The sequence below is a fragment of the Pseudoalteromonas sp. QJM3NY_22 genome, from assembly GCF_056173065.1.
In genome coordinates this window covers 1,553,687-1,784,372 of the sequence record NZ_CM149655.1, presented here as the reverse complement: position 1 = coordinate 1,784,372, position 230,686 = coordinate 1,553,687, and the positions used below count along the sequence as shown (strand labels likewise).

Here is a 230,686-nt window from a genome sequence, read left to right as displayed (position 1 = left end):
GCTGATAAAAACACATCAAATGGCGCGCCATGCACTATTTGCGAATATAAAACACCGCTAGAAGCGGCTGATATTTTCACGTCAACATTAGGTAATGGGGATTTTTTTAGTAGGGTTTGCAATACAGTTTTAAAATTACTCGCTACGGCTACTTGCAGCGTTTCTTTTGCGTTTACGCTGCACGACAGTATGCATGCTACACACAAAAAATAACCCAACCATGTATTGTAAAGCTTTGACATTATAAGTATTGTTTCAAAATAAAATGATTTAAGTAAGCAATATATATGAACGATGTTTGCAATGCACCCGGTTTATTGCCAATTAAAACTGCAATACAAAATATACTTGGCTCGATAACGCCTGTTAAAGACGTTGAAACCATTTCTATAATGCAAAGCGTTGATCGCGTTTTAGCAAGCGATGTTAAATCAACTATAAACGTACCCGCTCATAACAACTCTGCAATGGATGGCTATGCGCTGTGTATTTCAGATAAAAGCTTAACCTACACACAAGTAGGCAGCGTGTTTGCAGGTCAAGTTTTTGAAGGAACACTTACCCCTGGTCAATGCGTAAGAATAATGACCGGCGCCGCCATTGCACCTGGCGCTAACGGCGTTGTAATGCAAGAAAACGCCTCGGTTGATGGCGATAAAATTACGTTTACTGCGCAACCAGAGCTAAATGAAAACGTGCGTTTTGCTGGCGAAGATATTGCAATTGACGATGTTATTTTAAAAGCAGGCGATAAACTAAAAGCCGTTGATGTGGGGTTACTTGCATCTTTAGGAATTGCCAATATAGACGTAGTAAGAAACTTAAAAATAGCCGTGCTTTCTACAGGCGATGAGCTAATAGAACCTGGTCAGCCTCTTGAGCAAGGCGCTATTTTTGAGAGCAACCGCGCTGTTATTATTAGTGCGCTGCAACAAAAAAATATAGACGTGCTTGATTTAGGAATTATCCCTGATGACAAAGAACTCATCACTAATGCATTTTTAAAAGCGAACGAACTTGCCGATGCCGTAATAAGCTCAGGCGGTGTATCCGTTGGTGAAGCCGACTTTACAAAAGAAGTGCTCAACGAAATTGGCAATATTCACTTTTGGAAAATAGCCATGAAACCAGGCAAACCTTTTGCCTTTGGTAAATTAAGTAACAGTTACTTTTTTGGCTTGCCAGGTAACCCTGTGTCGGCTGCTGTTACATTTAATCAGTTAGTAGAGCCTGCACTGCAAAAGCTTTCGGGTCTTGGTGACGTAAATCCTAAAATGCGTTTTAACGCTATTACTACATCCGTTATTAAAAAGCGCCCAGGAAGAGCCGACTTTCAACGCGGTACTGCAACAACTAACGAGCAAGGTGACTTGGTGGTTGCCCCGTTTAATAAACAGGGCTCGGGTGTACTTTCGTCGCTTAGTAAAGCTAACTGCTTAATTGTAGTGCCAGCACAAAGCGGCAATATCGAAAAAGGTGCAACGGTAAGTATTGAGTTGTTATAAATACTTAATATAGACATAAAAAACCAACTAATGTTGGGCTTTTATGTCTAATATTTAAGTCAATTAATTAGAACAACGATTCAAAATCGCCATTTGAAAATAAAACCCCGGGGATGCCACGAACGGCAGTAACGTCAGCTATTTTAGTATCACCAAAATATAAACCGCCACTGTAATTACGGCCCTTTTGTTTTACATCTAACCAACGGCCATTTTCGCCTTTCGCAATGAGGTTAATATTGCCACTAACATCACGAATACGTAAATCTAGCGCGCTATTTTTTACACTAACAAATATATCTGTAGAAGTAAGTTCAGATAAATTTTCAACATCACCTACGTATGCAAATTTAAAGTCGCTTGCTCCACTTAATGGAAAATCTAACTCAAAAGTAAAGGCTAAATTATCATTGTCTTTACCAATAAAAGGCGAAGCCTCTACTGCTGTGATATGAAATGCAGTGTTTTGAATGCCGCTTACGTAATTACCATTAAAATCAAAGGTAGATAACGTAGTTGACTCCTCACCTAGTGAATTAACAAAACGATTTAAGTTTAATGATAAGTCACCTTCTAGTTTACCCGCTGCTTTATTGATAATTACATTGGTCGTGATCTGCGCTATACCTGTATCAGCCTCTGGGTTTAATTCACTTTGAGCATCTATACCATCAAATTGAATCACCAGCTCACTCACATCAACACTTAATACCGTAGCGCCATTTGTGACTGTTGCGCTCATTACACCTTCAATTTTATCTCCCAGTACACCACTTACTCTAAATGTTGGGATTGATAAATCAATTGCTATAGGTAAATCATCATATGTGCCAGTAATAGCCCATGTATAAGGTGATTGGCTATAAATGATATCCAAATCACGAAGTTTATATTGTCCTGCTGGCGTAGAGCCTTCTGCAAGTGGAGAATAGTTTGTAATAACTTCATTTAAAGCATTAGTAAGCGCACTAAGAGTTCTTTGTGTGTCTTCATCAAATGCACCTTCAAGCTCAGTAAATTTTGCGTCTAATTCATCTGAATAACTTTTTTCTTGAAGTCTTGCAACACCTATTATATTTCGCGTATCAACAAGTAACTCTCTTGAATCTAAGCTTTGTACTTCTGCTGAACGAGCCTGCCAATTTGTGAATGTAGTTACGCTCGCAATAGTTTGCTTAACTTGACCAGCGACATTTTTCAGCAAAGCATTACCTTGGTCGCTAAATAAGTTATCTGTAACATACTGCGCTGCTAAATCGCTGTAATCTTGCCATGCTTGCTGATCAGTCTCCAAGTTAGTAAATGCATTAAAAGCACTTTCAACACTAAACGAACTATCAGCAACACCAGCTAAAATTGCCGCGTAAGTGAAGGCATTTGTAACCATTTCTGCTTCAACACTTGCATTTAAATTACTGTGCGTTAAATGATAAAAAGGCGTGGCTGATAAACTAGCCTGTGTAGCACTAAAGCCTTCATCTGTAATTGCTTTACTCAATGGCGATAAATAAACCGTATTTACACCCGGTGCACTAAATGCATCGGCTTTGTAAGTAAGAGTAACGGCTGTCAATTCTTGGTAGTCGATTAACCGGTTTGCGTTTAAATCATTTACATCATCACGAACTGTTCTGCCACAACCTGTAAATCGCGGACAAGGTAGAGCGGTATCGCTAGGTATAAACTCAAAACTATTAAAAGTAAGTGGAGTTACACTTACACTCGCAGTATTGATGTTTTCGACTTCAATTGATTCTTGCACCACCCCATCGCTATCTAAAACATTAAGCGTGCCCTGTGGTGATTGCCAATTAGATACATAAAAACTCACAGAAGAAGATGTAGCAATTTCACTCACTGCAACAGATTCCGAACTGTCACTGTCTGATGAAGAACCACAACCTACCAATGCAATAGCGACCCCTAAAGGTATAATTTGTTTTAACATCTTCATTCCTTAAAACTTAATGTTCACGTACCAATTCACATTCGCATAATAGGCTTTATCTAAATCTAAGCTATCTGTTTGTAAATTAAGACCAAAATATTCACTTTCTATACCAACCAAAAACGCTTCACTTTTTGTTTCGTAGCCTGCTTGTATTTTCCAGTGATCCCAAAAGTGAATGCGGCCTTTTAATTGGCTAAACGTGTCTTTGTCGTAACGTTTTAAAGTTAGCTGGGTTGAAAAACGCTCGTTTATTCTATAATCAGCAAATGCTTGTAGTCGCTTCTCCATCTCAAAATCATGCGATTCGGTATTTCCAAATGCCGACGTTTTTAATGATACTGTTGGCTGGGTAATAATGTCGCCGTTGTCACTTTCACTAAATGGAACTTCTGTAGTTTGGCCTTTAACAAAGCCACTATCGTCGTAATCTGTTTTATAGAGTAAATCTTTTACACTAAAACCAAGTTGTAGTTCATCATTTACTTGCCAATCAGCAAAAATATCTAGGCTATAGCCTAGGCCTTCAGGTTTCTGGTCTGGTGTGAATTTTTTAAATAAAATATCTTTTGAAAAATTGTAATCAACAGTTACAGCGCCTTCAACTTCATCACTATAAATTTCACCATTTACAGTGGCATCTTGATAGTGCGAGCTGGCAAAAACAGAAAGTTTAGGTGTTATTGTTAATGCATTTTTATCTAAAAATTTAAAATCATAAGATACAAATACACCGTTAGACGTTGCTTGTTTAGCATCAAGGTAATATGTATAAAATCTATCTTCAAACTCTAGATCATTTTTTTCGGTATGAGTATATTTGGCTGTATCAGGATCAAAGTTAAGAACATAGTCGTAACGACTTTGTAAACCTACCTTAAAATTACCGTAGCCAACACCTACTTCAAATATATTATAGGTGAATGCACTGTCACCCGATTTTAATGGAGCATCAAAATCATCTACAAAGGCTTGTACTGGTTGTGCTTCTGTATAAATTTCTGCGTCAAAGTGGGTAAAAATTTGAAATTGGTTATCTGCGGAAGCAAGTGGAGAAATAAAAGCTGTTGAAAATCCTAACAAGAGAATTTTTTTTTTCATAATTTAATCGCTTTCTATAAAAAAAGGGAAAAGCGCTGCTTTCCCCTTTTATAGTTTAAATATTACTTAGATGAATCAATTAAATCAACATCAGTGTAATCAACTACGTCACCATCAATGTAAGTAATTGAAAGACCGTTTGTTGTTTTAGCTGCAGTACCAAAAGACATCATCATCTCATTGTACATAGCCATAACGTCACCAGTGTAACCTGCACTTTCATTACCAGTAATAGACAACGTGTAACCCATTGCATTATTTACTGTAATAGTTAAAGCACTTGCTTCTTCCATGTCGCTGTCAAGGTATGTAGTCATTACTTTAAAGTCTACATCACCAGATACACCTTCTAATGAAATAGAACTTGAATCTGTTTCATCATCAGCTGTAATGCTTAACACGCCGTTAAAGCCAGAATCACCATCAATGATTTCAATATGGTTAGACGTTTCAGTCATTATGATTTCTGCATCATCTACATTATCAGCACTCACTGCGCCATCAAAAGTAAATACTAAACATGAATCGATTTGGGTAGCATCAATTGTACCTGCTGCAAAATCAACACAATCTGTCAATGCTGCTACTTGCGTATCAGCAGTTACAAGCTTAATAGATGCATCATTTTCACCTACCAGCGTAGCACCCCAAGCAACAACTAGCTTATCACCTTCATAAGAAGCCGCTGCATTAATCATCTCACCTGTAGTAGCATTGCTAAGCATTAGCGTAAGATCATCTAAGCTGTAAGCATAGTCCCAATCAGCATTGCGAGTTGATGTGCCTGTTCCTGAGTTATTACCCATTTCAGCTAATTCATCAATTACGTCTGCAAGAATGTCTGCTGCATCAGCAACTGCATCAGCACCAGTGCCAGTAAGCACAGTCATAGTCGATAATGACTCTGAAGTAGCTTTAACAGAAGTTAGTACTTCAAGTTTTGCAACTGCAGTTTCAGCAGCAAGTTGTAGATTATAAGCTGTTACAAATTGCTCGCTAGCTAGTTCACTTTGAGCTACAGCAGCTGTTTGCATAGCTGTAAGCGCATCAATCATTGCTTGTGCGCCTTCGCCTTCAAGTTCTAGGTAGGCATTAGCAGTAATAAGTGCTTGCTCAATAGAAATTTCAAGTGCATCAACAGCAGCATCAAAATCAGACGCCGCAGTAACAGCAGTCATTGCAAGCTCAAGAGCTTCAGTTGCGTTTGCAGCTGTATCTACCATTGCATTTTCTGCGTTAGCAAGTGCGCTAGTAGAAGCCGCTTCAGCTGTGTCTGCTACTGATTTTTTCTCGTCAGCAACATCTGCTGTGTCTTCAGCAACTAGTTTAGCTGCAGCAAGAGCAATATCAAACGTTGTAATCGCTTCGTCTGCTTCTGCTACTAGTTCAGCTAATGCAGTGTCGTATGCAACTGTGTCAGTTACAGCAACAGCTGCATCTGTTTGCAAAGACGTTGCAGAATCAAGCACTTGTTGATAATCAGGGCTTTGAGTAACTAAAGCATTTGCTGCAGTTATATAGCCTTGTGATTTAACAAAAATAGAACCCGCTTTAGCTGTTAAACCAGCTGTAGCAGCTTCATTTTTCAGTAATGTAACAGCGCTTACAAATGCAGCTGCGTTATCAGCTGTAAGAGCATCGCCACCCATTGCTTGAATATCTGTAAGTGAGCTTTGAGCTGTTTCAATGCTCATTTCTAATGCAGTAAGTGCAGTTTGAGAAACAGTAACTTCTACTGTTAAAGCAGCTGCTAGAGCTGTATAAAAGTCATCTCCAACTGTACATTCTGCGTCAGTACAACCAATTACTTCTAGTACTTTTTTAATTTTCACTGCAGCGGCAACAAGACTAGCATTAGTTGCTGCACCATTTTTAATGGCTTTATCTTTAGCAGCTTTTGCTTTTTTGGCAATACCTACTGAATTAGCGGCAAACGCATCAATTTGTGCCTGTGTTGCGCTAGGGTTGTTAGCAGTAAATGCCGCTTTTAAAACGTCTTCAATTGCAGTTTCATCGCCCGTTGCTGTAGCAACAAAAATATTTGCAGTGTTTGTAATAGCTGTTTGTAACATTGTAGCTATTGCAGCAATACCAGCATCAGTATTACCTTTAAACTGGCCTGATTTAATACCAGCTTTAATGCTGCTCATTACATCACCAATTGAAGGTAAACCTTGAACTGAAGATGAAAGCTGTGCAATTGCTAAAATACCGTCAGTAAGTTCTTCTTCGCCATCAACATCACTTAAATCTACAGCGCCGCCGTTAGATAAATCACCAATAATAGCTGCAAGTAAAAGTGCAGCGTCTTGACCCATTACTTGTACAACAGTATCTAAGCTTGCTTTAGCAATTGCGTCTGTATCTACATTTGAACCTGAGTCAAGAAGAAGAGCCGACACTAACGATGTTAAGAAATTAACATTAGCTTTATAAGAACCTAAAACATTAAGATCGCCAGCTGCACCACTTACTCCAGATGTATCTGCTTCAACAGCTGGAACAAATTTAACAACTGAAAGCTCTAGGTCAGTTTTGTACCATTCGCCAAACTCAATCGCAGTATCGCCATCATTTTCGTCGTCAACTTCTGGCGCTACATCGTAATCGCCACAACCTACGTAAGCATCACAACGTAGAAAGCTATCATCGCCTTCTGCAGAAGTTTTAACAGTTATGTAAACTGGTCCAGTAAAATCATCATCTAAGTAGATGCTGTAACGGCCGCTTTCATCAGTTAATACTTCAGGGTTAGCAGCAATTTTACTTGCTTCTACTGCAGCATCTGCAGCATCTTGTGATAGTGCTTCTTCAGAAAAAGACTCTGCTTCAGCTGAAGCAGCTGAGCGAAATGCAACAGGAACACTTTGACCAGATGCATCTAAAGTCATTACAGTTACTACTGCACTTTTCATTGAACCTTTAACTGCTTTACCAGTTACTTCAATATTGAATTGTGCATCGCCAGTTGCAGTAAAAGATTCTACTGGTGTAACAGGAATGTTTCTGTCATTGTCCGAACCACATGCTGTTAAGCCTAATGTAAGTGCAACTGAAGCTGCAATAGGTGTAAATTTGATCGTACGCTTCGACATTTATTTCTCCTTGATAGCTTGAAATGAGTATCAGAAATTAGTTTAGTCACAATTTGCATTGTTCAAGTTTAGAAGTTTACAAAAATAATAAACGAACACACAATACTAACCTTTGTTACTGGAATTATAAAATACCATTAAGCCATATATTTTTGCTACATATTTATACATTTTATTAAATGTACTTTGATTTTATCTACATACTATTTCTTTATGATCCTCTGTAATCTAATTAAGAATCATAAAAACTCAGGACGCTAAAATATAGTATATCCATTTTGTGAATTGAATATTACATTTAATTTAGTTTGTTAATATTATTCTTCAAGTAAATGCGATGAATCGAAGAAAAAAGCGGCTTTTTACTGAACTGGAGTGAAAATCAACTAAGTCATGTGACTATGACAACATTCAAATTTTTTCTATCGCTAAGTATTGAGCCATATATTTGGTTTTTCTTTCTATTACCTAAGGCGATTTAATCGCGACGCGAGGTTTGTAATCTAGTGGGCTCGCTAACGGCTCCTGTATCACCCTACTGGCTAACAAAGAATAAGTAACCTGAACTCTGGATAATAAAGCTATCTCGAGCAGCTATTGACGCGTAAATTAGCCTTGTTTTCACTGAAAATCTCTGGCTAGAGAAAATAAATTTAAATATCACCATGATTCAATATGTTAGTAAATATCTTAACCAGAGTTCAGGTTAAGTAAAAAACGAGTAAATAGTCCCCAGGACGAATCCAAGGGCAATGCATGTTTGACATCTATACTGCGTTATCGCCTATTTATGGTAAATAACACCATAGCCGTTGCCTTGCCTAAAAACCAAACATACAGCTGCAAATTCAACCTCGAAGATAAATAGACCCAGACATTGAAATAATTACTACATAGAAAACCCCACTGCATAATCACAAGAGGGACTTTATTTTAATAAGGAACCCTTACAACCCCTTCCATTAATACTCGTGCACTGCGGCTCATACTTGCTTTGGTAACTAGCCAATTACCTGCAGTATTTTTAGCTTCAGCACCTACTTTTAGCGTGCCCGACGGATGACCAAAGTTAACTTCACTCAATGCGCCGCCACCAGCGGCTATATTTACGAGTGTTCCTTCGATTGCTGCGGCCGTGCCAATAGCTACAGCGGCTGTGCCCATCATGGCATGGTGCAGTTTACCCATCGACATAGCGCGCACGAGTAAGTTAATGTTGGCAGCCTCAATAACTTTCCCGCTAGACGCAGTGTAATCTAAAGGCGCTGCAACAAACGCAACTTTTGGCGTATGTTGGCGAGCCTGTGCTTCATTAATATCAGTGATTAAGCCCATTTTAACGGCGCCATAAGCGCGAATGGTTTCAAGCTTTTCAAGCGCTGCAACATCGTTATTTATATCCTCTTGCAGCTCTGTGCCGGTATAACCAATATCAGCGGCGTTAATAAATATGGTAGGAATACCTGCATTTATCATGGTGGCTTTTAAAGTACCAACACCCGGTACTTCTAAGTCATCAACTACGTTGCCTGTTGGGAATAGCGCGCCATCGCCATCAGCCGGGTCTATAAATTCAAGTTTTACTTCAGCTGCAGCAAATGTAACGCCATCGAGCTCAAAATCACCGGTTTCTTGTACTTCGCCATTGGTCATAGGGACATGCACTAATATGCTTTTGTTAATATTAGCCTGCCACACACGCACAATAGCAACACCGTTATTAGGTACTCGGTTTTTATCGACCAAACCATTACTAATGGCAAAAGCTCCGACTGCTGACGTTAAGTTGCCGCAGTTACCGCTCCAATCTACAAAAGGTCTATCTATCGCCACTTGACCAAACAAGTAATCAACATCGTGATCTGCTTGCTCACTTTTACTTAAAATGACTGTTTTACTGGTACTTGATGTAGCGCCGCCCATGCCATCCGTTTGTTTGCCGTACGGATCGGGGCTGCCAATAACACGCAGTAATAAATTATCGCGCGCCTCGCCTGCTACTTGAGCAGGCTTTGGCAAATCAGTTAAATTAAAAAATACACCTTTACTGGTGCCGCCACGCATATAGGTTGCAGGCACTTTAATTTGCGGTTTAAACATAGTGTTTGCCCTTATGCTGATTGCGTTGCTTCTAAAAAGTCTTGAGCAAAACGTTGTAACACACCACCAGCTGCGTAAATAGAAAGCTCTTCTTGGGTATCTATACGACATTTCGTAGGCACAGTAAGTACTTCACCGTCTTTACGGGTAATGCTTAAATTAACGATGGCGCCTGGTTTTAAATCGCCCGTTACATCGTACGTTTCACTGCCATCCAGCTTTAGGGTTTTACGCGTTGTGCCTGCTTTAAATTCAAGCGGTAAAACCCCCATACCAATTAAGTTAGTACGGTGAATACGCTCAAAGCCCTCAGCTGCTATTACTTCAACGCCTGCAAGTCTTACGCCTTTTGCAGCCCAATCGCGCGACGAACCTTGACCGTAATCGGCACCGGCTACGATAATAAGCGGTTGTTTACGCTCCATGTAGGCTTCGATTGCTTCCCACATACGTGTGTTAGTCCCTTGTGGCTCTAAGCGTGCGTAAGAACCTTGTTTAACGTCGCCGTTTTCGTCTAGCACCATTTCGTTTAGCAGCTTTGGGTTTGCAAATGTTGCGCGCTGCGCTGTTAAATGATCGCCCCGGTGCGTTGCATACGAGTTGTAGTCTTCCTCTGGCACGTTCATTTTGGTCAGGTATTCGCCAGCAGCACTACTTGCCATAATTGCGTTTGATGGCGATAAATGATCCGTTGTAATGTTATCGCCAAGTACTGCAAGCGCGCGCATACCGGTCATAGTGCGCTCACCCGCAAGTGCACCTTCCCAATAAGGAGGGCGACGAATATACGTACTTTTTGGGCGCCAATCGTAAAGTGGGTCGTTATCTTCACCGTAATCTACGGTTAAATTAAACATCGGCTCGTATACTTTTCTAAACTGCTCTGGCTTAACGCTTTGCTTAATTACTGCGTCAATCTCTTCGTCTGATGGCCATAAATCTTTAAGCGTAATATCGTTGCCTTGTTGATCTTGCCCAAGTATTCCTTTTTCAATATCAAAGCGAATCGTACCTGCAATAGCGTACGCAACAACTAAAGGAGGTGACGCTAAAAATGCTTGCTTAGCGTAAGGATGAATGCGCCCATCAAAGTTACGATTGCCCGAAAGCACCGCTGTAGTGTATAAATCGCGTTCGATTACTTCTTCTTGAATAACAGGGTCAAGGGCTCCACTCATACCATTACAGGTAGTACACGCAAAACCAACAATGCCAAAGCCAAGTTGCTCAAGCTCTGTTAGTAGGTTTGCATCTTCAAGGTATGATTGCACCGCTTTTGAACCCGGTGCTAATGAGGTTTTAACCCAAGGTTTACGCGTTAAGCCTTTTGCATTTGCATTACGCGCAAGGAGTGCAGCGGCAATTACATTGCGTGGATTACTTGTATTAGTACAGCTAGTAATAGCCGCAATAATACATGCGCCGTCTGGCATTAAGCCTTCTTCATTTTCAACAACGCCCGAAATCCCTTCTTTAGCTAAATCGCTTGTCGATACACGGCGGTGCGGATTAGATGGACCTGCAATATTGCGCCCCACGCTTGATAAATCAAACGTAAGCACACGCTCGTATTTTGCGGTTTTTAAGCTATCGCTCCAAAGGCCTGCTGTTTTAGCGTAGTTTTCTACAAGGGCAATTTGTTCTTCTTCACGGCCTGTTAATCGCAAGTAATCTATTGTTTTATCATCGATATAAAACATGGCTGCAGTTGCGCCAAATTCAGGTGTCATGTTTGAAATGGTTGCTCTGTCACCAAGAGTAAGCGCATCGGCACCTTCACCGTAAAACTCTAAATAAGCCGATACAACACGTTGCTTACGTAAAAATTCAGTAATAGCGAGCACAATATCGGTTGCGGTAATACCTGGTTGGCGCTTGCCTGCTAGCTCAACGCCTACAATATCGGGCAGGCGCATATAAGAAGCACGGCCAAGCATTACGCTTTCAGCTTCAAGCCCTCCTACACCCACAGCAATAACGCCCAGTGCATCAACATGTGGCGTGTGGCTGTCGGTACCAACTAGTGTATCTGGAAATGCAATGCCATCTCGGTTTTGAATAACCGGCGACATTTTTTCAAGATTAATTTGATGCATAATGCCGTTACCCGGTGGAATAACGTCAATATTTTTAAACGCAGTTTTTGTCCAGTTTATAAAGTGAAAACGGTCATCATTTCGTCTGTCTTCAATGGCGCGGTTTTTTTCAAATGCATCAGGATCAAAACCGGCATGCTCTACCGCTAGTGAATGATCCACTATTAACTGCGTGGGTACTACCGGATTCACTTTAGCCGGATCGCCGCCTTTGGCTGCAATTGCATCACGAAGCCCTGCTAAATCAACAAGTGCTGTTTGGCCTAAAATATCGTGGCAGACCACACGCGCCGGATACCACGGAAAATCTAAATCTTGCTTTCGCTCAATTAGCTGATTAAGTGCATCGGTTAACATGGCAGGGTCGCATCGGCGTACTAGGTTTTCGGCAAATACACGTGATGAATAAGGTAGCGTAGCGTATGCACCAGGCTTAATTGCATCTACGGCTTCTTGCGTATCGTAATAGTCAACATTTGAGCCCGGTAGAGGTTTACGGTATTGGGTATTATTAATTATGGTCATAATAAATTCGCTAATTGATGACGGTGTTTGCTCACAGCTAGCGTGTTTAATGAAAAGTTTGAGAAAAACTGCTCGCTAGTGGCTATGTGCAATAAAAAAGTGAGCACATGCGTGCTCACCCATTTTTTAACGTGACTCTATTGGTGTATAACTGCGTGCGTCAGGCCCTGTGTAATCGGCACTTGGGCGAATAATACGGTTGTTAGCGCGTTGCTCTTTTACATGGGCAGTCCAACCAGTAACACGGCTCATTACAAATATTGGCGTAAATAATTTAGTTGGAATATCCATAAAGTGGTAAGCAGATGCATGGAAAAAATCAGCATTACAAAACAGTTTTTTCTCGCGCCACATAATCTCTTCACAACGAACAGACACAGGGTAAAGCACGGTATCGCCCACCTCTGCCGCTAGTTTTTCAGACCACTTTTTAATAATTACGTTACGCGGATCAGATTCGCGATAAATAGCATGACCAAAGCCCATTATTTTGTCTTTACGTTCAAGCATGCCCATGACTTCTTGTTCAGCGTGTTCAGCGCTTGTAAAATCTTGAATCATATCCATTGCCGCTTCGTTAGCACCACCATGAAGTGGACCACGCAGCGTACCAATCGCACCTGTTACGCAAGAGTGAATATCAGAAAGCGTTGATGCACACACACGCCCCGTAAAGGTAGAGGCGTTAAACTCATGCTCTGCGTATAAAATTAGTGATACGTTCATCACTTGCGCAAATAACTCGCTGGGTGCTTTGTCGTGTAACAGTGTTAAAAAGTGTGCGCCAACAGAGTCGTCATCTGTTTGTGTTTCAATGCGTACACCATCGTGTGTAAAGCGGTACCAGTAACAAATAATACTTGGGAACACAGCAACCATACGATCAATTGCATCATTGGCTTGGCTAAAATCAAGCTCCATTTCAAGGTTACCCAACATTGAGCAACCGGTACGCATTACATCCATTGGGTGCGCGTCTTTAGGAATATTTTCAAGCACGGTTTTAAGTGCATCTGGTAAGCCGCGTAAACTCTTTAGTTTTGCTTTATATTCTGCCAATTCATTTGTTGTTGGTAACTCACCGCGTGAAAGTAAAAACGACACTTCTTCAAACTGCGCTTTTTCGGCAAGTTCGCTAATATCGTAACCACAATACGTTAAACCAGAACCACTTTGTCCAACAGTACACAATGCTGTTTGACCAGCCACTTGTCCGCGTAAACCCGCGCCGCCTAATGCTTTATCTACCATGTTCTTCTCCTATCTTAAATTTGTGTGTGATTTTATTATTTGTCAGATTTTGATGAAAAAAGTGTGTCGAGTGTGTTCTCGTACGTGTGGTAATCTAAAAAGTCGTAAAGCTCAGAACGCGTTTGCATATTTTCAATTTGGCTTTGTTGCGAACCTTCATTTAAAATTGCTGAATACACATTTAGTGCTGCTTTGTTCATGGCTCTAAATGCACTTAGTGGGTAAAGCACCATTTCAGCACCTACATCACTTAACTGCTCTTTTGTGTAAATAGGTGTTTGGCCAAACTCAGTAATGTTTGCCAAAATTGGAACGTTAATCGCTTTTGCAAATGCTTGGTAATCAGCAAGGTCGTGTACGGCTTCTGCAAAAATAGCGTCAGCACCGGCTTCAACACAGGCAGCTGCACGGTCTATCGCAGCGTTTAAACCTTCTTTTTGAAATGCATCGGTACGCGCCATAATATAAAAATCGCTATCGGTTTTTGCATCAACCGCCGCTTTAATGCGGTCAACCATTTCACCTTGGCTTACAATTTCTTTATTGGGACGATGACCACAGCGCTTTTGCGCTACTTGGTCTTCAATATGAAAACCCGCCGCACCCGCTTTAGTCATTTCTTTTACTGTGCGTGCAATGTTAAACGCCCCACCCCAACCAGTATCGGCATCCACAAGTAGTGGTAAATCGCTAGCACCTGTAATACGGCGAATATCTTCAAGCACGTTATCAAGGCTTGTCATACCCAAATCTGGCATACCAAACGAGGCGTTTGCAACACCGGCACCTGAAAGATAAATAGCTTGGTGGCCAATTTTTTCTGCCATCATCGCTGTGTAGGCATTAATAGTACCTACCACTTGTAACGGGCGGTTATTAGCAATAGCGTGTTTAAATTTTAATCCTGCTGACATTACTTTCTCCTCACTTTGAACGGTTGCTACATGGAGTAACTTATAGTTTTAATCTGTAATTATGACTGTTTAACTGCACTACTTAACTTTTAGAAGCTCATACCAATCATTATGAGTATGAGGTCTATTTAACGATAAGAAAATCGTTCTGTAACTAGGCAATAATTTTTATGTTTAGTGGTTCTCGGCAATTGCTCCCTGCATTGCTCTACCTCCTGCATCCATGCAGTCGTAAATAAAAAATTTTTAACGACGTTACGGAGCTATTTAATCCGTTAAATTGTTCGAATACTTATACTGATTGGTATACATCAAATTTGGTTTGAATATTTGCTTGCGATGCACTGATGTGGCGCTTCATAAGCATTTCGGCCAGTTCACCATCGTGGTTTTCAATGGCGTTAATAATCGCTAAATGCTCATCAAACGCTTTTGATACACGCGGCCCCACCATGCCCATTTGTACACGGTACATGCGTATTAATTGATAGAGCTCATTACACAGTAAATGAATTAAATGTGCGTTTTTACTGCCTTGAATAATACGGTAATGAAAATCTAAATCGCCAGCTTCTTGATAGTAAGACTCGCCCTCTTTAACACGTTGTGTTTGTAGGTGCTGATTAAGTAATTGCTTTAAGCCTTTTACTTCTTCGGGTTCCATATTGTCGGCAGCAAGCCTACATGCCAAACCTTCAAGCGAGCTGCGAACTTGGTATACTTCAATCAAACGCTCAGCGGTAAGGGCAACTACTCGGCAACCTACGTTAGCTTTACGTTCAACAAGGTAGCAACTTTCTAAGCGATTTAACGCTTCTCTAAGCGTTGCACGGCTTACACCATAACGCTTTGCAAGTTCAGGTTCTGATATTTTACTGCCTTGAACTATGCTGCCTTCAACAATCTCACGGCGCATATCTACAAATACTTGATCTGATGCGGTAGTTATAGGCGCTTCGTTTAAAAATGTGTGTGACATAAGTTATTTTTTAGATTGTCAACAATTAATGTGGTTACTATGGGCTTATTAAAAAATCATGTCAACCCTTAAACCTATCAAAACGACTAAAAAACACACCCATTGTCGACACTATTAATCTAAAGTCGTATAAAATCACTTTTAAGATAGAGAGAAACAACAAAGTGTCAACACTACAGTCAAACTGATGTTACGTTTTTTAGCGCTGAAAATACCTAATATAAATGCTATTATCGCGCTTTATTTTTATAGTATGAGCTAACGCGTGAACGCCAACACTTTTATTCCTGAGCACTTTATTGATGACGTAAAAACCTATTTACCAGCGCATCTAAACTTAGATGACTTTTTAAATGCGTGTCGCAGGCCGCTCAGAAAATCTATCCGCGTTAATACATTAAAAATTAGCATTGAAGAATTTGTAAAACGTGCCACTGAAAAAAATTGGCTGCTAACCCCAATCCCATGGTGCAGTGAAGGCTTTTGGTTAGAGCGCCCAAGCGATGAAGAACAAAACCTGGCCCTAGGTAATACCGACTTGCATTTAAGCGGTGCTATGTATGTACAAGAAGCAAGTTCAATGCTGCCCCCTATGGCATTAAAGCAAAGCATTGAACTCGCAGGCACTCAAAGTAACACCGTGCTTGATATGGCATCAGCACCGGGTTCTAAAACCTCACAGTTAGCTGCGCTAATGAATAACGAAGGTGTGCTTGTTGCAAATGAGCTATCGTCATCTCGTTTAAAAGTACTCAGCGCTACATTAAAACGCATGGGAGTAGGTAACTGTGCGCTCTCGCATTTTGATGGCGTTATATTTGGCAACTACATGTTTGAATGCTTTGATAGCATATTGCTAGACGCGCCCTGCTCTGGCGAAGGCACGGTACGTAAAGACGCCGACGCACTAAAAAATTGGTCAATAGAATCAAACATACAAATAGCCCAAGTACAAAAAGACTTAATTAAAAGCGCATTTTACGCATTAAAGCCAGGTGGCACATTAGTGTATTCAACCTGCACACTTACTCCACTCGAAAACCAGCAAGTGTGCGATTATTTACTCAGTGAATTTGGCGACTATATAGCGCCTGAGTCACTCAGTGATTTATTTGAAGGTGCAAGTAAAGCCACAACTACTGAAGGCTATTTGCATGTTTGGCCGCAAACATTCGATAGCGAAGGCTTTTTTATTGCAAAATTTAAAAAGCAAACAAGTTGTAATAATCCAAATCAAACTGTTAAAAAAGGCGCGTTTCCGTTTAATGAGTTTGATAAAAAGCAAAGTGCCGCGTTTATGCAGTCGCTTAAAAAACACTTTGAGTTAACTAATCTTCCTGGCAACTTAATGCAGCGCGACAAAGAGCTGTGGTTATTTCCACAAGGGTTTGAAGCCCTGCAAAATAAAATTAAGTACGCACGCTTAGGTATTCAAATTGGCATTATTCATAAAAATGGCGTAAGGCTAACCCATGAGTTTGCAACCGTATTTGGCAATGAATGCAAAACTAATATTTACGCGTTAAATAACGAGCAAGCAAATGATTATTTTCAAGGTAAAGATATACGCTTAACTGAGGCAACTCAAACAATTGGTGAAGTAGTTTTAACACTGTGTGGGTGCCCTATTGGGCTGGGAAAATGGCAAAAAAATAAGATTAAAAACTCACTGCCGCGAGATCTCGTGCAAAATACGCAGTTAATAAGCTGGGTATAAAAAATGGATAACCATTTTAAACTGCACATAAAAAATCTAAGCATTTGTTATTAAATATAACTAAATGCAAAATTTAGTTATGCCTTTTATTATTACTTAACTACACTTTTAAGTACTTTCTTCTTCTCCCTAAGAATCTAGAAAGTTTTTTAGTTAACGCAAGACTCAACAGAGAGTCATTCTAAAGCCCAGAGTTTTCCTAATTACTCTGGGCATTTTTTAATTTTCAACTAAATCAAATTCGGTTAATTCCCCAGAGCCATGAATCAATTGATAGCGCGCTAAATTGCCTTGTTCGAGTGTTATTAAACTAATCGCAGAGTCACTTACTAAATACTTTTGCCCTTCGCCCTTAGTTTGGTGTTTATCTACTTCCATATGCCAACGTTTAGTAAAAAAGTTAAGTGGGCTTTTTGGTCCATATAAAATTGAATCTAGTTTATCGAGTACGTTTATTAATTTACGTGGAAATTCGTTTTTAATACCACTGGCGGTAAGTTGCCAAATTCGGTTGGGGTGATTACCAAAACGTTTTTGCACTGAAAAGCAAAATGAATAGTGCACGTCTCCCGATAAAATAAGCGTTTCGTTTGGTGTATCAGTTCGCCTAAACGTATCGAGTAGTTTTTTAGCCGATCCTTCGTGTGCCATCCAGTTCTCTACATCAACCATAAGCGGTTGCCCGCAAATATTAAACATGGCTTGAATAGCTTCTATTGATTTAACACCAAATACGGGGGCTGGCGATACAATAATAACCTGATCGTGGCTTAATAGGCTTTCTTCAAGCTCTGTTAGGCGTTCCCAATCAAGTAGACCTGAAGGCTCGTTAAAATTTTGCTCATTTCGCCAACGGTGCGTACGTGTATCTAGCACCACTACTTTTGGGGTTGTAGTTAACTCGTAATGCCAAAAACTAAAATCGTTTAGTGGTTTATCAAATGCTTTAAACTGCCATAAATTATTAGCAGTACGGCTTTGCTTAAAAGGTGTTAGTAACTCGCCTGTTTTATTTAGTGCATCGTTCCCCATTCCTTGGAAAAGCCAATAACTAATTAACCCGTTATTAATGATTCGTTTACTACTTGGATTTTCATTTATAGCTTGCTCCCACCCAGCGGTGAGGTTCCAATCATCGGTTACATCGTGATCGTCAAACATCATTAATGTCGATACATTGGCAAACAACCGCTCTACTTCACTTAAGCCTTTTGCATAATCAATCAGTGCTGTTTTTTCAGCGTCAAAAATAGTTTTGTTTTGCTTGTTTTGACCTGAATACGTTGTATTTTGTATATCAACGCATTGCCAAGCAGCAGCACTAAAATTTAATAAATAAAGCGCTATGTATTCTTCAAAATGGATAAGGTGATTGTAGGCTTTTACACTTGAAAAGTGAGGTTCGTCTTTTTTTAGCCAGTAACCTATACCTAATTTTGAACGTTTTTGCCAAGGCGTTTTTGGTAAATACAAATGACGATTATAAAGTTGCTCTTTTATATCGTCCGGTAACTCAATGGCAAGTGGTTGATCTTTATAAATACCGAGTTGCTTAACTAACTGATGAATAGCTAATAACATGGGGCCTGCTACGTCATCGGCGTAAACCTGATCGCCACTGAGCAAAAGTAGTTGTGCACCTTCGTTATTGTTGGCACGCTGGGTATTTTGCCAGTGACTTGCAGACACTAAGCTATCTTTTGCTGGATGATGTGCATTACGGCACGAGCCATGCAAAATATCACTGAGTTTATCGGGGATTACAAATGCAGGCGTTGTTTGACTGCTATAGCACCAAGGCGATAAATCGATTACTGTATCGTCAATTACAAGCTCATAGTTTAATAAGCTATCTAGAGGGAGTTTGTTGTCTATTGGCTTTATAATGACGAAATGCAGATACAAATGTTCCCCTAAAGAAACAGTGTGTTGATCACTATAACACTCAACATTTAATAAGTTTATTTGGCAGTTTGCAGACTTGCTGGTAGCAAACTGAATACAGACTCCAGTTTGCTCTGCACGGCGCACCATTGGCCCCATTAGTAAAATAGGAAGGTTTGCCGTGTTAGTAATCATGTATTTAGCCTTTAGCTGCTAATTTAAATAAAGAATAAAAGTTTTCGGTAGTCGCTTTAGCAAGTTCATTAAAGCTAATGCCTTTAAGTTCGCTAATGTAATAAGCTACATCTTCTACGTACGCTGGCTGGTTTGTTTGCCCACGATACGGGACAGGTGCTAAATAAGGCGAGTCGGTTTCTATTAATAAGCGATCAAGTGGGATTTGTTTTACGACTTCTTTTAGTTCTAAAGCATTTTTAAAGGTAACAATGCCGGAAATAGAAATGTAAAAGCCCATGTCTATGGCTTTTTTAGCCATATCCCAGTCTTCAGTAAAACAATGCAATACGCCACCGCAATTTTCCGCTTTATGTTCACGCATTAAATTTATGGTGTTGACACGTGCATCGCGAGTATGAATAATTAACGGCTTTTGTAATTCGTTAGCTACTTCAATATGCCCAACAAAACTGGCTTGCTGTACTGCATGTGTATCTTTTGAATAATAATAATCAAGGCCTGTTTCGCCAATAGCGACTACTTTGTCGTGCGATGCTAGGTCAATTAACTGCTGCTTGTTAAGTGCGTCTTTTTGATCAAGTGGATGTACGCCACAAGAAGCTGATACATCGTCGTAATGCTGAATTTTATCAAGCATACTCGGGAACTGATCAAGTGTTACACTTACACATAAAAAATGCTCAACCTTTTTAGCTCGTGCTTTATCAAGCACTTGGTCAAGGTTTAAATCAAGTTTATCAAAATCAAGACGGTCTAAATGGCAATGCGAATCTACAATCAAAATTGGGCCTGTTTTTTACTACATGGTGTAAGTCGGATTACCGGAGTTTAACATAGTCCCCAGTAGTTTTTCGATCTTGGAATTAAGGTTTGTTTTATCATCTAAGAAAGTAATACCTATCCCTGGTGGGTTAGAGCTTTGTGCACCTTGTGGGGTGATCCACGACACTTTACCCGTCACTACATCATCTTCTAGTGCATCAGGCAAGGTAACTCTAAGTGCCAATGAGTGCCCTACTTCGTAACGCATATTAGTGGGTACAAATAAGCCACCTTTTTTTAAATAAGGCATATAACAACGATATAATTCATCTAGATCATCTATATCAACTAATAGCTCTTGCATGTTTAATCCTTTTTATAAATTACGTAATATGTGCGCTAATCGCGATACTGCAAGCGGTAAATTAAGCCCAAGGATTTTTGTGTTATTTTGCAAAAATTCACTCAGAGCCTGTTGCGCAATCTGATATGCATCAAAGCTCATGCCTTGCATTAACTGCTGCTTTAGTTGCTCACTTAAGAACAAAGTAAATATGCGAACAAGCTCAGGCTGTTTATTTATAATATCGACTAACACTTTAAAATTATGACTTTGTTTAAACTCAGTTGCAAACTTATAAAGCATATCAATACTTTGTAACTGACTTTGCTCTTGCCAATGCTTAACTTGTAATGGTTGGCTATAAAAAAGTGGCAACCAGCTATAACCTTTAATTTGCAATGACTCAAGCCATTGCTGGGCAAGTTGTGTGTTTATTACTTTTATATCTGTTTTAGCACACCGGCTTAATATCGTGGCCGGAAGCTGTGCAGCTTGGCTTGTTGTAAGTATCAAAAATCGGCTATTACTTGGCTCTTCTAGCGTTTTTAATAATGCATTTGCTGCTGCGGTTGTCATTTTTTCACAATTTTTAATAACAACTACTTTGTTACCATTTTGCGCCGCAGAGTGATTCATAAAATCACTGATCCCGCGTATATCGTCTACGCCAATACTTTGCCCATCAACCTGCGTTAAACGTTTATCAGGGTGCGTGCCTGCAAGTGTGAGTAAACAACTTTTACAGTGGCCACACGGTGCTAAAATACTATTAGCAGCTGCTGATTGCTGTACTATATTTTGGCACAATAAGCCATTAGCTAACTGATCGCTTAACTCGAATTTACCAACGCCAATGGGTCCACAAAACAACTGTGCATGATGAAAACGCTGGCCACGAAAGCTCTGCGCTAAGCGTTGCTGTGTATCGTGTAGCCAAGGCAGTACCATATTATTTTAGCCCTTCAAAAAATGTACGTAGTACGTTAGTTATATCGCGGTGTACTTTATCGATGTCTTGGTTTGCATCAACTGTTTTAATTGAGCTGTCGCCGTTAGCAAGCTCAAGGTAACGCATGCGAGTGCGCTGAAAAAACTCAATAGCTTCTTGCTCTATTCTATCAAGTTCGCCTCGCCCTTTTGCACGTTCAAGGCCAATAACAGGGTCAATATCAAGGTAAATAGTTAAATCGGGCTTCAATCCTTTTAATACCATTGATGATAACGACGCTAGTGTATTTGAGCTAATACCTCGTCCGCCACCTTGATATGCTTGAGATGATAAATCATGGCGATCAGCCAATATCCATTGACCTTGCTCAAGTGCAGGATTAATGACGTTATGCATTAACTGCGAACGCGCCGCATACATGATCAGCAATTCGGTTTCAAATGCAATTTCTTCTTCATGATCTGCTTTTACAAGTGTGCGCAGTGATTCGGCTAGTGGTGTTCCGCCTGGTTCACGTACATTTATAAAGTCGATCTGTTTTTTGTTTAAAAAATCTTGGCATAAGGAAATTGCTGTTGATTTACCAGCGCCTTCTAAGCCTTCAATAACAATAAATTTTGGTTTCATAAAAATTTAGTTCTTTTTATTTAGTATGTACGTTTTAACTGCTGCATTATGCTGCTTTAACGTGATTGAAAATTGATGACTGCCATCGCCTTTTGCGACAAAGTAAACATACTCACTTTGGGGTGGATTAACAGCGGCTAAAATAGCATCTTTTGATGGCATTGCTATAGGTGTTGGTGGCAACCCCTTTATACGATATGTATTGTAAGGTGTGTAGTCGCGTAAGTCTTTGCGTTTAATATCTCCATCAAAACTCTCCCCTAAGCCATATATTACGGTTGGGTCAGTTTGAAGACGCATATTGGTGTTTAATCTATTTACAAAAGCCGATGCAATTAATGGGCGTTCACTAGCAAGGCCTGTTTCTTTTTCAATAATTGAAGCCATTATTAATGCTTCGTAGGCTGTGCTATAAGGCAAATTCTGCGCTCGCTGCTGCCAGGCGGCATCGAGTGTTTGCTGCATTTTTTGTGCTGCACGTTTTAATACACTGCTTGCAGTATCGTTATTATGATAATGGTAAGTGTCGGGGAATAACCAGCCTTCTAAGTGCATATTATTACCTAGTATTTGTGTACTTAGTTCATCACTTTTTAAATCGTTTTGTAAATTATCAGCTTTTTTAATAGCACTTAGTACTTCACGTAAGTTTTGCCCTTCAATTATGGTAAAACTAAAACTAATTTGCTGGCCTTGATTAATTTTTTTTATATTACTGATAACACTATCGGCTGTTAGCTCGTAAAGCCCCGCTTTTAAGTCGGTGAGTGTGGGATCTAATTTGGCAATGACCTGATAGCGCCAGCAACTTTCGACCCAGGTATTAGCTTGCCATTGCTGGCATAACTTATTAAAGCCAGTGCCATGCTTAACTTCAAATTGTGTGTTTTGAGCTACCTTTAACGGGCTATTTATTGTTGCTTGTAATTGCTGGTAACCAACAGCAGTGGTTATAACAGCTAAAAAGAGTACCGATAAAATAACTTTTAACACTCAGCCTCCTTGGCTAATAATTTAGTTAATAATGCGTGGCTGTCGCCTGTATTAAATACCTGTTGTTCAATACGTTTTACAGGTACTGCTCCCATTAAGCTATTACACACAAATACGGCGTCTGCTTGGATTAGGTCTTCTACTTTCACGCGTTTAAATTCAACTGGTAATTTAGCACATAACGATTGTAGGTAAACGCCCTTTATTCCACACTCATCAAGCAATGGCGTGAACACACACTTATTTTTAATCGCAAAAATATTAGCTGCTGAGGCTTCAATTACATTGTTATTGTAATCAAGCACTAACACATCGTCGCAATCTTGCGTTTGCATTTCTTTTTTGATTAGCACTTGTTCAAGCCGGTTTAATGTTTTAATACCCGCTAAATGTGGCTGTGCCGCTAATTTAATCGGGCTTATTTCTAGGTTTACACCCTTTTTAGTAAGCGCACTGTAATTACTAGGGTAATCTAATACACTCAATAAAATAGTAACATTACACTCACTTGGCAGCCCATAACCACGTCCACCTTCGCCTCGCGTTACAAGTATTTTAAGCACGTTCAGTGGTGCAGCTTTTATATGCAGAGCAATTTGATTTTCAAGGCTATTAAAGTCTAACTCAAGAAAACCCAAACGCTGTGCACATTCAATCAAACGCGCTTTATGATGTGCCCAATACTGTACTTGCCCATCAACAATTTTAGCCGTTGTAAAAAAGCCATCACCGTAATTCAGGCCTCTATCTCGCGTACTTAAGGTGCTATTTTTATCCGTAATTATTATTGTTTGCATTTTATTTGGCATATAAAAAAAGCCCAGTTAAACAACTGAGCTCTTATAATTTGGTTCGTTGTTAAAAAAGATTATACCTTTTTAAACAGCAACGAGCCATTAGTACCACCAAAACCGAACGAGTTACACAGTGCAAAGTCTAGCTTTGCATCACGTGCAGTGTGCGCAATATAATCTAAGTCACACCCTTCGTCTGGGTTATCAAGGTTAATAGTTGGCGATACTTTTTGATCCGTTAACGATAAAATCGAAACGATTGATTCAACAGAACCCGCAGCACCTAATAAGTGACCCATCATCGATTTAGACGAGCCTACCATTACATCTTTAGCTGCGTTACCAAAAATAGACTTTACAGCGGCAGTTTCTGCTTTATCGCCTGCATTTGTAGATGTACCATGCGCGTTAATGTAACCAATTTGCTCAGAGTTCACTTGCGCATCATTTAGTGCGTTTTGCATTGCAAGGGCAGCGCCTGCACCGTCTTCTGGTGGTGATGTCATATGGTACGCGTCGCCACTCATGCCAAAGCCTACAAGCTCAGCATAAATTTTAGCACCACGTGCTTTAGCATGTTCGTACTCTTCAACTACAACAACACCTGCGCCGTCAGAAAGCACAAAACCATCGCGGTCTTTATCCCAAGGGCGAGAAGCCGCTTGTGGATCGTCATTGCGGGTTGATAGTGCACGTGCAGCATTAAAGCCACCCATACCAATTGGTGTACAGGCTTTTTCGGCTCCACCGGCAACCATTGCATCAGCATCGCCATAAGCAATCATACGCGCAGCATGGCCTATGTTGTGCAAACCTGTTGTACAAGCCGTTACAATAGAAATATTTGGGCCACGAAGCCCATGCATTATTGATAAATGACCTGAAATCATATTAATAATGGTAGATGGCACATAAAATGGCGATAACTTACGCGGACCACTATTTAATAGTTTAATGTGGTTTTCTTCGATAAGCGTTAAACCACCAATACCTGAACCTACAGCCACACCTATACGTGTTGCATTTTGCTCTGTTATCTCGAGGCCAGAATCTTCAAAAGCTTGAACACCCGCTGCAATGCCGTACTGGATAAATAAATCCATTTTTTTTGCATCTTTTGGTGACATATAAGCCGATGCATCAAAGTAATTAATTAAACCAGCGAACTTTGTACCAAATTTTGATGTATCAAAGTGGGTTATTGTTTGAATACCACTTTTACCATCTAATAAGCCTTGCCAGGTTGATTGAACATCATTACCTAGCGGCGTCAACATTCCTAAGCCAGTTACGACGACTCGACGTTTAGCCACGGTTTGCCTCCAATAAGGGATATTTTTATAAGGTGGATGATCATACCCAAGCTACCTCAAAGTGCTAGTCCCAAAATAGATTAAAAACGCATAACACTAGCAAAAATAATTTTTAGTTAAGATTGGGAGTTAAGGTTTGTTTTTGAATCACGAACTTTGAGGTGGTTTGGATATATAGATTAAGGGCAGCGAATGCTGCCCTTAATTTGCGATTAATTACTCAGCGTGAGCTGTAACGTAATCGATTGCAGTTTGAACTGTAGTGATCTTTTCAGCTTCTTCATCTGGGATCTCAGTATCAAACTCTTCTTCAAGAGCCATTACTAGTTCTACAGTATCAAGAGAATCTGCACCTAGGTCATCTACGAAAGAAGATTCATTTTTAACTTCCTCTTCTTTAACACCTAGTTGTTCAATGATGATTTTCTTTACGCGTTCTTGGATATCGCTCATTCTTCTTTCCTTTATTAAAAACGCCAATGCGTTATTTTCAGATTGCGGCGTAGTTTACGCCGCATAATTCTCTGATTCAATGATTTGGCCATAAATAATTGTCTGGTCAAACCTCTGAGTGTAAGTTTTATCTTTTATCGCTTATTTTCACAGCAATTTCAAGTATGTTTAAAGCAAGTTCACAAATAATTCAATGTTTTTGAGTTAACTAACTTAACTTAATTTTATTATTTAGCCGATATTATGACTACTAAACCATGTACATCGCACCATTTACATGCAAAGTTTCGCCTGATACATACGCAGCTGCGTCAGATGCTAAATAACACACTGCAGCAGCAATTTCGTCTGGTTGACCTAAACGCCCTGCTGGAACATTGGCAAGCGTTGCTGCTTTTTGCTCATCAGTTAAATCATCAGTCATATCAGTTTGAATAAAACCAGGTGCCACTACGTTAACTGTAATACCACGAGATGCAACTTCGCGCGCAAGTGACTTAGAAAAACCAATTACGCCTGCTTTAGCCGCTGCATAATTAGCTTGTCCTGCATTACCCATAGTGCCCACTACTGAGCCAATATTGATAATACGGCCTTTCTTTTTCTTCATCATTGGACGAAGTACCGCTTTAGATAAACGGAAAATCGAGCTTAAGTTAGTGTCGATTATATCGTCCCACTCAGTCTCTTTCATACGCATTAATAGGTTGTCACGTGTGATACCTGCGTTATTAACAAGTACGTCAATATCGCCAAAATCAGCTTTTATTGCGGCAAGTGTCGCTTCAATAGATGCAGGATCCGTTACGTTTAATGCATAACCTTTACCACTATCACCTAGGTACTCACTGATTTTAGCAGCGCCTGACTCGCTTGTAGCAGTGCCTGCAACTTTTGCACCTTGCGCAACTAATGTTGTTGCAATTGCTTTACCAATACCACGGCTAGCGCCAGTAATTAGGACAATTTTGCCCTCTAATGAAAATAAATTAGACATTTTATATACTCTTATTTAGCTGCAGCGATTGAAGCGGCATCGTTTACTGAGCCACAGATCATTGCTCTATCAATTCGTTTAGCAAGTCCTGTTAATACTTTACCAGGACCAAATTCGTAGCTTTGTGTTACATCTTGCGCAACCAAGGCTTGTACTGTTTCTGTCCAGCGAACTGGGCTGTATAGTTGACGTACTAGTGCGTCTTTAATTGCATCAGCGGTCGATTCAGCTTTTACATCAACATTATTAATTACATCACACTTAGGTGTATTAAATGTTAAAGCGGCTAAGTCTACCGCTAGCTTATCCGCTGCTGGCTTCATTAGTTCACAATGTGAAGGTACGCTGACCGAAAGTGGTAATGCGCGTTTAGCACCAGCATCTTTACATGCTTGTGATGCTCTATCTACTGCCGCTTTATGCCCTGCAATAACAACTTGACCAGGAGAATTGTAGTTAACTGGAGATACAACCTCACCTTGCGCTGAGGCAGAACACGCCGCTTTTATTTCTTCATCGCCTAAGCCAATAATCGCAGCCATTGAACCTACGCCTGCAGGTACAGCTTCTTGCATATATAAACCACGGTTTTCAACAAGCTTAACAGCTTCACTCAAGCTTAGTACGTCGCTACACACTAGTGCTGAATATTCACCTAAGCTGTGACCGGCCATAACAACGTCGGCATCTGGGTTTGCTGCAAGCCAATCACGATAAATAGCAACACTTGCAGTTAATAATGCAGGTTGTGTACGATGAGTTTGATTTAATTTTTCTTCTGGGCCATTAAGAACTAGCTCTGCTAAGTCGTAACCCAATGCATCTGATGCTTCTGCAAATGTTGCTTTAACAATGTCAGAACTCTCTAGTAGCTCTTGTAACATACCAACGCTTTGCGAGCCTTGACCTGGGAATAGAAGTGCAATTTTTTGTGCCATACTTTGCTCTTTTTAATTAAACAAATAAATAATGAAATACACGGCACATCAATTATTGATTAACCGCCGTGTCTTTAGAATGTGTTTTTTCGAAAATAGCGGCTATTTTATCAGGAAGTTGACGTTCAACCTCCTTTACCGCTTCATCAATTGCTGCTTGAAATGCTTTAGCTGACGCATTTCCATGACTTTTAACGACAATACCGCGCAATCCTACCAGAGAAGCACCGTTATACTGGTCGGGGTTCACCCTTTTATAGAGTTTTTTTATTATTGGACGCAATATAAACGCCATACATTTATATAAAAGGTGCTTTTCGAGCGCAACTGTAAACTTATTCATAATAAGCTTGGCAATGCCTTCGCATGTTTTAAGTGCAACGTTACCCACAAAACCTTCGCATACAATAACATCAGCCTTGCCAGAAAAAATATCGCTTCCTTCGCTATAACCAATGTAATTAATATGTGGGCTTTGCTGCATTAATTGTGCAGCCTGTTTAATATCATCGTGACCTTTAATATCCTCAGCGCCAATATTTAATAAGCTAACGCGAGGGTTATCGCAGCCAAGTGCTTGGCCAGCAACTACAGAGCCCATAATGCCAAACTGATACAGCATTTGCGCATCGCAATGCACATTAGCACCTAAGTCGAGTAAATATACTGGGTTTTTAAGCTCTGTAGGAACGGATGAAATGAGTGCAGCACGTTTTACACCTGGCAGCATTTTTAGCACATAGTGAGCCATAAAAAATAGCGCACCAGTATTACCTGAACTAACACACGCTTGAGCTTCGCCTGACTTAACTAAATCAAGGGCAACACGCATAGATGAATCTTTTTTTGAACGCACAGCAATTGCAGGTTCACAAGCATTAGTGACTATTTCACTACAGTGACGAATTATGAGTCTAGGATGAGGTAAGGAATCGAGGGATTCGAGTTCTTTAGATATAACGTCTTCATTGCCACATAAAATGAGAGTTAAATTCGCATGAGCGTTTACTGCGTGAACGGCAGCAGGAATAGATGAACGGGGGCCGTAATCGCCCCCCATCATATCTAACGCTATGGTTAGATCATTCAGCATATAAGTAATCTCTTATTTAGAAATTACTTGAACGCCTTTGTAGTAACCATCTGCAGTCACATGGTGACGACGATGAGTCTCACCAGATGTTTGATCTACAGTTAAAGTTGGACCACTGATCGCATCGTGTGAACGGCGCATGCCGCGTCTTGCACGAGACTTTTTGCTTTTTTGTACAGCCATAGTCTTCTCCTAAGAATCTTTCTTAAGTTGTTTCAAAATATCAAATGGATTAGGTTTATCCTCTTCCGCCTTTAAAACACCAAAGCTGGCAGGCTTTGCTGAATAACTGCATGAAGCTTCGTTGTGGGTAGCTACTAATGGAATTGCTAAAATTAGTTCGTCTTCAATTAAATCAAAAACGTTAACTTCACCATTTTCATCAAGCGCTACTTCATCGTAGTCTTCTGGAAAAATATCTAACTCTGTATCTTCACCTACTGGTGAATATGCAAAGTCTTGAACCAAATCCAACCCTAAATCACCATTACAACGTTGACAAATGACAGTCACGTGTGTGGACAAATTGCCTCTAATCACAGCGAAACCTTGATCATCATTCTTGCAATGTATTTTCACCGCTATTTCACCTACTTCTTCCTGCACAACTTTCTCTAAACGAGTAAGTTTTTCAAGCGGTACAATTCCGTCATACTTTAAACGGTGCTGCGCTGCTTTGCCTGGATGAAGAGTGATGGGAATTTTCACCTTTTGCATAGGGGCTGCATCATATAGATAGTTAGTTTGTTAGTCAAAGTAAAAAACCATTTTTACTTGGTTTTTAACGTGTTTTACTCTCGGATCTGATTTATCCTAACTCAATCTGAATTATCTTAGGGAAACAGTCCGTGAAGCACCCACTTATTTTAGCGTCAAGCTCGCCTTTTAGGCAGTCTTTATTACAAAAATTTAATTTACCATTTGATACATTTTCACCAGACGTTGACGAGTCAGCACTTGAATGCGAAACACCTACCGAACTGGTTAAGCGTTTAAGTGAATTAAAAGCCTCTGCAGCTAATAAACACTTTAACAAAGGGTTAGCTATTGGATCAGACCAAGTAGCTGTGTTTAATAATCAAATTTTAGGTAAACCACATAATAAACAAAATGCCGTAAAACAACTAAATTTATTTAGCGGGAATACTGTAACATTTTTAACTGGGCTTTGTGTTTACGATATTGTAACTGGCACTAAAAAAACCTGTGTTGAACCGTTTAATGTGACGTTTAAAACACTCAGTGATGCACAAATTAGTGCTTATTGCGACGCAGAGCAGCCATATAACTGTGCTGGCAGTTTTAAAAGTGAAGGGTTAGGTATTTGTTTATTTGAAAAGTTAAGCGGAGACGATCCTAATAGCTTAATTGGGTTGCCATTAATTAAACTCAGCCAGTTACTGGCTGAGTTTGGTATTGATGTACTTACTGCTCAGGGTAAGTAATTTAGCCAAGCAGCAAAACCTGTTGCAGTTGCAGATAATTATCTACCGTTGCAACAGGGCTAAGCTTATTTAGTTGCTGTGCGTTGTGCACCCCCATGGTTACACCAATTCTATCCATGCCTGCAGCTTTTGCCATTGTCATGTCTATTTGAGTGTCACCAATCATTACGGCGTCTTGAGCGCTTATGCCAAGTTCTTCAAGTAATTGATACAGCATATCTGGAGAAGGCTTTGATTGCGCTTCGTCGCTTGTACGTGTTGCACTAAAAAAATGTCTAAGTTGGCTTTGATCAAGCAAACGCTCTAATCCATCCCTACCTTTACCTGTGGCAACAGCTAAAACAATGCCTTGCTTTTTTAAAGCAGTTAAAACGCTGACAACATTAGCAAATACAGGAGTTGGCGTGGTATCAACACTATATTGGTGTTTATACCCTTTAATTAGCGCTTGATGCTGCGCGGTATCATCAGGAAATAAAACATCAATTGCTTTTTCAAGCGACATACCAATAATATTTTTAATTGCTAAATCACTTGGTGACACTAAATTAAGTGACTCAGCACTACTACGAATACAGTTAACTATTTTAGTGACTGAATCCATAACGGTGCCATCCCAATCAAAAATGACGAGCTTATATTTTTTAATTGGCGTCACTGCAATCACTGTTTTGCGTCTCGTAATTTTAGTAATGTATTTTTAAGCGTTTTATCAAGGGGCGCTTCAATACGCATCGTTGTTTCGTTTTTAGGATGATAAAAACTTAAATCGTGTGCATGTAAAAATAATCGGTTTAAGCCAACTTTACGCATAGATTCATCAAACCCTTGATCGCCGTATTTATCATCACACGCTATTGGATGACCTTTACACTGCGTATGCACACGAATTTGGTGTGTACGACCTGTAACAGGCGACGCTTGTACAAGCGAGCAATCATTAAAACGTTCAAGTACTTTAAAACGCGTATGCGATGGCTTGCCCTCAGTGTTATCTACACGTACTACGCGTTCACCCGATTTAAGCGTATTTTTACGCAGCCCTTCGGTTACATTTTTAGTTTTAGAGTCCCACTGCCCTTCAACTAGCGCCCAATAATTTTTTTCCATTGTTTTTTCACGAAGCTGTTCATGCAATGCTGTTAACACCGAACGACGTTTTGCTATAAGTAAACAACCCGATGTATCACGGTCAAGCCTGTGAACTAGCTCAAGACTGCGCTCCTCTGGGCGAAGCGCGCGCAAAGCTTCAATTAAACCATAACTTAAACCACTGCCACCATGAACAGCCATGCCTGAAGGTTTATTTATAACGATAAGGTATTTATCTTCAAATAAGATATCGTTTTCAAGGCGAGTTACTTTATCTAGTTTTGATGGTACAAACTCTTCACGCTCAGCAACTCTAATAGGTGCAATACGAAGCACATCGTCAAGCTGTAGTTTATATACAGGCTTAATACGCTTTTTATTAACGCGTACCTCACCTTTGCGCAAAAGTTTATAAATAGCGCTTTTAGGCACCCCTTTTAAATGGGTAATAAGAAAGTTATCAATACGCTGACCTAAATGGTCTTCATTGATCGTGACATAAGTTACTTGTAAGTCGTTTTTTTCTGACATTGCCTAATCACTAATTTAAGTAAAATAATTTAGTTGCTAACACTGTAATAATAGTGGGATAATCAGCAGCGCAAATATTTAGTATTTGCAAATAACAACGGTGCTTTTTAACACATTAAAACATTCGTGATGCACATTCTGGGTAGCCGATCATACAGATCCGAGTTAAGTTTTCCAAAGCTTTTATACATACCTAGTCAACACGTGCGATCAATTAACGGCAATGCGCGTAATATATTGCTGGTTAAGTTTGAACATGAAGTGGTTTTTAATGCGATTGAGAAAGCAATGAACAGATAATTTGTCTGATAGTGACGACGTAAAAACACGTCGTTCAGCATTTGCTCAATTATTGTAGTACCGTACAGCAGCTTATTTAGAACTAAAAAAATCTAATAAATAAGCGTTCATTAACATTGGTAGCAACTTTTGCTCTTAAAATGGATATTAGTGATACATAAATATGTATTACTCACCACCTTAATGAGCCCTACGCACCTAATATGAATGACATTTAGTAAGATTGATATGACAGGCCAACTTCTGGGTAAAACATGTAAACGTAGCTGAAAAGCCGACTGTTTTAACACCATTTAGAATTTAATAACGGTAATACACGTTATTGTTTGCCAGCATTTAAAATACTGCGTACGAAAATACAGAGCCGTTCCGTTAAAGACCCAGTCGTGAGGCTGCACATTCTAAAAATAGGAACAACTGAACAGGCGATAAAAACATCGTCATGTCAGCGACATAAATAAGTAGAGTAACAATATGAAACGTATGCTAATCAATGCAACGCAGCAAGAAGAAATGCGCGTAGCACTGGTTGATGGCCAGCGCCTATATGATTTAGATATAGAAAGCCCAGGTCACGAACAGAAAAAAGCCAATATTTATAAAGGCAAAATAACCCGCATTGAACCATCTCTTGAAGCAGCATTTGTTGAATACGGTGCTGATCGCCATGGTTTCCTCCCTTTAAAAGAAATAGCCCGTACTTACTTCCCTGCAGGTTACACTTTTCACGGTCGTCCGAATATTCGCGACGTAATCAAAGAAGGTCAAGAAGTAATAGTACAAGTTGATAAAGAAGAACGAGGCCAAAAAGGCGCAGCGTTAACTACTTTTATCAGCGTTGCTGGTAGTTACTTAGTTCTAATGCCTAACAATCCTCGTGCCGGTGGCATTTCTCGCCGTATTGAAGGTGATGAGCGCACTGAACTCAAAGAAGCACTAGGTCGTTTAGAATTACCTAAAGGTATGGGCTTAATTGTGCGTACTGCTGGTGTTGGTAAGTCATTTGAAGAACTTAACTACGATTTAAAAGCATTATTAGTACACTGGGAGGCTATTGGCCAAGCAGCTGACAGTGCTAAAGCTCCTTTTTTAATACACCAAGAAAGTAACGTAATATTTCGCGCCATTCGCGATTATTTACGTCGCGACATTGGTGAGATATTAATTGATAAACCACGTGTTTTTGAAGAAGCTAAAGCGCACATTGAGCGTTTTCGCCCTGATTTCATGAGCCGCGTTAAGCTTTACCAAGGCGATACTCCATTATTCACCCATTACCAGATTGAAAGCCAAATAGAATCTGCGTTTCAACGTGAAGTACGCTTACCATCAGGTGGTTCAATAGTTATTGACCCTACTGAAGCATTAACATCTATCGATATTAACTCGTCTAAAGCAACAAAAGGCGGTGATATTGAGGAAACAGCACTAAATACTAACTTAGAAGCTGCTGATGAAATTGCACGTCAGTTACGTCTTCGTGACCTAGGTGGTTTGATTGTAATCGACTTTATCGATATGACCCCTCCACGTCATCAACGTGAAGTAGAAAATCGCTTAAAAGATGCTGCTCGCCCAGATCGTGCTCGTGTTCAAATTGGTAAAATCTCACGCTTTGGTTTACTTGAAATGTCGCGTCAGCGCTTGCGTCCTTCATTAGGTGAAGCAAGCCAAGGCCCATGCCCTCGCTGTAGCGGACAAGGGACTATTCGTTCTAACGAATCAATCGCACTTTCTATTCTTCGCTTAATTGAAGAAGAAGCAATAAAAGACAATACGACACAAGTAAATGCACAAGTGCCTGTTGCTGTTGCCGCTTATTTGTTAAATGAGCAACGTCGTAGTGTTCATCGTATTGAAAAACATCATAAATGTGATGTAGTGATTATTCCTAATCAACATATGGAAACACCACATTACGAAGTTATGCGTTTACGTAAAGACGAAACACTTGAAACGGTAAGCTACGGACAAGTTATTGCGCCTGAGCCTGAAGTATTTGAGATGTCTAAATCTCCAAGTACACCAGTACGTGAAGAGCCAATGCTAAAAGGTGTAGTAATGCCTTCTACACCAGCTCCACAAGCAGCGCCTGCACAAACAGCTAAGCCAGTGACCAATGAGACTAAAGCTGATGGTGGCTTATTTACAGCAATCACTAAGTGGTTTAAGTCGTTATTTGCTACTGAAACGGTAGAAGAGAAAAAAGAAGCCGCTGAAAAGCAGCAAGAAGAAGCACGTAATAACCGCAGAGGTAACGATAACCGCCGTCGAAATAACAATCAACGTCGTCGAAATAATCCTCGCACTAAGCCTCGTGCTGAACGCAGCAATACTGATCAAGATGAAGCTAAAACTGATTCACCAGTAACTAACGAGAACCAAGAAAGAAACGAAAATCGCAACAAGCGCCGTCGAAATCCTAATTCTCGTAAACGTCCTGAACAGAAGAGTGATGATAAAGATCAAGTGAAATCGGATGCTCCGGCAAAGGCGGAAGTAGAAACTGATTCTAAACCAGCACAAGCTGCAGAGCCTAAAGAGCAGAAGCCTAAAGTTCGCCGTCAACGACGTAATTTACGTAAAAAAGTACGTTTACAAGACGAAAATGCTGAACAAGCAAAAACAGTAGATAAAATAACAGAACAAACTGTGGTAAGTGATGAAAAACCACAAGTTAAAGAGCAAGTTACGCCTACTGTAGAAAAGCAAACGCAAGCTCCAGCAGAAAAAACAGCGCATATTAAAGAAGAGAAAGTTGACGTTGTTGATTCTAACGATGAAACATCTGCATCTGATGAAGAACAAGAGCAAACACGTACACGTTCACGCCGCTCTCCTCGTCATCTTCGTGCATCTGGTCAACGTCGCCGCCGACCAGAAGGTGAAGGTTCTGAAAACAAATCAGACGAAACACCTGCATTTGTACCAGTAGCAGATCAAGCTGCAGCTGAGTATGAAGCTGAACTTAAAGCTAAATCGCAAGAAACCGCTGTTGATGCTTCTGAAAAAGTTGAACAAGCACTTGCTGTAGAAGACTTGGCTAAAGTTGAAGCGGTTAAAGAATCAGCTGAAGTTGAAGCCCCTGTAGTGACTGAGCAAGCAGCTGAAATTGAAGCACCTGTAGTGACTGAGCAACCAACTAAAGTTGAAGCGCCTGTAGTGACTGAGCAACCCGCTAAAGTTGAAGCGCCTGCAGTGACTGAGCAACCCGCTAAAGTTGAAGCGCCTGCAGTGACTGAGCAACCCGCTAAAGTTGAAGCACCTGCAGTGACTGAGCAACCCGCTAAAGTTGAAGCGCCTGCAGTGACTGAGCAACCAGCTAAAGTTGAAGCACCTGTAGTGACTGAGCAACCCGCTAAAGTTGAAGCACCTGCAGTGACTGAGCAACCTGCTAAAGTTGAAGCGCCTGTAGTGACTGAGCAACCAGCTAAAGTTGAAGCGCCTGTAGTGACTGAGCAACCAGCTAAAGTTGAAGCGCCTGTAGTGACTGAGCAACCAGCAAAAGTTGAAGCGCCTGTAGTGACTGAGCAACCAGCTAAAGTTGAAGCACCTGTAGTGACTGAGCAACCAGCTAAAGTTGAAAAATCAGTACAGCATGTTAAAACCGTCGTTTCGCAAGGATCTGCAAGTGCGCCAATGGCACAACCTACTCCTGTAGCTGATAGCGAAGTAAAACATATCTCTGTTGCAATGGCTCACGACAAACGTGAACTAGTACCCGACAGTGGCTTACGTGCAGGCTCAATCAAACCTGCTGGTCGTGCAAGCTCTGCAATGACTAAAACAATGAGTGCTGATTAGTAACTAACGCTCATTAAAAAGCCCCGCTATTTACTCAATAGCGGGGCTTTTTTGCTTTAAGTGCTATGTAAAGCGCTTCTAACGTGAGCAAGCTCTACAAGTAAACACCAAACGTTAAATCCATAACCTGTATGCTGGCGTTTAAAAATAACGTTTTTACCAAAATTATTAACTAGCAGTACCTTTTTAATGCATTGCAATACATTAAAACTCACCGCACCTTTTTTAATTCACCATTTAAAGCTTTGAGAAGCTGCGCTTCTAACGTGAGCAAGCTCTACGTCTACAGGTAAACACCAAACGTTAAATCCATAAACTGTATGCTGGCGTTTAAAAATAACGTTTTTATCAAAGTTGTTAACTAGCAGTACCTTTTTAATGCATTGCAATACATTAAGACTCACCTCACCTTTTTTAATTCACCATTTAAAGCTTTGAGAAGCTGCGCTTCTAACGTGAGCAAGCTCTACGTCTACAGGTAAACACCAAACGTTAAATCCATAAACTGTATGCTGGCGTTTAAAAATAAGTTTTCTCATAAAAAAAACGCGGTCTACTTGCCGCGTTTTCAATAAAGCTAAAACATTATTTATGTAACGTTTATTCTTGCTCTTGTTCCATAAAACGTTGTAACTGATCTTTTAAATTTGGCGGAATACCTTTAATCACTAAGGTATCAGTCGCTTCATTATAAGTAACGCGCTCACCTAAATGTTTACGCTCAAAACTTACGCTTACGCCACCACCTAGACCTGAAAACTTAACCATACTGGTTACCGTTTTTTTATCTACAGGGAAGGTTTCTTCTAAGTCATAGCTTTGTTCTTTACAAAAACTGTCGAACGGGCTGTCATCGCCTTTAGTGAGCGTTGCTGATAGATCGCTCACACTTGCATCTTCGCCTGTAGTTACGCAATCATTACAGTAATCAAATACTTGTTTACGTAAGTCGTCTTTTTCTGATTTATCAAACTGTTGCTCTGATAAATAATCCTCTACTGCGTTAAGCATTACTTGGCTTTGCTGTTTTGAATCAATACCCTCTTCACAACCTAAAAAGTCTAAGAAAAAGTCAGCAACTTTACGTCCAGCTCGTCCTTTGATAAATGAAATATAACGGTTGTCGTCAGCTTGTGTATCCCACGCTGTTAAGTCGATGCGAGCAGCGAGTTGCATACGCGATATATCTAAATGGCGAGAAGCTGCTAAATCAAGCTCTGAAGTCATTGAATAATGTTCTTTGATGTTAATCATCGCAATTAACATGTAATCGGTAGCAACATACTGATAATGACAAAATACTAAATAACCTGTTTCACTAAAAGCATACTTATCAAGCTCTTCTTTTAAGACTGTTGAAGCTTGCTCTGTCATATGCCAAAAGCCCAACTCATCATTACGGTAACTTTGCATTGCTGATGCTACAATACTGTTTTTGTCTCCACTGAAAGCACAATAACCTTTACCAGGTTTACCGTTGTACGCATGATGTAGCTGCTCAATGAACACGGCCACTTTATCGTTGATGATCATTTCATCATTTCGAAGGTGAATTTGCGTATCGTCGTCTTTTTTGTCTACATAATGAACGACTAATTTTTTAACGTCTGTTGTCATCTTTGTTTTTCACGCCTCTAGTGTTAAAATACGGGAATATAACTATTTTATTGAACCAACTGATGCCAATCTTATCAAAATACTCTAATGAAGAAGTAGAACAAATCGTCGATCAGCTTATTGATGTGCTAACTAAACATAATGCACCGGTTGATTTAAGCCTTATGTGTTTAGGAAATTCTATCACGCATATCTTAAAAGAGCATGTACCAACAGGGAAAAGACAAGCCGTAACTGAGAACTTTGCAAAAGCATTGTCACAGTCGGTTAAATAAACTCTATGAACTTATCGCAGCACAATCAGTTTTCATCAAAAGCGAGTCAGTTATTAAGCTGGGGGCATTGGTTCACCTTTGCCAACATCGGCTTAGCGCTATTTATTAGCTTAAGCTATTTATTTGCCGATTCGCCACCAACTAGCTTTATGGGCATAACTTATATGCTAGTGACATGGCTTAGCCACACTAGTTTTATTGCCTTTTTAGCATTTGTGCTGACGGTATTTCCGCTTAGTTTGATTTTCCCCTATCCTAGGCACATTCGTGGAATGGCTGCTGTAATTGCTACGTTTGGCGCATCATTGCTTACTCTTGATGCTTATGTGTATGTTAATTTGGGCTATCATTTAAGCACTTCCGCTTTGCCTGAAATCATCTCACTACTGTGGCATCGATTAACAAGTTCGCCTGCTTTAACAACTCTTTTTGCCGGCGGTATTGTTCTGCTAATCTTAGGTTTTCAACTCGTTGCCAGTAATCTTACATGGCGGCATTTAGCGCGTCTAAAACAGTTTAAATTTGCACGTTACGCAAGCTCATTTTTAGTTATATGTTTTGCGCTTAGCCACAGCATTCATATTTGGGCAGATGCTAACTTAAAATTTGATGTAACAAAGCAAGATAATGTTTTACCACTTTCATATCCTACAACAGCTAAAAGTTTGTTAGCTAAAAATGATTTACTAGATATCGAAACATATAAACAAGCTCATAGCGTTAAAATTAATAACCAAAATATTAACTACCAAATACCAACTCCTCTTGAGAAATGTGAAGATTACACTCAGGCTAATATCGACATTTTTGTTTTTGAAACCGACCAACAATTAGCCGACTTTATTTCAGAAAATAAAGGCCTACATAAAACAGAGCAGTTTTTACAGCCAACTAATCATAGCGACATGCTATTTAGTTTGGTATACGGTTTACCTGCCTTTTATAAAGTTGCGATAATTGAAGAGCACACTCTTCCCGCATGGCAGAGCCAACGTCGCAGTATTGAAGTAAGTGGTATTAACGAGCTGAGCTTTATTAATGACCAAGCTCACACTAACAGTGCGATTAGAGTTATTAGCGGTTCAAAAGTTGTATCCCCACGCGATAACGCAACGCAAATCTTTGCTTTTAGCTTAGTAAATGATACTCAAGAAGTGGTAAGTACATCAACCTTATACAGCTCAGATAAAAGAATCTCAAAGGTTGAAGGCTTAATTCAACCAAGTGATTTAATTGCGACTAGTGTCGGTCAGTACTTAAATTGTAAAGCGATTGCCAAACAAACAATGTTAGGTGTTAACCTATACAAGAAAAAAGACAATATGGGTGTTAATTACTCCCAAGGTGTAGTCATAGCATACAAAAAAGATAGGATCACATTAATAGACTCAGATGGGAATTTTAAAAACATCTCTGCCGCTGAAGGGTTCTCTATTGAGCAAGGTTTAGATATTCCATTTTTAGTACAAAGCATTAAGAAGTTAAAAACATTCACTCAATAACTGTAATCCTGACCTAGCTTGCTATAACGTCAAGCTAGGTTATAGTTTTTATTTTGGAACTGCGTTTTTAGCAACGCAAAATAAATTCATGGATGCCCTGCTATGATTAAACTTGTTAGTTACTTATTTTATTCACTTTGCATCTTTATCTGCTTTTATAATAACGCCACGACTTACTACAAATGCGTGACAGAAAAAGAGACTGTTTTTTCTCAGTTTCCTTGCGATCATCGCGCAACTACACACAAAGTAAATACCACAAACATACTGCAAAATGGCCCTGAAGTTGATTATAGAAAACAACTAAACGATCTTGAGCGAGAAAGGCTTTTGGCTGGGTTACAAGCTGAACTTCGCAGTAACAACCATAAATTAACGATACTCGATCGTGAAAAAGAGCGAGCTGAATACAAGCAACAACAGCGCCTTAACCATATTTTAGCCGACGATGAGAAAAATATAATTACTAAAGATATTACCAAGAACATTAAACGAATTAATAAAGAATATAAAAAAGAAGTATCTGCTATTGCTAAAAAAATTAAAGAACTAGAAAAAAAAATATTAATATACAAATAAAACGCTCATAAAGCATTATGAGCGTGTTCGTAATTTAGCTTGGTTTTAAACTTAAAATAACATAGCCTTAACACAATAGAGTATAAACTCTAACGTATAATAAGGAATGCTTATGCAGCCACATCGTATTGCTGAACTAATTTTAACTGGCTTTAAAAAGCACTATAAGCTATTTCAAAAAACCACGGCAAAAGCCCCTCTCGCTTTTGCTAATAAAGATTGGCAAGCAATTAACGATATAAGCCGTTTACGTATTAGCTATTATGATGATCGTGTTAACGAAACGACACAATTTTTAAAAATAGAACATCCTACAGATACCCTTGATGAGTCTCTTTGGCTTGCAGTAAAAAAAATATATCAACACTTTTTATGCTTTCACCCACAAGCAGAGCTTGCCGAAACATTCTATAACTCTGTATTTTGCCGTCTTTACCATAGACGTTACTTTCATAATGACTTTATATTTGTACAAGCCACATTAAAAGACGCGCCATCTGTACCGGTTGAATCCGAGTATAGAAGTTATTTTCCGGTAGTTGATGGTTTAAAGCCTACGATAAAACGTATTATTAATCACTTTGATTTTAAAGCCCCGTTTGTAGATTTAGAACGAGATATACGCTTGCTTGTTAAAGCATTTTACAAACAAGCCCCCGATACTCACCACCAACCTTGGCAAATGCGCTTTGATATATTACATACTGCATTTTATCGTAACAAAGCGGCGTATATTGTTGGCCGTGTAGTTTCTCAAAGCGGTGTGCAACCTTTTATTATTGCAGTACTACATCATAAAGATAAAGGCTTATACTTAGACGCCTTGCTCACTAAATCTTCACAAATGCGTGTTATTTTTGGCTTTGCGCGTGCTTATTTTATGGTGGAAACTCATGCACCTTCAGCGTTGGTAAGGTTTTTAAATCAGCTAATGCCAAACAAAACAATTGCAGAGCTATACAACGCGATCGGTTTTCATAAACAAGGTAAAACTGAATTTTACCGCGAATTTTTAAGTCATTTAACGCATTCAAGTGATGAGCTTACAATTGCACCTGGTACACCGGGCATGGTGATGATGGTATTTACCCTTCCCTCTTTTGGTTATGTCTTTAAAGTCATTAAAGATAAGTTTGGTGAAAGCAAACCATTTGGTCGCAACACCGTTTTAAAGCGCTATCAGCTCGTAAAGAGTCACGATCGCGTTGGGCGTATGGCTGACACTATAGAGTATTCTAATGTCGTATTTCCTTTGGCTCGTTTTGATAGTAATTTGCTTGAGCAATTACATAAAACAATTGGCTCCTCTATGATAATTGAAGGCGATTGGTTGATTATAAAACACCTTTACATTGAACGGCGCATGACACCACTAAATCTGTTTTTAGAAAACGCTGATGACGAAAGTGCAGCAGATGCAATAGAGGAGTACGGCCAAGCACTTAAAGAAATGATTGCCGTTAATATATTTCCTGGTGATATGCTATTAAAAAACTTTGGGGTAAGTAAGCATAAACGTATTATTTTTTATGATTACGACGAAGTACAATACCTTACAGATATGAACTTTAGAGAATTACCTAAAGCTAAAAATTACGATGACTATTTAATGAGTGAACAAAGTTACTCTGTCGCTCCACAAGATGTTTTCCCGGAGCAGTTATGTACTTTTGTTACACCTAACCCAACTTATAAACAGTTTTTATTAAGTACACATCCCGAATTAGTTGATGTTAGTTTTTGGAAACAAGCACAGCAAAACATAAAAAATGGGCATGTGAGTCATATTTACCCATACCCGACAGCACAGCGCTTTATTCACCACTGGTAGGCGCTAAAGGACACAAAATGAATATAAGTAAAATAGATTTAAATTTACTGGTTTACCTCGACACACTACTACGAGAATGCAACGTAACACGCGCTGCAAACCAGTTGAGTATTACACAACCTGCAATGAGTAATGGCCTTAAACGTCTTCGTAACCTATTTAACGATCCTATTTTAGTTCGTACCAGCGATGGTATGGTCCCAACTGAGCGTGCTTTGGAGTTACAACCTGTTATACGTGGCATATTAATGACTCTCGAAGAAACTCTAGCACCTAATCGAGAATTTGAGGCAAGCCAAAGTAAACGTGTGTTTAGGATTATGGCCAGCGATTACGCTGCAAGTACCCTAGCGCCTAAACTGCTTAGTAAATTACATGACGAGGCACCCGACACCACATTAGATATACTTACCCCAAGTGATGTGACTTTTCATGATGTAGAAAATGGTAAAGTTGATATGGCTATCAATCGTTTTGAAAACTTACCACAATCTTTTCATCATAAGCGTATTTGGAAAGACAGTTTTTGCTGTTTAGTAAAAGCCGATAATCCAATAATTGAAAGTTTTAGCCTTGATAGCTATTTAAAAGCACGCCATATTTGGGTAAGTAAAACAGGTTTTGGTGTTGGTGTAGGAATGGATCCAAAAGACGTGCAAAAGCTAGGGTGGGTTGACGAAGCCCTCGCTCACTTTGGTAAACATCGTAATATCGCTACATTTACGCGTAATTACCATGTAGCGATTCATTTAGCAAAAGAGAAAAACCTTATTGCCACTCTACCATCTAAAGCCGCTAATATTTATGTTGACGATCCAGGACTTAAAATACTAGAACCTCCTTTTCCTATTCCTCCTTTTGAACTTGATATGATTTGGAGTCCACTGCTACACCGAGATGCGAGTCATATTTGGTTGCGCCAAAAAGTAGCTGAAGTTGCCGAGGAACTAAAGTAGCTTTATTACACAATACTTTGTAAAAATTGCTAGGCTAATAGAAAAAATTAACCTAGCAATTTAAAAATAAATAATAAAGCAATTAATATCAAATACTTATACATTAAAGGCATTATGGAATGACCTTTGCTTTAATTAAATCGAAGTTTATATTCATTTAATTAAAGAGGTCATTATGAACACCCATCAAGGATCAGAAGTAAATCATATTACAGACATCATTCAAGTAATGAACAGTGGCATCGACTTTTATGAAAAAGCCCTAGAAAAAATTGAAGACCCTGCAATTGGCGCTCTTTTTCAGCGCATGATCGATGCGCGTAAAGTGAGTGTTGAGCGCTTGCAGCCCTATGCTATTAATGAAAAAGGTGAACGCGAAGATGGCTCTTCGTTCGCTATTGAAGCACGCCGTGCATACACTGAACTGCTCACAACATCTAGCTCACACAATGACAGCACCTATGTGATGGAGCTAGAGGAAGTTGAGGATAAAACCCTTGAAGAAATTAAAGCCGCGATGGATAAACCACAACCTGCTGACTGTGAAGCTGCTTTGGCTAAAACACTATTAACAATGCAGAGTTGCCATGCAGAAATGAGTCGCATGAAAAACCATTAAACTTGATTTTGACGCCAAGCACCCAGCTATAGCGCTGGGTTTTTTATTGTCTTAAAGTATTCATTTATTTTATTTTATTTTACATATAACGACATAGTTTATACAAATATTTAATATTATTAGAATATTTAATTAACTACATTTTATTTTAGCTGTGCTAGTTTTATTAATAGGATCCTGAAATCTTGCTGTGGCGCCGCAGCTTTAAATTATAAATAAGGTCCCAATATGAAAAAAAAACGTAACTATTCAGCCACATTTTCAATAAATATATCAGGTAACTGATTTTTGAAGAGTAATTCAAGGGCTAGGCTTGCTGATACATGCTGTTTTCTGCAAGTCGAGAGGTAGCTTCTGATTAAACAAAACATCTCTGCACCTTGCATGCTTCTGAAGCACCCAGATATCTTTTGATGAACCTTGGTCATCCTAATATCATTCTCACCCTGGTTGTTGCTAAAAGGCACCGCCGTTTCCGTCATGAACCGTAAGACATCATCTTGATAATCTCTTAACCGCTCTAACAACGCTCTAGACTTTGTTCGTTTCAATCTGCCTCGCTGGCCTTTTACTCGGCTGTTTTTATCCGGTGGAGGGCATTTAATGTCACCTTGAGCCAATATTTGTTGATATTTCTCTATATAGTGAGCTTTTGTGTCTGCATCTAGCTCGGGGTTATCTATTTGATGTTTATTGATTTCAGTCAGTAGGGTTTGCAAATCCTTTGCCCATTGCATACCGTCTTGCTCCCATGCCCTTTCTAACTCTCGGATATGATGTGCATTACACAAGGCATGTTGGCACTGTGTATATTGATAATACGGTTTCCAGTGGTCGTGGCATAGTACCCCAGTAAAGTGAGGTAAAATATCGGCGTCATCCATCGCTATTTTCCCTCTTTTCTCATGCGGGTAAAAATACGTCCACCACGTCGTTGATGCACCATGAAGCCATCGTCGTTTACCACCTATATTAATCCCCGTTTCATCAACGTGTAAGGCTTGATAAGTCGTTTTCAGGGCTTTCTTGAGCGCGGCTTCTGCGCCGGAGGACTTTACCAAGGCCGCTGCTTGTTCATTAAAGTTAAATAAACTACCCGCACTGATTGGAATACCGAGTTGATCACAAAAATATTCTTCAATGCGGTTGTAAGGGAGTAATTGATATTGGGATAGGTAAACTGCATGGGCTTTTACACCAACCCCATATTGAATAGGACTGTTAACGTCTTCTGGAAATTCACCAATAAAACGCTTACCTTGCTCATTTTCCAGAATTTGTGCTTGGTATTCAGTGACCACTTTCCTGATATCTATATCGACAACCTGTCGTTTTTGAAAGCCAATTTCACGGTAGTGACCTTTCGGTAAAAAATCACGTTCAACTAGGATGATTTTGATCTCATCAGGCGTCTGTGTTTGGGTTAGTGTTTTACCTGCACGGCCTTTTTGACCACCCGCTGACTTGGCTGATTTCTCTTTGTTTTGTTTTTTTCGGTTGATGTCTTTTGATGGCGGGATACTGCTATTGTTACTGTTAAGTCCTAATTTACTTGCTAACATAACAACGACAACCAGAATGAGTTCAATAGACATCTTCAGCGCAGGCGTGAGAGTTTTACCTTCTTGTAATTGAGCTTTGGTTTTCTCAACGATTTCGTCGATGTTGATGCTGTTTAAATTCATTGAAGCTAGGGCTATTAGGTCATAGCCCTAGCTTGGCATACTGGCGGGATCGGTCAATAGTTAAAAAAGATCCTTTGAAAATAATTTACCATGGTGAATAGTTACAAAAAAACTAGCTCAACTGCAAAATAATGCTGATGTAGATATGACTCCGATGTTAGACATTGTATTTATACTACTCATTTTCTTTATTGTTACTACTTCATTTGTTAAACCTGTGGCCATTGAGTTAAATCGTCCGCTCGATAGCCCTCAAATAGATAAACCGGTTAAAAATGCTTTATTTAGGGGCTGTTGATCTTTCACATTGGTAGCCAAATCATTGCACATGCCAGCGCTAACATACTCTCAAACTGTAATTTCAATTTATCGTACCTTGTCGCTATAGCACGGAAGTGCTTTAGCCTTGCAAAGGCATTTTCAACTAAATGCCTATATTTATATAAGCACCAATCAATATCACCATTACCTGTTTTTGAGTTTTTCTTTCTAGGGATCACTGGGCTTGAGTTTCTCTCTCGAACCTTATTTCTAATGACTTCACTATCATAGCCTTTGTCTGCGATAACAAAATCGCCTTGGGGCAATAATTCAATCAGTTCATTTGCCACTTTACTATCATGAACATCGCCGCCTGTAATAATAAATTCAATTGGTAAGCCATAACTATCAACAGCTAAATGAATTTTACTTGTATTACCGCCACGACTTAATGCTATCGCTTGTTCTTGTTGAGACGCAGCACCTGTACTGTGTTGATGTGCTTTAACATAACTGCCATCAATGAATTCCCACTCAGTGTCACTATTGGCGGATAATGATTTGAACAACCTTATTAATATTCCTTTTTTAGACCAAAGTAGAAATCGGCGGTAAATAGTATTCCATAAACCAAAACACTCAGGGAGGTCACGCCATGGGCAACCAACACGTAAGCGATATAAAATTCCTTCCATCGTTTGTCTGTGTTCAAGCTTGTTATAAACTCTATCTTCAAGCAAAATTGATTTTAGCTTCGACCACAACTTATCAGTGAGCATTAATCGGGGCATGGTAATCTCGTAAGGTTTGTTTTTGGCGAAGTAAATTATACGAGATTACCGCTTACGCACAAAATTCAAACAAAGATCAACAGCCCCTAGTATAGATGAAAGTAATGGGGTTTATTTCTCAGGTAGGTTGATTGACTTAGAGCAAGTGTCAACTAACCTAGCAATGTTTGCTGCAAAATATGAAATAAGTTCAGTATTGATAAAAGCTGACGAAAACAGTAATCACAACACCCTAATGAACGTGATGAATAATATTAAAGAGTATGAAAACTACTCCATTTCTTTAATCTCGAAATAATACTAAGCGGCTTAAATGTGGTCTATTTAACGATAAGAAAATCGTGTCGATAACCAGGTAAAAATTTCGTTGTTTAGTTGTTCCATATCAGAAATTTTTAACACAGTTAGCGACAGGTTTAAGCCCTCAAATTGATCAAGTATTATTGCGGATGGGTATTATACCAATCTGCTTATATATGGGTCTATTTAACGTTAAGAAAATTACGCTAGAACTAGGCAAAAATTTTTGTATTTAGTTGTTCTAAATAAAAAATTTTTAACGACGTTATAGTGCAATTTAATTCGTTAAATTGATCAAAGATTTATGCAGGTTGGTATTAGATATAGGATAACTCTTTAAAGTAACAAAAAAGGGCCTTGCGGCCCTTCAACTTTAAATAACAATAGGAGAGTTATTTATTAAAAACGATATTCTGCGCCTATGTAGTAATAAGCACCATTAAAACCAAATGGAGCTGAACGGCGAGAGTATTCAAATACACCGGAGCTGCTTACTACAGTGTTACCGTTAGCATCAACGATTGTGCCTGAACGTGAGTTACCAATTTTGTTTTTGTCTGGGTAAACGTCAAACAGGTTATTAGCACCAATATTCACAGATAAATCTTCTGTTACGAAGTAATTAACTTTAACATCCGTTAAGATTTCTGCCGAATAAGTTTGGCTATCACCATCCTCTACGGTGTATTCACCAAAACGATTCAGTGATAAATTAACCGTCCAGTCATCACGTTGATAAAGCGCGCTTAAATTAATGCGATCCTCTGGTTGCCACTCTTCGATGATTGAAATCTCTTGTTCCGAGAATACATCTTCAACCGGCACAGTTTCTAAACCAGAACCTGATGGCGTAAATAACGATACAACATCAGTTTCAGTAAAGTTAGCCGCAAGTGTAAAATCAAGCGTACCGCCTAAGCCTTCTGTATTCCATGTTGCAACAAAATCGATACCACGAGTTTCTGTATCTGCACCATTTAAGAAAAACTGACCAGCGCCTGCACCTGAGCTAACTAAGGCCGCATCTAAGCTTGAAGAAAGCCCTTTACCCAAACGGTTACTAATAACAATACGGTCGTCAATATCAATTGAGTAGTAATCAACTGTTAAGTTGATGTTATCTGTCACGTTGTAAACGATACCTAAACTACGGTTTTGAGATTTCTCTTCTTTGAGTTTTGGAATACCTAAACTTTGTGCAAGTGTTGAGTCATTTCTAAATGTCCCTACTTCCTCAGCAACTAATGTACCATTAGGGCCTGTCACGAACTGCGTACTAATATTGTTAAAGTATAGTTGTTGCATAGATGGCGCTCTAAAGCCTGAACTTAATGCACCACGTAATGAAATATCATCTGTAACCGACCAGTTACCCGCTAGTTTAAAGTTAACAGTATCACCAAAACCTTTGTAGTTATCGTAGCGAAGTGCGCCAGATATAATAACATCTTCAATAAAGTAGGCTTCTGCATCCATATAAAATGAAATAACATCGCGTGACTCGTCAACCGACGATGCTGGAGATGAACCACCAAAACCTTGTGTGCCACCAGATGCATCTTCACTGCCTACACCACCACTTAACCCATCGTAAATACTTACGCCATTGTTTGTATCATAATCTCGGTATGCATATTCATTACCTTCTAGGATACGGTATTCGTCAGTACGAATCTCAGCACCCATTGCTAAAGAATAATCATCAAAGTTTTGTGTGAAATCAAGATTGATTGTTTGTAGTGAGAGCTCCATGCCATAAGCGTATGCTTCACGTGGAATAGTTGTACGGATATCAGCTGCACTTAAGCCTTGGTCGTAACGTAAAAAATTAGCGTATGAAGCATTAATTGTGTCACTTGTCGTGTAATCAATGCTGTTTTCGCCGTAAGTGTAGGATAAGTCTAAGCTAGCATCGTTATCAAATTGTGTCTTATAACCAAAGTTATATGAAATATCATCGATCGTTGTGTTGATTTTTGGTAAAAAACCTAGCGGAATCGTCGCATCATTATCTTGTAGTACTGGGTTGCCACCCGCATTTGCATTGTGACGGAAAAATGCAGCTGATTCGTTATCACGCGTTGAATAAGTAATAAAGCCATAAAGCTCGCCATCGCCTAACTCATAACCTGTATTAATTGTTAAACCAAACTGTTGAGAGTCGGCATCACCAATTCTAAATGTATCTCTGTCTGCGGTCACTTCTCGTGGATCGCCAGCCAGTAAAGTACCGTCACTTAATTCTGTACAACCGTAAAATTGGCATGAACCATGTAAACCAGCACGGTTAGTAGGTGAACGGTCGCGATAGTTAATTGTTGCATTTAAATAACCGTCATCGCCTAGTGCAAAACCTTTGTTAAAATCGACGTTAACTGTTTCGCCATCACCTTCTGAATATTGACCATAATTGATAGCCGCTTTACCGCCTTCACTACCATCTTTAAGTACAATATTAATTACACCGGCAATTGCATCAGAACCATACTGAGCCGCAGCGCCATCACGCAGAACTTCAATACGTTTAATAGCTGACGCAGGTATTGCATTCATGTCAGTACCCGCAGTACCACGTCCTACTGATGTATTAATATGAATAATACTTGCTTGGTGGCGACGTTTACCATTGATCAACACTAACGTTTGATCTGGACCTAAACCACGCAGTGTGGCAGGTCTTAATGCATCGGTACCATCACTAATCGACGAGCTTGAAAAGTTAAATGAAGGGGCAATAGACTGTAACATACGGCCAACTTCTGTTTGGCCCGTATTTTCAAGCGCTTCTGCACTTAGAATATCTACTGGAACGGGTAAATCTTCAACTGAACGTCCCGCTACACGGCTACCGACAATAGCAATTTTTTCAATTTTTTCTTGAGCAACTTCTTCTGCTGCATTCACACCTTGCGAATTTGCCGCAAGTAACGCTGGTAATATAGCTGCACTGACCGCTGAAAGCTTCATCATGTTGTTATCATTCCTGTTGATTTGTTTGAGTTTTATACTCAGTAATCCATTTTGATCAACAACCGCATCGAGCTCAGTTCCACCTAGTAATGCCTGTAAAGCATCAAGTTGGGTATAAAATCCATATACCGAATTTGCATCATACTGCTTAGCTAACTCATAAGAAAACACCACGGTTTGCTCTGTTTGCTTAGCAAATTCAATTAAGGCTTTGTCTGCTCGCTGCGCTTTTATATCAAATTGCACCATTTGCCCAGTGGTTTGCGTCGCGGCTTGTACACTGATGCTAAAAATAGCGGGGACAAGCACACTTAAACCACCCAATAAATACGTATGGTTACTGCGCAACTTATATAAACAGCTGACAAACAAAAATCCTCTATGGTTTTGTTTCTTTTTTTTAATCTTTTTTTTACGTGATATCTTTATAGGTGCAACTTTATCTAACATTAGCTTGATTTGCATAGCTGCTACTTATGATTCTGTATGGCGTTTAAGACTAACTACATGCTCGCCTAAGCGTTCATGATCAATCGAAAAATTAGTTTGTAAGCTCTCAAGTAAGCCAGCTACATCGCCGGCTTTAAATACACCAGCCACTTTAATACTAGCAAGTTCAGCTGACGACAATTCAAAACGCGTTGCGGTATAACGGCTTACTTCATTTAAAGCATCGCTTAATTGTTCACCATTGAAAATTAACATACCATTTTGCCATGCTAAATCGCGCTGAACATCGCCCGCAGAAAGTTGCGTTATCGGCTTTGTTATACTTTGCTCAATAATCGCTTTCTCGCCCGAAGTAACAATATTTGCATTAATTTTGCGAATTTTTTGCGTACTATTATCAGCAAGTTGATATGCTTTAAAATCATTAGCATCTACAGCAACACTTGGGTCGGTAATCATCACTTTACCTTCGGTAACCACAAGTTCTAAATCTGATGAAGTATTGCGTTGCACATTAAATACCGTGCCTAACGCGGTAAAGCTTTTATCACCAGCCATAACACTGAACGGACGCGTCGTATCTTTAGCCACATTAAATCGCCCTTCTCCACGACTGAGTAATAGCTGCCTGCGCCCTTTGCTGTAAGCAACTTCAAGTAAACTATTGGTATTTAACTGAACAATCGTTCCATCGGGTAAAACATAAGTAGCTTGCTCACCTACTTTCGTTTTATAAATTTTAGTATAATTAACTTTAGCAAGTTCTTGGTTATAACCATTTTCTAAATTGATCAGTAAATAGCTACACACCATTAATGCTGCAAATAAACTGGCTGCAATCGAGTAAGAAAACATCCATCTATTTTTAGACTGTTTGCTACTACGGTGCGGGAATAAATGACTTAATTCGTTTAAAACAGATATTTCATCCCAAAGCTGAGCAAGTTCATATACAGCATCTTGATGAGCAGTGCTTTGCATCATCCACAATTTAAATTGCTCTTTTTCGTCAGCACTTAAGCCGCGATCTATTGCACTTATCCAATTACAGGCTTTTTCGAGAATTAAATCTTTTGAGGTAAATTGATGTACGTTGCTCATTTTGAAACCCTCTCTAGGGGTAACGATTGCACTGACATAATACTTGCATCAGGAAGTTCGTGGGTTTTGTCATGCTCTCGCATATACAACATAGTCTGTAGTAATCCTTTGGCAATGTGCTTTTCAACCGTACTTTGACTTAATTGCATCTCGCTCGCTATCTCTTTTTGGCTCATGCCGTATACTTTTTTTAATATAAAACATTTACGAATTGATACACTTAATTGCTCTGTGGCTTTACAAAAAAGTAAAAAGCGCTCTTTAGATGTGTATTCATCTTCTAACTGCATTGATTTAAGTAATACAGGCAACTCACTGTCTTGCTCAAGGGATTCGTTAAATTTATTATCCCATTTAGCAATATGATTAAGTGCTAAATGCTTTGCTGTTTTAAGCATATAACTGCGAGTAAATTGAATATCTTGCTTTAAGTCAGCTTCATAGCTTTTTATAAATGTTTCTTGCACAATGTCTTCTACGTCATCGGGCTGAACTATTCGAGAGACAAAGCGCTTAAGTTGACTTGAAATATCAACAAATGTTGACGTAAACGTTATTTTTTTCGTCATCCTTAACTAGCACCTGTTGTTATTTTTATTACCTTTAGATTACGAGTTTTGAGCATAAAAACAAGCAAAATGTTAACTTTGGGTTATTTATATGTATTGTTTTTAAAAAGGAAAGTTTATGAGTAAACTTTTAGACTATATACGATTAAGTTTTTTTGCGTGTGGTTTACTTTTAGGTGTGCAAATTCCTGCATTTGTGAGTGATTTTGGGCAAGCACTATCAGCCCAATTAATTGAAGCTAATAATGCCGTTGCGCCTTTTAAAAGCGACGCAACTAAGTATTTCAATAATGATTTAAATAAGCTAATAAAACACTATCAAAATATTGATGATGAAATTGTGAACAAAGGGGCAAGTAATATCAGTACTCTTTACGAACGACAGCAAGACTTACAGATAGCCGTAAATAGGTTTGAGAAATCTCCGTATATATTTACTATGATCAGTGGCATGAGCGATATAAAGCAACAAGTATGGCAACGCTTTGAAGGTCAAATCATTTTAAAAAAAGACTCTATTATAGCCGCCATTGTTGCAGCCATAATAGTAGCCTTGCTTGCAGAGCTTACTGGTTATTTGTTTTTAACTGGAGTAAAACGCTCATTTAAACGCTTATTCGCAGCTCAAAAATAGTGATTTCATAAAATCATAAAATACATCGGTTTTACGGGTTGTTAAACTATTTTGCGGACGTAAAAACCAAACCGGTGCATCATCTTGTGCCATTACGCCTGGCATTACTTCTACTAAAATACCATTTTTAAGATCTTCATTAATCGCTATTTTTGACTTAATAGCGATACCATGACCTGCAATGGCAGCTTGTGTCATATTATCGGAGTTTGAAATAGTAAAACGAGTTTTAGCATTAAAGGTATGGATTTTTTGTGTTCGTCAAAAAGCTTTAACTGGCGTTGCCACGGCAGGCAAACCCAATAATGTTCACTCAATTGCGTTAAATTTTCAGGCATGCCGTACTTTTCTATATAGCTAGGGGCAGTACACAGTATGCGACTATTGTTTACGATTTTACGATTTTACGAGAAAGTAATCCTGAGTCATTTAATTTTCCCACCCTAATTGCAACATCTTGAGCGTCATCAACCACATTTACAAAATGATCCGTTATTAAAAAATCGTAACTATTCAGCCACATTTTCAATAAATATATCAGGTAACTGATTTTTGAAGAGTAATTCAAGGGCTAGGCTTGCTGATACATGCTGTTTTCTGCAAGTCGAGAGGTAGCTTCTGATTAAACAAAACATCTCTGCACCTTGCATGCTTCTGAAGCACCCAGATATCTTTTGATGAACCTTGGTCATCCTAATATCATTCTCACCTTGGTTGTTGCTAAAAGGCACCGCTGTTTCCGTCATGAACCGTAAGACATCATCTTGATAATCTCTTAACCGCTCTAACAACGCTCTAGACTTTGTTCGTTTCAATCTGCCTCGCTGGCCTTTTACTCGGCTGTTTCTATCCGGTGGAGGGCATTTAATGTCACCTTGAGCCAATATTTGTTGATATTTCTCTATATAGTGAGCTTTTGTGTCTGCATCTAGCTCGGGGTTATCTATTTGATGTTTATTGATTTCAGTCAGTAGGGTTTGCAAATCCTTTGCCCATTGCATACCGTCTTGCTCCCATGCCCTTTCTAACTCTCGGATATGATGTGCATTACACAAGGCATGTTGGCACTGTGTATATTGATAATACGGTTTCCAGTGGTCGTGGCATAGTACCCCAGTAAAGTGAGGTAAAATATCGGCGTCATCCATCGCTATTTTCCCTCTTTTCTCATGCGGGTAAAAATACGTCCACCACGTCGTTGATGCACCATGAAGCCATCGTCGTTTACCACCTATATTAATCCCCGTTTCATCAACGTGTAAGGCTTGATAAGTCGTTTTCAGGGCTTTCTTGAGCGCGGCTTCTGCGCCGGAGGACTTTACCAAGGCCGCTGCTTGTTCATTAAAGTTAAATAAACTACCCGCACTGATTGGAATACCGAGTTGATCACAAAAATATTCTTCAATGCGGTTGTAAGGGAGTAATTGATATTGGGATAGGTAAACTGCATGGGCTTTTACACCAACCCCATATTGAATAGGACTGTTAACGTCTTCTGGAAATTCACCAATAAAACGCTTACCTTGCTCATTTTCCAGAATTTGTGCTTGGTATTCAGTGACCACTTTCCTGATATCTATATCGACAACCTGTCGTTTTTGAAAGCCAATTTCACGGTAGTGACCTTTCGGTAAAAAATCACGTTCAACTAGGATGATTTTGATCTCATCAGGCGTCTGTGTTTGGGTTAGTGTTTTACCTGCACGGCCTTTTTGACCACCCGCTGACTTGGCTGATTTCTCTTTGTTTTGTTTTTTTCGGTTGATGTCTTTTGATGGCGGGATACTGCTATTGTTACTGTTAAGTCCTAATTTACTTGCTAACATAACAACGACAACCAGAATGAGTTCAATAGACATCTTCAGCGCAGGCGTGAGAGTTTTACCTTCTTGTAATTGAGCTTTGGTTTTCTCAACGATTTCGTCGATGTTGATGCTGTTTAAATTCATTGAAGCTAGGGCTATTAGGTCATAGCCCTAGCTTGGCATACTGGCGGGATCGGTCAATAGTTAAAAAAGATCCTTTGAAAATAATTTACCATGGTGAATAGTTACAAAAAATCAAGCTTTAGTTCAGGGTAAGCTTGCTCAAACTCATTGAGTTTAGGCATTACGTATTTTGAAAAAACCCATGGGGGCATTGTCACTCTTAGTAAGCCACTTACCGATGAGCTACGCGCACCAATACTATGCTCAGCATCGCGTAAAGCTTCCATTATAGCGCCAACTCGGGTGTAAAATATTTCTCCAGCGGGAGATAACCGTACTCGTCTACTATCTCTAAAAACAAGCACTGTAGCAAGCTCTCGTTCTAGTTTACTTAAGCGATGGCTCACTGTTGCAGGCGATAAACGCTGCTCACGGGCAGCAGCAAGTACTCCCTTATTTTCAACTACAGCTATAAATGTTTCTAGGTCGCTCAAATTATACACAAACTTGACAATCTCTATTTTCAATGTTTAACATTTTCGAATGAAGCTTTCAGTTTTGCAATGTTTATTTAAATAACTGGAACACTATAATTGTAGATAGTTTAATTATTGAGGTTCAATCATGAGTTTAAAAGCGCAAATAGATGCCTATAACGTACAAAAAGATGCCAAGTTACCAGCTGACGTTTTAGCATTAATGAGCACTACAAACGAAGAGCTTATTGCACAGCATATTAAAGATAATGCGTTGCAAATTGGTCAAAAAGTAGAAAATTTTAGCCTAGCCAATCATAAAGGCGAAAACGTTGAGCTTGCGGATTTATTAAAAAAAGGCCCGGTAATTATTAGCTTTTATCGTGGTGGCTGGTGCCCATATTGTAATTTAGAGCTAAAAGCACTTAACGACTACTTACCACAATTTAAAACTCAAAGTGCTCAGTTAGTCGCAATATCACCACAACTACCTGATGAGACTCTCTCAACTGCACAAAAAAACAACCTTGAATTTGACGTGCTTTGCGATGTGAGCAATAAAGTAGCTGAGCAATTTGGTTTATTATTTACACTTGATGAGCGTATCCAAGCGTTATATACACAATTTGGTATTGATTTTGAACACTACTACGGCGATAGAAGCTTTAAATTGCCGCTACCGGCTACCTATGTAATAAACCAAGAAGGTGTTATTACATACGCATTTTTAAGCGAAGATTACACCCTACGCGCAGAACCTATTGATGTTATGGCAGCACTTGAATCGGAGAATAATTAATGTCTATTTTAAAATCATTAAAAACACTCACTCTTTCACTACTTGTGGGCACAAGCCTTGTATCTGGTTACGCCGAAGCTGATGAACCAAAAGAACAAGCAAAACCTAAAGTGCTTATTTTTGATGTAAACGAAACCCTACTTGATTTAACGTCAATGCGCACCTCTATTGGTAAAGCATTAGGCGGACGTGAAGATTTACTACCACTGTGGTTTTCAACTATGCTGCACCATTCATTAGTAGATACTGTAAGCGGTAGTTATCATGACTTTGGGCAAATTGGGGTGGCGTCACTCCTCATGGTCGCTCAAAACAACAATATTGATATTACTAGTGAACAAGCTAAAACAGCTATTGTTACACCTCTTTTAACGCTTCCTCCACACAGCGATGTTAAAGAAGGACTGGCGAAACTCAAAGCACAGGGCTATAAATTAGTGAGCCTTACAAATTCTTCAAACAAAGGTGTAAAGGCACAGTTTGAAAGCGCTGGTTTAATATCTTACTTTGATGCACGTTACAGCATTGAAGATATTAAAATTTACAAACCAGACTTACGTGCGTATGAGTGGGTACTTAAAAAGTTAAATGTAGCTCCAAATGAAGCAATGATGGTAGCAGCCCATGGCTGGGATGTTGCTGGTGCTAAAGAAGCGGGTTTGCAAACCACATTTATAGCACGCCCAGGTAAAGCACTTTATCCATTAGCTAAAAAACCAGATCACGTTGTGAAAGATTTACATGAATTAGCCGCTCTACTTAAATAAGTATGCGCTGATGAATCAATACCCAAGCGGCCAATGTTAGGATGACATTGGCCGCTTTTTTATAACTCCTAGAGCGTGTTGAACTTTACAGTATTTATTCTCATAATCAGCATGTTAAAAAATTGAATGTAAACAAAGTATTTAGCCCGCTATGCGTTATTTTATCTGCTAGCAATTTAGTACTCACAACGCTACTATTAACTAAATACGTGGTGGAGAGTGTAATGAAAAGTCAAAGATTAGGTGAGTTTGAGCAATACTTTCAAATTAATGAAAGTATTAGAGTGAATTTATTAGCTGTGACAAATAAGCAAGTCCCTAAGTCACAACTTGAGCTTGAAGACGATATTCCTCCATTATTTAAATTAGCCAACGAAGTCAGTGAACTCGAACAAAGTTCTTTGCGTCCTCTGCGTAACTTAGGCGATATAGCACAAGAGTTAGCCGCTTTTTTACAAGCACAGTCACGTAAAATAGATTTAATAATGAGCCATATTTTGGCCTCAGAACAAGCCCATGATAACGCAATCCAATGTGACAGCTATGGCGGTGGCGGTATTCGCTTTACATCACCAGAAGTACACTCAATTGGCCAAGCATTTAGAACAAAACTGTTTTTACATCACGAAGCATCTGCTGTGTACTGTTATACTGAAGTTGTAGCAGTAGAGAAACAAGATAGTGAACATTACCAATACACCCTGCTTTTTACCGCAATTAGAACCACCGACCAAGAACTTATTGTTAGAGCGAGTTTACATGCTCAAACCCGCCAACTTAAAAAACGTCAAGAACTTGAACCAAACCAAGGCGACCTAAACAGTGATAATTAGCTGACATCTTTATGTAAAATGCTAAACTAGCGTCATCTTAATTAGTATATAAAATTCATGAACTTTAGACTTTTACCAGAATGGGCCGAGCAAGACTCCGTTATGCTTACGTGGCCTCATAAATACACCGATTGGGCCGACAACTTAGCACGTGTAGAACCTGTATATATTGAACTTGCTAAGCACATAATAATGCAGCAAAAGCTTGTTATTGTGGCGCATAACAGTACTTTAAAAGTGCATATTACAGCATTACTAAATAGTGCTAACGTCTCTCTTAATCGTGTTCATTTTGTAGTAACTCCTACTAACGATACTTGGGCGCGCGATCATGGTCCGCTTACTTGCGCCGCTATTGATTCACCAGAGCAATTAAAAGTATATGATTTTACTTTTAATGGTTGGGGCAATAAATTTGAAAGCGCATTGGACAATCAAATTAATCGTACTTTGGTAAAAGAGCTAAGTAGCACAAACAACCAATATCAAGCGCTCGATATGGTACTTGAAGGTGGCGGCATTGAAATAAACGAGCACGGTGTGTTGCTAACAACCAGCGAATGTTTGCTTAATAAAAACCGTAACCCTGATTTAAACCCAAATGATATTGAAGCACTTTTAAAAGAGCACTTGGGCGCGACCAGTTTTTTATGGATTGAACATGGCTATTTAGCGGGCGATGACACCGACAGCCACATTGATACTTTAGTGCGTTTTGCTCCAAATAATACCCTTGTATATGTGCAGTGTGACGATAAAACCGATGAGCACTACAGCGCACTTGATGCAATGGAAAAACAACTAAAAACCTTTAAAACTGCCGATAACACCCCATATAACTTAATTGAGTTACCGTGGCCAAAAGCCGCTTATGACGATGAGCAAACACGCTTACCGGCTACCTACGCTAACTACTTAATTATTAATAATGCTGTGCTTGTGCCAACGTATAATGATGCCAATGATGAGCGTGCTCTTGCGCAAGTTCAAAAAGCATACCCACAACACACTATTATTGGCGTTAATTGCCAACCAATAATTGAACAATTTGGCAGCCTGCACTGTATTACAATGCAATTACCTCGTGGATTTTTAGCTGGAGCAGCACAATGACAAGCCCTGCAAAATTAACCGTTGCGTTAGTGCAACAAAGCAATACCGATAACGCTCAGGACAATATGGCAAAATCAATGAGTGCCATTCGTGAAGCAGCTCAAAAAGGTGCAAAACTGGTTGTACTTCAAGAGCTACACCGAAGCCTCTATTTTTGCCAAACCGAAAATGTTGACGTATTTGATTTAGCCGAAACCATTCCAGGCCCTAGCAGTAATGCCTTAGGTGAGCTTGCTAAAGAGCTAAGCATTGTTATTGTGGCCTCTTTATTTGAAAAACGCGCTACGGGCCTTTATCACAATACTGCGGTTTTATTAGAGCAAGACGGCAGCATTGCGGGTAAATACCGTAAAATGCATATTCCTGATGACCCAGGTTTTTACGAAAAATTTTACTTTACCCCAGGTGATATCGGTTTTGAGCCTATTCAAACCTCGGTGGGTAAATTAGGCGTGCTAGTATGTTGGGATCAATGGTTTCCTGAAGCTGCACGTTTAATGGCAATGGCAGGCGCTGAGATATTAATTTACCCAACCGCTATCGGTTGGGATCCTAACGACGACATTGCTGAGCAAACTCGTCAAAAAGATGCGTGGGTTATTAGCCAGCGTGCTCATGCTGTTGCCAATGGTGTGCCGGTAATTAGTTGTAATCGCGTAGGCCATGAAAGTGACCCAAGCGGGCAAAGCGATGGTATTTCATTTTGGGGAAATTCGTTCATTGCAGGCCCACAAGGTGAACTATTAGCAGAGGCGAATAATACTGATGAGCAAATTTTAGTAGTAGAAATTGATCAAAAACGCTCAGAAAACGTAAGACGTATCTGGCCTTTCTTACGTGATAGACGAATTGATCACTATAAAGACCTAACAAAAATATACCGAGACTAAGTAAACTTAACTCAAGATGGCTCTTACTTGCTAAGAGCCAACTATAAATGGAGTAATAAATGGCGTTTGAGCAATGGGCAGCCTTGCCTTGGGTAAAATCTCAAAAAGATAAAATTCAATGGGGCCAGCTAAGCGGAAGTGGTTTAAGTATTGCCATTGCTGAAGGCGTTAAACAACAAGACAACTTAGTCTTGATTGTTACGCCTGATACACCAAGCGCACTACGCCTTGAAACAGAATTAGAATATTTATTACCCGATAACCCAGTCATGGTATTTCCTGATTGGGAAACTCTGCCATACGATCACTTTTCTCCCCATCAAGATATTATTTCATCCCGTTTAGCCACTTTAAATACCTTAAAAAAAGAACAACAAAGTGTGTTAATTGTGCCTGTATCTACCTTAATGTTGCGCACAGCCCCGGCCTCATTTATTTACGGTTCAACAATAAACTTTAAAGTAGGCGACAAACTAGACACTCATAACTTTCGTGACAATTTAGAGCAAGCCGGTTATTTAAATGTTCAACAAGTAATGGAGCACGGCGAATACGCTATACGCGGCTCAATCGTTGACTTATACCCAATGGGTAGCCCACACCCATTTAGACTCGACTTTTTTGATGACGAACTCGATACCATTCGCTTATTTGATGTAGAAACACAGCGCTCTGATGAAAAAGTAGATAAAATTGAGCTACTTCCAGCGCATGAATTTCCTACTAACGACGCTGATATTGAACGTTTTAGAATAAGCTACCGTGAAAAATTTGGCGCAAGCTCGCAGCTAGATTCAGTATACATGCAAGTAAGCAAAGGTAACTGGCCTGCAGGTATTGAATACTACATGCCGTTGTTTTTTGAAAAGCTCGCGACTATTTTTGACTACCTGCCAGATACAACAACCGTTATGCAGCTGGGTGATTTAGAGCATGCGGCAGATAACTTTTGGCACGATGTAAATGTACGCTATGAAAACCGCAGAGTTGACCCACTTCGTCCATTACTTGAACCTAATGCGCTTTATCAGCCTATTGAAGAGCTGTTTTCTAATTTAGGCAATTTTGCACGTATTAGATTATCCCTTGCAAAGCTTGGCACTAAAGCAGGTAATAAAAACTTAAGCGTTAGCGAGCTGCCTGCTATTCGAATCGACCATAAACAGCATGAACCTTATGGCGCGTTTATAAATTATGTAGCAGAACAAAAAAAGAAAAAAGGCCGTATATTACTCAGTGTTGAATCAGATGGTCGTCGTGAATCATTGCTGAGCATTTTAAAACCAAGCGGTTTAAAATTTAAAGAATTTGAAACACTCGAACAATTTATAAAAAGTGCAAGTGACGTAGGTTTAATAGTAAGTCCGCTCGAGCAAAGTGTCGTACTTGGCACTAAACCAAGCCTTTCTATTATTACCGAGCAAGAACTGCTTGGCATAAAAGTATCTCAGCGCAGACGCCGCAAGCACAAGTACGAAGCCAGCCAAGATGCGCTAATCCGTAACCTAGCCGAGCTTAAAGAAGGTCAACCTGTTGTGCATCTCGATCATGGTGTTGGGCGTTATCAGGGGTTGCAAACAATTGATGCTGCAGGTGTAGTTACTGAATTTGTAACAATTACTTACGCAAGTGAAGCTAAATTGTACGTGCCAGTATCTGCATTGCATATGCTTAGTCGATACTCTGGTGGTGAAGAAGCCAGCGCCCCGCTGCATAAGCTTGGCTCAGATGCATGGGAAAAAGCAAAAAAACGTGCGGCTGAAAAAGTACGCGATGTAGCCGCAGAATTACTCGACATTTATGCTCAGCGCCAAGCAAAGCCTGGTAATAAATTTACTCTAGACGCCCCCGCATATCGTCAATTTAGCGATAGCTTCCCGTTTGAAGAAACTGACGATCAGCGCAACGCCATAGAAGCCGTATTAGGTGATATGCAATCAAAACAAGCGATGGATCGTTTAGTGTGTGGTGACGTAGGCTTTGGTAAAACAGAAGTGGCCATGCGCGCTGCTTTTGTAGCGGTTAACGATGATAAACAGGTAGCCATTTTAGTACCAACTACCCTGCTGGCTCAACAACACTATGAAAACTTTAAAGACCGCTTTGCTGATTTTCCTATTGAAGTAGGTGTACTTTCGCGCTTTAACTCCACTAAAGAGCAAAAAGACACACTTGAAAAAATGGCCAACGGTAAGCTCGACATAGTTATTGGCACACATAAACTTATTCAACAAGACATTAAATTTAACGATTTAGGCTTACTTATTGTTGATGAAGAGCATCGCTTTGGTGTTCGCCAAAAAGAGAAAATTAAAGCACTGCGCGCTGATGTAGACATACTCACACTGACTGCAACGCCAATACCTCGTACGCTTAACATGGCCATGAGCGGCATGCGCGATTTATCAATAATCGCAACGCCGCCTGCTAAACGTTTAGCGGTAAAAACCTTTGTGCGTCAACGCGATGTAGAACTAATACGCGAAGCAGTACTGCGAGAAATTAAACGCGGTGGCCAAGTTTACTTTTTACATAACAACGTAGAAACTATTGAGCGTGTTGCACAAGAAATTAGTGAATGGGTACCTGAAGCAAGTGTGACCACAGCTCATGGCCAAATGCGCGAGCAAGAGCTTGAGCAAATAATGACTGACTTTTATCATCAAAAATACAACGTGCTAGTATGTACCACAATTATCGAAACCGGTATTGATGTGCCTACGGCCAATACCATTATTATGGATAGAGCAGATAAACTCGGCCTTGCGCAATTGCACCAATTACGTGGGCGAGTTGGTCGAAGCCACCATCAAGCGTATGCCTACCTTCTAACAGGTGACCCTAAAGCACTTTCTAAAGATGCGAGCAAACGCTTACAAGCAATCGAATCGTTAGAAGATTTAGGTGCAGGTTTTGCCCTCGCTACACACGATTTAGAAATTCGTGGTGCGGGTGAGTTACTTGGCGATGATCAATCAGGTCAAATGCAAACCATCGGCTTTAGTTTGTATATGGAAATGCTCGAACAAGCAGTAAATGCGCTGCGCGAAGGTAAAGAGCCAACGCTTGAAAACTTACTTCAAAAACAAACCGAAGTAGATTTAAAACTGGCTGCATTATTACCTGATGACTACATACACGATGTAAATGCACGCTTAGGTATGTACAAGCGCGTTGCTAGTTGTGCTAACCTTGATGATATGGATGAACTACAGGTCGAGTTGATAGACCGTTTTGGTTTGCTGCCTGATGCTGCTAAAAACTTATTTAGCCTGCAGCAACTTAAAATGCAAGCCAGTAATTTAGGCATTACAAAAATTGAAGCGAACCCTAAAGGCGGTTACTTTGAGTTTAGCCAAGATACCAAGGTTAACCCTAGCTTCATCATTGGCTTGATACAAAGTTCGCCTAAGGTGTACAAAATGGATGGCGCAAATAAACTGCGCTTTGCAATTAGTGAGGCAAATGCCCGCGAACGCTTAAAAATGGTCACTGCAATGATTGCAGATTTCGAAAAAAAGGTTAGCCATTAATGTTGCTAAAAAAATCGCTTGTTGTTTTATGCTGCTTATTTAGCAGCACTGCATTTGCAGAGCGTTGGTTTGAGGTTGAAGTACTCGTTTTTAAACAACTCCCCGCCCCTTACTTACAAGAAGACTTTAGCCTTAAACACAAAGCTATTGAAGATAAGAACACCCTAGACTTACTAACGCCTCTTTATAAAGAGCAAGCAATGCAGGCCTGCATAGATGGCGATGAGCGTTTTCAAAAACGCTCATTTACCGACTCTTTAGTTAATCTAAATCCACAGTCGAATGTGTGTGACGATAGTATTGACTATATACAAAGCTACGATGAACTCCCGGTAACGCCAATTGCTGAAACGCAAGAAACTATGGAACAAACATATCTCTTATCACCTGAACAATTACAGTTTAAAACTCAATACACAGAGCTTGTACGAAAAGGATTAACACCTATTCTGCATACTGGTTGGCGCTTTGAAGAAGCGAGTAAGTCCCGTGCACCAAGCGTGCGCTTAATTGCTGGTAAACATATAAGAAATAACATAAACACCATTCCTAGCTACTCAAACCCCGATTTTGTCAGCTTACTAAACTCCCAACCTAAGCTATTTAACGATCCAGATAAACTAAACGTTAATTGGGAATTAGAAGGTTTATTTAAAATCCATGTACGTCATTATCTATACATAACAGCCGATTTTGATATCAGTCAAAAGCTAGAAAATGGCGACATAGAATCAGCCCGCTTTTCACAGTTTAGACGTGTGATAAGCAGCGAGATTCATTATTTTGATCATCCTCGTATGGGAATGATTGTACAAATAAGAAAATTTAATCATTAATCGTATTTACCAAATAGGAAATAACAATGAAAAAACTCCTCATTATTGTGGCTACACTTAGCCTTGCAGCTTGTTCAAAAGTAAGCTTAGAGAATTACGAAAAAATAAAAATAGGAATGGATAAAACTGAAGTAGAAACACTATTAGGTAGTGCGGATAACTGTGTAGAAAAAACACTTCATACTAATTGCGTTTGGGGTGATGAGACTAAAAATATAGAAATCACATTAGTATCAGATAAAGTAACTTTATACAGTAAGTACGGTTTAACTAAATAGACGTATACTTATAGAAAAAGGAGGGCAGATTTAAGTCTGCCCTCCTTTTTTATACTAATTGCATTAAATTAGTGAGTTATTTAATTCGCTAGAATGATCATGTTTTTAATAAAAGGCGTATTATTTTGTAGAATAAATAAGTTCTATATTGACTATTTTACTGCGATTAAGGGTGATTTTATAACGTTGGTAAAGCTTTTTATCCTCTTCAGTTAACACCAGCACCATGTTTAATTGATAGCGCCTTTCTACTGCCTGCTTAGAAATTTTATTACTGTCTAAATGATATAACTTCCCCTCCCCCCGCTTTAAGTAACGTGCAAACGGTGCAAGGTTAAAATGTAATGTTTGCTGTAGCGTATCGTAACCTGGTAAAAATTCTTTTGCGCTTACACGAGTTTCACTTGCAAAATGCAACCACTGAGCCGCTTGTTTATTTTGCTGACGACGTTTTGAAAAGATAGATTTAACTTCTTTAGGGATTTTTTTAAAACGTGTGTATTCGAGCCAAATAAACTGACTCGCTATTTTATCTTTAGTAATGCTATTTTTAAAACTAAATCGCCATTTAGGTCTTCCCTGCACAATAGCCCGCCAGATTACACGTGTTATGTCTTCTTTAAATATTTCTCGTAAGCCATAGATCACCCCTAAAATCAAAATAAGGGTTGCAGTTACTTCTGTAAAACTTGATCGCGCGTTTAATATTACCACCATCACAAAAGCCATTATAACGGCCGTCACTGTGCCTTTAACCAAACGTTTTAGATAGCTATTCAAAAATCGCGTTTGCCGCTGTAATATAACGCCATGCTCAATTAAGCGTTGTAGCAAGCGCATCTTATTCGTTATTCGATTAGCATCTTGCATGGTGGTTTCTGAGTTGTAGTTTTTTTCAGCGCGGTACGTATTTTCATTTTTACAAAACTGCAGTAAATCATTACGTTCTTTTGCATAATCGCTACTACGTGGGCCTTCATCTAGAAGCTTTAAAAAAGATTGCTCAACATGCCAACTTAAATAGTTATCTGCATTGGTAAAAAATGGCAGTAACTTTTCATCATCTGGCGTATACCGACGCAGCTTTTTTAAAAGCCCCTCACTTTGTTCATACACTTCGTTAGCACGTTTGTAAAAGTCTTCTGCTTCGTCAATTTTTAAGGCATCTTTTATATCAGCATCGAGTGCTAAACGCACTTGGTAGCAAAATAAATTAAGGTTTTGCCGATAATCTTGCTGCTCGCCTTTGTTTTTACTCACAAAACGGCTTCGTACTAACGGCAAATGTATATTATTGGCGTTATAGGCTAAATGCGATTTAAAGTGGTTATTAAAATAAGATTCTTCAGAAAGCGTCTGCGGGTTGATCCCCATTTCATTCGGGATCGAAAAGTACAGATCAATACGCTGCTCAGCGCGAGGATTTAGCTCTGGTTCAATGACAAAAGATAAGTTTTCGTCTTGTTTTAACAATCAGTTCTCCTTAGCCGATTTGGTTAATTTTGGGGACTACTCTAACGCTGGAGAAATTGCGCTATATTTTAGAAACTTAAGTGTACTTGCCTACTCAGCTTTGTTCAATAAAAAAGGCCCAGTAAATACTGAGCCTCAATAAGATTAATCTGCTAATTAAAGCTTAATGTTTACACCAGCAAATAAACGACGGCCAAGTACATCATATGTATATGGGTCAGTATTTGCAGAGTAATTACCAGTGTAGTAAGGAGGTTGCTTATCAAACATATTGTTGATACCAGCAGACACAGTAACTACATCGTTAATCATGTAAGAACCACTAATATCATGATACACAACTGATGGTGTAGTCGGTGCAATACATTCGCTTTGATCAAGTCGACAAGTAAAGCTATCCATACCAGCAACATAACGTGCTTCGTATGTTGCATCCCACGTGTCACCACTGACAGTTACGTGAAGGTTAGACTTAAGATCAGCATAGCCACCTTTACCGTTTGTAATATAACCTTGATAGTCAATTACCGCACCAGTATCAACAACATATTCATCTAAATAGGTTGTATCAAGGCCTGTTTTCCACGCTAAACCTAACGCATCAAATGAATACTTTAAGTTTAAATCTATGCCTGATGTTTTTTCTGAGCCTATGTTACGCAACTGGTTGTTGAATACGATACGGCCATCAGTACGTATCAACGCACCAGTGTTTTCACACAATGTAGTCCCAGTACCATTAGGGTTAATACATTGATCGACAACAAATTGACTTGTGTAAGTACTAATAGCATTTTCAATTTCAATATCGTAGTAATCTAACGTCATTGAAAAACCGTCAAGCCATTGTGGCTCATAAACAACACCAAATGTTAACGTATCTGCTTCTTCAGGTGTTAAAGCAGCATTGCCACCCACAGTTACTTCAGCTTGATCGTCTGCACCTGGGAAAGTTACGCCATCATAAGAAATAGCTTTGCCTGAGTATAACTCATCAACTGTTGGAGCACGGAAAGCTGTTGAGCGCACTGCACGCATCATTAACTCATCGGTAGCGCGCCAAGTTAAGCCCAATTTCCACGTATTATCTGAACCAAATGTACTGTAATCAAAGGCACGGATTGCAGCGCTTAACTCAACACTGTCAGCGAATGGTGCATTTGCTAGCAATGGTATTGCAAACTCAACGTACGCTTCATCTACATTAAAACCACCACTTGTTGGATCTACGCGAGGGTCGTTCCCTAATCCTTGAGCAGCAATTGAATCAGGATCTTGCCATGCTTTTTCTTGGCGATGCTCAATACCGGCAGCAAATGCAGCATAACCTGCTGGTAGTTCAAACATTTCACCAGAAAGAGAACCTGAAACGATAAACAACTGGCTTCCACCAGACTCTTGCTCTTTATAAATGTATTGACTTACATTTGATTGAACCCAGTCAGCTTCATCTAAAGGGTTAAAGTTACCTGCCTCAACATCCGCTTTTAAAGCTGAAACGTTATGCAGGTTACTTGTTTTACTTACAGAGTCATTTCGACCAAAGTTAGCAGAAAGATCCCACGAGTAATCGTTAATAACACCTTCTGCACCTACAACGATACGCACTGTATCCACTGTTTGAGTGTAGTTACGTGTACCACTTTCGCTCATACGACGACGGTAGCTGATTGGATCGCCAGCTGCATAATTTGTTGCAGTTGTTACGTAATCACCATTTGCATCTTTTACAAATGCATTATTAGCAACTTGACGTTTATCAAAAGTTTGACCTAAAAGGCTGTTGCCCATAGTGCTTGGATCATAAGCAAACTTAAAATTAATTGGTTGTGGTGCTAACTGTTGCTCTGACCAGCGTTTTGTATAGGTAAACTCACTAAAAAAACTTGTGTCGTCAGATAACTCATAATTACCAAGTCCTGTAATATTTAATCGGTTCATCGGCGTATACAAGTAACTACTGCGAGCATAGTTGTATGAATCATTTTCAGCTGAATAACGGTGTAACCCTCCTAAACCGCTCAAACCACTATCGTCAGCTATACCGGTTTGTTCAATTTCACCTTTTTTATTTAAAATACCAGCAGTTAAACTGTTTTGAATATGGCCGCCTTCACTGAATGAAGAACCTCCACAATAAAAACCGTTACTCCCTTCTTCAATTGGGCAATCTGAAAAACCTCTGTTAGCTTGGCTTGCTTCGCCACGATTTGTGTACTGCGCACCAAAAACAATATTACCTTTATCGAATGAAGTACCTACTGTGAAGTCAATAGAGTTCTCAGTCGCATCATGCTTTGATGTCATTGCAGAATTGACGTTTAAATCAAGGCCTTCAAAATCATTTTTTAGAATAATATTTACAACACCAGCAACGGCATCTGTACCGTATACAGCTGAAGCGCCATCTTTAAGTACTTCAATTTGCTTGATCATAGAAACTGGAATTGTATTTAAATCAACAGTAGACGCTGCACCAGTTCCTGAGTTGATCATACGACGTCCATTCACAAGTACTAATGTACGCTGTGAACCTAAACCACGTAAATTGATAGATGCGTTACCACCAGAGCCGTTATTTACGCCGGGGTTGGTCATTGCGCCGCCAGTAGCGGTCATTTGTTGAAGTACGCTATCAACAGATGTTGCACCAGATGCTCTTATTTCATCTGCGCCAATGAGTGTTACTGGGCTAGCAGTTTCCATATCTGAACGCTTAATACGAGAACCCGTAACTTGAATTTTTTCGATTGATTTAGCTGCTTCGTCAGCAGCTAAAACTTGCACACTTGAGAACATCGGGATTGCTGCGATTACAGCTAAACCAAGAGTTGATTTTTTCATGAAAGAACCCTACTTGTTGGAAATTTACCGTGATTGGTAATGCTCACTTGTTATAAGAATAGTGAGTCAGGTCGGCAACTTAGGCGCTTTTAACTGAACAAAAACTTAACGAACGGTCAAATTTTAATTTCCGTAAAAATAGAATAACCAGTAAAGGTACACACGTTACAGATTGTTTCATTGTTAATTAATAAATACACGTAAATATCAGTGAGTTACATGATTCATGATACATTCAAAAAACACCTGATATCAAAGTGATTCACTTTGTAATCAAATGTAATTAGTAGAAAAATATCCCGATATTTGATTAATTAACAAGTTAATCACAGCGCATTATTAAAACCGCAAAACTAAATGTTAATTACTAACCATATTTATGCAGAATGAGCGATTAATTAGTCTTATTTAGCTGCTTAGGAGGCGTTTCAGGAGAATTTTTTTATTCAGGAAACATTAAAAATTGAACTTTTTAAAATCACATCAAAAGTAAATATAATTTTAGCCATGGCTTACTTTTAGATATTTATTTTAAGAGCATACATTTACTTTTTAGCTTAAGTAAAAGCCTGTTTCGTACCGTTGCTTTATAGATAGCTGACAATAATTATTAAACACCAAATACTCGCTGTTCAAAATATCTCTTTAAAATGTTTTTTGCTGGCCTAGTAGTTACAAGTGATCAGAACTGGGCTTTGCTTAACCTGAAATCGGATTACTTATTCTTTAGTGTAGGACTGTGGATATAAACTAGGAATGGCTATCAACAAGGTTAGGTCATAAATTGCGTCATCACTTTAATAAGTTCCTACCCAATCAATAAAAACTTAATACGTACTAATTTATGTAAAAGCTTTAAGGACTGTTGACCTTGCAGAATTAAGTTTGTTCTACGTAATGGAATTTAATCACGGCGCGAGATTTGTAACCTTGCAGGCTAAAAAAGCGAGCTACAAAGGGAAATCATCCCTAGGTCTAATTCATAGGGCGGCACATGTTTGGCATTTATACTGTGTTATCACCGCTTGGTTGAAATAAAAATACTGCGCAGGCGTACGCTGCCTAAAAACGATGCATTCTGCTGAAAATTCAATCTCGAAAGATAAACCGCTTCTGAGTGATCTAATTAATTTAAATATCGTAACTTTATATGTTAGTACGTTACATAAAAATTATAGTTAAGTATCTGTTCTACTAAAGATGTTTGATTAAGTATTGTGAGCTCCAAGCGCCAAAGCATATTCTTTTCAGAGCAAATACCGACCATAGTGTTGCTTTGCCAAAGTCCACCCTTTCTTATGAACTGTTGAGGTATGTACCCCATATACATAGTAACGCCTTTTAATTTTGCGTCTGTAATGTGCAACCCGTTTGGTAGCTCACTGAAAATTGTAAATGGAGTTTCGGGGGAAAGTGTAGAATTGCTTAACCATACTTTAACACCACTTGGGAAAGTACATGGTAAATTGGCATCACATTGCGTTGTTTTTAGAAGCTGGGCTTCATTTTTTTCAGAAAAATCACATGCTATTAATAAAAAAAACGCTACAAAAAATATGGGTAATCTATATATAAGCATAACAATCTCGCTGTAAATAAAAGCGAATACTAATAATCGGGTCTATAAATAACAAGTGGGAGTGTTACTATTAGTCGAAATATGGCACAAACTGTATCAAAAAATAAACAACAAGCTCACAAAGTTTGATTGATGTCATAATATTACGTAATTGACCTATCTTTTTTAGGTCAAAAAATTTATCATTTCACCCGCAAAAAATAAGGGTTTCTCAAGTTTTTTTCTGAAGTTTTCATGTATTGAAAGTTTTAGATAACACGCTTGAGAAAAATAGTAGGCCCCACTTTTAATAGTGGGTAATTCATTTCTAAACGCATTTATTGCAGCGGAAGCCAGAAAATGAGCCAAACAGTAGCATCACAAACTGAGTATAACTATAAGGTTGTACGCCAATTCGCTATTATGACAGTGATTTGGGGCATCGTTGGCATGAGTATTGGGGTTCTGATTGCTGCCCAATTAGCTTGGCCAGCACTTAACTTTGATACACCATGGTTAACTTACTCTCGACTACGTCCGTTACACACGAACGCAGTAATTTTCGCATTTGGTACTAGTGCACTGTTTGCGACGTCTTATTACGTCGTACAACGTACTTGTCAAACGCGTCTTTTCTCAGACAAACTCGCCGCCTTTTCTTTTTGGGGCTGGCAATTAGTTATTGTATTAGCAGTAATTACATTACCACTTGGTATTACTAGCTCAAAAGAATATGCAGAACTTGAATGGCCAATCGACATTTTAATCGCTGTGGTTTGGATTGTTTACGCCATTGTATTCTTTGGTACTTTAATCAAGCGTAAAGTATCGCACATTTATGTTGCTAACTGGTTCTACGCTGGCTTTATAATTACTGTTGCAGTACTACACATTGTAAACAGCATGGCTGTGCCTGTGTCGTTAACTAAATCATACTCAATCTATGCAGGTGCGGTAGATGCGATGGTTCAGTGGTGGTACGGTCATAACGCTGTAGGTTTCCTATTAACTGCTGGTTTCTTAGGTATGATGTATTACTTTGTACCAAAACAAGCAGGTCGCCCTGTGTACTCATACCGTTTATCGGTAGTTCACTTTTGGGCACTAATTTCATTATATATCTGGGCAGGTCCTCACCACCTTCACTACACTGCGCTTCCTGATTGGACGCAAAGTTTAGGTATGGTTATGTCTATTATCCTATTCGTACCGTCTTGGGGTGGTATGATTAACGGTATTATGACCCTATCAGGCGCGTGGCATAAACTGCGTACTGATCCAGTACTACGCTTCTTAGTTGTTTCATTGTCTTTCTACGGTATGTCTACGTTTGAAGGCCCTATGATGGCAATTAAATCTGTAAATGCGTTATCTCACTACACAGATTGGACAATCGGCCACGTACACTCAGGTGCACTAGGTTGGGTTGCTATGATTTCAATTGGTGCTATTTACCACTTAATTCCTGCGTTATTTGCGCAAGGTCGTATGTATAGCGTTAAATTAGTTAATACCCACTTCTGGTTACACACTGTAGGTGTTGTTTTATACATTGTTGCAATGTGGATCTCTGGTGTAATGCAAGGTCTAATGTGGCGTGCGGTAAATGCCGACGGTACATTAATGTACAGCTTTGTGCAGTCTTTAGAAGCGTCGCATCCTTTCTACATTATGCGTTTTGTAGGCGGTGTATTCATCGTAACAGGCATGTTAGTTATGGCTTATAACGTTTTCCGTACAATTTCAGCTGAGAAAGAATCTCTGAAGTTAGACGCGCAAGCACAATTAGCATAACGGAGTGAGATGATGAGCAATAAAAATTCACAAAACAAACATGAAATAGTAGAAAAGAACGTTGGCCTTATGGCTATTCTGACTGTTTTTGCTATCAGCTTTGGTGCATTAGTTGAAATTACTCCGCTAATGTTCCAGGACGACACAACTAAACCAGTAGAAGGCCTACGCCCTCTTAATGCTTTAGAAATGGAAGGCCGTGACATATATGTACGTGAAGGTTGTTATAACTGTCACTCACAAATGATCCGCCCTTTTCGTGATGAAGTTGAGCGTTACGGTCACTACTCTGTAGCAGGCGAATCAGTATGGGATCACCCTTTCCAGTGGGGTTCTAAACGTACTGGTCCTGACCTTGCTCGCGTTGGTAAACGTTACTCGGACGATTGGCATTATGCTCACTTAGTTGACCCACGTGCCGTGGTTCCTGAGTCGAATATGCCAGGTTTTCCTTGGTTAGCAGAAGATAAGGTAGATACAAGCCTGACTCTGAAAAAACTACAAATTTTCCGTGATACTTTTGCTATTAACCCAGAAAACCCTAAACACCCGGGCCTAGGTTATGGCAGCGACGAAGAACTTAAAGCTGATGTTGAAAAAGTTAACGCTATGAATAACGGCGAAGGCGCAACAGAAATCCAAGCTCTAATCGCGTATTTACAGCAACTTGGTACCCACTTGAAGTAAATTATTATGGATTACGGAACATACAGAGGCATTTTGACTCTGGTAATTTTAGTATTGTTTATTGTGATTGTTGTATGGGCATACAGCAAGCGTAGCAAAAATCGTTTTGATAGCGCTGCTAATGCCATTTTCGAAGATGAAAAAAAACATAACAACACACTCTCTAACGAGGAAAAGGAGTCTGAAAAATGACTAGCTTTTGGAGTATTTGGGTTATTGTATTAACCCTTGCATGCTTATGCATCATCTTTGGCCTATTAGTTTGGAACTTAAAAAACTATGCTGGCGTAAAAGAAGGTGAAAGCTGTGGACATGAATTTGACGGCATTGAAGAGCTAAATAATCCACTACCAAAATGGTGGACTTACATGTTTTTCGCAACTTTTATTTGGTCAGTATATTACCTTGCAGCTTACCCTGGTTTAGGTAACTGGGAAGGTTTAGGTAAATGGACTAGTTCTAATCAAGGTATTACGTCTTTAGCTGAGTCTAAAAAAGCAGTTGCAGAGGCCAAAGCTGAAGGTCGTTTTGTTAAACTCGATAAAGAGTACGAAGCAGCAGAAGAACGCTTTGGTCCTATTTTTAACCGACTTGCACAAGTGCCGGTTTTAGATTTAGTTAATTCTAAGTTTGAAGGTGACGCAGCGCAGCAAGTTGCTCTAAAAAATGGCGACAAACATGAGCAAACAGATGGCCAATTAGCCATCGAAATTGGTCAGCGTTTATTCTCACAAAACTGTGCGCAATGTCACGGCTCTGATGCGCGTGGTGGAACTGGCTTCCCTAACCTAACTGATAAAGATTGGTTATATGGCGGTACACCAGACAAAATTAGAGAAACTCTGCTTAATGGTCGTATTGCAGCGATGCCTGCTTGGGGCCCAGCTCTTGGCGAGCAAGGCGTTAAAGAAATGACAGCACATGTGCTGAGCCTTTCTGGCCGTACTGTTAACCAAAAAGATGCAGCAGCAGGCGCCGCTAAGTTTGCAATGTGCGCCGCATGTCACGGTGCTGATGGTAAAGGGTCGGTTGCACATAACCTACCATTTGGCGCACCTAACCTGACTGATAACATTTGGTTATACGGTGGCTCTCAACGCGCTGTTGAAGAAACGCTTAACCACGGCCGTGCTGGTGTAATGCCTGCTTGGAAAGACATTTTAGGTGAAGATAAGATTCACTTATTAACAGCCTACGTTTACAGTTTATCGCAAGATAAATAAGCACGCGGTTAATAAAATGTTTATAAATTAATTTATTTAATTCAATAGATTAATCCAGATCAAAAAAGCCTCCAGTCGGAGGCTTTTTTTAGTCTTTTACGTATAATTCCTATAAAATAACGCTTCCTAAACTAATTTTAGAGACACTATGCAACCTACTCCGTGGTATAAAAATTTTTGGCCTTGGTTTTTAATCTTTTTTCCGTTAGTTGCCATTATTGGCTGTATTAGCTTGTTTATTACGGCAATAGGTAACGGCCCAGATATGGTTGTTGACGACTACTACAAAAAAGGCAAAGCAATAAACTTAGAATTAACCAAGTTTGAAAAAGCAAAAGCACTTTATTTACATGGCGAATTAAATGTAACCAACGAGCGTGTAAGCTTTAAGTTTACAAAAGGTGACAGTAGCAACGTGCATGTTTTAAAACTTTCGTTTTACCACCGTACTATTAAAGCGCATGACTTTGAGGCCACACTTACACCTAATGCCAATCAAGAATTTACTGCATTACTTGATGAGTACACACCAGGTGCATATTCTGTATTTATTGAGCCAATTGATGGTAGTTGGAAACTAAAAGAGAACATTGTTCTACCGACGGCTGAAACCGTTTTAGTTAATCCTAACTATAAGTAGTCATTACTATGTCTAACTTTTGCTTTCATTGCCTCGAATGTGTGCCAACCGGATTTAGCGCAAGCGTTATCATTGACGATAAAGCCCAGCCGATGTGTTGCATTGGCTGCCAAGCTGTTGCGCAAAATATTGTTGATCAAGGTATGACCGACTACTATAAATACCGAACAGTTCGCGCTGGAAAAGTCGAACAGCTAGTACCTGAGCAACTCGCATTTATAAAAAGTTATGACAACGAAGACATTCAAGACGAATTTATAGCCTCTAACGATAATATCTCTGAGGTATTGTTGAGCGTTGAAGGTATAACCTGCGCAGCGTGTGCATGGCTTATCGAAAAACAACTCTTAAGCTTAAATACTGTAAAACGGGTTGATGTAAATACATCTACCAACCGCGCGATGATCCAATGGGATAAAACCAGCATCCCATTAAGTGAAGTTATTACTTCCTTAGCTAAAATTGGTTATAAAGCCTACCCGTTTCAATCAGATATTGAAGCACAACAAAAACAGCAAACCGCCAAAGCCTATATTCGCCGCTTAGGTGTTGCAGGCTTAATGACCATGCAAGTTATGATGTTTGCATTTGCCATGTACTTTGGCATGTTCTCCGGTATGGACAGCAATTTTGAGCAGTATTTTAGATGGATCAGCTTAGTACTAGCCTCTCCGGTTATTTTATACAGTGCACTCCCCTTTTTAACCAATGCTATAAATGGACTAAAAGCAAAACAGCTCAATATGGATTTACCCGTATCACTGGCTATTTTTGGTGCGTTTAGTGCAAGTTGTTACGCCACATTTATGCAAGTCGGCGAAGTGTATTTTGAATCTGTGTGCATGTTTACCTTTTTACTTTTATTAGGTAAGTACCTTGAATTTAGAGCGCGTTTAAAAGCGAGCGAATTTACTGCCAACTTACAAAAATTATTGCCATTAACAGCCCGCACCATTAACGACAGTGGTGAAGAACTTATAATTGCAGCCAAAAAACTAAAACTTAATGACGTAGTACTCATTAAAGCGGGTGAAACAATCCCTGCCGACGGCGAACTTATTAAAGGTAAAACTACGGTTGATGAATCAATGATGACGGGCGAACACCAACCCGTTACAAAATTTATCGGCCACAATGTCTACGCCGGTTGCGTTAACCACGACGGCGTTATTGAAATAAAAATTAATAAGATTGGCCAAAATACGCTTTTAAATCAAATTATACGCTTGCAACACAACGCATTAACTAAACGTCCTAAACTGGTTGAAATTACAGATAAAGTTGCGCAATGGTTTATTGCGTCTTTACTTATATTTGCTTCACTTACAGCTATTGGCTGGTACCAAATTGACCCTGAACACGCATTTTGGATCACCATTTCGGTTTTAGTTGCTACCTGCCCATGTGCCCTGAGTTTAGCGATACCAACCGCACTTACATGCGCGGTTGCAACACTTACTCGTAAAGGCGTGTTGATAAAACAAGCGCATGTGCTCGAAACACTCTCACAAATTACGTTATTTGCGTTTGATAAAACAGGTACACTTACTCAAGGTAAATTTAGCCTTGATGAAGTGGATGTAATCGATAAGCAATACACAAAAGCTCAAGTGCTAGATATGGCGGCTATGTTAGAGCGTTATTCTGAACACCCTATCGCCAGTGCTTTTGATGAAATTACCCCTGCTCACCACAACCTTGATAACGTTGAAGTGCATCCAGGTCTGGGAATTAGCGCACAAGATGCAAACAATCATTACGCAATTGGTAAAAGTGGTTGGTTTGATAGCAAAAAATCAAATGCACAAGCGAGCTTGTATATTAATAAGCATGTTGTTGCACGTTTTTACTTTATTGATAAAGTGAAAAACGATGCTCAAAAGCTTATAGACTCACTTCAATCGCAAAATTTAACGTGTCATATGTTAACCGGTGACGCGTCGGATGCTGGGCAAAAAGTAGCTAAACAACTCAGCCTTAAAAGTGTGCAATCTGGGTGTTCGCCGCAAAATAAACAAACAGCCGTTGAACAATGGGCGTCACAAAACGAAGTAGTTGCAATGGTCGGCGATGGCGTAAACGACAGTCCTGTATTTGCCAGTGCACACTTATCCATTGCAATGGAAACAGGTGCTGACATATCAAAAAATAGCGCCGATGTAGTGCTTCTTAATAGCGATTTAGCTTCAATCGATCATTTACTCAATGTGGCAAAACAAACAAGACGTATTATTAAGCAAAACCTTGCACTGTCTTTATTGTATAATGCGTCCATATTACCATTGGCGGCATTAGGCTTAGTTGCTCCGTGGATGGCTGTTATTGGCATGTCTGCCAGCTCCATTATTGTGATTAGTAATTCACTAAGGCTATTAAAGTTATGAGCATAATTTACATTTTGATCCCCATTGCCATTTTATTTGTCATTATTGCTATTGGCGTGTTTTTTTGGGCCGTAAAAAGTGAGCAGTTTTCTGATTTAAACAAACAAGGTCATAGTATTTTGTTTGAAGACGACAAAGAGCAACACAACAAAAGTAATGATTGATCCTCTTTTTACCAGTGCATTTTTAATGGGCCTTATTGGTAGCGGCCATTGCATTGCTATGTGCGGCGGTATTGCAAGCTCATTACAACTGGCAAGTGACAAACGCAAAACATTTACCTATTCACTTGCCTATAATGTTGGGCGTGCACTTAGCTACATGGCAGCAGGCGCGCTTGTTGCTGGTATTAGCAGTCAATTTGCTAGGCAAAATACGTCTTTTTCTTTAGCCCTTTCATTCATTGCAGCTATTTTTATGCTCCTAGTCGGCGTATATATAATGCGCTTGGGCCCTACGCTGCAATGGTTAGAGAAAATAGGTAAAACCTTGGTGTGGCAACACATTGTTAAGCTAAATAAATATTTAATGCCTATTAACTCTCCTTTTAAAGCCCTAGGTTATGGTGCTCTATGGGGATGGCTGCCTTGTGGACTTGTATACTCAGCCTTAACTTGGGCCATGACCAGTCCAAGTGCTTTAGATGGCGCTTTAGTGATGCTTTGTTTTGCTTTAGGTACTTTTCCGGCAATGATCACTTTAGGTATCACCGCACAAAAGCTAAATAGCATTTTTAACCATCCATGGACTCGCATTGTATTAGGCAGTGTTATAATTTGGTATGGTATCTACTTATTGATTATTGCAACCGACAAGCTGGTACACTAATCTAGACAACGTCGTGCATAAAAATTAAAATGGATTAAATTATGGATTTCTCTCAAAGTCGCGCTAAAGGTAATTGTGCTATTAGTTGTAATAACTGTAGTATTAGTCAATTGTGTTTGCCATTTTCACTCAATGGCCAAGAAATGGATAAGCTTGACGAAATCATTGAGCGAAAAAAACCACTCCATAAAGGCGACTACTTATTTGAATCAGGCGCCCCTTTACAAGCTATTTATGCAGTACGTTCAGGTTCATTTAAATCTTATACGCTATCAGAACAAGGCGATGAGCAAATAACCGGGTTTCATTTAGCGGGCGACTTGGTGGGCTTTGACGCGATAAGCAAAATGGCGCATCAGAGCTTTTCGCAAGCACTCGAAACGTCAATGGTATGCGAAATTCCATTTGATACACTTGATGAACTTGCTGGTAAATTACCAAAACTTCGTCAACAAATTATGCGTTTAATGAGCAGTGAGATTACATACGATCAAGAAATGCTGTTATTACTTAATAAAAAATCAGCAGAAGAACGCTTAGCTAGTTTTATTTATAACCTGTCAGAGCGTTTTGGCGAGCGTGGTTTTTCGCGTAAAGAATTTAGATTTACCATGACTCGTGGTGAAATAGGTAACTACTTAGGCCTTACCGTAGAAACTATTAGCCGCTTATTAAGCCGTTTTCAAAAAGCTGACTTAATTAAAGTAGAAGGTAAATTTATTACTATTTTAGATAACAATGCATTAGCTAAAGCCGCAGCAATTGTTAAATCTTGCTAAATAAAATAGTTTGATTTAGAACAACAATTTATGTGCTACCCCTTTAACTGTTTTGTATTTACGTTACACTAAAAATACACCCGTTAAGTAAATGGAGTAGCACATGGACACTATTAAACGCATTATTGCAGTTATTGACCCTACCAAAGACGATCAACACGGTTTAGCACGTTCAATAGATTTAGCTAAGAAATCTGGTGCAAGTATTACCGCCTTTATGACGGTTTATGACTTCTCTTACGAAATGACCACAATGCTCTCTGGCGATGAACGAGAAGCTATGCGCGACGCTGTTGTTAAAGACCGCGAACTATGGCTAAGCGATTTGGTTTCTCCCCACAAAAATATAAGTATTGAAACTCAAGTTGTATGGCATAACCGCCCTTATGAAGCTATTATTGATGCCGTAATTGATGAAAAATACGATTTAGTCATTAAAGGCACACATCAACATGGTGCACTTAAATCTGTTATTTTCACCCCTACAGATTGGCACTTAGTACGTAAATGCCCAGCTCCGGTATTGTTTGTAAAAGAAATGGCATGGCCAGCAAACGGAAATATTTTAGCTGCTGTAAATGCAGTTAGTGAAAACGAAGAACATGTAGCACTTAATAAACGAGTTATCAAAGATGCACAATTTTTATGTGGACTCGCCAATGCAACACTCAATTTAGTTAATGCCTACCCTGCAACCCCCGTTAATATCGCTATCGAAATCCCTGAGTTTAACCCTGGACTTTATAACGAATCAGTTAAAAAACATCACCACGAATCAACCAATGAACTTGCCGCTGAATTTAATTTAAGCCAAGAACAATGTTTTATTGAAGAAGGCTTACCAGAGGATGTAATTCCTGATGTGGCTAAGCGATTAAATAGTGAATTGGTTGTTATTGGTACTGTAGGTCGTACAGGTTTAAGTGCAGCACTTGTAGGTAATACTGCAGAGCATGTAATTGATAGCCTTGACTGCGATGTATTGGCACTTAAACCCGATGTTACGTAAGCCCGTTGGCAAAAAAGCTAGATTAACCAAAAAAATTTTTAGCAAATAACAGCACGTACCTTACTTGCTAAAAATACCGCGTTTAATTACATCCTAAACTCGCATATTCAGGTGGTTTGGGTATAATACGCCCCTTTATTTTTAGCAAATAACTTTGCTGCATTGTTTTACTAGGGGGCGTAATTGTCACACTCAGATCAAGCTAAAGCTCAATTTAACTTAAATAAGCTGCAAAAGCGTTTACGTCGCCAAACTGGTCAAGCCGTTATGGACTTCAATATGATTGAAGAAGGTGACCGTATAATGGTGTGTTTATCAGGTGGCAAAGACAGCTATACAATGCTTGAAATGCTGCAGCATTTAAAACGTGTTGCACCAATAAAGTTTGATCTAGTTGTTGTAAACCTTGATCAAAAACAACCAGATTTTCCTGAGCATGTATTGCCCCAATACCTTGATAAATTAAATGTTGAATACAAAATTGTAGAAGAAGATACTTACAGTATTGTTACTGATATTATTCCTGAAGGGAAAACAACCTGTTCACTTTGCTCTCGTTTACGTCGTGGTATTTTATACCGCACAGCAAAAGAGCTAGGTGCTACAAAAATTGCGCTTGGCCATCATCGCGACGACATGATTGAAACCTTGTTTTTAAATATGTTTTACGGCGGTAAACTAAAGAGTATGCCCGCTAAATTAATGAGTGATAACGGTGAGCACATGGTTATTCGCCCGCTTGCATATTGCAGAGAAACCGATATAGCCCAATACGCATTTGCACAAGGTTACCCTATTATTCCTTGTAATTTATGTGGCTCGCAAGAAAACTTACAACGTAAACATACAAAAGCGATGCTCGCTAAATGGGATGCTGAGCACCCAGGACGTATAGAAAGCATTTTTACTGCAATGCAAAATATAGTTCCTTCGCATTTGGCCGATGCTGATCTATTTGATTTTAAAAATTTACAAACCGGTGAAGTAATTAATGGTGGTGATATCGCCCTTGATAAACCCGACATTCCTAAAGTGCCTGTTACAAATGAACTTGATGAACAAGAAGCGCCAAGTGTAGTTACTATAAACCTAAGCTAACTAATTTAAGGGTTTGTATTTATATACAAACCCTTATAATTTACCAATTTAGTATTACGCTCTATTTTCAACTCTCAGCTAAGCCTTGTAAAAACTCCAAGCTCAGCTTTTCTTGTGCATTAGCCTGATAGGGTAATTGCTGCAAGCTATCGTACGAAAAATCGTTAATATCAAATTGACTTATTTCACTATTCCCAAAGCTGTTTCGCTCACCTGGGCTTGGTGACATTCTCTCAACAACAAAGTCACTTAAGCGCATTTCTGTAATACCTTGTGGTAATACAGACCAGTGAGCTTTTAGATTAAGTGTTTGACTCCCCTGCGTTAACCTCTTCTTTGATACTAAATGAGCTAGTGGTGTATCACCATTATATAAATTAGCTCTCACCCGATATAAACCGCTTTTTATGACGGTTAGATTTGCTGGTATAAGCATATTTTCATTTTGTGCATAGGCTGTATTAAAGCCAATTAAGGTTGCACTTGGTGGCATATATTGAATTTGCGCAACTACGGGTACTTTTTTACCTGCCACATCAGCCTCTACAAACAATTGTAAACTACGAGGATAATCTTCTTTAGCTTTAAACGTTATACTCGCCTCTCCTTCGTGTGCACTGCCAGTATGAGTATTTAATACCTCTTTTGTGTCTGTATTTGCCAGCTCAACCACCACTTTACCGAGCCCTTGCGCGCTTACGTTTAACCTTATTTCTTCTGGGTATACAAAACGATACTGCTCAAGGCTTAACGTAAGCGCAGAGCCAGTTTCGTCAATTGGGCTCGATACCGGATAAAACTGGTTTGGCTTTAGACGATCCTCATCTAATGTGCTCAACGGTTGAGAATAAGGAGGAAATTTAAGTGCACTTTCGTATTGCATAACTATTTGTTCAGCTGCTTTTGTTAAATCTTCATTAAAAGCAATTTGTTGTTTAGATGGTGTTTTTTTTACTTTAGGTACATCAATGGCTATTACTTTTACAGGATCTGTATTTGGGGCACTAAGAGACTTTGATATTGGTTTTTTTTCTGTCTCATCCAGTTTTTTTGAGTCATTATTATTTGTAAACCACAGCACAAATAAAGCAACGCTAATGATTAAAGTGATCAGATAAAATTTTTTCATAGGCTATATTCATATCCTGCATAAAGCGTGCAGTTAGTAACTGCACGCTTTTATATTATGGAATCACATTATAAATAAGCGCCGATGCACTTAAATTATTAGAATCCTTTATGTACCGGTATTGTTTTTTCCAAAACCAAGTACCTGTTGATTCATCAAACGTATTAAAACCTACGTTTTGGCCATCAACATTCACATTATTCATCGCAATAGTTACATTACCTTTGCGTTGTGCATTATGAATTTCATTGTGGCTATAGCTATCACTCATCATCATAGGATAATGGTTTGGCATAAAGCTTGTTACTGCATCGCCTTGTGAATCTAACTGTCCATCTGTATCGATACTGCGGCTACAGCTTCCAAACGATCCTACAGAACTTGCCCCACATGATGAGTGTGATGCTACAACGGAGTCATCGTTACCTCTTAAAAAACCACCCGTTAGGCCTAAGTATGCATTACCATCAGCAACAAAACGTAAGCGTGGTGTGCGTGCGTCAGGAAATGGTGAAATTTTACGTGCATTATTTACTTTTAAATCGTGTAATACACCAATTGCTTGCGTTACATCGCTGCCTAACCACCATTTGAGTGCAGCATCTATCGCAAAGTTCCATGAAGCACCGGTTAATGCACTCACTGCAATATCAGCGAGCTCACTTCCACCGCCAGCCCCTGCCAAATCAAACGTAGCAACAATATTAAGCGGTTGTAGCCCCGCGTTTTCTAACCAGTTTTCTTGATTATCAATAATATGGCGTGCAACTAAGTCACCTGTAGAATGAGTTACAAGCACACAGCCATCGTTACACAAATTAGAACGCGAAATTTGTTTCAACTTAGGCCAAACCCAATCAGTGGCTATTTTACCCTCTACACGCTCGTATGAAGGCCAATCAATGCGTTCGTCAGCGCGATTATTCCAGTACGATTGCCAATATGTTTCACCATCATTGACAACATCACTGCCTGATTTATTTGTTATTTGCGACACTTGTAAGCCATGAATTAATATAATTTTGTAATCTTTACTCGCAGCGGAAAAACTCATTAACATAGCGAGTCCCGCACCAAGTAAATGGCTTGGTTTTATTAGTTTGTGTGTGCGTTTGTTGTTGTTCATACAATTCCTTAATGTGGTGTGTTTTATATTTACTATTTAACCTCAACTCTAACTAGGGCCTGTTGACCTTTCAGGATTAAAATTTGTTCAATCTAGGGGCTATTTAATCGCGGCGCGAGGTTTGTGACCTAGTGGGCTAAGTAAAAACCGAGCAACAAAGAGTTAATCGTCCCTAGAAAGAACCCAAAGGGCAGCGCATGTTTGGCATTTATGCTGCGTTATCGCCTATTTATGGGGAATAAACACACTACATAGGCTCTGCCTTGCCTAAATACCAAACATACTGCTGCAAATTTAACCTCGAAAGATAAACAGGCCCTAATAGATTTACTAACATATTGAACCACAATGATAGTCAAATTTGTTTTTCTCTAAGCCAGCGATTTTCAGTGAAAACAAGGCTAATTCACTCGTCAATAGTGGATCTGTTGCAATCGCAGTTGGCGCTGAAGTAGCAATTTGAGATAGATTTACTATCTAAAGCTCAGGTTATTTATATTTAAGGTATTCATGTTCAATGTACATGAGCTTGTCAGCTCAGGCATTCAACAGTATTAGGAATAAACCACTAAAATGCAACATTTTATTATCATTTGTGTTGGAAAATAATTTATTTCACATTTATTAATGGGTTAACAAAACGATAATTGTTAAATTTGAAATTATTGGACTGATTTAAAACCTAAATTCGGATAATAAGTGCAATTTCTCAGATTAGATGGCCAGCTGTTATAATTCGGCCATTCTCTCGCCAAAGGAAATTGCTTTAATGAAATATAAACAGCTGACACAAGCAGAAAGATACCAGATTTACGCGTTAATAAAAGCAGGAAATAACCAAAAACAGATAGCTGATGAACTCACTCGTTCACCGTCATCTATCTCTAGAGAGTTAAAACGCAATAAAGGGCTTAAAGGCTATCGACCTAACCAAGCCAATAATTTTGCAGAGCAAAGACGCAAGTCATCTTTCAAAGCAAGTAAGTTAACAGATGATGTTACTGACTGGATTAATAAATTGTTGGTTGACGGACTTTCGCCAGAGCAGGTGGCAGGCCGCTTAGCTTTAGAGAAAAAGGTCGTTTTGCATCATGAAACGATTTATCAATATATTTACAGAGACAAGGCTCGTGGTGGTGAACTACATAAGACACTCACTCGTGCATGTAAAAAGTATAAAAAACGCTATGGAAGCTACGATAAACGTGGACAGATAGTTAATCGAGTCAGTATTGATGAACGCCCAAGTATTGTGGATTCAAAGTCTAGGATTGGTGATTGGGAGGGCGATACAGTGATAGGCAAAGGGCGTAAAAATGCCCTTGTTACAATGGTTGAACGTAAAACGTTATATACAGTCGTTCACAGAATTGAAAGCAAGCATGCGAAAATAACAGCCGATGCGCTGATCAAGTGTATGACACCCTATAAAGGTAAGGTTATTACCGTGACTTTAGATAATGGAAAAGAGTTTGCTCACCATGAGCATATTGCACAAAAATTAGAAGCGGATGTGTATTTCGCTCACCCATATTCATCATGGGAGCGGGGCATAAATGAGAATACCAACGGCTTACTTAGACGCTTCTTCCCCAAGGGAACTGACTTTATGTCGCTAAGTGAAGCAGAAATACAGGCGGCAGTTGATAAGCTCAACCATCGGCCAAGAAAAACAAGAGGGTATAAAACCCCTCATGAGTTATTTACGGGGCAATCAGAAGTTCTGGTGGCTGCATAATGATTGCACTTAATACTTGAATTCAAGAAAGATTACACTGAGGAGTATTAAAATTAAACTAATTCGGTTAGCTTCGTGTTTATGAATGCAAATGTGGCTAAGTTTTTCTAAAGCATTTAAACCTTTAATGTTTAAGTGCTTTAGGAAGACCAGCTTTAAAATGAGGAGAAAATTAGGCTAACCATTAGCTTTAAGTTCATTAGTAAATTGCCCTATAGCATTCACAACTTCTTGCGCACCTTGCTGAATTTCCTGCATCACATCACCTGACTCTTTAGATAATGCTAAACCTTGCTCTGCTTTCTCTTTACCTTTCTCGATTACAGCCACCGTATTTTGTGTCTGTGATTGATTACGCTGCACAACTTCAACAATTTCTTCTGTTGCTTTTGAGGTACGCGATGCAAGCAACCTTACTTCGTCTGCAACAACAGCAAAACCTCGACCTTGCTCTCCAGCCCTAGCTGCTTCAATTGCGGCATTCAACGCTAATAAATTTGTTTGTTCGGCAATACTGCTGATACTTTGTACAATGCTCGCAATTTGTTGTGACTGCTGATCGAGCGCTGATATTTCACTAGCAGCTTGCTCCATGTTAACGGCCAACTCAGTCATAACAGCGACTGTATCTTGTATAACAAGCGCACCTTGCTCTGCTTTTTTATCGGTTTGGGTTGAGGTGCCATGAGCAATTTCGGCCGCTTGTGATATTGCTATTTCTTGATTTACTTGCTCTGTAATAACTGTCGCGAATTTCATTACTTTATAAAGTTCATTTGCATCATTTGAGATTGGATTGTATGACGCTTCTAACCATACAATATTGCCATGTTTATCTACGCGCTTAAAACGTTCCGCAATAAATTTTCCTTCCCGCAACTTAGTCCAAAATTGCAAGTACTCTTGAGAGTTTGCTTCTGATCCCTCACAAAATGTACGGTGGTGCTTGCCTATAATTTCACTTTCTTTATAGCCCATAGCTACCAAAAATTGATCATTAGCTTTTAAAACATGTCCTTCTAAATCAAATTCGATTACAGCCATAGAGCGATATATTGCTTTAATAGTGTCGCTTTGCTCGCGAGAAGCTGTAATTGTTTTTGTAAGTACACTCCCGAATATAGAAAAATAGAGCAGCTGGTCTTGCTCACCTTTTACTGGGTGTACTATTAAACGTAACCATTCAGCTTTACCATCACCGCGCGCAATTTGTAATGCACCTCCCCAATGTCCTTCTTTTTTTATAGCTTGCTGTAGGCTTTTAAATTCTGAAGATTGACGAGACGACTCAGTAATAAAATCATCAAAAGAGTTATTAGTAAGATCGTCTTCGTTGTAGCCTAAGTTTTCTAAAAACCTATCATTAGCATGCGAAATCCTACCATCATAGAGAATGTTCAGTACTAACATCTCTCGGTAAAGCCCTTCCCACACTTGTTGTAACGGATAGAGTTCTGCTTTTAAAGAGGCTATTTCATTTTGCTTATTTTTAGAAAAAAACATTAATATCCTTACTAGGGCGTGTTGACCTTTGTGGATTGAAATTTGTTCAATCTAGGGGCGATTAAATCACGGCGCGAGGTTTGTAACCTAGTGGGCTAAGTAAAAACCGAGCAACAAAGAGTTAATCGTCCCTAGAAAGAACCCAAAGGGCAGCGTATGTTTGGTATTTATACTACGTTATCGCCTATTTATGGGGAATACCACACTACAGAGGCTCTGCCTTGCCTAAAAACCAAACACACTGCTGCAAATTCACCCACCAAAGATCAACACGCCCGAATACATTCAATATAAAGTTAATTTTAGTATAGAAGACATTTATTATAACGCGATAAATAACAAGCAGTTTGAAGCTAAATTATTAATCAAAAATACAAACTGAGTTTAAAATTGTAACCTTTCATACAAACCAGATGCTCTTGATACACTTTTATTCATTGCAAGTTGCAGTACTTTTTTGTCTGCCACCAGCTCAAAGGTGTTTTTAGCGCGGGTTATTCCCGTATACACTAATTGCCTGTTTATACCCATGCGCGCTTGTTTTAGCGGAGGCAGTACCATAGCGGTGTAACTAAACTCTGAACCTTGTGATTTATGAATAGTCATTACGTATACTTTATCGTGTGCAGGGAGTCGTGCAGGTGAAAATGCTCGTTGATTACCTTGCTCATCAATAAATATGGCTTTGAGCTGATTACTTTCATCGGGCATTAAAATACCAATATCGCCGTTAAATAACTTAAGCTGGTAATCGTTTTGGCTCACCATAATAGGCATACCCGTATAATGGTGAGTATTAGGGCTAACTGTTATTAAACCTTGCTGTTGCAATACGCGCTCTATTCGCTGATTTAAGCTATGCACGCCGTAATCGCCCTCTCGTACCGCAGCTAAAAGCTGATAACTAGCAAAAGCAGCATGCACCTGTGCAACATCTGCACCTTGGGCAATTAAGTTAAGGTATTTTGCATAATGACTTGCTGCACTTTTAACAAGCTTTTCAATCGGTTTTGCTACAAAGTCGTAATCTAAAATTACATCGTTAAAACGCCCTTCAGTACTTTCTTGCTCAACGTAATTTAAAATACCGGTGTTATTGGTGTTTACCGCAAGTGCGAGTTGACCAATGCCGCTTTGTGTATCAAATCGATAACTGTGCTGTAAAAAGGCAACGCAATCTGCGAGTTTAAATTCACTCACGCTTTGCGCTACGAGCTTAGGCTCATTATTAAAACATAAGCTATTTAGCTCATCACAACGTGCTTGCGAGTAGCTTGGCGTTTGCCCAAGTATTAAACCTTGGCATAAATCGCTCATTACGCTGCCGGTATCTACCGAGGCAAGCTGATCTTTATCACCTAGGAGTATTAATCTCGCATGCGCAGGTAGTGCTTCTATTAATTTAGCCATCAGCGATAAATCGACCATACTGGCTTCATCAATAATTAGTACATCTAAATGCAGCGGATTGCTTTTGTTATGTCTGAATTTATTAGTAAACGGTTTTACGCCCAATAAGCGATGAATAGTTTGGGCGCTTTGCGGGATCAGCGTTTTTATATCATCAGGAATCGTTGTGAGCTTATTTTTAGCGCCCAAAATAGACTCACTTAAACGTGCAGCGGCTTTACCAGTCGGTGCCACCAGCTTAATGCTAAGCGGCGCGGTTTTATAAAGTGACTGCAAAATAGCCAGTAACTTAGTCACTGTGGTCGTTTTACCTGTCCCAGGACCACCCGTGATCACGCTAAAGCCTTTGGTGGCGGCAACCGCACATGCCACTTTTTGCCAATCAGTTTCAATTGCAGAATCTGCAGGAAAATAGGTATTTAAAAGTTCAGCCAATACTTCGTTGTTAATATTGAGCTTTCGCTCGCTCATACTTAGTAATCTATCCGCGAGTGTTTGCTCATAATCGGCAAGGCGCGCAAAATAAAGTCGCTCGTTAAATAGTTGCAGTGGTTTATTTTCGCCTACGCTTTCATGGCTTTGTAAATAACTAAGCGCTGTGTGTACATTAAAGTCATCACTAAACGGGCTTAGCGTACTGGGTACATTGCCATCGAGTTTATTAAAGTCGCTTTTGCGCAAGTTAAAAGGATTACTCCAATCAACTTCATTTAAAGTTAGGCAGCTATGCTGGCTTTGCTGCGATAAGCACAGCAATAAAATAATATAAAACAGTTGATTGTGAGTTTGCTCAATGTCATTAGCACACAGTAATTCTGCGAGTTTAACATCAACCACACGTAGTCGATTTTGCGCTAATAAATACTCAAGTAGCGGGACTTCGATAATCGTATTATTTAACACAATGTCCTCTAATGGGGCATCTTGTGCTACATTTTTTGAAGTAAGAGGCTCTGCGGCTTCATTATTAAGTGTCTCGTCTATATCGTCAAACAATCCAGGTTGCTCATTTAAATCGCTCATAGCATAGCTCCTTGGCTAAATAAGCCATCTAAAATAATCACTTGTTCTTCAGTTAGCTTTTTAAAGTACACGCCTTGCCCTGCCGGCATTCCACGTAAAAACGTGTAATACACGCCGCCTAAATGGGTTTCTATCGAGTAATCAGCTATACGTTGTTTTAATAAATGATGCAGCGCTACCGTGTAGATTAAATACTGTAAATGATACTGATGACTGCTCATCGCTTGCTCAAGCATATCGCCTTCGTAATCAGCTGGCGTACTGCCTAAGTAATTAGACTTATAATCTAAAATATAATATTTGCCTTGGTAGCAAAATATTAAATCGACAAAGCCTTTTAACAAACCTTTTACCTGTGAAAATTCAAGCTTACTTTGCGTAAAACCAAAATGTTTAACCAGTATTTCGTTTAGCTTAGGTGCGCTTAAATTCTCAAGTGGTAAATTAAACTCCATTTCGACTAGGCAGTCACCTGGTGTAAGCACACCCAATGAAAGAAGCCCCTCATTTAGAGGACACGCAAGAACATCAAGCACCCATTTTTCAGCCACTTCTCGCCATTGATCACCTATGTGGTACTTTTCAAGGCTGCGCTTAACTACCTCAGATAAGTTTTGCTCAGTATTAGTTGGGTGAACTATTGGGCTAGTAAAATCTATTTGTTCAAATATTTCGTGTAAACAGCTACCAGGCTTTGCCCCTTTAGGAAAACTATAAGGTGATGGTATTTCGTCCTCTTGCACTGCAAACTCGTCTTTTTCGTGATCTTCATCACTTCGCCCTGGGGCTAATTGGTCGCTGTGCTTTTTAAAGCTCAATGCACTAAAGCTAGTTGCTCGCCAGTTACGCTCAATATTTGCCGTTACTTTATTAACACTTAACGTTTGCTGCGCACTTTCACTGTTATTAAAACAAAGTGTTCCCTGCTCTAATAATGTTTGTGAGGTAAATTGCTGATAGCTCATCGCGCTATTAGCGTCGCAAAACTCACTTAAATGCGTGCGCCATGTTTGGCTACTGGCAAGTTCAAGCCCTGCAAATAAAACATGCCCAAGTGCACTACTTTGCATAGCCAAGCGGCTACTTTGTCCTTGCCCTATATTATAAACACCAAGCGCACAAAAATGCACAGCGCGAGTAAGTGCTACATAAAGCAGGCGTAAATCTTCAGCTAGGCGTTCTTGTTCTGCTTTTTGAAGGGCATCTTCGTCTTTACTTAAATCGTAAACTAGCTTGCCATTATTATGATAAAGCGCTTCTTTTGTTTCGCGATAGCCACTGGCAAACGGCATAAATACCAGTGGATATTCAAGCCCTTTTGAGGCATGCATAGTGACAATTTTAACTAAGTTGGCGTCACTTTCTAGGCGTACTTGTACTGTTTCACCGTCTTGTTGGCTTACCTTTTGTGCAAACCATCGCAGTAAACGCAGCGTGCCTTCAAGCTCTATTTGTTTTTGCTGAAGTATTTCGCCCAAGTGCCTAAAGTCCGTCAGCCAACGCTCAACGTTATATCCTAACCCTTGCCATTTAGCGCTAAGTTGGTTATGGCTCATTAAGCGCTCAAGCATTGCCATAGCGCCTTGCTTGTTCCAAATGTGGCTAAGTTGTGCAAAAAAGTTTAAGTAGTCTTGCCATTTATTTTCATCATCAGCGAGTGCATGTATTTCGTTATAACTTAAACAAAATAGCGGACCAGCTAAAACACCGCGCAGCAATGACTCATCATATTGTCCATGCAGCGCTGTTAAAAAGTTAAGTAGGTGATGGCTAAGCTCTTGGCTAAAAACGCTCTCGCGCGATAAATACACGCTGGAAATTTTGGCATCACCTAGCGCTTTTTTCATTATTTGCGCTTCAACACGGTCGCGCACTAATATACAAATATCGGCAGCGCTGACAGGGGTACTGCCAATACACGCATCCCCTTGTTTTGCTTTTTCAAGCAGGGTCACTATTTTATTAGCAAAGTGAGTGGCTAAATGTGCTTGCCCTACACCTTTGTTGGTTGGTTTGTTTTTTTCATCGGCGGCTTCATCCACAAATACATTAAATTCGAATGCGGTCGCGGGTTTGCCATCAATTAAAAAAGAGTCTTCCGCTTTTTTACCTTTAGCAGCTACTGCGTTAAAGGGTATAGCGTCGTTATAAATAAAGCTGTTAGCATGTTTGCCAAATAAACTATTAACGCTATTGACTATGTCGGTGCTTGAGCGAAAGTTAGTACCCAGCGTAAATTGCTGATCAGTCTGTACAGCTTCTTTTGCGCCAATATACGTAAAAATATCCGCGCCCCTAAAGCCATAAATAGCCTGCTTGGGGTCGCCTATCATGGCAAGCGTGGTATTTTGTTGCCCATAAATTTTACTAAAAATACCGTACTGAATCGGATCGGTATCTTGGAATTCATCAATCATGGCAACCAGAAATAACTGCGCAATTTTTTGCGCTAGTACGTCGCCTTGCTCGTTATTAAGCGCACTGTGTAAATTGGTAAGTAAGTCATCTGGGGTGATCACGCTTTGCTCTTGCTTACGCTTAACTATTGCACCTTTTACCCAGCGTGCTGCATGTTGTATAACTGCTATTTTGAGCCCTTGGTTTATGGTGTTATTTAGGGCGGCAAGCTCGTCAAACTGACTCAGTAATGGATGCACAAATAATGGCTGATTTTTTTTATAATTAGCTACATCGCTTAAGTTTTCTGTACTCCATACTTCAAACGAATACTTGCTAGTGCCAAATTCAAAAAACAAATCGCCGCCTAAACAAAATGCCTCAAGCGCACTAAGGCTGCCTTTTCGTGCTGGCGTTTTAGACCCGCTTAAACCCGAGCCTTTAATAGCACCTATAAACTCTTGCTCTAACACCGCTTTTTTAAATGCAGGCACACGGGTTATGTACTCGTCACGGGCTTTCCATACATCATCTAAATTTATTTGTGGTGTAATGTGCGCATTAGCCTTGTTTAAAATGCTCGCCACTTGAGCGAATAAAGACTCGGGTGCGGCAAATACATCTAAAATAGCATCGGTGCGTTCTTTATTAAGTGGGTATACAAACGCGCGCCAAAAATCTTTAATGGTTTCGAGCAGTATGTCGCGCTCATCTAAAATAAATTCGAGATTAAACGCCACACCCGACTCAAACGCATGTTGTTTTAGCATCCGCTGACAAAAGCCATGAATAGTAAAAATAGCGGCTTCGTCCATTGATTTAGCTGCTGCATCGAGTAAATCAAACGCGCGGTGCTTATCATCAATTTTGGCAATTACGCCTTCAATGAGTTCGTCGTTTGGGTCTTGCCCAAGCAATGCGTCGCGCGCAGCAATAATTCGGCTACGTACGCGGTCTTTAATTTCTTGGGTGGCAGCGTCGGTAAAGGTTACTACCAAAATTTGCTCAACACTGAGCGGCGTATTTAACTCACCCTCTATTTGCATACCTAGTAAGTAACGTAAATACAGCCCCGTAATTGTATAAGTTTTACCAGTACCCGCACTGGCTTCTATTAAGCTTTGACCAATGAGCGGCATAGTAAGAGGATTAAGTGCTTGCATGGTCACTCTCCTTTGCGTGTTCGAATAAAGGCGTGAGCAATTTATCACTCCATTTTATAAATTCTTCTTGGCAGTCGTTTAGCGATTGCACCGTTAAGCGAATATACGGATTTTCGCCCTCGCCTCGCCCTATGTATTGCGGGCTAAATTTGCTCATTGCTTTTGTTATATCGCCGCCGCTTTTAACGTATTCATAACCACTTACCGGAAAGAACGGCACAGGCTCTGCGCGCAGCGCTTTGTATAACTCAAACCAATCAAGTAACAATGCATCGGCATCAGCTTTATTAATTGGCGCAAAGGTAATTTGCTTATCAAGCCCAAGTAACAATGTTTCTACTTGTTGATCCATACTTTGCGCTGCGAGGTGATAAATAAAGCCTTTAATTAAATCTTTCGCTTTAATACTCGCACTGCGGTAAAACACTTGTTTTTGCAAATACACATGATTGAGCCAGCCCTCTATTTTAGTGCCTTCAATGGTAAGCAAAACTTCTATCGGCTCACTTTTTCCGCCTTTAATCTGCTCTTTTACTTGCCCTGCAAGCGCATCAACTCGGTGCTCCATACTCTCAAATATGAGGCTGCCTACATTGGCTTGAGGTAACTCACCTCGCTGCAGTATTTGCTCGGTACTCAGTGGTTGCTCGTTTATGTTTGCTTCGAGTATTTCATCAAGGTAAAAATAACGGCGCAGCGCATCTAAACTAAAGGGTTCTTCGTCTTTTGCTACTTCGTTAAATTGTGGCAGGCGCAAACCTAATGTTTGTTGATAAAAGCTCTCTTGTGCGCTGCACACGCTTCTAATAAACACATCGAGATCTAACTGATCTGGCACAATCACATCAAGCGCAATAACCGGCTGTGGTTTTATTGACTCACTTGGCAGCCAAATTGGATTGTAACTGTGGTTGCTCAGTACAGTATTTGCTTGCTCATCGGCTAAATAGTAATGGCTATTAAAGGGCTGTAAATGCTGTTGATTAATTAGACATGCGGGCAGCGTTTTTTCACTCTTTTCGCTTAATACAAAACTACGCCCAATATATTCTAACAGCTCGCTTACAAGGGTTGATGGCATGCGCGGTTGGTTATCAAAACACGAGCGACCAATGTAACTCATGTATAAGTTGTCGCGGGCACTCAGTAGTGCTTCTAAAAATAAGTAGCGGTCATCTAATTTACGTGATCGGTCACCTTTTTGCTTTTTAGAGTAAGGCACTAAGTCAAAACCAATAGGTTGTACGTTACGCGGGTAGTCAGCATCGTTTAAGCCCAGCATGCATACCACTTTAAATGGTACGGCGCGCATGGGCATAAGCGTACAAAAGTTTACTTGCCCAACCAAAAACCGCTGCCCTACGCCTTTTTCTTGAATGCCTTGTTTAACTAAGTAACTAACAATACGCTGCGAAACCGCTTTACTGTAATCGCCGTTGTCGTGGTGTTTTTGTAACTCTTCGAGCACGTTTTGAAGTACTAATAAATCCCAGCTGTCGTCGCTTTCACTTTCGTATATAGCGTTTAATAGCTCGCTTAAAATATGCGCTTTATTAGTGAGCGTGTCATCAGGCGTTAGCTGCTCTTTAAAGCTTTGCAGTACATCAATAAAGTGCACGAGCTTGTTGAGTGTATCAAGCGCCATACCTTCTACTTCATCAGCGCTGTAAATACCGTTAAACGGGCATTGTTCGTCGCGCATGGCTATACCAAGCAGTAAACGGTTGAGCCCATGTTGCCAGGTATTTAAATCGATAGCGGGTAAATCAAAGCTGCTTTTATGCGCTGCGTTTATACCCCATTTAACGCCTACACGTTCAAGCCAGTATTGAATTTGCTCGTATTCGTGCGCTTCAAGCCCAAATTTTTCGGCTATTTGCGTCACTTGTAATAAATCGAGAATATCCGACACACCAAAGCGCGAAAACGGTAAGTTAGCTAAACTCGCAAATGAGCTAAGGACGGGCTTTTCTTGCTCTATAGCTAAATCGGCCAATGCGTAAGGAATAAAGCGGCTGCCTTGTGCTCCGCCAAATACGGCTTCAATATAGGGGCTGTAAGTGCCTACATCGGGCATCATGACGATTATGTCTTTGGGGGTAAGCGTTGGGTTTTGATTAAATAAGTTAAGTAAGTAGTCGTGCAAGCGCTCAACTTCTCTAAGCGGTGTATGGCAATCGCTTAGCGTAATACTGGTGTCGGTTGCGCTGATTGGTAACTTACCTTCGTCGTTTATAAACCACTCTTTATTATCGGTCAGCGATTCGCCTTTAAACGCAAGCTGATAAATCTCACTTTGTACTTGCCCTAGTAAGGTGTCGTCAAACACATCAATAAAGCCATCAATCCAACGAGCATCTAGCTGTACAAGTTGTTCAAAATAGTCGCGACCTAATTTACCCCACGACGATAACAATGGATTACCAATAAAGTAGTATTCTTCGTCTGGATTGGTTTGTTTTTTTTGTTGCGCTTCCACCAGCGGCATTTTGGCGTATTTAGCGCTTATTTTAGCTGCTGTTTTTTCATCTATAATATCGCCCCAGTAATGCTCACTCGGGTTAAAAAAGAATAATATAACCTCTGTTTTTTTACTCAGTGCTTCAAACACCTCAAGCTGGGAGCTGGCAATCGCCGATATACCAAATAAGCTAATGCGTTGTGGCAGTAAACTATTATCCATAGTCTCAAGTGCTGCAAGTAACTGCCCTTGCATATTAGCGCGATGAAATTGGCTTTGCCCAAGCTCTTGGCTTAGCCTTACAATGCGTCGCCATAAGTCAGGTTGCCATGGCGCAATGGTTACATCTACATCATCAAGCTCATCTTTTCCGCTATCCCATGTGGCTATCCAGTGCGGTCGGTACATTAAATATTGGTCGTACACATCGGCTATTTTTTCGCACAGCGCAAAGGTTTTTTGCCCGTCGATATCGCCCTCTAAATAGGTTTTTAGCGGCAAATAAAGCGGTTCATCAATGCAGGTTGGTAAAATTGCAAACAGTTTCCAAGCAAGGTTGGGCTTATTAAATGCCGACTCTTTAGGGACATTTGGCAGCAATTGCTGATACAACTGCCAAATAAAGCTCGACGGCAGCGGAAAATCAACCTGCGCTGCGACCCCTAAGTTTTCGCTCAAACCTATTTTTAACCACTGCGACATACCCGGCGATTGCACTAGCACTACTTCTTTGTCGAACGGGCTTTGTAATGGGTTTACTTTTAACAGCTGGTGGAACTGCGCTTGCAGGGCTTCCATCCGGTTTGATTGAATAATATTTAGCATATAACACTGACCTTGCTTAAGATAAAACCAGTGTAAGATATTTTCAATATTAGGGGTAGCGCAAACGGGTAATTGGCTTTAATAAATCAGAGAGTTAAGAACTAATTTACAGATTTTTATACGCACAGCATCTATTTTATATACTGTGCGTAGTAGTGAGTTTATTTATAAGGGCTAATACTTGATAAACTAAAGTCACTTTGCATTATTACTTCGCCATCAATGCCTTTTAATTTAAGTGAAATAGTGGGATCAATTTGCTGCCAGTCTATGCTTAAATCACCGTAATTTACGTTATGAGTAAAATCCCCTACTCGGTGTTTATTAGGGCTTACGTCTTTCCATTTTTCAGTTAAGCCAGAGCTGGTCATCTCAATTAATGGGTAATCAAGGTTTTGCTGATACTTTGATATTTCACCCCAGTGCGTATCGCCGCTGATGATCACTACCCCATTTACTTTATGCTTTTTAATCAATGCAAATAAACGGTTTCTATCTTCAGGAAAGTTTGCCCATGACTCCCAACCTGTAAAATCGGGTAAAAGCTGTAAGCTTGAGGCAATCAATTTTATTGCAGCAGGCTTTTTAAGCTCTTGTTCAAGCCATTGCCACTGGGCTTCAGCTAGCATTGATGCGCCCTTCACTTCACTAGGACTATACGGGCCTTGGTTATTTAACTTACGTTTAGTGTAGTATTCAAGCTCACCTACATGGTTTAGCGCATCACGATTCCAACGTAAATCAGGCATTATTACTTGTATGGTTTGCTCATTTTCACCATACATGTACGAGGTATAAATTCCATCAGGGCGAGTGCGACGCGCTGAGTTTGCAGGTTCATCCCAAAAATTAAGCATAATTTGGCGTGATTGCTCTTTATGCGGATACTCTTTACCGGCATCGTTTTGGCCATAATCGTGGTCATCCCATATAGCAATAATAGGCGTTTGCGCTTTTAACGTTTTAAAACCAGGCTTTGCCCCTAAACGTTGGTACTTATCGGCAAGTACATCCATATCGTTGGTATCGCCGTAAATATTGTCACCCAAAAATATAAACAAATCCCCTTGCTCTTTATTAATTGTATTAAATATGGGTATGTTTTTATCTTGATGCCCACACGAACCAAATAGGATTTTAGATGGCGCGGCAGTAATACTTGCGCTAATAACCGAACTCAACGCCAAGGCAGTTAGGGTTAATGGTTTTAATAGGTTCTTCATTTTAAAATCTCGCTAATAGCAGGCGCCATATTTGAATTTATTTCATTTGGATTCTGCCCAAGCGCCTTTAAAACGGTCGCCGCTATTTGCGCTTGTTTAAGCTCATTTTTAGTTTTAATTAAGCCACTACCTTTTATTGCGGGGCCAATGGCTGCAAGCCAAATATGTTCAGAGCCGACAATTCCTTCTGGGTAGGTATTTTCACCTAACTCTAGCTCAGCAAGTGCACGTTTAGAGCTGTGATGTTGCCAATCGTTGGCATTATTGCCACGGCCGTGATCAGTAGTAATAATTAGTGTGGTGTTATTTTTATAACCTGCTGTAGTTTGAATGGTTGCCCATAAGTCTTTTATAAACGCGTCACTTTGCCTTGCCGATTTAAGGTATTGATCGTAATGTCCATCATGCGCAAAGTCATCGGTTTCGCCTAAACTTATCACTAACAACTTAGGCTTTTTAGCCAACATATACGCTTTAGCAAAGCGATATGTAAAACTGTCTAGTCGTACGTTATGCCAAGGACTGGGGATTTCATTTTGTAACGCATTTAATAATGGCGCATCAGTGAATAAATTCTCTTCAATTGACATAAAACCTGCATTTACATACACGTTACTGCGCTTAGTATTTACAATGTATGGAAATACATCCCAACTGCCAAATAAGGCTGTGCTACCTTTAAACCCAGGTAACTTATCTAAACGCTCTAAAATAGTTTTATTTGGGTTGAGCACTTTGTTATTACTATTTATATTTTCGTCAACTTCACCGGTGAGTATTTCGTTATAACCAGGGTATGAAAAATACCACGGGTTACTTACCGACATAGTAGAGCTGTTAGCTCTATCGCCAATTATAATGCCTTTTCTAGCCACTACTTGCGTTAAAAAAGGCATTAGTAATTGCTGGCGCTCATTTGCTGTTTTTGCCCAAAACTGGGTCTTTAATTGCTCTGGCTTTTTAACAAAATCAGTATTATTAATTAAGCTATTATCAGCCCCATTAAATACTTCTTGCCAGCGTACTCCATCAAGCGTTACCAGCACTACATTTTGCGCTGCTGCAAAGTTACTCGCTAATACACTTAAGCTAAATAGTGTTACTTTTAAAATCGTTTTCATCGCGTTTTGCGCCCTTTGATAAAATAAAGCCCATCAATGATGGGCTTTATTTTAATTCAATTACTAAAACTTAATTAAAAGTCAGCGGTAAATGTAACTGCTGCGGTGCGTGGCGCGCCAATGTAATAAGTAGCGCCGTTACCAGTACCACCTGCTAAGTAGCTTTTGTCAGTAACGTTATAAACAACAAACGATACGTCAATGGCTTTAAACGGACCTGCATCTACGTCAGTTGAATAACCTGCATTAAAATCAAGTACGGTGTAGCCGTCTACTTTATTACGCGTGCGAGTGTCTTCGTCTTGCCATGCACCTAAGCGCTCACCGGTGTATTTAGCCGATAAACCAACACGAAAGCCATCGCTAAAGTAATCGGTAGATACCACAAATAAATCTTCTGATGAATCTATTATGCTGTCGCCTTTTCTAAAGCTCGGTGCTACCTCATTACCACTTTCATCTCTTAATATTACACCCTGTGAATCGTATGCATTTGGATCATCCGACGAATACTCAGAACTGCTATTAGTATACGACGAATACACGCTCCAGCTTGGTGTTAACATATAGCTTGCTGCAAGCTCAAGCCCATTTGAGTCAATACCCCCTACATTTACGTACGAGCCATTTGTACCAATGGTGTAATCAATCCCATCTGTGCCACTACCAGGGGCAATAAAGGTAATGCGGTTATCAAACTTAACACTGTAAGCCGTTGCTGTAAGGGTTAATCTGTCGGCTTGGTAACGTACACCAAAGTCGATGTTGTCGGCAGTTTCTGGCTCTATGTTTGTAAGTGTTGAGCTATCTCGCTCAAGTACACCGTCTTTAATTGCTGAAAAATTCTCGCTGTAACTGGCAAATAATTCTGTGCTGTTATTTAGCTGATACAATACACCACCACTAAATAACACGTCTGAATCGCTATCTACTTTATCTGATCTTTCGTTAGCAAAGTGGTCGTATTTTTGTAATTCAACTAAATATTGTTTTGCACCAATATTTAATGTTAAGTCACCAAAATTAATCGAGTCTTGTAGGTACCATTTGAATGTATCGGTATCAAAAGTGTTTTTGTATTGTGTCCAGTAAGGCGTGCTATCAAAGTGATGATAAATACGCGCATCAATTACTTTGTGCCAATCACGCGATTCATCACGTTCGTTTTGCTCATACCAAAAGCCCGCTTCGATATCGTGATCACCAAATGTAGCTTGGTAATTTGCCGTTACACCTAAACGATCTTTGTTGTAATGCGTATGGCGGTAAGACATAACAGGCGTTGCTGTTGCATCGTAACACGCAGGATTTAAACCAGGACCCGACTCCCATGGCCAGCTCAAACTTTGCGTACAATCGGCATTGGGTGCAAGCGGGTTGCCTTCACTATCAGCAAAACCATAAGAGCCTGCATTAGTGCCACCCTCGGTTGTTGGGTCGCCATTTTCATCAACAGGCGTTGTTAAATAAGGTGGGATCCAATCGCCGCGACCTGAATTTTTATGATAATAAGGACTAACGGTTAATAATGAAGTTGGCGAAATCGCGTATTCAAATTTTAAATAGCCTAAGGTATTTTCACGAAGCGTTCCCCAACCTTCTGCAAACATTTGGTCAAAGTGCGGAACTCCTGTCCAATTCCATGTTAGCTGATCCCAATCGGGTGTTTGTTCAAACTGCTCAAGGCTTACGCTGTTATAGTTTGTCTCGCTTACATCATCGTAAGATAAACGACCAGTGAGCGTTAAATCGTCAAAATTAGATACAAACTTAAGCTCCGCGTGTTGGTTGTCTTTGCCCCCATTACTGCCTGAACCAATCCAGCGGCTTGTATCTGTTTGCGAGTAACTTACGTACGCTTGTGTGTTATTAAAAACAGTGCCTGTTTCGTGTTTAATATAATAACGCGTGGCATCGTGGCTGCCTGATGTATAAGCAAAGGTAGTGCCTTTTTCAAGGCTTGGGTCTTTACTTACAAAGTTAAATGTCCCGCCTAGTGCTTCAAGTGAAGCCGACTTAATATCAGAGGTACCTTGACCTACTTCTACCGTTGCTAAATTTTCACTCTCCAAGTAACGGTTAGCTTTAGCACCACCGCCGTAATTAGAGCCACCATTGGGAATGCCATCAACGGTCATTCCTAATTGTTGTTGGTTTCCATCAATACTAAAACCACGCATAGTGATTGTAGTAGACCAATCGTCGCCACCAAATGCATCACCTTCGTTTATGCTAATACCTGGTAAGTTATCAATAACCGATAATATGCTCGATACCGAACTTTGCTGCTCAAGCATTGCAGGCTCAATAACATTGTTAGCGTAGCTCGTTGGTTTAGCTACAACGGTTACTTCTTCTATGGTGCTGTCGTTAGCATAAGTAGATGTTGATACCGCCATGGCAATAGCCATGCTCAATAGCGATTTGTTTTTTAAAGCGTACATTGTTGTCCCGTTTAGTTTTAATTATGAAATATGAAAACGAGCACAGTATGAATTTTAAATATGACAACGAGGATGAACTTTATTTACATAAAGGTTAAACAAATATGGAAGATTTATGGCGGGAATATGTACAAAAAAAGACACCCAAAGGTTTAACTTTGGGTGTCTTAATAACTAAATATAATAATTAGCTGTTACTTTAATTCAGCTAGCATTTCATCGCTGTAATTTACTAATTCTTCACCGTTTGCAATTTTGCTAATGTAATCTGGATTTGCGATAAGTGGGCGACCAATCGCGATTAAATCAAACTTAGCATCGTTAATAGCCTCTTTTGCTGACTCAAAAGTATAGCTGCCTACGCCTACTAATGTACCTTTGTAGCCTGCACGTAAAAATTCAGACGTCGTTTTACCTTCAAGCGACTCAAACGCTGTACTGTCGTCAAAAATACCGCCGTGTAAGTATGCTAAATCTCTCTTCTCAAGCTCTGGTAATAAGTAATCAAATACCGCTTTATCACGGTTATCTTCGCTCATATTAAAGTAAGCACCCGGTGTTAATCTAAGTGCAGTACGATCACTGCCTACAGCAGCAATAACCGCATCGGTTACTTCTAGTGCAAAACGCGACATATTTTCAGGCGTTTGACCGTATTCGTCGCTGCGTGTATTTGCAGCGTAATGTAAAAACTGGTCAATCAAATACCCGTTAGCACCGTGAATTTCTACTCCGTCAAAACCCGCTTCAATCGCATTTTCTGCCGCTTTTGCGTAATCAGCTACCAGGCCCTTAATGTCATCTATAGTCGCTGCTTTTGGTGTGATGTATGTAAGCTCACGCATACGAGGTACTGAGCCTTCAACGCCAATTGCCGATGGTGCCAGTACATCGCCATCAAAAAAGTGAGGGTGTGCAACACGGCCAACATGCCAAAGCTGTGCAAACATTTTGCCGCCATTAGCGTGCACTGCGTCAGTTACTTTTTTCCAACCTTGAATTTGCTCACTGTTAAATAAACCCGGTGTATTTGGGTAACCTTGCGCGTCTGGACGAATAATAGTTGCTTCACTAATAATTAAACCAGTTTCGGCACGGCGAGCATAATATTCAACCATATCTTGTGTTGGCACTAAGTTATCGTCAGCCATACAACGCGTTAATGGCGCCATAAGTACGCGGTTTTTAAGCTCAATCGTGTTATTTAGTTTAAACGGAGCAAGTAGATCGGTTGTCATTTTTTAATCCTTCATTAAATATATGCTTACTACAATGTGGCCTTTTTACAAACATTCAAGCTTATCTTGAGTGATCGCTCAAATTAGTGAGGACTTATACTGGTCAATATACAAATTAGATCTGCATTGCTGAAATTAAATAACAACTTTTCAACACTCTGTCATATAACTCGATATACTTGTGTGCATATAATTTAGATATAGTAATTAAGAGTGAGCTAATTATGACAACGCCAAATTTAAGTGAAGAACACGCAGTAATTTTAGGGCTTGGGGCAAAAAAACGCCTAGCCTATATGTTCGAAACCGTACAACAATTTAAACAAGTATGGATTTTAAACGATGATGATGGCTGCGTTATGCTTGCCAACGAAGATGACGACTGTGTTCCAGTTTGGCCAACTCGCGAATTTGCAGAAGCATGGGCAACTGGCGAATGGGCTGGCTGCAGCGCTAAAGCAATTCCACTTGCTGATTGGTTTAGTCGCTGGACGCCGGGTCTTGAAGAAGATGACTTACTTATTGCTGCCTTTCCTACTGAGGAAGACGACGGCACGATATTGTTTTCAGATGAGTTTGAAAAACAATTAAAAACACCAAAGAAAAAATACTAAACATTAGGGCGTGTTGATCTTTGCGGTATGAAAAACAAACAGCATGAAGATAAGGTATAATTGAATTCGCTAAAAAACCTTGCACCGACCCCTCATGCCAAGATTAATGTTAACAGACGCGACATGGAATGTCTTATCTAAAGTAATGTACCTAAGTGGTCGAATTTATAATAAGCCTGACCATAGAAAAACGCTCGAAGGCATACTGTATAAGATACGCAAAGGTATCCCATGGCGAGATTTACCTTCTAATTTTGGCTGTTGGAGTGCTCTCTATAGACGGTTTAATTTATGATCAAAAAAAGGACTTTGAATGAACTGTTTCGCGCATTATCTCATGATGCGGACATGGATTGAATCTTCATTGATGGCAGCATTGTCAGGGCTCACCAACATAGTTGCGGCGCAAGAACCGCTGACAATGAATCAATCGGTAAGAGTCGAGGTGGCAATTCAACTAAAATTCACCTTGCAGTAGATAGCGGAGGATTGCCCATTTATTATGAATTATCCTGTGGAAATACGCATTAGAGGGATAGCCACACGATATGAAAAGCTTGAACGAAATTATCATTCAATGCTCGCTTTAGCATTTACTATGATGTGGCTACCAATGTGGGCTGATTAATATATGTACTACAAAGGTCAACAGCCCCTAGTGCTAATTTTAATTCAACTTTTTATAAATGGCGCGCTAAATATGGTGGAATGGACGCCTCATTTAATGACGAGAATAAAGACACTTGAAGATGAAAATCAACGTTTAAAAAAGATGTATGCTGAAGAACGCCTCAAAGCTGAGGTCATTCAAGAGGCAATGGCAAAAAAGTGGTAAAGGCTTCTGATCGAAAACTACTTTCATATTAAGTAGTTAACACTAATAAAATGAGTATTTCATTAGCCTGTCGTACGTTTATGATTAGCGAAACATGCTATCGGCAATGGCGCACATGGCAGTGCTATAGTCTTGTAGAAACTGCAAAGGACAACGATTGGTGTATATTAGGATTATATGCCGGCATTAACCTGCTATTTCTCACACTTTGAAGCTCTCTAACTGCGCTTTCATTTCTTTGTATAAATCTGAAATACTTTTTGATTGCTGTGTCGTTTGAGTTGAAATACTTTTCATTTGTTCTGATTGATCTTTTAATGAAACAAGGTTTCTGTTGATCTCATTTGCAACATTGGTCTGCTCTTGAGTTGCTTGTGCTGTTTCTTCAGACATTTGTTGTACTTTATCGAATGCAGAGCTCAAATTATGAAAAATATCAATGACAGAATCGAAGTTTTTAAGTGTATTTTTGGCGTTCTCTTGACTATTTTTAATTGCATCTGAAGATGATTTCACACTACTGTTTAGTCGTTTTATCATTGTATCAATTTCATCGGTACTGTGTTGTGTGCGAGTTGCTAAAGTTCTAACTTCATCCGCAACCACTGCAAATCCTCTGCCTTGTTCGCCTGCCCGAGCAGCTTCTATAGCAGCATTCAAAGCTAATAGGTTTGTTTGCTCTGCGATATTACGAATCACTTCCAAAACAGATGTGATATCGGTGGAGCTATTTTCAAGTTCTATCGAGCTAGATAGAGCGGATTGAATATCGTTTGCCAATTCTGCAATTGCCTTATTAGATATATCAATTGCTCGAACACCTTCTCTTACTTGTTCACTGGACATACTGGCTTCATGTGCTGTATTTTTTGCAACTTCAGCCATTTGTTGATTTGCCATATCCATTTCATGGCCTGCACTGACTATAGAATCCGAAGCATTAGCTAGTTGTTGCGTTACTTTCATCGCAGAATCCGAGACATTATTTATTTCACTGGTTACTCCGCCTAACATGTTGGATTGTTGCTGTATATTTTGAATAATATGTTGTAGATAGGCTAAGAAGCTATCAAATTCTTTGCTTAAATCACCAAGCTCGTCTTTTGACTGGGAATTTATTCTTTGCGTCAAATCACCATCCCCTGCGGCAATTTCTTTGATCCGTAAAGTAACACTTTGTATATCTTGAGTAATTTTTTTAGGTACGTAGTAACCAAATGCCAATGCTACTATAAATGCAAATATAATGATAACGGCCACAGTATTTTGAAATGTTTTAATATTTTCAGTTACCTGATTCTTAATTTCACGGGCATAGGTGCGGGCTTCTTCACCTGCAATATCTAGCACTTCCCTTACATCTGCGAAGCTTTTATCGGCAGCTAATAGTAACTCATTGGTGTTTGAGGTTTGTTTGGCTGTATCCGAATAGACTAATAACTTTCCTTCTTCGTACCATTGCTTATAAAGTAAATCAAAATCTGTATAGTCTTTAGTGAGTTCAGGTTTATCGATAAGATAGCTCATATAGCTGTGAAAGCGTTGAATAACTTGAGCAGAGTTTTCTTCAAATTGGCGCTGATTATCTGTTAGGTTGCCGGTACGGTTAACAATTTTTTGCTTAGCAAGTCTTGCTTGATAAATATCTCGGTCAGCGTTGAGTATTTCTGATATTGCTTCAACATAACGACTGAGTGTTGCTGAACCAACCTGCTGTTGTTGTTGCTCATTCGTATGTTTACGAAGTTGCTCACCAGCTTGATCCATCATTTGGCGAATTCGTAAAAATTTAGCTTCTCCGTCATACAGCTTTTTTTGTAATTGGTTTATCGATGTAGTAGAGTTCATTAGTTTTTCACTATCTTCTATCCATTTATTATATAAAGGAGTGAAGTTAGAAAATGAGTCATGCTTGTTGAGTAAGCTTTTTTCATCTTTTAGGTGTTCTAAGTAAAGATTAAATCTCTCTTTTACTTGTTGTGCATTGTCTGTAAATTCTTTTTTATTGGAGGTGAAATCTCCGCTCGTGCCTAAAATGTTTTCAAGCGCGATACGGGCCTGGTAAATATCTCTATCAGCATTAAGAATAACGGTGACTGCTTCAAAAAACGTTTCACTTTGCCTTTTCATTGCATCTTTTTGGATATAGCTTATTGAAGCCATAGCTGCTAGTACACCCGCTAAAATAAAAGCTAAAAAGGCAATTGGTAAAATGACTTTCGTTCTGATAGAGTTTATTCGCATATTAATTCATTTAATTTTTTTGGTTGTTTAATATACATACTAGTCACTTCATTTTGTTTTGCCAAAATATTTTTCATAAAGTGTAATGGTCTAATGAAGCAGGAGAGGTCCAGATGGCAGTATTGTCAGGACTCATCAACATAGTTTCGGCGCAAGAACCGCTGACAATGAATCAATCGGTAAGAGTCGAGGTGGCAATTCAACTAAAATTCACCTTGCAGTAGATAGCGGAGGATTGCCCATTTATTATGAATTATCCTGCATGATATCGTCCATGCAGAGTCACTCGTAGCCAACTGCTCCACAAGTAATGTGGTTGTCGCAGACAAAGGCTACGATAGTGAAAAACTGAGAGAGTTTGTTCGTGATAATAACGCTACATCCGTGATTCCGCGTAAGGACAACAGTTTAGTCGGTAATGAAGATATTGACTGGTGCCTGTACAAATATCGGCACTTGGTTGAGAATGCATTTGGCCGTATTAAACAATATAGAGGGATAGTTATCATTCAATGCTCGCTTTAGCATTTACTATAATGTGGCTACCAATGTGGGCTGATTAATATATGTACTACAAAGATCAACAGCCACTAGGCAGAGCCCTTCGGGCAGCGCATGTTTGGCATTTATTCCACGTTATCGCCTATTTATGGGGAATAACCACACTACATAGACTCTGCCTTGCCTAAATACCAAACATACTACTGCAAATTTAACCTCGAAAGATAAACAGGCCCTAGGGCGTGTTGATCTTTGCGGTATAAAAAACAAACAGCATAAGGATAAGGTATAATTGAATTCGCTAAAAAACGTTACACCGAACCCTCATGCCAAGATTAATGTTAACAGACGCGACATGGAATGTCTTATCAAAAGTAATGCACTTAAGTGGTCGAATTTATAATAAGCCTGAGCATAGAAAAACGCTCGAAGGCATACTCTATAAGATGCGTACCGGTATTCCTTGGCGAGATTTACCGTCTTATTTCGGCTCGTGGAGTGCTATTTATAGACGATTTAATTTATGGTCCAAAAAAGATATTTTGAATGAATTATTTCGAGTGTTATCCCACTATGCTGATATGGATTGGATCTTTATTGATGGCAGTATTGTCAGGGCTCACCAGCATAGTTGCGGTGCAAGAACCGCTGACAATGAATCAATCGGTAAGAGTCGAGGTGGTAATTCGACTAAAATTCATCTTGCAGTAGATAGCGGAGGATTGCCTGTTTATTATGAATTATCCTGTGGAAATACGCATGATATCGTCCATGCAGAGTCACTTGTAGCCAATTGCCCAACGAGTAATGTTGTTGTCGCAGATAAAGGCTACGATAGTGAAAAACTAAGAGAGTTTATTCGTGACAATAGCGCTACACCCGTTATTCCACGCAAGGATAACAGTTTAGTGGGTAATGAAGATATTGACTGGTGCATGTACAAATATAGGCACTTAGTTGAGAATGCCTTTGGTCGGATCAAACAATATAGAGGGATAGCCACACGGTATGAAAAGCTTGAGCGGAATTATCATTCCATGCTCGCTTTAGCATTCACTATGATGTGGCTACCAATATGGGCTGATTAATATATATACTACAAAGATCAACAGCCCCTAGTATTTATAATTAAATTTTTAAATAAGTAGATTAACGACCCAAGCTGATTTATTTTCTTTTTTAATTAGAACACATCTAAAAGTATGAACAAACCACTATTACAGCGCCTTAAATAACACACACTAAAACTTCAAATAATACTTTATAACTATATTCAACTACGTAGTCACAAATCAACTGCCCGAATATTAAACGATTGACATATTTATTAATGAAGTGTTAACGTCATAAAACACAAATGCCACCGGTGGCAATAAAGCATCTAAGTATCACTTTTGTTACACACAACACTCTTATATAAAGGAAAATCATGAAAAGCATGAGACTCAGCACAATAGCAGCTGCATTATTATTAGCCCTTCCCTCTTATGGGCAAAGCTCTTCAACCGCTGATGAGCTTAACAATAAAGAAAAGCCGATCTCTAGTGCATTATCGAAACAAGAAGGTAAACCTCAAACACCAGAAGATGATATTGAAATTATTAGTGTTACCGGTATTTACCAAGCTGATTTAAAAGCACGTGCACTTGAGCGAGACAGTAATGCATTTAGTTCAGTTATTGCAACTGATGACATGGGCAACTTTGTTGATCAAAATGTAGCAGAGTCATTAAGAAGAATGCCAGGTGTAACACTGGAAAGAAGTGAAGGAGAAGGGAAATACGTAGCTGTTCGTGGTTTAGGACCTAAGTTTGTAGCAATAAGTATGAACGGTGCTGAGTTATCTGGCGCAGGAGATGACCGAAAAGTAGGTTTGGACGGTATAACGAGTGATTCTCTTGGTTCCATTGAAGTTTTTAAAACACTGACTCCTGACATGAACCTAAATTCAATTGGTGGTGCTGTAAATGTTAAATCGATCTCTGCTTATGATCGAGGTGAGAATACCCTAAAAATAAAAATTCAAGACGCTTACAATGAGCTGCGCGAAAAACACTCTCCTAAATTTAGTATTGATGGGACTCAATTGTTTCTTGATGACACCATTGGTATTGGGTTTGCCTTATCTTACGAAGATCGTAAAACACAAGTGGATGAAAATAGGCATCACAGTACCCGTGATTTAAATTTTTTAAAAGGTGGAATAGGCCTAACTGCGGAAGACATTGAAAGCGCACCTGAAATTTTAGCTCCTGCGCAATTAGAAAACCGCCGTGAAATAGCAAATAGGGAAAGAACTACCGCAACGGTTAATATCGAATTTAAACCAACAGACTCTGGTTTCTACTATTTACGTGCCAATTACTCAAACTATACAGATGAAGATATAGCACTACGTGAATTCTATAATTTTTATAATGGCGACCAAGATGACGAAGTTATTTATGTAAATTCAGAAACTAAAGAATTTGCACTGTCTGACATTGATGTAATGAACCAATATTTTGTTCAAGAAGGCGAAAAAACCACTATTAATATGAGTATTGGGGGTGAAAATTACGTAGGTGATGACTGGAAAATAAATTATGAGTATGCATATTCAAAAACAGATGATGAGTCTGTAGGTGACCGTCGTGTGCAATTTCGTGAAAGAGAAAATATTGTCTACGGCAAAGCGTCTAAAAACAGTATTGTGGCACGTGTACTTACTCCCGCAGAAGCCGCTGAGTTAGGCGGGTTTGCATTAAGTAACGAAGGCGATGTATTCAACGGTGAAGCTGATGGAGATTTAAGCGATCTTTCCAACATGGAATACGATAACTTGTTTATGGAGGACAGCACTCGTACTGACGAAATTAGTAGCTTAAAATTAGATTTAACCAAACAGTTTGACTCGGAGTATATAAGTTATATCAAGTTTGGTGGTACCTATAATGAACGCGAGCACTATAACAACAAAGATCGCTGGAGTTATAGCATTGATGATAGTGACTGCAATGGGGATGAAACTTGTATTACTGTTGCGAACTCTAATATAACTAACTATGACTACGCAATACCTAATAATAGTGATTTCTCTTATCCGTTTGTATCTCGCTCGCAAATGGAATACATGGTTGATGCAACATCAATTACGCGCGAAAGTGCCACCGGTGGTGAAACGTCAATTGATAGTACTAAAGAAGATTATACATTAAACGAAGATACTTATGCCGCCTACGTAATGACTGAGCTACGTCTAGCGGATAACTTAAAAGTAATCACTGGGGTACGCTATGCGCACACTGAATTCTCATCCACTGGTTTTATGTCACTTGAGAATGATGATTGGAAGTTCGATGGTATAAACACACTCGATCTAGCTGTCCCCCTTCCCGAAAGTAGTATCACTTACAGTGAATATTTTCCGAGTATGCATATACGGTATGAGCCATCTGATACGGTATTAGTACGTTCATCACTTTGGACTAGTTATACCCGACCTTCGTTTAAACAAGCACGTGGTTATGCGAAATTTGATAATGACATTAGCTTGTGTGATCCAGCCACCGATGACTGTTTTAACTCGCAGGATGGCCAAAGCGCACTTGATTTACAAAACTATGTTTTAGGCCCTGATAACGCATTACAAGTAGGTAATCCAAACTTAGTTGCAATGAGCTCAACTAACTTCGATGCATCAATTGGTTGGTATCCTTCAAAAGAACTCTTTATGGAACTTGCTGTTTTTTATAAGGATATTGATAATTTTATCGTTGATGTTTCAGGTATTCAAATGCGCTTGGATGAATTGCCTTTAACATTGCCCGTTAATCAAGTTTCTGAGTTTGCAATTTTACAAGACTTACAACTAAATCAAGTAGATATCACACTCAATGGTGACACTGCCAATGTATATGGTATGGAATTGAGCTTTAATCAATTTTTTGAAAATGGTTTGTTTTGGCAAAGTAATATGACGGTAGTAAGCAGTGAAGCAACGCTAGACGATTCTATACGTGTAGATAAAATGCCACTACCTGGACAAGCAGATATTACTGCTAACATCTCTTTCGGTTGGGAAGATGACGATTTGTCACTTCGTTTAATCAGTAATTACCGTTCAAAAATCCTTGAAGAAGTTGGTGCTTGCCCTGCTTCTGCAAATATATCTGATCCCCACGAATGTAAAAAATGGGCGGATATATATCAAGACGCAATTACTACCGTAGATTTTAAACTCAAGTATGACTTTAGCAAAAACCTAAGCGCTTACTTTGATGCAATTAACATAACCGATCAATCTGATCTTCGCTATTTCGCAGGTAATGAGCTATCTGGTGGTGCTGTCCTGTATCAGCGTGAGAACTATGGACGAACCTTTCAACTTGGTATGAATTATAAATTCTACTAAATAATCTGAACTCTAAATAATAAATCTCTTAACCAGAGTACAGATTAAATACACAAAACTAAAAATTAGCACACTCTACGTGTGCATCACACACTGCCAACACAGACGCTAAAAAGTTCATCCTTGGAGGGATGTATGAAAACAAAAATAAGTGTAATCACCACATTATTACTCAGTACAATATTAACGGGATGCCAGGAAGAAAGTTCAATTAACGTTAAAGAAGCACCCGCCCCTGCTATTCAAGGAACCTTTGTAGATAGCCCTGTTGCAGGCTTAAGTTACACAAGTTTATCAGTACCTGATGGTGTAACCGATGCCAACGGTCAATTTAACTATTTTCGCGGCGAAGCGATTACGTTTGCAATAGGAGATATTGCGTTTCCATCTATTGCGGCAAGTAATATCTTGTCACCTTTAAATTTATTTTCAACCGATACTGTATTTCATCCTGCTGTTGTAAACAGCTTGCGATTATTTCAATCACTTGATAGTGATGGCGATGTGAGTAACGGTATTACCATTAGTGCCACAACAGCCGATGCAGCAACGATCAACTTATCAGAAGGCCAAACAATTACCGATTATTTTAGTCGTAGTGAAGATGAATTTGCGGCAGATGTAAACGTTTGGCTAGCAAATGCAGGCACACCAACAACGGAACTCATTGATGCTGATCAGGCTATATTACATTTTGTTGATTTTGTGTATAAGCAATACAACAGTACACAGCCTAATGCATTTAACTTGTCACTATTTACCGGTGATGTATACAACCCTTTGGTAAAAGGCAGTACTGCCAGTATTGAAATACTTAATTTTAGCCCAGCTGATGATACTAACTCCACGGGCACATTTACTAGAACAGCTGATGGTGAAATTATTGGCAACGGCAATTATGAATTTATATTTGGTGATCGCGTACTCGCTTTTACAACTGCTGTTAATGGTGAGTCAAATACACAATACCTAATCTCACGTTCATTTAATACGGTTGATAGTGTGTATAGTTTGTGCCACCAATCTGATGACGCATCGCTTAGCGACATGATTGCAAAATGCGATAGTAACGACGATGCTAAAAATAACATTATCGTATTTAGTGAAGAGCAAGCTGCCATTGAGCTTGAAAACCTCAACAATTTAGCAGAACAGAACAGCAAAGCACTTATTGAAGATTTTAACACCACCACTGAAGACTTCTTTAAGTCTACCTATAAAAGCGTAAGTGATGAGATTGGCAGTGCTGCTCTTTACTTCAAAACCGGTGGTAGCTTAGAACTTGATGCTGAAAATGGCAATATAGTGCTTGAAGGCGACCGCTTTAGTATTGGTAACACACTACCAGGCAAAGAAACAAGCCCAAGTGACACATTGGGTAAAGGTATTTATAACTTAAGTGAAGGCTTTACAATCAGCTTTGATGTTATTGCCCATAATGATGCGGGTACTCTATCATTGTATGTTGACAATAATACGACTGGCCAAGACAACTCAGTACATGGCAAAGCATCTAAATTTTATTCAAAAGCTATTACAGCTGAAAATTTACCTCAAGGTCAACGCTTTACATATACCTATAAACCAGGTGAAGACGTAGTAACAGGCCCTGATCTGGAGAGCGAAAGCGCTCAAGGAGTATTAAATGCAGAGATTAAAAACTCATTTTTACAGATTCGAACTGATAGCGCGGCATCAATTACGTTAGATAATTTAGAGTTAATTACGGTTGCCACAGATGTACCTGAAATTGAAGAGCCTACTGATCCAACCACACCTCCAACAGGGGGAGACACGACAACGCCATTCCCATTTGTTACTGATTTTACAACGGTAACAGGTGATTTATTTTCAACTGATTTTTCCGCGATTACAGCAGCTGACGGCTCTATCGTCCCTATGTTTAAAAAGACAGGTGGATCGGTTTCTGTTATTGATACCGGTTTAGAAATTAATAGTGGCCGCTTTACAATGGGTAATACAACGCCAAATGTAGAGACGACCGAAACAGATCAAAGTACAACTGGTAGCTTTGATTTATCGCGCCCCTATCAAATTTTGATAGATATCGTGAGTGTGAGCGATCCGGATGGTGATAATAACTTCCAAATTTACGTGGATAACAATACCTCTAGCAGCTCAAAGTCAATTCATGGCTCTAGCTCAAAATTTTACAATGAATTAATTAACACCTTAGTACCTGACACTACGCTAGTTGTTGAAGGTAAAGTTGCAACAGCAACTTCATTTTTACAGCTGCGTACTGAAAATGGCGGGACGGTTGTTATTAAAAATCTACGTATCGAATACTTAGACGATCCGAGCGTCTTTAAATGTAATAGCTCTCCTGAGCTGTATTTTTGTGATGACTTTTCAGCAGGCGATTTGTCTAACTGGAAAATTATTGCAAAACCAGATAACACAGCGGGCGCCGTGGGTGAATTTGATATTTTAGATTTAAGTGGTAACAACGTTATGCGTTACACCGCCGGTGGTGTTGGTGGTGAACTCATTTTAGCCACTGAAGACGCATTACAAAATGTGCCAGATACCGGTAACTACTTTTTTGAAGCTGATATTCGACCACGTCAAAACAGTACAACAGCGAGCAAACAGCTCTACTTAATGGCTCGCTATGAAAGTGAAGGCAACTGGCTTGCTGGTGGCTTAAATGTACAAAACTCAACAAGTAGCACACAAGTAGAAGTGGCTGTGACTGTTGACGGTTCTATTTCTCGACCTGTACAAGCTAAGTCTCCTATCTTATTAGGTGAAAAAGGCGGTACAACTGATGGCGTTTGGTATACCACCCGCTTTGAAATGATAGACTCAGAACTTACCGCATACCTGAATGGTGAAAAAATGGGCACAATTAGCGACAGCACGTATAGCGCTCGTGGCCTAATTGGTTTGTTTACTAACAACCGCTCATTTGAACTTGATAACGTTAAAGTCGGCGATCCAAGTATTAAGCCAATTCAATTAACCCTTGATTATAAAGATCCTGCATGGGATGCCAGTACAACAACTGATCCGCTCATAATTAATGTGACAGCAATTAAAGACGATGGTGTTACACCCGATACCTTCAGCGTTACATCGAGTAACAAAGACGTAGTGTCTGCTGATGTCTCAGGCGATGTAGTTATGTTAAGCCCGCTCAGTGCTGGTGAAGCAACGATTAAGTTTGTATCAGGTTCTGATGAAACAATAATCAGAACGATTGAAGTAAATATTGTCGAAGGCTTTGTGATGCCAAGCACCGATTATGGTGACCTAAGCGGTAAGCTAATGCCTGAAAAATCAGCAGACAATCAATTTGTTGATACGTTAATTTCAATTGATTTTGATACTACCGGTGTAACACCAACCTTAGGTAGTCTTGGCGAAGTTAGGATTTATAAACAAAGTGATGACACTTTAGTTGATACCCTAAAAGTAGGTAAGAACATCGATGTAATTGGTTACCCTGGGCAAGATCGCATACGTGCTGTAAATTACTTCCCTATTAGCTTAGAGGACAATACATTAATCATTAAGCCTCGCAACAGTGTGCTTGAGTACGGCCAAACTTATCGTGTAGTTATCGGTGACGACGTTGTTACTGGTGCTAAATTAAATGACATGGATTTCGCTGGACTTGGCAATAACAGTCAGTGGACATTTACAACCAAAGTAAATATCCCAGCAGGAAATGAGCTACTCGTTGACGATAATGACGTTGCTGACTTTAGAACCGTGCAAGGCGCACTTAATTTTGCAATGCAGCATCTTGATAAAGATGAGCAAACAACGGTTTCAATAAAAGACGGGACTTACAATGAGCTGCTATTTCTGCGCAATAAAAATAATATAACGCTACAAGGTGAAAGCCAAGACAACACTATTATTCAGTACGAAAACTACGAAACACTTAATAGCGGTTCAGGTGGTAGCGCAGCACTTGGCAGTGGTACTCCAAACGGTGGCCGTAGTGTATTTTTGGTTGAAGGCACAGATATGCTGGTTATTAACAATCTAACATTAAAAAACACGCACATTCGTAGTAACAGCGTATCAAATCAAGCTGAAACTATTTATTTCAATAGCCAATATCGTTTAGTTGCCAACAACGCAAACTTTATTAGTGAGCAAGATACCCTACTACTAAAAGGCTATACTTGGTTTTACAACACGCTAGTTGCCGGTAACGTAGACTTCATATGGGGATACCCAGTTACTTCGTTATTTGAAAATAGCGAAATACGTACCCTAGGTGATTCTAAAAATGGTGATCCAACCCAAGACACCAAAGGTGGCTACGTTTTACAAGCGCGTGTACCGGTAGAAACCGATCCTGGCTTTATTTTCTTAAACAATGAGTTTACCAATGGTCCTGGCCCTATTGGTAATGGCGTACTAGACAATTCAACATATCTTGCCCGCAGTAGTGGTAGCTCTTCATACTTTGATAATGTAACCCTTATCAATAACAAGTTTGATACCCACATTGCAACTGTTGGCTGGGCTGTTCACGGTGTTGAAAATCAACCAGCTCCAAATCCAGAAGCACCTTCAGTAACAAGCGGTTGGCGTGAATACGGCAGCATGGATATGCAAGGTAACGCACTAGATTTAAGCACCCGTATTGGTGGTTATATTTTACAAACAAGTGAAGTAGCTCAACTGCTTGAACGTGATAGTATTTTTGCAAGTTATGGCGATGGCGCAGGGTGGACCCCGACCCCTTTACCAGTGCCAGTGTTACCTGACGAACCTGTAAAAGTAATACCTGTTAACGTGAATTTAGGATTTGCTGGTTATAGCTTTGATGTGACCGGTGGTACTAATGGCACTGTGGTAACTGTAGATAATGGCTCATCATTAAAAGCAGCATTAAGTGAAGCAAAAGCAACCAGTACACCTATTATCATTTATGTTGATGGTGTTATTACTGATGCGAACAGTGGCGGTGATGGCTTATCAATTCAGATAAAAGATATGGATAATGTGTCTATTGTGGGCGTAGCAGATCGTGGTCATTTGGATGGTATTGGCATCGAAATTCACAGAGCGAATAATATCATAATTCAAAATTTAAAATTTAATCAAGTGCTTACCGGTGGTAAGGATGGTATTTCAATTGAAGGTGATGAAAACGGAAGTACCTCTAATATCTGGATTGACCACAATGAGTTATATTCATCGCTAGACTCAGATCAAGATTTTTATGATGGCCTAATTGATTCTAAATCTGGCGCGCAAAACATCACAATTTCTTATAACTACTTACACGATAGCTGGAAAACCTCATTACATGGTCATAGTGATGATGACACCAGTACCAACAAAAATCGCTTTATTACTTTTCACCATAACCGATTTGAAAATATTGTATCGCGAGTACCCTTATTTAGATTCGGTCGCGGCCATGTATTTAATAACTACTACAACAACATTACCTCTAGTGCCATAAACTCACGTATGGGGGCGGAGCTTCAAATAGAAGGTAACTACTTTGAAAACACCAAAAACCCAGTGATCTCGTTTTATTCAGATACTATTGGCTATTGGAATACATCGGGTAACTACCTCAGTGATACCGTTACCTGGGGTGAAGTACCAGACGGTGACGTAGCGGGTGAAGTAACCGAAAATGGAATTACACCAACAAGTAGCTATCAAGTGCCTTATGAGTACACACTAACCCCTGTTATGGCTATTAAAGATCATGTTATTGCGCATGCAGGTATTGGTAAAATAGATCAAAGTGATTTAGATATCCCAACGATTGAAGAGCCTACAGAGCCGCCGATTCAAGAGCCGTTAGGGCTACCATTTACTGAAAATTTTTCTGCAAACAACGCTGATGAATTTTTCAGTAATCGTTACCGTGACTTATCAGGCCTTGCAGGGAGCAACACCCCCCTATTTCACCGTGTTACAGGCAGTGTTCAGGTAAGTAACGGAAAACTAACCATGACCGGTACACGTATTAGTATTGCAAATACAACACCGACCATTAACACCACGGGTGACGATACGCAAACAAGCGGATTATTAGACCTATCAAATAACTACCAAGTAACGTTCAAGGTGGATGCTGTAAGCGGTAATACAGCTAAAAGCTTTCAGATATACGTAGACAACAATACCTCAGGAAGTGCTAATTCAATACATAACGGTAGTTCTAAGTTTTACTCTATAAAGCTGGAAGAGCTAGTACTGGGGCAAACCTATACTGTTGATGGTTTTGTTGCAACACCAACCTCTTTTATAACTATCCGTACAGAGAGTGAGGCAACTATTACGATAGATGAATTAACAATTCAGTAACCTTCCCAAGTAAAAAGCCCTTATGTTGATTCTATGGGGCTTTCATTTTATATTTTTAATATAAAACTACATTTTTAGTTATTTCCTATTACACATAAATCCTGCTCAAATAACACAATAAGTAACAACTTAAGATTAACATATTACCTCTAATTTAAGCCGATACAAACTCTATAAGATATTGTCCATTATATAAATTACAAAAAAAGCCTAAGTTGTAACATTCAAAATAAGTGCTATATTTAGTCCGAGCATAAGATACCAAACGCTTATATAAGTACATATAAAAGGACGAATGAATGCTTGCAAAAAGCAGGGTTAATAATGGGCTTTTACTACAAGTAATCATCCAAATTATTATCCTCATTATAGGTGCTACTTTCACTTATTCTTAGCATATTCAATATCAACGCGAACGTAATGCTGTTATTTCAACGGCTCTAAACAACTAGGGCGCGAGCATACTTTGTTAAAAATGTTAACCAAAAAGAAGTTCTTCTCTAAAAGCATCATCATAACAACACGCCCTGAGGTGGACAGCAAGCGCTAAAGCTCACTTTCCACCGCAAATTTTAACAGCGGTGATCCCTTACTTTTCAATGCAGTTAAGTAAGTTGATTCATCGTAGGGCGTATGTGTTTTCCAGCACCTAAATAGGATTCGTATCCACTTAAATGCCAATGATCTGATGATGGTATTATGAGGTTTTCCTTTGGCTTCTTGCTGCCGATAATAGGCTTTAGCCCAAAATGAATAACGCACAGATAATCCTGCCCATTCCACAAATGTTTGCCTTAAAAATTTAGTGCATGAGTATCGCCAGTGTATCCATTCCTTCTTCCCACTGCGTTCGGTAACAGGGGCAATTGTATGTCAGCAGCGCACTTATAGCGGTCACGATTTGACCCCATAGCGGCTAATAATCGAGGTGCTAATTGTGGGCCTGCACCGGGTAAACTATCAAAGATAGCGCGATCTGTATGTTGCTTATAAAGTGTTTTAATTTCGTCATCAAATCGTGTTATTGCCAACATCAGTTGTTTAAGTTGCGGAACGAGGCATTCAATAAGCAATAAGTTTGGCGTGATCACCGCCATATCTTCGGTGAGTATTTCTGCATCCTTGATTTCTTTTATCCGCTTTTCATTAACGAGTGGGTAGCGGGAATTATGTTGATTAAAGAAGTCGAGTAGTGTCTGTTTTCTCGCTTTTTTAGCGTGAGCAAGAGAGGGCCAGCGCAGTAAGAAGTCACAGAATATTTGAGTGTCTTTTTCTTTAAACCAATCAATCACGTGGGGATAATAATTTTTTAGCGTTGTGGCTATTTTATTGGTTAAATTAACACGATCTTGTACTAGTTTACGTCTGTATTCGACAAGCTGCGCAAGACACCTAACGTCCTCTGAATCCGGCCTAATAACCGTTAATTTATCCATATGAAGTTGTAAGATTTCAACTTGAATAATTGCATCAGTAGGATCATCTTTAGCCCCGCTGTGCGTAAATGCAGCACGGTATTTAGCAACACTTGATGGGTTAATCACAAATAATACAATGTGCTTAAATTTACTGAGTGCATATATAAGTGGGCCTTTTTTTAGCTCACACGCGACAGCAACAGATCTGCCGTTGTAGCGTTGTTTTAACCCAAGCGCCCATGCATTAATTGACTTAGGCTCAGAGGAAATCACACTTAAATGTTGTGTATTTGTGTCGCGATTTATTTCACAAATATCGTGTTTACGGTCGGCCCAATCGATCCCGATAAGGGCAGCAAAATCTGAGACGTTAAAGGCTTCCATTTTGGGCCTCCTAGAGGTAAAGTGAAAGAATAGATAGAGGCTAATAGTGTTTCTCGCAGGTCTTATAGATAGTCGGCATTACGACAATCCCTGAGTATGCGTATTGAAACAAATAACTTCTGTTGATCCGAAAGTCTTGTTACAAACATTGATTGTTTCCGCTCAAATATTTGTGATCAACAGAAGCATATTCCATGTATTAATGAGATAGGTAAATACATTAATTAATGGAACGGAGTAACTATAAGCTCTTACACACTTACTTCTTATTGACCCCTTGCTTTTCGTATGCTGCTTTATCATGTTCCTAACGACGCGTCTAAATAGTGCCATATGTTGCGCACTTAATGGCTCATGTATTTGACAGGCATCTTCTTTAAATACGACATCCAGTATCCAGTGTTGCTGATTTTCTATCAGCCAATGTTGTCTTATTGCTTTACTTATCAATATATTGTCTGTCAACGATGTTAGGTAGTAATGTGTGTCAATACTCGTTCTATTACCCTTCGTTCGCTCTCGCTGCACCGCAACGATTGTTCTAACTGATGGCCAGCTCTCTTTAATTTCACTCGGTAATAAACGCGCATCAAGACAATCTATCGTGCGTACTTCTTTTCGCCCATGCCCTTCATCTTGTGTTACATGACTAAGTATCTCTGAGTTTTCAGATTCATACTGGTGTGTAAATGCATCTTGAATCGCGCTATAAAGTTTCTTTTGATTACCCTTTGCTTGCACTAGATAATCTGCATGTCTGCTAATTAGCTGTTTTAGCGTTTCTTTTTGGCAGTGCAAAGCATCAAGTGTAATGACGGTGTTATTGATATCGAGTATTTTCAATAAATCCCGAACTGCCGGTATTTCATTCGTCTTACTGCCAACTGTTTGGTGGAATAATGTGAGACCTGCTTCACAATCAAATGCTGAGACGAGATGTAATTTATCAGCAATGTGTTTACTTGCTCCGCGAATAGTTTTGCCATCGAAGGCAATGACAGGATGCGCTGATTTAACGCGGTTTTGATTGACCCAGCTATACATCGCGAAATACTATGTCGAGTGGGTATGCCATTTTTGAAAGAACGAAATCCTCTTAACCAATTAAGCTTACTTTCGCCATAGACTTCAATGTCTTGCCAGTTTTCACACCCTGATGTAACGGCAGTAATAATAAGAAAAAGCACATCAACTAAGTTATGGTGCTGATTTATATGTGAACGATTATCTTTGACGAGTTCTAAATGTGAGAAGAGTGACATAATAAGTTTAAGGTGATGAAATTTATGGTATTAGATCATAAAATTTGTTTATTTACAAAGTGTGATCCCGCCCTGGTATTGTGTCCAGTTTTAGTGCTGGGGATTATATATCGCTATTTCAATTTTAACGCCTTACAGCCACATTTAGGAGTTTACATAGTCACTTAGCCCTAATACCAGAGCGTCGAACACGGTTTGACAACTTGTGCTTTTTTTCAGGTCTTCGTGCATGGTGACCCAAATATCCATAGGAATATTCACGTCATCCGGCAGTACTCTGGCCAAGTTCGCGTCTTTATCTGCTATCGACACCTGACACACTCCAATTCCCGCTCCGGCTCTAATTAATGATAGCTGAGCCACATTACTGTCGGTTCGATAGCTAAAGTGTTGCTTTTCTGGCGTAAAGGGCAAGGTACTTAAGGTGTCGCGAATGTAATCGGTGTACTGATCAAAACCAATTAATTGATGTTGTTGTAAATCGTTCATGGAAGCAGGCATACCTGCTTGATTAAGGTAGCTGACGTGCGCATACAAACCCACTTTTATGCTACCTATGCGCCTAGCAATTAATTGAGTTTGGATTGGGCGAAATAGGCGCACAGCGATATCCGCTTCTCGACTAAGTAAATCTTGCGCTTGGTCAGAGAACATAAGCTCAAGCTGCAATCTTTTATATTGATGGCCGAGTTTAGCCAAGACATGAGGTAACACTTCAATACCAATGATATCGCTAGTGGTCACGCGAACAGTGCCTTGCACGTTATCGCCTTGGCTACTGGCTATTCGCTCAATAGACTCTGCCACATTGGCCATTTCTTGAGCATGACCCACTAGTGCCTTAGCCGCCTCGGTAGGAGTTAATCCGCTTTGTGTGCGCACAAATAACGCGACCTTTAGCGCCCGTTCTAATTCAGTAATGTGTCGCCCAATGGTTGGTTGCGTAGAGCCAATAGAACGGGCCGCCGCCGACAGCGAGCCGTGCTGCATCACGCCTAAAAATGAGCGATAAAACTCCCAACCAATATTTTTATTCATACAAATTTGTATAGCTGCTCAATAGTTTTAGCTAATTTCTTTTAGTTTGAATTATAGCTAAGCTTATTCCATCAATCTAGTCATTAGGTAATTAAACATGAAAAATACACAAACCGCTCTAATACTTGGCGCAACAGGTGGCATTGGCAGCGAAGTAACTCACCAGTTGCTCCAAGTTGGCTGGCAGATTAAAGCGTTAAAACGTAATTTTGGAACAGTGAAAACACAAGGTAATATCCATTGGATTCAAGGCGATGCGTTAAATTTGGATGATGTTAGAAAAGCAGCGCAAGGTTGTAGCGTGATAATCCATGCCGTTAATCCTGCGGGTTATAAAAACTGGGGGCAATTAGTTTTACCCATGTTGAATAATACCTTACACGCAGCCAAAGACGTTGGTGCTTGTGTTGTGCTACCCGGCACGGTTTACAATTTTGGATCTGATGTTTTTCCATTTATTACTGAATATTCACCGCAAAACCCTATTAGCCGTAAAGGTCGTATTCGTGTGAATATGGAAAAAAAGCTGCTTGATTTTGCTAATAACAATGGGCGAGTCATTATTGTGCGTGCTGGCGACTTTTTTGGACCAAGGGCAGTCAGTAACTGGTTTTCCCAAGGTTTGGTTAAACCCAATAAACCGGTAAGCAGCATAAGTAACCCCTCGAAAGCGGGTGTAGGTCATCAATGGGCTTATTTACCTGATGTAGCCGCCACTATGGTCAAACTGATACAGCAACGTGAACAACTCGACGCTTTTGCCGTTTTTCATATGCAGGGTTTTTGGGACGAAGATGGCACGAAAATGGCCAAAGCCATTCGCGATGTCGTTAAAAAACAATCAGGAAAAATGCCACGTATTAGCGCGTTTCCTTGGTGGCTAATGTACCTAATCGCCCCATTTAACGAAACCGTAAAAGAAATGATGGAAATGAAATATCTATGGCAAAACTCGATCAAAATGACCAATACTAAACTGGTTCAACTACTAGGCGAAGAGCCCAATACGCCTATTGAAAAGGCGGTAGAAGCAACCTTAAGAAGTTTGGGCTGTTTAGAGTAAAGAGGCAAACAACAAATACATATATGGACGCTCCCTTGAAGTCAAGACGAGCTAATGTATAAACATAAAAATAAATGTTTTTCTTTAATTATCATGTATCTCATATCACAGTAATGATGCGTCACAAGCTTGCTAAAAAACAAAGGTACTGACATATATTCGAGCTATAGCGTCATGGTTATCATGCTCCTAATGAGCTTCGTACCAAGGGACCTAAAAAATATTCACCCAAGCGAGATTGAATCTCGTGTCTTTATCTGGTTAACCTTGGTTAGCGTGCGCTTTTTGTTTCATTATAAGTGAAGTACATACAGGATAAGCGTATGTTACGACTTAACTGCCCAAACACCCACTCAGGTTTTAAAACCTATGTCTTCGACGGGCTGTCTTAAGTCGTAAACTCGGGTGTGATTGACGTGTAAAATAGGCATAATTTAGCATCCTTGCGTGTATTTTGCACAGGCTGAGGAGAGTAGAGAGTTTGCTTGGTCAGCAATACCCACATCAGTCGCGCCAATCTGTGTGCGGTGGCGACCACGACACAATTAACATGTTTTTTCTCGCGTAATTGATTTATCCACTGGCTCAACGCATCGGTTTTATGGTGGCTTCTGGCGATAATGGCGCGCGCACCGTGAATAAGTTGTTTTCGTAAGTAACTGTTACCGCGCTTAGTAATACCAGACATTTTACTTTTATCGCCTGACGCGTATTGTTTAGGTGTTAAGCCTAGCCACACCCCGAGTTCTTTTGCGTTCTTAAATGCCTGACCGTTCCCAATAGATGCCGCATAGGCTGAGGCATTGAGTACACCCACGCTAGGAATGGAGTGAAGTATTTTAGCGTTTGCATCCCGTTTAACGTGTGCAGCAAGCATCGCTTCAATGGCTTTAATGCGTTTAACAAGGGTTTTGTACTCAGTGTAAATATCACTCACCATTGTACGTAATAATGGGCGAAGCTCAGAATCACTTTCTAACGCAATTATCCCTTGCTCAAACGCCTTAATACCGACAGGAAATACATACCCGAAATCGACCAATAAACCGCGTAATTGGTTGGTTACAGCAATGCGATTTTGTAGCAACCGCTCGCGTATTTTATGAAGCGTGAGTATTTCTTGCTGGGCTTCGGTTTTTATGGGAACGAATTTAATATTAGGGCGTAAGCTGGCTTCATAGATAGCAAGGGCATCGTTACTGTCATTTTTATTACCGCGAACAAAGGGTGTAACGTGTTGTGCAGGGATAAGGTCAACGGTATGACCGTAAGACGTAAAGACTCTTCCCCAATAGTGAGAAGAATAACAGGCTTCCATCACGGCACGGTGGTGTATTTGCCATGAAGGCATTGAGTTTAGGTCTGTTTAAGCGTTTATTGCACTCCCTTTTATGGTTAGAATTAAAGCCAGCGACTTGGAATACATTTTTTGCCAAATCAATTGATAATGCGCTACTTTTCATGGTGGAGGTTCCCTTTAACTGAGTGTGAGTTATAACCAGTTTGGCGCATTGACGCCGTTTTGGGGAGCGTCCATCTCATCACCCATCCTAAACTTTCGCGAGTATTTCATGGTGCATTAGGGAAACCGACTTCACAAGCAAGTTACTGTGAAAATTTAAACCGAAAACGGCGAGCGAATATCAGTAACTGCGAAAAGCTCCTCGCATAATACCAATCTGCTTATGAATGGGGTCTATTGAACGTTAAGAAAATTACGCTAGAACTAGGCAAAAGTTTTTGTATCTAGTTGTTCTAAATAAAAAATTTTAACGACGTTATAGTGCAATTTAATTCGTTAAATTGATCAAAGATTTATGCAGGTTGGTATAAAAGCACTACATATGAATAATACAGAGGAAAACATTTGATATGCCTCAACAAATCAAGTTTAAGTAGATTGAATTAACAACATACTCCAAATTACTTTGTCGCGCCTAACCAATCGTTGAGCAGAGTTTACTTTACATTAAAAAGCCCAGTTAAATTAATAACTGGGCTTTAAGAATAATGGTGGAGGGAGAGGGATTCGAACCCTCGTTAGGGATAAACCTAAACACACTTTCCAGGCGTGCGCCTTCAGCCACTCAGCCATCCCTCCACAGTGTAGCAATTGTATAATGCAACGGCACGCTATAGTATGAAATAGGCCCACAAGGTGCAAGCCATTTTTAAATATGAACCTTCAAGTGCTTATTTATCAAGCAACCACTTACGTTTAAGTATAAAAAAACGGCTAAATTCAAGATTTAACCGTTTTTAATTTAAACTTTAAAATTACTTAACCTGAACTCTGATCAAGAGATTTACTAACGTATTGAATATGATGATATTTAAATTTATTTTCTCTAGCCAGAGTTCAGGTTACTTAGCCATACTCACGGTAAATTCAAGCATGCGATTAAGTGACTTAAGTGCGCCTTCGCGTAAATCCATATCAACAAATACTTCTTTGCCTTTAGGGTCAATTAGGGCTTCCTCAATCGCTTTTAAGCCATTCATTGCCATCCAAGGGCAATGAGCGCAACTTTTACATGAAGCGCCCTCACCTGCCGTTGGAGCCGCGAAAAACTCTTTATCTGGGCATAGTTGCTGCATTTTATAAAAAATACCGCGATCGGTTGCAACAATAAATTTATTATTGGGCATTGTTTGCGCAGCTTTTATGAGTTGGCTCGTTGATCCTACTGCATCGGCAAGTGCAACAATTTCTGCTGGCGATTCTGGATGAACTAATACGCCTGCATCTGGGTGTAGCGCCTTCATATCTTTTAAAGCTTTAGTTTTAAATTCGTCATGTACAATACATGCCCCATTCCACATAAGCATATCAGCACCGGTATTTTTTTGAATATAACTACCAAGGTGCTTATCTGGTCCCCAAATGATTTTTTCGCCTTGCTCATCTAGGTGCTCTACAATTTCAAGTGCACACGATGACGTTACAATCCAATCGGCACGCGCTTTGACCGCAGTAGAGGTATTTGCATATACAACAACTTTACGATCTGGGTGCTCGTCACAAAACGCCGAAAACTCATCAATAGGACAGCCAATATCAAGCGAACATGTTGCTTCAAGCGTTGGCATAACAACCGTTTTATTTGGCGTTAAAATTTTAGCTGTTTCGCCCATAAATTTTACGCCCGCAACAATAATCATATCGGCATCGTGACGTGCGCCAAAACGTGCCATTTCTAGCGAATCTGCAACGCAGCCGCCGGTTTCTTCAGCAAGTGCTTGAATTTCAGGATCGGTATAATAATGGGCAACAAGTACTGCATTTTTATCTTTTAGTAATTGCTTTATACGCGCTTTATATTCGCCTTGCTCGTCTTGTGTTAACGGTGCTGGCTTAGGGGGAAAGATATAACCTTCAGGCATAATAGTTTGAGCTAGACTCATGTTCTCGACCACTTATCTACAGTGCATTAATTAGGGCGAATTATACGAGAATATCAAAGCAAATAACAGCAAACTAGCGAGGCTGTTTATAAAAAATAAAGTGGGAATTTAAAAAAGAATATAAAGGAAAGTATTAGAGAGTGGTGGGTCATGATGGATTTGAACCATCGACCAATTGATTAAAAGTCAACTGCTCTACCAACTGAGCTAATGACCCGCTCTAATTTAAATTTGCTTTGTAAAAAGCTGCGTAAATCCGCCGATTAAAACTTTCATAGAATGGTGGGTTATGATGGATTTGAACCATCGACCAATTGATTAAAAGTCAACTGCTCTACCAACTGAGCTAATAACCCGCTCTATGCACTTATTCAGTTAAGAATGAAGTTTACGTAAATCCGCCGACTGATGCCAAACAGTATTCACAATGAATAAAGAATGGTGGGTCATGATGGATTTGAACCATCGACCAATTGATTAAAAGTCAACTGCTCTACCAACTGAGCTAATGACCCGCTCTTATATAAATTTTCATAGAATGGTGGGTTATGATGGATTTGAACCATCGACCAATTGATTAAAAGTCAACTGCTCTACCAACTGAGCTAATAACCCGCTCTATGCACTTATTCAATTATGAATGAAGCTTGCGTAAATCCGCCGATTGATACCAAACCGTATTCACAAGGAATAAAGAATGGTGGGTCATGATGGATTTGAACCATCGACCAATTGATTAAAAGTCAACTGCTCTACCAACTGAGCTAATGACCCGCTCATGCACCTATTTAAAATAAATAAGCTTACGTAAATCCGCCGATTGATACCAAACCGTATTCACAAGGAATAAAGAATGGTGGGTCATGATGGATTTGAACCATCGACCAATTGATTAAAAGTCAACTGCTCTACCAACTGAGCTAATGACCCGCTCTGATATAATTGTCTGTACTAAAGTCTAATTTAAACCATTATATTATTTATAAATATAAAATGGTGGGTCATGATGGATTTGAACCATCGACCAATTGATTAAAAGTCAACTGCTCTACCAACTGAGCTAATGACCCGCTCTAATTTAACAACTTTAAATACTACGTAAATCCGCCGATAAAAGACCATTTTAAAAATGGTGGGTTATGATGGATTTGAACCATCGACCAATTGATTAAAAGTCAACTGCTCTACCAACTGAGCTAATAACCCGCTCTTTTTGCCGCATTTCGAGTGGGGTAACCATTCGTTTGCTGCGGGCGCTTATAATACTTATTTATAAAATGAGTGCAACCGAAATTGTCTCTTTTTTTAAGTTTTCATGCCTAGTTGACCAATTTTAGACCGCTTATGACAAAAAGCAGTCTAATCAAGCCGATTCAATTATTTTGATAAGCGTTCTGTGGCCAATTTTGCAGCAGTTGTACTTGGATACTGATTAACAAGATCATTCAGAATTTTTAGAGCTTCCTCTGCTAAACCTTGCTCTTGCAAAAGTGTTCCTAGCTTTAACATTGCATCTGGTCGTTTATTTGAATTAGGAAATTCATTAACGACCACGCTAAAGTGCTCTATTGCTTTTACTGGCGTATTTTTAATCGTCAGCAATTGCCCAAGCCAATAATGTGCATTAGATGCATAAACTGAGTTTGGGTATGACGTTAAAAAAGTTTGAAACTCAGGAATTGCTTGATCATAACGCTTATCCTTCATTATAAGCGCTACAGCACGCTCGTATGCTTCGTTTTCAGATAAATCATTACTGTATGTCTGTGCATCACTTGGTTGCGTATAATCAGCTGCAGGCGCTACAGCAGGTTGTGCATATGCTTGGCTTACGCGATTTTCAATTTCTTGATAAAGTTCGCGTTGACGCTGTAGTACTTTTTCAAGCTTATAGCTTTGTTCTTCAGTTACGCCACGGATTTGACTCACTTCATCTTGTAATAGATTAAGTTGTTGCTGTAACTCTACTTGTAAAAAATTACGCGACTGCATCATGCTCTCTAATGATGCTAAACGCTTCTCAATACTTGATTGTGAACCTGCAGCTTCTGAAACAGGAGCGGGAGCAGCCATTAACTGGGTGCTCCCGCTCAATATCATGGCTGCCAAAATAAGTTTCGGCTTCATAATATCTCTTATCTTAGTAAACAAGTACCGCACGGCGGTTTTTAGCGAAAGCTGATTCAGTGCGAGATTTAACCATTGGCTTCTCTTCACCGTAGCTTACTACTGACATTTGGCTAGCTGAAACACCTAAACTTTGTAAGTATTTCTCAACCGCTTGGCCACGGTGCTCACCTAGTGCAATATTGTACTCTGGCGTACCGCGCTCATCTGCGTGGCCTTCAATTAGTACTTTAACTGATGGATTTTGAACTAAAAATTCAGCATGAGCACGAAGTAAGTCAGCGTATTTGCCTTCAACTGTCGCTTTATCAAAATCAAAGTAGATTACTTGCTCTTGGCGTAGTGCTTCGTATTTTTGACGAAGCTGCTCTTCTGCTTGTTGCTCAGGAGAGATTGTAGCCACTTCAACTGTGTCTGTATTTGTCGATTGCTCAACAACAGCTTCATTTGTTTGATTTGCAGCACTTTCATCAATATCCGAAGATGAGCTACAAGCTGCTAATGTCATTACTGGCACAGCAATTAGCAGGCCTTTAAGTATTTTGTTAAGTTGCATTAAGTAGATTCCTATTTTGAGTAAACCAGTAATATTACTGTAAATATGGCGACCAAGCTGGCGCCTTTACTTGTCCGTCAAGCACAGGTAAACGGGCTTTAAAGCGACCGTCCATTGATACCAGCGCGAGTACCTGTTTATTATTATGAAGCGTGCTATAAATAATCATCGAACCATTTGGTGCTATGCTCGGTGATTCATCTAGGCGAGTTCGCGTTAATACTTGAAACGCACCCGTAGCAAGCTCTTTCTTAGCAAGATGGTACTGCCCGTTGGTACGGTTAACCATCACTAATTCTTTACCGTCTGGTGTTATCGAACCCGCAAGGTTCATATCACCATCAAAGGTCAATCGCTGTGACCTACCAGTTTTTAAATTTAACTTATAAATCTGAGCATTACCACCCCTTTCAGAGGTAAACACTATATCTTGACCATTTGGATACCAAGATGGTTCAGTATCTATACTACGATGTCGCGTAAGACGTGTTTCTTTGCGTGTTGCCAAGTCTAATAAGTAAACTTCTGTAGCACCCGTTTTGTCTTTAGAAAGCACTAAAAGAAGCTTTTTACCATCTGGCGAAAACTGCGGAGCACCGTTAATACCGCGATAACTTGCAATAACTTCACGCTTACCGGTATACAAATCTTGAATATAAATTTGGCTTTGACGGTTCTCAAATGTCACATACGCTAATTTTGTGCCATCAGGTGACCAAGCCGGTGACATTAGTGGCTCTTTCGAACGTAGTAACACCTGTTCGTTAAACCCGTCATAATCTGATACAACAAGCTGATAAGGCTTATCATCACCATCACGTACAATTACGTACGCAATCTTGGTTAAAAAAGCACCTTTCTCACCCGTTAATTTCTCATAAATGACATCACTAATACGATGTGAATAACGACGGAAACCACTTATGCCAATAACACTATCTCGTGCTTCTAAAATATGATCTTGGCTTTTAAGTAACTTACCATTACTCATCATTTGCGTTTCACCACCCGTGATTTGACCACGAATAACATCGACTAACTCATAACGAACTAAATAACGCCCATCAGTCTGTTGCTCAACTTCACCAACAAGTATCGCTTCAACACCTTTATTAACCCAAGATGCATAATCAATGTCAGCATCTTTGTTTGGTTGTTGCGGCATTTGTATAACATCTACAGGCTTAAACTTACCACTACGCATGAGATCTGCAGCAATAACATCACTTATTTTTTCAGGAATTGGGCCAACACCATTGTATTTAAACGGCACAATTGCAATAGGTCTTGCACCATCTACACCTTCCGTTATTACAATTTCAAGGGCTGCGTTAGCAATGCCCTGAAAACCAAATAACAGCACTAAACAGGCAATTTTTACTTTGTTGAACATATCATTCCTTTAAAATTCTGGCTTGATTGTTAAATTAATATTCTTAAGTTGTTCGAATACGTCTTTGTCTTTAGATACCGGTAATGTGTCAGCCATACGAACAGCCCTAAGTGCAGCCTCACAGACTAGTTTATCGCCGCCTAATGATTTAACTTGTGTTACTAAACCATTAAAGCCTAAACGAATATTTACTCGGCACTGCTGATTTTTCATTTTCTCGTCGATCAGTAAGTTCTGCTGAATACGCGCCATAATTAGAGCGCGATATTTATCAACTTCACCCACGACTTGTTGTTGACGTATTTTACTACGCGCAGCCTGCTCTTTAGCAAGTTGTTCTTGTAACATTTGTTCTTGTAGGGCCTGTTGACGCTGTTGTTCAGCCTTTTTAGCACGTTCTTTAGCCTCTTCATCACGCTTTTTACGTTCATCTTCAGCTTTTTTAAGTGCTTCTTCCTCAGCTTTACGCTTATCGGCAGCTGCTTTTGCTGCACTTTCAGACTCTTGCTTTTGTTTTTCGGCTTGTTTTGCTTTAGCACGTTCCTTTTGTTCTATTGCGCGTGCTTTTTTAGCTTGTGCTTGCGCCTCGGCTGTTTCTTTTTCTTTAGCCTTACGTTCTTGCTCTAATTTCTTAATATGACGGGTTTCTGACTCGCGCTGTTTGCGCGCATTTGCAGCTCTGCGCTCTAAATCACGGATGCGTTTGTCTTCTGCCTTTTTTTTGTCTTTTTCTTGCTTTTTGAGTTCAGCTATTTTCTGCTCAACCATTTTTTGGTCAACTGTCACAGCTGACACCGCTTTATCAACATCAGGTATAGCTTTATTAAGCGTTACTTCCATAACCTTTGGTGCTGGCGGGTGAATGTTTGCCGATGCATATAAAAAACCACCCAGCGCTACATGCAAAACTACTGATTTAATTAATGAACTACTCATACCGTTATTTTGTCCCTTCGAAGGATTCTGTCATTAATCCAACTGACGGTACACCGGCACTTTTTAAAAAGTCCATTAAGAGCAATACCTCTTGGTATGATACTTTTCCAGATCCCTTTATCATTACAGGTACATCAGGATTTTTCATTAGCTGTAACTTAATCACAGCCGCTACATCAAGCGCCTCCATCGGAGCCTCTGGATCAGTCCCTACACTAACGTAATATTTACCTTGTGCGTCAATCGAAGCAATAATAGGTGGCGCATCTTTAGTATCAACTAAATCTGACTCCGTCATTTTAGGCAAGTTGACTTTAACACCATGTGTAATAAGTGGCGCTGTTGCCATAAATATAATCAGTAGCACCAACATTACATCAATGTAAGGAACTACATTAATTTCTGCGACCGGACGGCGCTTCTTACGCTGATACATTCGCTTGGGCCTCTATTTGTGTAGCTGCTTGACGGTGTAAAATATTAGCAAACTCTTCCATAAAATTAATGTAGTGAGATTCTAGCTTTTCAACTTTATTAGAAAAACGGTTGTAAGCAATAACAGCAGGAATAGCTGCAAACAAACCCATTGCTGTGGCAATAAGTGCTTCTGCTATACCAGGTGCTACCATCTGCAACGTAGCTTGTTTAACTTCACCTAATGCTATAAAAGCATTCATAATGCCCCATACAGTACCAAACAAGCCTATATATGGGCTAATTGAACCCACTGTCGCTAAAAATGATAAGCTTGACTCTATTTTCTCTATTTCTCGAGAGAGTGCCACGCGCATAGAGCGGTGTGTACCTTCCATTACAATACTCGCACTTTGAAAGGTATTTTTCTTATGTCGTGCAAACTCTTTAAAACCGGCTGTAAATAGAGCTTCAATACCTTCAGATTGACCGTTACGTGATGAAATTTCGTTATATAGCTTACTTAAATCAATACCAGACCAAAATTTTTGTTCAAACTTTTTAGCACTTGCTAACGCATCTGATATTGCTTTTTTACGCTGAAAAATAATTGCCCATGACATTACAGACATAGCAACTAGCCCTAACATTACTAGTTGAACAAGCAAACTGGCTTCTAATATTAAATCCAAAAAATTAAGCCCTGATCCCACGTGAAACTCCTAAATAGTATCAAAATACGTCAAATTGATTGATTTGTGTAAATATGACCGCTCGTGCAGCCAAAAGTTGCACATAGTGTATCGAGTCCATTTCAAACTGACAACGATATTGCTATGAATAAGCAACAAAAAACGTTGAAATAACCTTTATTTCGCAATTATCTAGCAAAAGAATTTAAAGCCATTTCCGCTATTTAATAATGCGCTCAAGATATGCTTAAATATACAAGTAAAACACCATAAAACGCCTCATTTATTCAAAATCACTGCATAAACACTCAAAAAACTTAAACAAAATCTAAAGGTGATAGTAAAACTAATAGCGACAAGCAGTACAAAATCAAACTTAATCACTAATTTTCATCAACTTACAAACAGAAAAAAACATTAATGAACAAGTTTTAAACAACCAGAAATTTCATTGCATTAGTTTTTATAATCCGAAATTATAAATTTTCTAGTTTGAATAATAAATATATATTGCGTATTATCTCCCCATACCGAGCTGGCACTGAGTGAAATAGCTTCATTAAGCAAAGTTCTTAGTAATAGGATATTTTATCGTATTGCATTGTTTTACATTTTTAGGATAAAACCTAGTTGTGTAAAATGTAGTTCCCCAAGATTACTTCCTTCAACTTGTTGTTTACCCGCATTTTTTGCGGTTTTTTTTTGCCAAAAAAATTGAAATCATTTAATAGCAATTTGCTTAATTGAGTGATCTATTTTGAGGTAAGAAAATCGTATCGATAATAAGGCAAAAATTTCGTTATTTAGTTGTTATCACTCATTGCTACTGCATTGCTCTGCATCCATGCAGTCGTATATCAGAAATTTTTAACACTGTTAACGTCAGATTTAATCCCCCTAATTGATTAAGTATTATTGCAAACTAAACAACACTGTAACAGCCTAATACGATAACGGCTATGCAATATACTCTATCTATCGAATAGCCCGCAGCATAGCCACGCAAGTCTTAACGCTCTGTGAATTAAGAGTTAACTGATTATATAGTGGGTAAAATTGTAATAACTTGGTTTAGAGTAACTATGTGAAAATATGGTGGGTAACATTATAAAATTAGGTATACGCGCTTGCTGTACATTTACTTATGCAAGCGCAAGTGATTAATTGAAATTTAGATTAAGTCGTCTTTTTTGGCATTAATCCAAAGTGATGGTATGCACTGTCAGAGACTATTCGCCCGCGAGGTGTGCGCTGAATAAATCCTTGTTGGATCAAAAATGGTTCTATCACATCTTCTATTGTTTCGCGCTCTTCGCCAATAGCAGCCGCTACATTGTCGAGCCCTACTGGGCCGCCCATAAATTTTTCAATTATCGCGAGTAAATATTTACGGTCCATATAATCAAAACCACTTTTATCTACGTCAATCATATCAAGGGCTTGCTTAGCTACATCGGCGTTTACTGTGCCGTCAGATTTTACTTGAGTGTAATCGCGTACACGGCGCAATAAGCGGTTTGCAATACGTGGTGTACCCCGCGAGCGCTGCGCGATTTCGGTAGCGCCATCGTCACACATTTCTAAATCAAGGTAATGTGCTGAGCGCCCTACTATGTGCGATAAATCTTCTACAGAATAAAACTCTAATCGCTGCACAATTCCAAAACGGTCACGCAGTGGCGATGTAAGTGAGCCTGCTCGTGTGGTTGCACCAATAAGTGTAAATGCAGGTAAGTCTAATTTAATAGAACGCGCAGCTGGGCCCTCACCAATCATTATATCAAGCTGGTAGTCTTCCATTGCGGGATACAGTATTTCTTCAACTTGCGGGCTTAGTCTGTGTATTTCATCTATAAACAGAACGTCGCCTTCTTCTAAATTGGTCAGTAACGCAGCTAAATCGCCTGCTTTTTCAAGTACAGGGCCTGATGTTGTTTTAATGCTTACGTGTAATTCGTTAGCGACAATATTTGCAAGCGTGGTTTTACCAAGCCCAGGTGGGCCAAATATTAATAAATGATCAAGCGCTTCACCACGGGTTCGGGCAGCTTCAATAAAAATTTCCATTTGCTGCTTAACATGAGGCTGGCCTCTGTAATCGGCTAAAAGCTTAGGCCTTATTGCACGATCTATAGAGTCTTCATTTGTTTTTTCAGTCGCATCAATTAAGCGATCCGCTTCAATCATGGGTTACTCACAACATAGATTTTAAAGATTCTCTAATAAGAACCTCAGTAGACATATCGGGTTTACTTATCGATTTTACGGCTTTTTGAGCTTGTGGCAATTTATAACCTAATGCAAGCAGTGCCGATACGGCATCATCCGCTGCATTATTAGCAATTGTCGCATCGCTCATAGGCTCTATTACTGCGCTGTCGCTAAATGGCGTAAATAAATCATTACCCCAATCTTTTAGTCTGTCTTTCATTTCGAGTACTAAACGCTCGGCCGTTTTTTTACCTACACCGGGTAATTTAACAAGCGATGTTGAGTCTTCGTTATTTACACAACTTACAAATTGCTTTGCCGACATGCCCGATAAAATAGCTAAGCCAAGTTTTGGCCCTACGCCATTTGCTTTTAATAGCTCTCTAAACAAAGCACGTTCAACTTTATTATTAAAACCAAATAATAGTTGAGCATCTTCACGCACTACAAAGTGAGTGTAAACAATCGCATTTTCACCAATTTTTGGTAAATCGTAAAAACAGGTCATTGGCATTCGTACTTCGTAGCCTACACCACTTACTTCGAGTAATATTTCTGGTGGCTGTTTTTCGACTAAAATACCATTTAAGCGGCCTATCATAATTATTTCCTTAAACGTCCTCTAACGGTTTTGCTTGCGCTGCCCGCTAGTTTAATTAAATTTTGTTCTGAATGGGCGTGGCAAATCGCAATAGCGAGTGCATCAGCTGCATCGGCCTGTGGCGTACCGGGTAGTTTTAAAATATTTTTTACCATGTGTTGCACTTGTGTTTTATCTGCGCCACCGTTGCCTACTACTGCTTGCTTAATTTGCCTAGCTGAATATTCAAATACGGGTAAGTCGGCCATTGCAGCGCCAACAATCGCAGCGCCTCTAGCTTGGCCTAGTTTTAAAGCTGAATCGGGGTTGTGCGCCATAAATACTTTTTCAATGGCAAAGGTTTCTGGCGAAAACTGCTCAATAAGCTGTGTAATGCCTTGGTAGATCATTTTAAGCCTAATCGGAAAAGGATGATCGGCTAACTTAATACAGCCACTGCCTAAGTATGTAAATTTAGAACCTTGATGGGCAACAACACCATATCCGGTCAAACGTGAACCAGGATCGATCCCTAAAATAATGGCCAAACAGCGCTCCATTGTTATTATTTTTAAATTACGCTAATAATGCCAGAGCACTGTATAAATTACCAGTACAAAGAAAAACAAAAATGCCCACAAACTAGGTGGGCATTTACAGGAGCATGTTAGTTTAGCTTACCCTAGGGCACGCACTAACCCTTGGGTGTTTTGTTTAAGTGTTCGGGCAATCATTAAATAACCTAAACCTGCCACAAATACGCCACCAGCTACCGGCCCAATAACCCATATATGCGGATGCAACTTACCTGCTAGGTCAAACATTTGTTGCTGCACAATCAAAAGCGCTATATCGCTAAAAAATACGGCAACTAAACCAGCTAAGCCACCTAGTAATAAAAACTCATACAAGGTCGCATTTTTAATTAATCGGCTTTTAGCGCCAAGCGTTCTAAGTATGACAATTTCTTGCATACGCTCACCTAAACTAGCTTGCACTTGCGATATAAGTACAAGCGCGCCACACAGCACAACAATTGCAAGTACAAAACCAATGGCGAGTGATACTTGCGAAATAGTTGTTTGTATTTGCTTAACAAAGTTATCAATATCAATGGCTGTAATAGTAGGGTAAGTACGCAATAACTGGCTAAAATCACGCTTTTGATCTGGGTTTATACGTACCGACGAAATATACGTTGCCGGAAAATCTGCAAGTACATCTGGGCTTAAAATAATAAAAAAGTTAGGTTTAAGCGTGGCCCAATTAACTTTGCGCACACTGGTGATTTTAGCATCGAACGACTGCGAACCAATTAAAAATGTAAGCGTATCGCCTATCTCAACATCTAAACGCTCAAGCATCGACTCCTCTACTGAAGCCTCAGCCGTCGCATTTTCACCAAACCACGTGCCTTGTGTTACTTCATTTTGATCAGGCACATCCTTAAGCCATGTAAGATTTAGCTCACGACCAATACCTGCACGTGCTTCTTCGTCTTTTTTCTCGTTGTCTTGCAACGATACAGAACGCGCTACCAACTCGCCGTTTACCGCATTTACACGTCCACGAATAGTGGGATAAAACTCCGATACCTGAATATCTTTTTGAGCTAAATATTCATTAATTGGCTCGAGCTCATTTTGCGTAATATTAACTAAAAACGCATTAGGTGCATCGTTTGGTAGTTGCGACTGCCAATCAGATATCATATCGTTTTTAAGTACCACTAAAAACAGCAGTAATTTAATCGCTAACGAAAAGCTAATTAACTGTACCGCGTTCACATTTGCACGCTTTTGAATAGACGCAATTGCAAGCGACCAACTATTACCAGGTTTTAAGCCAAGCTTTCGACCGCCACCAAATATTAATTTAGATACTAAAAACAGCACACCAATTAGCGCAAGTGTTGATATAAACAAAATAAGCGTTATTTTTATGTTGTTGCTAAATAACCACATTAATAAAAACACGGTTAGCGCACTCATACCTAAATGCACACGACTTACTGCCAACTTGTCACCTAAGTTACGGCGCAGTACTCTAAGCGGCGGAATATCAAATAAATCAAATAATGGTTTAATAGAAAACATAACAGCACAAATTACGCCGGTGCTTATAGCCACCAGCCAAGGTTTAAAGCCACCTAAGGGTAACTCTGTGCCCATACTTTTTGATAAGTAACTTGTTGCTATTTCTTGCAAACCATAACCAATTAACAGCCCTATACTTACCGCCATTGCACATACAAGCAATAAATGCAGCATGTATATTTTGCGGATCATTGAGCGGCTACCGCCGAGCGTTTTCATCATCGCTACTGGGTCGTATTGGCGTTCACAATAACGTTTTGCTGAAACAGCTATAGCCACTGCAGCCAAAATAATACCTAATAGGCCGGCAAGTAATAAAAAGCTCTCTGCGCGGTTTAAACTGTTTGAAATGGGTGATTGGCGGTCTTTAACGCCATACCATTGTTGGTTTTCTTTCATTTGTGGTTTAAGCCACTCGTAAAAGCTATTTATGTCGGCCTCACTACCTGCATAAAGTTGGCGGTAATAAACACGACTACCTGGCTGCACAACTTCGGTTTTTGCCACATCGTCAATATTAATGAGTACACGACGGCTACTCGAAAATACATTAAATGGCGCGTCTGGCTCTTCTACAATAACTTTTGAAACATTAAATAATGCAGCGCCAAGCTCTACTTGCGCGCCTATATCAATATTTAAACTGTAAAATACCGATTCACTTAGCCACACATTACCCGGCGTTGGTCCGCTATTAGCAACTTTAGTTTCACCGGTTAGGGTATCTTTAACTTTTAACTGCCCTTTTAGCGGGTACGCATTAGATGCCGCTTTTACTGAGCTAAACTGCATTTCATCATCGGCAAACAACATAGTGTCGAAATACACCATTTGCGCTGTTTTTAAATTTTGGCTCTGTGCTTGAGTAATAAAAGCAGTGTCGAGAACATGATCGCTGGCAAGTACACGGTCTGCTGCAATAAAAGCACTGCTTTTTTGCGCAATACTTTGCCCTATTCGCTCAGTAACCATCGACAATGTAAGCACGGTTAACACAGCAAGAGCGATAGCTGCGCTTATAACTGTTAGCTCACCACGGCGAAATTCTCGCGAAAATAACTTAAGCGCTAACTTAACCCACATCGGCAACGTCCTCTACTTGGCTTTTTACCAGTAAACCCGCTTCTATTTGAATAATATGCTCACATTTTTGTGCAAGCCCTTCATCGTGAGTAACTAAAATAAGCGTAGTGCCATGTTGAGTATTTAAATCAAATAATAAGGATTCAATCATTTTACCGTTTTTGCTGTCTAAGTTAGCCGAAGGCTCATCAGCAAATAGTATTTTAGGTGTACCAATAAATGCTCGCGCAATAGCAACACGTTGCTGTTCACCGCCAGAGAGTTGCGACGGGTAATGATCAATTCGATGGCTCAAGCCTACTTTTTCAAGCAAAGCAATTGCTTGCTCTTTCGCATCACTTTCGCCAGCAAGTTCTGCTGGTAGCATAACGTTTTCTAGTGCCGTTAAGCTTTGTACTAACATGAACGATTGAAACACAAATCCAATTTTAGCCGCGCGCAGTGCAGCACGCTCTTCTTCATCTAAATTGTGTAATGGCTCACCATCTAAAAATATTTCGCCGCTGCTGGCGGTATCCAGCCCTGCTAATAAACTGAGTAACGTAGATTTACCAGAGCCTGACGTGCCAACTATAGCAACAGACTCACCATGCTTGACATTAAAGCTGATGTCGCTGAGGATGGGCAGCTCACCTTCAAAGGTAGAGACTATTTTAGATAAACCATTAACCTGAATTATATTTAATTGAGAAAGCGCTGACATATGACTCATTCAATCCTTCGTTTAGTATTCATTTTATTTTTAGTTATCAAACCGCTGAGCGCAGCAGCCGACAACACGATTTTAATACTCGGTGACAGTTTAAGCGCAGCCTACGGACTTCAACAAGAAGAAGGCTGGGTAAAATTGTTACAAGATAAATACGATGACGAACACGCCGACATTGAACTTATCAACGCCAGTATTAGTGGCGAAACATCTGGTGGAGCCCTACGCCGTTTAGATGCATTGCTTGAGCAATACGAGCCCACTCATGTACTTATTGAGCTAGGTGCTAATGACGGTTTACGTGGTTTCCCAGTAAAAAAAATGCAAACTAACTTAACGTCTCTTATTCAAAAAAGCCAAGCAGCTAATGCGATGACCGCCTTAATGGAGATTTACATTCCCCCTAATTACGGCCCGCGTTACAGTAAAATGTTTACTGACACTTTTTCGCGCGTTAGCGAAGAGACAAGTGCGCATTTAATGAACTTTTTTATGCTAAACATTGCCAGCCAAGCTGAGCTAATGCAAAACGATAGTTTACACCCTAACAAAAAAGCTCAGCCAATAATACGAGATGAGATGTATGACTCGATCAAAAAGTGGTTAAATAAAGACTAGCCAATTAGTACATCGCAAGAGTGCTATTTTAGCGTTCTTGCGTAATAAACATCCAAACAAACAATCGCTTATTGATTTTTAAAAAAATACACGTACTATTGCATACAAATCGGTATGTGGCGCAGCTTGGTAGCGCACTGTCATGGGGTGGCAGGGGTCGAGAGTTCGAATCTCTCCATACCGACCATTTAAATTCTATTTATTTCAACTTGTTATAAATTAAACTCTCTCCTTTATCGCACTATTAAATTATTAGCAGGACTAAATTGAACTCAGGTGCATATTTTGAAACTCAGATAGGTTTTGCTTTAGTTCAGCTTTTGCCTATTTTCCCGATAGCACTGCTTTTATTTATATTATTTAAATTTTCTGACGTTACTCAATATATTTCAGAGATTTTAAAAATAAGTAGCAACAAATTTCTTTTGGGTTTTGGTTTTTTATCTTGCGTTTTGGTATCGGATAGTATCTTTGGTTACTTTAAAGTTTCACATTTACGCCAAATCATTGATGAGAAAAAGTATCAGATGGTAGTTGGATGCGTGAAACATTACAATTCTGAGACTTCACCAACAAACTACCGTACGGAAACGTTCGTAATCGAAAATACAAAATTCCAATTTAGCAATTACACTCAAAGTTTATATTTTACTGGCGATGATCATACCGATAACTTCATCACTGAAGGCCAGTGTATGGAAATCAGTTATGTCAGAGACGGTCAGAAAAATCACATTTTTAAAATCGTCCCGTTAACGAGGCGTGACTAATGTCCGCAATTGGGACTAAGCAGCGGGTTGACCTGACCCGATAAAGTAGACATTGAGTAGCTAGTTGATTTAACTCGTACCATCTAAGTAATATGATAAAAGAAGTTTTTTAGTTTTTATATAAAAACAATCTTCGCTTCTAATAATACTCTTAATTAGCAATAACTTACCCTTTTACTATTAATAGAAAAGACTAAAATAAGAACCCTACCACGTTAAGGTAAAAAATGACCTCTGATAAAGCTGTTACATTCACTTGGCCATTATAAGCAAATATACCTTCATTGAAAAAATTAAATAAGCTATTGAATAATATTGGTTTTATTTATTAAATTGCAAGCAGCTGCTATATGTAATATTATTGATTACAAGTGTAATCTGTATTTGTTATTTACAGATTTATTAAATGATTAAGGGAACATAGTTTATGGGAAAAAATATATTTTTTTGTCTTTTTGTAGGGTTGTATGGAATAAAAGCTGTTGCACAACAACACAACTTTGCTGAATTAATGCAGTGCCATAACTCTTCAGAAGCTCCTGGCATGGTTGTTAGATTAGAACAGTCAGGTAAACATATTTATAGTGGTGCAGTTGGTTTGGCAAATATTGATACTGAGAGGCCTCTCAATGTAGATGATATATTTCAAATAGGTTCTGTCACGAAAACATTTACTGCTGCAGCGATCTTGAAACTATCGGAAGAAAAAAAGCTATCATTACAAGATACATTAGAGCAATTTATTCCTGATATTAACCCTGAGTTTAGGTATTTAACGATTGATAGAGTTTTAAGCCATACTTCTGGCCTGCCAGATTACTTAGGGGAACCTTCAGTAAGTAAAATTTATGATAAGTATGCTTCTATTGACTTAGTTATACAAAATATAAGTAAACAACATCTTAACTCTGAGTCTGGTAAAAAATATAGTTATTCAAATTTGGGTTACGTCTTTCTGGGAAAAGTCATTGAAGTTGCTTCTGATACTTCATATGACCAGTTCATGTCAAACACATTTTTTAAACCTCTGAAAATGGATAATACTTTTGTTATTACTAAAGGAACATCTGCTGGGAAAGTAAACGGCTACACTACTAGTCGTAATGAGCCTAAAAAGTATATTAACCCTGAAGATTCAACTGAAAGGCAATGGAATGTTGATCGTAGTTGGATCTATTCTGCGGGCGCTATTGCTTCTACACTTGCTGATATGCACCTTTGGCAAAATGCATTAAAGTCAGGGCATGTAATTTCAAAAGAAAACTATAAACTAATGACCACCAAGGCATTATTAAATAATAATTCGCATGTGGATTATGGATATGGCTTAGATATATACAAAATAAGTGGATTAGATAGCTTTAGCCACCAAGGTCAGGTTCCCGGATTTTTTGCTTGGCATGTCTATTTCCCAAATGAAGATTTAACCGCTACAGCTTTAACCAACATCGACACAAAACACCCAGGCCCTGCTCTATTAGACATGATAGCGCTACAACTAAATTTATCTCCTAAGCAAGTAAATAGTCAAAAAGCAAAGGCCCTAGCAGCATCTTTAGTTGGAAGTTATCGTTCTTCCGATTCGAAAATTTTAAATATTTCGTTCGAAAACGGTACACTTTATTCCCAATATGAAGGTGAGAATAAACTAAAAATCATACCCCGGGAAAACAACTCTTACTCTTTACTCTTATGAGTGTACTGAAAATTACTATCAGCTTAGAAAAAATAATGGAAAACATGAAATCGTCCCAGTTTATTTATATCAAGGTGAGCAAGATGCACTTGTAAAATTAGAATTATAAAAAATAGGCTAAGGTTACCAACGGCTGCCCTTGGCACTAAGCTGTCGGGGAACTAGTCCTGAAAGTTCTAAACCTTATTGTCTCAGTTTCATATTTTGCTGTTTAATTTTAATCTAAGTGCCCTGTCACATTATGCTATCCAATACCTTTTATGTTCTTAAACTAAGACTGGTATAAAGTACAGCAGCCTGTTGAGTTGGTTTTTCGCCCGTTTCTTTGGTTTTTTTAACTGCTTTTTAACAAGCTGCTGCGAATTACTTCGCTTTTTAACCGCTGTGTCTGTAGCTGTAGGTGCTTTTTCTGCCTCCCCTTAATTTCATCACTCAATGAATTAACTTTTGACCACTACAGCACTTTGCAAACCTCCTTAGCAGGTAAAAGGTGGAGTTTGAAGTCATACCCACAACCACTCGTACCACAACTATGAATTAACTCTAATGCACTCGTTTTAGATTTTTTATAAACAGTTTTACCCGCAGATACTAGTCCTACTTTGCAAATAGGTTGTGTGGAAATGAGATTGTTCTTTTTCGATAAATATTGTTGCTTATTGGGTACGGAAAAGGTTAAACCTTCAAAATTAGGTAATGGTTTAGCTGTGATTTTTTTTAATAAATCCTCTTTATCACTCCCAATCTCATTGAAGGTAAGATTAACTTCAATTTCAACCGTCGGAGATTCTTTGAAGATTTCAATTAAAGATTGACGATCCATTAGGGCAATTTCACTTAGTGGGATGGTTGATTCATTTGCTGAAAGATAGCCTGAAGCTAGTACTGAGAGCACTGCTAATTTATAAAGACGCACTTCTGTATTCCTTTGCATGATTTGTAAATGAGATTTAAATTATCGAGATTTAAGGCAGCCATTTAGAAAACTAAGTGTCTTAAGGGTTATTTTTTAATGGTATCAAAGCATATAACCATTAAGAGGTGAGGTAAATGAGTTTTACTATCATTAACTAAATTAGACAGCCTCATTAATTAAGCAAACCTATGCACTAAATTTACTTTCTTGGGTTGAGCGTTGGTAATCTCCATTTCTAACGGAGGCCGCAGATCTATATGAAATTAATTTTAAATCTTATATAACTTTATTTAATTGCTTCACTTGGTGATCAAAAATATCATTCATCTTTGACATAGTCTCAGTTGCGAGTTCAAAGTACTGATTACTATCTATCGCAACTTTAGCTGCACCAACTAATTCTGACGTCATCACTTCTATTAATTTATTCATACTTTCAGTCGCTTTTTTCACTAGATTAGTATGGGTATGTTGCTCTTCTGGTAGGTGTGATAATCGTTGTAAAGTATCAATAGTGGTTTTTGCCATTGTTTGAATTAAAAAATTTAACCTGATTTTATCAACACTTGAACAGCATTGTTGAACAGCAACGCTCACTCCAATGGCTCGTGACTGGCCTATATTTTCTGTCGTTAATATTAACTCGCGCCAAACATACCCTATATTATTTATTTTTGGTAAAAAATCGGCCGTTAAATGCGAGCTTTCAGCGGTATCCTCTAATAAATAGGCTAAGTTTTTAATCATCATCGTATGCTGTTCAAAACTATTACTGACCGATGATTTATTGTTAAAACTAAGAAGTCTACCCCAATGATCAGTAAAGGCTGCCCAACGCTCATTTTTAGCAACAGGTGAAAGCATTAAAGAGTTAATTTCTTGAGAAATTAATTTTTTAATACCAGTCAATTTAGCCTCTGCGTTAGTATCGCCATTTAACCAAGCAGCAGTGAGTCCTCGGTGTTGTTGAGCGAAAATAATTATCCTTTTGATCTGACAAATATGTACGAGTCCGTCTTTTTGTATTTTTTTATTGTTGCTTATTTTCATTTTTTTTATCAAAAAAATAATAAGGATACAAAAAGTAGCTGTAGTTCATAGCTTAGTTCTTAAGGAACACAGACCGTGTGACTTCCTATCTTAAAACGGCAAATATCATTGTTTTTCTCAATGCTTTGCCGCTTACAATTTACCGCTAGTAGCTCAAATACACGATGTATCTTATGGCTGCACCGTGTTTGTTCTATGCAATCCAGAATATCATCCAACCAAAGATAACTGCACTTACTCGCTCTAAATGTCGAGATCGCACACTTAAATATCGTCGCTGCACTATGGCAGATAAAACGCTTGATAAGTGTTTGCAGTATACTCAGCCAAACCAATGATTCGGCAATATGAGGATCTCGTGTGATGAACCCTTTAAGGTTATTCCATGACTTTAGTTCTTTGAAAAACAACTCAATTTGCCAACGAGTTGCATATATATCGAGTAGCTCGTCAAAGCTAAACTGTGCCTCTTTTAAATTAGTAACAAGGAAAACGGGGCGCTTTTCATTCGGTAAATAGATAAGCCTGTACTCGGGCCCATTTTTCTTCCAACGTACTGTTAATTCAAGTGGTTGGCTTGCGAATTTATCGAGTAACGTTTTGATTTTAATGTTCTTTTCTTTAAGTTCTATACCCGCGCAATAAGCTGATGTAACGATTGGGTTAATGTTTTTATTTGCTCTGATCAAAAAATATCCGCCATCTTGAGCTACTTGCTCAAAGTAATCTAAGTCAAAATACCCAGCATCAGCAAGTAATAACGTATCTTCAAGTGTGTGGCTACCTGGTAAAAAGGCGCGCTCAGTTTCAACATCGGGACGAATATCTATTTCGCAGGGTTGTTCATTAAATAGGTCATAGGTAACGTGCAACTCAATTGCGGCAGGACTTACAGCAGTAAAACGACCAGCAAAAACCTGCGCTAATTCATCATGTAGAGCAAATGAAGAACCATCTTGCAATAACACTCGCTGTATTCCTCGCTGGGTAAAAAAGGTTTTATCCAGCGTGTTTACAGTCAATTTAGACATCGCTTGAATAACGAGCTCACGGACAAGCTCAGTCAAGGCTGGTTTTCGAATTTGATTATGAAAGGGTTTATAACTTATCGTGCAATCAGCCTGCGTTCGCAAGTTTTGATGGATATCTGACAAGTTAGCGTCTTGCAGGCAAGATAAGCTTTTAAATACGGCTTTGAGCAGAGAAACGATCGACAGGCAACGGTGTCGAACTTGAAATCCAGAGGTTTTTGCAAGCTCAATGAGGTGTTTTTCTGAGATAAGGGCTTTTAATTGGTTTGAAACTTGGTTAATCTGCATGTGAACTCTGTTTTTAGTCATGTTTTTATTGGCGTAACTATTTGATCATTAACAGAGTTCAACTTCAAGTTTTCTTAAGATCCAACCTATGAGCTGTAGTTAAGGTTATCCATTGCATATTACACTCCTTAATAAGAACGACTATTGCCTTTGGGTTAATTTACGTAAATGATTTGCAACTAGTTGAGATTGGACCGCTATATCTGAATTAGCTTGTGCACCAAGAACAACTTGCGCAATATGTTCAGAAATCTCATGGGTTGCAGCTGCCTGCTCGGTTGACACATTACTCACTATTTCCATTTGATGCTTAACCTGCTCAGTTGCTTTTTCGATATCGTTAAATGAAATATCGACCTCATTAACTTTTTGAAGGCAAACATCAGTTTGTATAACGACCTCACTCATCGTGCTAACAATCTCACTGCTTTCTTTCAATACATCATCAATATTGGCCACAATACTGTCCGTAGAATTATGTGTACGTTTAGCTAAAGCTCGAACTTCTTCTGCAACAACAGCAAAACCTAAACCAAACTCTCCTGCTCGAGCCGCTTCAATTGAAGCATTAAGTGCTAGTAGATTTATTTGTTGAGAAATTTGTTGTATCGATTCAGTGATCTTTTCAACATTTATAACTAATTCATTCAACGAAACCATACGCTGCTGGGTTATTTTGGCCCTTTTATTTACGTTGGTTACCGCATTACTTAGTGACACTAAAGTGTCTCTACCCTGATTAGCTATTTCTGAAGCTAAACAGGAAGAGTGATGTGTTTTAGATATTTCGTTATTGATCTCGCTTAGTGAGTGGCTCATTTGTGTCACTGCTGATGCTGTTGAATTTATAGCGTCGGATTGAAGCAAAACATTATTTTTTACTTCCGATGAAATTTCAATAACCTGAATCGCGGAATACTCAACCTCTTTATTTTTTTCATTATGATGGGTAATAACTCGACCTAACTCACGATATTTTACTAGTAACTCCTCAATAAATTCTGAGTTTGCCAAACTGTTAAAATGAATATCGCGGTGATCGAAATTTTTAGTATTAATGTGTTCAATGACACTCTTTATTTGTTTTAATTGTGAACTTGCAATACAAGCAATGCCCGATAGAAGATATAAAAGAACGACAAAAACAAAGATTAACTTCACTATTGGAAAATAAAATAAACTTACAAAAAAGCCAAAGAAGATAGTTAATGTTATCCAAAAATAAATTTTTAATCCTAAATTTTTTATTAATAAAGTTATAGGTAAAAATATTATCAAAATAGTGTGGCCCAATTAAGAATGCGGATGATTTTTAATTGCAAGATACGAACCAATATTTAATAACCTGATTTTAAACAGTATTTTATTTTTTAATTTATAAGTAATTAACTAACCTGAATCTCGTTTAAGAAATTGAACTAAATGCCTGTTCCGAGATCCGATCTTTCGACCAAAAACGATTGGATAAGCAAGGAACAGGCATGATTAAATTAGTTGAATTATTTTGCGATGTCGATGATTTTTGCAAAGTATTTATACCCCAATGGGAAAAACAATTACTCGAAGATGGCACCCAAAAACGTCAGCGTTCAGGACGTATGACGACCAGTGAAATTATGACTATTGTTATTAGTTTTCATATGTCACATCACCGAGATTTCAAAAATTACTACCTTGGCTATGTATCACTTATGTACAAAAGTGAATTTCCCAACTTGCTCAGTTACACACTATTTTTAGCCGTTATGCCAAGGGTAATTGTGCCGATGTGTGCCTATTTTACTTCACTTAAAGGTAAACCCACAGGCGTTGAATTCATTGACTCCACATGTATTAAAGTGTGCCATAATATTCGTATTCCAAGACACAAAACCTTTGATGGAATAGCCCAGCGTGGCAAAGGAACAATGGGATGGTTTTATGGCTTCAAGCTACATTTAATCGTTAATCACCATGGTGAAATTGTTGCTGCGAAAGTGACAACAGGAAATGTACATGATACTCAACCAGTGCGTGAGTTAGCGAGCTGCCTGACGGATAAATTATATGGTGACAAAGGGTATTTAAGTAAAGCTTTAGAAGCCGATTTACTCGATAAAGGGGTAAAGCTCATTACGACGGTTCGCAAAAATATGAAGGCAAAAGCGATGTCATTATGGGATAGAGCAATGCTTTCAAAACGCTTTATAATCGAAACAATTAATGACCAGCTCAAGAACATATCCTTCATTGAACATTCAAGACATCGGAGTATGAACGGCTTTATGTTGAATTTAGTCGCTGGATTGGTGGCTTATTGCTTGAAAGAAAAGAAGCCACACCTTAATTTAACTGACGTAGAGCTTAACGCATTAGTTATCGCTTAAGCAGAACTCAGGTTAACTATTATGATGATAACGAAAAATAATGCTCTCTTTTGGTGCATTTACTTCTATATTTTATTGATTCCATTTAAAAGAAATATTCTTACTTTTTAAACGGTATGACAGACATGCTTTAGTACCCTTGTGGGCTAAGTAAAAACCGAGCAAATCGATAATAAATCTATGTTATTAAATATTTATATCAGAGTTCACATTGGTTATTTTATGAAAGGAATTTTTTGATAGTTTAACTTTAAGCTAAGATGACAAGCTAAGCATTTATTTTATAAAAACTAAGTTATAAAAGCGCCTAAAGGCGCATCTATAATATTTAAAAGGTACTACTTTAGTGCTTACGACCTACACCATTGCGTACCATGTCTTGCCCGGTTTGGAATACGTCTTCTGTAATACCGCGCGCTAAAAGTAATTTTTGTTGGTCATCAAACACGGCTACAAAACGACTACCATCACTATTGTTTGTTGCCATACCAACGCCCGAAACACCCTTAAGGCCAAGACCGCCGTTTTCTACATTTAATAAAAAGCTTTCTAATTCGGCTAGACTAGAAATTACATCATTTTCTTTATTCATTTTAATACTCTTTTAGTAAGGCTTTTAAATCATTATGGTGGCTATTTTATAGAGAAGAGCCAAAAACTTAAACCCTTGGCTCAGGTTAGTCACTAAATCGACTTTATAGCTAACTCTAAATTGCTTAGCGCACAACCAAACTCTTTTGCATTGATGCGATGATACTGTGTGTCACTCGTTGCTGTAAGGCTAATTATAAACTCGTCTTGTTGGGCTACCGCACTTTGCTCTTGGCTTAGGCACATAGCTTGAGTTAGTGAGCGCAGTTTTGAATTTGTTAAAATTGAGCCAAAACGCTGCACAGGCAGTGGAGGTATTTTTATAGCCGGTAACGCTTGGCTTATAGTGCGATCACTTAGAGTAAACGTGTTATTGGTAATATCAATTACACTGCCTGTAGGCCAGTAGGAGTAGCTATAACTTTTACTATTTGGTTGGGCTTTACCTTGGTTAGCTAAATGCACTACACCACTTTTGCCTATTACGGTTATTAAACTACCTTCTGGTGATTTAATAACAACCAAAGCCGTATTTTCATCAATACCAAAACCATGTTGAATCTCTGTTTTAATATTTTTGACTTCGTTTTTATTTAGCGCTGCTGCAAGCCTAAATGTACGGTTTTGTTCGCTAAATTGAGTATCTAGTACACCAAAGTTAAAACTGCCCAGCCCACCAGCATTAGCGTTAGTTTCACTTTTACGAAGTGCCTCAAGGCTTGTCGTATTTGTAAGCATGCCCGTCACTTTACTTTGGATTGCAGCACCGGCTCCTTCACCTACAATTACTGGGCGAGTTTGCAATGCTTGCGTCCACGGGTATGGGTTATTGTTTTGATCAAATAATATCTTGTGTGTTAAAGCCGCATCACCATCATTAAACATAACGCCGGTACTGCTTTTAATAAGTGATACAAGTGCATTAGTGCCACTTTTACATAAAGCGTATTCGGCCTTTGTGCGCTCGGGATAAATTGCTTCACGGTTATACACATTCATTAATGTATTTCTGAGCGCTGGTAATTTATCGCACGAGTTACTCGTAATCGCTTTAGCAAGCGCGGGCGTTAGTGCTAACCATTGAGTGCTTATATTTGATTTCTCTAAAAGACTCTGTGCTACATCTGCCGACTCATAAGGGTCGCGGCTCGATGCCGTAATAGCAAGCATTGTAGGTTTTGCGTTATTAACTTTTAAACTGCCCGACACAAATTGTAAAATATTATTAGTCGCGCTCTCGTTATTGAGTTCAGTGTTTACTTGTTCTTTTAAACGCTCGCCATCATTATCTAATTGATGCGTTTCTAACATATCAAACAAAAAATCGAACTCTTGATCTGTCAAACGACTTAGCTCTTCGTTATTTATATCACGCCATAGCCAAAGCAATTCAGCTTTAGTCATTGGTGAAGTACTTTTAGGATGTAATGCGGTCAACGAGTTAAACGTTTCCAACTTAGTTACGCTGTTATTATTGGGCCAGCGTGAGTTAATTTGATTAATTTTAGCGCTTGTGATTGTAAATAAACGATGCTTTTTACCTAGAATTTTCGTGTTATTTTTACAACTTTTTAAATTCGAACTAGAGCATACCGAAAATGTGCTACCGGCTAAAACCAACGTTTGGCTTTGCTCTTTACAAGCTAAGTTTGTTGAAAATACAACCATTAAAAATATGGCAAAAGATTGTGTTAATTGCAGTTTTTGGCAAAACAAAAATACGTATTTCATAATATAAACTCTAAGGCCTGCTGACCTTTCAGGATTAAAATTTGTTCTATCTAGGGGCGGTTTAATCGCAGTACGATATTTTTAGCCTCGTAGGAGTAAGTACTTAACCTGAACTCTGGATAATAAATCTATCTCGAGCAGCTATTTTCAGCGCTAACTGCGTTGAATTTGCTAAAAGTCTCTGGCTAGAGAAAATAAATTAAAATATCAAAAGCATTCAATACGTTAGTAAATCTCTTAACCAGATTTTAGGTTAATTTATATAGTAATGGTTAGTAAATTGAGCCGTTTAGTTAAATCTAAAACATTAACTCAATAAAGTAGTCGCCAATTACTACCGGAATTAAAAGACTTGTTTTTCATTATTTTTAGCAGCTATAAATTTTGTTCCGTGTTTATTTATATGAGCCTCATAATTTTTAACCGTAATAGGTTGTGCAAAATAAAAACCTTGGAACTCTTTACAACCCATTTCCGCCATAATAGCAACTTGTTCTTGCGTTTCAACACCTTCGGCAACACATTTTATATCTAATTCTTCGCACATAACGAGTATCGCTTTTACTAAACTCTTTTGACGTGAAGAATGAGTAATTTGACTGATAAGAGAACGGTCGAGTTTGAGCTTATTTATAGGATAATGGGCAAGACGAGCAATATTTGAGTATCCGACCCCAAAATCGTCAACTGATATTATAAAACCCCACGATTGCAATGTTTGCATTAGCTTTAATGAATGGCCTTGATTTGCTTCAAGTGAGGTCTCAGTAAGCTCTAACTCTATTTGCTGCGGCTTTACGTTAAAATCAGCTAAAGATTTTACTAGTTTTGAAATAAAGTCAGGCTGGCTGAAATCAATTAAAGATATATTTATTGCTATAGGCACACTTGGCATATCTACTGTAGACCACTGAGCAATTTGAGCACACACTTTTTGAATAATCAAATCAGTTAACCTACTGATCATTCTGTACTCTTCTGCAATAGGTATAAATACAACTGGTGATACGTTGCCAAGTATTGAACTATGCCACCTCGTGAGTGCTTCGAGCCCTATGCACTCTCCTTTAGCATTCACTTTTGGTTGGTAGTACACCGATAAATCACCTTGTTGAAGCGCTTCATCGAGCAACATTGATATTTCGTATTTTTCTATAAACGCTTGTGATTGTTCTTCACTATAGCTGCAAATAGGAGAATTACTGTTTGCTAATTTAAGTGCTTCGCAGGCATTTGTTAACACTTCAGCACTACTTTTCCCATGATTTGGGTAGCGCGCAAAACCAAATAAAAAAGTTTGCTGACACTTATTTCCAAGTACATTATATGTTTCGTCTAACGTGTGTTTTATATTTACCAAAAGTTTATCTTTTAGTTCGTTTGCCGAATGTGTGCCAACAATAAAAGCCAGTTTCCCCACTCCTACATGCGCACACAACAAAGGGCCTTCTGGCATCTTTTTTAAACGCTTAAATGCACTAATTAGCAAAGCTTGTGAATCAATTTTAGTAAACTTTAAATTTAAATACTCACTATTAGCCGTTTGTGTAACCACAATATAAAAGCCTTTGTGATATTTAATGGTTAATCTGTTGCACTGTGTTTCAAACCATCCTCTATTTGGTAGCTTTGTTTGTGGATCTCTAAAGCGTAAGCGCTTGTTTTCTTGCTCCATTATAGTTAAGTTTTGTTTGATTAACTGTTCTTGAGTACAATCATAAAAATCATAAACACGATAATTAGCACTCATTACGTGCTGGTAGTTAGTCCGAAAAAAACTGTTTTTGTGTTTAACAATTTGATCTTGAGCATCAAGCTCATCAACATCAACATCAACATCAAGCGAAGGTAATAAATTGAATAGTTTAACGCCATGTTCTTTTAAATGTTTTTTAATATCAAACATATCAATAGCATGTTGATTAAAATCTGTAATCACAAAATTTTCATCTACAATAATCTTCGCTTTGTTTGATTCAGTAAAAAGAGCCCTATAAAGATCGTTTTTATCTTTGAGGTAAGTATTAGCGCTCTTCATACTTTTATTTAAGCGTTTTGCCGCAACAATAGTGCGAGCAAAAGCAAGTGGAATACAAACATTTAAAGATAAGAATATAAGGCTTGTAATATACAGCTTTTCATCAGAAAGTTTAGTTGAGACACCAGATAAAGAAGATAGATTTATGTCGTTAACTATAATATAAAAAGGAATTATATTTAACACAGCATAAAAAATGGCCGTTCTGCTCCCTATTAACATTAGTGCGATTAAAGGGCACGAAAACATATATATCGAGCCAATTTTTGCCAGCTCTAAATCGGTCACGAATAAGTTAATACACAGACTTGCCGCAACTATAGAGAGCAGCAGTGCATGCGCACAAAATATATAATACCTTTTGCTTGCTGCTAATAATAAGGTCGTTATAAAAAAGAAACTAACGCTTAGTCCTACAAAGTATAAAATATTAAATTCGGCAGCTTGTTTAGATTTATGAAGCGATATAGCTAGGCATAATAAAATACCGGTTGCAAAAATAATACGTAAAGCACTCACACGCCAATTAGGTATTTGCCCTGTTGGTAAATGATGGTCTTCAAGCAAAAAAAATCGACTGAAAAAGTGCATGGTAATCAATAATGAGACTCAGGTAGCGTAAATTAAACATTGATACTAAAAAAAAGCAATAAAATACGACTGATTACAATTTAAGTAGTACTTTAAGATTACTTTAAATGGGCTATTCATGTAACAGTTAGCTTTCGAGTGTTTTTACAGCTGTCTTCTTTGAGCTCAAAGCCACTGCATCCTAAAAATTCACCATGCTTAGATTTGCGTTTTCGCATTTCACGCCCACATTTTTCACAAATTGGATGCTGTGTTTTACATTCTATATTTATACATTGTGAATACGTGCTTTTATCAACCGATGGGCTACTACAACTTTTACACACTCGTAGTTTAGTTTCGCAAATTTGCGTGTTAGTACAGCTATAATAATTACCATACTGACCCGTTTTTGGCACAATTAATCCGTCGCTGCATGTATTACACTCTCTTTGCTTTAGTTGCGACTTGTTAAACAACGTTGAAGCGATCTGAATAGGATAATCGTCATTTACTAGTTCTTTTACAAACGCTGAGCATGCATAAGGGTCTGCAATTAAGTACGCTTTATGTTTAGCACGTGTAATGCCTACATAAAGCAAACGCCTTTCCTCTGAGTGAGTGAATTCATCTTGCTCTGGTAATAACGACTCCACCAGCACGTTATTTTGATTATCGCTAGGAAAGCCTAATTTACCTTGTTCAAAACCAATAATAATACAGTAATCGGCTTCAAGCCCTTTAGCACTATGTAATGTCCAAAAATAAAGAGAGTTTGTATGCTTTTTATCTTTTAAATGCTGCTGTACGCTATTTAACATGTATCGGTATCGACTAAGTATGGCAATGCTCGCTGATGCATCGTTTTTTTGAATCGTGCTTATGCTCTGCTGCACTTTTATTTCTATCGATTTAGTACCTTGGTATAAATCGTCTAATAAAATAACGTGTGGTGTGGTTACTTGTGTATGTGTGCTGATCAGCTTTTTATATTGCTCAGGGTTTTGCATTACAAAACGCCCTGCTACATCGCTAATACTGTTGTTATATCTAAATGTTTTTTGCAACATAGTAAGTGAGTGGCCACCCACCAGCTCATTAAAACGCGTTGTAAACGCTAAATTACCACCCGAAAAACGATAAATTGCCTGCCAATCATCACCTACGGCAGTAAAACGTACACTTTTGCCCTTGTTAATAAGTGTGTTTAAAAAGGCCATACGCGCACCTGATATATCTTGAAACTCATCAACTAAAATATGGCTCCAAGGCACACTAAATTCACCTTTTTTTACAGCCTTTGTTGCATGAATAATCATATCGTCAAAATCAATGGCGTTTTGCGTATGTAACTCTTGTATATAAGCATTATGTATAGCTATAAGCATTGCAGCATAACGTTGATGGTTTTTGAGTCCACTTTGTTTTATACGTTGTTTTATTTGCGTATTAGTGAGCTGCTCAGCTCTTATGGCTTGCAAGCACTTTAAGTATTTTTCAACCCCTTGTTGTAACAGCCCTGAGTTATTTAACGTGCTAAATACTTCACCGTCATTTAAAGGTACAAGCGCCACACTATGTTGCTTTAAAAGTTTACTTAAGCGCTGCTCTAACTTACCTTCGAACCAATTGTAGTAAAAAGTCTCAAGTAAAATAGTGTTATTATTTTTATGCAGTTTTCGCTTAAAAGCTATTTGCTCGTTATAGCGTTTTTTATTTATATCGGCGCGTGTATTACCTTCTCTATCAATGTCAAAGTGCTCTAGATAAATATTGTATTTTGATAAGTGAAAATTGGGATTATATTGCACATTTACGGTTGTTTTTTCACCTAATAAACTCTGCTTTTTTTTATAGCTTGGCTCGTACTTGTGATCAACCGAATGTAAATATAACCAATTTGAAATAAGTAGCTCTTGATAGCTTTTAACTTTATGCCCAGCAAGGCTTCTATATTCGTTATCTCTTAGGTAGCGCTCATACTCAGCACTGCTTTTAAAACTAAAAATATCGACTGGTTCATGAAGTAAATCAACAACGTTTTTCAAAAATGTAGAGTCGGTCTGCATTTGCTTATAAAGCCATGCGGTTAACCATGTTTTTTGCTGTATTTCATCGGTTGCAAATGTAGAAAGCTCCGTTGATTTTTTCGCGTCTTGTAATAGCTTTAATCCTAGTGCATGAAACGTTAAAATGGCAGGTGGTTTAATACTTAAATTGGCGTGTGCTGCACGTTTAATAAAGCGCTCTTTTAATTCCTGTGCAGCCGTTTTATTGTAAGCAAGTACCAATACCTGCTCTGGCAGTGCTATTCCACGCGCGATTAAATCAAGCGATTTGGCAACCATAACTGAGGTTTTTCCTGTGCCGGCTGCTGCAAGTACTAGATTTTTATCGTTATCGCGTATAACCGCTAAACGCTGCTCTGTAGTGAGCGGGTTAGACTCAACATTATTATAAAAGTTATCTCTTAGGGTAAGCTGCTTTTGTTCATATTTATGACGTAATTGCGCTACAGCGTCTGCTGTTTTTGGTGTACTACTTAAAATACTTAAAAATTTTACGCTAATAGGCGATAAATGCTGTTGCCACACGATTTGATTATGTGCGTAATTTTTACTTAAAGAAAAAACAGCTTTATTTAAGATTTCAATGGAACTGTCGCGTAAAAATTCATCAAGGGCATAACGCTTTAAAAGCGTTCTCGCATTATTCACTTTTTGTTCTAACGTATTTGAAAAATATTTATTTAACGCTTTATTAAGCACATCTGCTTCGGCTTTTTTTAAAAAACTAACGCATGTGTTATTAGGATCACTTAAATAAATTTTTGCGCTAAACAAGCTATTTTGCAGCACAGAAAAGTTACTGAAATCACTTAATAAAAATTGCTGTTTAGTCATATCTCTAAAGTGGACAACAAGCACGTCTTGCTCAATACTTACCCACTTAATACGGGTAAAAAAACGACCTAACCAACTTGGTGTGGCAACATACTGCACCATAATACTCAATACAAAAGCAGACTATAAACTAATTGTAACATACTCTTTTATAATAAATTTACTCACAATACTGGCCGTTATTTTACTAAAAATAAAACAACACTGCCTACCAAGAACTTTTATTTAAAATTTATTTTACAGTTGTTAACAATTTTAAACATCTAAAAGTACTTTCTTGTGTAACAATACGCTCACAATTAAAGGAGCTAACATGTTTAAAAAAAGCTTTTCCCTCGTGGGCATCATATTAATGCTGTGTGCTTGCACATCAGAAACAGCATCAGATCTAATTAAAACGAAAGGTATTTGGGCGGGTTTTGAGTTTGTGTCTGACGGAAATCGTACTCGTATTAATGCAGAGCTAAATGCAGGTGATATGAATGGGTCTAACATCGTATTAAGCGATAGCGACACATTACAAGTAATCGTGCGAGGCACAGCTGTTGAACTTAGTAAAGATACAGATTTTTTAGATGTAGATTACCAAGCCTACATCAACATAACTGATGATAACGAGCCGTTTGATATATTGTTTAACCGTGATGATGAAATAAGCACACGCTCAACTGTTGAACTTCCTCATAACTTTATTATTTTAACACCAAGTAGTGAGCAAAACTTTAGCATAACAAACACAATAACAGTACAACTTGATGGTATAGATACCAATAGCGCCAGCACAATCAGGGCGGGATCACACTTTGTAAATAAACAAATTTTATGATCTAATACCATAAATTTCATCACCTTAAACTTATTATGTCACTCTTCTCACATTTAGAACTCGTCAAAGATAATCGTTCACATATAAATCAGCACCATAACTTAGTTGATGTGCTTTTTCTTATTATTACTGCCGTTACATCAGGGTGTGAAAACTGGCAAGACATTGAAGTCTATGGCGAAAGTAAGCTTAATTGGTTAAGAGGATTTCGTTCTTTCAAAAATGGCATACCCACTCGACATAGTATTGCTCGGATTTTTAGAACCGTTGATACTGACTCATTACTACTCGCGATGTATAGCTGGGTCAATCAAAACCGCGTTAAGTCAGCGCATCCTGTCATTGCCTTCGATGGCAAAACTATTCGCGGAGCAAGTAAACACATTGCTGATAAATTACATCTCGTCTCAGCATTTGATTGTGAAGCAGGTCTCACATTATTCCACCAAACAGTTGGCAGTAAGACGAATGAAATACCGGCAGTTCGGGATTTATTGAAAATACTCGATATCAATAACACCGTCATTACACTTGATGCTTTGCACTGCCAAAAAGAAACGCTAAAACAGCTAATTAGCAGACATGCAGATTATCTAGTGCAAGCAAAGGGTAATCAAAAGAAACTTTATAGCGCGATTCAAGATGCATTTACACACCAGTATGAATCTGAAAACTCAGAGATACTTAGTCATGTAACACAAGATGAAGGGCATGGGCGAAAAGAAGTACGCACGATAGATTGTCTTGATGCGCGTTTATTACCGAGTGAAATTAAAGAGAGCTGGCCATCAGTTAGGACAATCGTTGCGGTGCAGCGAGAGCGAACGAAGGGTAATAGAACGAGTATTGACACACATTACTACCTAACATCGTTGACAGACAATATATTGATAAATAAAGCAATAAGACAACATTGGCTGATAGAAAATCAGCAACACTGGATACTGGATGTCGTATTTAAAGAAGATGCCTGTCAAATACATGAGCCATTAAGTGCGCAACATATGGCACTATTTAGACGCGTCGTTAGGAACATGATAAAGCAGCATACGAAAAGCAAGGGGTCAATAAGAAGTAAGTGTGTAAGAGCTTGTTATGATGATGCTTTTAGAGAAGAACTTCTTTTTGGTTAACATTTTTAACAAAGTATGCTCGCGCCCTACCAGCACAATTGAGTTAAGCAGTCGTTGCACCACAAATAACAACTCTACATTAATACAATCTACGTCTTCATCTATTACATCATCGAGTTATTCATTTAATCTAAATAATTTGATAATGTTTAATGATACGCAAATAGATAAAAGTAAGGCATGCAATTTAACTATTTTGGTTGAGCGGGTTCGCTCTGGCGCTATTTCAGGAGAGTTTGCTAGTCAAAGTTATATTCAAGCTAAACAACAGCGCACAATAAATAATATGACTTTAACGTTTTAATTTGCACGCCAATTTACTCAGCGTTAAGCTACGCCTTTATTAAGTAATTCTAACAATTGTAATTGCCTACTTTTTTATATGGGCTAATAACAATTGATATAAAGGTTTATTATGACTAACAGCACATACCCTATTGGCACACCTGGCAAAAAATGGAATAACAACGATAAAGCCTTGTGGTTAGCACGCCAAAACATTAAACGCAGTTACCAAAATGAAGTAGTAACGCTAATTAATGACCTTAAAAGCACCTTAGATATAGAGCAATACGCCGAGCTTAATTACGCCGCTGGCATTTACCCATTATATATATTAAAAACGCCTAACTTTAATGCTAATAAACCAACAGTTTTAATCACCGGAGGTGTGCATGGCTACGAAACCAGTGGCGTACATGGCGCACTTAGGTTTGCTAAAACATCGGCTATGCAACACTCAAAGCAGTTTAATATTATTGTTGCGCCCTGCATTAGCCCTTGGGGATATGAGACTATAAACCGCTGGAACCCTGATGCTATTGATCCTAACCGCTCATTTTACGAGGGCAGCCCAGCTCAAGAATCAGCAGCTATTATGGCGTTTGTAAAATCACTCGATATAGACTTAGTTGCTCATATTGATTTACACGAAACAACAGATAGCGATAACAGTGAATTTAGACCCGCACTTGCTGCCCGTGAAGGCACTACAAACACTAATTGGAACATACCTGATGGGTTTTATTTAGTGGCCGATACCAATAAGCCTGAGCCTGAATTTCAAAAAGTAATTATCGAAGATGTGGCAAAGGTCACGCACATTGCCCCGAGCGATGAAAACAACCAGCTAATAGGCGTCCCTCAAGAGCAATTTGGCGTTATTAACTATGCGGCACGTGAGTTAGGTTTGTGTATGGGCTTTACTGACGCGCCCTATGTAACCACAACCGAAGTGTACCCAGATAGCCCAACAGCCACCGATGAAGAATGTATATTAGCTCAAGTGGCCGTTATAACAAGCGCACTCAAATATATAAATGCAAACACATAATAAAAACTACAGATAAAATGCCCAAGAGGAATATCTACTTGGGCATGTTGTTTATGAAATTTTATCAATCTTAGTTTTTATAAAACTGGCTATCTTTAGTTATGGTTATACTGGCGTCTTCTTGCGCTGTTACTACAAATTGTAACTTGCTAACTTTACGCTCAATATCGTAACCATCTGCAGTTACAGTAACGGGGACTCTTTTCATCACACCTGGCTGTATAAGTGTAGAACTTGGACTTGAGAGTGTTGCTTCTGGCAAGCCCTCTATGGCAATGGTGTAATGCAGTGCTTGCTGCGTTTTATTAATAATAGTCAGTGTATAAGGGTTTTCTACCAGGCCCTCGTAGTTCACTCTATAAAGCGCATTCCTATCTCGTAGTACTGAGGCTTCTATTGGTGTGCGTTGCAGCATCCATGCAAACATAGAAATTATTAACAAAGCCGTTAATGCGCCGTATCCTATTAGTTTTAATCTAAATGGATTGGTTTTTTTACCCTCCATTTGTTTTTCGCTAGCGTATTTAATTAAGCCTTTTTCGTAACCAAATTTCTCCATGGTATCGTCGCAAGCATCAATACATAAGCCACAGTTTATACATTCATATTGTAATCCATTTCGAATGTCTATTCCTGCTGGGCATACCTCTACACATAAGTTACAGTCTACACAGTCACCTAAGTTAAGCTCTTTTGGATCGGCTTTGCGTTTACGTGGTCCTCGGCTTTCACCGCGCTTGCTATCATAGGTAACAAGCAACGTATCTTTATCAAACATAACAGCCTGAAAACGAGAATACGGGCAAGCAATCGTGCACATTTTTTCGCGTAAAAACCCTGCATTACCGTAGGTGCAAAAAGCGAATAAAAACACCCAAAAGCTCGTAATACCTGACCATTCAAATGTAAGCATTTCCATATACAAACTTTTTGCTGGAATAAAATACGCCATAAACGAGGTGGCGGTTAAAACTGAAATAACAATCCACGCACTGTGCTTAGTAATTTTTTTGCGCCAAGTACTTAACGTCCACTGAGATTTATCTAATTTAATTCGCTGATTTCGAGTGCCTTCTATGCGTTGCTCTACCCACGAAAACATGAGCATCCATATTGTTTGCGGGCACGTATATCCACACCAAACCCGACCAAGCCAGTTAGTTACAAAAAATAATGCAAAAGCCCCCACCATAAATAGCAGGGCTAAAATCATAAAATCTTGAGGGAGGAGTGTTAAACCAAAAATAGTAAAGGTTTGCGTTGCCACATCAAGCAGTACAGCTTGTTGACCGTTATATTGGATCCACGGTATTGCAATAAAAGTTAGCATTAGCAGCCAACCTAAATTACGGCGTATGCGCTGAAAAAATCCTTTTTGCTCGCGGATATAAATTGGCCCTTCGGTGTTATAAGGCTTAATGATCATGTCTTCTTCTTTAATATCAAACTTCATAGTACTTGCTTCATAATGACGGGTATTAAGCAAGTATTTGCAACTTTCAGACCAAGCTGAAACTTTAATTACTTCATTGATATTAAACAGATTATTTTAAAAACAAAAAACCAACCTCGCGATATAAAGCGTATTTCGCGATATATCACGAATTCTTAGCAATCCCTAACTTTCGCATTTTTGAGCGTAGTGTACTCTCAGGTAAGCCCAATTTAACTGCCGCCCCTTTATCACCCGATATTTGCCAGTGCGATAACACAAGAACAGAGGTTATATGCTGCTTTTGCGCTTCATCGAGCGTAAGTGAAGGATTAATAACTACTTCACCACCCGCTTGCAAAGGCTGACTTAGCTGAAGTACCGCTTGATTAGATAAAATAGCTTCGCGTTCAAGTACATTTTGCAGCTCTCTAATATTGCCTGGCCAATCGTAGGCTTGCAGCTGCGTAATTGCTTTTTTACTTAGCCCTTTTAAGTTTTTCCCGAGCCGCTTATTTAGTTGCGCAATTAAATTAGCGCATAAATAAGGAATATCTTCTTTTCGATCTTTAAGGGCGGGTACCTTTATAGGAAATACATTGAGCCGATAATACAAATCAATTCTAAACGTGTCTTTTTGTACCATTTCCCACAGGTCGCGATTAGTCGCTGCAATTACTCTAATGTTTACTTTTAGCGTGTTGCTGCCACCCACGCGTTCAAACTCTTGTTCTTGCAGGACTCTCAGTAATTTACTTTGCGCCTCAAGTGGCAGCTCTGCTATCTCATCTAAAAACAAGGTGCCTTTGTCAGCAAGTTCAAAACGCCCTTTACGACGGTCATTGGCACCTGTAAACGCGCCCTTTTCATGGCCAAACAATTCCGACTCTAGCAAGCTCGGTGTAAATGCAGCGCAATTTACTTTTATAAAAGCTTGCTTGCTACGTTTGCTTAGCCGATATAAATTACGAGCTACTAACTCTTTACCCGTGCCATTTTCGCCAAGTATAAGCACTGTACTGTCGGTTTCACTTACCAGTTTTATTTGATCTAACATGGTTTGAAATATATGACTTTGTCCAACTAGCCTAAGGGATCCCCAAAAATAATCATTAAGTTTCAATTACATCACTCACATCCATATTTTTCCAATTGAGTTGCACTACCACTTGTGCGAAATAGGCGAGCCCTTCTAAATAATCTCGCCGTCGCAGTTTAATGGACTGTTTTTTGAAGTATCGCAACCCAACAAATGCCCATGACACTACTCGCCTGCTTTTGGTTGAGTTAGCTTGAAAAGATCCTGTCTTTCCTGCTTTGTCTATCACTGCACCCAGCATCATTGAGAACCAATGCGCCAGTGTTGCGAGCAGTAAAAGTATGTCTAATCGGTAGAGTTTGTTCGTTCTGTGTAGATCTGAGCCTAAGCCGAACCTAACACTTTTTTGATCTCGAAATCCGGCTTCTATTTGCATTCTCATACCATATAATTTGAGCACTTTTTCGAGAAAGTGGTGCTTTTTTGGAAGTGAAGAAACGAGTAGCCAAGGCTCCTTATAACCACGTTTTTTATCTCTTTTTAATAACTTATGCCCCTTGCCAACCAGCACTGCATGCGTTTGATATTTTGCACTTTTGGTCAACTCGGTCGCGCCAAAATACTGGCTCTTACGTTGATTGCTCTTGAATAGTGACTGGCATGGAACAAACTCATCGCTGCCCTGCGTTTTCAAGTGTGCCGTACCTCGAACTCAGGGCGGGATCACACTTTGTAAATAAACAAATTTTATGATCTAATACCATAAATTTCATCACCTTAAACTTATTATGTCACTCTTCTCACATTTAGAACTCGTCAAAGATAATCGTTCACATATAAATCAGCACCATAACTTAGTTGATGTGCTTTTTCTTATTATTACTGCCGTTACATCAGGGTGTGAAAACTGGCAAGACATTGAAGTCTATGGCGAAAGTAAGCTTAATTGGTTAAGAGGATTTCGTTCTTTCAAAAATGGCATACCCACTCGACATAGTATTGCTCGGATTTTTAGAACCGTTGATACTGACTCATTACTACTCGCGATGTATAGCTGGGTCAATCAAAACCGCGTTAAGTCAGCGCATCCTGTCATTGCCTTCGATGGCAAAACTATTCGCGGAGCAAGTAAACACATTGCTGATAAATTACATCTCGTCTCAGCATTTGATTGTGAAGCAGGTCTCACATTATTCCACCAAACAGTTGGCAGTAAGACGAATGAAATACCGGCAGTTCGGGATTTATTGAAAATACTCGATATCAATAACACCGTCATTACACTTGATGCTTTGCACTGCCAAAAAGAAACGCTAAAACAGCTAATTAGCAGACATGCAGATTATCTAGTGCAAGCAAAGGGTAATCAAAAGAAACTTTATAGCGCGATTCAAGATGCATTTACACACCAGTATGAATCTGAAAACTCAGAGATACTTAGTCATGTAACACAAGATGAAGGGCATGGGCGAAAAGAAGTACGCACGATAGATTGTCTTGATGCGCGTTTATTACCGAGTGAAATTAAAGAGAGCTGGCCATCAGTTAGAACAATCGTTGCGGTGCAGCGAGAGCGAACGAAGGGTAATAGAACGAGTATTGACACACATTACTACCTAACATCGTTGACAGACAATATATTGATAAGTAAAGCAATAAGACAACATTGGCTGATAGAAAATCAGCAACACTGGATACTGGATGTCGTATTTAAAGAAGATGCCTGTCAAATACATGAGCCATTAAGTGCGCAACATATGGCACTATTTAGACGCGTCGTTAGGAACATGATAAAGCAGCATACGAAAAGCAAGGGGTCAATAAGAAGTAAGTGTGTAAGAGCTTGTTATGATGATGCTTTTAGAGAAGAACTTCTTTTTGGTTAACATTTTTAACAAAGTATGCTCGCGCCCTGACCTCGAACTCGGCTAATATAATGCCAGCCATTGTTTCGCACGGCTTTGAGCCAAGGAACTTTAAAGCCCGCATCCGTCACAATGACGGGCCGGCAATCACTCGGCAAGATCAGTTTGAGCATCTTCAAGAACCGTTTTTGTACTTTTGGGCAATGATATTGAAAGCTGAGTGCACTTTCCTGATACAGGGTTAAAGAGCGACCTTCACTGACAATGCTGGCACGCAGAATACAATATTTGGTTTGTGTATCGGCATGACTCCAATCAACCAAAATGACGGGATGCTTTTCAGTGACCACAAAACGGCTTAAGTGAACATAAACCGTTGTTGATTCACGTAAAAGCTCGTGGTTACTGAGCAGTCGATCAATACGTTTAATATCATGTTTTTCAGTGGTTTTTGAATTCAAATTGCGACCGATAGACGTCAAGGTGCATTGCTGACAGTGCAAAAGAGATTTAACGGCAGCGACTAGAGTATTAAATCTGGCTTTATGAATTGATTTAGGGGTGACAGCGCGGAGCATATTGTGCAAAATAGTAAAAGCATTCATGGTGTTTAGCTCTGTTGTTTGTAAGTGATTCATAAGATCACAAAACACCATGAATGTTCCCTCGCTTCCCACATTTTTTAATACTGTTAGTTTATTGATATATAAAGGCTAATTCTGGGGATACTTTAGCCAACTAGCCCTGAGTCTTGCCAATCTTCGTTAAGTTCTGCAATTAAGTAGTTGTTTTCATCTTTTAGCTGCTCACTTAAATGCTTTACTTGCTCAAGTGCCTCTTGCAGAGCATTTTGTGTTTGCTGTTGCAGTGATATATCGCGAAATACCGCTACAGCAGCAATTAACTCATCATTTTGATAAACCGGTGTTGAGGTGTATTGAACTGCAAATGAGCTACCGTCTTTACGCCAAAAAACTTCATTTTTAACTTCACGACGTTTTCCGTCAAACATGGTGCAGTAAATTTGGCATTCATTAGCGGGATAAGGTGTGCCATCAGCATGAGTATGGTGATGATATTGATGTATTTTTTTACCTAATAGTTCCTCAGCGCACCAGCCTGTCATGCGCTCAGCGGCAGGATTAACAAACACCGCATTACCCGACAGGTCAAAACCGTATATACCCTCACCGACTGCGTTTAGCAATAATTTAGGATCGTTTAAAAATTGTTTTATCATAAATACACCTCGCGAAATATCGCGAGTATTATGGCAATTTTATACGCTAAGTGCACTCATTACTTAAAGCGCACTTACGCGTAAATTAAAAAGCTATAAATAGTGCTTAAATAACGTTTTTACATCTATTTTTGCACCTAGCCTTGCGGCTATTAAGTAAAGTCCTGCAAGTTTTCGGTGAATAAATAGCGCATCAACGGGCGGTGTATGCCATTGCTGAGATTGCCCACTAAGAGCAAGCCCTGCATTTTTAATTTTGAGCGCTAGTTCGCTATTTTTAAAATCAAATTCCCCTTCTGCTCTCAGTGGCTCGCACGCCATTAAGAATAAATCAATGACGTTGTTTTTATACTCATCAACTAAGTCATTTTTAAAATAACCAATGTGTGAAGCCGCTCTAAGTACACCTTCTCGGTTGTTTTCACTACCCGCTTTAAATAAGGCTAAATAAGCGCAGCTAAGCTCGGTTGATATTTCTCGCGTTGCACCAAAATCAAATAAAACAGTTTTTTGTGTATCAAGCTGATAATGAAAGTTGGCAAAGTTAGGGTCGGTTTGAATCAATTTAAATTCAAACATTTCTTTAAAAAATAAATCAATGAGCTGCTCTGCAACAAAGCTTTTTTGACTATCAGGTAGCTCTGTAATGCTCTCAATGGGCTCTGCTTTTATATATTCCATAGTTAGCACGTGTTGTGTGCTGTGCTCTGGATATACGTTAGGCACTTTAAAGTGGGGATTACTTGCTAGTGCATTTTTATAACGTATTAAGTACTGAGCCTCCCGTTTATAATCAGCCTCGGCTAATAGCTGCGCTTTAGCCTCACTAATAAGTGGTTTAATATTAAGATCTTTTGGCAATAATCGAGAAATCGTTAATAAAGAAATAACGTTATCGACATCACTTACTACACTTTTTGCAATACCAGGGTATTGAATTTTAACAGCAAGCTCATCGCCATTTTCTTTATAAGCTAAATGAACTTGCCCTATAGAAGCCGCTGCAAAAGGTCTTAGCTCAATGTGAGAAAAACGCGCTAGCCACTCATCCCCCCATTGCTCTTTTAACACTTCAACAAGCTGCTTATGAGGCATTGGGTTCGCGTCTGAGCGCAGTAAAGCAAGTAACTGAGCTAATTCAGGACTAAGTAGATCACCGGCATCCATTGAAAGCAATTGCCCCAGTTTCATTGCTGCACCACGTAAATGTGATAGCTGTGTGGCTAATTTTTCAATATTTTTAGGTTGTAGTAGTAAGCTTTTATTATCCCAACCTTTACCTGTTAGCGCACTCTTAGCACCATCAACTAACATGTTGGTAGCAACACCTGTTGCAAGTGAGCCTAATTTTGCAAATCGAGAAAGCCGAGAAGTGGGAACAGTACGAGGAGCCGCCATAATATTAAAACCTAATTAGCCTGAAAGTCAGGCTAATCAATACGTATATTGTAAGTAGGTCGATCTACTTATAGACGAGGTACTAGCTTAATTGCGCCTTCAACCACCTTCATATCAAGTGGAAGTTTACTAAGTAGCATCATTTTAGGGTCATCCATGTTTAGAGTATAAACTGGGTTAACCGCTAAAAAAGCATTAATAACATCCATTGCCTGGCTATCAAGTGCACCTAAATTACCTTTAAAACCACCGGCATCTACACTCGAATCAAGTAATTTAATATTACGTAAAAATACCGCTTTTTTCTCACTGTCGTAAAATGGGCTTCCTTCAATTTGTAGCTTTAAACGCACTGGGTATTTAAGTGCGAATGCATTAATTTCAGCGCTTGAATCAGCACCAAGCACAACAACATCGCGGTTATCAGGTCCAATGTTGACACTTAAGTCGTTTACATCAAACTGAACGGGTAAACCCATTAAGCTTACTTTTTCACTTAACTTTGGTAATTGCTTACCCAGTACAGATTCAACCTCAGAGTTAGTAAATGAATATACTGATATGCCTTGCGTGGTATTACAGGCAGTTAAAAATAACGCTGCAATAATAACTAAAATTCTCATGAGAACCCTTTTGTTTATGAATTAGTGATACATAAAAAAGCCGCTATTAAAGCGGCTTAGTAAAATAGTAACCAGCACATATTATGCTGGTTTTATTAAGCTGCAAGTGTCGCTTTAAGTCGCGTTAGTGTGTCAGGTTCAACTGAACCAGCATTGAGCGCTAATAACTGTTTTAAATAATAGTTTAAATCAGCATGATCACCACGATGTTTGTCATCTAGCATGGCTACTTGTTCTGCCATTCTAAGTGACTTATCGATTGAACTTACGTTCGCTAGTATTTCCATGCGCGTAATAAGCTGCTCGGTATTTAATGCTGTTTTAAGCGGTGCTTGATACTGACTTGGTAATGCTTCATTGTTCTCAAGTGCAGTAATTAATGCATCTAAATTAGCTTGCTCTGATTTACTTGTTAGCAATGCAAGTTTATCGTCAATAGCGGCTAGTAGCTTAGTAACCTTTGGCGCTAACGATCTAAATTGCGTATACCCTTTCACTTTTGTTTCAAGGTCGTGCAACTGCGCTCTTTGATTAACATCACTCAATGCTGCTTCAAGTTCAGCAAGTTCTGCAACTGCTTGCTTATCTGACTCGTTTTGCTCGAGTTTTTGCTGCTCAAACTCACTACTACGCTTGGTAAATGTTTCATCGTTATACTGACGAAACTTTTGCCATAACGCATTTTCAGCTTTTAAACCTGCAAAACCGATAGCTTGCCATTGTTGTTGCATTTGCTTCAACTCTTGGCATGCAGCGGCTAAATCATCACTTTGTGATAATTGCTGCGCTTTTTCTACTAGTTCGTTTTTAAGTGTGGCATTAGTTTTATGAAATGCATTTAACAAAGCCAGTACTTGTTGTTGCTCATTTTTATAACGATCATTTAGTGTACGGTATGTTTTAGGGTCAACTTTACCCACACTGCGCCACGCTTTATTTAAACGATTGTATTGGCTTTCATATTGCTTCCAATCAAAGTCATCCTCAGCAGTTGGCTGTAAATGGAGCGTATGCATGTCGTTAATAATACTTTCACGTTGTGCTTTTGATGCTTCTCGTTGTACTTCTTGCTCTGCGAAGTAACTACGGCAAGGCGCAAATAACAGCTCGATTTGTTCATCAAACTGCACGCCTTGTTGCTTTTCTTCATCTGTATCTAAACGACCTAACTCATTCCAACGTTTACGTAGCGCTTTTACTTGATCTGCGCGTTGTTGTGGGTCGGTGCATTCTTCGCTTACTAATGCACTTACTTCTTCTAATAAGGCTTCACGCTTTGGTGCTGCTGCGTATTTTTGCCAATCTTTAGCATCTGCAAGTTGCGCTTCAAGTTCCGCTTTTATGTTTACAAGCGGCTGTTGATATTGCTCAGTAAGTGTATTAAATAACTCTTCAAAGCCTTTAAACACACCAAAAGCAACATTAAAACGACCTTCTTCAATTAGGCGTTTAACATCACGCGCTTTGCGCTTTGCTTGGCTTTGGTTTTTTTCAAGTGGCTTAACTAGCTCATTCATTGGTGCTAAAAATTGCTTTTTATGCGCATTTAACTGTGTTTTAAACGTACTTTGTAGTGCGCCATCTAAAATATTTAAATGATTACGCGCTGCTTTAAAGCCATTATTAAATTCAGTTAAAGTTGCATCGTATTGTGCTAAATCTTCTGCTGGCGTAATTTCGCATAGCGCTGCAAAAGCGAGTTTGTACTCTTTAATAGCCGTTGTTAACTCAGGTAACTTAGCAACTTGAGTAAATAGTTTTTCTAACTTGCTTACAGCGAGTTTTGATTGTGCGTTATTAGCAAGTTCTGTTTCGCTAATAGCTTGCTTAGCTTGCGCTACTTTTGCATCAAGCCAATCTTGTTGAATTTGCTCTGGCGTTTCAAGACCAAGCTGTAGGGCATTTTCAATTTCTTCACCCAAAGCTTCAAGTGTTGCAAGTGCTAATAATTGACGCTGTTGCTGCGCTAATTGCTGCTGCTCTTTGTCATGTACCGCTTTTAGCTGTTCAATGTGTGCATCTAACTTAGTGGTGATAGAAGTATATTTTTCGTCAAGCAGCTTAACGCGCTCATCACTTAACCATTTAAGCTCAAGTGCTTGCCACTGAGCGATTAAATCGCTCGCTTGTGGATTAACAATACCAAAATCTGTTTTTTCACGTAAAGCATTTAACTTAGCTAAAATAACACGTGTTGCATTTTCAACTTCAAGTGGCATTTCAATTGCTAAACGTTCATTTTCAATATGCGTTTCAAGTGCTGCTTTTGCACCACCCTTTGCATGCTTTACTAATGATTTAATTAATTGATGAGTAATAACAAGTTCAACTAATTGAGTTTGTAGCTCTTCGCTACCTTCTTTAAATGCTTTTTCTACTAGTTTTGGATTTGCTAAACGTTTCAGTAATTTAACGCGTACTTGCAGCTCTTTTTCTGCAAACGCTAACTTTTCAAGTGTTTTAACGGGTGCAAAACGCTCTATGTATTCGTTTTTAATTTTTGCTGTTAGCGTACTTTCGCTATTTAAAATAGCATTAGATATTTGTAGCTCGGCTATATCTTTTAATGCTTGATCTTGTTTATACGCTTTCCACCAAAGTGGTAAGTCGTTCACTTTTTGGAGCGCTTTACGGCGTATTTCAGCGGAGCTATCTTCAAGTGCTAACGTGTTTAATATGGTTGCATCACGTTCAATGTCTAATTTTTCGATAGCATCAAGACGTACTTGTTGCTTAGGGTGTTTCCATTTTGGTGTAAAAAGGTGCTTAAAGATCATGTTCACTAAACCTAGCTATTTCGTTGTCTGATTTAAATTCTTTTTGTAGTTGAGCTTTTGTCTTTTGGATCATCTCACCATTAGCACCAATCGTAAATTGCTCGTTTGATTGAGCCACTTTTGCTTGATACAACATAACCAACTGCACTGTTTGTTGCTTTTGCTCATCTGATAAAACGGTACCGTCTGGCCATTTACCAGTAGAGGCACCGTATTGTAAGCGTTCGAATAATTCGGGAGTAATATTTTGTACAAGATTGTCGATGTTCATGTCATTTTTTCTTTTTTAGAGTCACTAAAACAATACGGTTTATAAGATACCAAATACACCCTACTCCAATTGCGGCGGTGTAAGCGTACCACTGCAGTGTTTCTTCTTGCGGTTGTAGAAAGTACAAACAGAAAAAACCACCTAAAAATAAAATAAGCGCCAAAAAGGAGTGATTTATAAACATCTGCTTTTTTTTAATTCGCTGTTCGCGCTGAAGTTGTAAAACTTGCTCGTCGTTTAGCTCTGCAATGTTGCTTTCGCAATGCGGACATTGCTTATGTTTATCTGAAATTGATTTTGCACATTTTGGGCAACGAATAATCGCCATACTTCTCTCCATACTACGCATAAAAAAAGCGCCTTTCGGCGCCTTTATTGTACGTGTTTTATTTCTCGTTGTCTTTTTTGAATTCAAACCAATAACTAATTTAGGGGCGATAATTTTCTAAGTTGCCCACTAAGTTTAATTACTCTGCGTCTTTTGACTGCTTTTCTAAGCGTTTTTCCCAGAATGTGGCGTTTTTTATACCCAATTTAACTGGATCAAATATTACTTTTCCGCCTTTTTTCTTTTGTTCTTCATAATCGCTCAAACATAGCAAAGCAGGCTTAGCGACAAAGAAAATGGCTAAAATACCGAGTATGTTAATCCAAGCCATTAAGCCAACACCAATATCACCAATAGTCCAAATATAACCTGAATTATTTACCATGCCGTATGCAACCATAAACATAATTACAAACTTCACAAGAACAAGCGGAATACTGCCCTTAAAATAACGATTTAAGTAAGCAATATTAGTCTCTGCAATAAAGTAATAAGCAAGTATTGTGGTAAAGGCAAAGAAGAATAATGCAATACCGACAAATGCTTGTCCAAAGCTACCAAACACACTAAATAGAGCCATTTGAGTAAAGGCTGCTGATCCCACTTCAGTGGCTGCATCAACATTTTGTACAATAAATTGCCCTGCTGGTAGCTCACCCACAATGTTGTATTGCTGCGTTATTAAAATCATTAATGCAGTTGCAGTACACACAAAGAGGGTATCAACATAAACAGAAAAAGCTTGTACTAAGCCCTGTTGAGCAGGGTGATCAACTTCTGCTGCAGCTGCTGCATGAGGCCCAGTACCTTGGCCAGCTTCATTAGAATATATACCACGTTTAACGCCCCAACCAATAGCAGCACCAAAACCTGCCTGCGCAGTAAATGCATCACTAATAATTAAATAAAATATATCGCCCACTTTATCTAAATTTAAAAATACCACGATTAGTGCCAGTACTATGTAACCAAGCGCCATAAATGGCACTACAATTTGCGTAAAGTTCGCAATACGTTTTATACCGCCAAAAATAATAAATGCCAAAACAATAAGGATAATTGCTAAAGCGACTAATTTAAAGCTGCCTACATCACCAAAGCTAGTAGAAACCATGTTGCCATTGCCAAACACTTGGGTAAACGCATTACCTACCGCATTTGCTTGTACGCCAGGCAGAAAGACACCACATGCTATAATTGCCGAAACAGCGAATAAAATAGCCAACCATTTTTGTCCTAAACAACGGTCAAAATAATACGCTGGGCCACCACGGTATTGCCCGTCTTCTTCTGTTTTATAAATTTGACCTAAAGTAGATTCTGCATATGCGGTACTTGCGCCTAGAAAAGCAACAACCCACATCCAGAAAATAGCGCCTGGTCCGCCAAAACCAATAGCCGCTGCAACGCCAGCGATATTACCGACGCCTACTCGTCCAGACAACGAGACTGCAAGGGCTTGAAAAGATGAGATACCTTTATCTGACGTGTTAGGACTAAATAATAACTTACACATTTCTTTAAAATGTCTAACTTGAGCAAATCGAGTTAATACTGAATAAAACAAGCCTGCGCCTAGGCATAAATAAATGAGTGCATTACTCCAAACAACATCATTAACAGCGCTTACAATAGCTTCCATGGATATCCTCTATAGTTATATTTATTATTTTTAGTTACGAGACTCTGCTTTAGCTACTACGCAACATAAGCTTTACGAAATAAGGTTTTGCCTCTCCCGTCCCGACTCATGATTTAATTAATCTTAACTTAAGTAACCTAACTTTGTTAACACTTAATTTTCAAAATATCTAATTACGTAGCTATTGCAAGGCACTACATCAGCAGTATTTAAAGGAAAGTAGATTGATTTGTACCGATACGGTGATGATACGCAGCGAAGAAACGTTAAAAACGTTTTGGAATGAAGTTGCTATATGATTATTATTTTTTGTAAAAGGGGTTTTACTAAAAACAAAAAGGGCATCAAAACTATTGATACCCTTCAAATAAATGTTTTATCTTAAATTATCAACAACATTAACAATTGCCGCTAACGTATCTTGACCAAATTGATACGAACGACGGTCTGACCAGCCATAGTCTGGATCAGGTAAATCGTTATTATCTTTAAATGGCATTTCAATTGTGTACGTTAATGCTTTAAATTCTTCAGCGGTTGCTGCTGAACCTACCGTTAGGTTAGCTTGGCCTGGCTCATCTTTTGGATAGCCATGCTCATCTTGAAACTCTGGAGTAATCGTTAAAAGCGCGGCTTTAAAGCTATCTTCAAGGCCTTTTAGGCGTGCATCGTAACTTGGAATACCTTCACTGCCTGCCACAAAGTTATACGGAATCGCTTCATCGCCGTGTATGTCTAGGTGCATATCTAAGCCAGCTTCGCGCATTTTATTTAGCACTAGGTAAACCTCAGGGCTATTTTCCATGCTTGGTGTTTGCCATTCACGGTTTAAGTTAACGCCTTTAGCATTAGTACGAAGATGTCCGCGTGCGCTACCGTCTGGATTCATATTTGGCACAACGTAAAATACTGCTTTTGATAGAAGCGCAGCTGCATGTGGGTCTTCGTCATCAAGAAGTTTGTGCAATAGACCTTCTACATACCACTGCGCCATTGTTTCACCTGGATGTTGGCGTGCTGTGATCCAGATGTTTTTCTTGTCTTCACTTGGCTCACCAATTTTAAGCACACTCATATCACGGCCATCGAGTGTTTCACCAAGCGTTATTAATTGGCAAGCGCCTTGGCTTTGTGCCCAAGATAATAAATCTAAATGGCGGTCGTAACTATATGGTGCAAAGTAAGCAAAATACACACTGCCGCACTCTGGTTCAATTTCAAAGCTTAATGTGCCATTTTCATAGCTTGATGGTACACGAAACCATGTTTGGCGGTCATATGATGCAACGGCTTGATACCCTTCCCAACCATCGGGGTAAGCTGATTTATCAAGCTCATTAATATTTAACTTATGCAATTGGTAAGGTGTTGTTTCAAGACGAAAGTGAAACCACTGATAAAATTCAGACTGATGATCTTTATTAATTTCTAATTGAATATTTAAAGGATCGGTGGCTTCAATAACTTTAATATTACCACTGTCGAAATTGCTGCTGATTTTCATGGAAAACCCTTTAGGTTGAATAAGTTTATCTGCTTTTTACTCTGCAGAACTAACACTACTGGTATTAAATACACGTAGTAAAATATTGCAATACTAATAAAAACTGAGCATTGCTAACATTTGAACATAGGTTGGATCTTAAGAAAACTTGAAGTTGAACTCTGTTAATGATCAAATAGTTACGCCAATAAAAACATGACTAAAAACAGAGTTCACATGCAGATTAACCAAGTTTCAAACCAATTAAAAGCCCTTATCTCAGAAAAACACCTCATTGAGCTTGCAAAAACCTCTGGATTTCAAGTTCGACACCGTTGCCTGTCGATCGTTTCTCTGCTCAAAGCCGTATTTAAAAGCTTATCTTGCCTGCAAGACGCTAACTTGTCAGATATCCATCAAAACTTGCGAACGCAGGCTGATTGCACGATAAGTTATAAACCCTTTCATAATCAAATTCGAAAACCAGCCTTGACTGAGCTTGTCCGTGAGCTCGTTATTCAAGCGATGTCTAAATTGACTGTAAACACGCTGGATAAAACCTTTTTTACCCAGCGAGGAATACAGCGAGTGTTATTGCAAGATGGTTCTTCATTTGCTCTACATGATGAATTAGCGCAGGTTTTTGCTGGTCGTTTTACTGCTGTAAGTCCTGCCGCAATTGAGTTGCACGTTACCTATGACCTATTTAATGAACAACCCTGCGAAATAGATATTCGTCCTGATGTTGAAACTGAGCGCGCCTTTTTACCAGGTAGCCACACACTTGAAGATACGTTATTACTTGCTGATGCTGGGTATTTTGACTTAGATTACTTTGAGCAAGTAGCTCAAGATGGCGGATATTTTTTGATCAGAGCAAATAAAAACATTAACCCAATCGTTACATCAGCTTATTGCGCGGGTATAGAGCTTAAAGAAAAGAACATTAAAATCAAAACGTTACTCGATAAATTCGCAAGCCAACCACTTGAATTAACAGTACGTTGGAAGAAAAATGGGCCCGAGTACAGGCTTATCTATTTACCGAATGAAAAGCGCCCCGTTTTCCTTGTTACTAATTTAAAAGAGGCACAGTTTAGCTTTGACGAACTACTCGATATATATGCAACTCGTTGGCAAATTGAGTTGTTTTTCAAAGAACTAAAGTCATGGAATAACCTTAAAGGGTTCATCACACGAGATCCTCATATTGCCGAATCATTGGTTTGGCTGAGCATACTGCAAACACTTATCAAGCGTTTTATCTGCCATAGTGCAGCGGGTATGTTTAAGTGTGCGATCTCGACATTTAGAGCGAGTAAGTGCAGTTATCTTTGGTTGGATGATATTCTGGATTGCATAGAACAAACACGGTGCAGCCATAAGATACATCGTGTATTTGAGCTACTAGCGGTAAATTGTAAGCGGCAAAGCATTGAGAAAAACAATGATATTTGCCGTTTTAAGATAGGAAGTCACACGGTCTGTGTTCCTTAAGAACTAAGCTATGAACATTTGAATAATTAAAGCCTATCACAAGGCATACGCTTTAAAAATAATACACGACCAAAAAAGCCAGCAACATGCTTAATGCCAGTCAGTTAACAGCTGACTGGCGTTTTTTATTGGGGTATTTACTGGGTTTTGGTTTCACACACCTCGGATACGCCCGCTCCCGTTTTATCGGCAATATGTGATGTTCAACTTGAGCTTGTAATTGCTCTATTGATTTAGGTATCCGTCCTGCATTTTCTATAAACATTGTATGAATAAGGTTAATAATACTAAGAGCTATAGTCGTTTCTGGTGTATGAGAAAAAGTCATTGCGATGTAATCTGTTAATTGATCTTGACCGGATCAACAATTAACCAGAGAGACATCGCAATGACTGAAAATGATAATGTTATTTCCATTGAAAAACCAGACAATCCGTTAGAGCAGTTGCTTAAAAGCGGGGCGCAGCAGTTGTTAGCTCAAGCGATTGAGGCTGAGTTGGCTGTTTTATTGGCTCAATACCAGCATGAGACCGTCGAGGGACTTCAGCGGATCGTCAAAAATGGTCACCAGCCTGAGCGTACGATCCAAACAGGCCTTGGTGATATTGAGGTCAAAATACCTAAAGTCAGGGATCGAAAAAAGGAAGGCATTAAATTCAATAGTGCCTTGATCCCGCCTTATCTGAAACGGACAAAAAATATCGAAGAGCTGATCCCATGGCTCTATTTACGAGGAATTTCGACGGGTGATATGCAGCCCGCTTTAGTGTCTCTTTTAGGCGAGCAAGCCAAAGGTTTGTCGGCCAATAGTGTCTCTCGGTTGAAATCCACCTGGGAAACGGAGTATCAGCAGTGGTCTAAACGTTCCTTGGCTAAACGTCGATATGTGTATATCTGGGCCGATGGGATTTACAGTAAAATTCGAATGGATGATAAGCTGTGCTTACTGGTAATTATGGGGGTAGATGAAACGGGCAGAAAGGAGCTATTGGCGGTGGTTGACGGGGTTCGTGAGTCTGAGCAGAGCTGGACTGAAGTGTTAAATCAGTTGCGCTCACAGGGTCTAACAATACCACCAAAATTGGCCATAGGGGATGGTGCGCTGGGGTTTTGGAATGCCCTCACCAAAGTATGGCCAACAACCCAACATCAACGTTGCTGGGTGCATAAAATCGCGAATGTGCTAAACAAAGTGCCGAAATCAATGCAACCTAAAATCAAAGCGAATTTACAAGATATCTGGATGGCAGAGAGTCGAGCTTCTGCTTATAAAGCGTATGATTTATTTGTTAAAAATTACTCAGTCAAATACCCAAAAGCGACGGATTGCTTGATGAAGGATAAAGATGAAATGCTGGCATTTTATGATTATCCTGCTGAGCATTGGATGCACATAAGAACGAGTAATCCGATAGAGTCAACGTTTGCGACGGTAAGGCTGAGAACGCATAAAGTGAAGAGTTGTGGCAGCCGGACAACCACCTTAATGATGGTTTTTAAACTCGCGCAGTCGGCAGAGAAAAAATGGTACCGCTTGCGAGGGTTTAAGTTACTGGCTGAAGTAATTACAGGGGTAAAATTTAAAGACGGCGAAAGAATAACTCAAGATCAAACAGAGCATCAAGATGAGCTCATACACCAGATTTGACAATAACTCTAATACTAATAGCACACGTCGTAAAACTCAGGTGTTTTGCATATATTCCAGACTTTTTCTGCGCCATTTTCACCATCTGGTATCGGAGCAAGTTATAGCTCAACATTACGCCCCATAATTCTTGCGCTATCATCTCAGGTTTCTTGCTGCGTAGCGTGAAGTGACTATTCAGTAACGTTTGTTTCATTTCTCGATAACCAAGTTCAATTTCCCACCGTTCACTATAGAGGTCAACAATGTCAGCCTTAGGGAAACGCATTGGATCAGTCAGTGAAGTGAGTATATTCACTTCTTTCCCCTTAACCGTTTTTGTGACTAGCCTGACTTCAATACTCTGTGGTAAATCGTCGAACTTTTTTCTCGCTTGTGCTGTTGCTTTTAGCTTGATAAGTTTGTCTTGACGACCTAAAGAGCGAACAATTTCATATTGCGTGCCTTTTCTCATCGGTTGAAGCCAATGCCTATTTCCCCCAGCATGATGCCAACGATTGAGTAAGCCTAGAGAATAGAAGCCTCTATCAAATAACGTCAGTGAGTTATCGGGTGTTGCCTCGATTAAGTCTTCAGCCAACACCATTTCACTAGTACGACAACTATCAAAGGCGCTCCCCATTAATAAATGGCTAGTTAACTCCATCAAACACACCATGCGAACCTGAGGGAAAGCCGTGTCACCATGCTGATTTTTCCACACGGAGAATGCATGTTGATTTTCAGCAGTATCCGGTGTGCGCCAAATAACACCATCAACACCCAGTAGTGATAGCCCGCACCATGTGGGATGGTTCGCATCAGCATTCCACATTTGCTGACTTTTCTCAAAAACCTGTTTAACGGCATCAGCCCCAAGCCGCTGCCTAGCCTGTACAACCGCACTGGGTGCAACGAGTTCTTTTTTACCTGGTAAAGCGAGCCCTAATTTACTGACAATACTCCACAGTGGGTCTTCACGATAAAACGACATACAAATGACTGTCCAAACGGCCATCTCAACAGGAAGCCTTCTTTTCCTTATCGTCGCGACACCAGCGGTTTCAGCGCATTGTTTGATAAACTCAGGACATAAAAAATCACTCAGTTGACCTAAGCCTTCTGAATTGGGTGCGTAGCTATTGGCAAGAGAAAGTGCGGTAGTGAGTTGCAAAATAAAAGGCTCCTGAATAAATTCAGAAGCCTTTATAAACTAACCAGAAGATCAGTCAATGGATCGTCAAATATTTCTTAACTGATCGGCATTAAGCAACATGCTGGCTTTTACGTCACTGCAAACAAATTAGCGAGGTAAGCTTGGGAATGACACTTCGGCCATATCGCGCATACAACGTACTACTTGGCAGCTGTAACCAAACTCATTGTCGTACCATACATATAAAACAATACGGTTATCTTCAACAATTGTTGCTTGTGAATCAACAACACCTGCGTAACGGCTACCTACTAAATCGGTAGATACAATTTCCGTTGATGCAGTGTAATCAATTTGATCACGTAAGTCTGAATGAAGTGCTGTATCGCGTAAAAATGCGTTTAGCTCTTCAACAGAAGTACTTGTTGCTAAATTAAGGTTTAAAATAGCTAACGATACGTTAGGCGTAGGTACGCGGATAGCATTACCTGTTAACTTACCTTCAAGCTCTGGTAATGCTTTTGAAACCGCTTTTGCAGCTCCCGTTTCAGTAATTACCATGTTAAGTGCTGCGGCGCGGCCACGGCGCTCTGCTTTGTGGTAGTTATCAATAAGGTTTTGATCGTTCGTGTATGAGTGAACAGTTTCAACATGGCCATTATTAATACCAAACTTATCGTTTAGTGCTTTAAGCGTTGGTGTAATTGCGTTAGTTGTACAGCTTGCTGCACAAACAATTTTATCTTCAGGTAAAATATCTTTGTTATTCACACCATATACGATGTTTTTGATATTACCTTTTGCTGGTGCTGTTAATAATACTTTTGCAGCGCCCTGACACTCTAGGTGTTGGCCAAGGCCCGCTTCGTCTTTCCAAATACCGGTGTTATCAACGATTAATGCATTGTCGATACCGTATTGGGTGTAATCAATTTCGCTAGGAGAGTTAGCGTAAATAACTTGAATGTAGCTACCGTTAGCTTTAATTGCATTACGTTCTTTATCAATCGTGATTGAGCCATTGAATGGACCGTGAATTGAATCGCGACGCAATAAGCTTGCACGTTTTTCAAGATCACCATCTTTACCACCACGCACAACAATAGCGCGCAAACGTAAATCTGAATATGGACCTGATTTTTCAATTAATAAACGCGCGAGTAAACGACCAATACGACCAAAACCATACAACACAACATCGCGTGGTTCTTTCGCTGGTAAATCAGCTATTTCTGCAAGTTCGTCTTTAACAAACTCTTCGACTGAACGACCATTTGCGGCTTCAGTGAATAAATAACTATATGCAAGCTTACCAATATCAATACGTGCAGAGTTTAATTCCATTTTGCTGATAGCTTCTAAAAATGGGAAGCTTTCGCGCAAACGTAATTTAGTGCCTTCAAACTGAGCAACGGTTTTGTGAGATTTGATAATATCGATAGTACTGGCATTTACGAGAGGACGGCCATATACAGCAATTTCAATACCACGATTACGATAAAGCTTACCAATGATTGGTTGCATACTTTCTGCGTAATCTTGGCGCTCTTGCCAACTATTTGTGTATTCTAACTCGTGAGATGAGGTCATTTTATTTACCTAAGTTAAACATTTTGAACGGATAGCCCAAATGGGCACTGCCATTCTAATTTAATCTGACGTTATTCTCTACTGTTAGGAGTTAAATGATTGAGCTAGAATAGGAGGGTATATATTCATTTGGGGTTAAGGGATGTTTCTAAAAGCAAGTGTTTTACTAGGGTTGGTAGCCCTAACTGGGTGTGGAGATCAGTTGACACTCTCAAAGGTATGCAAAGAAACACCAGGGTTTTGTGCCGATCTAAATAAAGATAGCCACTGTAAGGAGCCTCGCGCAGAGGTTATTATAAAACGCTACACAGAATATAAAGACCCGACAGATGAAAATAAATACCAATTACTTAAAGGATTTGAAGACTACAATCAATGCATAACATTGGCTGCAAAAATCGAGCACGTAAAACTCAAAGAAAAAACAACCTCTCGTATTGATGGGCAACTAACTAGTATTAAAGAAATAACACGCTTATATCAAGATACTAAAAATACTAACCACCCAGGTTTACTTTATTACCATTGGTCGCGCAATAATAATCAAAGTGCACTAACTAAACTTCTTTCGCTAGAAAACGAAACGAGTGTGACACAAAGTGCTGAAATGCAATTTTTCTTAGCGTCGTATTACATTAAATTCGATGATGAAAAAACCATTGATTTACTCTACAAAACATTAGAGTTAAATAAAAAAGACACCGTACCTAACCCCGAAGTCCTTACCTCATTAATTAGCCTGTTTTATAAACATGATAAATTTAAGCATGCATATATATTTTCTAAAGTGGGCCAAATGTTCGGTATTGAAAATATTGAACTGCTGCCAATAGAACATCAACTAATTAGTAGCGGTAAAAGCTTAGACAGCTTAGATATACTTGCAGAGCAAACATATTTGCAAATACAAAACGGTGAGTTTGTATCACCTAGAGAGTTTTAATTTATTAGTATAAAAATAAGCTAACTTTTTAGTTAGCTTATTCATGTAAAATAAAAAGGCAGCTTACGCTGCCTTTTTTTATTTTGCTTTACTTGTGCCCACTTCTACGCGGGTTTTAAGCTTTTGACCTGGTCGAAAGGTCACCACACGACGCGCCGAAATAGGAATATCTTCGCCTGTTTTCGGGTTGCGGCCTGGTCTTTCTTTTTTGTCTCGAAGATCAAAGTTACCAAATCCAGAGAGCTTAACCTGCTCGCCTTTTTCTAGCGCTGAGCGGATTTCTTCAAAAAACGCTTCAACTAAATCTTTGGCATCTTTTTTATTGATCCCGAGCTTTTCAAATAGGTGTTCAGCTATGTCGGCTTTAGTAAGCGCCATATCTAGTCCCTCAACGATGCATTAAACTGTTCGGCCAATTCGGCCACCACGTTATCAACTACTAGATTGATATCTTTCTCTTCGAGTGTTCTATCAACCGCTTGCAGTGTTAGAGCAATCGCCAAACTCTTATAATTTGGCTCAATACCTTTACCCTTATACACATCGAATAAGTTTAGGTCAACCAATTGATTTCCGCCAACTTTTTCGATCACGCTTAAAATGTCACCCGATTTAACGCTGTCTGCCACTAAAATCGCGATGTCGCGGCGATTTGAAGGGAATTTAGACACCCCTTCTGCTTGCGGTAAATTTCTTTTTTCTATTGCTGACATTTCAATTTCAAAAACAAAAGTTGCGTTGTTGATATCTAACAACTTTTGAGCTTGTGGATGTAAAGCGCCAAAAAAGCCAACCTTTTTACCATCAACATATATTACTGCTGATTGACCAGGGTGAAGCCCATCTGACTGCTCTGCTTTAATTTCAAAACGAGTAACGTCATTGGTAATTGCAAGTAAGGCTTCAACATCACCTTTTAGGTCATAAAAATCAACATTACGTTTCTCTTCAACCCAATGTTCACCATTTACAAGACCAGTAATAACACCACCAATAACCGGTACTTGGTAAACACCGTTTTCTGCACTTTCGTCGCTTATAAATTTAAGACCATGTTCGAATAAACGAATACGAGGTTGTTGGCGATTTTGGTTATACGCTACAGACGCTAATAAACCCGGCATTAAACTTACGCGCATTGCCGACATTTCAATTGAAATAGGGTGCGGTAATACCATTGCTTTACATTCTGGATGCAAAATAGCTTGTGCCTTAGGGTCTACAAAACTGTATGTAATTGCTTCTTGGTAACCACGAGTCACTAACGTATTGCGGAACTTGCTAAGCGCAATCGTTGCTTCGTTATGTGTCGTCATTTTAAGTTTTGCTGTAGGCGCAACATTAGGAATGCTGTTGTAACCGTAAACACGTGCTACTTCTTCAATTAAGTCTTCTTCAATGCGAATATCAAAACGGTAGCTTGGTACATCAGCACTCCAGCTATCATTTTCTACTTTTACATCAAGTCCTAAACGCGTAAGAATATCGGTTACTTTAGCATCTTCAATATGATGGCCAATAACACGGTCTAAACGTGCGCGACGAAGGCGTACTTCAGTCACTTTTGGTAGTTTGTCAGCTGCGACAGCTTCGACAACAGGACCTGCTTGACCGCCTACTATTTCAAGAAGAAGTGCTGTCGCACGTTCCATTGCATCGTGTTGCAGAGCAAAATCAACACCGCGTTCATAACGGTGTGAAGCATCAGTGTGCAAACCGTAGCTACGTGCTTGGCCTGCAATTGCAACAGGATTAAAAAATGCACTTTCGAGTAAAATATCAGATGTTTTATCTGTAACGCCTGATTGCTCACCACCAAAAACACCCGCAATTGCAAGTGCTTTGTTATGATCGGCTATCACAAGTGTTGTGTCGTTTAATTTAGCGGTATTACCATCTAATAAAACAAGTTCTTCACCTGCATTTGCACTACGAACTTTAATACCACCTTCAATCGCATTTAAATCAAACGCGTGCATTGGATGACCAAGCTCAAGTAATACATAGTTAGTCACATCAACTACTGGATCAATTGAACGTACACCACTACGACGTAGCTTTTCAACCATCCAAAGTGGTGTTTCTGCATCAAGGTTAATGCCTTTGATCACACGGCCAAGGTAACGAGGACATGCATCTTCGTTAACTAGCTCAATTGATACTTTGTCATCAATTGTTGGCGTAACCGCAGGAATATCTAATACACTTACGTCAATGCTGTTTAAAACACCGACTTCACGTGCTAGACCTTTTATACCTAAGCAGTCACCACGGTTTGGCGTTAAATCAACATCTATAATGTTGTCATCAAGACCTAGGTAGTCACGTAAATCAGTCCCTACTGGTGCATCGCTTGGCAATTCCATAATGCCGTCGCCTTCTTCGCTAATACCTAGCTCAACAAAAGCACATAGCATTCCGTTTGAAGGTTGACCGCGTAGTTTAGCTTTTTTAATTTTAAAGTCACCAGGAAGTACAGCGCCCACAGTTGCAACAGCAACTTTAATACCTAAACGACAATTTGCTGCACCACATACGATATCAAGTAGCTCATCGCCACCTACGTTAATTTTGGTAACACGTAGTTTATCTGCATCAGGGTGTTGCCCACATTCAACAACTTCACCCACAACTACGCCATTAAATTTGGCCGCAGCAGGCTCAACGCCATCAACTTCTAGACCAGCCATTGAAAGCTGTTCCGAAAGAGCTTGCGTATCAATAGCAGGATTTACCCACTCTCTTAACCACTTTTCACTAAATTTCATTTTATTATTTCACTCTTAACGGAACTGGTTCAGGAATTTTAAGTCATTTTCGAAAAATGCACGTAAATCGTTTACGCCATAGCGCAACATAGTTAAACGCTCTACACCCATACCAAAAGCAAAGCCGGTGTATTTTTCTGGGTCAATGCCCACAGACTTAAGTACATTTGGATGTACCATGCCGCAGCCTAGTACTTCTAACCACTTACCGTCTTTACCCATAACATCTACTTCAGCTGAAGGTTCTGTAAATGGGAAGAATGAAGGACGGAACCGAATTTCCATATCTTCTTCAAAAAAGTTACGTAAAAAATCATGCAAAATACCTTTTAGCTCAGTAAAGCTAACATCGGTATCAACCATTAAACCTTCAACCTGATGAAACATAGGTGTATGTGTTTGATCGTAATCGTTACGGTATACACGTCCAGGTGAAATGATGCGCAGTGGTGGCTGCTCAGTTTCCATAGTACGAATTTGCACGCCACTTGTCTGTGTACGTAGTACTAATTTAGGATTGAAATAAAAGGTATCATGATCAGCACGTGCTGGATGGTGCTCTGGAATATTTAGCGCATCAAAGTTATGAAAATCGTCTTCGATTTCTGGACCAGATTTAACTTCAAAACCTAACTCACCGAAAAAGCTTTCTATGCGCTCAATAGTGCGCGTAACTGGGTGTAAACCGCCAGTAGGCATAGCACGCCCAGGTAGAGTTACATCTATAGTTTCAGCAGCTAGCTTTTCTTCAAGTGCTTTACTTGCTAGCAATTCACGCTTTTCGTTGATAGCAGCTTGTACATCTTGTTTAGCTTGGTTTATAACTTGGCCTGCTTCTTTACGTTCTTCAGGTGCTATTTTGCCTAGCGTTTTAAGCAAGCTTGTGATTTCGCCTTTTTTGCCAAGGTAATTAACCCTGATTTCTTCTAACTGCGCGATTTCACTGGCACTGGCTACCGCCTCAAGTGCTTGCGCTAATATGTTTTCTAAGTTCATTCGATACCTGATCTTTCACAGAAGGTGATTGCTGTTAAGTAATAGCTTATGATAACTGAAAGCAGGGTCTAGATTCTAGACCTACTACAGCTTTAACGTTGATTTTATAAAAGGAATTGTTAATTTTCTCTGTGCAGCCATTGACGCATGATCTAATTTGTCGAGTACATCGAGCAAAGCACGCATATCACGGCTTAAACGCGTTAATAAAAAACGTGCACATTCATCACTTAATTCAAGGCCGCGCATATGGGCGCGCTTAACAAGTGCTTGTGCTTTATCGTCATCACTCATAGAGCGAATTTGAAAGGTTGTTCCCCACGTTAAGCGAGACTCTAAATCTGGCAACGTAATATTAAGCATGCTAGGAAGTAAATCGGCAGTTACTACTAACATTTTACCGGGTTCGTTAAACCGGTTAAAAAAGTTAAATAGTGCTTTTTCCCATGCATCATTCCCTGCGACTAAATGCACGTCATCAATACATAAAACATCAAGCGCTTCTAAACCGTCTAGTACCATAGGTCCAAAATCAATCACTTCGCGCATAGACAGTAGCATATTAGACAGGCCACGCTCTTGAGCTTTAATGCAGGTCGCATACAAAAGGTGAGACTTACCCGAGTCACCTAATCCACATAAATAGGTATACTGAAACGTTTTTGCTAACTTCGAAAAGCTATCTTTTAAATGGTTAACCTCTAACGAATCTTCCCCACCAAAGTACGATGCAAATGTTTCGTCATCCGGTAAAGTAACCGGTAATGCCATTTGCATCGGCTCAGAAGTTAGCATTATGGCGTTATCCATTGATACTCTAAGCTATTTTTATCAACAACATGATAAAAAGCGCGTGGATCCTCATAATCTTTAAATGAGGAGTCTAACCCTAATCCTTTTTTAAGATCGCTTAGGTTACCAGTATGGTTTAGCTTAAACTCTACAAACTCCGGTGTTTTACGCACAATTTTAACTTGAGTAACAACGCTTAAACTCAATAACCTTCGTTTTGCTAATTCAACATCAATAAAACTTTGCGTGTCCTTTAGCGTAAGCATAGCAGTAGCTTGTTCATAATAAGCATTTGGATCAATAGCGTACTCGCTTGCAAGACCTCGTGCTAAGGTATCGATCATTTGGCTTACTATTTGCTGCTTATCACCCGTTAATCTATTTGAATCAAATAAATCATCATTTGTAAAACGCCAATCTAAAATCCAATTTTCGCTATCCGCTTCTTTATACATTCTTGCCGTAATACTTCGCTCAGCACTGTAGCGTTTAGAAGCCTCTTCTACTGGTTCTGAAAAGTTACCCCATACTTCAGGGATACCTACTAAACGTCTATCTTGTAAATCAAGTAATGGCACTACAACGGGTAGCCCCCGGCGTCCTGCCTTGTCATAAATTAACTGCTCTAGCTGCGGGTAACTTTCTTGTGTTACTAATTCTCTGCGCCAGTTGTCTTCAATACCTAACCATATTGCAACTAATGGGCGCTGCAGTCCCCATAAAGGTAAGTTTAATTCTTTGATTAGCGCGTTGATCTTTCGAGCTTCAAATTTAACAACGAGTTTCAATTGTCCATTTGCTCTCTCGTCATATTCAAACTTAAGTATATAATCAGAAATATCTTTAGTGCGTTGCTGTGCTAATTTATTTTGATCCGCAGTTTCATCACCGCTTACTTTCACTAAGACATTGAGTAAAGCTTTGCGACTCGCCGCTAATCGAGTATCTCGTGTTTTATCATCCACTTTTAAAATATCTTGATATAGATCAGTTACTTCAACTGCCGTTACAGAAAAACAAAATAAAATGGATATGGCACTAATTAATAATCTATACACAGGCTATTAGTTCTTGGTTTTAAACTGATTTGATCCTAAATCAAAGACAGTAACAAAGCAAAATTAAATTTGTTATCTAAGGAAATGAAAGTAATTGGCTTTTGTAGAAAGTAAAAAAGATTAAATATAAATAAGTGCGTAGTACGCTATTCACCTACCCTTAACTTTATTGCAGACGTAAAAAAGCCCGAATCGTTAGATTCGGGCTCTCTACAATTTGAAGCCTGGTAATGTCGTAGTGCCCACAGCGGTGAAGAGTCACATAGCAAATGTAAACTATCATTGTGTCGGGGCGGCCTTCCGTAGGGCTCGCCTTCGAGCTGTTTGGTTTCACTACTGAGTTCGGTATGGGCTCTGGCTACCGCTTTTATTTTCACTTTTCTGCAGACGTAAAAAAGCCCGACTATTTCTAGTCGGGCTCTCTACAATTTGAAGCCTGGTAATGTCCTACTTTCACATAGCAAATGCTACACTATCATCGGCGCTGTTTCGTTTCACTACTGAGTTCGGCATGGAGTCAGGTGGGTCCAAAACGCTATTGTCACCAAGCAAATTTGGGCGTTAATACGTATTTCTGCGCATTAACTGAATTTGGAAAATATCTGATAATATTTTTTAAGTCTTTCTAAGTAATTTCTACTTTAGTCATATTAACTTCTTCGCTTGTTTCACTATCACATAAAACGCGTTTGGCGTTGTATGGTTAAGCCTCACGGGTAATTAGTACAAGTTAGCTTAATGGCTCACACCACTTCCACATCTTGCCTATCAACGTTGTAGTCTTCAACGGCCCTTCAGAGACTTTAAAAGTCTAGTGAGAACTCATCTCGAGGCCTGCTTCGCGCTTAGATGCTTTCAGCGCTTATCAGTTCCGAACGTAGCTACCGGGCAATGCCATTGGCATGACAACCCGAACACCAGCGGTTCGTTCACTCCGGTCCTCTCGTACTAGGAGCAACCCCTCTCAATTCTCAAACGCCCACGGCAGATAGGGACCGAACTGTCTCACGACGTTCTAAACCCAGCTCGCGTACCACTTTAAATGGCGAACAGCCATACCCTTGGGACCGACTTCAGCCCCAGGATGTGATGAGCCGACATCGAGGTGCCAAACACCGCCGTCGATATGAACTCTTGGGCGGTATCAGCCTGTTATCCCCGGAGTACCTTTTATCCGTTGAGCGATGGCCCTTCCATTCAGAACCACCGGATCACTATGACCTACTTTCGTACCTGCTCGACGTGTCTGTCTCGCAGTTAAGCTGGCTTCTACCATTACACTAACCGTACGATGTCCGACCGTACTTAGCCAACCTTCGTGCTCCTCCGTTACTCTTTAGGAGGAGACCGCCCCAGTCAAACTACCCACCAGGCACTGTCCGTAACCCCGATTCAGGGGCCAACGTTAGAACATCAAAACTACAAGGGTGGTATTTCAAGGTTGACTCCAACAAAACTAGCGTCTCATCTTCTAAGTCTCCCACCTATCCTACACATGTAGGTTCAATGTTCAGTGCCAAGCTGTAGTAAAGGTTCACGGGGTCTTTCCGTCTAGCCGCGGGTACACAGCATCTTCACTGCGATTTCAATTTCACTGAGTCTCGGGTGGAGACAGCGTGGCCATGGTTACACCATTCGTGCAGGTCGGAACTTACCCGACAAGGAATTTCGCTACCTTAGGACCGTTATAGTTACGGCCGCCGTTTACCGGGGCTTCGATCAAGAGCTTCTCCCTAAGGATAACCCCATCAATTAACCTTCCGGCACCGGGCAGGTGTCACACCGTATACGTCATCTTGCGATTTTGCACAGTGCTGTGTTTTTAATAAACAGTCCCAGCCACCTGGTCACTGCGGCTCCCGTCCGCTTAGAGAGCAAGTCTCATCACAGATAGGAGCGTACCTTCTCCCGAAGTTACGGTACGATTTTGCCTAGTTCCTTCACCCGAGTTCTCTCAAGCGCCTTAGTATTCTCTACCTGACCACCTGTGTCGGTTTGGGGTACGATTCCATATAATCTGAAGCTTAGAGGCTTTTCCTGGAAGTATGGCATCAGCAACTTCATCACCGTAGTGACTCGTCTCGTGTCTCAGGTTTAGTGTTCGTCCGGATTTACCTAAACAAACGCCCTACTCACTTTCACATAGACTACCAACGCTATGCTTGCTTAGCCTGCTCCGTCCCCCCATCGCAATTATATCGAGTACAGAAATATTAATCTGTTTCCCATCGACTACGCCTTTCGGCCTCGCCTTAGGGGTTGACTTACCCTACCCTGATTAACATGGGATAGGAACCCTTGGTCTTCCGGCGTGGGAGTTTTTCACTCCCATTATCGTTACTCATGTCAGCATTCGCACTTCTGATACGTCCAGCATACCTCCCGGTACACCTTCAACCGCTTACAGAACGCTCCCCTACCACTCAGAATAAATTCTGAATCCGCAGCTTCGGTGCATAGTTTAGCCCCGTTACATCTTCCGCGCAGACCGACTCGACCAGTGAGCTATTACGCTTTCTTTAAAGGATGGCTGCTTCTAAGCCAACCTCCTGGCTGTCTGGGCCTTTCCACATCGTTTCCCACTTAACTATGACTTTGGGACCTTAGCTGGCGGTCTGGGTTGTTTCCCTCTTCACGACGGACGTTAGCACCCGCCGTGTGTCTCCCGGATATTACTTTACGGTATTCGGAGTTTGCAAAGGGTTGGTAAGTCGGGATGACCCCCTAGCCTTAACAGTGCTCTACCCCCGTAAGTATTCGTCCGAGGCTCTACCTAAATAGATTTCGGGGAGAACCAGCTATCTCCCGGTTTGATTAGCCTTTCACTCCTAACCACAGGTCATCCCCTAACTTTTCAACGTTAGTGGGTTCGGTCCTCCAGTTGATGTTACTCAACCTTCAACCTGCCCATGGCTAGATCACCGGGTTTCGGGTCTATACCTTGCAACTATTCGCCCAGTTAAGACTCGGTTTCCCTACGGCTACCCTAATCGGTTAACCTCGCTACAAAATATAAGTCGCTGACCCATTATACAAAAGGTACGCAGTCACCCATCCCAAATGCCTCTTAAATGAGAGGCAAAGCCTCTCATTAACAACTACATACTTTTTTTACACTTAATCAATGGATTCCACCATGATTCACACTTTGTGCTTAACACAACTTTAGAATCTTCACCAACTAGTGATTTTTTTGATTCAAACTTATTTTCTTGTGCTGTAGTGCTAAATGAAAGTGTAAGTAAAATAGTTAACCCTGTTATTTTTAACATTCTTATTCTCCGTCGATACAATTCCATTTGCCAATCAAAAGGAATTTGGCGATGGGCTCCTACTGCTTGTACGTACACGGTTTCAGGTTCTATTTCACTCCCCTCACAGGGGTTCTTTTCGCCTTTCCCTCACGGTACTGGTTCACTATCGGTCAGTTGGGAGTATTTAGCCTTAGATGATGGTCCACCTATATTCAGTCAAAGTTTCACGTGCTCCGACCTACTCGATTTCACTTAAAATGTCTTTTCATGTACGGGACTATCACCCTGTATCGTGGCGCTTTCCAGCAGCCTTCCATTAACACATAATGAGCTTAAGGGCTGTTCCGATTTCGCTCGCCGCTACTTTCGGAATCTCGGTTGATTTCTTTTCCTACGGGTACTTAGATGTTTCAGTTCTCCGCGTTCGCCTCGTTAACCTATGTATTCAGTTAACGATACCTGCAAGCAGGTGGGTTTCCCCATTCGGAAATCCTAGTCTCAAGCGCTTTTTACTAGCTTGACTAGGCTTATCGCAAGTTAATACGTCCTTCATCGCCTCCAACTGCCAAGGCATCCACCGTGTACGCTTAGTCACTTAACCATACAACCCAAACGGGCCTTTGTTTCGTGACAGTTTAACTTCGCCAGAAGTCAATATTGAATACTAAAGTAGATACCAATCAATCAACTCATAAGAGTTAACTAAATGGCACTCAATGGTACTGCTACCATTGTTTTTTACTTTTGAAAACTCTTGATAAATACAATGTATCTATCAGAATTTTATTATCAGCTTTTCCAAATTTTTAAAGAGCATATTAATTAGTTATTCCGAAGAACAAGCACTAATTAACAATCATCTGTGTGGACACTACGAACAAATAAGTTCTAAATCGTATAAGGAGGTGATCCAGCCCCAGGTTCCCCTAGGGCTACCTTGTTACGACTTCACCCCAGTCATGAATCACTCCGTGGTAAACGTCCTCCCGAGGGTTAGACTATCTACTTCTGGAGCAACCCACTCCCATGGTGTGACGGGCGGTGTGTACAAGGCCCGGGAACGTATTCACCGCGTCATTCTGATACGCGATTACTAGCGATTCCGACTTCATGGAGTCGAGTTGCAGACTCCAATCCGGACTACGACGCACTTTAAGTGATTCGCTTACCTTCGCAGGTTCGCAGCACTCTGTATGCGCCATTGTAGCACGTGTGTAGCCCTACACGTAAGGGCCATGATGACTTGACGTCGTCCCCACCTTCCTCCGGTTTATCACCGGCAGTCTCCTTAGAGTTCTCAGCATTACCTGCTAGCAACTAAGGATAGGGGTTGCGCTCGTTGCGGGACTTAACCCAACATCTCACAACACGAGCTGACGACAGCCATGCAGCACCTGTATCAGAGTTCCCGAAGGCACCAAACCATCTCTGGTAAGTTCTCTGTATGTCAAGTGTAGGTAAGGTTCTTCGCGTTGCATCGAATTAAACCACATGCTCCACCGCTTGTGCGGGCCCCCGTCAATTCATTTGAGTTTTAACCTTGCGGCCGTACTCCCCAGGCGGTCTACTTAATGCGTTAGCTTTGAAAAACAGAACCGAGGCTCCGAGCTTCTAGTAGACATCGTTTACGGCGTGGACTACCGGGGTATCTAATCCCGTTTGCTCCCCACGCTTTCGTACATGAGCGTCAGTGTTGACCCAGGTGGCTGCCTTCGCCATCGGTATTCCTTCAGATCTCTACGCATTTCACCGCTACACCTGAAATTCTACCACCCTCTATCACACTCTAGTTTGCCAGTTCGAAATGCAGTTCCCAGGTTGAGCCCGGGGCTTTCACATCTCGCTTAACAAACCGCCTGCGTACGCTTTACGCCCAGTAATTCCGATTAACGCTCGCACCCTCCGTATTACCGCGGCTGCTGGCACGGAGTTAGCCGGTGCTTCTTCTGTCAGTAACGTCACAGCTAACGGGTATTAACCGTTAACCTTTCCTCCTGACTGAAAGTGCTTTACAACCCGAAGGCCTTCTTCACACACGCGGCATGGCTGCATCAGGCTTGCGCCCATTGTGCAATATTCCCCACTGCTGCCTCCCGTAGGAGTCTGGGCCGTGTCTCAGTCCCAGTGTGGCTGATCATCCTCTCAAACCAGCTAGGGATCGTCGCCTTGGTGAGCCATTACCTCACCAACTAGCTAATCCCACTTGGGCCAATCTAAAGGCGAGAGCCGAAGCCCCCTTTGGTCCGTAGACATTATGCGGTATTAGCAGTCGTTTCCAACTGTTGTCCCCCACCTCAAGGCATGTTCCCAAGCATTACTCACCCGTCCGCCGCTCGTCAGCAAAGTAGCAAGCTACTCTCTGTTACCGCTCGACTTGCATGTGTTAGGCCTGCCGCCAGCGTTCAATCTGAGCCATGATCAAACTCTTCAATTAAAAAGTTTTATGTCTTTCGACAGCTCAATGAATTCTGAATTTTTTAATATCTTTCGATATTGAATTGACTGTGCCGAAGCAACTTATAAATAAGTTACTTCTGTTGGTCACTCAGTTTTCAATTGAGACTCTAATTTGTTTGCCTCGCTACTTGCTCAATAAAGAACGAAGTAGCTTGGCTGTTAGAACTCAATCTGTACGAGTGCCCACACAGATGATTGCTTTACATTGTTAAAGAACGTTTTGAGTCGCTTTAGCGTCTCAAGGGATGCGAATAATACACCCTTTATTTTTCGAGTCAACACTTTGTTTCAAACTTTCTTTCGACAATTTAAAACCGAAGTTTTATTTAACTCTGTGAGTAGTTCGTGCCTCGCTATGCGTTGGCCTTTCCCGTCTCAGTGGGGTCGCATTATAGGGAGCGGCGCATTTTACGCAAGCGTTATTTACATAAAATAGTAATTAAAATTAAGCCCCAAGCAAGCACACATGATAAGCACAAGTTACCCACAAAACCCTGTTGATAACTCTGTTTTTGAACTTTAAAACTAAACACTTTTATCTTGATGTGATAAGTTGCGGTCACTTTTTTTAACTCATGTATTTAGGCAGTATCCATGACAGACATAATAAATAGTATAAGTGCCCTTCTATGGGGGCAAGTTCTCGTCTACTTATTAATAGCAGCGGGCCTCTTCTTTACTTTTCGACTAGGCTTTATTCAATTTGTGCAATTTCCACATATGTTCAAAGTTATGTTTGGCTCTCGTAAATGTGCCGACAACGAAATTTCATCTTTTCAGGCTTTTTGTACTTCATTAGCTGCACGTGTTGGCACGGGTAACATGGCTGGCGTTGCTGTTGCTTTATATTTGGGTGGCCCAGGTGCTATTTTTTGGATGTGGACTATAGCCTTAATTGGTATGGCTACAAGCTTTGCCGAGAGTACCTTAGCACAAGCTTATAAAACAAAAGACGCCGAAGGCAATTTTAGAGGTGGCCCTGCTTATTATATGCAAAATGGTTTAGGTAAACGCTGGATGGGCGTTTTATTCTCGTTATGTTTAATTTTAGCCTTTGGTTTAGTATTTAACGCCGTACAATCGAACTCTATTGCTGCAGCATTTGAAGTCGCGTTTGATGTACCTAAGTATATAGTAGGCATTTTGTTGGTTATTGGTTCTGGCATCATTATTTTTGGTGGCCTAAAAACCATTTCACGTTTTGCTGAAATGGTTGTGCCATTTATGGCATTAGCTTACCTGCTGGTTGCTCTTTATGTATGCGCCACTAACTTTACTGCACTACCAGATGTGCTAGTGCTTATTATAAAAAGTGCTTTTGGTATTGAACAAGCTGGTGCTGGTGCTATTGGATACGGTGTCACACAAGCGATGATCCAAGGTATAAAGCGTGGCTTATTCTCAAACGAAGCCGGTATGGGTAGTGCAGCTAACGCCGCAGCTACTGCGACGCCTTACCCTCCTCATCCTGCATCACAAGGTTATGTGCAAATGTTAGGTGTATTTATCGATACTATTGTTATTTGTACAGCGACTGCTTCTCTTATATTACTATCTCAGCAATTAGTACCTGAATCTGGTGTTATGGGGATTGAACTTACACAAGCAGCATTACAAGAACACGTTGGCGATTGGGGTACTTACTTTATTGCTATTGCTATATTGTTTTTTGCTTTTACTTCTATTGTGGCTAATTACTCTTACGCTGAAACAAATTTAATGTTTTTAGAGCACAACTCTAATAAAGGTATGTTTATCTTTAGACTGGTGGTTTTAGGTATGGTGATGTTTGGTGCTGTTGGTGAGCTTGGTTTAATTTGGACGCTGGCAGATATATCAATGGGCTTAATGGCCATTGTCAACGTTATAGCGCTATTTATGCTTTCAGGTGTTGTTGTATGGCTTTCAAAAGACTATAACGAACAACACAAAAAGGGCTTAATACCCACCTTTGACAAAAGTAAGCATCCTAAACTTGCTAAAGAGGTCGATCCTGAGGCCTGGAAATAAACAACAACCAGCGAGCTACGGCTCGCTTTTTTAGTTCTAAAATAAAAAGCACTTACATTAAGTCACTCTACCCTTTATAAATGAAAAGCAGCTACGGACGATATGTACTATATAGATATTATCTAATTATTAGCTTAGATAAGACAACCTACAAAAAATAGGTGTTCAATGCCAATAATTCTGCATAAGTGCTTTATTGATTGCCTATTTGGAGTTCTCACCATAACTCTAGACTTACTATTACCCGTGATTTTTAACTTCCAATGAACATGTATTACTAACCAATTCGATAATTATACCAACCTGCATAAATCTTTAAGCAATTTAACAAATTAAATTGCACTATAACGTCGTTAAAAATTTTTTATTTAGAACAACCAGATACAAAAAATTTTGTCTAGTTCTAACGTAATTTTCTTAACGTTAAATAGATCCTATATATAAGCGGATTGGTATTACTTTATGCTATCAGTACATGAGTGCGTGATCTTTGCTTTCAAGGCTGTTTGCTCTAGATATGTAAATTGCTTTACTGTTTTAAATTATCTAAAGCTCACGGTCTATTTTATGGGTTGACATCATAAGCCTATGACGATTAGCCCAATTCAAAGTGCACAATTAGTATTAGGTGCCACGCGTCACTAAGGGTTGTGTGGCTGGTTTATTTGAGACGTTATAAGATTGGGTTTAGAGATATTACATTATGCATATCAAGATAATATAAATCATAGAAAACATAAAAATAGTAAATCAGGTTCTTGCTGGATATTTTTTATATATTAGAAGGTGTATTAAATGGTTTTTAAGCGGAGTGCTTAATATAAAGATGGTGCCCGAGGCCGGACTTGAACCGGCACGACTTGTTAGTCGAGGGATTTTAAATCCCTTGTGTCTACCAATTCCACCACTCGGGCATCGAGTTTGCTAATTAAAGCGTGTGGAGTAAATTATATGGAGGCGGAACCCGGAGTCGAACCGAGGTAAACGGATTTGCAATCCGGTGCATGGCCACTCTGCCATTCCGCCTAAATGTGTCCAAATAATTTGGAGCGGTACACGAGGCTCGAACTCGTGACCTCGACCTTGGCAAGGTCGCGCTCTACCAACTGAGCTAGTACCGCAAAATACTGTTTTATCAACTTTAAATTATCTTGGTAAAATAATTTAAAGTGGTGCCCGAGGCCGGACTTGAACCGGCACGACTTGTTAGTCGAGGGATTTTAAATCCCTTGTGTCTACCAATTCCACCACTCGGGCATCGAGTTTGCTATTTAAAGCAAGTGGATAAAACTAATATGGAGCGGTACACGAGGCTCGAACTCGTGACCTCGACCTTGGCAAGGTCGCGCTCTACCAACTGAGCTAGTACCGCATCATATTAATTCTAAATTAACTATTTTATAATTACACTTGGTAATGCAATTAAACCACAAAGTGGTGCCCGAGGCCGGACTTGAACCGGCACGACTTGTTAGTCGAGGGATTTTAAATCCCTTGTGTCTACCAATTCCACCACTCGGGCATCGAGTTTGCTAATTAAAGCGTGTGGAGCGTTGAAATGGAGGCGGAACCCGGAGTCGAACCGAGGTAGACGGATTTGCAATCCGGTGCATGGCCACTCTGCCATTCCGCCCCAGTACGGGGTATTAACCTTAAGATAAACTTGGAGCGGTACACGAGGCTCGAACTCGTGACCTCGACCTTGGCAAGGTCGCGCTCTACCAACTGAGCTAGTACCGCATTTTATTTATCAGTTATTTCCATTGCCACATGATTATTTACGTGAACATTCAGATAACTGATTAATTACCGTTTCGTTTATCTCGGGGGCTATGCCCTCTCAACACGGACGCATTCTACAGAGATTATTAAACGCGTCAATACAAAAAATGCTAGTTTTGAACTGTTTGCTTGTTTTTTATCTAAAACGGTGCGTTATTATACATTTAGAGTTAATTTTTAGTCAATTCACCCCATGCTGCACGTAAATATTGCATCATAGAACTCAAGGTTAAAAAGGTAGCAATGTACAGTAGTCCAAAACTTAAATAGTTCATCCATGTATCATATTGCCAAATCAAACCGATAATGGCTAACATTTGTGCAGCCGTCTTTATTTTACCCATGTTTGATACAGCGACATTACCACGCTTACCCTGCTCTGCCATCCATTCACGAAGTGCAGATATGATAATTTCACGGCTTATTATAATAAGAGCAGGTATTGTCATGTACATTGACTGGTACTGATCAGATAACGCTACAAGTGCGGCACATACCATTACTTTATCAGCAACAGGATCTAAAAAAGCACCAAAAGGAGTTGATTGCTCAAGCTTTCTTGCTAAATAACCGTCGAGTATATCGGTTATTGATGCAAGCCAAAAAATAAAAGCGGCAGCAAAAAAAGCCCAGCTATAAGGCAAATAAAATATCACCAAAAAAACGGGGATAAGAAAAAGTCTAAATGTTGTGAGTGTGTTTGGAATATTCCACATAACTACTTGGATATGTCTTTTTTTCTATATTCGCATGTAGGGCTAGCCCTTGTCATGCAAATGGTTAAATATCTTCTCAGCCATGTCAGGGCTGATCCCAGGAACTTTCTTTAACTGTTCTATATTAGCAGCTTTTACTCCCTGCATGCCCCCTAAATATTTTAATAATGTTTGGCGACGTTTAGAACCTACTCCATTTATTTCTTCTAATAGTGATTGTGTTCGTTGTTTTTGACGTTTATTACGATGCCCTGCAATAGCAAAGCGATGAGATTCGTCGCGTATATGCTGAATCAAATGCAGTGCAGGTGCATCAGAATCCATTGGGATAGTTTTTCGACCACCGTCAATCAATAGTGTTTCAAGACCGGGTTTACGACTCGTTCCTTTTGCAACACCGACCAATAATGGCATTTTAGTGTGCGGCCAATTAGAAAAGTACTGCTCCGCACGCCCCAGTTGCCCTTTACCACCGTCTATAAAGATAACGTCTGGAATTTTGTCTTCATCTACTAATTTGTTGTAACGCTTATTAAGCGCAAACTCCATTGCAGCGTAATCATCACCACCGGTAATACCCGTTACGTTATAGCGCCTGTACTCTTTAGTATTTGGTCCTTGAGAATCAAACACAACACAACTTGCAACAGTGTTCTCTCCCATGGTGTGGCTTATATCAAAACACTCCATTCGAGTAATATCGTCAAGTCGCAGTGTTGCTTTTAATTGTGCATAACGTTTATTAATAGAGTCTTGGGTACTTTGCTTAACTGCAATACTGTTTAATGCATTTTTGTTGGCCAGTTGTAAGTATTGAGCACGCTCACCACGGGTAACTACTTTAAGTATTACTTTGCGCTCACTTACTTGTGTGAGTGCTTCGCCGAGTGCATCGCTCTCTTCTATTTCAAACGGTAATATGATTTCTTTTGCAATACGCCCTGTTGCTCCAGGCGCTAAGTAGTATTGGCCTAAAAATGAGGTTAGGATTTCTTGCTCACTTGAATCTTTAGGTACTTTAGGAAAATACGTTTTACTGCCCAGTACTTTATGATCGCGGATCATTAATAAATGAATGCCATTTAATCCGTTTAAATGGGCAAAACCAACTACGTCCATTTCAGCAAAATTACCAGATATAGACTGTTGCTCCTGCATTTTACGAAGTAGCATTATTTGGTCGCGAACTTTTGCCGCCAGTTCAAAATTTAATTGTAGGCTGGCTGCTTCCATTTTTTTTATTAAATCAGCAATAACTTCGTGAGATTTACCCGTTAAAAACTTACGGACATAGTCAACTTGCTCGCTGTAATCATCATCCGTGACTTTATTTACACACGGAGCTGAGCAACGCTTAAGCTGATATTGCAGACATGGTCGGCTTCTTGCGCGGTAATAAGCATCTTCACATTGACGAACAGGAAATATTTTTTGCATTAAGCGCAAGCTTTCAGATACAGCTCCTGCACTAGGGAATGGCCCAAAGTATTCGCCTTTAATTTTACGACTACCACGATGAAACGCTAAACGAGGGTGTTTATGGCTCGTTAGTAAAATATAGGGATACGACTTATCGTCGCGTAATAATATGTTATAGCGAGGCTGATATTTTTTTATTAGATTATTTTCAAGCAGCAGCGCTTCGGTTTCAGTATTAGTAAGTGTGACGTCAATATCACAAATATTACTCACTAAAACGCGTGTTTTACTGTCGGTAATGTTACTTCTAAAGTAACTGCTGACACGCTTTTTTAAATGCTTGGCTTTACCAACATAAATAACTTGGCTATCACTATCAAGCATACGGTAAACACCAGGCTCGCTTGATAGCGTTTTGAGGAAATGTACGTGATCAAATTCAGACATAAATTATAGGTTAGTACGACACGTCTATATCAATCATTTTATGACGAATAGCTAAGTGGGTAAGCTCAACATCACCACCTACATTAAGCTTTTCAAACATACGGTAACGATAGCTATTTACTGTTTTAGAACTTAGGTTCAAACGTTCAGCTATATCTTGTGCTTTTTCACCTTTGGTGATCATAAGCATAATTTGCAGCTCACGTTCAGATAAGCTCTGAAAAGGGTTTTCATCTGTACGGCCGGTCACTTGCGCTAGCGCTATTTGCTGCGCTATTTCAGGAGCTATGTATCGCTGACCTGCATGAACACAGCGAATAGCACGCACCATTTCGTCAGAACCTGCACCTTTAGTTAAAAAGCCATGCGCGCCAATTTGCATTACTTTACTAGGAAATGGGTCTTCGCAATTAACAGTGAGCACAATAATTTTTACATCGGGACAGTAACGACAAATCTTTTTAGTCGCTTCTAATCCGCCCATACCTGGCATGTTCATATCCATTAATACGATGTTTGGCGCATGCTGACGGCAAAACTGTACAGCCTCTTCGCCGGTTTTAGCTTCGCCAATTACTTTAAACCCTCGTACGTCATCAAGAATGCGCTTGATGCCTGTTCGTACAAGTTCATGGTCATCAACTAAAAGTACATTAATCAATGGAACATCCTCATTTACCTAACAACATGCAATTTAATAAATTAATTTGCCACAGTAACATATATAAAGCGAGACAATAACTAATATTATTGTCTCAATCTAATAGTTTAATATGATTTTTTATCGCTAAAACGATCAACCCATAATGCAATGATACCATCACCGGTTACATTACATGCAGTACCAAAGCTATCTTGTGCTAAATAAAGAGCAATCATTAATGCAACAGCTCCTTCATTAAACCCAAGCATGCTTGTTAATAAACCAAGCGCCGACATAACTGCACCACCTGGAGCACCCGGTGCTGCTATCATAACGACACCGAGCATCATAATAAATGGCAATATCCCCATTAATGAAGGTACTTCCATGTTTGGCGATAAAAACATAACAGCCATTGCACACGTTACAATAGTAATAGTTGAGCCAGATAAATGAATGGTTGCACACAGTGGTACGGTAAAGTTTGCTACATCTTCTTTTACGTTGTTTGCTTTACTTGATTGTAGCGAAACTGGAATTGTTGCCGCACTCGACATTGTCCCCAGTGCAGTAAAGTAGGCAGGTAGCATATTTTTAACTAATTCGATTGGATTACGTTTTAACAATATACCTGTCGCTATATATAAAACGCTTAACCATAACCAATGCATAACAAGCGCTGCAATTAGTACTACACCAAATGTTTGCAATGTATCTACCACTGTGCCTGCCACCGTCATTTCGGCAAATACACCTGCAATGTAAAATGGTAAAGCAGGAATAATTACCTTTGATAGAAGCCCATCAATAACATCACGCCCCTGATCAGACACTTTTTTCAGTGTACCTAGCTCTAATTGGCTCATGCCAATACCAAATACAAAAGCAGTTACCAACGCGGTCATTACCCCCATCAATGGTGGAATTTCTAAATCAATAAAGCTACCTATTTCAGTAGCAACTTCTGCTTCAAACGTAATGCTTCCACTTAAAAAAGGAATAACGGCACTCACTAATAAAAATGCAAGTGTACCGGCAATAATTGTAGAGCTATAAGCAAAGCCGACGGTTTTGCCAAGTAAGTGCCCTGACCCTTTTGGTAGGCCTGCAATACCCGATGCAATAAAAAATAAAATAATAAGTGGAATGGTAAAGGAGATAATTTGACCAATCAGCTCTTTTACTGTGAATAAAAGTTCAACACCCGTTATAGGTACGTAAAGTCCGACTAAAATACCGGCCACAATACCGGCAATTAATTTTAAGATTAACTTCATTGTGATTGCTTAATTGAATTTAGATACGTGTTTTTATCATGTTTTACCTAGCTTGTGTCATAAAACTGTTCAAGTGAAGTTCATTTGCACAAATAAACATCAATAGCACTTATTTTAAGTTAATTTTTAACTTAAATTGCTCAACTAATCATCTCTCACTTACTTTAAAAATTTAGTACACACCTTTAATAACTAAAGTATCAGCTATTGTGGATTTTAATTTCACTTAGTTATAAGCTCAATAGATATATGTTATAGCCAAACTTTACTTTAGTTTTTTTAAACTCTCAGTAAAGTGTGTCTATATAGTTAGTGGCAAAGGCTATTAACACGTTGATCAGATTGTATCCAAAGGAACATTATGTCTACTATTTTTGAAGATAACTCACTAAGTATTGGTAATACGCCGCTAGTAAAACTTAACCGTGTTACAGGTGGGAATGTATACGCTAAAGTTGAATCTCGTAATCCTAGCTTTAGCATCAAATGCCGTATTGGTGCATCAATGATTTGGGAAGCTGAAAAATCAGGTCAGCTTGTTGAAGGTAAGGAACTTATTGAACCAACATCGGGTAACACCGGTATTGCACTTGCATTTGTTGCAGCAGCACGCGGTTATAAGTTAACGCTTACTATGCCTAATACTATGAGCCTAGAACGTCGCAAGCTATTAAAAGCATTAGGTGCAAATCTAGTACTTACCGACGGTGCTAAAGGTATGAATGGCGCAATTGAAAAAGCAAAAGAAATTCAAGCAACGGCACCTGATAAATATATTTTATTACAGCAATTCGAAAACCCTGCAAACCCTAAAATTCACTTTGAAACAACAGGTCCTGAGATTTATGATGCGCTTGACGGCAAAGTAGACTTTTTTGTAGCGGGTGTAGGCACTGGAGGCACTATTACAGGTGTTAGTCGCTTCCTTAAAACAGAAAAAGGTGTAAACGTTAAGTCTATTGCGGTTGAGCCAACTAACTCTCCTGTTATTAGCCAAACGCTTGCCGGTGAAGAAATCAAACCAGGCCCTCATAAAATCCAAGGTATTGGTGCAGGCTTTATTCCTGGTAACTTAGATATGGACTTAATTGATGGCGCAGAGCTTGTATCTAACGAAGACGCAATTGCAATGGCGCATCAGTTAATGAAAAAAGAAGGTATTTTGGTGGGTATTTCCTCAGGTGCAGCGGTTGTTGCAGCTAAACGTATCGCAGAAAAGCCTGAAAACGCAGATAAAAATATTGTTGTTATCCTACCTAGTGCAACTGAGCGTTACTTATCAAGCCCAATGTTTGATGAAGAGTTTAGTGAACAAGAGCTAGTACAGTAATCTACACATGTTTAAAAAGGATGCTTATGGCATAATGCCGATCAGTTAAGAAATATTTGACGATCCATTGACCGATCTTCTGGTTAGTTTATAAAGGCTTCTGAATTTATTCAGGAGCCTTTTATTTTGCAACTCACTACCGCACTTTCTCTTGCCAATAGCTACGCACCCAATTCAGAAGGCTTAGGTCAACTGAGTGATTTTTTATGTCCTGACTTTATCAAACAATGCGCTGAAACCGCTGGTGTCGCGACGATAAGGAAAAGAAGGCTTCCTGTTGAGATGGCCGTTTGGACAGTCATTTGTATGTCGTTTTATCGTGAAGACCCACTGTGGAGTATTGTCAGTAAATTAGGGCTCGCTTTACCAGGTAAAAAAGAACTCGTTGCACCCAGTGCGGTTGTACAGGCTAGGCAGCGGCTTGGGGCTGATGCCGTTAAACAGGTTTTTGAGAAAAGTCAGCAAATGTGGAATGCTGATGCAAACCATCCCACATGGTGCGGGCTATCACTACTGGGTGTTGATGGTGTTATTTGGCGCACACCGGATACTGCTGAAAATCAACATGCATTCTCCGTGTGGAAAAATCAGCATGGTGACACGGCTTTCCCTCAGGTTCGCATGGTGTGTTTGATGGAGTTAACTAGCCATTTATTAATGGGGAGCGCCTTTGATAGTTGTCGTACTAGTGAAATGGTGTTGGCTGAAGACTTAATCGAGGCAACACCCGATAACTCACTGACGTTATTTGATAGAGGCTTCTATTCTCTAGGCTTACTCAATCGTTGGCATCATGCTGGGGAAAATAGGCATTGGCTTCAACCGATGAGAAAAGGCACGCAATATGAAATTGTTCGCTCTTTAGGTCGTCAAGACAAACTTATCAAGCTAAAAGCAACAGCACAAGCGAGAAAAAAGTTCGACGATTTACCACAGAGCATTGAAGTCAGGCTAGTCACAAAAACGGTTAAGGGGAAAGAGGTGAATATACTCACTTCACTGACTGATCCAATGCGTTTCCCTAAGGCTGACATTGTTGACCTCTATAGTGAACGGTGGGAAATTGAACTTGGTTATCGAGAAATGAAACAAACGTTACTGAATAGTCACTTCACGCTACGCAGCAAGAAACCTGAGATGATAGCGCAAGAATTATGGGGCGTAATGTTGAGCTATAACTTGCTCCGATATCAGATGGTGAAAATGGCGCAGAAAAAGTCTGGAATATATGCAAAACACCTGAGTTTTACGACGTGTGCTATTAGTATTATTAACCTTATTCATACAATGTTTATAGAAAATGCAGGACGGATACCTAAATCAATAGAGCAATTACAAGCTCAAGTTGAACATCACATATTACCGATAAAACAGGAGCGGGCGTATCCGAGATGTGTGAAACCAAAACCCAGTAAATACCCCAATAAAAAACGCCAGTCAGCTGTTAACTGACTGGCATTATGCTTATGGCATCCTTTTTTATTATTTATCGAAAGATCAGTCCTTAAATATTGCCTCCCTCTTTACATATTCATAATTTAGCCACACACTTTAAAAAGCTTAATCAACAACAATAATGATAACAATGAAAAAACTACTAACTATTCTAAGTGTCATAACTTGCCTATTTATTGTAGGTTGCGGCGACGATGCCAAAATATCTAGCGATAGTCCAGGTGATACAGCAACCGCTTATTTTGATGCACTTTATAACCAAAAAGACCTTCAAAAAGCCAGCAAAATGGCAACACCTAACCTAACTCGCATAATGAAATCTTACGGAACAGCTAAACAATTCTCTCGTAACTTGATAAACATGCAATATGATGAGGTAATTATTGAAGTCAACATGTCAAATATGAGTTTACGAGAACAATATGGTGATAAAGCTAAAATAAATTTGATTTTTACTGGCACCCTAAATGGCGGGAAAATTGATGAAATGCGCAGTGTTAAAATGCTTCGTAAAAAAGGAAAATGGTACGTAGATAAAATAGTTGCCGACCCGTACGCTCGTTAAAATAAATGTATTACACATAAAAAAGGCCTTACATTTGTAAGGCCTTTTTCGCTTTAGCTAGGGCGTGTTGATCTTTGTGGATTGAAGTTTGTTCAATCTAGAGGCGATTTAATCGCGGCGCGAGGTTTGTAACCTAGTGGGCTAAGTAAAAACCGAGCAACAAAGAGTTAATCGTCCCTAGAAAGAACCCTAAGGGCTGACGAATCCCCAAAACGTGACAGGCACAGCAATTTATGATCTTATGTAAATCACCACAACCCACATAAGTCACAACTGCTATGCCTGACACATCAGTTTGCCATAAGTACTTTAAACATGCATTAGCGCCATTCAATAATGCCAGAGTAAAAACATTACTAAGCTGCAGTAATGCATTAATTTCGGGCAATAAACTTACCTTAACTGAAATCGGCAGAAATTTGTCTGGCGCTGTGGATGTAAAACATAAAATAAAACGCGTTGATCGCTTCTTAAAAAATACTCACCTCTACAATGAAAGGGTCGCTATCTATAAAGCATTAGCTCATCCTATTATCGACTCTTTACCAATGCTTGCAATTGCCGTTGACTGGAGCGGTGCCTGTGGTCACGACTATCACTTACTGCGAGCAAGCTTACTTGTGGATGGGCGCTCTATCGTGATTTATAACATGATTGTTGAGCAGAAGAATTTTGATAGCCCAGCAACCAACAGCCTGTTTTTAGATGAACTTTATGAAGTGCTTGGACGACATCCTAGTGTCTATATTGTAACAGACGGCGGCTTTCTTACGCCTTGGTATAGTAAAGTACGCGAACTTGGTTGGCATATGATAGGTCGATTAAGAGGCTCAATGAAGTGTAAACTAGCCATGCAATCACAATGGCATACATTAAAACAACTTAGGGCTGGTGCCAGCGATATACCAAAGGCGTTAGGTCAAGCAAGACTAACTCAGTCCAGCCCGACAGCATGCGATGCATTTTTACACGTATATCATGGAAAAAATAAAGGAAGAAAAGGAAAAAGCAGATTTACGAAAGATACAAAAATGTATCAAAACTTAGCGAAAGAGCCATGGTTACTCGCGACATCAGACAATACAATGACGAGTAAGCGAGTAGTTGGTTTATATAGTAAAAGAATGCAAATAGAGCAAAATTTCCGCGATGACAAAAGTTTGAGATATGGTTTTTCGTGGCGTTTTAGTAAAAGCACCGGCATAAATAGAATAGGAATATTATGCTTGATAGCCACAATAGCGAGCACTGCGTTATGGTTTATAGGGTGTGAAGCAGAAAAAAGAAAGTGGCATATAAAATTTCAAGCAAATAGTGTTAAGAATCGCCGAGTTCTTTCATTTTTAACCTTAGCCAAGCAAGTCATAAAGCTATGTAAGAGACGTATTACACAAAGCTATATAGAAAAAAGTTTAAAAAACTTTATTTTTAATTATCAAAAAGAGGCCGCTGGATAAAGTGGGGATCCCTCAGCCCTAAGGGCAGCGCATGTTTGGCATTTATGCTGCGTTATCGCCCATTTATGGGGAATAACCACACTACATAGGCTCTGCCTTGCCTAAAAACCAAACAGCCTGCTGCAAATTCAACCACGAAGGGTCAACACGCCCTAGTATTTAAAGTACTGCGCTACAGCTCACCTGGTTGAAAGTTATCAACTGCAATGGCTTTCATTCGTAACTTATTAGCATGATGCATAGCATCAGCATCCGTTTGCTCTAACAACTTATTTTCAAGTGCATAATTTATAGCGCCTTCAATATCAAGCGTTGCAGGTACACTACCCTTACGCTGCCATTGTTTTAGGTCTTTAAACTGCGCTTGCATATCATGCATAGCTAAAAATGCACTTTCCATTACCCCTGTACCTGCATTTTCATCTACATAACATAAATGCGTTAAGCGGTTTCTAAATACTCCAGGTTGAGTCATACGCTCGCAAATACTTTGTGCTATTTCATCACTTGGTCTGTGGTAATGATTTCCAAGCGGGAACACGATACGTTTAAGGGTAAAATTAACAACCGGATTTGAAAAGTTTTTAAAGAAGCCATTAAACGCTTGGCCAATTTCAAATAATGAGTTCTCAATTGCATATTTTACAAATGGTAAATCAGCTTGTTGGCGCCCTTCGTCTTCATAACGTTTTAAAACAGTTGATGCTAAGTACAAATGACTTAATACATCACCCAAACGTGCCGATATCATTTCTTTTCGTTTAAGCTCACCGCCAAGCATTAACATAGCCACGTCTGTGCAAATAGCTAAGCCTCGGCTCATTCTGCTCAGTTGCTTATAATAAATAGCCGTTTCACCACCTACAGGCGCTTTAGCAAAGTAGCTACGTGTTAAGCCATGCATAAATGCCATACCTGCATTACTTGCTGCAAATATTATATGGTTCATTAATAAACCATCAAATTGTTCAAGTGCTGCGTCGTCATCTTCCATTGCAGCGGCTTCCATTTCTTTTAAAACAAATGGATGACAGCGTGTTGCACCTTGGCCAAATATCATTAAATTACGCGTTAAAATATTCGCGCCTTCTACCGTAATTGATACCGGAATCCCCATATAACCATGCGCCAAATAGTTATTAGGCCCTACTTGAATTCCTTTACCTGAATGAATATCCATTGCATCGTTCATTACCGTACGACCCATTTCAGTCATATGGTATTTAGCAATCGCTGTTACAACCGACGGACTTAATTTTAAATCAATCGCACCTGCGGTCATTAATCTGCACGACTCCAGTGTGTAAGTTAAACCACCAATACGCGCAAGTGCCTCTTGCACACCTTCAAATTGCCCTATAGATACACCAAACTGCTGGCGTACCATGGCGTATGCCGATGTCATTTTTGAAGCTAAGTGCCCGGTTGCTGCACTTAATGCTGGTAGCGATATACCACGCCCTGCACTTAAACACTCAACAAGCATTCTCCAACCACGTCCTGCGCACTCTTGTCCACCAATAATCCAATCGAGTGGTATAAATACATCTTTACCGTACGTTGTGCCATTCATAAAGGCCATATTAAGCGGATAATGACGCTCACCCGTTTCAACACCCGGATGATCGGTTGGTATAAGCGCACACGTAATACCCAGCTCTTTTTTATCACCTAATAAAGCATCTGGATCATACATTTTAAACGCTAAGCCTAGTACAGTAGCCACTGGTGCAAGTGTAATGTAGCGCTTTGACCAATTTAAACGCAGGCCTATTACTTGCTCGCCATTGTGCTCCCCCATACACACCACGCCTGAATCAGGAATGCTGCCAGCATCAGAACCCGCCTCTGGGCCCGTTAATGCAAAACAAGGCACATCTGTGCCATTAGCTAAACTTGGCAGCCAACGATCTTGCTGCTCTTTAGTACCATAATGAAGAAGCAATTCGCCTGGACCTAAGCTATTAGGCACCATAACAGTGACGGCGGCAGTTAGACTTTTAGTCGAAATTTTTGACACTATCGTTGAATTAGCAATTGCGGAGAACTCACGCCCCCCAAATTTTTCAGGAATGATCAGTGCAAAAAAACCTTCTGTTTTTAGGTAATCCCACACTTCTTTTGGTAAGTCTTTGTCTTTTTGTACAATTTGATAATCATCAAGCATCGCCAATAAGGTTTCTACTTGGTTAGCCATAAATGCGTTTTCTTTATCGCTAAGCTCTGGTTTAGGAAAGCGGTGCAGTTTTTGCCAGTCTGGGTTACCACTAAATAACTCACCATCCCACCAAACATCACCTGCTTCCATCGCCTCTCGCTCTGTTTGCGATAGCGGCGGAAGTACCTTTTTGAACATTTTAAACGTGGGTCTACTGATCAGATTAAGGCGTATATCTTTAACTGCAAAAATAACCACCACCACAACCAGTAAAATAATAAATACTGACATGCGCACATTCCTTACACATTGAATTAAATAGTAGCTCAATTATGACCCATCTTAGTTTAAATACAATCCTTGCGCAGTGACTCTATTGCCTCAACGCATTCATTCTATTATTTAAAAATTCACTACTATTATCTTTGATCTAAATAAGCTGGGTTATGGATAATAAATCTATCTCAAGCAGCTATTTTCAGCGCTAACTGTGTTGAATTTACTTGCAATAGGCCCGCTGTTGACGCGTAAATTCGCCTTGTTTTCACTGAAAACCTCTGGCTAGAGAAAATAAATTTAAATATCACCATGATTCAATACGTTACTAAATCTCTTAACCAGAGTTCAGGTTAAATAATAAATTAAGGAATATCATAGATACGAGAGATTCAACACAAATTAAAAAGCCGTAACTGCTTAAGATGCAAATGCATTTATAATAAAAAACAGAAAAAGAACTGAACCGTGCAGTGCGATACCAATTCCATTAAGTATGTGATCTAAATTTTACGCCGAAAAATAATTCAGTTCTAGGCGTAAATTGATGTAAATGGTTGTTCCCTTTGCGAAATTTACAACAAAGAAATGGGTTGTTTTTAGCAAGTAAAATAGATCAGCTATTTATTGGAATTGGTATGAATATACGCAAACTTGAAAAACTCAAAAGAAGTACACGCGAAGCAAAATGAAGGCCGTAACTGCCGCTGATAAATAGTGCTAAACGCAAAAGCCCGCTCAATTGAGCGGGCTTTTAGTATTATATTACTAATTTACAGCTGAATTAGAACTGTAAGCTTACATTTGCAAAGTAAGCATCATAATCAGAATCATCCCAGTTATTGCCATAACCTACTTCTAAACCAACATTGTTGTTGAAAAAGTGTTGAGCACCAAGAGTGTAATCATCATTTTTATTAACTGTAACAAAAACCGATGTTGCTTTGCTGAAATAGTAGTTAGATGCTAATTCCCAGTTACTTGAACCGCCATCAACATCTTCAAATTTACCTTCAACAGTTAAGTAGTTACCTTGTTGTAAATCAACAAAGTACTTTGCTGCTACTGCACGGTAATCAAACTCATCATCTGATGTTACTGTAAAGCCGATGTAATCAGTGCTGTTTAATTCGTGGTTATATGCTAAGTCAAACATAAAATGATTGTCAGCATCTTCGAAATCTACAAACGTTGCTTTTAGTACAAGGTTTGGATTAAAGAAGTAACCAGCAGAAAGTTCAATTACATCCGTGCTTGAGCCAAAATCACTATCGATATTATTGTACTGTGCACCTAATACAAAATCTTCTACAAAATACTCACCGCCAACGCGAGTAACATCTCCAAAGTCATTATCACTGTATGCACCATAAACATTTGTTTGCTTATTGATGTACTCAAATTGATCGTAAGGACCTAAAGTCGCTTTTGGAGAAAAATAATAAGTTGAGTCAACGCTCACCGTGTCATTACCATCAGTGTCCATGTATCCTACATGGCTGATTGATTGGTAAGTATCTGCGGCCATTGCAGTGGTTGCAGCGCTTGATAATAAAATGCTCGAAATAATAACGGCTAACTTTTTCATTTTTAATTTCCCTATGTATATTACTTTTTACGCTCTAGCTGTGTTGCTAAAGTCGGGGCACATCCTAGCGCCTAAAAACTGAATCAAAACTGAACGACAGCTCAACTAACCACCTGTATTTATTAGATAAATTATAAATTATAAATTATTGTTACTAAATGTTAACTTAGAGTAGTTGCTACATTTAGTCAACAACTACTTAAAATATGCATCAATGAAAAAGCCAATAAATACAATGCAATTTGTACCTAAAGTGCATGTTGACTAATAATTCGATAAACATCATTAATGTTATCGCCAGACTTAAATTCTTTACTAATTGGTGTAGGATCAGAGCCAACCCATATTTTTAGCTCGGCATCTAAGTCAAAATGGCCTGCACTTTCTTTACTAAACTTCGTTATTTTAGAGTAAGCAATGCTCACCATTTCCATTTTAGAGCCGGTCATACCTTGCTTATCAATTAAAATTAAGCGCTTATTAGTAAAAATAAACATATCACGTACTACTTTATATGCTTTTTCTACTTGCTCGCCGTCAATTAATGTATTGGCGAGGATTTTTTCTAAATCAGAATCGTCAACTTCACTTGCATTACCCATAAGTCCGCTAAGTAAACCCATTATACTTTCTCCTGTTTAAATATTTGATTCTCTAATGTATGACCATTAACTAACTGCCTGTACTGCCAGTGTTGTTGATGACAAAAATTCAGTAGTGCAATATCAAGTGGATCGCTCGTTGGCTGATACTCAACTACATATTCTTTATGTTGGCTCATATACACACGACTCACACCTGCAATTGCTTGAAGCTGTTGCTCAACATTTTGATAAGCCTCGCTTAGCATTAATGTATAAAAGTGTTTATCTGTATTATTAGTTTTTGTTTGATGTTCGCTTAGTACGCCTTTATCTAAATGAAGTACCTGTGAGCATAGTCGCTCAAGCTCTGTTAAATCGTGAGAGCTTAAAATAAATGTAGCCTGCTCACTTAATTCAGATACAAGCTCACGTACTTCTCTGGCATGAATCGGATCAAGCCCTGCGGTTGCTTCATCAAGCATTACAATTTGTGGCGCGCCAATAAGTGCTTGCGCTATCGTAACGCGCTTGCGCATACCGTGCGATAAGTCCCCTGCACGCTGCTTTGCAATTTCTTTTAAGCCAACCAAATCAAGTACACGTAGCGCCTCAGTTTGGCTTTGCTTTGCCCCCATACCTTGTAGCTTTGCATAAAAGGCGAGTTGCTTGTCTATGTTAAAGCGGGGGTCAAGTTGTGCGTCTTGCGGTAATGCACTTACTTTATTAAATAAAGCAGCACTACCAGGTTTATGCCCTAATATTTCAAGGCTGCCTTTACTTGGTGCTATATAGCCGCACAACAAACTAAATAAGGTAGTTTTACCCGCACCATTTGGCCCAACAAGCGCCACTGGCGCGCCTTTGTTAATTTCAAAGTCCACATTATTAAGCGCAAGTTTTGCACCATACGATTTACTCAAACCGCTAGCTGTAATTAATGGTCTCATAGTGAGCTCCTTGCAAAAATACGTTGAGCAACGCTTAGTAGCACTGCAGTTTGCACAAGGGGAATAGCCACAGCGCTCAATAATGGTAAATTTTGCCCCGCTAATAGCTCTATTTGCACACCCGGAAATAAATAATCAAGCAAGCCTAATGCGGGTATTTGCCATTGTAGTATTCCCACAACAATACCGCCTGCTGCAAAATATAAAATTGCCAATACAATAGATAAACGCGATGAGCGAGCAAAGGTATTAATTAACGTCATAAGTGCTACAAATGGGCACAGAGTAATCACTAATATTAAAAAGATAGAAAGCGCACGAGCAAAACCACCAGCCAGTAAACTAGGATCTCTAAACCCTAGTACCGCGAGCGTAGCCACAAGCGTTATACCCACTAAGCAGGCTAATACTCCTAGCTGCCCTAAAAAACGGCCAAACAGTATTTCAAAGCGAGTGGAGCGCAGTGATAAAAACCTTAGTGTGCCGCGCTCTCTGTCGCCTACCGTTTGGTCGCTACAAATAAATAAACCAAAAACAGGAAAGCTATACAGGGCTATTAACCAGTACATAGCAAATTCGGCCTCAGGCCAATCCAATAATTTACTTAAACCAATAGAACCTGATATATCACGGGCTATTTGCTCAAAATCGGGCGCACTTACAATGCCTACTGCCTGCCCTATTGGGTAGCGCAGTATTATTAGCCACACCAATGCAAAGGCAGCTAATGCAATAAGTCCACGTTTAGTTAAAAACATACGTACAAGCTCAAATCCCGCTATTTGCGTTAATCGCCCTACGTTTATCGGTAATGGTGTTGCCATTGACTATCCTTAATGACTTTTTATTTTCTGTGTATTTATCCACACTAAGTGTAAACACCTTGAATTACCAGCAAAAAAAAGCTCACCTGTGGTGAGCTTTGTAACAATACATTTAAATGTAACAACATAAATTGCGATATAAATTATAAATACTGCTTATAAACCTCAAGTGCTTGGCTTAAATCGCTAATTAAATCTTCAACATCTTCAAGGCCTATGTGCAGGCGAATAACCGGCCCTAAATCCCAGCCTGTATTTGAGCGCAGCCCTTTCATAGTTAAATTAGCCGTTACTAAGCTTTCAAAACCGCCCCACGAAAAACCCATTTTAATATGCTCAAGGCTATCTAAAAATGCATCAATCGCTTTTTGATTGCCGGTTTTCATAACAAATGAAAACAACCCATTACTGCCATCAAAGTCACGTTTAAAGAACTCATGCCCTGGGCAGCTTTCAAATGCAGGGTGTCGAATATGATCAACAAGCTCATGTTGCTCAAGCCATTTAGCTACTTCTATTGCTGCTTTTTCATGTTGATTTAAACGCACACCCATTGTACGCAGCCCTCTAAGTGCTAAATACGCATCATCGGCACTGGTACATTGCCCTAATAAGTATGAGTTTTCGCGCAAGGTTGGCCAATACTTTTTATTAGCAACAGCCACCCCCATCATCACGTCTGAATGGCCAACAATATACTTTGTTGCAGCTTGAATACTAATATCAACACCGTGCTCTAACGGGCGATAATGCAAGCCATTTCCGTAGGTGTTATCAAGCATGGTCATTACATTATGCTCATTGGCTACTTTTACCATAGCGGGTACATCTTGCACTTCCATCGTAATAGAACCTGGAGATTCTAAAAACAACACTTTGGTATTTGGCTGAATGTAATCTTTAATACCTGCGCCAATAGTTGGCGGGTAGTAGGTTGTTGTAATGCCCAGTCCCACTAAAATTTTATCGCAAAAATCGCGAGTTGGTTCGTACACGTTATCAACCATTAAAATATGATCACCGGTTTTTAAAAACGATAAAAATACTTGGCTAATCGCCGCTGCGCCACAAGGGTATAGTGCACAGCCTTCGCCGCCTTCAAGTTCTGTAATCGCTTCTTGTAGTGCAAAGTGTGTTGTTGTTCCTCGGCGCCCATAAAATAACGTTTTATCGCCACGGGTTTTAGCTGCTTCTTTTAAATCGGCTACAGTATCAAATACAATGGTAGATGCACGCTGTACAACGGGATTTACTACGCCATGTGTATAGGCTTTTTTTCGCCCTGATGATACCAGCTGAGTGTTTTTATTACTTTTACTCGACATTGTTAATCCTTAAGGGTTTGTGCGCCAATGCTCAATTAAATAACGAGAGATAGAATCGGTTCTAGGCAGCTTTAAATGCTCCCCTTCTTCGTGCCAATTACCAAATTGCGCTAAGTCTTCACGGCTAAACCATTTTGCATCGTCTAGCTCTTCTTTATCTACGTTAATTTGCTCAGATGTCGCCTGTGCAAAAAAGCCAAGCATAATTGACGATGGGAACGGCCATGGCTGAGATGCAACATAACGTACGTTATCAACCTCTATGCCTGCCTCTTCTTTAACTTCACGCGCAACAGCTTGTTCCAGTGTCTCCCCTGGGTCTACAAATCCAGCAAGCGACGAATACATACCAGTGGGCCACGCAGCTTGGCGACCTAATAAACAGCGTTCTACTCCGTCAGCAAAGACTTTAGTAACGACCATAATTACCGCAGGATCGGTACGCGGGAATGTAGGATGCTTACAGTTTTCGTTTTCACATATACGAGAATGCCCTGCTTCCACTGAACGGTTTTTACTACCGCAGCGCCCACAAAAACGGTGCGTGGCGTGCCAATAACATAACCCTCTCGCAAGGGCGGCTATTGAGGCATATTTAATGGTTACTTGAGGCCCATATTGGCGAATATCAAAAAACTGAGCGCCCTCTATTAAAGGCGAAAGTACGCTTTCATCCAGATCAGAAACATCCAATGCAAACACACCATGTTTAGCATTGTTTAAACCAACAAAAATAGCACTCGTTAAATCTAAATGTGCCACTTGCTGATACGTTAAATAGCTTACTTTAGGGGTATCTTTAATAAATAGGGTTTGATTATTTTTAACTAAAACCCATTTACTTTGCGCCGACATTTGCGCTTTAAGCCACGATGGGTCTTTACGAAAATTTGAGCCTCTATCTAGTGGCATGTTGCTGTAATGAAGCATGTAAGTCCTTGGTAACTCGTTATGCTTTAAAATTACCATAATCATTTAGCAAACCCAATTGATTACAGTAATAAAAAAAGCCTATATAAGGCTTAATTCATCTATTATGGCTTTGCATTAAAATCTCTCATGTTGCAGGCACTTAGCTTGCACTTTTTTAACTATTTTTTACTGTTAAAGTAGCAAAGTATTATCAATTAAATGAAATTGCTCTGCGCTTTGTTTTAATACCTCAGCGGTTAACCTGTCAGCACCGTATACATCGCACGGTACATTATATTGATTTTTTAAATGCCCAAGTAACAAAGCAAAATCACCATCGCCAGAGAGCAAAATAACTTTATCCAGATTTTTACCCTGCTCTAACATGTCTATTGTTATACCTACATCCCAATCGCCTTTAGCACTTCCATCACGGCGTTGAATAAATGGCTTTAGTTTTACCTCAAAACCAATCGCACGCAAAATATTTTGAAACTGATTTTGCTTTTCATCACCTCGATAAATAGCATACGCAAAAGCACACTCAATATTGTATTGCGACTCCATCGTTCGCCAAAACGCATTGTAATCAAAGTTTTTCCCGTAACTCTCGCGGCACGTATAATAAATATTTTGCACATCAACAAAAATACCAACTCGTGGTTTTGTGCTTTGCTGCTCGTTTTGTAAAGTCATTTAGTGTCCTAATGAGGATTAATAGCAATTAAAATAAGTGTACCTTGCAATTTATATTTAAGTAACCTAGATTAGTTACATACCCCTATGTAACCAATATTGGTTACATATTAAAAAGTAACCATTTTGAGATTTTTATGATTGGTGTGATCAGCGGCGATATTATTAAATCGCAAACAATCCCTAAGCAGCAATACGATGCCATGCTTTATCAACTAGAGCAAAGTTTGCGAAATATTTCGGGTGAGCAAACCCTTTGGAATATATACCGAGGCGATGCCTTTCAGTTACAAATTAATAATCCTGAGCTCCTTTTTAAAAATGCCATACTTGTATATTTACACCTTAAATCGTCAGGTTATGAGCTGCGCCAAAGCTTGGCTCTTGGGCAAATAGATAATCCACGCAGTGATATAAAAACAGCAACCGGCTCTGCTTTTACCCTTTCGGGGCAAGGCCTTGATAAAATAGGTAATCAACGTTTTGTTTTTAATATTAACAAGCAGCAACTCAATGAAAGCTTAAACCTTAATTTAGCCTTTGCTGACGTATTGCTCACTAAAATCACACAAAAACAAGCAAATGCCCTGTATGTTTATTTAACATCATCAGACAACAGCCACGCGGCACTCGCTAAAGAGCTTAAAACAAGCCGAGAAAATGTAACCAAACTACTAAATTTAGCGCACTACCAACTTATAGAGCGCTTTATTGAGCACACACAACACGTTATAAAAAATATAATTAAAGGAGGTGAATAATGGAATTTTCACTTTTACTGGTCGCACTTATTATTGGCCACTTACTTGCTGACTTTTACTGGCAACCTATGAGTTGGGTAAACGATATAAACACTCGTCATTTTAAAGCCAGTAAACTTTATTTTCATGTACTCGTGCATAGTGTAACAAGTGCAGTCATCATTACCGTTTGGGAATACACATTTGGCTGGCAGCAACTCAGCAGTGTTTTAATTGCCACAGCAAGCATTATGTTGAGCCATTACTTTATTGATATAGCAAAATCGTATTCTAATAAAGGCGTAGTGCCTTTTTTAATAGATCAAATAGCGCACATACTCGTTATTATTGCGCTTTGTATTTGGCTAACTGATAACAGCAGCTTTATGGCTGCAATTAACAATATGCTCACTGATCCCAAGATACTGTGGGTGGTATGCGGTTATTTAATTATTTTAAGTCCTAGCGCCGTATTTATAAGAATGATGCTAGAGCGTTTAACAAGTAACTTTTCAAGTACGGGTAGCTTAGTGCTTGCAGGGCAAAGCATTGGCATGCTTGAGCGCGTTCTTATGCTGAGCTTTATATTGCTTGACCAATTTGCAGGGCTTGGTTTTTTACTTGCCGCAAAATCGGTATTTAGGTTTGGCGATTTAAGTGACAGTGAACATAAAAAACTTACCGAGTACGTTATGCTCGGCACATTACTTAGCGTAAGTGTGACTTTATTTGTAGGCTTGGGTATTAACTATTTAATCAGGTAGGCAATACAGTAAGTACAAATTACAGACAATAAAAAACGCGCGACTTCTATTGAGAAGGTAGCGCGTTTTTTTGTATCAGCGTTTAACTAAATTCTAAATTAATTAAACGCCAATGCAATCATTAATCGTTATTTGTGCGACGACGGCGTTGGCCATTACCGCCGACAGATTCACGCTTTGCCCATGGGTTTTGCGCGTTATCACCTGTTTTAGCAGCTGGCTTTTTAGAACCACCACGGCGTGGGCCGGTACCATTACCACCATTATTTGGCTTTTTGCTGTTAGGCTTGCTGCTATCAGATTTAGGCTTATTAAAAGGCTGTTTTTTCTTAGGCTTTTTAGCCGGTAACGGACGAGCATCTAATGCCCGTTCAGCTACTGGATTAATAGGCTCAAAACCATCTTCTTCAGCACGTGGTATAAGCTCACCAATAAAGCGTTCAATACCGTATAAATCTACTGCATCATCTACCGTTACAAACGAAATCGCATGACCCGACGCACCAGCACGGCCAGTACGACCAATACGGTGAACGTAATCTTCATATACGTTTGGTAAGTCGTAGTTAACAACATGCGGTAATTCAACAATGTCTAAACCACGTGCAACAATGTCTGTTGCTACAAGTACACGTACTTCACCGCTTTTAAAGCCATCAAGTGCTTTTACGCGCGCGCCTTGTGATTTATTACCATGAATAGCCGCGCCTACAATATCATCGCGCTCTAGTTGTTTAACTAAGCGGTTAGCACCGTGCTTTGTCCGGCTAAACACTAATACTTGTTGCCAATCGTTAGTGCGAATTAAGTGGCTTAGCAATGCTGTTTTACGTGTTTTATCTACCGCGTAAACGCACTGAGTAACACTTTTCGCTGTGGTATTTTTTGCTGCAACTGAAATTTCAACTGGGTCATTAATTAACCCTTTTGCTAATGCACGAATTTCGTCAGAAAATGTAGCCGAAAACATCAAATTTTGACGTTTAGCAGGCATTTTAGCAATTAAGCGTTTAATGTCGTGAATAAAGCCCATGTCTAACATGCGGTCAGCTTCATCGAGTACAAGCACTTCAACGCTATCAAATTTAACTGCATTTTGATTATGTAAGTCGATTAAACGACCCGGCGTTGCTACTAAAATATCAACACCTTTACGAAGACGCTGCATTTGTGGGTTAATTTTAACGCCACCGTAAACTACAAATGAGCTCACATCAGAATGCTTAGCGTACTCTTCAACGTTTTCACTTACTTGCAAAGCAAGTTCACGTGTAGGCGTTAAAATAAGCGCACGTACGTGATTACTTTTAGCTTTAGGGCCCGACGACAAGCGCTCAATAAGGGGTAATGTAAAACCTGCTGTTTTACCTGTACCTGTTTGTGCTGCTGCCATAACATCACGGCGTTCAATAATTGCAGGAATTGCTTGAGCCTGAATCGGCGTTGGCGTTTCATAGCCCTTTTCTAAAACCGCATTAACCAAAGACTGTGATAAACCTAAACCTTCAAAACTCATATAAACTCTCTTTTAAATAAGGCTACATTAGCCAGTTGCGCGCATTATACCTGTAGTAGCTAAGAATGCATGCCATTATTTACGTTGCAGGCAATTGAGCATAGTTTATTAAAATTAAACCTGTGATCAAGTTGCTCAAAAATGCAAAAAACGGCCATAGGCCGTTTTATATTTATACTTAATTACTCTAAGTATTAGAGTTACTTAACACCTAACTCACGCAAACGTTCTTGCAAGTAGCTATCTGCCGTGTAGCGCTCTGAAAGCACAACATCTGGATGCGGGTGTAAAAATAACGGTAGTGAAATACGCGATTTAGTAGATGCTTTACCCGTTGGGTTAATTACACGGTGAATTGTCGATGGAAAATACCCGCCCGACGCTTCTTGTAGCATGTCGCCGATATTAATAATTAAGCTGCCAAAATCACATGGCACGTCTAACCAACCGCCATCTGTTTTTTGAACTTGTAAACCAGGCTCATTCGAAGCTGGTAATACAGTCAATAAATTAATATCGCCATGGGCTGCTGCGCGAATAGCACCTGGCTCTTCATCACCCGTCATTGGTGGGTAATGTAGGATACGTAACAATGTTTGCTCAGAATCGGCAATCATGTCTTTTAAATCAATTGAAAACTTAGCACGCACATCAGCTGGTGCTTCAGCCTGAACCCAGCTCAACAACGTGCCAGCAAATTCACTTGCTAAACGGTAGTATTGACGTACATCAGCTTCAAGCTGGGCAGGAACGCGACCTTTAGGGTACACATGAAAGTACTCTTTAATGTCTTTTATTGTAAAGCCTTTCGCTACTTCAGATACTGAAGGCGGAAAATAACCGTCTTGAGTTTCTTTAGAGAATAAAAAGTCGTGCTTTTGCTCTGAGTTAAAAAAGTCTTGCCAATTTTTGTAAATAGACTCAACTAAAGACTGCGGGATTGGGTGGTTTTTTAAAACGCCAAATCCAGTATTTCTTAACGATTCAACAAATTGTGCAGCCGCATCGGGAGCTTTATAATCAACAGTAGGTAATTGCATTGTACGTTCCAGTGAATAGGTTGTGTGAAGTGAGTTGCTTTTAATAGTGCTAAATTACTTATATAAAGTAGCAAAGCCTTCATTATAGCGCTATGCGAGGATAGACAAATGACCTCAAAAACATAAGGACATATGTCCGCAAAGCATGGTCTCTGACACTTTGCTTGAACAAGATAAACTAATAAAAAAACGTTGAATTTTCAAGGTTTAGTAACTAAACCTGGTCTATTATTAGAATATATTTTATTTGTGTAAATAAGGCTTCTCATGCGACAAAAAGTATCTTTTAAAAGCGGCGATTTAGAACTTGCCGGCCAACTTGAACGCCCATCTGGCGATATTAAGTTTTACGCGCTATTTGCACACTGCTTCACATGCGGTAAAGACATTGCAGCAGCTACACGGATTAGCCGTGCACTCACACAACAAGGGATTGCCGTACTGCGTTTTGACTTTACTGGTTTAGATAATAGTGATGGCGACTTTGCTAACAGTAACTTTTCATCAAACATTCAAGATTTAGTATCAGCGGCAAATCATTTACGTGAGCATTTTGCGGCGCCGCAACTACTCATTGGCCACAGTTTAGGCGGGGCAGCCGTTCTTGCTGCTGCTGAGCATATTCCTGAAGTATCGGCTATTACAACCATTGGCGCACCGTCAGATGCGCAGCACGTAGCGCATAACTTTGAAGCACACCTTGATGAAATTAACGCAGCAGGTGAAGCTAAAGTTAACTTAGCTGGTCGTGAATTTACCATTAAAAAGCAATTTATTGACGATATAGCCAAGTACGATAAAAGCCACATAAGTAAACTTAAGCGCGCATTATTAGTAATGCACTCCCCTATTGATGCGACGGTAAATATTAGTGAAGCTGAAAAAATTTATGCATCAGCTAAACACCCTAAAAGCTTTATTAGTCTAGATAACGCCGATCACCTTTTAACAAATAAAAACGATGCTGACTACGCTGCACAAATAATTGCAACGTGGGCAAACCGTTATGTTAAGTACGACAAAACTAAATACACGGCAAGTTTAACGGGTGGCAATGTACTTGTTGAAGAAAAAGACCATGTATTTACTCAGCACGTAAGTACAAAAGATCATACTTGGCTTGCAGATGAGCCAATAAAAGTAGGCGGTAAAAACTTAGGTCCCGATCCGTATCATCACTTATTAGCGGGGCTTGGTGCTTGTACGGCAATGACATTGCGTATGTACGCTACACGTAAAAACTTACCACTGGAGCATGTAAAAGTAGAGCTTGATCACACTCGCGATTACAACAAAGATTGCGACGATTGTGAGCAAACCGGTAACCTTGAAGCCATTACCCGTAAAATCACTTTACGTGGCGACTTAACAGAGCCACAACGCCAGCGTTTACTCGAAATAGCCGACAAATGCCCTGTGCATAAAACACTACATAACAACCCAGTTATTGTAAGTGAACTGGTAGAATAACTGCCGTAAAATTAAAATAGCGCAGGTCACACTGGGCTATTTTAGATGAACAATAAAGTAATCTCACAATCTGAGATAAAATATAGAGGTTGAATAATAGGTACGACTCTAGTAATTTGTTAGTAAAGTTATATAACCAAGGATAGGTATAAATAGTATGAATAAAAATACTTACTATGAGCGCAATAACTTTTCAATTTACGAAGTAACAAACAAAACAGGTATCGAGTTAACTCTATCTGAGCTGAAACAAATTGAATTAGCTATGCTAATTACCCCAAAAGCATTAACGACTTTTATTAATATATTGCACAACCCTGCTAACTTAGATGAAAAGAAAAAAGAAAAATTCGAATCAATTATGAAACAATACGGTTTTGTTAATTCGGCTAAATTTGAAGCAACACGAACATTTCTTATTCGCCAAGCTCGTAAACTAATAAACCTTATCGGCTCCATGCTTTTAACTCCTCATCATAGCTTAGTTCTTAAGGAACACAGACCGTGTGACTTCCTATCTTAAAACGGCAAATATCATTGTTTTTCTCAATGCTTTGCCGCTTACAATTTACCGCTAGTAGCTCAAATACACGATGTATCTTATGGCTGCACCGTGTTTGTTCTATGCAATCCAGAATATCATCCAACCAAAGATAACTGCACTTACTCGCTCTAAATGTCGAGATCGCACACTTAAACATACCCGCTGCACTATGGCAGATAAAACGCTTGATAAGTGTTTGCAGTATGCTCAGCCAAACCAATGATTCGGCAATATGAGGATCTCGTGTGATGAACCCTTTAAGGTTATTCCATGACTTTAGTTCTTTGAAAAACAACTCAATTTGCCAACGAGTTGCATATATATCGAGTAGCTCGTCAAAGCTAAACTGTGCCTCTTTTAAATTAGTAACAAGGAAAACGGGGCGCTTTTCATTCGGTAAATAGATAAGCCTGTACTCGGGCCCATTTTTCTTCCAACGTACTGTTAATTCAAGTGGTTGGCTTGCGAATTTATCGAGTAACGTTTTGATTTTAATGTTCTTTTCTTTAAGTTCTATACCCGCGCAATAAGCTGATGTAACGATTGGGTTAATGTTTTTATTTGCTCTGATCAAAAAATATCCGCCATCTTGAGCTACTTGCTCAAAGTAATCTAAGTCAAAATACCCAGCATCAGCAAGTAATAACGTATCTTCAAGTGTGTGGCTACCTGGTAAAAAGGCGCGCTCAGTTTCAACATCAGGACGAATATCTATTTCGCAGGGTTGTTCATTAAATAGGTCATAGGTAACGTGCAACTCAATTGCGGCAGGACTTACAGCAGTAAAACGACCAGCAAAAACCTGCGCTAATTCATCATGTAGAGCAAATGAAGAACCATCTTGCAATAACACTCGCTGTATTCCTCGCTGGGTAAAAAAGGTTTTATCCAGCGTGTTTACAGTCAATTTAGACATCGCTTGAATAACGAGCTCACGGACAAGCTCAGTCAAGGCTGGTTTTCGAATTTGATTATGAAAGGGTTTATAACTTATCGTGCAATCAGCCTGCGTTCGCAAGTTTTGATGGATATCTGACAAGTTAGCGTCTTGCAGGCAAGATAAGCTTTTAAATACGGCTTTGAGCAGAGAAACGATCGACAGGCAACGGTGTCGAACTTGAAATCCAGAGGTTTTTGCAAGCTCAATGAGGTGTTTTTCTGAGATAAGGGCTTTTAATTGGTTTGAAACTTGGTTAATCTGCATGTGAACTCTGTTTTTAGTCATGTTTTTATTGGCGTAACTATTTGATCATTAACAGAGTTCAACTTCAAGCTTTCTTAAGATCCAACCTATGAACTCCTCATAAGCTTTATAAATGCGCAGGGTTTGGCGATGCTACTTATTATGACAGATATGGGATTATAGGGTTTGGTAAGAGCTTTTTCGAAGTAGGAACTGACAGAAAAGTTGATACTATCGTTCACGAGTTTAGTCACGCGGTATGGACTTCTGAAGATACAGCATATAACGCTAGAACAGCTATGAAAGAGCTTAATATAATCGCTCGAAACGCACGAATAAATCAAAACGCCCAATATAGGAAAGAAATTCTATCCTCTTCATACGCATTTGAAAATGCAGTACGAGCAGCCCAATGAAAAAAATTATTATTTCCATAGTTTGTTTAATAAGTTACTCATCTCTTGTTAAGTCTGAAGAAGTTAAAGAAAGCCCTATCGCTACCTCCTCTTTCACTTTTTGTCATCTAGATACTAAGTGTACAACGAATATTAGACTAGCTAACACAACCCCGTATCAAGTTAAGCTAAGCTCTCTCGCTTTTAATGAACAAGGAATCGATTTAAATTCGATGTATGTATTTGAAGAAAGTAGATACTACGATTTAAAAGAGAATAATTTAGATACAGGTATTTCAGAGCAACCCATACAGGGACGCAGACGTGCCTACAAGCAATTATCATCATTAGAATTCGAGCCGCTAGAAGTCAAGTTTATAGAGCTAAAGGGCATAGAAGAGAGGTTTGCATTAGAGCCAGGGAAAAGGTATATGGTGGGAACACTTACTCCATTTGTAAACTTGTACATTAATGGTAAGTTTGCCGATATCATCACAATTAGAACAAACTATTCACTGTTAACAATGCCTACAGAAGATATGGAAATAAAAGAACGACCAATAAAACAGTTTGCTACACCGCAAGGGTAACCTGCAATAATATACATGCTTTGTTTAATACCACTCAAAATTCTGCGTCAGCTTAAAGTTGGCTTGATTATATCTTGCCTAATTATCTAAAAACGCCACTACTTCTTTACTCATTCTATCCACCAGCCATTTTGGTCCACCATCGTACATATCGTTATGGCGCGATTTTTCTATTAGTGTTTGTGTAACAGGAAATTTATCCAGCTCTGAATCGTTTAACAGCACATTCGCATCAGCTGGGTAATCACTACCGCGTAGAGTAAGTACGCGAATGTTTTTATTGCGCGGGATCAACATGCGGCGATGATCGAGCGTAATAATAGTGCTAACTTCGTTTGGATAAATAGAGCCATATAATGCGGAAATATCCCCGCCGTTTGAGTGCCCAAATAAGGTGAGTTTTGTAAATTCGTATGCTGGGTATTTACTCGATAGCTCATTAACTAAAAACTTAAGCGTTACTACGCCACGATGCCAGTTTTCCATGCGAGTGGTTAAGTAAGGCTGCTCACGGTTTAAGTAAGGGTCACTTTTTAGCTCATGTCCAACGGCTATTGTTAAATATCCACGCTGATTAAACGCATTACTGGCAAACGTATACCCGTTATGGCTAATCCCGTAACCTGCGTTAATAAACGCTACAGGGCATTTTACTTGTTCAGTGCACTTAGCATTGTTACTTGTTCAGTGCACTTAGCATTGTTACTTGGTAGTGTGATATTGATAGGAATAGTCCGATTACGCAGGGCGGGATCACACTTTGTAAATAAACAAATTTTATGATCTAATACCATAAATTTCATCACCTTAAACTTATTATGTCACTCTTCTCACATTTAGAACTCGTCAAAGATAATCGTTCACATATAAATCAGCACCATAACTTAGTTGATGTGCTTTTTCTTATTATTACTGCCGTTACATCAGGGTGTGAAAACTGGCAAGACATTGAAGTCTATGGCGAAAGTAAGCTTAATTGGTTAAGAGGATTTCGTTCTTTCAAAAATGGCATACCCACTCGACATAGTATTGCTCGGATTTTTAGAACCGTTGATACTGACTCATTACTACTCGCGATGTATAGCTGGGTCAATCAAAACCGCGTTAAGTCAGCGCATCCTGTCATTGCCTTCGATGGCAAAACTATTCGCGGAGCAAGTAAACACATTGCTGATAAATTACACCTCGTCTCAGCATTTGATTGTGAGGCAGGTCTCACATTATTCCACCAAACAGTTGGCAGTAAGACGAATGAAATACCGGCAGTTCGGGATTTATTGAAAATACTCGATATCAATAACACCGTTATTACACTTGATGCTTTGCACTGCCAAAAAGAAACGCTAAAACAGCTAATTAGCAGACATGCAGATTATCTAGTGCAAGCAAAGGGTAATCAAAAGAAACTTTATAGCGCGATTCAAGATGCATTTACACACCAGTATGAATCTGAAAACTCAGAGATACTTAGTCATGTAACACAAGATGAAGGGCATGGGCGAAAAGAAGTACGCACGATAGATTGTCTTGATGCGCGTTTATTACCGAGTGAAATTAAAGAGAGCTGGCCATCAGTTAGAACAATCGTTGCGGTACAGCGAGAGCGAACGAAGGGTAATAGAACGAGTATTGACACACATTACTACCTAACATCGTTGACAGACAATATATTGATAAGTAAAGCAATAAGACAACATTGGCTGATAGAAAATCAGCAACACTGGATACTGGATGTCGTATTTAAAGAAGATGCCTGTCAAATACATGAGCCATTAAGTGCGCAACATATGGCACTATTTAGACGCGTCGTTAGGAACATGATAAAGCAGCATACGAAAAGCAAGGGGTCAATAAGAAGTAAGTGTGTAAGAGCTTGTTATGATGATGCTTTTAGAGAAGAACTTCTTTTTGGTTAACATTTTTAACAAAGTATGCTCGCGCCCTGTCCGATTACGGCTATCATCAGTTATAACGCCATCGTTTGCATAGCTTGTTGCGCCGATTACTGATGTACTTATTAATGATGCACTTAGAACTAGTGCGCTTAATATAAAAAGCTTTTTAAGTGTTTTTTGCATATTTAAACTTATATAAATTATTGTTTTTAATTAAAAATAACTTTTACTTTATAGGTTTGCATTCTCTATTGTCAAACTATGCGATAATAGTCGCCATTGTTTAAATATATTTAGTAAAAGATCCAATAAATGAAATCATACAATAGCATTCAAGAACGTATAGAAATTTTAGAAGACAAACTAACGGCAATACATGACGAAATCGAAACGCTAAAAACCCCTGCTAAAAACAACAATGAACGTATCATTTTTAAGTTTATTGAAACAGGCAGCACAGGTAAAACGAAGGATTTTGTTCGTGAGTTAGGTATTAAATCACCACGTGACGGTTTGTTTTCGTCAGGTGACGTTACAAAACTAATTAAAGATGGCGCTGAAGATATTTCACCAGCGTTATTAGAAATCGCAAGACAACTAGCCAGTGCACGTAATAAAAATGGCCCTAGCCGTTAATTACGCAGTCACGCAGTATCTAGAAGCCCAGCCAAGCTGTCGCTTCTAGATATGTAATCATATTAAACTAAATTAATCACATAGTTCTATATTAAGGCTGGTAAGCAAATTTAGTGCTTCGAAGCGATCAAACTTAGCATTCGCTCATAGCTTAGTTCTTAAGGAACACAGACCGTGTGACTTCCTATCTTAAAACGGCAAATATCATTGTTTTTCTCAATGCTTTGCCGCTTACAATTTACCGCTAGTAGCTCAAATACACGATGTATCTTATGGCTGCACCGTGTTTGTTCTATGCAATCCAGAATATCATCCAACCAAAGATAACTGCACTTACTCGCTCTAAATGTCGAGATCGCACACTTAAACATACCCGCTGCACTATGGCAGATAAAACGCTTGATAAGTGTTTGCAGTATACTCAGCCAAACCAATGATTCGGCAATATGAGGATCTCGTGTGATGAACCCTTTAAGGTTATTCCATGACTTTAGTTCTTTGAAAAACAACTCAATTTGCCAACGAGTTGCATATATATCGAGTAGCTCGTCAAAGCTAAACTGTGCCTCTTTTAAATTAGTAACAAGGAAAACGGGGCGCTTTTCATTCGGTAAATAGATAAGCCTGTACTCGGGCCCATTTTTCTTCCAACGTACTGTTAATTCAAGTGGTTGGCTTGCGAATTTATCGAGTAACGTTTTGATTTTAATGTTCTTTTCTTTAAGTTCTATACCCGCGCAATAAGCTGATGTAACGATTGGGTTAATGTTTTTATTTGCTCTGATCAAAAAATATCCGCCATCTTGAGCTACTTGCTCAAAGTAATCTAAGTCAAAATACCCAGCATCAGCAAGTAATAACGTATCTTCAAGTGTGTGGCTACCTGGTAAAAAGGCGCGCTCAGTTTCAACATCGGGACGAATATCTATTTCGCAGGGTTGTTCATTAAATAGGTCATAGGTAACGTGCAACTCAATTGCGGCAGGACTTACAGCAGTAAAACGACCAGCAAAAACCTGCGCTAATTCATCATGTAGAGCAAATGAAGAACCATCTTGCAATAACACTCGCTGTATTCCTCGCTGGGTAAAAAAGGTTTTATCCAGCGTGTTTACAGTCAATTTAGACATCGCTTGAATAACGAGCTCACGGACAAGCTCAGTCAAGGCTGGTTTTCGAATTTGATTATGAAAGGGTTTATAACTTATCGTGCAATCAGCCTGCGTTCGCAAGTTTTGATGGATATCTGACAAGTTAGCGTCTTGCAGGCAAGATAAGCTTTTAAATACGGCTTTGAGCAGAGAAACGATCGACAGGCAACGGTGTCGAACTTGAAATCCAGAGGTTTTTGCAAGCTCAATGAGGTGTTTTTCTGAGATAAGGGCTTTTAATTGGTTTGAAACTTGGTTAATCTGCATGTGAACTCTGCTTTTAGTCATGTTTTTATTGGCGTAACTATTTGATCATTAACAGAGTTCAACTTCAAGTTTTCTTAAGATCCAACCTATGAGCATTCGCTAAAATATTATTACTCAAATCTATATTAAATGCTGTAGCACCTACAAAATCACATTTTGTTAAGTTAGTTTGAAAAAACTCACTATCGCGAAAATCTGTTCCTGTAAATTCACTACCGCTTAAATCAGCATGTCTAAAATCAACATTTTTGGCAAAGCAGTGTGTTAGTTTGAGGGCTTTGAGGGTTAATTCAAAAAAAGAACTATTACTGAGCTCGCAATAATTAAAACTCACCGGTGCGTTAATACTAAGCGCTGGCCAATCTACATCAGCCCATTGCAAACTATTTAATTTACAGTGGCTAAAACTTACATCTTCAAGCGAGCTGTAGTTCCATTTAAGTGACGATAAATTACAGTTTTTAAAGTTGCACTGTATAAATCGGCAATTTTTAAACTGCCCGCCTGAAAAGTCGCAATCGGTAAATGTGCACTCTTCAAACTCAGAATTTTCAGTTAGTTGCTCTTCGTGCTGCAAAGCATTAAATTGCTCGTCGAAGTAGTGATTATTATTTGAAATTGACACTATTAACCTAGTTTTTAATGGGCATAGACGCTATTTTTAGGTAAATCTTTTTTAAGCGCAAGCACTGCAATAAAAATCAAAGCAAATAGTGGAAATAGCGCTAAACAGCCACCCACAAAAGCTAAAACCCCAGGCATAGTACTTTTACGCTTACCTATTTTGTAGCTAATTACAGCAAAAATAGGAATACTCAGCACAATAAAAAAAACTAAGAACTCACCAAATAAGGTTGCATTGATCGACATAATAATTCCTTTTTCGTCTGTTCGGTTAAAATACACTCTGCTGCAAATTTAACCACAAAAAAACCCTTAAGCATATAACTTAAGGGTTTTTAAATTTAGCTCAATAAGCTAAACAAAAATTACTCTTCGCTAGGTATCGCTTTTTCAACAACACTAATTGCAAGCTCAGCTAACGAATCAAGGTTAGGTTTGCTTGGTGCGTTGGTTAATAAACACGACGCTTGTGTTGTTTTAGGGAAAGCAATAACGTCACGAATGTTATCGGTACCACATAAAAGCATTGCTAAACGGTCAAGACCAAATGCTAAACCTGCATGTGGTGGTGTACCGTATTTAAGTGCATCAAGTAAAAAACCAAACTTGTCTTGTTGCTCTTGCTCGTTAATACCTAAAATTCTAAATGCAGTTTCTTGCATATCTGCATTATGAATACGTACCGAACCGCCACCCACTTCGTAGCCGTTCAATACCATGTCGTAGGCATCTGAAATAGCCGCAGCTGGATTTGCTTCAAGCTCACTTGCAGTAATATCTTTTGGTGCAGTGAATGGATGATGCACAGCATGTAATGTGCCTTCGTCATCTTCTTCAAACATTGGGAAGTCTACAACCCAAAGTGGTGCCCAACTATTAAGGTTGGTGATTTCTAAGTCAACACCAATCTTAACGCGCAGTGCGCCCATTGCTTCATTTACTGTATTGCGCTTATCGGCACCGAATAAAATAATATCGCCAGACTGTGCATTAGTACGCTCAAGTAATTTTGTGATTACGTCTTCGCTTAAAAACTTAGCCACTGGTGATTGAACACCCTCAGCGCCTGCAGTGTGGTCGTTTACTTTCATCCACGCCATGCCTTTAGCGCCGTAAATACCAATAAACTTAGTGTAATCGTCAAGCTGTTTACGAGAAAGCTTAGCGCCACCCGGTACAGTTAATACAGCAACACGACCTTTTTCGTCGTTAGCCGGACCTGAGAAAACATTAAACTCTACGTCTTTAACTAAATCTGCAACATCAACTAATTTCATTGGGTTACGTAAATCTGGCTTATCAGAACCGTAAAGGCTCATTGCCTCGCTGTAAGGCATGATTGGAAAATCGCCTAAATCAACGTTTAGTAATGTTTGCCACATTTCACGGATCATTTTTTCAGTCATACCACGTACTTGATCAGAACTCATAAACGAGGTTTCTATATCTATTTGGGTAAATTCTGGTTGGCGATCGGCACGTAAATCTTCATCACGGAAACATTTAACAATTTGGTAGTAACGGTCAAAACCCGACATCATCAACAATTGCTTAAATAACTGTGGCGACTGCGGTAATGCGTAAAAACTACCTTTATGAACGCGGCTTGGCACTAAGTAATCGCGTGCGCCTTCTGGCGTTGCTTTAGTAAGTACAGGTGTTTCGATGTCTAAAAAGCCGTTTTCATCTAAAAAGCGACGAACAAAGCTGCTTGCTTTAGCACGTAATTTAATACGGTCACTCATTTCTAGACGACGTAGGTCTAGGTAGCGGTATTTTAAACGACGCTCTTCTGAGTTTACTTGGTTAAAATCAAGCGGTAATGGCTCAGAGCGGTTAATAATTGTAAGCTCAGTACCTAAAACTTCAATTTCACCTGTTGCCATGTCTTTATTTACTTGGCTATCAGGGCGTGCACGTACAGTACCTTTTAGCTGAACACAAAATTCTTGGCGAAGTGTGTTAGCTGAACTCATTAACTCTTCAATGTCAGAGTCGAATACAACTTGTACTAAACCTTCTCTATCGCGTAAATCGACAAAGATAAGTCCACCAAGGTCACGTCGTTTGTTGATCCAGCCACATAGTTCAATTTCTTGATCTACGTGAGTTTTATTTAGCTGTCCGCAATATATAGAGCGCATAGTTTTCCTGTCAGATAAAAGGCTTAAACGGTTGTATTTATTTGTTTTAAGGCGTGTGATTTAAAAAACAGGTCACCACAATACAAATAAAGCCGCTAGCAATCTAAAAATAATCAAATTAAGCCCTGTATTATACTCAACTAACATTAAGATGCTAGGGCGTGTATTTAGCTTTGTAATGTTAATTTGCAGCAACCACCGTATGTATTTGGTACACTTACGTCACGAAGTAATTTATCAGCTATTTATATGTTATATATTGGATGCCCGCAGTGGTCGAGTAATGCATGGAAAGGCAATTTATTTTCAAGCCAATGTAAAAACGCCGATATGCTTAGCCAATACGCGCAGCATTTTAATTCTGTGGAAGGCAATACCAGCTTTTACGCCGACCCATCGCCAAGCACCGTATTGCGCTGGGCAAATAGTGTACCCGACGATTTTAAATTTACGTTTAAGTTTAATCGTCGCTTTAGCCACGAACTACACCTTACTAATATACACACTGAGCTTACTGATTGGCTTAACTTGTTCTCCCCTATTTTAGAAAAAACAGGGCAAATCATGCTGCAATTGCCCAAAGCCTTTGGTCCAAACGACTTACCCAAACTCGCACAGTTTATTAGCCTGTTACCAAAAGAGATTAATTACGGCGTAGAAGTACGCCATGCTGCGTTTTTTCAAAAGGGTGAAGCCGAAATAGCGCTTAATCAGTTATTAATGGCAAACAACATAAATCGCATATCGATGGATACTCGCGCCCTATTTGCGGTAAAACCAACAACAGAAGCGCTAATAGATGCACAGCAAAAAAAGCCTCATTTACCAGTGCACGCTATTGCTACAGGCTCCCAGCCTATGGCGCGCTTTGTGATAGCTAACTTACAAAATGACTATAAATCCTTTTATAAACCATGGCTAAGTAAAGTAAAACAATGGCTTGATGAGGGTAAAACGCCCTATGTGTTTTTTCATACGGCAGATAACCGAGAAGCGCCATTATTAGCAAGGCAGTTTTGCAAAGACCTTTGTTATGATCACAAAGCATTAAACCCATTTACTGGCGAAAAAGAAGCCCACCAGCAAGCACTTTTTTAAAAGTAAAACGACAGAGAATTAATAATGAGTGAATACGCACGTTACTTTACCGGCTATCCAGCTAACATTGTTGAGCAAGTATTAAGCCTTATAGATAACAACAAGGTATGTGACTACTTACTTAAAAAGTATCCGCAAGCACACACTATTACCAGCGATAAACTACTTTATAACTATGCAACCGAGCTTAAAAAACAGTATTTAAAAAATGCACCACCGTTTGGGCGCGCAGCATTTAAAAAGCAAGGCGATATGGTCACCAACGCACTGGGTACACATACGTATCGAATGCAAGGCAAAACCCGAAAGCACGATTTAGCCATAAATAGCGACTTGCTGCGCGCCCCCGAGCCATTATTAAAAGCGTTAGTGGTACATGAGCTCGCCCACTTTAAAGAAAAAGACCATAACAAAGGCTTTTACCAACTTTGCTGCCACATGGAGCCGAGTTACCACCAATTGGAATTAGATTTAAGGATATTTTGTGTGGTAGTGGCGATGGGAGAGAATCCTTATTAGGCGGTCAATTTAATGATGATCACAAAGCCATGTTTATCTTTCGAATTTCCAGATACTTGTTGAGCTTTTAATCAAGATAAAGCCTAGTTACTATTTATCCGGTAATGAATTGCCGCTAGGGTATTTTCCAATATAAAATCAGCATGCATCTAAATTTTATTGTGGTAATAGTTGCCTACTTCATACGAATTTAGTAATAGCAGCTTCCCTTGGGGCTGCTGACGTATAGCTAGAGTCACTGACTCTTTCGAATCTGCTTTCGCTACTTTACCAATATCGCTAGAGTCTAACCCTAGCTCCTTAGCTAGTTGCTCCATCTCTTTTTGCATTTTTGGGAGTATTTCGGTTTTTAACTTCTCTGCAGCCTGCTCATAACGAAGTTTTTCCTCCTCAGTTGAAGCCGTTTTAGCTATTTGTTCAAATTCCTCAATGTCCTCTTGGGCGCCCTTCACATCACCAACTCTGCCGTTATAATTAAAGTATAGGTCCATTAAATTATGAGTAAGTTGCATCTATTTCCCCTTTTGATGAATTAATCTGTTCACAGTCATAACTATAAGCAAAATTCACACCAAGTAACTCATAAATAAACTGTTTGTTGCCTTATAATATTAATTATTATCTAAAACAAAAAACGCGATATCAAATCGCGTTTTTTGGTAATTAACTAAGCTTCGGTGGCAAAAATTGATAGAGCAGTAGTCGTTGGGTTTCGTTTCACTCAACCCAACCTACATAAATAAACTTAAAGCCCTAAGCCTGCCATGAAGTCGTCATCGTCGTCATCTTGTCCAGAAGACGCAGCTGCTTTAGATTTTTCAGCTTGTTGTTTGGCTTCATTTTCGATAATGTCATCAGGGTCTATAGCTTCTACAATGTCAAAATCATGCAGTTTAATAAACTCAGTTTTATCCATAGCAAGTTCTAGGTAAAAGATATTTTGCTTACTGGTAGTAAATGTTACGCGACGTGCTTGTGGGCGATCCATCGTGGTATCTACCGATATTTGCACTTGTTTGTTAATTGCCATCATTTTTGGCTGATTTTGCGTAATAGAAGTGTGTAATTGTTCGCGTACTTTAGATGTAAAATCGCCAACAATTTGGTTCATTAACTCACCTAATACGTTAGACACATCGTCTGATAAATGGCTATGCGCTATTTCTTCTTCTGGCATCCCCATATTACGCATATAATCGCCATAAATTTCCATTGCTGCTTGCGAGGTGAAGTTAGTAATTACCAATCCGGTAAAGCCACCATCAAACAAAACAAAGCAACCAATATCTGGGCGCATACATGTTCGCGTTATTTTTTGTACCATTGCAGAATAGCTAATGCTATTGCCGCTGGCTGAGGTAAGTACGCCTGTTACAGAATGACACAGGGTTGCTAAAATATCGTCGGTACTAATCACCTTACTTTTACTCATTTAATAATCTCTTTTTGTGCTTATTATTCATAATTCTAGTCAAGCTACTGAATTTATCACTGACTATCCAGTATAAAATGTTAAAATAACACTATTATTTTAAAAGAGACTGCTTTCGTGACCATAAAAGACAGTATTTATGCCTCTGAGCAACAAGTAAAAGATTTTAGCTTTGACCAAAATGTAGTCGAAGTATTTCCCGATATGATTCAACGCTCAGTACCGGGCTACGCAACTATTGTCAGTACAATGGGTAAACTCGCCGGTGAATACGCGCAAAGTAACTCAAATCTTTATGATTTAGGCTGCTCACTGGGCGCCGTAACACTTAGTATGCGCCGTAATATTCGTACCGATAACTGCCATATAATAGCGGTAGATAACTCTCAAGCAATGGTTGAACGTTGTAAGGTACATTTACAAGGTTTTAAATCAGATGTGCCTGTTACTGTTACTTTAGGCGATATTAACGAGCTTGAAATTCAAAACGCCTCGGTAGTAGCAATGAATTTTACGTTGCAGTTTATTCCACACGCGCAGCGCCAAGCTGTGCTTGAAAAAATATATGCTAATTTAAAACCTGGTGGTGTATTGCTGCTAAGCGAAAAAATTAAAGCTGAAAATGAGCAATGCGACAATTTATTGATTGATTTGCACCACGACTTTAAACGACACAATGGTTACTCTGAGCTTGAAATAAGCCAAAAGCGTACCGCCATCGAAAACGTTATGCGCCCAGATACACTAAGCGCTCACTTTACTCGCTTACAAGATATTGGTTTTAGCCAAACTCAAGTGTGGTATCAATGTTTTAATTTTTGCTCAATGGTAGCAATTAAATAAAGAGAGTCATCCATGTCTCAATGGTTTAACCAATTTTACGCATCTATTGCAGAAAGCCCACTTAGTCACTGGCTAGAAACACTGCCTGCACAATTAAAACATTGGCAAAACGAGGCTAGCCACGGTGATTTACCTAAATGGCAAAAAGTACTTAAAAACTTGCCTGAGGTTTCAACAAGCCATGTTGATATTTCTACTAAGGTAGAAATTGGCGCACCAGGGGAGATGAGTGATGGCGAGCAAAAGCAAGCCATGCATTTATTAAAACGCATGATGCCATGGCGCAAAGGCCCATTTAGTGTGCACGGTATTGAAATAGATACAGAGTGGCGCAGTGATTGGAAGTGGGACAGACTCCTGCCTCATATTGAGCCATTAAAAGGCCGCACTGTTTTAGATATTGGTTGTGGCTCAGGGTATCATTTATGGCGTATGCGTGGTGAAGGCGCAGAGTTTGTCGTGGGTATTGATCCATCTGATTTATTTTTATGTCAGTTTCAGGCAATTAAACACTACAACCCAGATGAAAACGTGCATTTACTGCCACTCGGCGTTGAAGCATTACCCGAGCTTAAAGCGTTTGATACGGTTTTTTCGATGG

At 39.4% G+C, this 230,686-nt stretch carries 169 protein-coding genes, 18 tRNA genes, 3 rRNA genes and 15 pseudogenes (2 of these 205 cut by a window edge); 71 read left to right on the top strand and 134 right to left on the bottom strand.

Annotated features, from left to right (window positions below):
- A protein-coding gene (modA, locus tag AC0VZ4_RS07945; RefSeq protein ID WP_475441373.1) for a molybdate ABC transporter substrate-binding protein crosses the window boundary here: on the bottom strand, nt 1-242 show its 5' portion. It extends 511 nt beyond the left edge of the window; the window shows 242 of its 753 coding nt (coding positions 1-242); its start codon is at nt 240-242; the stop codon falls past the left edge of the window.
- Between the two features lie 45 nt (nt 243-287).
- Here modA and moeA point away from each other — a divergent pair, with 45 nt between their 5' ends.
- Nucleotides 288-1,505 (top strand): molybdopterin molybdotransferase MoeA, encoded by a 1,218-nt coding sequence (moeA, locus tag AC0VZ4_RS07940; protein ID WP_475441372.1) that lies wholly within the window; start codon nt 288-290, stop codon nt 1,503-1,505.
- Between the two features lie 67 nt (nt 1,506-1,572).
- Here moeA and AC0VZ4_RS07935 read toward each other — a convergent pair whose 3' ends face one another.
- From AC0VZ4_RS07935 to AC0VZ4_RS07900, 8 genes are all read right to left on the bottom strand, one after another.
- Nucleotides 1,573-3,453 (bottom strand): hypothetical protein, encoded by a 1,881-nt coding sequence (locus tag AC0VZ4_RS07935; RefSeq protein WP_475441371.1) that lies wholly within the window; start codon nt 3,451-3,453, stop codon nt 1,573-1,575.
- A gap of 9 nt (nt 3,454-3,462) precedes the next feature.
- Nucleotides 3,463-4,554, bottom strand: coding sequence for a hypothetical protein (locus AC0VZ4_RS07930; protein WP_475441370.1), 1,092 nt, complete (start codon nt 4,552-4,554; stop codon nt 3,463-3,465).
- 62 nt (nt 4,555-4,616) lie between these two features.
- A complete protein-coding gene (locus AC0VZ4_RS07925) occupies nt 4,617-7,649 on the bottom strand; it encodes a hypothetical protein (RefSeq protein ID WP_475441369.1) in 3,033 nt (1,010 codons plus the stop codon).
- Nucleotides 7,650-8,582: 933 nt separating this feature from the next.
- Complete coding sequence (gene prpF, locus AC0VZ4_RS07920) at nt 8,583-9,749, bottom strand: 2-methylaconitate cis-trans isomerase PrpF (protein ID WP_475441368.1); 1,167 nt, start codon at nt 9,747-9,749, stop codon at nt 8,583-8,585.
- Nucleotides 9,750-9,760: 11 nt separating this feature from the next.
- On the bottom strand, nt 9,761-12,370 hold the full coding sequence (gene acnD, locus AC0VZ4_RS07915) for a Fe/S-dependent 2-methylisocitrate dehydratase AcnD (RefSeq protein ID WP_475441367.1): 2,610 nt from the start codon (nt 12,368-12,370) through the stop codon (nt 9,761-9,763).
- Between the two features lie 126 nt (nt 12,371-12,496).
- Nucleotides 12,497-13,621: a bifunctional 2-methylcitrate synthase/citrate synthase gene (gene prpC / locus AC0VZ4_RS07910; RefSeq protein WP_475441366.1), complete on the bottom strand. Its 1,125-nt coding sequence runs from the start codon at nt 13,619-13,621 to the stop codon at nt 12,497-12,499.
- 35 nt (nt 13,622-13,656) lie between these two features.
- Complete coding sequence (gene prpB / locus AC0VZ4_RS07905) at nt 13,657-14,535, bottom strand: methylisocitrate lyase (RefSeq protein ID WP_475441365.1); 879 nt, start codon at nt 14,533-14,535, stop codon at nt 13,657-13,659.
- Between the two features lie 292 nt (nt 14,536-14,827).
- A complete protein-coding gene (locus AC0VZ4_RS07900) occupies nt 14,828-15,514 on the bottom strand; it encodes a GntR family transcriptional regulator (RefSeq protein WP_475441364.1) in 687 nt (228 codons plus the stop codon).
- Between the two features lie 265 nt (nt 15,515-15,779).
- On the opposite strand from AC0VZ4_RS07900, the gene rsmF reads away from it, so the two are divergent.
- On the top strand, nt 15,780-17,231 hold the full coding sequence (gene rsmF / locus AC0VZ4_RS07895; RefSeq protein WP_475441363.1) for a 16S rRNA (cytosine(1407)-C(5))-methyltransferase RsmF: 1,452 nt from the start codon (nt 15,780-15,782) through the stop codon (nt 17,229-17,231).
- A 219-nt stretch (nt 17,232-17,450) separates the two neighbouring features.
- On the opposite strand, the gene AC0VZ4_RS07890 is transcribed toward rsmF, so the two are convergent.
- From AC0VZ4_RS07890 to yceD, 14 genes are all read right to left on the bottom strand, one after another.
- Nucleotides 17,451-19,310, bottom strand: coding sequence for an alkaline phosphatase D family protein (locus AC0VZ4_RS07890; protein WP_475441362.1), 1,860 nt, complete (start codon nt 19,308-19,310; stop codon nt 17,451-17,453).
- A gap of 4 nt (nt 19,311-19,314) precedes the next feature.
- Nucleotides 19,315-20,094, bottom strand: a complete 780-nt coding sequence (locus AC0VZ4_RS07885; protein WP_475441361.1) for a TatD family hydrolase — start codon at nt 20,092-20,094, stop codon at nt 19,315-19,317.
- A gap of 18 nt (nt 20,095-20,112) precedes the next feature.
- On the bottom strand, nt 20,113-20,439 hold the full coding sequence (locus AC0VZ4_RS07880) for a PilZ domain-containing protein (RefSeq protein ID WP_007375260.1): 327 nt from the start codon (nt 20,437-20,439) through the stop codon (nt 20,113-20,115).
- 12 nt (nt 20,440-20,451) lie between these two features.
- Nucleotides 20,452-21,366: a DNA polymerase III subunit gene (locus AC0VZ4_RS07875; protein WP_475441360.1), complete on the bottom strand. Its 915-nt coding sequence runs from the start codon at nt 21,364-21,366 to the stop codon at nt 20,452-20,454.
- A gap of 1 nt (nt 21,367) precedes the next feature.
- Nucleotides 21,368-21,994 (bottom strand): dTMP kinase, encoded by a 627-nt coding sequence (gene tmk / locus AC0VZ4_RS07870; RefSeq protein ID WP_475441359.1) that lies wholly within the window; start codon nt 21,992-21,994, stop codon nt 21,368-21,370.
- 6 nt (nt 21,995-22,000) lie between these two features.
- The gene (gene mltG / locus AC0VZ4_RS07865; RefSeq protein WP_475441358.1) at nt 22,001-22,987 is read right to left on the bottom strand and encodes an endolytic transglycosylase MltG; all 987 of its coding nucleotides are present in this window, start codon (nt 22,985-22,987) and stop codon (nt 22,001-22,003) included.
- Nucleotides 22,981-23,796 carry an aminodeoxychorismate lyase gene (pabC, locus tag AC0VZ4_RS07860; RefSeq protein WP_475441357.1) on the bottom strand — a complete coding sequence of 272 codons (816 nt, stop codon included), beginning with the start codon at nt 23,794-23,796 and terminating at the stop codon, nt 22,981-22,983. Before pabC ends, mltG begins: the two co-directional genes overlap by 7 nt.
- A gap of 59 nt (nt 23,797-23,855) precedes the next feature.
- A complete protein-coding gene (gene fabF, locus AC0VZ4_RS07855) occupies nt 23,856-25,094 on the bottom strand; it encodes a beta-ketoacyl-ACP synthase II (RefSeq protein ID WP_475441356.1) in 1,239 nt (412 codons plus the stop codon).
- 216 nt (nt 25,095-25,310) lie between these two features.
- On the bottom strand, nt 25,311-25,547 hold the full coding sequence (acpP, locus tag AC0VZ4_RS07850) for an acyl carrier protein (protein WP_002962377.1): 237 nt from the start codon (nt 25,545-25,547) through the stop codon (nt 25,311-25,313).
- A 250-nt stretch (nt 25,548-25,797) separates the two neighbouring features.
- On the bottom strand, nt 25,798-26,544 hold the full coding sequence (fabG, locus tag AC0VZ4_RS07845; protein WP_007375266.1) for a 3-oxoacyl-ACP reductase FabG: 747 nt from the start codon (nt 26,542-26,544) through the stop codon (nt 25,798-25,800).
- A gap of 11 nt (nt 26,545-26,555) precedes the next feature.
- A complete protein-coding gene (fabD, locus tag AC0VZ4_RS07840) occupies nt 26,556-27,482 on the bottom strand; it encodes an ACP S-malonyltransferase (RefSeq protein ID WP_475441355.1) in 927 nt (308 codons plus the stop codon).
- 52 nt (nt 27,483-27,534) lie between these two features.
- On the bottom strand, nt 27,535-28,575 hold the full coding sequence (gene plsX, locus AC0VZ4_RS07835; RefSeq protein ID WP_007375268.1) for a phosphate acyltransferase PlsX: 1,041 nt from the start codon (nt 28,573-28,575) through the stop codon (nt 27,535-27,537).
- Between the two features lie 12 nt (nt 28,576-28,587).
- On the bottom strand, nt 28,588-28,758 hold the full coding sequence (gene rpmF, locus AC0VZ4_RS07830; protein WP_002962381.1) for a 50S ribosomal protein L32: 171 nt from the start codon (nt 28,756-28,758) through the stop codon (nt 28,588-28,590).
- A 9-nt stretch (nt 28,759-28,767) separates the two neighbouring features.
- Nucleotides 28,768-29,292 (bottom strand): 23S rRNA accumulation protein YceD, encoded by a 525-nt coding sequence (gene yceD, locus AC0VZ4_RS07825; RefSeq protein WP_475441354.1) that lies wholly within the window; start codon nt 29,290-29,292, stop codon nt 28,768-28,770.
- A 131-nt stretch (nt 29,293-29,423) separates the two neighbouring features.
- Here yceD and AC0VZ4_RS07820 point away from each other — a divergent pair, with 131 nt between their 5' ends.
- Nucleotides 29,424-30,020: a Maf family protein gene (locus AC0VZ4_RS07820; RefSeq protein ID WP_475441353.1), complete on the top strand. Its 597-nt coding sequence runs from the start codon at nt 29,424-29,426 to the stop codon at nt 30,018-30,020.
- Between the two features lies 1 nt (nt 30,021).
- Here the strand turns inward: AC0VZ4_RS07820 and AC0VZ4_RS07815 are convergent, their stop codons facing one another.
- Both AC0VZ4_RS07815 and rluC read right to left on the bottom strand, forming a co-directional pair.
- Complete coding sequence (locus AC0VZ4_RS07815) at nt 30,022-30,687, bottom strand: HAD-IA family hydrolase (protein WP_475441352.1); 666 nt, start codon at nt 30,685-30,687, stop codon at nt 30,022-30,024.
- A complete protein-coding gene (gene rluC, locus AC0VZ4_RS07810; protein WP_002962392.1) occupies nt 30,684-31,643 on the bottom strand; it encodes a 23S rRNA pseudouridine(955/2504/2580) synthase RluC in 960 nt (319 codons plus the stop codon). The genes AC0VZ4_RS07815 and rluC overlap by 4 nt, the downstream gene beginning before the upstream one ends.
- Nucleotides 31,644-32,417: 774 nt before the next feature.
- Between rluC and rne the strand changes: the two genes are divergently transcribed.
- Nucleotides 32,418-35,747: a ribonuclease E gene (gene rne / locus AC0VZ4_RS07805; protein WP_475441351.1), complete on the top strand. Its 3,330-nt coding sequence runs from the start codon at nt 32,418-32,420 to the stop codon at nt 35,745-35,747.
- A gap of 600 nt (nt 35,748-36,347) precedes the next feature.
- Here the strand turns inward: rne and yejK are convergent.
- Nucleotides 36,348-37,364 (bottom strand): nucleoid-associated protein YejK, encoded by a 1,017-nt coding sequence (yejK, locus tag AC0VZ4_RS07800; RefSeq protein ID WP_475441350.1) that lies wholly within the window; start codon nt 37,362-37,364, stop codon nt 36,348-36,350.
- 62 nt (nt 37,365-37,426) lie between these two features.
- Between yejK and AC0VZ4_RS07795 the strand changes: the two genes are divergently transcribed.
- The 6 genes from AC0VZ4_RS07795 to AC0VZ4_RS07770 all read left to right on the top strand — a co-directional run bounded on the left by AC0VZ4_RS07795 (nt 37,427) and on the right by AC0VZ4_RS07770 (nt 43,126).
- Complete coding sequence (locus AC0VZ4_RS07795; protein WP_007375276.1) at nt 37,427-37,639, top strand: YejL family protein; 213 nt, start codon at nt 37,427-37,429, stop codon at nt 37,637-37,639.
- A gap of 5 nt (nt 37,640-37,644) precedes the next feature.
- Nucleotides 37,645-39,141, top strand: a complete 1,497-nt coding sequence (locus AC0VZ4_RS07790) for a DUF3413 domain-containing protein (RefSeq protein ID WP_008139197.1) — start codon at nt 37,645-37,647, stop codon at nt 39,139-39,141.
- 102 nt (nt 39,142-39,243) lie between these two features.
- A complete protein-coding gene (locus AC0VZ4_RS07785; protein ID WP_033022918.1) occupies nt 39,244-39,720 on the top strand; it encodes a hypothetical protein in 477 nt (158 codons plus the stop codon).
- Between the two features lie 112 nt (nt 39,721-39,832).
- The gene (aceK, locus tag AC0VZ4_RS07780) at nt 39,833-41,551 is read left to right on the top strand and encodes a bifunctional isocitrate dehydrogenase kinase/phosphatase (RefSeq protein WP_475441349.1); all 1,719 of its coding nucleotides are present in this window, start codon (nt 39,833-39,835) and stop codon (nt 41,549-41,551) included.
- Nucleotides 41,552-41,568: 17 nt separating this feature from the next.
- Nucleotides 41,569-42,507 carry a LysR family transcriptional regulator gene (locus tag AC0VZ4_RS07775; protein WP_007375280.1) on the top strand — a complete coding sequence of 313 codons (939 nt, stop codon included), beginning with the start codon at nt 41,569-41,571 and terminating at the stop codon, nt 42,505-42,507.
- A 175-nt stretch (nt 42,508-42,682) separates the two neighbouring features.
- Entirely contained in the window at nt 42,683-43,126 is a 444-nt protein-coding gene (locus AC0VZ4_RS07770) for a ferritin-like domain-containing protein (RefSeq protein WP_475441348.1), read from the top strand.
- 245 nt (nt 43,127-43,371) lie between these two features.
- Here the strand turns inward: AC0VZ4_RS07770 and tnpC (AC0VZ4_RS07765) are convergent, their stop codons facing one another.
- Nucleotides 43,372-44,811 carry an IS66 family transposase gene (tnpC, locus tag AC0VZ4_RS07765; RefSeq protein ID WP_475441044.1) on the bottom strand — a complete coding sequence of 480 codons (1,440 nt, stop codon included), beginning with the start codon at nt 44,809-44,811 and terminating at the stop codon, nt 43,372-43,374.
- 97 nt (nt 44,812-44,908) lie between these two features.
- Here tnpC (AC0VZ4_RS07765) and AC0VZ4_RS07760 point away from each other — a divergent pair.
- A pseudogene (locus AC0VZ4_RS07760) lies at nt 44,909-45,097 on the top strand (ExbD/TolR family protein); the annotation flags it as partial.
- A gap of 16 nt (nt 45,098-45,113) precedes the next feature.
- Here the strand turns inward: AC0VZ4_RS07760 and AC0VZ4_RS07755 are convergent.
- Entirely contained in the window at nt 45,114-45,863 is a 750-nt protein-coding gene (locus tag AC0VZ4_RS07755; RefSeq protein WP_475439649.1) for an IS5 family transposase, read from the bottom strand.
- 34 nt (nt 45,864-45,897) lie between these two features.
- Between AC0VZ4_RS07755 and AC0VZ4_RS07750 the strand changes: the two genes are divergently transcribed.
- Entirely contained in the window at nt 45,898-46,161 is a 264-nt protein-coding gene (locus AC0VZ4_RS07750) for an ExbD/TolR family protein (RefSeq protein ID WP_475441627.1), read from the top strand.
- Between the two features lie 401 nt (nt 46,162-46,562).
- Here the strand turns inward: AC0VZ4_RS07750 and AC0VZ4_RS07745 are convergent, their stop codons facing one another.
- The 3 genes from AC0VZ4_RS07745 to AC0VZ4_RS07735 are packed head-to-tail and all read right to left on the bottom strand — an operon-like array spanning nt 46,563 to nt 51,253.
- A complete protein-coding gene (locus AC0VZ4_RS07745) occupies nt 46,563-49,598 on the bottom strand; it encodes a TonB-dependent receptor plug domain-containing protein (RefSeq protein ID WP_033038445.1) in 3,036 nt (1,011 codons plus the stop codon).
- Nucleotides 49,599-49,607: 9 nt separating this feature from the next.
- Entirely contained in the window at nt 49,608-50,684 is a 1,077-nt protein-coding gene (locus tag AC0VZ4_RS07740) for a FecR family protein (protein ID WP_007375284.1), read from the bottom strand.
- Complete coding sequence (locus AC0VZ4_RS07735; protein WP_007375285.1) at nt 50,681-51,253, bottom strand: sigma-70 family RNA polymerase sigma factor; 573 nt, start codon at nt 51,251-51,253, stop codon at nt 50,681-50,683. Before AC0VZ4_RS07735 ends, AC0VZ4_RS07740 begins: the two co-directional genes overlap by 4 nt.
- Before the next feature lie 118 nt (nt 51,254-51,371).
- Between AC0VZ4_RS07735 and AC0VZ4_RS07730 the strand changes: the two genes are divergently transcribed.
- Nucleotides 51,372-51,887: a DUF2937 family protein gene (locus AC0VZ4_RS07730; RefSeq protein ID WP_007375286.1), complete on the top strand. Its 516-nt coding sequence runs from the start codon at nt 51,372-51,374 to the stop codon at nt 51,885-51,887.
- Here the strand turns inward: AC0VZ4_RS07730 and AC0VZ4_RS07725 are convergent.
- The 3 genes and pseudogenes from AC0VZ4_RS07725 to AC0VZ4_RS07715 all read right to left on the bottom strand — a co-directional run.
- Nucleotides 51,867-52,392, bottom strand: a pseudogene (locus AC0VZ4_RS07725) (substrate binding domain-containing protein); the annotation flags it as partial. The gene AC0VZ4_RS07730 and the pseudogene AC0VZ4_RS07725 sit on opposite strands and share 21 nt — an antisense overlap.
- 4 nt (nt 52,393-52,396) lie before the next feature.
- Nucleotides 52,397-53,836 carry an IS66 family transposase gene (tnpC, locus tag AC0VZ4_RS07720; RefSeq protein ID WP_475439674.1) on the bottom strand — a complete coding sequence of 480 codons (1,440 nt, stop codon included), beginning with the start codon at nt 53,834-53,836 and terminating at the stop codon, nt 52,397-52,399.
- 104 nt (nt 53,837-53,940) lie between these two features.
- Nucleotides 53,941-54,318 (bottom strand): annotated as a pseudogene (locus AC0VZ4_RS07715) (LysR family transcriptional regulator); the annotation flags it as partial.
- 121 nt (nt 54,319-54,439) lie between these two features.
- On the opposite strand from AC0VZ4_RS07715, the gene AC0VZ4_RS07710 reads away from it, so the two are divergent.
- The 8 genes from AC0VZ4_RS07710 (at nt 54,440) to AC0VZ4_RS07675 (ending at nt 63,340) form a co-directional block, all read left to right on the top strand.
- On the top strand, nt 54,440-55,090 hold the full coding sequence (locus tag AC0VZ4_RS07710; protein ID WP_475441347.1) for a peroxiredoxin-like family protein: 651 nt from the start codon (nt 54,440-54,442) through the stop codon (nt 55,088-55,090).
- Nucleotides 55,090-55,857 (top strand): haloacid dehalogenase type II, encoded by a 768-nt coding sequence (locus AC0VZ4_RS07705; protein WP_149606365.1) that lies wholly within the window; start codon nt 55,090-55,092, stop codon nt 55,855-55,857. The genes AC0VZ4_RS07710 and AC0VZ4_RS07705 overlap by 1 nt, the downstream gene beginning before the upstream one ends.
- A 224-nt stretch (nt 55,858-56,081) precedes the next feature.
- Nucleotides 56,082-56,690, top strand: a complete 609-nt coding sequence (locus AC0VZ4_RS07700) for a PilZ domain-containing protein (RefSeq protein ID WP_475441346.1) — start codon at nt 56,082-56,084, stop codon at nt 56,688-56,690.
- 57 nt (nt 56,691-56,747) lie between these two features.
- Entirely contained in the window at nt 56,748-57,803 is a 1,056-nt protein-coding gene (locus AC0VZ4_RS07695; RefSeq protein ID WP_475441345.1) for an agmatine deiminase family protein, read from the top strand.
- Nucleotides 57,800-58,693 carry a carbon-nitrogen hydrolase gene (locus AC0VZ4_RS07690; protein WP_475441344.1) on the top strand — a complete coding sequence of 298 codons (894 nt, stop codon included), beginning with the start codon at nt 57,800-57,802 and terminating at the stop codon, nt 58,691-58,693. Before AC0VZ4_RS07695 ends, AC0VZ4_RS07690 begins: the two co-directional genes overlap by 4 nt.
- Before the next feature lie 59 nt (nt 58,694-58,752).
- Complete coding sequence (gene mfd, locus AC0VZ4_RS07685) at nt 58,753-62,226, top strand: transcription-repair coupling factor (RefSeq protein WP_475441343.1); 3,474 nt, start codon at nt 58,753-58,755, stop codon at nt 62,224-62,226.
- Nucleotides 62,226-63,062 carry a peptidoglycan binding protein CsiV gene (locus AC0VZ4_RS07680; RefSeq protein ID WP_475441342.1) on the top strand — a complete coding sequence of 279 codons (837 nt, stop codon included), beginning with the start codon at nt 62,226-62,228 and terminating at the stop codon, nt 63,060-63,062. Before mfd ends, AC0VZ4_RS07680 begins: the two co-directional genes overlap by 1 nt.
- A gap of 26 nt (nt 63,063-63,088) precedes the next feature.
- Nucleotides 63,089-63,340 (top strand): DUF3862 domain-containing protein, encoded by a 252-nt coding sequence (locus AC0VZ4_RS07675; protein WP_475441341.1) that lies wholly within the window; start codon nt 63,089-63,091, stop codon nt 63,338-63,340.
- A gap of 120 nt (nt 63,341-63,460) precedes the next feature.
- Here the strand turns inward: AC0VZ4_RS07675 and AC0VZ4_RS07670 are convergent, their stop codons facing one another.
- The 3 genes from AC0VZ4_RS07670 to AC0VZ4_RS07660 all read right to left on the bottom strand — a co-directional run bounded on the left by AC0VZ4_RS07670 (nt 63,461) and on the right by AC0VZ4_RS07660 (nt 69,236).
- Nucleotides 63,461-64,813 (bottom strand): hypothetical protein, encoded by a 1,353-nt coding sequence (locus AC0VZ4_RS07670; protein WP_475441340.1) that lies wholly within the window; start codon nt 64,811-64,813, stop codon nt 63,461-63,463.
- Between the two features lie 156 nt (nt 64,814-64,969).
- Nucleotides 64,970-67,657 carry a TonB-dependent receptor gene (locus AC0VZ4_RS07665; protein ID WP_475441339.1) on the bottom strand — a complete coding sequence of 896 codons (2,688 nt, stop codon included), beginning with the start codon at nt 67,655-67,657 and terminating at the stop codon, nt 64,970-64,972.
- A 1,153-nt stretch (nt 67,658-68,810) separates the two neighbouring features.
- The gene (locus AC0VZ4_RS07660) at nt 68,811-69,236 is read right to left on the bottom strand and encodes a hypothetical protein (RefSeq protein ID WP_306724313.1); all 426 of its coding nucleotides are present in this window, start codon (nt 69,234-69,236) and stop codon (nt 68,811-68,813) included.
- 339 nt (nt 69,237-69,575) lie between these two features.
- Here AC0VZ4_RS07660 and ccoN point away from each other — a divergent pair, with 339 nt between their 5' ends.
- The 11 genes and pseudogenes from ccoN (at nt 69,576) to ttcA (ending at nt 79,657) form a co-directional block, all read left to right on the top strand.
- A complete protein-coding gene (gene ccoN, locus AC0VZ4_RS07655; protein WP_002961515.1) occupies nt 69,576-71,009 on the top strand; it encodes a cytochrome-c oxidase, cbb3-type subunit I in 1,434 nt (477 codons plus the stop codon).
- Between the two features lie 12 nt (nt 71,010-71,021).
- Nucleotides 71,022-71,696 carry a cytochrome-c oxidase, cbb3-type subunit II gene (gene ccoO / locus AC0VZ4_RS07650; protein WP_024597379.1) on the top strand — a complete coding sequence of 225 codons (675 nt, stop codon included), beginning with the start codon at nt 71,022-71,024 and terminating at the stop codon, nt 71,694-71,696.
- 6 nt (nt 71,697-71,702) lie between these two features.
- Nucleotides 71,703-71,888: a CcoQ/FixQ family Cbb3-type cytochrome c oxidase assembly chaperone gene (locus tag AC0VZ4_RS07645; RefSeq protein ID WP_024597380.1), complete on the top strand. Its 186-nt coding sequence runs from the start codon at nt 71,703-71,705 to the stop codon at nt 71,886-71,888.
- Nucleotides 71,885-72,919, top strand: coding sequence for a cytochrome-c oxidase, cbb3-type subunit III (gene ccoP / locus AC0VZ4_RS07640; protein WP_007375299.1), 1,035 nt, complete (start codon nt 71,885-71,887; stop codon nt 72,917-72,919). The genes AC0VZ4_RS07645 and ccoP overlap by 4 nt, the downstream gene beginning before the upstream one ends.
- A gap of 148 nt (nt 72,920-73,067) precedes the next feature.
- On the top strand, nt 73,068-73,559 hold the full coding sequence (locus tag AC0VZ4_RS07635; protein ID WP_008139162.1) for a FixH family protein: 492 nt from the start codon (nt 73,068-73,070) through the stop codon (nt 73,557-73,559).
- Nucleotides 73,560-73,567: 8 nt separating this feature from the next.
- Nucleotides 73,568-75,943, top strand: coding sequence for a heavy metal translocating P-type ATPase (locus tag AC0VZ4_RS07630; protein WP_475441338.1), 2,376 nt, complete (start codon nt 73,568-73,570; stop codon nt 75,941-75,943).
- The gene (gene ccoS, locus AC0VZ4_RS07625; protein ID WP_002963071.1) at nt 75,940-76,107 is read left to right on the top strand and encodes a cbb3-type cytochrome oxidase assembly protein CcoS; all 168 of its coding nucleotides are present in this window, start codon (nt 75,940-75,942) and stop codon (nt 76,105-76,107) included. Before AC0VZ4_RS07630 ends, ccoS begins: the two co-directional genes overlap by 4 nt.
- A complete protein-coding gene (locus AC0VZ4_RS07620) occupies nt 76,100-76,771 on the top strand; it encodes a sulfite exporter TauE/SafE family protein (protein WP_475441337.1) in 672 nt (223 codons plus the stop codon). The genes ccoS and AC0VZ4_RS07620 overlap by 8 nt, the downstream gene beginning before the upstream one ends.
- Before the next feature lie 41 nt (nt 76,772-76,812).
- On the top strand, nt 76,813-77,550 hold the full coding sequence (locus tag AC0VZ4_RS07615; protein ID WP_475441336.1) for an FNR family transcription factor: 738 nt from the start codon (nt 76,813-76,815) through the stop codon (nt 77,548-77,550).
- Nucleotides 77,551-77,653: 103 nt separating this feature from the next.
- Nucleotides 77,654-78,585: pseudogene (gene uspE, locus AC0VZ4_RS07610) on the top strand (universal stress protein UspE).
- A 157-nt stretch (nt 78,586-78,742) separates the two neighbouring features.
- Nucleotides 78,743-79,657: a tRNA 2-thiocytidine(32) synthetase TtcA gene (ttcA, locus tag AC0VZ4_RS07605; RefSeq protein ID WP_007375305.1), complete on the top strand. Its 915-nt coding sequence runs from the start codon at nt 78,743-78,745 to the stop codon at nt 79,655-79,657.
- A gap of 67 nt (nt 79,658-79,724) precedes the next feature.
- On the opposite strand, the gene AC0VZ4_RS07600 is transcribed toward ttcA, so the two are convergent.
- Together AC0VZ4_RS07600 and AC0VZ4_RS07595 are read right to left on the bottom strand one after the other, a co-directional pair.
- Nucleotides 79,725-80,786 carry a hypothetical protein gene (locus AC0VZ4_RS07600; RefSeq protein ID WP_007375306.1) on the bottom strand — a complete coding sequence of 354 codons (1,062 nt, stop codon included), beginning with the start codon at nt 80,784-80,786 and terminating at the stop codon, nt 79,725-79,727.
- 55 nt (nt 80,787-80,841) lie between these two features.
- Complete coding sequence (locus AC0VZ4_RS07595) at nt 80,842-81,912, bottom strand: hypothetical protein (protein WP_007375307.1); 1,071 nt, start codon at nt 81,910-81,912, stop codon at nt 80,842-80,844.
- Between the two features lie 769 nt (nt 81,913-82,681).
- Here AC0VZ4_RS07595 and AC0VZ4_RS07590 point away from each other — a divergent pair.
- Nucleotides 82,682-83,650, top strand: coding sequence for an IS30 family transposase (locus tag AC0VZ4_RS07590; protein ID WP_475441477.1), 969 nt, complete (start codon nt 82,682-82,684; stop codon nt 83,648-83,650).
- Nucleotides 83,651-83,827: 177 nt separating this feature from the next.
- On the opposite strand, the gene AC0VZ4_RS07585 is transcribed toward AC0VZ4_RS07590, so the two are convergent.
- The 8 genes from AC0VZ4_RS07585 to AC0VZ4_RS07550 form a co-directional block, all read right to left on the bottom strand.
- Nucleotides 83,828-85,153, bottom strand: coding sequence for a methyl-accepting chemotaxis protein (locus tag AC0VZ4_RS07585; RefSeq protein ID WP_033038416.1), 1,326 nt, complete (start codon nt 85,151-85,153; stop codon nt 83,828-83,830).
- A gap of 384 nt (nt 85,154-85,537) precedes the next feature.
- Nucleotides 85,538-87,586, bottom strand: a complete 2,049-nt coding sequence (gene recD, locus AC0VZ4_RS07580; protein ID WP_475441335.1) for an exodeoxyribonuclease V subunit alpha — start codon at nt 87,584-87,586, stop codon at nt 85,538-85,540.
- Nucleotides 87,583-91,146, bottom strand: coding sequence for an exodeoxyribonuclease V subunit beta (gene recB, locus AC0VZ4_RS07575; protein WP_475441334.1), 3,564 nt, complete (start codon nt 91,144-91,146; stop codon nt 87,583-87,585). The genes recD and recB overlap by 4 nt, the downstream gene beginning before the upstream one ends.
- Nucleotides 91,133-94,432 (bottom strand): exodeoxyribonuclease V subunit gamma, encoded by a 3,300-nt coding sequence (gene recC / locus AC0VZ4_RS07570; RefSeq protein WP_475441333.1) that lies wholly within the window; start codon nt 94,430-94,432, stop codon nt 91,133-91,135. The genes recB and recC overlap by 14 nt, the downstream gene beginning before the upstream one ends.
- Before the next feature lie 161 nt (nt 94,433-94,593).
- Nucleotides 94,594-95,655, bottom strand: coding sequence for an alkaline phosphatase D family protein (locus tag AC0VZ4_RS07565; protein ID WP_475441332.1), 1,062 nt, complete (start codon nt 95,653-95,655; stop codon nt 94,594-94,596).
- On the bottom strand, nt 95,652-96,776 hold the full coding sequence (locus AC0VZ4_RS07560) for an alkaline phosphatase family protein (protein WP_475441331.1): 1,125 nt from the start codon (nt 96,774-96,776) through the stop codon (nt 95,652-95,654). Before AC0VZ4_RS07560 ends, AC0VZ4_RS07565 begins: the two co-directional genes overlap by 4 nt.
- Before the next feature lie 74 nt (nt 96,777-96,850).
- On the bottom strand, nt 96,851-99,220 hold the full coding sequence (locus AC0VZ4_RS07555) for a TonB-dependent receptor domain-containing protein (protein WP_475441330.1): 2,370 nt from the start codon (nt 99,218-99,220) through the stop codon (nt 96,851-96,853).
- A 194-nt stretch (nt 99,221-99,414) separates the two neighbouring features.
- Nucleotides 99,415-100,458: an alkene reductase gene (locus tag AC0VZ4_RS07550; protein ID WP_475441329.1), complete on the bottom strand. Its 1,044-nt coding sequence runs from the start codon at nt 100,456-100,458 to the stop codon at nt 99,415-99,417.
- A 224-nt stretch (nt 100,459-100,682) separates the two neighbouring features.
- Between AC0VZ4_RS07550 and AC0VZ4_RS07545 the strand changes: the two genes are divergently transcribed.
- From AC0VZ4_RS07545 to AC0VZ4_RS07535, 3 genes and pseudogenes are all read left to right on the top strand, one after another.
- Nucleotides 100,683-101,072, top strand: coding sequence for a DUF2750 domain-containing protein (locus AC0VZ4_RS07545; protein ID WP_475441328.1), 390 nt, complete (start codon nt 100,683-100,685; stop codon nt 101,070-101,072).
- Nucleotides 101,073-101,166: 94 nt separating this feature from the next.
- Nucleotides 101,167-101,700, top strand: a pseudogene (locus AC0VZ4_RS07540) (IS5 family transposase).
- Between the two features lie 41 nt (nt 101,701-101,741).
- A pseudogene (locus AC0VZ4_RS07535) lies at nt 101,742-102,011 on the top strand (transposase); the annotation flags it as partial.
- Nucleotides 102,012-102,108: 97 nt separating this feature from the next.
- Here AC0VZ4_RS07535 and AC0VZ4_RS07530 read toward each other — a convergent pair.
- Nucleotides 102,109-104,151: a methyl-accepting chemotaxis protein gene (locus tag AC0VZ4_RS07530; RefSeq protein WP_475441327.1), complete on the bottom strand. Its 2,043-nt coding sequence runs from the start codon at nt 104,149-104,151 to the stop codon at nt 102,109-102,111.
- Between the two features lie 112 nt (nt 104,152-104,263).
- Here AC0VZ4_RS07530 and AC0VZ4_RS07525 point away from each other — a divergent pair.
- The 4 genes and pseudogenes from AC0VZ4_RS07525 to AC0VZ4_RS07510 form a co-directional block, all read left to right on the top strand.
- Nucleotides 104,264-104,714 (top strand): annotated as a pseudogene (locus tag AC0VZ4_RS07525) (transposase); the annotation flags it as partial.
- Between the two features lie 264 nt (nt 104,715-104,978).
- A complete protein-coding gene (locus tag AC0VZ4_RS07520; protein WP_475439610.1) occupies nt 104,979-105,740 on the top strand; it encodes an IS5 family transposase in 762 nt (253 codons plus the stop codon).
- A 341-nt stretch (nt 105,741-106,081) separates the two neighbouring features.
- A complete protein-coding gene (locus AC0VZ4_RS07515; protein WP_475441326.1) occupies nt 106,082-109,045 on the top strand; it encodes a TonB-dependent receptor in 2,964 nt (987 codons plus the stop codon).
- A 135-nt stretch (nt 109,046-109,180) separates the two neighbouring features.
- The gene (locus tag AC0VZ4_RS07510) at nt 109,181-115,360 is read left to right on the top strand and encodes a pectinesterase family protein (protein ID WP_475441325.1); all 6,180 of its coding nucleotides are present in this window, start codon (nt 109,181-109,183) and stop codon (nt 115,358-115,360) included.
- A gap of 546 nt (nt 115,361-115,906) precedes the next feature.
- On the opposite strand, the pseudogene AC0VZ4_RS07505 reads toward AC0VZ4_RS07510, so the two are convergent.
- From AC0VZ4_RS07505 to AC0VZ4_RS07495, 3 genes and pseudogenes are all read right to left on the bottom strand, one after another.
- A pseudogene (locus AC0VZ4_RS07505) lies at nt 115,907-117,162 on the bottom strand (IS110 family RNA-guided transposase).
- Between the two features lie 162 nt (nt 117,163-117,324).
- Nucleotides 117,325-118,424 (bottom strand): annotated as a pseudogene (locus tag AC0VZ4_RS07500) (ISAs1 family transposase).
- A gap of 144 nt (nt 118,425-118,568) precedes the next feature.
- The gene (locus AC0VZ4_RS07495; RefSeq protein WP_475441324.1) at nt 118,569-119,462 is read right to left on the bottom strand and encodes a LysR family transcriptional regulator; all 894 of its coding nucleotides are present in this window, start codon (nt 119,460-119,462) and stop codon (nt 118,569-118,571) included.
- A gap of 97 nt (nt 119,463-119,559) precedes the next feature.
- Here AC0VZ4_RS07495 and AC0VZ4_RS07490 point away from each other — a divergent pair, with 97 nt between their 5' ends.
- On the top strand, nt 119,560-120,525 hold the full coding sequence (locus tag AC0VZ4_RS07490) for an NAD-dependent epimerase/dehydratase family protein (RefSeq protein WP_475441323.1): 966 nt from the start codon (nt 119,560-119,562) through the stop codon (nt 120,523-120,525).
- Between the two features lie 388 nt (nt 120,526-120,913).
- Here the strand turns inward: AC0VZ4_RS07490 and AC0VZ4_RS07485 are convergent.
- Nucleotides 120,914-121,988: pseudogene (locus AC0VZ4_RS07485) on the bottom strand (IS110 family RNA-guided transposase).
- Nucleotides 121,989-122,077: 89 nt separating this feature from the next.
- On the opposite strand from AC0VZ4_RS07485, the pseudogene AC0VZ4_RS07480 reads away from it, so the two are divergent.
- A pseudogene (locus AC0VZ4_RS07480) lies at nt 122,078-122,197 on the top strand (transposase); the annotation flags it as partial.
- A gap of 339 nt (nt 122,198-122,536) precedes the next feature.
- Here the strand turns inward: AC0VZ4_RS07480 and AC0VZ4_RS07475 are convergent.
- From AC0VZ4_RS07475 to AC0VZ4_RS07375, 21 genes are all read right to left on the bottom strand, one after another.
- Nucleotides 122,537-122,626, bottom strand: a tRNA-Ser gene (locus AC0VZ4_RS07475).
- A 263-nt stretch (nt 122,627-122,889) separates the two neighbouring features.
- Nucleotides 122,890-123,930 (bottom strand): quinolinate synthase NadA, encoded by a 1,041-nt coding sequence (nadA, locus tag AC0VZ4_RS07470; RefSeq protein ID WP_475441322.1) that lies wholly within the window; start codon nt 123,928-123,930, stop codon nt 122,890-122,892.
- Between the two features lie 141 nt (nt 123,931-124,071).
- Nucleotides 124,072-124,147: transfer RNA gene (locus AC0VZ4_RS07465), tRNA-Lys, on the bottom strand.
- A gap of 63 nt (nt 124,148-124,210) precedes the next feature.
- A tRNA-Lys gene (locus tag AC0VZ4_RS07460) sits at nt 124,211-124,286 on the bottom strand.
- 83 nt (nt 124,287-124,369) lie between these two features.
- A tRNA-Lys gene (locus AC0VZ4_RS07455) sits at nt 124,370-124,445 on the bottom strand.
- A 24-nt stretch (nt 124,446-124,469) separates the two neighbouring features.
- A tRNA-Lys gene (locus AC0VZ4_RS07450) sits at nt 124,470-124,545 on the bottom strand.
- 83 nt (nt 124,546-124,628) lie between these two features.
- Nucleotides 124,629-124,704: transfer RNA gene (locus AC0VZ4_RS07445), tRNA-Lys, on the bottom strand.
- 80 nt (nt 124,705-124,784) lie between these two features.
- A tRNA-Lys gene (locus AC0VZ4_RS07440) sits at nt 124,785-124,860 on the bottom strand.
- Nucleotides 124,861-124,924: 64 nt separating this feature from the next.
- Nucleotides 124,925-125,000, bottom strand: a tRNA-Lys gene (locus tag AC0VZ4_RS07435).
- Nucleotides 125,001-125,060: 60 nt separating this feature from the next.
- Nucleotides 125,061-125,136: transfer RNA gene (locus AC0VZ4_RS07430), tRNA-Lys, on the bottom strand.
- Nucleotides 125,137-125,307: 171 nt separating this feature from the next.
- Nucleotides 125,308-126,057, bottom strand: coding sequence for a tol-pal system protein YbgF (ybgF, locus tag AC0VZ4_RS07425; protein ID WP_033031004.1), 750 nt, complete (start codon nt 126,055-126,057; stop codon nt 125,308-125,310).
- A 13-nt stretch (nt 126,058-126,070) separates the two neighbouring features.
- Nucleotides 126,071-126,613 carry a peptidoglycan-associated lipoprotein Pal gene (gene pal / locus AC0VZ4_RS07420; protein WP_475441321.1) on the bottom strand — a complete coding sequence of 181 codons (543 nt, stop codon included), beginning with the start codon at nt 126,611-126,613 and terminating at the stop codon, nt 126,071-126,073.
- A 34-nt stretch (nt 126,614-126,647) separates the two neighbouring features.
- Nucleotides 126,648-128,006: a Tol-Pal system beta propeller repeat protein TolB gene (gene tolB / locus AC0VZ4_RS07415; RefSeq protein ID WP_475441320.1), complete on the bottom strand. Its 1,359-nt coding sequence runs from the start codon at nt 128,004-128,006 to the stop codon at nt 126,648-126,650.
- Nucleotides 128,007-128,015: 9 nt separating this feature from the next.
- Nucleotides 128,016-128,942 (bottom strand): cell envelope integrity protein TolA, encoded by a 927-nt coding sequence (gene tolA, locus AC0VZ4_RS07410; RefSeq protein ID WP_475441319.1) that lies wholly within the window; start codon nt 128,940-128,942, stop codon nt 128,016-128,018.
- 4 nt (nt 128,943-128,946) lie between these two features.
- On the bottom strand, nt 128,947-129,378 hold the full coding sequence (gene tolR, locus AC0VZ4_RS07405) for a protein TolR (protein ID WP_475441318.1): 432 nt from the start codon (nt 129,376-129,378) through the stop codon (nt 128,947-128,949).
- Entirely contained in the window at nt 129,365-130,069 is a 705-nt protein-coding gene (gene tolQ / locus AC0VZ4_RS07400; RefSeq protein ID WP_007378886.1) for a protein TolQ, read from the bottom strand. Before tolQ ends, tolR begins: the two co-directional genes overlap by 14 nt.
- A 1,155-nt stretch (nt 130,070-131,224) precedes the next feature.
- A complete protein-coding gene (gene ruvB / locus AC0VZ4_RS07395; protein ID WP_007378887.1) occupies nt 131,225-132,235 on the bottom strand; it encodes a Holliday junction branch migration DNA helicase RuvB in 1,011 nt (336 codons plus the stop codon).
- A gap of 7 nt (nt 132,236-132,242) precedes the next feature.
- Nucleotides 132,243-132,860: a Holliday junction branch migration protein RuvA gene (ruvA, locus tag AC0VZ4_RS07390; protein ID WP_475441317.1), complete on the bottom strand. Its 618-nt coding sequence runs from the start codon at nt 132,858-132,860 to the stop codon at nt 132,243-132,245.
- 2 nt (nt 132,861-132,862) lie between these two features.
- The gene (gene ruvC / locus AC0VZ4_RS07385) at nt 132,863-133,387 is read right to left on the bottom strand and encodes a crossover junction endodeoxyribonuclease RuvC (protein WP_007378888.1); all 525 of its coding nucleotides are present in this window, start codon (nt 133,385-133,387) and stop codon (nt 132,863-132,865) included.
- 129 nt (nt 133,388-133,516) lie between these two features.
- Nucleotides 133,517-136,018: an ABC transporter permease gene (locus tag AC0VZ4_RS07380; protein ID WP_475441316.1), complete on the bottom strand. Its 2,502-nt coding sequence runs from the start codon at nt 136,016-136,018 to the stop codon at nt 133,517-133,519.
- Nucleotides 136,008-136,721, bottom strand: a complete 714-nt coding sequence (locus AC0VZ4_RS07375) for an ABC transporter ATP-binding protein (RefSeq protein WP_475441626.1) — start codon at nt 136,719-136,721, stop codon at nt 136,008-136,010. The genes AC0VZ4_RS07380 and AC0VZ4_RS07375 overlap by 11 nt, the downstream gene beginning before the upstream one ends.
- Between AC0VZ4_RS07375 and AC0VZ4_RS07370 the strand changes: the two genes are divergently transcribed.
- The 4 genes from AC0VZ4_RS07370 (at nt 136,722) to AC0VZ4_RS07355 (ending at nt 139,811) form a co-directional block, all read left to right on the top strand.
- Entirely contained in the window at nt 136,722-137,345 is a 624-nt protein-coding gene (locus tag AC0VZ4_RS07370; protein WP_033039186.1) for an arylesterase, read from the top strand. It abuts the gene before it with no gap.
- 110 nt (nt 137,346-137,455) lie between these two features.
- Nucleotides 137,456-137,532 (top strand) — tRNA-Pro (locus AC0VZ4_RS07365).
- A gap of 79 nt (nt 137,533-137,611) precedes the next feature.
- Nucleotides 137,612-138,115: a hypothetical protein gene (locus tag AC0VZ4_RS07360; RefSeq protein WP_096793379.1), complete on the top strand. Its 504-nt coding sequence runs from the start codon at nt 137,612-137,614 to the stop codon at nt 138,113-138,115.
- A 427-nt stretch (nt 138,116-138,542) separates the two neighbouring features.
- Nucleotides 138,543-139,811 carry a serine hydrolase domain-containing protein gene (locus AC0VZ4_RS07355; RefSeq protein ID WP_475441315.1) on the top strand — a complete coding sequence of 423 codons (1,269 nt, stop codon included), beginning with the start codon at nt 138,543-138,545 and terminating at the stop codon, nt 139,809-139,811.
- Between the two features lie 454 nt (nt 139,812-140,265).
- Here AC0VZ4_RS07355 and AC0VZ4_RS07350 read toward each other — a convergent pair whose 3' ends face one another.
- The 4 genes from AC0VZ4_RS07350 to AC0VZ4_RS07335 form a co-directional block, all read right to left on the bottom strand.
- Nucleotides 140,266-140,727 (bottom strand): hypothetical protein, encoded by a 462-nt coding sequence (locus AC0VZ4_RS07350; protein WP_149606392.1) that lies wholly within the window; start codon nt 140,725-140,727, stop codon nt 140,266-140,268.
- Between the two features lie 276 nt (nt 140,728-141,003).
- Complete coding sequence (locus tag AC0VZ4_RS07345) at nt 141,004-141,777, bottom strand: nitrate- and nitrite sensing domain-containing protein (protein ID WP_475441314.1); 774 nt, start codon at nt 141,775-141,777, stop codon at nt 141,004-141,006.
- Between the two features lie 59 nt (nt 141,778-141,836).
- Nucleotides 141,837-143,096 (bottom strand): IS4 family transposase, encoded by a 1,260-nt coding sequence (locus tag AC0VZ4_RS07340; RefSeq protein ID WP_475441313.1) that lies wholly within the window; start codon nt 143,094-143,096, stop codon nt 141,837-141,839.
- Between the two features lie 141 nt (nt 143,097-143,237).
- The gene (locus AC0VZ4_RS07335) at nt 143,238-144,374 is read right to left on the bottom strand and encodes a methyl-accepting chemotaxis protein (RefSeq protein ID WP_232525469.1); all 1,137 of its coding nucleotides are present in this window, start codon (nt 144,372-144,374) and stop codon (nt 143,238-143,240) included.
- A gap of 203 nt (nt 144,375-144,577) precedes the next feature.
- Between AC0VZ4_RS07335 and AC0VZ4_RS07330 the strand changes: the two genes are divergently transcribed.
- A complete protein-coding gene (locus AC0VZ4_RS07330; protein WP_475441613.1) occupies nt 144,578-145,462 on the top strand; it encodes an IS982 family transposase in 885 nt (294 codons plus the stop codon).
- A gap of 343 nt (nt 145,463-145,805) precedes the next feature.
- Here AC0VZ4_RS07330 and AC0VZ4_RS07325 read toward each other — a convergent pair whose 3' ends face one another.
- The 4 genes from AC0VZ4_RS07325 to AC0VZ4_RS07310 all read right to left on the bottom strand — a co-directional run bounded on the left by AC0VZ4_RS07325 (nt 145,806) and on the right by AC0VZ4_RS07310 (nt 153,397).
- Complete coding sequence (locus AC0VZ4_RS07325; RefSeq protein WP_007378343.1) at nt 145,806-146,054, bottom strand: hypothetical protein; 249 nt, start codon at nt 146,052-146,054, stop codon at nt 145,806-145,808.
- 92 nt (nt 146,055-146,146) lie between these two features.
- On the bottom strand, nt 146,147-147,784 hold the full coding sequence (locus tag AC0VZ4_RS07320; RefSeq protein WP_475441312.1) for a cyanophycinase: 1,638 nt from the start codon (nt 147,782-147,784) through the stop codon (nt 146,147-146,149).
- Nucleotides 147,785-148,127: 343 nt separating this feature from the next.
- Complete coding sequence (locus AC0VZ4_RS07315; RefSeq protein ID WP_475441311.1) at nt 148,128-150,413, bottom strand: putative bifunctional diguanylate cyclase/phosphodiesterase; 2,286 nt, start codon at nt 150,411-150,413, stop codon at nt 148,128-148,130.
- A 116-nt stretch (nt 150,414-150,529) separates the two neighbouring features.
- Nucleotides 150,530-153,397 (bottom strand): UvrD-helicase domain-containing protein, encoded by a 2,868-nt coding sequence (locus tag AC0VZ4_RS07310; protein WP_475441310.1) that lies wholly within the window; start codon nt 153,395-153,397, stop codon nt 150,530-150,532.
- A 211-nt stretch (nt 153,398-153,608) separates the two neighbouring features.
- On the opposite strand from AC0VZ4_RS07310, the gene AC0VZ4_RS07305 reads away from it, so the two are divergent.
- The 4 genes from AC0VZ4_RS07305 (at nt 153,609) to AC0VZ4_RS07290 (ending at nt 156,587) form a co-directional block, all read left to right on the top strand.
- Complete coding sequence (locus AC0VZ4_RS07305) at nt 153,609-154,121, top strand: hypothetical protein (protein ID WP_475441309.1); 513 nt, start codon at nt 153,609-153,611, stop codon at nt 154,119-154,121.
- A gap of 35 nt (nt 154,122-154,156) precedes the next feature.
- Entirely contained in the window at nt 154,157-155,254 is a 1,098-nt protein-coding gene (locus AC0VZ4_RS07300) for an ISAs1-like element ISPsesp1 family transposase (protein WP_475440415.1), read from the top strand.
- 145 nt (nt 155,255-155,399) lie between these two features.
- A complete protein-coding gene (locus tag AC0VZ4_RS07295; RefSeq protein ID WP_475441308.1) occupies nt 155,400-155,558 on the top strand; it encodes a hypothetical protein in 159 nt (52 codons plus the stop codon).
- A gap of 111 nt (nt 155,559-155,669) precedes the next feature.
- Nucleotides 155,670-156,587, top strand: coding sequence for a M14 family metallopeptidase (locus tag AC0VZ4_RS07290; RefSeq protein ID WP_475441307.1), 918 nt, complete (start codon nt 155,670-155,672; stop codon nt 156,585-156,587).
- A gap of 70 nt (nt 156,588-156,657) precedes the next feature.
- On the opposite strand, the gene ccoG is transcribed toward AC0VZ4_RS07290, so the two are convergent.
- The 3 genes and pseudogenes from ccoG to AC0VZ4_RS07275 all read right to left on the bottom strand — a co-directional run bounded on the left by ccoG (nt 156,658) and on the right by AC0VZ4_RS07275 (nt 159,752).
- Nucleotides 156,658-158,040, bottom strand: a complete 1,383-nt coding sequence (gene ccoG / locus AC0VZ4_RS07285; protein WP_475441306.1) for a cytochrome c oxidase accessory protein CcoG — start codon at nt 158,038-158,040, stop codon at nt 156,658-156,660.
- A gap of 145 nt (nt 158,041-158,185) precedes the next feature.
- Nucleotides 158,186-159,121: pseudogene (locus AC0VZ4_RS07280) on the bottom strand (sigma-54 interaction domain-containing protein); the annotation flags it as partial.
- 10 nt (nt 159,122-159,131) lie between these two features.
- Nucleotides 159,132-159,752: a transposase gene (locus AC0VZ4_RS07275; protein WP_475441305.1), complete on the bottom strand. Its 621-nt coding sequence runs from the start codon at nt 159,750-159,752 to the stop codon at nt 159,132-159,134.
- Between the two features lie 94 nt (nt 159,753-159,846).
- Between AC0VZ4_RS07275 and AC0VZ4_RS07270 the strand changes: the two genes are divergently transcribed.
- Nucleotides 159,847-160,944, top strand: coding sequence for an ISAs1-like element ISPsesp1 family transposase (locus AC0VZ4_RS07270; RefSeq protein ID WP_475439755.1), 1,098 nt, complete (start codon nt 159,847-159,849; stop codon nt 160,942-160,944).
- A 5-nt stretch (nt 160,945-160,949) separates the two neighbouring features.
- Here the strand turns inward: AC0VZ4_RS07270 and AC0VZ4_RS07265 are convergent, their stop codons facing one another.
- The 9 genes and pseudogenes from AC0VZ4_RS07265 to AC0VZ4_RS07225 all read right to left on the bottom strand — a co-directional run bounded on the left by AC0VZ4_RS07265 (nt 160,950) and on the right by AC0VZ4_RS07225 (nt 170,706).
- Nucleotides 160,950-161,561, bottom strand: coding sequence for a transposase (locus tag AC0VZ4_RS07265; protein ID WP_475441304.1), 612 nt, complete (start codon nt 161,559-161,561; stop codon nt 160,950-160,952).
- Nucleotides 161,562-161,656: 95 nt separating this feature from the next.
- Nucleotides 161,657-162,163, bottom strand: a pseudogene (locus AC0VZ4_RS07260) (PAS domain-containing protein); the annotation flags it as partial.
- A 93-nt stretch (nt 162,164-162,256) separates the two neighbouring features.
- On the bottom strand, nt 162,257-163,561 hold the full coding sequence (locus AC0VZ4_RS07255; protein ID WP_475441303.1) for an ABC1 kinase family protein: 1,305 nt from the start codon (nt 163,559-163,561) through the stop codon (nt 162,257-162,259).
- Between the two features lie 68 nt (nt 163,562-163,629).
- A complete protein-coding gene (locus tag AC0VZ4_RS07250) occupies nt 163,630-164,184 on the bottom strand; it encodes a YceB family lipoprotein (protein ID WP_002960677.1) in 555 nt (184 codons plus the stop codon).
- Between the two features lie 95 nt (nt 164,185-164,279).
- A complete protein-coding gene (locus AC0VZ4_RS07245) occupies nt 164,280-166,961 on the bottom strand; it encodes a DUF349 domain-containing protein (RefSeq protein ID WP_475441302.1) in 2,682 nt (893 codons plus the stop codon).
- Nucleotides 166,951-167,232 (bottom strand): YeaC family protein, encoded by a 282-nt coding sequence (locus AC0VZ4_RS07240; RefSeq protein ID WP_007378333.1) that lies wholly within the window; start codon nt 167,230-167,232, stop codon nt 166,951-166,953. Before AC0VZ4_RS07240 ends, AC0VZ4_RS07245 begins: the two co-directional genes overlap by 11 nt.
- A 1-nt stretch (nt 167,233) precedes the next feature.
- Complete coding sequence (locus tag AC0VZ4_RS07235; protein WP_007378332.1) at nt 167,234-167,560, bottom strand: hypothetical protein; 327 nt, start codon at nt 167,558-167,560, stop codon at nt 167,234-167,236.
- A gap of 139 nt (nt 167,561-167,699) precedes the next feature.
- Nucleotides 167,700-169,202 (bottom strand): alanine/glycine:cation symporter family protein, encoded by a 1,503-nt coding sequence (locus tag AC0VZ4_RS07230; RefSeq protein ID WP_007378331.1) that lies wholly within the window; start codon nt 169,200-169,202, stop codon nt 167,700-167,702.
- Nucleotides 169,203-169,578: 376 nt separating this feature from the next.
- A complete protein-coding gene (locus tag AC0VZ4_RS07225) occupies nt 169,579-170,706 on the bottom strand; it encodes a M14 family metallopeptidase (protein ID WP_008136269.1) in 1,128 nt (375 codons plus the stop codon).
- A gap of 216 nt (nt 170,707-170,922) precedes the next feature.
- Here AC0VZ4_RS07225 and AC0VZ4_RS07220 point away from each other — a divergent pair, with 216 nt between their 5' ends.
- Nucleotides 170,923-172,182 carry an IS4 family transposase gene (locus AC0VZ4_RS07220; RefSeq protein ID WP_337119945.1) on the top strand — a complete coding sequence of 420 codons (1,260 nt, stop codon included), beginning with the start codon at nt 170,923-170,925 and terminating at the stop codon, nt 172,180-172,182.
- A gap of 100 nt (nt 172,183-172,282) precedes the next feature.
- Here the strand turns inward: AC0VZ4_RS07220 and AC0VZ4_RS07215 are convergent, their stop codons facing one another.
- Nucleotides 172,283-172,510 carry a hypothetical protein gene (locus tag AC0VZ4_RS07215; protein ID WP_475441301.1) on the bottom strand — a complete coding sequence of 76 codons (228 nt, stop codon included), beginning with the start codon at nt 172,508-172,510 and terminating at the stop codon, nt 172,283-172,285.
- Between the two features lie 60 nt (nt 172,511-172,570).
- Between AC0VZ4_RS07215 and AC0VZ4_RS07210 the strand changes: the two genes are divergently transcribed.
- Nucleotides 172,571-173,830, top strand: coding sequence for an IS256 family transposase (locus AC0VZ4_RS07210; RefSeq protein ID WP_475439694.1), 1,260 nt, complete (start codon nt 172,571-172,573; stop codon nt 173,828-173,830).
- Between the two features lie 10 nt (nt 173,831-173,840).
- Here the strand turns inward: AC0VZ4_RS07210 and AC0VZ4_RS07205 are convergent.
- Nucleotides 173,841-174,983, bottom strand: a pseudogene (locus AC0VZ4_RS07205) (IS4 family transposase); the annotation flags it as partial.
- 129 nt (nt 174,984-175,112) lie between these two features.
- A complete protein-coding gene (locus AC0VZ4_RS07200; protein WP_007378329.1) occupies nt 175,113-176,555 on the bottom strand; it encodes a glyceraldehyde-3-phosphate dehydrogenase in 1,443 nt (480 codons plus the stop codon).
- A 142-nt stretch (nt 176,556-176,697) separates the two neighbouring features.
- Between AC0VZ4_RS07200 and AC0VZ4_RS07195 the strand changes: the two genes are divergently transcribed.
- A complete protein-coding gene (locus AC0VZ4_RS07195) occupies nt 176,698-177,498 on the top strand; it encodes a DUF2989 domain-containing protein (RefSeq protein ID WP_007378328.1) in 801 nt (266 codons plus the stop codon).
- Nucleotides 177,499-177,576: 78 nt separating this feature from the next.
- On the opposite strand, the gene ihfA is transcribed toward AC0VZ4_RS07195, so the two are convergent.
- From ihfA to AC0VZ4_RS07155, 8 genes are all read right to left on the bottom strand, one after another.
- On the bottom strand, nt 177,577-177,876 hold the full coding sequence (gene ihfA, locus AC0VZ4_RS07190) for an integration host factor subunit alpha (RefSeq protein ID WP_002960690.1): 300 nt from the start codon (nt 177,874-177,876) through the stop codon (nt 177,577-177,579).
- A 2-nt stretch (nt 177,877-177,878) separates the two neighbouring features.
- Nucleotides 177,879-180,266, bottom strand: a complete 2,388-nt coding sequence (gene pheT / locus AC0VZ4_RS07185) for a phenylalanine--tRNA ligase subunit beta (RefSeq protein WP_033039153.1) — start codon at nt 180,264-180,266, stop codon at nt 177,879-177,881.
- A gap of 15 nt (nt 180,267-180,281) precedes the next feature.
- A complete protein-coding gene (gene pheS, locus AC0VZ4_RS07180) occupies nt 180,282-181,262 on the bottom strand; it encodes a phenylalanine--tRNA ligase subunit alpha (protein ID WP_007378326.1) in 981 nt (326 codons plus the stop codon).
- 84 nt (nt 181,263-181,346) lie between these two features.
- Complete coding sequence (hda, locus tag AC0VZ4_RS07175; protein WP_007378325.1) at nt 181,347-182,057, bottom strand: DnaA regulatory inactivator Hda; 711 nt, start codon at nt 182,055-182,057, stop codon at nt 181,347-181,349.
- Nucleotides 182,057-183,112, bottom strand: coding sequence for a DUF2066 domain-containing protein (locus tag AC0VZ4_RS07170; RefSeq protein WP_475441299.1), 1,056 nt, complete (start codon nt 183,110-183,112; stop codon nt 182,057-182,059). Before AC0VZ4_RS07170 ends, hda begins: the two co-directional genes overlap by 1 nt.
- A gap of 434 nt (nt 183,113-183,546) precedes the next feature.
- Nucleotides 183,547-183,661: ribosomal RNA gene (gene rrf, locus AC0VZ4_RS07165) — 5S ribosomal RNA — on the bottom strand.
- Nucleotides 183,662-183,811: 150 nt separating this feature from the next.
- A 23S ribosomal RNA gene (locus AC0VZ4_RS07160) occupies nt 183,812-186,967 on the bottom strand.
- Between the two features lie 297 nt (nt 186,968-187,264).
- Nucleotides 187,265-188,800 (bottom strand): 16S ribosomal RNA (locus AC0VZ4_RS07155).
- Together the 16S, 23S and 5S rRNA genes form the textbook arrangement of a ribosomal RNA operon.
- A gap of 617 nt (nt 188,801-189,417) precedes the next feature.
- On the opposite strand from AC0VZ4_RS07155, the gene AC0VZ4_RS07150 reads away from it, so the two are divergent.
- Entirely contained in the window at nt 189,418-190,833 is a 1,416-nt protein-coding gene (locus AC0VZ4_RS07150; RefSeq protein ID WP_058230544.1) for an alanine/glycine:cation symporter family protein, read from the top strand.
- An 827-nt stretch (nt 190,834-191,660) separates the two neighbouring features.
- Here the strand turns inward: AC0VZ4_RS07150 and AC0VZ4_RS07145 are convergent.
- From AC0VZ4_RS07145 to AC0VZ4_RS07090, 12 genes are all read right to left on the bottom strand, one after another.
- A tRNA-Leu gene (locus AC0VZ4_RS07145) sits at nt 191,661-191,747 on the bottom strand.
- A 38-nt stretch (nt 191,748-191,785) separates the two neighbouring features.
- Nucleotides 191,786-191,859, bottom strand: a tRNA-Cys gene (locus AC0VZ4_RS07140).
- Nucleotides 191,860-191,878: 19 nt separating this feature from the next.
- Nucleotides 191,879-191,954: transfer RNA gene (locus AC0VZ4_RS07135), tRNA-Gly, on the bottom strand.
- A 49-nt stretch (nt 191,955-192,003) separates the two neighbouring features.
- Nucleotides 192,004-192,090, bottom strand: a tRNA-Leu gene (locus tag AC0VZ4_RS07130).
- Between the two features lie 39 nt (nt 192,091-192,129).
- Nucleotides 192,130-192,205, bottom strand: a tRNA-Gly gene (locus AC0VZ4_RS07125).
- A 63-nt stretch (nt 192,206-192,268) separates the two neighbouring features.
- Nucleotides 192,269-192,355 (bottom strand) — tRNA-Leu (locus AC0VZ4_RS07120).
- A 37-nt stretch (nt 192,356-192,392) separates the two neighbouring features.
- Nucleotides 192,393-192,466: transfer RNA gene (locus AC0VZ4_RS07115), tRNA-Cys, on the bottom strand.
- Between the two features lie 31 nt (nt 192,467-192,497).
- Nucleotides 192,498-192,573 (bottom strand) — tRNA-Gly (locus AC0VZ4_RS07110).
- Nucleotides 192,574-192,785: 212 nt separating this feature from the next.
- Nucleotides 192,786-193,331 carry a CDP-diacylglycerol--glycerol-3-phosphate 3-phosphatidyltransferase gene (gene pgsA / locus AC0VZ4_RS07105; protein WP_032827134.1) on the bottom strand — a complete coding sequence of 182 codons (546 nt, stop codon included), beginning with the start codon at nt 193,329-193,331 and terminating at the stop codon, nt 192,786-192,788.
- Between the two features lie 42 nt (nt 193,332-193,373).
- A complete protein-coding gene (gene uvrC, locus AC0VZ4_RS07100) occupies nt 193,374-195,197 on the bottom strand; it encodes an excinuclease ABC subunit UvrC (RefSeq protein ID WP_007377971.1) in 1,824 nt (607 codons plus the stop codon).
- Nucleotides 195,198-195,207: 10 nt separating this feature from the next.
- Nucleotides 195,208-195,858, bottom strand: a complete 651-nt coding sequence (gene uvrY, locus AC0VZ4_RS07095) for a UvrY/SirA/GacA family response regulator transcription factor (protein WP_007377972.1) — start codon at nt 195,856-195,858, stop codon at nt 195,208-195,210.
- A 107-nt stretch (nt 195,859-195,965) separates the two neighbouring features.
- On the bottom strand, nt 195,966-197,117 hold the full coding sequence (locus AC0VZ4_RS07090; protein ID WP_033040692.1) for a dicarboxylate/amino acid:cation symporter: 1,152 nt from the start codon (nt 197,115-197,117) through the stop codon (nt 195,966-195,968).
- A 361-nt stretch (nt 197,118-197,478) separates the two neighbouring features.
- Here AC0VZ4_RS07090 and cysK point away from each other — a divergent pair, with 361 nt between their 5' ends.
- The 4 genes from cysK (at nt 197,479) to AC0VZ4_RS07070 (ending at nt 201,924) form a co-directional block, all read left to right on the top strand.
- Nucleotides 197,479-198,447: a cysteine synthase A gene (gene cysK / locus AC0VZ4_RS07085; protein WP_007377974.1), complete on the top strand. Its 969-nt coding sequence runs from the start codon at nt 197,479-197,481 to the stop codon at nt 198,445-198,447.
- Nucleotides 198,448-198,573: 126 nt separating this feature from the next.
- The gene (locus AC0VZ4_RS07080) at nt 198,574-199,899 is read left to right on the top strand and encodes an IS4 family transposase (RefSeq protein ID WP_475439885.1); all 1,326 of its coding nucleotides are present in this window, start codon (nt 198,574-198,576) and stop codon (nt 199,897-199,899) included.
- Nucleotides 199,900-200,032: 133 nt separating this feature from the next.
- Nucleotides 200,033-200,467, top strand: a complete 435-nt coding sequence (locus tag AC0VZ4_RS07075) for a hypothetical protein (protein ID WP_475441298.1) — start codon at nt 200,033-200,035, stop codon at nt 200,465-200,467.
- Nucleotides 200,468-200,745: 278 nt separating this feature from the next.
- Nucleotides 200,746-201,924: an IS4 family transposase gene (locus AC0VZ4_RS07070; RefSeq protein ID WP_096792381.1), complete on the top strand. Its 1,179-nt coding sequence runs from the start codon at nt 200,746-200,748 to the stop codon at nt 201,922-201,924.
- A gap of 172 nt (nt 201,925-202,096) precedes the next feature.
- Here the strand turns inward: AC0VZ4_RS07070 and AC0VZ4_RS07065 are convergent, their stop codons facing one another.
- The 8 genes from AC0VZ4_RS07065 to AC0VZ4_RS07030 all read right to left on the bottom strand — a co-directional run bounded on the left by AC0VZ4_RS07065 (nt 202,097) and on the right by AC0VZ4_RS07030 (nt 211,234).
- Nucleotides 202,097-204,373, bottom strand: coding sequence for an acyl-CoA dehydrogenase (locus AC0VZ4_RS07065; protein ID WP_475441297.1), 2,277 nt, complete (start codon nt 204,371-204,373; stop codon nt 202,097-202,099).
- A 769-nt stretch (nt 204,374-205,142) separates the two neighbouring features.
- The gene (locus AC0VZ4_RS07060) at nt 205,143-205,946 is read right to left on the bottom strand and encodes a putative porin (protein WP_007377978.1); all 804 of its coding nucleotides are present in this window, start codon (nt 205,944-205,946) and stop codon (nt 205,143-205,145) included.
- 248 nt (nt 205,947-206,194) lie between these two features.
- Nucleotides 206,195-206,569: a PH domain-containing protein gene (locus AC0VZ4_RS07055; protein ID WP_007377979.1), complete on the bottom strand. Its 375-nt coding sequence runs from the start codon at nt 206,567-206,569 to the stop codon at nt 206,195-206,197.
- Nucleotides 206,569-207,477: an ABC transporter ATP-binding protein gene (locus AC0VZ4_RS07050; RefSeq protein WP_007377980.1), complete on the bottom strand. Its 909-nt coding sequence runs from the start codon at nt 207,475-207,477 to the stop codon at nt 206,569-206,571. Before AC0VZ4_RS07050 ends, AC0VZ4_RS07055 begins: the two co-directional genes overlap by 1 nt.
- The gene (locus tag AC0VZ4_RS07045) at nt 207,474-208,301 is read right to left on the bottom strand and encodes an ABC transporter permease (protein WP_008139071.1); all 828 of its coding nucleotides are present in this window, start codon (nt 208,299-208,301) and stop codon (nt 207,474-207,476) included. Before AC0VZ4_RS07045 ends, AC0VZ4_RS07050 begins: the two co-directional genes overlap by 4 nt.
- A 143-nt stretch (nt 208,302-208,444) precedes the next feature.
- A complete protein-coding gene (locus tag AC0VZ4_RS07040; RefSeq protein WP_008139073.1) occupies nt 208,445-209,626 on the bottom strand; it encodes a cystathionine beta-lyase in 1,182 nt (393 codons plus the stop codon).
- A gap of 9 nt (nt 209,627-209,635) precedes the next feature.
- On the bottom strand, nt 209,636-210,556 hold the full coding sequence (gene nudC / locus AC0VZ4_RS07035) for an NAD(+) diphosphatase (RefSeq protein WP_008139076.1): 921 nt from the start codon (nt 210,554-210,556) through the stop codon (nt 209,636-209,638).
- A gap of 174 nt (nt 210,557-210,730) precedes the next feature.
- Entirely contained in the window at nt 210,731-211,234 is a 504-nt protein-coding gene (locus AC0VZ4_RS07030) for a LabA-like NYN domain-containing protein (protein ID WP_341603927.1), read from the bottom strand.
- Nucleotides 211,235-211,371: 137 nt separating this feature from the next.
- On the opposite strand from AC0VZ4_RS07030, the gene AC0VZ4_RS07025 reads away from it, so the two are divergent.
- Both AC0VZ4_RS07025 and AC0VZ4_RS07020 read left to right on the top strand, forming a co-directional pair.
- A complete protein-coding gene (locus AC0VZ4_RS07025) occupies nt 211,372-211,995 on the top strand; it encodes a hypothetical protein (RefSeq protein WP_475441296.1) in 624 nt (207 codons plus the stop codon).
- Nucleotides 211,995-212,738 (top strand): DUF3307 domain-containing protein, encoded by a 744-nt coding sequence (locus AC0VZ4_RS07020; RefSeq protein WP_475441295.1) that lies wholly within the window; start codon nt 211,995-211,997, stop codon nt 212,736-212,738. The genes AC0VZ4_RS07025 and AC0VZ4_RS07020 overlap by 1 nt, the downstream gene beginning before the upstream one ends.
- Before the next feature lie 121 nt (nt 212,739-212,859).
- Here AC0VZ4_RS07020 and AC0VZ4_RS07015 read toward each other — a convergent pair whose 3' ends face one another.
- Nucleotides 212,860-214,254 carry a DEAD/DEAH box helicase gene (locus AC0VZ4_RS07015; RefSeq protein WP_475441294.1) on the bottom strand — a complete coding sequence of 465 codons (1,395 nt, stop codon included), beginning with the start codon at nt 214,252-214,254 and terminating at the stop codon, nt 212,860-212,862.
- A 200-nt stretch (nt 214,255-214,454) separates the two neighbouring features.
- Entirely contained in the window at nt 214,455-215,294 is an 840-nt protein-coding gene (locus AC0VZ4_RS07010; protein WP_197102624.1) for an isopenicillin N synthase family dioxygenase, read from the bottom strand.
- A gap of 267 nt (nt 215,295-215,561) precedes the next feature.
- Here AC0VZ4_RS07010 and AC0VZ4_RS07005 point away from each other — a divergent pair, with 267 nt between their 5' ends.
- A complete protein-coding gene (locus tag AC0VZ4_RS07005; protein WP_475441293.1) occupies nt 215,562-216,764 on the top strand; it encodes a bifunctional alpha/beta hydrolase/OsmC family protein in 1,203 nt (400 codons plus the stop codon).
- A 157-nt stretch (nt 216,765-216,921) separates the two neighbouring features.
- Complete coding sequence (locus tag AC0VZ4_RS07000) at nt 216,922-217,287, top strand: hypothetical protein (protein ID WP_475441292.1); 366 nt, start codon at nt 216,922-216,924, stop codon at nt 217,285-217,287.
- Here the strand turns inward: AC0VZ4_RS07000 and AC0VZ4_RS06995 are convergent.
- The gene (locus tag AC0VZ4_RS06995; RefSeq protein ID WP_337119945.1) at nt 217,253-218,512 is read right to left on the bottom strand and encodes an IS4 family transposase; all 1,260 of its coding nucleotides are present in this window, start codon (nt 218,510-218,512) and stop codon (nt 217,253-217,255) included. The genes AC0VZ4_RS07000 and AC0VZ4_RS06995 overlap by 35 nt on opposite strands.
- A 391-nt stretch (nt 218,513-218,903) precedes the next feature.
- On the opposite strand from AC0VZ4_RS06995, the gene AC0VZ4_RS06990 reads away from it, so the two are divergent.
- Nucleotides 218,904-219,476: a hypothetical protein gene (locus AC0VZ4_RS06990; RefSeq protein ID WP_008139086.1), complete on the top strand. Its 573-nt coding sequence runs from the start codon at nt 218,904-218,906 to the stop codon at nt 219,474-219,476.
- 78 nt (nt 219,477-219,554) lie between these two features.
- Here the strand turns inward: AC0VZ4_RS06990 and AC0VZ4_RS06985 are convergent.
- Nucleotides 219,555-220,219 (bottom strand): annotated as a pseudogene (locus tag AC0VZ4_RS06985) (alpha/beta hydrolase family protein); the annotation flags it as partial.
- Nucleotides 220,220-220,294: 75 nt separating this feature from the next.
- Here AC0VZ4_RS06985 and AC0VZ4_RS06980 point away from each other — a divergent pair.
- Together AC0VZ4_RS06980 and AC0VZ4_RS06975 are read left to right on the top strand one after the other, a co-directional pair.
- Nucleotides 220,295-221,392 (top strand): ISAs1-like element ISPsesp1 family transposase, encoded by a 1,098-nt coding sequence (locus AC0VZ4_RS06980; RefSeq protein ID WP_475439755.1) that lies wholly within the window; start codon nt 220,295-220,297, stop codon nt 221,390-221,392.
- A gap of 291 nt (nt 221,393-221,683) precedes the next feature.
- Nucleotides 221,684-222,007 (top strand): hypothetical protein, encoded by a 324-nt coding sequence (locus AC0VZ4_RS06975; RefSeq protein ID WP_002959968.1) that lies wholly within the window; start codon nt 221,684-221,686, stop codon nt 222,005-222,007.
- A 158-nt stretch (nt 222,008-222,165) separates the two neighbouring features.
- Here the strand turns inward: AC0VZ4_RS06975 and AC0VZ4_RS06970 are convergent, their stop codons facing one another.
- From AC0VZ4_RS06970 to aspS, 4 genes are all read right to left on the bottom strand, one after another.
- Nucleotides 222,166-223,425 carry an IS4 family transposase gene (locus AC0VZ4_RS06970; protein WP_337119945.1) on the bottom strand — a complete coding sequence of 420 codons (1,260 nt, stop codon included), beginning with the start codon at nt 223,423-223,425 and terminating at the stop codon, nt 222,166-222,168.
- A gap of 64 nt (nt 223,426-223,489) precedes the next feature.
- Complete coding sequence (locus AC0VZ4_RS06965) at nt 223,490-224,050, bottom strand: pentapeptide repeat-containing protein (protein ID WP_475441291.1); 561 nt, start codon at nt 224,048-224,050, stop codon at nt 223,490-223,492.
- A 14-nt stretch (nt 224,051-224,064) separates the two neighbouring features.
- Nucleotides 224,065-224,295, bottom strand: a complete 231-nt coding sequence (locus AC0VZ4_RS06960) for a hypothetical protein (protein WP_002959972.1) — start codon at nt 224,293-224,295, stop codon at nt 224,065-224,067.
- A gap of 119 nt (nt 224,296-224,414) precedes the next feature.
- A complete protein-coding gene (gene aspS, locus AC0VZ4_RS06955) occupies nt 224,415-226,193 on the bottom strand; it encodes an aspartate--tRNA ligase (protein WP_475441290.1) in 1,779 nt (592 codons plus the stop codon).
- A 249-nt stretch (nt 226,194-226,442) separates the two neighbouring features.
- Between aspS and AC0VZ4_RS06950 the strand changes: the two genes are divergently transcribed.
- Both AC0VZ4_RS06950 and AC0VZ4_RS06945 read left to right on the top strand, forming a co-directional pair.
- Complete coding sequence (locus AC0VZ4_RS06950; protein ID WP_475441625.1) at nt 226,443-227,291, top strand: DUF72 domain-containing protein; 849 nt, start codon at nt 226,443-226,445, stop codon at nt 227,289-227,291.
- 24 nt (nt 227,292-227,315) lie between these two features.
- Nucleotides 227,316-227,810 carry a M48 metallopeptidase family protein gene (locus tag AC0VZ4_RS06945; RefSeq protein WP_475441289.1) on the top strand — a complete coding sequence of 165 codons (495 nt, stop codon included), beginning with the start codon at nt 227,316-227,318 and terminating at the stop codon, nt 227,808-227,810.
- A gap of 149 nt (nt 227,811-227,959) precedes the next feature.
- Here AC0VZ4_RS06945 and AC0VZ4_RS06940 read toward each other — a convergent pair whose 3' ends face one another.
- Together AC0VZ4_RS06940 and AC0VZ4_RS06935 are read right to left on the bottom strand one after the other, a co-directional pair.
- The gene (locus tag AC0VZ4_RS06940; protein ID WP_475441288.1) at nt 227,960-228,322 is read right to left on the bottom strand and encodes a hypothetical protein; all 363 of its coding nucleotides are present in this window, start codon (nt 228,320-228,322) and stop codon (nt 227,960-227,962) included.
- 233 nt (nt 228,323-228,555) lie between these two features.
- Nucleotides 228,556-229,242 carry a DUF3334 family protein gene (locus AC0VZ4_RS06935; protein ID WP_008139103.1) on the bottom strand — a complete coding sequence of 229 codons (687 nt, stop codon included), beginning with the start codon at nt 229,240-229,242 and terminating at the stop codon, nt 228,556-228,558.
- A gap of 117 nt (nt 229,243-229,359) precedes the next feature.
- Between AC0VZ4_RS06935 and cmoA the strand changes: the two genes are divergently transcribed.
- Nucleotides 229,360-230,085, top strand: a complete 726-nt coding sequence (cmoA, locus tag AC0VZ4_RS06930; RefSeq protein WP_007378000.1) for a carboxy-S-adenosyl-L-methionine synthase CmoA — start codon at nt 229,360-229,362, stop codon at nt 230,083-230,085.
- A 12-nt stretch (nt 230,086-230,097) separates the two neighbouring features.
- On the top strand, nt 230,098-230,686 hold the 5' portion of the coding sequence (cmoB, locus tag AC0VZ4_RS06925) for a tRNA 5-methoxyuridine(34)/uridine 5-oxyacetic acid(34) synthase CmoB (RefSeq protein ID WP_475441287.1). 380 nt of this gene lie beyond the right edge of the window; only the first 589 of its 969 coding nucleotides appear in the window; it begins with the start codon at nt 230,098-230,100; its stop codon lies off the right edge, out of view.

Coding starts and splice junctions, on each gene's coding strand:
- AC0VZ4_RS07195 (WP_007378328.1), top strand. CDS start 176,698: ATGTTTCTAAAAGCAAGTGTTTTACTAGGGTTGGTAGCCCTAACTGGG.
- AC0VZ4_RS06935 (WP_008139103.1), bottom strand. CDS start 229,242: ATGAGTAAAAGTAAGGTGATTAGTACCGACGATATTTTAGCAACCCTG.
- aceK (WP_475441349.1), top strand. CDS start 39,833: ATGCAGCCACATCGTATTGCTGAACTAATTTTAACTGGCTTTAAAAAG.
- AC0VZ4_RS07265 (WP_475441304.1), bottom strand. CDS start 161,561: ATGAATCACTTACAAACAACAGAGCTAAACACCATGAATGCTTTTACT.
- AC0VZ4_RS07300 (WP_475440415.1), top strand. CDS start 154,157: ATGTCACTCTTCTCACATTTAGAACTCGTCAAAGATAATCGTTCACAT.
- ccoP (WP_007375299.1), top strand. CDS start 71,885: ATGACTAGCTTTTGGAGTATTTGGGTTATTGTATTAACCCTTGCATGC.
- nudC (WP_008139076.1), bottom strand. CDS start 210,556: ATGCTTCATTACAGCAACATGCCACTAGATAGAGGCTCAAATTTTCGT.
- aspS (WP_475441290.1), bottom strand. CDS start 226,193: ATGCGCTCTATATATTGCGGACAGCTAAATAAAACTCACGTAGATCAA.
- AC0VZ4_RS07250 (WP_002960677.1), bottom strand. CDS start 164,184: ATGAGAATTTTAGTTATTATTGCAGCGTTATTTTTAACTGCCTGTAAT.
- ihfA (WP_002960690.1), bottom strand. CDS start 177,876: ATGGCGCTTACTAAAGCCGACATAGCTGAACACCTATTTGAAAAGCTC.
- AC0VZ4_RS07900 (WP_475441364.1), bottom strand. CDS start 15,514: ATGTCACACACATTTTTAAACGAAGCGCCTATAACTACCGCATCAGAT.
- AC0VZ4_RS07635 (WP_008139162.1), top strand. CDS start 73,068: ATGCAACCTACTCCGTGGTATAAAAATTTTTGGCCTTGGTTTTTAATC.
- AC0VZ4_RS07730 (WP_007375286.1), top strand. CDS start 51,372: ATGAGTAAACTTTTAGACTATATACGATTAAGTTTTTTTGCGTGTGGT.
- AC0VZ4_RS07330 (WP_475441613.1), top strand. CDS start 144,578: ATGATTAAATTAGTTGAATTATTTTGCGATGTCGATGATTTTTGCAAA.
- AC0VZ4_RS07680 (WP_475441342.1), top strand. CDS start 62,226: ATGTTGCTAAAAAAATCGCTTGTTGTTTTATGCTGCTTATTTAGCAGC.
- AC0VZ4_RS07590 (WP_475441477.1), top strand. CDS start 82,682: ATGAAATATAAACAGCTGACACAAGCAGAAAGATACCAGATTTACGCG.
- AC0VZ4_RS07545 (WP_475441328.1), top strand. CDS start 100,683: ATGACAACGCCAAATTTAAGTGAAGAACACGCAGTAATTTTAGGGCTT.
- AC0VZ4_RS06980 (WP_475439755.1), top strand. CDS start 220,295: ATGTCACTCTTCTCACATTTAGAACTCGTCAAAGATAATCGTTCACAT.
- AC0VZ4_RS07370 (WP_033039186.1), top strand. CDS start 136,722: ATGACTCATTCAATCCTTCGTTTAGTATTCATTTTATTTTTAGTTATC.
- AC0VZ4_RS07620 (WP_475441337.1), top strand. CDS start 76,100: ATGATTGATCCTCTTTTTACCAGTGCATTTTTAATGGGCCTTATTGGT.
- AC0VZ4_RS07565 (WP_475441332.1), bottom strand. CDS start 95,655: ATGAAGAACCTATTAAAACCATTAACCCTAACTGCCTTGGCGTTGAGT.
- ccoS (WP_002963071.1), top strand. CDS start 75,940: ATGAGCATAATTTACATTTTGATCCCCATTGCCATTTTATTTGTCATT.
- tolB (WP_475441320.1), bottom strand. CDS start 128,006: ATGTTCAACAAAGTAAAAATTGCCTGTTTAGTGCTGTTATTTGGTTTT.
- ccoO (WP_024597379.1), top strand. CDS start 71,022: ATGAGCAATAAAAATTCACAAAACAAACATGAAATAGTAGAAAAGAAC.
- acpP (WP_002962377.1), bottom strand. CDS start 25,547: ATGAGCGATATCCAAGAACGCGTAAAGAAAATCATCATTGAACAACTA.
- AC0VZ4_RS07875 (WP_475441360.1), bottom strand. CDS start 21,366: ATGGTACTGCCTTGGCTACACGATACACAGCAACGCTTAGCGCAGAGC.
- AC0VZ4_RS06995 (WP_337119945.1), bottom strand. CDS start 218,512: ATGCAGATTAACCAAGTTTCAAACCAATTAAAAGCCCTTATCTCAGAA.
- AC0VZ4_RS07025 (WP_475441296.1), top strand. CDS start 211,372: ATGATTGGTGTGATCAGCGGCGATATTATTAAATCGCAAACAATCCCT.
- AC0VZ4_RS07210 (WP_475439694.1), top strand. CDS start 172,571: ATGACTGAAAATGATAATGTTATTTCCATTGAAAAACCAGACAATCCG.
- AC0VZ4_RS07040 (WP_008139073.1), bottom strand. CDS start 209,626: ATGTCGAGTAAAAGTAATAAAAACACTCAGCTGGTATCATCAGGGCGA.
- AC0VZ4_RS06970 (WP_337119945.1), bottom strand. CDS start 223,425: ATGCAGATTAACCAAGTTTCAAACCAATTAAAAGCCCTTATCTCAGAA.
- AC0VZ4_RS07555 (WP_475441330.1), bottom strand. CDS start 99,220: ATGTACGCTTTAAAAAACAAATCGCTATTGAGCATGGCTATTGCCATG.
- AC0VZ4_RS07675 (WP_475441341.1), top strand. CDS start 63,089: ATGAAAAAACTCCTCATTATTGTGGCTACACTTAGCCTTGCAGCTTGT.
- AC0VZ4_RS07000 (WP_475441292.1), top strand. CDS start 216,922: ATGAATAAAAATACTTACTATGAGCGCAATAACTTTTCAATTTACGAA.
- fabG (WP_007375266.1), bottom strand. CDS start 26,544: ATGTCTAATTTATTTTCATTAGAGGGCAAAATTGTCCTAATTACTGGC.
- AC0VZ4_RS07775 (WP_007375280.1), top strand. CDS start 41,569: ATGAATATAAGTAAAATAGATTTAAATTTACTGGTTTACCTCGACACA.
- AC0VZ4_RS06950 (WP_475441625.1), top strand. CDS start 226,443: ATGTTATATATTGGATGCCCGCAGTGGTCGAGTAATGCATGGAAAGGC.
- AC0VZ4_RS07065 (WP_475441297.1), bottom strand. CDS start 204,373: ATGTCAGTATTTATTATTTTACTGGTTGTGGTGGTGGTTATTTTTGCA.
- tnpC (WP_475439674.1), bottom strand. CDS start 53,836: ATGAATTTAAACAGCATCAACATCGACGAAATCGTTGAGAAAACCAAA.
- AC0VZ4_RS07930 (WP_475441370.1), bottom strand. CDS start 4,554: ATGAAAAAAAAAATTCTCTTGTTAGGATTTTCAACAGCTTTTATTTCT.
- prpB (WP_475441365.1), bottom strand. CDS start 14,535: ATGTCAGCAGGATTAAAATTTAAACACGCTATTGCTAATAACCGCCCG.
- AC0VZ4_RS07045 (WP_008139071.1), bottom strand. CDS start 208,301: ATGGCAACACCATTACCGATAAACGTAGGGCGATTAACGCAAATAGCG.
- rpmF (WP_002962381.1), bottom strand. CDS start 28,758: ATGGCTGTACAAAAAAGCAAAAAGTCTCGTGCAAGACGCGGCATGCGC.
- AC0VZ4_RS07055 (WP_007377979.1), bottom strand. CDS start 206,569: ATGGGTTTACTTAGCGGACTTATGGGTAATGCAAGTGAAGTTGACGAT.
- AC0VZ4_RS07785 (WP_033022918.1), top strand. CDS start 39,244: ATGATTAAACTTGTTAGTTACTTATTTTATTCACTTTGCATCTTTATC.
- AC0VZ4_RS07880 (WP_007375260.1), bottom strand. CDS start 20,439: ATGCAAGAGCTATTAGTTGATATAGATGATCTAGATGAATTATATCGT.
- mfd (WP_475441343.1), top strand. CDS start 58,753: ATGGCGTTTGAGCAATGGGCAGCCTTGCCTTGGGTAAAATCTCAAAAA.
- AC0VZ4_RS07050 (WP_007377980.1), bottom strand. CDS start 207,477: ATGAGACCATTAATTACAGCTAGCGGTTTGAGTAAATCGTATGGTGCA.
- AC0VZ4_RS07200 (WP_007378329.1), bottom strand. CDS start 176,555: ATGACCTCATCTCACGAGTTAGAATACACAAATAGTTGGCAAGAGCGC.
- yejK (WP_475441350.1), bottom strand. CDS start 37,364: ATGACAACAGACGTTAAAAAATTAGTCGTTCATTATGTAGACAAAAAA.
- AC0VZ4_RS07490 (WP_475441323.1), top strand. CDS start 119,560: ATGAAAAATACACAAACCGCTCTAATACTTGGCGCAACAGGTGGCATT.
- AC0VZ4_RS07530 (WP_475441327.1), bottom strand. CDS start 104,151: ATGCGAATAAACTCTATCAGAACGAAAGTCATTTTACCAATTGCCTTT.
- AC0VZ4_RS07290 (WP_475441307.1), top strand. CDS start 155,670: ATGACTAACAGCACATACCCTATTGGCACACCTGGCAAAAAATGGAAT.
- rluC (WP_002962392.1), bottom strand. CDS start 31,643: ATGTCAGAAAAAAACGACTTACAAGTAACTTATGTCACGATCAATGAA.
- moeA (WP_475441372.1), top strand. CDS start 288: ATGAACGATGTTTGCAATGCACCCGGTTTATTGCCAATTAAAACTGCA.
- AC0VZ4_RS07325 (WP_007378343.1), bottom strand. CDS start 146,054: ATGAATAAAGAAAATGATGTAATTTCTAGTCTAGCCGAATTAGAAAGC.
- AC0VZ4_RS07925 (WP_475441369.1), bottom strand. CDS start 7,649: ATGTCGAAGCGTACGATCAAATTTACACCTATTGCAGCTTCAGTTGCA.
- AC0VZ4_RS07345 (WP_475441314.1), bottom strand. CDS start 141,777: ATGAAAATAAGCAACAATAAAAAAATACAAAAAGACGGACTCGTACAT.
- AC0VZ4_RS07695 (WP_475441345.1), top strand. CDS start 56,748: ATGAACTTTAGACTTTTACCAGAATGGGCCGAGCAAGACTCCGTTATG.
- AC0VZ4_RS07230 (WP_007378331.1), bottom strand. CDS start 169,202: ATGGAAGCTATTGTAAGCGCTGTTAATGATGTTGTTTGGAGTAATGCA.
- AC0VZ4_RS07240 (WP_007378333.1), bottom strand. CDS start 167,232: ATGAACATCGACAATCTTGTACAAAATATTACTCCCGAATTATTCGAA.
- yceD (WP_475441354.1), bottom strand. CDS start 29,292: ATGCAAAAGGTGAAAATTCCCATCACTCTTCATCCAGGCAAAGCAGCG.
- AC0VZ4_RS06990 (WP_008139086.1), top strand. CDS start 218,904: ATGAAAAAAATTATTATTTCCATAGTTTGTTTAATAAGTTACTCATCT.
- AC0VZ4_RS07770 (WP_475441348.1), top strand. CDS start 42,683: ATGAACACCCATCAAGGATCAGAAGTAAATCATATTACAGACATCATT.
- AC0VZ4_RS07225 (WP_008136269.1), bottom strand. CDS start 170,706: ATGAAAATCAGCAGCAATTTCGACAGTGGTAATATTAAAGTTATTGAA.
- AC0VZ4_RS07735 (WP_007375285.1), bottom strand. CDS start 51,253: ATGACGAAAAAAATAACGTTTACGTCAACATTTGTTGATATTTCAAGT.
- AC0VZ4_RS07630 (WP_475441338.1), top strand. CDS start 73,568: ATGTCTAACTTTTGCTTTCATTGCCTCGAATGTGTGCCAACCGGATTT.
- AC0VZ4_RS07150 (WP_058230544.1), top strand. CDS start 189,418: ATGACAGACATAATAAATAGTATAAGTGCCCTTCTATGGGGGCAAGTT.
- AC0VZ4_RS07550 (WP_475441329.1), bottom strand. CDS start 100,458: ATGACAACCGATCTACTTGCTCCGTTTAAACTAAATAACACGATTGAG.
- tolA (WP_475441319.1), bottom strand. CDS start 128,942: ATGAGTAGTTCATTAATTAAATCAGTAGTTTTGCATGTAGCGCTGGGT.
- AC0VZ4_RS06940 (WP_475441288.1), bottom strand. CDS start 228,322: ATGCAACTTACTCATAATTTAATGGACCTATACTTTAATTATAACGGC.
- AC0VZ4_RS07060 (WP_007377978.1), bottom strand. CDS start 205,946: ATGAAAAAGTTAGCCGTTATTATTTCGAGCATTTTATTATCAAGCGCT.
- fabD (WP_475441355.1), bottom strand. CDS start 27,482: ATGGCACAAAAAATTGCACTTCTATTCCCAGGTCAAGGCTCGCAAAGC.
- recB (WP_475441334.1), bottom strand. CDS start 91,146: ATGCAAGCACTTAATCCTCTTACTATGCCGCTCATTGGTCAAAGCTTA.
- AC0VZ4_RS07520 (WP_475439610.1), top strand. CDS start 104,979: ATGCCAAGATTAATGTTAACAGACGCGACATGGAATGTCTTATCAAAA.
- AC0VZ4_RS07070 (WP_096792381.1), top strand. CDS start 200,746: ATGCCTGACACATCAGTTTGCCATAAGTACTTTAAACATGCATTAGCG.
- ruvB (WP_007378887.1), bottom strand. CDS start 132,235: ATGATTGAAGCGGATCGCTTAATTGATGCGACTGAAAAAACAAATGAA.
- recC (WP_475441333.1), bottom strand. CDS start 94,432: ATGCTAAATATTATTCAATCAAACCGGATGGAAGCCCTGCAAGCGCAG.
- AC0VZ4_RS06945 (WP_475441289.1), top strand. CDS start 227,316: ATGAGTGAATACGCACGTTACTTTACCGGCTATCCAGCTAACATTGTT.
- AC0VZ4_RS07705 (WP_149606365.1), top strand. CDS start 55,090: ATGTCTATTTTAAAATCATTAAAAACACTCACTCTTTCACTACTTGTG.
- AC0VZ4_RS07310 (WP_475441310.1), bottom strand. CDS start 153,397: ATGGTGCAGTATGTTGCCACACCAAGTTGGTTAGGTCGTTTTTTTACC.
- plsX (WP_007375268.1), bottom strand. CDS start 28,575: ATGCTGAATGATCTAACCATAGCGTTAGATATGATGGGGGGCGATTAC.
- tmk (WP_475441359.1), bottom strand. CDS start 21,994: ATGAAACCAAAATTTATTGTTATTGAAGGCTTAGAAGGCGCTGGTAAA.
- AC0VZ4_RS07015 (WP_475441294.1), bottom strand. CDS start 214,254: ATGAGTTTTGAAGGTTTAGGTTTATCACAGTCTTTGGTTAATGCGGTT.
- AC0VZ4_RS07215 (WP_475441301.1), bottom strand. CDS start 172,510: ATGACTTTTTCTCATACACCAGAAACGACTATAGCTCTTAGTATTATT.
- AC0VZ4_RS07235 (WP_007378332.1), bottom strand. CDS start 167,560: ATGGCGATTATTCGTTGCCCAAAATGTGCAAAATCAATTTCAGATAAA.
- AC0VZ4_RS07710 (WP_475441347.1), top strand. CDS start 54,440: ATGAGTTTAAAAGCGCAAATAGATGCCTATAACGTACAAAAAGATGCC.
- AC0VZ4_RS07030 (WP_341603927.1), bottom strand. CDS start 211,234: ATGACTTTACAAAACGAGCAGCAAAGCACAAAACCACGAGTTGGTATT.
- AC0VZ4_RS07340 (WP_475441313.1), bottom strand. CDS start 143,096: ATGCAGATTAACCAAGTTTCAAACCAATTAAAAGCCCTTATCTCAGAA.
- AC0VZ4_RS07255 (WP_475441303.1), bottom strand. CDS start 163,561: ATGGCGGCTCCTCGTACTGTTCCCACTTCTCGGCTTTCTCGATTTGCA.
- AC0VZ4_RS07935 (WP_475441371.1), bottom strand. CDS start 3,453: ATGTTAAAACAAATTATACCTTTAGGGGTCGCTATTGCATTGGTAGGT.
- AC0VZ4_RS07795 (WP_007375276.1), top strand. CDS start 37,427: ATGCCAATCTTATCAAAATACTCTAATGAAGAAGTAGAACAAATCGTC.
- AC0VZ4_RS07495 (WP_475441324.1), bottom strand. CDS start 119,462: ATGAATAAAAATATTGGTTGGGAGTTTTATCGCTCATTTTTAGGCGTG.
- ruvA (WP_475441317.1), bottom strand. CDS start 132,860: ATGATAGGCCGCTTAAATGGTATTTTAGTCGAAAAACAGCCACCAGAA.
- pgsA (WP_032827134.1), bottom strand. CDS start 193,331: ATGTGGAATATTCCAAACACACTCACAACATTTAGACTTTTTCTTATC.
- AC0VZ4_RS07075 (WP_475441298.1), top strand. CDS start 200,033: ATGAAAAAACTACTAACTATTCTAAGTGTCATAACTTGCCTATTTATT.
- prpC (WP_475441366.1), bottom strand. CDS start 13,621: ATGGTAGATAAAGCATTAGGCGGCGCGGGTTTACGCGGACAAGTGGCT.
- AC0VZ4_RS07245 (WP_475441302.1), bottom strand. CDS start 166,961: ATGATCTTTAAGCACCTTTTTACACCAAAATGGAAACACCCTAAGCAA.
- AC0VZ4_RS06975 (WP_002959968.1), top strand. CDS start 221,684: ATGAAATCATACAATAGCATTCAAGAACGTATAGAAATTTTAGAAGAC.
- AC0VZ4_RS07560 (WP_475441331.1), bottom strand. CDS start 96,776: ATGAAAACGATTTTAAAAGTAACACTATTTAGCTTAAGTGTATTAGCG.
- AC0VZ4_RS07270 (WP_475439755.1), top strand. CDS start 159,847: ATGTCACTCTTCTCACATTTAGAACTCGTCAAAGATAATCGTTCACAT.
- tolR (WP_475441318.1), bottom strand. CDS start 129,378: ATGTATCAGCGTAAGAAGCGCCGTCCGGTCGCAGAAATTAATGTAGTT.
- AC0VZ4_RS07690 (WP_475441344.1), top strand. CDS start 57,800: ATGACAAGCCCTGCAAAATTAACCGTTGCGTTAGTGCAACAAAGCAAT.
- recD (WP_475441335.1), bottom strand. CDS start 87,586: ATGAGCGATTTAAATGAGCAACCTGGATTGTTTGACGATATAGACGAG.
- ccoG (WP_475441306.1), bottom strand. CDS start 158,040: ATGAAGTTTGATATTAAAGAAGAAGACATGATCATTAAGCCTTATAAC.
- hda (WP_007378325.1), bottom strand. CDS start 182,057: ATGCTAACTTCTGAGCCGATGCAAATGGCATTACCGGTTACTTTACCG.
- AC0VZ4_RS07375 (WP_475441626.1), bottom strand. CDS start 136,721: ATGTCAGCGCTTTCTCAATTAAATATAATTCAGGTTAATGGTTTATCT.
- AC0VZ4_RS07020 (WP_475441295.1), top strand. CDS start 211,995: ATGGAATTTTCACTTTTACTGGTCGCACTTATTATTGGCCACTTACTT.
- uvrC (WP_007377971.1), bottom strand. CDS start 195,197: ATGTCTGAATTTGATCACGTACATTTCCTCAAAACGCTATCAAGCGAG.
- AC0VZ4_RS07515 (WP_475441326.1), top strand. CDS start 106,082: ATGAAAAGCATGAGACTCAGCACAATAGCAGCTGCATTATTATTAGCC.
- AC0VZ4_RS07380 (WP_475441316.1), bottom strand. CDS start 136,018: ATGTGGGTTAAGTTAGCGCTTAAGTTATTTTCGCGAGAATTTCGCCGT.
- ccoN (WP_002961515.1), top strand. CDS start 69,576: ATGAGCCAAACAGTAGCATCACAAACTGAGTATAACTATAAGGTTGTA.
- rne (WP_475441351.1), top strand. CDS start 32,418: ATGAAACGTATGCTAATCAATGCAACGCAGCAAGAAGAAATGCGCGTA.
- ybgF (WP_033031004.1), bottom strand. CDS start 126,057: ATGAAGCCGAAACTTATTTTGGCAGCCATGATATTGAGCGGGAGCACC.
- prpF (WP_475441368.1), bottom strand. CDS start 9,749: ATGTTTAAACCGCAAATTAAAGTGCCTGCAACCTATATGCGTGGCGGC.
- acnD (WP_475441367.1), bottom strand. CDS start 12,370: ATGACCATAATTAATAATACCCAATACCGTAAACCTCTACCGGGCTCA.
- pheS (WP_007378326.1), bottom strand. CDS start 181,262: ATGAACTTAGAAAACATATTAGCGCAAGCACTTGAGGCGGTAGCCAGT.
- AC0VZ4_RS07585 (WP_033038416.1), bottom strand. CDS start 85,153: ATGTTTTTTTCTAAAAATAAGCAAAATGAAATAGCCTCTTTAAAAGCA.
- AC0VZ4_RS06960 (WP_002959972.1), bottom strand. CDS start 224,295: ATGTCGATCAATGCAACCTTATTTGGTGAGTTCTTAGTTTTTTTTATT.
- AC0VZ4_RS07315 (WP_475441311.1), bottom strand. CDS start 150,413: ATGCACTTTTTCAGTCGATTTTTTTTGCTTGAAGACCATCATTTACCA.
- AC0VZ4_RS07890 (WP_475441362.1), bottom strand. CDS start 19,310: ATGATTACTAACACGGCAAACCTTCCTATTTTACTAATGGGGCCAATG.
- AC0VZ4_RS07600 (WP_007375306.1), bottom strand. CDS start 80,786: ATGAAAAAATTTTATCTGATCACTTTAATCATTAGCGTTGCTTTATTT.
- cysK (WP_007377974.1), top strand. CDS start 197,479: ATGTCTACTATTTTTGAAGATAACTCACTAAGTATTGGTAATACGCCG.
- pabC (WP_475441357.1), bottom strand. CDS start 23,796: ATGCCAAATAAAATGCAAACAATAATAATTACGGATAAAAATAGCACC.
- AC0VZ4_RS07700 (WP_475441346.1), top strand. CDS start 56,082: ATGAAAAGTCAAAGATTAGGTGAGTTTGAGCAATACTTTCAAATTAAT.
- AC0VZ4_RS07595 (WP_007375307.1), bottom strand. CDS start 81,912: ATGAACAACAACAAACGCACACACAAACTAATAAAACCAAGCCATTTA.
- AC0VZ4_RS07790 (WP_008139197.1), top strand. CDS start 37,645: ATGAACTTATCGCAGCACAATCAGTTTTCATCAAAAGCGAGTCAGTTA.
- AC0VZ4_RS07220 (WP_337119945.1), top strand. CDS start 170,923: ATGCAGATTAACCAAGTTTCAAACCAATTAAAAGCCCTTATCTCAGAA.
- AC0VZ4_RS07615 (WP_475441336.1), top strand. CDS start 76,813: ATGGATTTCTCTCAAAGTCGCGCTAAAGGTAATTGTGCTATTAGTTGT.
- AC0VZ4_RS07305 (WP_475441309.1), top strand. CDS start 153,609: ATGTTTAAAAAAAGCTTTTCCCTCGTGGGCATCATATTAATGCTGTGT.
- AC0VZ4_RS07295 (WP_475441308.1), top strand. CDS start 155,400: ATGTTTAATGATACGCAAATAGATAAAAGTAAGGCATGCAATTTAACT.
- tnpC (WP_475441044.1), bottom strand. CDS start 44,811: ATGAATTTAAACAGCATCAACATCGACGAAATCGTTGAGAAAACCAAA.
- AC0VZ4_RS07745 (WP_033038445.1), bottom strand. CDS start 49,598: ATGCAAATCAAGCTAATGTTAGATAAAGTTGCACCTATAAAGATATCA.
- AC0VZ4_RS07665 (WP_475441339.1), bottom strand. CDS start 67,657: ATGAAAAAATCAACTCTTGGTTTAGCTGTAATCGCAGCAATCCCGATG.
- AC0VZ4_RS07320 (WP_475441312.1), bottom strand. CDS start 147,784: ATGAAATACGTATTTTTGTTTTGCCAAAAACTGCAATTAACACAATCT.
- AC0VZ4_RS07355 (WP_475441315.1), top strand. CDS start 138,543: ATGGGAAAAAATATATTTTTTTGTCTTTTTGTAGGGTTGTATGGAATA.
- AC0VZ4_RS07005 (WP_475441293.1), top strand. CDS start 215,562: ATGCGACAAAAAGTATCTTTTAAAAGCGGCGATTTAGAACTTGCCGGC.
- AC0VZ4_RS07740 (WP_007375284.1), bottom strand. CDS start 50,684: ATGAGCAACGTACATCAATTTACCTCAAAAGATTTAATTCTCGAAAAA.
- nadA (WP_475441322.1), bottom strand. CDS start 123,930: ATGAGTCTAGCTCAAACTATTATGCCTGAAGGTTATATCTTTCCCCCT.
- AC0VZ4_RS07755 (WP_475439649.1), bottom strand. CDS start 45,863: ATGCCCCGATTAATGCTCACTGATAAGTTGTGGTCGAAGCTAAAATCA.
- pheT (WP_033039153.1), bottom strand. CDS start 180,266: ATGAAATTTAGTGAAAAGTGGTTAAGAGAGTGGGTAAATCCTGCTATT.
- AC0VZ4_RS07090 (WP_033040692.1), bottom strand. CDS start 197,117: ATGAAGTTAATCTTAAAATTAATTGCCGGTATTGTGGCCGGTATTTTA.
- AC0VZ4_RS07645 (WP_024597380.1), top strand. CDS start 71,703: ATGGATTACGGAACATACAGAGGCATTTTGACTCTGGTAATTTTAGTA.
- pal (WP_475441321.1), bottom strand. CDS start 126,613: ATGCAACTTAACAAAATACTTAAAGGCCTGCTAATTGCTGTGCCAGTA.
- AC0VZ4_RS07660 (WP_306724313.1), bottom strand. CDS start 69,236: ATGCTTATATATAGATTACCCATATTTTTTGTAGCGTTTTTTTTATTA.
- AC0VZ4_RS07010 (WP_197102624.1), bottom strand. CDS start 215,294: ATGCAATTACCTACTGTTGATTATAAAGCTCCCGATGCGGCTGCACAA.
- AC0VZ4_RS07510 (WP_475441325.1), top strand. CDS start 109,181: ATGAAAACAAAAATAAGTGTAATCACCACATTATTACTCAGTACAATA.